The sequence below is a fragment of the Paraburkholderia sp. RL17-383-BIF-A genome (assembly GCF_046028015.1).
In the GTDB taxonomy this organism is placed as follows: domain Bacteria; phylum Pseudomonadota; class Gammaproteobacteria; order Burkholderiales; family Burkholderiaceae; genus Paraburkholderia.
In genome coordinates this window covers 225,521-456,206 of record NZ_JARESR010000001.1, presented here as the reverse complement: position 1 = coordinate 456,206, position 230,686 = coordinate 225,521, and the positions used below count along the sequence as shown (strand labels likewise).

At 61.3% G+C, this 230,686-nt stretch carries 205 protein-coding genes and 8 pseudogenes (2 of these 213 cut by a window edge); 119 read left to right on the top strand and 94 right to left on the bottom strand.

All coding sequences use genetic code 11. From position 1 onward, the window contains the following. The 4 genes from P0D71_RS02210 to P0D71_RS02195 all read right to left on the bottom strand — a co-directional run. Positions 1-529: the 5' portion of an MFS transporter gene (locus P0D71_RS02210; RefSeq protein WP_408479130.1), read on the bottom strand. 776 nt of this gene lie to the left of the window's left edge; 529 of the gene's 1,305 nt are visible here — the first part of the coding sequence; the start codon lies at positions 527-529; its stop codon lies off the left edge, out of view. 84 nt (positions 530-613) lie between these two features. Continuing rightward, positions 614-1,483 carry a class II aldolase/adducin family protein gene (locus P0D71_RS02205; protein WP_091807961.1) on the bottom strand — a complete coding sequence of 290 codons (870 nt, stop codon included), beginning with the start codon at positions 1,481-1,483 and terminating at the stop codon, positions 614-616. A 115-nt stretch (positions 1,484-1,598) separates the two neighbouring features. Beyond that, entirely contained in the window at positions 1,599-2,507 is a 909-nt protein-coding gene (locus P0D71_RS02200; RefSeq protein WP_408479129.1) for a LysR family transcriptional regulator, read from the bottom strand. Positions 2,508-2,660: 153 nt separating this feature from the next. Beyond that, positions 2,661-2,942, bottom strand: coding sequence for a hypothetical protein (locus tag P0D71_RS02195; RefSeq protein WP_091807957.1), 282 nt, complete (start codon positions 2,940-2,942; stop codon positions 2,661-2,663). A 466-nt stretch (positions 2,943-3,408) separates the two neighbouring features. On the opposite strand from P0D71_RS02195, the gene P0D71_RS02190 reads away from it, so the two are divergent. Then, positions 3,409-3,687: a hypothetical protein gene (locus P0D71_RS02190; protein WP_408479127.1), complete on the top strand. Its 279-nt coding sequence runs from the start codon at positions 3,409-3,411 to the stop codon at positions 3,685-3,687. 85 nt (positions 3,688-3,772) lie between these two features. On the opposite strand, the gene P0D71_RS02185 is transcribed toward P0D71_RS02190, so the two are convergent. The 3 genes from P0D71_RS02185 to P0D71_RS02175 all read right to left on the bottom strand — a co-directional run bounded on the left by P0D71_RS02185 (position 3,773) and on the right by P0D71_RS02175 (position 7,009). Further along, positions 3,773-5,296, bottom strand: coding sequence for a sensor domain-containing diguanylate cyclase (locus P0D71_RS02185; RefSeq protein ID WP_408479125.1), 1,524 nt, complete (start codon positions 5,294-5,296; stop codon positions 3,773-3,775). A 307-nt stretch (positions 5,297-5,603) separates the two neighbouring features. Further along, positions 5,604-6,203 carry an NADPH-dependent F420 reductase gene (locus P0D71_RS02180; RefSeq protein WP_408295265.1) on the bottom strand — a complete coding sequence of 200 codons (600 nt, stop codon included), beginning with the start codon at positions 6,201-6,203 and terminating at the stop codon, positions 5,604-5,606. A gap of 71 nt (positions 6,204-6,274) precedes the next feature. Then, the gene (locus P0D71_RS02175; protein WP_408184075.1) at positions 6,275-7,009 is read right to left on the bottom strand and encodes an SDR family NAD(P)-dependent oxidoreductase; all 735 of its coding nucleotides are present in this window, start codon (positions 7,007-7,009) and stop codon (positions 6,275-6,277) included. 128 nt (positions 7,010-7,137) lie between these two features. Here P0D71_RS02175 and P0D71_RS02170 point away from each other — a divergent pair, with 128 nt between their 5' ends. Beyond that, on the top strand, positions 7,138-8,085 hold the full coding sequence (locus tag P0D71_RS02170) for a LysR family transcriptional regulator (RefSeq protein ID WP_408479123.1): 948 nt from the start codon (positions 7,138-7,140) through the stop codon (positions 8,083-8,085). A gap of 335 nt (positions 8,086-8,420) precedes the next feature. Further along, positions 8,421-10,100, top strand: coding sequence for an ABC-F family ATP-binding cassette domain-containing protein (locus P0D71_RS02165; protein WP_408479121.1), 1,680 nt, complete (start codon positions 8,421-8,423; stop codon positions 10,098-10,100). Between the two features lie 267 nt (positions 10,101-10,367). On the opposite strand, the gene P0D71_RS02160 is transcribed toward P0D71_RS02165, so the two are convergent. Further along, complete coding sequence (locus tag P0D71_RS02160; RefSeq protein ID WP_408479154.1) at positions 10,368-11,225, bottom strand: DMT family transporter; 858 nt, start codon at positions 11,223-11,225, stop codon at positions 10,368-10,370. Positions 11,226-11,561: 336 nt separating this feature from the next. On the opposite strand from P0D71_RS02160, the gene P0D71_RS02155 reads away from it, so the two are divergent. The 6 genes from P0D71_RS02155 (at position 11,562) to P0D71_RS02130 (ending at position 16,023) form a co-directional block, all read left to right on the top strand. Further along, the gene (locus P0D71_RS02155) at positions 11,562-12,533 is read left to right on the top strand and encodes an AraC family transcriptional regulator (RefSeq protein ID WP_408479119.1); all 972 of its coding nucleotides are present in this window, start codon (positions 11,562-11,564) and stop codon (positions 12,531-12,533) included. A 445-nt stretch (positions 12,534-12,978) separates the two neighbouring features. Further along, positions 12,979-13,767, top strand: coding sequence for an alpha/beta fold hydrolase (locus P0D71_RS02150; RefSeq protein ID WP_408479117.1), 789 nt, complete (start codon positions 12,979-12,981; stop codon positions 13,765-13,767). 223 nt (positions 13,768-13,990) lie between these two features. Next, the gene (locus P0D71_RS02145; protein WP_286162196.1) at positions 13,991-14,206 is read left to right on the top strand and encodes a hypothetical protein; all 216 of its coding nucleotides are present in this window, start codon (positions 13,991-13,993) and stop codon (positions 14,204-14,206) included. A gap of 118 nt (positions 14,207-14,324) precedes the next feature. Next, on the top strand, positions 14,325-14,843 hold the full coding sequence (locus P0D71_RS02140) for a RidA family protein (protein WP_408479115.1): 519 nt from the start codon (positions 14,325-14,327) through the stop codon (positions 14,841-14,843). Between the two features lie 311 nt (positions 14,844-15,154). Then, a complete protein-coding gene (locus P0D71_RS02135; RefSeq protein WP_408479114.1) occupies positions 15,155-15,559 on the top strand; it encodes a Rossmann-fold NAD(P)-binding domain-containing protein in 405 nt (134 codons plus the stop codon). Positions 15,560-15,768: 209 nt separating this feature from the next. Beyond that, complete coding sequence (locus P0D71_RS02130; RefSeq protein ID WP_408184083.1) at positions 15,769-16,023, top strand: lipase family protein; 255 nt, start codon at positions 15,769-15,771, stop codon at positions 16,021-16,023. Here P0D71_RS02130 and P0D71_RS02125 read toward each other — a convergent pair. Then, positions 15,986-17,122, bottom strand: coding sequence for an ISKra4 family transposase (locus P0D71_RS02125; protein ID WP_408479111.1), 1,137 nt, complete (start codon positions 17,120-17,122; stop codon positions 15,986-15,988). The genes P0D71_RS02130 and P0D71_RS02125 overlap by 38 nt on opposite strands. 273 nt (positions 17,123-17,395) lie before the next feature. On the opposite strand from P0D71_RS02125, the gene P0D71_RS02120 reads away from it, so the two are divergent. From P0D71_RS02120 to P0D71_RS02085, 8 genes are all read left to right on the top strand, one after another. After that, positions 17,396-17,641, top strand: a complete 246-nt coding sequence (locus tag P0D71_RS02120) for an H-NS family nucleoid-associated regulatory protein (RefSeq protein ID WP_091807938.1) — start codon at positions 17,396-17,398, stop codon at positions 17,639-17,641. 268 nt (positions 17,642-17,909) lie between these two features. After that, positions 17,910-19,169 (top strand): MFS transporter, encoded by a 1,260-nt coding sequence (locus P0D71_RS02115; RefSeq protein ID WP_408479107.1) that lies wholly within the window; start codon positions 17,910-17,912, stop codon positions 19,167-19,169. Positions 19,170-19,210: 41 nt separating this feature from the next. Beyond that, on the top strand, positions 19,211-19,909 hold the full coding sequence (locus P0D71_RS02110; protein ID WP_091807933.1) for a VOC family protein: 699 nt from the start codon (positions 19,211-19,213) through the stop codon (positions 19,907-19,909). A gap of 73 nt (positions 19,910-19,982) precedes the next feature. Beyond that, positions 19,983-20,891, top strand: a complete 909-nt coding sequence (locus tag P0D71_RS02105; RefSeq protein WP_091807931.1) for a LysR family transcriptional regulator — start codon at positions 19,983-19,985, stop codon at positions 20,889-20,891. Positions 20,892-21,360: 469 nt separating this feature from the next. Continuing rightward, a complete protein-coding gene (locus P0D71_RS02100; protein WP_408479105.1) occupies positions 21,361-22,491 on the top strand; it encodes an NADH:flavin oxidoreductase/NADH oxidase in 1,131 nt (376 codons plus the stop codon). A 134-nt stretch (positions 22,492-22,625) separates the two neighbouring features. Further along, the gene (locus P0D71_RS02095; RefSeq protein ID WP_408479103.1) at positions 22,626-24,182 is read left to right on the top strand and encodes a methyl-accepting chemotaxis protein; all 1,557 of its coding nucleotides are present in this window, start codon (positions 22,626-22,628) and stop codon (positions 24,180-24,182) included. 62 nt (positions 24,183-24,244) lie between these two features. Beyond that, positions 24,245-24,991 (top strand): LysR family transcriptional regulator, encoded by a 747-nt coding sequence (locus tag P0D71_RS02090; protein ID WP_408479101.1) that lies wholly within the window; start codon positions 24,245-24,247, stop codon positions 24,989-24,991. 396 nt (positions 24,992-25,387) lie between these two features. Then, positions 25,388-26,503 carry a porin gene (locus P0D71_RS02085; protein ID WP_091807926.1) on the top strand — a complete coding sequence of 372 codons (1,116 nt, stop codon included), beginning with the start codon at positions 25,388-25,390 and terminating at the stop codon, positions 26,501-26,503. A gap of 227 nt (positions 26,504-26,730) precedes the next feature. On the opposite strand, the pseudogene P0D71_RS02080 reads toward P0D71_RS02085, so the two are convergent. Continuing rightward, a pseudogene (locus tag P0D71_RS02080) lies at positions 26,731-26,862 on the bottom strand (alpha/beta fold hydrolase); the annotation flags it as partial. 363 nt (positions 26,863-27,225) lie between these two features. Here P0D71_RS02080 and P0D71_RS02075 point away from each other — a divergent pair. From P0D71_RS02075 to P0D71_RS02050, 6 genes and pseudogenes are all read left to right on the top strand, one after another. Then, positions 27,226-30,423, top strand: a complete 3,198-nt coding sequence (locus tag P0D71_RS02075) for an efflux RND transporter permease subunit (protein ID WP_408479099.1) — start codon at positions 27,226-27,228, stop codon at positions 30,421-30,423. A gap of 25 nt (positions 30,424-30,448) precedes the next feature. Further along, positions 30,449-31,738, top strand: coding sequence for an efflux RND transporter periplasmic adaptor subunit (locus tag P0D71_RS02070; RefSeq protein ID WP_408479097.1), 1,290 nt, complete (start codon positions 30,449-30,451; stop codon positions 31,736-31,738). Between the two features lie 26 nt (positions 31,739-31,764). Continuing rightward, complete coding sequence (locus P0D71_RS02065) at positions 31,765-33,237, top strand: efflux transporter outer membrane subunit (RefSeq protein ID WP_408479095.1); 1,473 nt, start codon at positions 31,765-31,767, stop codon at positions 33,235-33,237. 177 nt (positions 33,238-33,414) lie between these two features. Continuing rightward, a complete protein-coding gene (locus P0D71_RS02060) occupies positions 33,415-33,936 on the top strand; it encodes a general stress protein (protein ID WP_408184096.1) in 522 nt (173 codons plus the stop codon). 123 nt (positions 33,937-34,059) lie between these two features. Further along, complete coding sequence (locus P0D71_RS02055) at positions 34,060-36,426, top strand: ATP-dependent Clp protease ATP-binding subunit (RefSeq protein WP_408479153.1); 2,367 nt, start codon at positions 34,060-34,062, stop codon at positions 36,424-36,426. Beyond that, a pseudogene (locus tag P0D71_RS02050) lies at positions 36,336-37,070 on the top strand (IS6 family transposase). The gene P0D71_RS02055 and the pseudogene P0D71_RS02050 overlap by 91 nt, the downstream one beginning before the upstream one ends. Here the strand turns inward: P0D71_RS02050 and P0D71_RS02045 are convergent. Together P0D71_RS02045 and P0D71_RS02040 are read right to left on the bottom strand one after the other, a co-directional pair. Then, entirely contained in the window at positions 37,033-37,281 is a 249-nt protein-coding gene (locus P0D71_RS02045) for a hypothetical protein (protein WP_408479151.1), read from the bottom strand. The pseudogene P0D71_RS02050 and the gene P0D71_RS02045 sit on opposite strands and share 38 nt — an antisense overlap. A 162-nt stretch (positions 37,282-37,443) precedes the next feature. Next, complete coding sequence (locus P0D71_RS02040; protein ID WP_408184098.1) at positions 37,444-38,379, bottom strand: substrate-binding domain-containing protein; 936 nt, start codon at positions 38,377-38,379, stop codon at positions 37,444-37,446. A gap of 787 nt (positions 38,380-39,166) precedes the next feature. On the opposite strand from P0D71_RS02040, the gene P0D71_RS02035 reads away from it, so the two are divergent. The 3 genes from P0D71_RS02035 to P0D71_RS02025 all read left to right on the top strand — a co-directional run bounded on the left by P0D71_RS02035 (position 39,167) and on the right by P0D71_RS02025 (position 41,729). Beyond that, on the top strand, positions 39,167-39,439 hold the full coding sequence (locus P0D71_RS02035; RefSeq protein ID WP_408184172.1) for an aldehyde dehydrogenase family protein: 273 nt from the start codon (positions 39,167-39,169) through the stop codon (positions 39,437-39,439). A 508-nt stretch (positions 39,440-39,947) separates the two neighbouring features. Further along, positions 39,948-40,808: a PadR family transcriptional regulator gene (locus tag P0D71_RS02030; RefSeq protein WP_408479093.1), complete on the top strand. Its 861-nt coding sequence runs from the start codon at positions 39,948-39,950 to the stop codon at positions 40,806-40,808. A gap of 93 nt (positions 40,809-40,901) precedes the next feature. Next, positions 40,902-41,729: a siderophore-interacting protein gene (locus P0D71_RS02025; protein WP_408479091.1), complete on the top strand. Its 828-nt coding sequence runs from the start codon at positions 40,902-40,904 to the stop codon at positions 41,727-41,729. A gap of 5 nt (positions 41,730-41,734) precedes the next feature. Here the strand turns inward: P0D71_RS02025 and P0D71_RS02020 are convergent, their stop codons facing one another. From P0D71_RS02020 to P0D71_RS01995, 6 genes are read right to left on the bottom strand one after another with little or no spacing between them, the layout of a single operon-like run. Further along, positions 41,735-42,418, bottom strand: coding sequence for an SDR family NAD(P)-dependent oxidoreductase (locus P0D71_RS02020; protein ID WP_408479089.1), 684 nt, complete (start codon positions 42,416-42,418; stop codon positions 41,735-41,737). Between the two features lie 24 nt (positions 42,419-42,442). Continuing rightward, positions 42,443-43,780 (bottom strand): NAD(P)/FAD-dependent oxidoreductase, encoded by a 1,338-nt coding sequence (locus P0D71_RS02015; RefSeq protein ID WP_408479087.1) that lies wholly within the window; start codon positions 43,778-43,780, stop codon positions 42,443-42,445. 26 nt (positions 43,781-43,806) lie between these two features. After that, complete coding sequence (locus P0D71_RS02010) at positions 43,807-44,613, bottom strand: amino acid ABC transporter permease (RefSeq protein ID WP_408479085.1); 807 nt, start codon at positions 44,611-44,613, stop codon at positions 43,807-43,809. 53 nt (positions 44,614-44,666) lie between these two features. Further along, positions 44,667-45,485 carry a substrate-binding periplasmic protein gene (locus tag P0D71_RS02005; protein ID WP_091807855.1) on the bottom strand — a complete coding sequence of 273 codons (819 nt, stop codon included), beginning with the start codon at positions 45,483-45,485 and terminating at the stop codon, positions 44,667-44,669. A gap of 51 nt (positions 45,486-45,536) precedes the next feature. After that, positions 45,537-46,262, bottom strand: coding sequence for an amino acid ABC transporter ATP-binding protein (locus P0D71_RS02000; RefSeq protein ID WP_408295337.1), 726 nt, complete (start codon positions 46,260-46,262; stop codon positions 45,537-45,539). 56 nt (positions 46,263-46,318) lie between these two features. Next, positions 46,319-47,641, bottom strand: coding sequence for an NAD(P)/FAD-dependent oxidoreductase (locus P0D71_RS01995; protein ID WP_408479083.1), 1,323 nt, complete (start codon positions 47,639-47,641; stop codon positions 46,319-46,321). 139 nt (positions 47,642-47,780) lie between these two features. Here P0D71_RS01995 and P0D71_RS01990 point away from each other — a divergent pair, with 139 nt between their 5' ends. Further along, the gene (locus tag P0D71_RS01990; RefSeq protein WP_091807848.1) at positions 47,781-48,683 is read left to right on the top strand and encodes a LysR substrate-binding domain-containing protein; all 903 of its coding nucleotides are present in this window, start codon (positions 47,781-47,783) and stop codon (positions 48,681-48,683) included. A gap of 150 nt (positions 48,684-48,833) precedes the next feature. Here the strand turns inward: P0D71_RS01990 and P0D71_RS01985 are convergent, their stop codons facing one another. Beyond that, the gene (locus P0D71_RS01985; RefSeq protein WP_408479081.1) at positions 48,834-50,009 is read right to left on the bottom strand and encodes a GGDEF domain-containing protein; all 1,176 of its coding nucleotides are present in this window, start codon (positions 50,007-50,009) and stop codon (positions 48,834-48,836) included. 601 nt (positions 50,010-50,610) lie between these two features. On the opposite strand from P0D71_RS01985, the gene sapR reads away from it, so the two are divergent. The 7 genes from sapR to P0D71_RS01950 all read left to right on the top strand — a co-directional run bounded on the left by sapR (position 50,611) and on the right by P0D71_RS01950 (position 57,530). Beyond that, on the top strand, positions 50,611-51,498 hold the full coding sequence (sapR, locus tag P0D71_RS01980; RefSeq protein WP_408479079.1) for a sap1 transcriptional regulator SapR: 888 nt from the start codon (positions 50,611-50,613) through the stop codon (positions 51,496-51,498). A 34-nt stretch (positions 51,499-51,532) separates the two neighbouring features. Beyond that, complete coding sequence (ddpX, locus tag P0D71_RS01975; RefSeq protein WP_408479077.1) at positions 51,533-52,096, top strand: D-alanyl-D-alanine dipeptidase; 564 nt, start codon at positions 51,533-51,535, stop codon at positions 52,094-52,096. 62 nt (positions 52,097-52,158) lie between these two features. Continuing rightward, on the top strand, positions 52,159-53,766 hold the full coding sequence (locus P0D71_RS01970; protein ID WP_408479075.1) for an ABC transporter substrate-binding protein: 1,608 nt from the start codon (positions 52,159-52,161) through the stop codon (positions 53,764-53,766). A gap of 55 nt (positions 53,767-53,821) precedes the next feature. Continuing rightward, positions 53,822-54,892 carry an ABC transporter permease gene (locus tag P0D71_RS01965; RefSeq protein WP_408352867.1) on the top strand — a complete coding sequence of 357 codons (1,071 nt, stop codon included), beginning with the start codon at positions 53,822-53,824 and terminating at the stop codon, positions 54,890-54,892. A 64-nt stretch (positions 54,893-54,956) separates the two neighbouring features. After that, positions 54,957-55,871 (top strand): nickel transporter permease, encoded by a 915-nt coding sequence (nikC, locus tag P0D71_RS01960; protein WP_408184113.1) that lies wholly within the window; start codon positions 54,957-54,959, stop codon positions 55,869-55,871. 1 nt (position 55,872) lies between these two features. Then, on the top strand, positions 55,873-56,751 hold the full coding sequence (locus P0D71_RS01955; RefSeq protein ID WP_408479073.1) for an ABC transporter ATP-binding protein: 879 nt from the start codon (positions 55,873-55,875) through the stop codon (positions 56,749-56,751). Beyond that, the gene (locus P0D71_RS01950) at positions 56,748-57,530 is read left to right on the top strand and encodes an ABC transporter ATP-binding protein (RefSeq protein ID WP_408479071.1); all 783 of its coding nucleotides are present in this window, start codon (positions 56,748-56,750) and stop codon (positions 57,528-57,530) included. The genes P0D71_RS01955 and P0D71_RS01950 overlap by 4 nt, the downstream gene beginning before the upstream one ends. Positions 57,531-57,802: 272 nt before the next feature. Here P0D71_RS01950 and P0D71_RS01945 read toward each other — a convergent pair whose 3' ends face one another. The 3 genes and pseudogenes from P0D71_RS01945 to P0D71_RS36165 all read right to left on the bottom strand — a co-directional run. Next, positions 57,803-58,900 carry an NAD(P)H-dependent flavin oxidoreductase gene (locus tag P0D71_RS01945; RefSeq protein ID WP_408479069.1) on the bottom strand — a complete coding sequence of 366 codons (1,098 nt, stop codon included), beginning with the start codon at positions 58,898-58,900 and terminating at the stop codon, positions 57,803-57,805. A 183-nt stretch (positions 58,901-59,083) separates the two neighbouring features. Further along, positions 59,084-60,889 (bottom strand): annotated as a pseudogene (locus P0D71_RS01940) (transketolase-like TK C-terminal-containing protein); the annotation flags it as partial. 42 nt (positions 60,890-60,931) lie between these two features. Continuing rightward, positions 60,932-61,105: pseudogene (locus P0D71_RS36165) on the bottom strand (pyruvate dehydrogenase E1 component-related protein); the annotation flags it as partial. A 754-nt stretch (positions 61,106-61,859) separates the two neighbouring features. Between P0D71_RS36165 and P0D71_RS01935 the strand changes: the two are divergent. Next, positions 61,860-62,315, top strand: coding sequence for a universal stress protein (locus P0D71_RS01935; protein ID WP_091807826.1), 456 nt, complete (start codon positions 61,860-61,862; stop codon positions 62,313-62,315). Positions 62,316-62,398: 83 nt separating this feature from the next. Here P0D71_RS01935 and P0D71_RS01930 read toward each other — a convergent pair whose 3' ends face one another. Then, the gene (locus P0D71_RS01930; RefSeq protein WP_408479067.1) at positions 62,399-63,325 is read right to left on the bottom strand and encodes an AEC family transporter; all 927 of its coding nucleotides are present in this window, start codon (positions 63,323-63,325) and stop codon (positions 62,399-62,401) included. Positions 63,326-63,797: 472 nt separating this feature from the next. On the opposite strand from P0D71_RS01930, the gene P0D71_RS01925 reads away from it, so the two are divergent. Both P0D71_RS01925 and P0D71_RS01920 read left to right on the top strand, forming a co-directional pair. Continuing rightward, entirely contained in the window at positions 63,798-64,904 is a 1,107-nt protein-coding gene (locus P0D71_RS01925; RefSeq protein ID WP_408479065.1) for a mandelate racemase/muconate lactonizing enzyme family protein, read from the top strand. A gap of 127 nt (positions 64,905-65,031) precedes the next feature. After that, on the top strand, positions 65,032-65,454 hold the full coding sequence (locus P0D71_RS01920; protein ID WP_408479063.1) for a VOC family protein: 423 nt from the start codon (positions 65,032-65,034) through the stop codon (positions 65,452-65,454). Positions 65,455-65,605: 151 nt separating this feature from the next. On the opposite strand, the gene P0D71_RS01915 is transcribed toward P0D71_RS01920, so the two are convergent. Beyond that, entirely contained in the window at positions 65,606-66,193 is a 588-nt protein-coding gene (locus tag P0D71_RS01915) for a GlcG/HbpS family heme-binding protein (RefSeq protein ID WP_408479061.1), read from the bottom strand. Positions 66,194-66,326: 133 nt separating this feature from the next. After that, a complete protein-coding gene (locus P0D71_RS01910) occupies positions 66,327-66,467 on the bottom strand; it encodes a hypothetical protein (protein WP_408479060.1) in 141 nt (46 codons plus the stop codon). A gap of 113 nt (positions 66,468-66,580) precedes the next feature. Here P0D71_RS01910 and P0D71_RS01905 point away from each other — a divergent pair. Beyond that, positions 66,581-66,772 (top strand): annotated as a pseudogene (locus tag P0D71_RS01905) (efflux transporter outer membrane subunit); the annotation flags it as partial. A 153-nt stretch (positions 66,773-66,925) separates the two neighbouring features. On the opposite strand, the gene P0D71_RS01900 reads toward P0D71_RS01905, so the two are convergent. Continuing rightward, positions 66,926-68,251 carry an epoxide hydrolase family protein gene (locus P0D71_RS01900; protein ID WP_408479058.1) on the bottom strand — a complete coding sequence of 442 codons (1,326 nt, stop codon included), beginning with the start codon at positions 68,249-68,251 and terminating at the stop codon, positions 66,926-66,928. 402 nt (positions 68,252-68,653) lie between these two features. On the opposite strand from P0D71_RS01900, the gene P0D71_RS01895 reads away from it, so the two are divergent. Together P0D71_RS01895 and P0D71_RS01890 are read left to right on the top strand one after the other, a co-directional pair. Next, positions 68,654-69,364: an SDR family NAD(P)-dependent oxidoreductase gene (locus tag P0D71_RS01895; RefSeq protein ID WP_408479056.1), complete on the top strand. Its 711-nt coding sequence runs from the start codon at positions 68,654-68,656 to the stop codon at positions 69,362-69,364. A gap of 91 nt (positions 69,365-69,455) precedes the next feature. Further along, a complete protein-coding gene (locus P0D71_RS01890) occupies positions 69,456-69,686 on the top strand; it encodes a tautomerase family protein (protein WP_408479054.1) in 231 nt (76 codons plus the stop codon). Between the two features lie 258 nt (positions 69,687-69,944). Here P0D71_RS01890 and P0D71_RS01885 read toward each other — a convergent pair whose 3' ends face one another. The 5 genes from P0D71_RS01885 to P0D71_RS01865 all read right to left on the bottom strand — a co-directional run bounded on the left by P0D71_RS01885 (position 69,945) and on the right by P0D71_RS01865 (position 77,302). After that, positions 69,945-70,943 (bottom strand): LysR family transcriptional regulator, encoded by a 999-nt coding sequence (locus P0D71_RS01885; RefSeq protein WP_408479052.1) that lies wholly within the window; start codon positions 70,941-70,943, stop codon positions 69,945-69,947. A 336-nt stretch (positions 70,944-71,279) separates the two neighbouring features. Beyond that, positions 71,280-71,609 carry a DUF3331 domain-containing protein gene (locus tag P0D71_RS01880; RefSeq protein ID WP_286162234.1) on the bottom strand — a complete coding sequence of 110 codons (330 nt, stop codon included), beginning with the start codon at positions 71,607-71,609 and terminating at the stop codon, positions 71,280-71,282. A 750-nt stretch (positions 71,610-72,359) separates the two neighbouring features. Next, positions 72,360-72,992, bottom strand: a complete 633-nt coding sequence (locus tag P0D71_RS01875) for a DsbA family protein (protein WP_408479050.1) — start codon at positions 72,990-72,992, stop codon at positions 72,360-72,362. 581 nt (positions 72,993-73,573) lie between these two features. Continuing rightward, on the bottom strand, positions 73,574-76,399 hold the full coding sequence (locus P0D71_RS01870) for a 2-oxoglutarate dehydrogenase E1 component (RefSeq protein WP_408479048.1): 2,826 nt from the start codon (positions 76,397-76,399) through the stop codon (positions 73,574-73,576). Positions 76,400-76,624: 225 nt separating this feature from the next. Further along, positions 76,625-77,302, bottom strand: coding sequence for a type 1 glutamine amidotransferase domain-containing protein (locus tag P0D71_RS01865; protein ID WP_408479046.1), 678 nt, complete (start codon positions 77,300-77,302; stop codon positions 76,625-76,627). 476 nt (positions 77,303-77,778) lie between these two features. Here P0D71_RS01865 and P0D71_RS01860 point away from each other — a divergent pair, with 476 nt between their 5' ends. The 10 genes from P0D71_RS01860 (at position 77,779) to P0D71_RS01815 (ending at position 92,622) form a co-directional block, all read left to right on the top strand. After that, positions 77,779-78,195, top strand: coding sequence for a hypothetical protein (locus P0D71_RS01860; protein ID WP_408479045.1), 417 nt, complete (start codon positions 77,779-77,781; stop codon positions 78,193-78,195). 69 nt (positions 78,196-78,264) lie between these two features. Continuing rightward, complete coding sequence (locus P0D71_RS01855; protein ID WP_286162186.1) at positions 78,265-78,393, top strand: hypothetical protein; 129 nt, start codon at positions 78,265-78,267, stop codon at positions 78,391-78,393. A 268-nt stretch (positions 78,394-78,661) separates the two neighbouring features. After that, complete coding sequence (locus P0D71_RS01850) at positions 78,662-79,321, top strand: response regulator transcription factor (RefSeq protein WP_091807796.1); 660 nt, start codon at positions 78,662-78,664, stop codon at positions 79,319-79,321. A gap of 173 nt (positions 79,322-79,494) precedes the next feature. Then, positions 79,495-79,872 carry a response regulator gene (locus P0D71_RS01845; protein ID WP_091807794.1) on the top strand — a complete coding sequence of 126 codons (378 nt, stop codon included), beginning with the start codon at positions 79,495-79,497 and terminating at the stop codon, positions 79,870-79,872. A 1,809-nt stretch (positions 79,873-81,681) separates the two neighbouring features. Next, positions 81,682-81,960, top strand: coding sequence for a hypothetical protein (locus P0D71_RS01840; RefSeq protein ID WP_408479044.1), 279 nt, complete (start codon positions 81,682-81,684; stop codon positions 81,958-81,960). Between the two features lie 293 nt (positions 81,961-82,253). Then, positions 82,254-87,749 (top strand): AAA family ATPase, encoded by a 5,496-nt coding sequence (locus P0D71_RS01835; protein ID WP_408479042.1) that lies wholly within the window; start codon positions 82,254-82,256, stop codon positions 87,747-87,749. Between the two features lie 54 nt (positions 87,750-87,803). Continuing rightward, positions 87,804-89,018: a sugar ABC transporter substrate-binding protein gene (locus tag P0D71_RS01830; RefSeq protein ID WP_408479040.1), complete on the top strand. Its 1,215-nt coding sequence runs from the start codon at positions 87,804-87,806 to the stop codon at positions 89,016-89,018. A 13-nt stretch (positions 89,019-89,031) separates the two neighbouring features. Further along, positions 89,032-89,988 carry an ABC transporter permease gene (locus P0D71_RS01825; protein WP_408479038.1) on the top strand — a complete coding sequence of 319 codons (957 nt, stop codon included), beginning with the start codon at positions 89,032-89,034 and terminating at the stop codon, positions 89,986-89,988. Continuing rightward, positions 89,985-91,574: a sugar ABC transporter ATP-binding protein gene (locus P0D71_RS01820; protein WP_091807786.1), complete on the top strand. Its 1,590-nt coding sequence runs from the start codon at positions 89,985-89,987 to the stop codon at positions 91,572-91,574. The genes P0D71_RS01825 and P0D71_RS01820 overlap by 4 nt, the downstream gene beginning before the upstream one ends. A gap of 55 nt (positions 91,575-91,629) precedes the next feature. Then, positions 91,630-92,622 (top strand): ABC transporter permease, encoded by a 993-nt coding sequence (locus tag P0D71_RS01815; RefSeq protein WP_177205163.1) that lies wholly within the window; start codon positions 91,630-91,632, stop codon positions 92,620-92,622. Positions 92,623-92,723: 101 nt separating this feature from the next. Here the strand turns inward: P0D71_RS01815 and P0D71_RS01810 are convergent, their stop codons facing one another. The 4 genes from P0D71_RS01810 to P0D71_RS01795 form a co-directional block, all read right to left on the bottom strand. Then, a complete protein-coding gene (locus P0D71_RS01810) occupies positions 92,724-93,809 on the bottom strand; it encodes an AI-2E family transporter (RefSeq protein ID WP_408184116.1) in 1,086 nt (361 codons plus the stop codon). A gap of 150 nt (positions 93,810-93,959) precedes the next feature. Next, complete coding sequence (locus P0D71_RS01805; protein WP_091807780.1) at positions 93,960-94,202, bottom strand: CsbD family protein; 243 nt, start codon at positions 94,200-94,202, stop codon at positions 93,960-93,962. 76 nt (positions 94,203-94,278) lie between these two features. Then, the gene (locus tag P0D71_RS01800; RefSeq protein ID WP_091807777.1) at positions 94,279-94,461 is read right to left on the bottom strand and encodes a CsbD family protein; all 183 of its coding nucleotides are present in this window, start codon (positions 94,459-94,461) and stop codon (positions 94,279-94,281) included. A gap of 302 nt (positions 94,462-94,763) precedes the next feature. Then, on the bottom strand, positions 94,764-96,341 hold the full coding sequence (locus P0D71_RS01795; RefSeq protein ID WP_408295361.1) for a PAS domain S-box protein: 1,578 nt from the start codon (positions 96,339-96,341) through the stop codon (positions 94,764-94,766). Between the two features lie 385 nt (positions 96,342-96,726). On the opposite strand from P0D71_RS01795, the gene P0D71_RS01790 reads away from it, so the two are divergent. Then, positions 96,727-97,167 carry a DUF3429 domain-containing protein gene (locus P0D71_RS01790; protein WP_091807774.1) on the top strand — a complete coding sequence of 147 codons (441 nt, stop codon included), beginning with the start codon at positions 96,727-96,729 and terminating at the stop codon, positions 97,165-97,167. Between the two features lie 52 nt (positions 97,168-97,219). On the opposite strand, the gene P0D71_RS01785 is transcribed toward P0D71_RS01790, so the two are convergent. The 6 genes from P0D71_RS01785 to P0D71_RS01760 form a co-directional block, all read right to left on the bottom strand. Continuing rightward, positions 97,220-98,368 carry an enoyl-CoA hydratase/isomerase family protein gene (locus tag P0D71_RS01785; protein WP_408479037.1) on the bottom strand — a complete coding sequence of 383 codons (1,149 nt, stop codon included), beginning with the start codon at positions 98,366-98,368 and terminating at the stop codon, positions 97,220-97,222. After that, on the bottom strand, positions 98,368-99,183 hold the full coding sequence (locus P0D71_RS01780; protein WP_408479035.1) for an enoyl-CoA hydratase: 816 nt from the start codon (positions 99,181-99,183) through the stop codon (positions 98,368-98,370). Before P0D71_RS01780 ends, P0D71_RS01785 begins: the two co-directional genes overlap by 1 nt. Further along, positions 99,180-100,085 (bottom strand): 3-hydroxyisobutyrate dehydrogenase, encoded by a 906-nt coding sequence (gene mmsB, locus P0D71_RS01775; RefSeq protein ID WP_408479033.1) that lies wholly within the window; start codon positions 100,083-100,085, stop codon positions 99,180-99,182. The genes P0D71_RS01780 and mmsB overlap by 4 nt, the downstream gene beginning before the upstream one ends. Positions 100,086-100,123: 38 nt before the next feature. Next, positions 100,124-101,635, bottom strand: a complete 1,512-nt coding sequence (locus tag P0D71_RS01770) for a CoA-acylating methylmalonate-semialdehyde dehydrogenase (RefSeq protein WP_408479031.1) — start codon at positions 101,633-101,635, stop codon at positions 100,124-100,126. A gap of 59 nt (positions 101,636-101,694) precedes the next feature. Then, positions 101,695-103,386, bottom strand: a complete 1,692-nt coding sequence (locus tag P0D71_RS01765) for an AMP-binding protein (RefSeq protein ID WP_408479029.1) — start codon at positions 103,384-103,386, stop codon at positions 101,695-101,697. 119 nt (positions 103,387-103,505) lie between these two features. Further along, the gene (locus P0D71_RS01760; RefSeq protein ID WP_408295377.1) at positions 103,506-104,639 is read right to left on the bottom strand and encodes an acyl-CoA dehydrogenase; all 1,134 of its coding nucleotides are present in this window, start codon (positions 104,637-104,639) and stop codon (positions 103,506-103,508) included. Positions 104,640-104,889: 250 nt separating this feature from the next. Between P0D71_RS01760 and P0D71_RS01755 the strand changes: the two genes are divergently transcribed. From P0D71_RS01755 to P0D71_RS01725, 7 genes are all read left to right on the top strand, one after another. Continuing rightward, positions 104,890-105,927 (top strand): AraC family transcriptional regulator, encoded by a 1,038-nt coding sequence (locus tag P0D71_RS01755; RefSeq protein WP_408479027.1) that lies wholly within the window; start codon positions 104,890-104,892, stop codon positions 105,925-105,927. Between the two features lie 84 nt (positions 105,928-106,011). Continuing rightward, on the top strand, positions 106,012-107,580 hold the full coding sequence (locus P0D71_RS01750; protein WP_408479025.1) for an NfeD family protein: 1,569 nt from the start codon (positions 106,012-106,014) through the stop codon (positions 107,578-107,580). Continuing rightward, positions 107,577-108,350, top strand: a complete 774-nt coding sequence (locus P0D71_RS01745) for a slipin family protein (protein WP_408479023.1) — start codon at positions 107,577-107,579, stop codon at positions 108,348-108,350. The genes P0D71_RS01750 and P0D71_RS01745 overlap by 4 nt, the downstream gene beginning before the upstream one ends. Positions 108,351-108,479: 129 nt before the next feature. Then, entirely contained in the window at positions 108,480-108,740 is a 261-nt protein-coding gene (locus P0D71_RS01740) for a DUF4148 domain-containing protein (RefSeq protein WP_408479021.1), read from the top strand. 284 nt (positions 108,741-109,024) lie between these two features. Beyond that, positions 109,025-109,522 (top strand): YaiI/YqxD family protein, encoded by a 498-nt coding sequence (locus P0D71_RS01735; RefSeq protein ID WP_091807752.1) that lies wholly within the window; start codon positions 109,025-109,027, stop codon positions 109,520-109,522. Between the two features lie 141 nt (positions 109,523-109,663). Beyond that, positions 109,664-110,965 carry an NCS2 family permease gene (locus P0D71_RS01730; RefSeq protein WP_091807750.1) on the top strand — a complete coding sequence of 434 codons (1,302 nt, stop codon included), beginning with the start codon at positions 109,664-109,666 and terminating at the stop codon, positions 110,963-110,965. Between the two features lie 125 nt (positions 110,966-111,090). Next, positions 111,091-111,621 (top strand): cytochrome b, encoded by a 531-nt coding sequence (locus P0D71_RS01725; RefSeq protein ID WP_408479019.1) that lies wholly within the window; start codon positions 111,091-111,093, stop codon positions 111,619-111,621. 215 nt (positions 111,622-111,836) lie between these two features. Here P0D71_RS01725 and P0D71_RS01720 read toward each other — a convergent pair whose 3' ends face one another. Continuing rightward, a complete protein-coding gene (locus tag P0D71_RS01720) occupies positions 111,837-112,127 on the bottom strand; it encodes a DUF1488 family protein (protein ID WP_091807746.1) in 291 nt (96 codons plus the stop codon). 401 nt (positions 112,128-112,528) lie between these two features. On the opposite strand from P0D71_RS01720, the gene P0D71_RS01715 reads away from it, so the two are divergent. Then, positions 112,529-114,517: a sigma-54-dependent Fis family transcriptional regulator gene (locus P0D71_RS01715; protein ID WP_408479017.1), complete on the top strand. Its 1,989-nt coding sequence runs from the start codon at positions 112,529-112,531 to the stop codon at positions 114,515-114,517. Positions 114,518-114,563: 46 nt separating this feature from the next. After that, a complete protein-coding gene (locus P0D71_RS01710; protein WP_408479015.1) occupies positions 114,564-114,875 on the top strand; it encodes a 2Fe-2S iron-sulfur cluster-binding protein in 312 nt (103 codons plus the stop codon). Positions 114,876-114,927: 52 nt separating this feature from the next. Here P0D71_RS01710 and P0D71_RS01705 read toward each other — a convergent pair whose 3' ends face one another. The 3 genes from P0D71_RS01705 to P0D71_RS01695 are packed head-to-tail and all read right to left on the bottom strand — an operon-like array spanning position 114,928 to position 116,043. Beyond that, positions 114,928-115,122, bottom strand: coding sequence for a YqaE/Pmp3 family membrane protein (locus P0D71_RS01705; RefSeq protein ID WP_012427516.1), 195 nt, complete (start codon positions 115,120-115,122; stop codon positions 114,928-114,930). An 18-nt stretch (positions 115,123-115,140) separates the two neighbouring features. Continuing rightward, positions 115,141-115,341 (bottom strand): DUF1653 domain-containing protein, encoded by a 201-nt coding sequence (locus tag P0D71_RS01700; protein ID WP_091807742.1) that lies wholly within the window; start codon positions 115,339-115,341, stop codon positions 115,141-115,143. 57 nt (positions 115,342-115,398) lie between these two features. Beyond that, complete coding sequence (locus tag P0D71_RS01695) at positions 115,399-116,043, bottom strand: helix-turn-helix transcriptional regulator (RefSeq protein ID WP_408479013.1); 645 nt, start codon at positions 116,041-116,043, stop codon at positions 115,399-115,401. 210 nt (positions 116,044-116,253) lie between these two features. Between P0D71_RS01695 and P0D71_RS01690 the strand changes: the two genes are divergently transcribed. From P0D71_RS01690 to infA, 3 genes are all read left to right on the top strand, one after another. Further along, a complete protein-coding gene (locus P0D71_RS01690) occupies positions 116,254-116,472 on the top strand; it encodes a hypothetical protein (RefSeq protein WP_091807738.1) in 219 nt (72 codons plus the stop codon). Positions 116,473-117,070: 598 nt separating this feature from the next. Continuing rightward, positions 117,071-117,352, top strand: coding sequence for a hypothetical protein (locus P0D71_RS01685; RefSeq protein ID WP_091807736.1), 282 nt, complete (start codon positions 117,071-117,073; stop codon positions 117,350-117,352). 131 nt (positions 117,353-117,483) lie between these two features. Continuing rightward, positions 117,484-117,756: a translation initiation factor IF-1 gene (gene infA, locus P0D71_RS01680; protein ID WP_012427521.1), complete on the top strand. Its 273-nt coding sequence runs from the start codon at positions 117,484-117,486 to the stop codon at positions 117,754-117,756. Between the two features lie 224 nt (positions 117,757-117,980). On the opposite strand, the gene P0D71_RS01675 is transcribed toward infA, so the two are convergent. Next, positions 117,981-118,724 (bottom strand): GntR family transcriptional regulator, encoded by a 744-nt coding sequence (locus tag P0D71_RS01675; protein ID WP_408479011.1) that lies wholly within the window; start codon positions 118,722-118,724, stop codon positions 117,981-117,983. A 266-nt stretch (positions 118,725-118,990) separates the two neighbouring features. Between P0D71_RS01675 and P0D71_RS01670 the strand changes: the two genes are divergently transcribed. The 3 genes from P0D71_RS01670 to P0D71_RS01660 all read left to right on the top strand — a co-directional run bounded on the left by P0D71_RS01670 (position 118,991) and on the right by P0D71_RS01660 (position 122,139). Beyond that, positions 118,991-120,229: a cyanate transporter gene (locus P0D71_RS01670; RefSeq protein ID WP_408479009.1), complete on the top strand. Its 1,239-nt coding sequence runs from the start codon at positions 118,991-118,993 to the stop codon at positions 120,227-120,229. 175 nt (positions 120,230-120,404) lie between these two features. Further along, the gene (locus P0D71_RS01665; protein WP_408479007.1) at positions 120,405-120,980 is read left to right on the top strand and encodes an ANTAR domain-containing response regulator; all 576 of its coding nucleotides are present in this window, start codon (positions 120,405-120,407) and stop codon (positions 120,978-120,980) included. Positions 120,981-120,990: 10 nt separating this feature from the next. Beyond that, positions 120,991-122,139, top strand: coding sequence for a CmpA/NrtA family ABC transporter substrate-binding protein (locus tag P0D71_RS01660; RefSeq protein WP_408479005.1), 1,149 nt, complete (start codon positions 120,991-120,993; stop codon positions 122,137-122,139). Between the two features lie 14 nt (positions 122,140-122,153). Here P0D71_RS01660 and P0D71_RS01655 read toward each other — a convergent pair whose 3' ends face one another. Together P0D71_RS01655 and P0D71_RS01650 are read right to left on the bottom strand one after the other, a co-directional pair. Next, positions 122,154-123,572, bottom strand: coding sequence for a sensor histidine kinase (locus tag P0D71_RS01655; protein ID WP_408479003.1), 1,419 nt, complete (start codon positions 123,570-123,572; stop codon positions 122,154-122,156). Continuing rightward, a complete protein-coding gene (locus tag P0D71_RS01650) occupies positions 123,569-124,240 on the bottom strand; it encodes a response regulator (RefSeq protein ID WP_408479148.1) in 672 nt (223 codons plus the stop codon). Before P0D71_RS01650 ends, P0D71_RS01655 begins: the two co-directional genes overlap by 4 nt. A 139-nt stretch (positions 124,241-124,379) precedes the next feature. Between P0D71_RS01650 and P0D71_RS01645 the strand changes: the two genes are divergently transcribed. From P0D71_RS01645 to P0D71_RS01630, 4 genes are all read left to right on the top strand, one after another. Beyond that, the gene (locus P0D71_RS01645; protein ID WP_408295409.1) at positions 124,380-125,468 is read left to right on the top strand and encodes an ABC transporter substrate-binding protein; all 1,089 of its coding nucleotides are present in this window, start codon (positions 124,380-124,382) and stop codon (positions 125,466-125,468) included. 98 nt (positions 125,469-125,566) lie between these two features. Continuing rightward, positions 125,567-127,336, top strand: a complete 1,770-nt coding sequence (locus P0D71_RS01640; protein ID WP_408184135.1) for an ABC transporter permease — start codon at positions 125,567-125,569, stop codon at positions 127,334-127,336. Then, complete coding sequence (locus P0D71_RS01635; protein WP_408479001.1) at positions 127,329-128,396, top strand: ABC transporter ATP-binding protein; 1,068 nt, start codon at positions 127,329-127,331, stop codon at positions 128,394-128,396. The genes P0D71_RS01640 and P0D71_RS01635 overlap by 8 nt, the downstream gene beginning before the upstream one ends. Positions 128,397-128,476: 80 nt before the next feature. Continuing rightward, positions 128,477-129,553, top strand: coding sequence for a porin (locus tag P0D71_RS01630; RefSeq protein WP_408478999.1), 1,077 nt, complete (start codon positions 128,477-128,479; stop codon positions 129,551-129,553). 131 nt (positions 129,554-129,684) lie between these two features. Here P0D71_RS01630 and rhaS read toward each other — a convergent pair whose 3' ends face one another. The 6 genes from rhaS to rhaM form a co-directional block, all read right to left on the bottom strand. Next, complete coding sequence (rhaS, locus tag P0D71_RS01625; RefSeq protein WP_091807711.1) at positions 129,685-130,692, bottom strand: rhamnose ABC transporter substrate-binding protein; 1,008 nt, start codon at positions 130,690-130,692, stop codon at positions 129,685-129,687. A gap of 91 nt (positions 130,693-130,783) precedes the next feature. Further along, positions 130,784-131,800: an ABC transporter permease gene (locus tag P0D71_RS01620; protein ID WP_408478997.1), complete on the bottom strand. Its 1,017-nt coding sequence runs from the start codon at positions 131,798-131,800 to the stop codon at positions 130,784-130,786. Continuing rightward, entirely contained in the window at positions 131,793-132,851 is a 1,059-nt protein-coding gene (locus P0D71_RS01615) for an ABC transporter permease (RefSeq protein WP_408478995.1), read from the bottom strand. The genes P0D71_RS01620 and P0D71_RS01615 overlap by 8 nt, the downstream gene beginning before the upstream one ends. Further along, a complete protein-coding gene (locus tag P0D71_RS01610; RefSeq protein WP_408478993.1) occupies positions 132,848-134,398 on the bottom strand; it encodes a sugar ABC transporter ATP-binding protein in 1,551 nt (516 codons plus the stop codon). Before P0D71_RS01610 ends, P0D71_RS01615 begins: the two co-directional genes overlap by 4 nt. A gap of 35 nt (positions 134,399-134,433) precedes the next feature. Further along, positions 134,434-135,327, bottom strand: a complete 894-nt coding sequence (locus P0D71_RS01605; protein ID WP_408184140.1) for an amidohydrolase family protein — start codon at positions 135,325-135,327, stop codon at positions 134,434-134,436. A 78-nt stretch (positions 135,328-135,405) separates the two neighbouring features. Further along, entirely contained in the window at positions 135,406-135,729 is a 324-nt protein-coding gene (gene rhaM / locus P0D71_RS01600) for an L-rhamnose mutarotase (protein ID WP_091807700.1), read from the bottom strand. Between the two features lie 131 nt (positions 135,730-135,860). Here rhaM and P0D71_RS01595 point away from each other — a divergent pair, with 131 nt between their 5' ends. Continuing rightward, a complete protein-coding gene (locus P0D71_RS01595) occupies positions 135,861-136,862 on the top strand; it encodes a LysR family transcriptional regulator (RefSeq protein ID WP_091807698.1) in 1,002 nt (333 codons plus the stop codon). Between the two features lie 15 nt (positions 136,863-136,877). On the opposite strand, the gene lra1 is transcribed toward P0D71_RS01595, so the two are convergent. The 4 genes from lra1 to P0D71_RS01575 all read right to left on the bottom strand — a co-directional run bounded on the left by lra1 (position 136,878) and on the right by P0D71_RS01575 (position 141,159). After that, positions 136,878-137,660: an L-rhamnose 1-dehydrogenase Lra1 gene (gene lra1 / locus P0D71_RS01590; RefSeq protein WP_007177649.1), complete on the bottom strand. Its 783-nt coding sequence runs from the start codon at positions 137,658-137,660 to the stop codon at positions 136,878-136,880. 105 nt (positions 137,661-137,765) lie between these two features. Beyond that, the gene (gene rhmD, locus P0D71_RS01585) at positions 137,766-138,944 is read right to left on the bottom strand and encodes an L-rhamnonate dehydratase (protein WP_091807696.1); all 1,179 of its coding nucleotides are present in this window, start codon (positions 138,942-138,944) and stop codon (positions 137,766-137,768) included. A gap of 37 nt (positions 138,945-138,981) precedes the next feature. Then, positions 138,982-140,310, bottom strand: a complete 1,329-nt coding sequence (locus tag P0D71_RS01580; RefSeq protein ID WP_408478991.1) for an MFS transporter — start codon at positions 140,308-140,310, stop codon at positions 138,982-138,984. Between the two features lie 96 nt (positions 140,311-140,406). Further along, on the bottom strand, positions 140,407-141,159 hold the full coding sequence (locus P0D71_RS01575; RefSeq protein ID WP_408478989.1) for an SDR family NAD(P)-dependent oxidoreductase: 753 nt from the start codon (positions 141,157-141,159) through the stop codon (positions 140,407-140,409). Positions 141,160-141,618: 459 nt separating this feature from the next. On the opposite strand from P0D71_RS01575, the gene P0D71_RS01570 reads away from it, so the two are divergent. Beyond that, positions 141,619-141,828 (top strand): hypothetical protein, encoded by a 210-nt coding sequence (locus P0D71_RS01570; protein WP_408478987.1) that lies wholly within the window; start codon positions 141,619-141,621, stop codon positions 141,826-141,828. A gap of 36 nt (positions 141,829-141,864) precedes the next feature. Here the strand turns inward: P0D71_RS01570 and lhpH are convergent, their stop codons facing one another. After that, positions 141,865-142,872: a trans-3-hydroxy-L-proline dehydratase gene (gene lhpH, locus P0D71_RS01565; RefSeq protein WP_408352941.1), complete on the bottom strand. Its 1,008-nt coding sequence runs from the start codon at positions 142,870-142,872 to the stop codon at positions 141,865-141,867. A gap of 33 nt (positions 142,873-142,905) precedes the next feature. After that, positions 142,906-144,027, bottom strand: coding sequence for a branched-chain amino acid ABC transporter substrate-binding protein (locus tag P0D71_RS01560; RefSeq protein ID WP_091807684.1), 1,122 nt, complete (start codon positions 144,025-144,027; stop codon positions 142,906-142,908). A 356-nt stretch (positions 144,028-144,383) separates the two neighbouring features. Between P0D71_RS01560 and P0D71_RS01555 the strand changes: the two genes are divergently transcribed. Continuing rightward, positions 144,384-144,668, top strand: a complete 285-nt coding sequence (locus tag P0D71_RS01555; protein ID WP_091807682.1) for a hypothetical protein — start codon at positions 144,384-144,386, stop codon at positions 144,666-144,668. Between the two features lie 210 nt (positions 144,669-144,878). On the opposite strand, the gene P0D71_RS01550 is transcribed toward P0D71_RS01555, so the two are convergent. Both P0D71_RS01550 and P0D71_RS01545 read right to left on the bottom strand, forming a co-directional pair. Further along, positions 144,879-145,589: a lysophospholipid acyltransferase family protein gene (locus P0D71_RS01550; protein WP_408479146.1), complete on the bottom strand. Its 711-nt coding sequence runs from the start codon at positions 145,587-145,589 to the stop codon at positions 144,879-144,881. Between the two features lie 76 nt (positions 145,590-145,665). Further along, positions 145,666-146,913 (bottom strand): MFS transporter, encoded by a 1,248-nt coding sequence (locus P0D71_RS01545; RefSeq protein WP_408478985.1) that lies wholly within the window; start codon positions 146,911-146,913, stop codon positions 145,666-145,668. Positions 146,914-147,297: 384 nt separating this feature from the next. On the opposite strand from P0D71_RS01545, the gene P0D71_RS01540 reads away from it, so the two are divergent. Beyond that, a complete protein-coding gene (locus P0D71_RS01540) occupies positions 147,298-147,570 on the top strand; it encodes a hypothetical protein (RefSeq protein WP_408295448.1) in 273 nt (90 codons plus the stop codon). Positions 147,571-147,681: 111 nt separating this feature from the next. Here the strand turns inward: P0D71_RS01540 and P0D71_RS01535 are convergent, their stop codons facing one another. Further along, the gene (locus P0D71_RS01535) at positions 147,682-148,002 is read right to left on the bottom strand and encodes a hypothetical protein (protein WP_408478983.1); all 321 of its coding nucleotides are present in this window, start codon (positions 148,000-148,002) and stop codon (positions 147,682-147,684) included. Positions 148,003-148,311: 309 nt separating this feature from the next. Continuing rightward, entirely contained in the window at positions 148,312-148,590 is a 279-nt protein-coding gene (locus tag P0D71_RS01530) for a hypothetical protein (RefSeq protein WP_408182519.1), read from the bottom strand. Between the two features lie 174 nt (positions 148,591-148,764). Here P0D71_RS01530 and P0D71_RS01525 point away from each other — a divergent pair, with 174 nt between their 5' ends. Beyond that, complete coding sequence (locus tag P0D71_RS01525; protein ID WP_091807673.1) at positions 148,765-149,097, top strand: H-NS histone family protein; 333 nt, start codon at positions 148,765-148,767, stop codon at positions 149,095-149,097. A 193-nt stretch (positions 149,098-149,290) separates the two neighbouring features. Here the strand turns inward: P0D71_RS01525 and P0D71_RS01520 are convergent, their stop codons facing one another. The 3 genes from P0D71_RS01520 to P0D71_RS01510 form a co-directional block, all read right to left on the bottom strand. Next, the gene (locus P0D71_RS01520) at positions 149,291-149,815 is read right to left on the bottom strand and encodes an arsenate reductase ArsC (RefSeq protein ID WP_408478981.1); all 525 of its coding nucleotides are present in this window, start codon (positions 149,813-149,815) and stop codon (positions 149,291-149,293) included. Between the two features lie 222 nt (positions 149,816-150,037). Further along, positions 150,038-150,238 (bottom strand): hypothetical protein, encoded by a 201-nt coding sequence (locus tag P0D71_RS01515; RefSeq protein ID WP_091807669.1) that lies wholly within the window; start codon positions 150,236-150,238, stop codon positions 150,038-150,040. 270 nt (positions 150,239-150,508) lie between these two features. Continuing rightward, the gene (locus tag P0D71_RS01510) at positions 150,509-151,201 is read right to left on the bottom strand and encodes a J domain-containing protein (protein ID WP_408478978.1); all 693 of its coding nucleotides are present in this window, start codon (positions 151,199-151,201) and stop codon (positions 150,509-150,511) included. A 459-nt stretch (positions 151,202-151,660) separates the two neighbouring features. Here P0D71_RS01510 and P0D71_RS01505 point away from each other — a divergent pair, with 459 nt between their 5' ends. The 9 genes from P0D71_RS01505 (at position 151,661) to pqqD (ending at position 160,491) form a co-directional block, all read left to right on the top strand. After that, positions 151,661-152,320 carry an NADPH-dependent FMN reductase gene (locus P0D71_RS01505; protein ID WP_091807666.1) on the top strand — a complete coding sequence of 220 codons (660 nt, stop codon included), beginning with the start codon at positions 151,661-151,663 and terminating at the stop codon, positions 152,318-152,320. A 356-nt stretch (positions 152,321-152,676) separates the two neighbouring features. After that, a complete protein-coding gene (locus P0D71_RS01500) occupies positions 152,677-152,892 on the top strand; it encodes a DUF6566 family protein (protein ID WP_091807664.1) in 216 nt (71 codons plus the stop codon). 128 nt (positions 152,893-153,020) lie between these two features. Further along, the gene (locus P0D71_RS01495) at positions 153,021-153,935 is read left to right on the top strand and encodes an aminomethyltransferase (RefSeq protein WP_091807662.1); all 915 of its coding nucleotides are present in this window, start codon (positions 153,021-153,023) and stop codon (positions 153,933-153,935) included. Positions 153,936-153,954: 19 nt separating this feature from the next. Further along, on the top strand, positions 153,955-155,409 hold the full coding sequence (gene iaaH / locus P0D71_RS01490; protein WP_408478976.1) for an indoleacetamide hydrolase: 1,455 nt from the start codon (positions 153,955-153,957) through the stop codon (positions 155,407-155,409). 49 nt (positions 155,410-155,458) lie between these two features. Further along, positions 155,459-156,247, top strand: coding sequence for a CDP-diacylglycerol diphosphatase (locus P0D71_RS01485; protein ID WP_408478974.1), 789 nt, complete (start codon positions 155,459-155,461; stop codon positions 156,245-156,247). A 150-nt stretch (positions 156,248-156,397) separates the two neighbouring features. Beyond that, entirely contained in the window at positions 156,398-157,486 is a 1,089-nt protein-coding gene (locus tag P0D71_RS01480) for a fatty acid desaturase (protein ID WP_408478972.1), read from the top strand. Between the two features lie 281 nt (positions 157,487-157,767). Next, the gene (locus P0D71_RS01475) at positions 157,768-159,741 is read left to right on the top strand and encodes a sigma-54-dependent Fis family transcriptional regulator (RefSeq protein ID WP_408478970.1); all 1,974 of its coding nucleotides are present in this window, start codon (positions 157,768-157,770) and stop codon (positions 159,739-159,741) included. 263 nt (positions 159,742-160,004) lie between these two features. Next, a complete protein-coding gene (gene pqqA / locus P0D71_RS01470) occupies positions 160,005-160,079 on the top strand; it encodes a pyrroloquinoline quinone precursor peptide PqqA (protein ID WP_007178434.1) in 75 nt (24 codons plus the stop codon). A 130-nt stretch (positions 160,080-160,209) separates the two neighbouring features. Continuing rightward, positions 160,210-160,491, top strand: coding sequence for a pyrroloquinoline quinone biosynthesis peptide chaperone PqqD (gene pqqD, locus P0D71_RS01465; protein WP_091807652.1), 282 nt, complete (start codon positions 160,210-160,212; stop codon positions 160,489-160,491). Positions 160,492-160,684: 193 nt separating this feature from the next. On the opposite strand, the gene P0D71_RS01460 is transcribed toward pqqD, so the two are convergent. Beyond that, positions 160,685-161,917: a c-type cytochrome gene (locus P0D71_RS01460; protein WP_408352967.1), complete on the bottom strand. Its 1,233-nt coding sequence runs from the start codon at positions 161,915-161,917 to the stop codon at positions 160,685-160,687. Positions 161,918-162,007: 90 nt separating this feature from the next. Further along, positions 162,008-163,735, bottom strand: coding sequence for a methanol/ethanol family PQQ-dependent dehydrogenase (locus tag P0D71_RS01455; protein WP_408295480.1), 1,728 nt, complete (start codon positions 163,733-163,735; stop codon positions 162,008-162,010). Positions 163,736-164,161: 426 nt separating this feature from the next. On the opposite strand from P0D71_RS01455, the gene adh reads away from it, so the two are divergent. From adh to P0D71_RS01435, 4 genes are all read left to right on the top strand, one after another. Further along, positions 164,162-165,682 (top strand): aldehyde dehydrogenase, encoded by a 1,521-nt coding sequence (adh, locus tag P0D71_RS01450; RefSeq protein ID WP_091807645.1) that lies wholly within the window; start codon positions 164,162-164,164, stop codon positions 165,680-165,682. A gap of 332 nt (positions 165,683-166,014) precedes the next feature. Next, a complete protein-coding gene (locus tag P0D71_RS01445; RefSeq protein ID WP_408478968.1) occupies positions 166,015-169,194 on the top strand; it encodes an EAL domain-containing protein in 3,180 nt (1,059 codons plus the stop codon). A 189-nt stretch (positions 169,195-169,383) separates the two neighbouring features. Further along, complete coding sequence (locus P0D71_RS01440) at positions 169,384-169,662, top strand: DUF1488 family protein (RefSeq protein WP_091809223.1); 279 nt, start codon at positions 169,384-169,386, stop codon at positions 169,660-169,662. Positions 169,663-169,687: 25 nt separating this feature from the next. Further along, positions 169,688-170,479 carry a phosphate/phosphite/phosphonate ABC transporter substrate-binding protein gene (locus P0D71_RS01435; RefSeq protein ID WP_408182551.1) on the top strand — a complete coding sequence of 264 codons (792 nt, stop codon included), beginning with the start codon at positions 169,688-169,690 and terminating at the stop codon, positions 170,477-170,479. A gap of 9 nt (positions 170,480-170,488) precedes the next feature. Here the strand turns inward: P0D71_RS01435 and P0D71_RS01430 are convergent, their stop codons facing one another. From P0D71_RS01430 to P0D71_RS01415, 4 genes are all read right to left on the bottom strand, one after another. After that, positions 170,489-172,531 carry an acetyl/propionyl/methylcrotonyl-CoA carboxylase subunit alpha gene (locus tag P0D71_RS01430; RefSeq protein WP_408478966.1) on the bottom strand — a complete coding sequence of 681 codons (2,043 nt, stop codon included), beginning with the start codon at positions 172,529-172,531 and terminating at the stop codon, positions 170,489-170,491. An 80-nt stretch (positions 172,532-172,611) separates the two neighbouring features. After that, complete coding sequence (locus P0D71_RS01425) at positions 172,612-173,397, bottom strand: enoyl-CoA hydratase/isomerase family protein (protein WP_408353007.1); 786 nt, start codon at positions 173,395-173,397, stop codon at positions 172,612-172,614. A 31-nt stretch (positions 173,398-173,428) separates the two neighbouring features. Beyond that, positions 173,429-175,036 (bottom strand): carboxyl transferase domain-containing protein, encoded by a 1,608-nt coding sequence (locus P0D71_RS01420; RefSeq protein ID WP_091807600.1) that lies wholly within the window; start codon positions 175,034-175,036, stop codon positions 173,429-173,431. A 14-nt stretch (positions 175,037-175,050) separates the two neighbouring features. Next, the gene (locus P0D71_RS01415; protein ID WP_091807598.1) at positions 175,051-176,232 is read right to left on the bottom strand and encodes an isovaleryl-CoA dehydrogenase; all 1,182 of its coding nucleotides are present in this window, start codon (positions 176,230-176,232) and stop codon (positions 175,051-175,053) included. 294 nt (positions 176,233-176,526) lie between these two features. Here P0D71_RS01415 and P0D71_RS01410 point away from each other — a divergent pair, with 294 nt between their 5' ends. The 3 genes from P0D71_RS01410 to P0D71_RS01400 all read left to right on the top strand — a co-directional run bounded on the left by P0D71_RS01410 (position 176,527) and on the right by P0D71_RS01400 (position 179,453). Then, the gene (locus P0D71_RS01410) at positions 176,527-177,273 is read left to right on the top strand and encodes a TetR/AcrR family transcriptional regulator (protein WP_091807595.1); all 747 of its coding nucleotides are present in this window, start codon (positions 176,527-176,529) and stop codon (positions 177,271-177,273) included. A 93-nt stretch (positions 177,274-177,366) separates the two neighbouring features. Further along, positions 177,367-178,206 carry a DUF72 domain-containing protein gene (locus P0D71_RS01405; RefSeq protein WP_408182561.1) on the top strand — a complete coding sequence of 280 codons (840 nt, stop codon included), beginning with the start codon at positions 177,367-177,369 and terminating at the stop codon, positions 178,204-178,206. Between the two features lie 128 nt (positions 178,207-178,334). Continuing rightward, the gene (locus P0D71_RS01400; protein ID WP_408478963.1) at positions 178,335-179,453 is read left to right on the top strand and encodes a 3-deoxy-7-phosphoheptulonate synthase; all 1,119 of its coding nucleotides are present in this window, start codon (positions 178,335-178,337) and stop codon (positions 179,451-179,453) included. A gap of 217 nt (positions 179,454-179,670) precedes the next feature. Here the strand turns inward: P0D71_RS01400 and P0D71_RS01395 are convergent, their stop codons facing one another. Then, entirely contained in the window at positions 179,671-179,949 is a 279-nt protein-coding gene (locus P0D71_RS01395; RefSeq protein WP_006049832.1) for an HU family DNA-binding protein, read from the bottom strand. 350 nt (positions 179,950-180,299) lie between these two features. Between P0D71_RS01395 and P0D71_RS01390 the strand changes: the two genes are divergently transcribed. Together P0D71_RS01390 and P0D71_RS01385 are read left to right on the top strand one after the other, a co-directional pair. Then, positions 180,300-180,683, top strand: a complete 384-nt coding sequence (locus P0D71_RS01390; protein ID WP_408182565.1) for a hypothetical protein — start codon at positions 180,300-180,302, stop codon at positions 180,681-180,683. A gap of 187 nt (positions 180,684-180,870) precedes the next feature. Next, positions 180,871-182,847, top strand: coding sequence for a putative bifunctional diguanylate cyclase/phosphodiesterase (locus tag P0D71_RS01385; RefSeq protein ID WP_408478961.1), 1,977 nt, complete (start codon positions 180,871-180,873; stop codon positions 182,845-182,847). A gap of 21 nt (positions 182,848-182,868) precedes the next feature. Here the strand turns inward: P0D71_RS01385 and P0D71_RS01380 are convergent, their stop codons facing one another. The 5 genes from P0D71_RS01380 to P0D71_RS01360 all read right to left on the bottom strand — a co-directional run bounded on the left by P0D71_RS01380 (position 182,869) and on the right by P0D71_RS01360 (position 188,587). After that, positions 182,869-184,311 (bottom strand): purine-cytosine permease family protein, encoded by a 1,443-nt coding sequence (locus tag P0D71_RS01380; RefSeq protein WP_408478959.1) that lies wholly within the window; start codon positions 184,309-184,311, stop codon positions 182,869-182,871. Between the two features lie 124 nt (positions 184,312-184,435). Further along, positions 184,436-185,368 (bottom strand): electron transfer flavoprotein subunit alpha/FixB family protein, encoded by a 933-nt coding sequence (locus P0D71_RS01375; RefSeq protein WP_408479144.1) that lies wholly within the window; start codon positions 185,366-185,368, stop codon positions 184,436-184,438. Positions 185,369-185,391: 23 nt separating this feature from the next. Continuing rightward, the gene (locus P0D71_RS01370) at positions 185,392-186,141 is read right to left on the bottom strand and encodes an electron transfer flavoprotein subunit beta/FixA family protein (RefSeq protein WP_408478957.1); all 750 of its coding nucleotides are present in this window, start codon (positions 186,139-186,141) and stop codon (positions 185,392-185,394) included. Between the two features lie 30 nt (positions 186,142-186,171). Further along, positions 186,172-187,311 (bottom strand): acyl-CoA dehydrogenase family protein, encoded by a 1,140-nt coding sequence (locus P0D71_RS01365; protein ID WP_408478955.1) that lies wholly within the window; start codon positions 187,309-187,311, stop codon positions 186,172-186,174. After that, positions 187,304-188,587, bottom strand: a complete 1,284-nt coding sequence (locus tag P0D71_RS01360; RefSeq protein WP_408478953.1) for a CaiB/BaiF CoA transferase family protein — start codon at positions 188,585-188,587, stop codon at positions 187,304-187,306. Before P0D71_RS01360 ends, P0D71_RS01365 begins: the two co-directional genes overlap by 8 nt. A 93-nt stretch (positions 188,588-188,680) precedes the next feature. Between P0D71_RS01360 and P0D71_RS01355 the strand changes: the two genes are divergently transcribed. Further along, positions 188,681-189,631 (top strand): LysR family transcriptional regulator, encoded by a 951-nt coding sequence (locus P0D71_RS01355; protein WP_408478951.1) that lies wholly within the window; start codon positions 188,681-188,683, stop codon positions 189,629-189,631. 4 nt (positions 189,632-189,635) lie between these two features. Here the strand turns inward: P0D71_RS01355 and P0D71_RS01350 are convergent, their stop codons facing one another. Next, positions 189,636-190,364 carry a DUF899 family protein gene (locus P0D71_RS01350; RefSeq protein WP_408478949.1) on the bottom strand — a complete coding sequence of 243 codons (729 nt, stop codon included), beginning with the start codon at positions 190,362-190,364 and terminating at the stop codon, positions 189,636-189,638. Positions 190,365-190,592: 228 nt separating this feature from the next. Here P0D71_RS01350 and P0D71_RS01345 point away from each other — a divergent pair, with 228 nt between their 5' ends. Both P0D71_RS01345 and P0D71_RS01340 read left to right on the top strand, forming a co-directional pair. Then, positions 190,593-191,531: a LysR substrate-binding domain-containing protein gene (locus P0D71_RS01345; protein WP_408478947.1), complete on the top strand. Its 939-nt coding sequence runs from the start codon at positions 190,593-190,595 to the stop codon at positions 191,529-191,531. Between the two features lie 109 nt (positions 191,532-191,640). Beyond that, complete coding sequence (locus P0D71_RS01340) at positions 191,641-192,894, top strand: MFS transporter (RefSeq protein ID WP_408478945.1); 1,254 nt, start codon at positions 191,641-191,643, stop codon at positions 192,892-192,894. A 153-nt stretch (positions 192,895-193,047) separates the two neighbouring features. Here the strand turns inward: P0D71_RS01340 and P0D71_RS01335 are convergent, their stop codons facing one another. Then, the gene (locus P0D71_RS01335) at positions 193,048-193,653 is read right to left on the bottom strand and encodes a peroxidase-related enzyme (RefSeq protein WP_408478943.1); all 606 of its coding nucleotides are present in this window, start codon (positions 193,651-193,653) and stop codon (positions 193,048-193,050) included. A 180-nt stretch (positions 193,654-193,833) separates the two neighbouring features. On the opposite strand from P0D71_RS01335, the gene P0D71_RS01330 reads away from it, so the two are divergent. The 4 genes from P0D71_RS01330 (at position 193,834) to P0D71_RS01315 (ending at position 197,395) form a co-directional block, all read left to right on the top strand. Further along, positions 193,834-194,250, top strand: a complete 417-nt coding sequence (locus P0D71_RS01330) for a cupin domain-containing protein (RefSeq protein WP_408478941.1) — start codon at positions 193,834-193,836, stop codon at positions 194,248-194,250. 288 nt (positions 194,251-194,538) lie between these two features. Next, on the top strand, positions 194,539-195,558 hold the full coding sequence (locus P0D71_RS01325; protein ID WP_091807564.1) for a VTT domain-containing protein: 1,020 nt from the start codon (positions 194,539-194,541) through the stop codon (positions 195,556-195,558). A 110-nt stretch (positions 195,559-195,668) separates the two neighbouring features. Next, positions 195,669-196,202 carry a MarR family winged helix-turn-helix transcriptional regulator gene (locus P0D71_RS01320; protein ID WP_091807562.1) on the top strand — a complete coding sequence of 178 codons (534 nt, stop codon included), beginning with the start codon at positions 195,669-195,671 and terminating at the stop codon, positions 196,200-196,202. Further along, positions 196,199-197,395: an MFS transporter gene (locus P0D71_RS01315; RefSeq protein ID WP_408478939.1), complete on the top strand. Its 1,197-nt coding sequence runs from the start codon at positions 196,199-196,201 to the stop codon at positions 197,393-197,395. Before P0D71_RS01320 ends, P0D71_RS01315 begins: the two co-directional genes overlap by 4 nt. A gap of 37 nt (positions 197,396-197,432) precedes the next feature. Here P0D71_RS01315 and speB read toward each other — a convergent pair whose 3' ends face one another. The 3 genes from speB to P0D71_RS01300 all read right to left on the bottom strand — a co-directional run bounded on the left by speB (position 197,433) and on the right by P0D71_RS01300 (position 200,684). Beyond that, complete coding sequence (gene speB / locus P0D71_RS01310) at positions 197,433-198,401, bottom strand: agmatinase (protein ID WP_408478937.1); 969 nt, start codon at positions 198,399-198,401, stop codon at positions 197,433-197,435. A 135-nt stretch (positions 198,402-198,536) separates the two neighbouring features. Next, positions 198,537-200,030, bottom strand: a complete 1,494-nt coding sequence (locus tag P0D71_RS01305) for an aldehyde dehydrogenase (RefSeq protein WP_408478935.1) — start codon at positions 200,028-200,030, stop codon at positions 198,537-198,539. Positions 200,031-200,132: 102 nt separating this feature from the next. Then, on the bottom strand, positions 200,133-200,684 hold the full coding sequence (locus P0D71_RS01300; protein ID WP_091807554.1) for a cupin domain-containing protein: 552 nt from the start codon (positions 200,682-200,684) through the stop codon (positions 200,133-200,135). A gap of 433 nt (positions 200,685-201,117) precedes the next feature. Here P0D71_RS01300 and P0D71_RS01295 point away from each other — a divergent pair, with 433 nt between their 5' ends. The 14 genes from P0D71_RS01295 to P0D71_RS01230 all read left to right on the top strand — a co-directional run bounded on the left by P0D71_RS01295 (position 201,118) and on the right by P0D71_RS01230 (position 217,021). After that, positions 201,118-201,339: a hypothetical protein gene (locus tag P0D71_RS01295; protein WP_171983793.1), complete on the top strand. Its 222-nt coding sequence runs from the start codon at positions 201,118-201,120 to the stop codon at positions 201,337-201,339. A 304-nt stretch (positions 201,340-201,643) separates the two neighbouring features. Beyond that, entirely contained in the window at positions 201,644-202,438 is a 795-nt protein-coding gene (locus P0D71_RS01290) for a gamma-glutamyl-gamma-aminobutyrate hydrolase family protein (protein ID WP_408478933.1), read from the top strand. A gap of 32 nt (positions 202,439-202,470) precedes the next feature. After that, positions 202,471-203,805, top strand: coding sequence for a glutamine synthetase family protein (locus P0D71_RS01285; RefSeq protein WP_091807551.1), 1,335 nt, complete (start codon positions 202,471-202,473; stop codon positions 203,803-203,805). A 26-nt stretch (positions 203,806-203,831) separates the two neighbouring features. After that, positions 203,832-205,271: an aspartate aminotransferase family protein gene (locus P0D71_RS01280; RefSeq protein WP_408478931.1), complete on the top strand. Its 1,440-nt coding sequence runs from the start codon at positions 203,832-203,834 to the stop codon at positions 205,269-205,271. Between the two features lie 73 nt (positions 205,272-205,344). Further along, positions 205,345-206,466 (top strand): polyamine ABC transporter substrate-binding protein, encoded by a 1,122-nt coding sequence (locus P0D71_RS01275; RefSeq protein WP_091807545.1) that lies wholly within the window; start codon positions 205,345-205,347, stop codon positions 206,464-206,466. Positions 206,467-206,676: 210 nt separating this feature from the next. Further along, positions 206,677-207,840: an ABC transporter ATP-binding protein gene (locus P0D71_RS01270; RefSeq protein ID WP_091807543.1), complete on the top strand. Its 1,164-nt coding sequence runs from the start codon at positions 206,677-206,679 to the stop codon at positions 207,838-207,840. Further along, the gene (locus tag P0D71_RS01265; RefSeq protein ID WP_408182607.1) at positions 207,837-208,808 is read left to right on the top strand and encodes an ABC transporter permease subunit; all 972 of its coding nucleotides are present in this window, start codon (positions 207,837-207,839) and stop codon (positions 208,806-208,808) included. The genes P0D71_RS01270 and P0D71_RS01265 overlap by 4 nt, the downstream gene beginning before the upstream one ends. Further along, positions 208,805-209,716 (top strand): ABC transporter permease subunit, encoded by a 912-nt coding sequence (locus P0D71_RS01260; RefSeq protein WP_095421202.1) that lies wholly within the window; start codon positions 208,805-208,807, stop codon positions 209,714-209,716. Before P0D71_RS01265 ends, P0D71_RS01260 begins: the two co-directional genes overlap by 4 nt. Before the next feature lie 38 nt (positions 209,717-209,754). Continuing rightward, positions 209,755-211,323, top strand: a complete 1,569-nt coding sequence (locus P0D71_RS01255; protein WP_408478929.1) for a DUF3138 family protein — start codon at positions 209,755-209,757, stop codon at positions 211,321-211,323. Between the two features lie 71 nt (positions 211,324-211,394). After that, entirely contained in the window at positions 211,395-212,687 is a 1,293-nt protein-coding gene (locus P0D71_RS01250) for an NAD(P)/FAD-dependent oxidoreductase (protein WP_408478927.1), read from the top strand. After that, complete coding sequence (locus P0D71_RS01245; RefSeq protein WP_408478925.1) at positions 212,687-214,009, top strand: NAD(P)/FAD-dependent oxidoreductase; 1,323 nt, start codon at positions 212,687-212,689, stop codon at positions 214,007-214,009. Before P0D71_RS01250 ends, P0D71_RS01245 begins: the two co-directional genes overlap by 1 nt. A gap of 351 nt (positions 214,010-214,360) precedes the next feature. After that, positions 214,361-215,050, top strand: a complete 690-nt coding sequence (locus P0D71_RS01240) for a DUF969 domain-containing protein (RefSeq protein ID WP_408295568.1) — start codon at positions 214,361-214,363, stop codon at positions 215,048-215,050. After that, a complete protein-coding gene (locus tag P0D71_RS01235) occupies positions 215,050-216,000 on the top strand; it encodes a DUF979 domain-containing protein (RefSeq protein ID WP_408182942.1) in 951 nt (316 codons plus the stop codon). Before P0D71_RS01240 ends, P0D71_RS01235 begins: the two co-directional genes overlap by 1 nt. 10 nt (positions 216,001-216,010) lie before the next feature. Next, positions 216,011-217,021, top strand: a complete 1,011-nt coding sequence (locus P0D71_RS01230; protein WP_408478923.1) for a DUF2891 domain-containing protein — start codon at positions 216,011-216,013, stop codon at positions 217,019-217,021. 194 nt (positions 217,022-217,215) lie between these two features. Here the strand turns inward: P0D71_RS01230 and P0D71_RS01225 are convergent, their stop codons facing one another. Next, on the bottom strand, positions 217,216-217,641 hold the full coding sequence (locus P0D71_RS01225; RefSeq protein WP_091807525.1) for a PRC-barrel domain-containing protein: 426 nt from the start codon (positions 217,639-217,641) through the stop codon (positions 217,216-217,218). A 239-nt stretch (positions 217,642-217,880) separates the two neighbouring features. Here P0D71_RS01225 and P0D71_RS01220 point away from each other — a divergent pair, with 239 nt between their 5' ends. Continuing rightward, positions 217,881-220,256 (top strand): DNA polymerase II, encoded by a 2,376-nt coding sequence (locus tag P0D71_RS01220; RefSeq protein ID WP_408478921.1) that lies wholly within the window; start codon positions 217,881-217,883, stop codon positions 220,254-220,256. Positions 220,257-220,306: 50 nt separating this feature from the next. Here the strand turns inward: P0D71_RS01220 and P0D71_RS01215 are convergent. After that, a pseudogene (locus P0D71_RS01215) lies at positions 220,307-220,603 on the bottom strand (LysR substrate-binding domain-containing protein); the annotation flags it as partial. Here P0D71_RS01215 and P0D71_RS36145 point away from each other — a divergent pair. Both P0D71_RS36145 and P0D71_RS01210 read left to right on the top strand, forming a co-directional pair. Continuing rightward, positions 220,597-220,809 (top strand): annotated as a pseudogene (locus P0D71_RS36145) (aldo/keto reductase); the annotation flags it as partial. The pseudogenes P0D71_RS01215 and P0D71_RS36145 sit on opposite strands and share 7 nt — an antisense overlap. Next, a pseudogene (locus tag P0D71_RS01210) lies at positions 220,810-221,239 on the top strand (oxidoreductase); the annotation flags it as partial. A 161-nt stretch (positions 221,240-221,400) separates the two neighbouring features. Here P0D71_RS01210 and P0D71_RS01205 read toward each other — a convergent pair. From P0D71_RS01205 to P0D71_RS01195, 3 genes are all read right to left on the bottom strand, one after another. Continuing rightward, positions 221,401-222,723, bottom strand: coding sequence for a c-type cytochrome (locus P0D71_RS01205; protein ID WP_408478919.1), 1,323 nt, complete (start codon positions 222,721-222,723; stop codon positions 221,401-221,403). Further along, positions 222,723-224,501, bottom strand: coding sequence for a GMC family oxidoreductase (locus P0D71_RS01200; protein ID WP_408478917.1), 1,779 nt, complete (start codon positions 224,499-224,501; stop codon positions 222,723-222,725). The genes P0D71_RS01205 and P0D71_RS01200 overlap by 1 nt, the downstream gene beginning before the upstream one ends. 81 nt (positions 224,502-224,582) lie before the next feature. Beyond that, positions 224,583-225,278: a gluconate 2-dehydrogenase subunit 3 family protein gene (locus P0D71_RS01195; protein ID WP_091807519.1), complete on the bottom strand. Its 696-nt coding sequence runs from the start codon at positions 225,276-225,278 to the stop codon at positions 224,583-224,585. Positions 225,279-225,920: 642 nt separating this feature from the next. Between P0D71_RS01195 and P0D71_RS01190 the strand changes: the two genes are divergently transcribed. After that, positions 225,921-226,862, top strand: coding sequence for an AEC family transporter (locus P0D71_RS01190; RefSeq protein ID WP_408478915.1), 942 nt, complete (start codon positions 225,921-225,923; stop codon positions 226,860-226,862). A gap of 142 nt (positions 226,863-227,004) precedes the next feature. On the opposite strand, the gene P0D71_RS01185 is transcribed toward P0D71_RS01190, so the two are convergent. The 5 genes from P0D71_RS01185 to P0D71_RS01165 all read right to left on the bottom strand — a co-directional run bounded on the left by P0D71_RS01185 (position 227,005) and on the right by P0D71_RS01165 (position 230,027). Further along, entirely contained in the window at positions 227,005-227,883 is an 879-nt protein-coding gene (locus P0D71_RS01185; RefSeq protein WP_408295586.1) for an alpha/beta fold hydrolase, read from the bottom strand. After that, positions 227,873-228,097: a hypothetical protein gene (locus tag P0D71_RS01180; RefSeq protein WP_408295589.1), complete on the bottom strand. Its 225-nt coding sequence runs from the start codon at positions 228,095-228,097 to the stop codon at positions 227,873-227,875. Before P0D71_RS01180 ends, P0D71_RS01185 begins: the two co-directional genes overlap by 11 nt. 99 nt (positions 228,098-228,196) lie before the next feature. Further along, on the bottom strand, positions 228,197-228,787 hold the full coding sequence (locus tag P0D71_RS01175) for a YoaK family protein (RefSeq protein WP_408478913.1): 591 nt from the start codon (positions 228,785-228,787) through the stop codon (positions 228,197-228,199). A gap of 131 nt (positions 228,788-228,918) precedes the next feature. After that, entirely contained in the window at positions 228,919-229,608 is a 690-nt protein-coding gene (locus P0D71_RS01170; RefSeq protein WP_091803430.1) for a hydrolase, read from the bottom strand. 152 nt (positions 229,609-229,760) lie between these two features. Continuing rightward, the gene (locus P0D71_RS01165) at positions 229,761-230,027 is read right to left on the bottom strand and encodes a hypothetical protein (protein WP_091807509.1); all 267 of its coding nucleotides are present in this window, start codon (positions 230,025-230,027) and stop codon (positions 229,761-229,763) included. A 221-nt stretch (positions 230,028-230,248) separates the two neighbouring features. Between P0D71_RS01165 and P0D71_RS01160 the strand changes: the two genes are divergently transcribed. Continuing rightward, positions 230,249-230,686 carry the beginning of an FAD binding domain-containing protein gene (locus P0D71_RS01160; protein ID WP_091809215.1) on the top strand. 699 nt of this gene lie beyond the right edge of the window, so only the first 438 of its 1,137 coding nucleotides appear in the window; it begins with the start codon at positions 230,249-230,251; its stop codon lies beyond the right edge, outside the window.

Here is a 230,686-nt window from a genome sequence, read left to right as displayed (position 1 = left end):
AGCTGTTCAGGATCCAGCCCGACAGCGGCCCGCCAATCACGCCCGCGATCGGAATTCCGGTCATGAACATCGCGGTGATCTTTCCGCGGCGTGAGGACGGATACCAGTAGGTCAGGTAAAGGATGATGCCCGGAAAGAAGCCGGCTTCAGCGACGCCAAGCAGGAAGCGCAGCACGTAGAAGGCGGTGGGCGTCGTCACGAAAATCATCGCACCGGACAGCACTCCCCAGCTGAGCATGATGCGGGCGATCCATTTCCGCGCGCCGAAACGATGCAGCGCGATATTGCTCGGCACTTCGAAAATGAAATAGCCGATAAAGAAAATTCCCGCGCCCAGACCGTAGATCGTTTCGCTGAACTTGAGGTCGGTCAGCATCTGCAGCTTGGCAAAGCCTACATTGACGCGGTCCAGGTACGCGAAGACGTAGCAGAGGAAGAGGAACGGAACCAGCCGCCATGTCACCTTGGCATAGGTCCGGTCCTCGGAGTTGGCTGGCGTGACGACATCGCCGTAAGCGGATTTCAACATCGTTGTCTCCTTGAATCACGGCCGGCGCGCTTCGTGGTCGCGCCAGCGCGGCTTGTTGTGTATGTGACGGCCTATGCTGGCCGTTCAGTCGAACATGTCAGGGCTGGTCTGCACGAGCTGCTCATAAATGGGCTGGAAATGCAGCCAGCCGATGTATTCGCTGCCGACGTGTTCGCGGCTGTAGCGCGAACTGTGCTGCGGCACCATGACCGGCTTGATGCCGGTGGCCTCGACCAGCAACTGCTGCTGACAGCAGCGCTCCAGCGCGATAAACCAGAACGCGGCGGCTTCGATGCTGTGGCGGCTCACCGTCAGCAGGCCGTGATTCTGATGAATGGCCGCCTTGACGTTCTTGAAGTAGTCGGCAACCGACAGTCCGGCCTGTTCCTCGACCGCGACCGCGCCGGCCTCGTCCTTGATCACGACATGGTCTTCATAGAACGCCGCGGCATCCTGGGTGATCGGGTCCAGCGGACGTCCGAGCGCCGCGAACGCGGTGCCGTAGACCGTGTGCGCATGGCACATCGCGACAATGTCGGGATTGGCTTCATGCACCGCGGCATGCAGCACGAAGCCGGCGCGGTTGAGCGCGTATTCGCCTTCCACGACCTTGCCGGTATGGTCGGCGAGAATCAGGTTGGAGAGCTTCACCTGGGAGAAATGCACGGCCATGGGATTGGTCCAGTACAGATCCGGGAACTCGGGATCACGCACGGTGAGGTGGCCGGCGAAACCGTAGTCGAGATTGTGCAGCGCAAAGGCGCGGCATGCGGCGACAAGGCGTTCCTTGCGGTGCTGGCGCTCCTGGGCAAAGGACGAAAAGTCGGGCAGCTCGGGAAACTTCAATCCAGCCTGCTTCGGCCGGTAGATGGAGTTGTTCGAAGGATGGGAAATCGTCCGGCGCAGTTCGGCCTGCTGCGCGCTGATATCGATTTTTCCAGTGCCGGTGCTCATGGTGTCTCCTGTGTCAGCAGTGATTGCATGTCGCTAACGATAAGGAAACACCGGTCGCCGATCTAGGCGCGCCGGACAATAGGATTTATTACGCCGCCATATAAATCCCCGGCTTCTAGGGTTTCTGCCAGGGCGGCTCGCGGAAAACTTCGACGAAGTAGTCGATAAAGGCGCGGATGCGCGGGACCAGTTGGCGCTCGGGCAGATAGACGACGTGGATCGCGGTGTCATCCTTGGCCTGGTACTCCGATAGCAGCGGCACCAGTCCACCCCGGCGGATCGCGGGCAATGCCAGGTGTTCCGCGAGGCGCATGATGCCCACGCCCGCCACGCACAGCTGAAACAGCGTCGTGCCGTCGGTGCTGCGGAAACTGCCCTGCACGGCGACCCGTTCGAGCCTGCCGTTGATCATGAACGGCCACTGGTTCAGATGCTCGCGCGGTGACTCCCAGGTCAGGCGGGCGTGCCTCGTCAGGCCGAGCGGAGTGACGGGCGTGCCGTGCGCGGCGAGATAACCCGGCGAAGCCACAACGATTCGTTGCAGGTCACAGAGCTTCCGGCTGCGCAATGAGGAGTCTTGCAGCCGGCCCATGCGAACCGCGACATCGAAGTTGTCCTCGATCAGATTGACGTTGGAATCCGACAGGGAAAAATGCACGCCCAGCTTCGGGTAGGACGAGAGAAACCCGGGCAACGCGGCGACCAGTTGATCCATGCCGAACGCGTGAGGCGCACTGACGCGCAGATTGCCGGTCGGCTCGCTGGATCGGACCTGCGCCTCCGCTTCCTCCAGGCTGTCGAGAATGTCGTTGCAGGACGAGAGAAAGCGCTCGCCCTCATGAGTCAACCGCTGCGTGCGCGTTGAACGATGCAGCAGTTGCACGCCGAGCCTGCGCTCCAGACTGGTGACGCTTTGGCTGACAAAGGGCTGGCTCACGCCGAGCATATTCGCTGCAGCGGTGAAGCCCCCGGCCTCGACGACCGCCTTGAAGACGCGCATCTCCAGCAATCTTTCGTCTTTCATTTTTCGAATCCCCGTGCACCGGGCCGCCTGATCGACCCGTTTGAGGACGATATGACGAAAACGATTTCCGCCGCAAGATTCCGCGCTTTACGCCCTGCCCGTTCAGGGCAATCGATTGCTGTGCGCGAACGGGCTCGTCGGCCGCGGCTGATTTCATGCGCCGGTCAAAAGTGACCTGGCCTGTTCAAGAAGAGCGTGCGACGCGGCAAATTCATTGCGTCCCGCCATGGTAAGGGCGGCGGCGCCGGTGCTTGCAAACAGCTCGTCGTTAGATGTCGCGACCACATCCGAAGAGGTGCCAGTCTCATCGCTGCGGCGAAAGAGTTCGAGCATTCGGAGTGCATCTGCCCGCCGGTCCTGCGGACCGGTTGTGGCCAGAATTTGCGCCGCCGCTGCTAGTTGTCGCGAAGCCAGCAGGAATTGAGAACGGTCCATGGCGGTTACCTCATGAGATGCAGTCGTAGGCTGTCCGAAGCGTCTGACAACAGGTTACGCATTCCGGACGTGCTGAACATGTGGTGCCGGATTGAGCATCCGCGTGCGCGCCTGTACGGAAGCGTCTGCAAGGCATGCACGCCGAACCAAAGACTACAGGACGGCAACAGAGCAATCGATTTGCCATCCTCATGCAGCCAATCGATGTTCGTAATAAGGACGATCCCTATCACCGGTTCTTCACTGCACCGCTCACAGTGAATTTCACGTTGCCTTTCGTGGCCGGAATCTCGACGAGATGTACCGGTGCAAACGTGGCGCATGAATATCGAACCCGGTGATCGAGTTCAGAAAAAGGCGAACTGCGCCGTCTTGCTGATATTGGCACGTCATCGACGCACGCCGGGCAAACACCACGAAAAGCTCCGACGTACGCCGTCAATGCATCGGAAACGTGGAGTTCGTCATGAGCGCAATGAATACCGCTGTCGGCCTGCTGGTCGCTAGCGCAGCTATATGGGTTTCGTCTGGCGAGGCAGCCCCCTGCAAGAAAGCTGCACCGTTCTGCCACCACACCAAGGGTGCATTGGCGAAGCCCGTCGTCAGCAAATCGCCCTCTCCGCATGAACGAGGGATTGTGAGAGTGGACGACCCCATGCAAGGTCGCGAGCCGAAGCCGGCGCAGCCGCCGGTTAACCATGACCCTGCTGGAGAAAGCATCGACGCGCAGTTCCGTGGTGGTTGAGAACAACCCTTAAACCGCCGGTCGCATTCTTCCACGACCGGCCGCTGCGACGTCAGCATGAGACAGCCACAATCAAGAAGTGTCATCAGCCCTGCGGCTGAGCCGGCGCAATAATATCGCCTGCAGAGACGACGGCGTTCCTTCCACTCTTTTTTGCCGCGTACAGAGCCAGATCAGCTGAATTCGTCAATTCATCTAGTGACGATGGACATGAGCGTCGACCGGTCGCGCACCCAATGCTCACCGTGAAATGTGGGAGTGCCCCGGATGATACTGCCGGCCGCGCACGCTCAACTTCCTGACGTATAGCTTCAGCGATCTGAGCCGCTCCCGTTTTGTCCGTATTGGGCAGCACGACCACAAACTCTTCGCCGCCATATCGCGCGGCGAGATCGCCACGACGACGCACGTGTCGATTGATACATTCCGCGAGATGTTTCAGTGCAATATCACCTTGAGCGTGACCGTGCGTGTCATTGTATTGTTTGAAGTTATCCGCATCGACGAACAGCAGCGACAAGGAACCATCGCTGCGCTGCAGTCTTCCCCACTCGTTTTCGAGGACATGGTCGAGAGCACGGCGGTTCTTGAGCCCTGTCAGCGGGTCGGTTTGCGTTAGTTCTCTAAGCAGTTCCTGAGCCTTTGCGTGGTCTCGTAATGCAAAGGCAAGGAGCCAGACCACCGTGCAGAACGCAAGGCTAACGGACGACGCTGAGATGCCGACTATCCATGACAGTCGTTTCCAGGAAGCCAGTACGTCGTTCTCCGCAGGCGCGATAACGGCGATGAGCGGCGTCCCGGGAACACGCTGAAATGTATAGAGGCGCATGACCCCGTCCGAGATCGAGGGAGCCGCATAGAACCCGGAATCATGGTTCACCATACGCGGAAATGTCGGTGAATTACCCAGATTGACCAGTCTGTCATGACTGATTGGGGGATTTCTGGCCACCAGCGTGCCGTCCGTGCGAACGATCGCAGTGACACCGTTTGGCCCCACGTCCAGCTTTGCAAGCAGTTGCTTGAAGTATTCGACGTCAATGGCAACAATCGCTACGCCGCCGAATGACCCGTCGGGCCGGCTTATCCTTCTCGTCATCGCAATCGACTGCGCGCCAGGCCGTGACCGTGCCCGGTAGACCGATGACACATATAGCCCGACCTTCGCCGACTGGCGATGTGCAATGAAATAGTCACGATCGCTGAAATCCCAGGTATGGGCGCTCGAGCAGCAGCCGTCGATCAGACGCCCCCGATCATCTGTGACCCCCATGCCGGTGACGTACTCGGCAGCAGTCCGATCAAAGAGCAATTCGTGACGCAGGCCTGGATCCATAGTTTGGATGGCAGGCTTGTTCTGCGACGCGACCAGAGCGCGAAGGGAATTGTCTGACGTTTCAATAGTCCGGGCGATGTTGCTGACCAGGACTGCGGTGACGTTTCGCGACGTTTCATGAGCATGGTCGACCGTTGCGTCACGCGAGGCGAGAAGCGTGATCAGGCTGATTGCCATCACGACTATTGCCATCAGGCTACCTAGCACGCCGACAATCAAGGGATGTCGGCCTGCGAGAACGGCCAGTTTTCCGGTGGTAATAGAAACAGACACTTTTAATGTTGTGTTGAGTACACTCGGTGCAAACGTCGTCGTCCCGCGGTCGTGGCGAGATTATCGATTCGGTTTAGCGGGTCGTGCGGCAAAGGAATGCCCGAGTGTCTTGGCTAGCCGATGACCGGGTTTACGGCAAAGACCGTAAAAAGTAGAGGCCCCTGCGCTTCCGGCTAGCAATTTTCTACCGCGGCCGTTGACCTTGGTTATGGGCAGTTGGGTAACTGGACATCTGCCCCGGCAGGCTTGACCCTTAGCCCTTTGCCTACGAGGCAGGATCGCATCGAAAAATTGCGACCACGGCTCATCAGTCGAATTTGATCAGGTCCTTAAAGATCAGTTGCCCCCAGCTATTTCCACGCGCCTGCACAAGCAGTCCTCCTTCCGAAAGCGCACCCAGTTTGATCGGCGAGAAACCGAGATTTTCCGCAAGCGCACCAATCTCCGTTGCGGCGCCGTCATCGTCGCTCGCCAGGAACACGACTCTCTTGCCACCATGTACTGCCGGATCCTGTTCCAGGACGGCAGCGCCCAAATGATTGAATCCCTTAACCAGTCTTCCACCAGTGAAGGCCTGCCCGACGGCCCTGGAAGAAGGTTGCCCACCCAGTTCCTCAGGTGGCACGCCGTAGGCATTGGTGACATCGACGATGATCTTGTCCTTCCAGGTAGGCAGCGCCTTCGCGACATCCCGGTACGACTCGAAACGGACAGCCAGAAAAACGATGTCCGCCTTGACCGCTTCCGCCAGTTTTTTGGGAATGATCGTGGATCCGATCGCGGCCGCAGCGGATGCATAGCTTTCCGGGTCGCGAGTGGTTGCAACGGATACTTCGATGCCGCGTCGGGCAAACGCCCTGGCAAGCGCCTGGCCGATCTTGCCGAAGCCAATAATTGCGTAGGTCATAGGTTTTCCTTTGGTGTGCGACACCCTACGGGCTCCGAATATCGAATGGAGTGACCGGCGGGCGTAGCGTGTCAGAGTTGGGCAAGGCCGCCGTCGACGGCAACCTCGCTGGCGGTCATAAAGCTGCTGTCCGGCGACGCGAGAAAGGCGGCCGCCGCTGCGATCTCGGCAGGATCGGCCATGCGCTGGAGCGGAGTCATCGAGGCGAAGACCTTCTGGCCTTCCTCGCCTAGCGCTTCCTTCGCGAGTTCGGTCGCCGTCGCCCCGGGTGACAGCACGTTGACCCGGATGCCGGTGCCCTTCAGGTCCTCCGCCCAGCTCCGTGCGAGGTTGCGGACTGCCGCCTTGCTTGCGCTGTAGGCGCTCATTGCCGGGGCGCCCGTGGTACCGGCGCTCGATCCGGTCAGGATTATCGAACCGCCCTTGCCCATCAGCGGCAGCGCCTTCTGTACCGTAAAGATCGTACCTTTTACGTTGGTGTCGAAAGTTTCGTCGATGTGCTCGGCGGTGATCTTGCCTAGCGCAAGCTGGCCTCCCGCCCCGGCATTGGCGAAAACGATGTCGAGGATTCCGCGCTCGGCCTTTACCGCCGCGTAAAGTCGGTCGAGGTCGGCCAGATCGGAGACCGAGCCCTTCACCGCGCGGGCATTGGGCCCGAGGTCGGCAACAGCGGCGTCGAGGGCTTCCTGCCGCCGGCCGAAGATGAAGACGAAGGCGCCTTCTTCGATGAAGCGCTTTGCTGCGGCGCGGCCGATGCCGGTAGCGCCACCGGTGATCACGGCGGTCTTTCCATTCAGTCTGTTCATGTCATGCATCCTTCGTTGAAGTTGTTCTGGAGCGCCGAAACAAAAGCGACAAGCTCGATTCTGGAGGTCTTGATGCATGAAGCCAATTGACTAAATATCTATAATTGCCATCTACTCTTTGGATACCTATGCTCGACAACGTCACGATCAATCAACTTCGGGCCTTCGTTGCCGTGTGTGACCACGGAAGCTTTTCCGGGGCTGCACGGGAGCTAAGGCGTGCACAGTCAGCGATCAGTCACGCGATCAACGCGCTCGAGAGTGCCTTCGATGTGTTGCTGTTCGAACGCAACGCGCGCAAAGCGACGCTCACGGCAGCGGGCCGTAGCCTTCTACCTGATGCTCGTGGGGTGATTTCACGCACCGAGGAAATGAAGATGCGCGCGGTTGCCATTGCTGAAGCCGGGGTGCCACAGGTATCTATTGCAGTGGACACCTATTTTCCGCGCGCGCACCTGATTGAATGCCTGCGCAGGCTGCAGTCGGACTTTCCAACCGTCGCAATCAATCTGCGCATGACGACCATGCAAGGCGGCGAGCGCCTGGTTCTCGAAGGAACGTGCGCATTGGCGGTGACGATCACCGACGTGCCGGAACTGAGCCCGGGTACCATAGAAAGGCAGCATCTATGTGAAGCGCAAATGGTGACCGTCTGTGCGCCATCGCATCCGCTGGCCGCAATCGCGGGGCCGATCCCGCGGGAGGAATTTGGCCGGCACATCCAGCTCGTCGTAACCGACAATCAGCCTGATGCGGAAAAGACACAACAGGGGGTCGCCGGTGAACGCCAGTGGCTGGTGAATGACCTCGGTGCGAAGCACGATCTGCTCAGGGGCAGTTTATGCTGGGGGCACATGCCGCATCATCTGGTTGCAGAAGACCTCGTGAACGGAACACTTGTCGAACTCCAACGGCGCGCATGGCACATGCGCGCCCTCACGTTCATGATCTCGCAGCGGCGCGGGTACTCGTTTTCCGACTGCGAGACGCGGCTGGTTGCGCTCCTGGGCAATCGTCATCGCGTTTCAAAGGGTGCCAGCAAACGCTCCGTCTCACGCGCGGGAAAAAAAGCGTGAAGGGCCGCTTACGCATGAGCGACAGCCAGCAAGGGCTGCTGCTCCACGACGGATGCCCGCAAGGTAGATAAACGGCTCGCGCGTTCTGAAATCTTCAACGGCTGCAACGGGTCGCGAAGACTCATTCACGCTTGTCGGACGCCGCGGTTCACCACCACCGGAGCGCCAATGACTGCAAAGGGACGAGCAGCCGCCGCCCGCCGCGCCAGTGCCCGCCGCGCTTTGTGGCCTCGGCACCGCAAAGCGAAGGCCACTCTTCACCCGCGCGGCCAGAAAAGAAACAGCCCTGTCCGTCCGGTGGGCTATCATGCCTATCCTCTTCGAAGTAGCTCCTTATGATTTCCGTCCGTAATGTCACCCTGCGCCGCGGCGTCAATGTCGTACTCGACCGCGCGTCCGTCACTTTCACCCCCGGCGAAAAGATTGGCCTTGTCGGCCGCAATGGCGCCGGCAAGTCATCCTTCTTCGGCCTTCTCAACGGCACGCTGCACGAAGACGGCGGCGAATTCTCGATTCCCGCTGCATGGAAGATGGGCCAGGTCGCGCAGGAGATGCCGGAGACCGAGCAAAGTGCGACCGACTTCGTGATCGAGGGTGACACCTTACTGCTGGCCGCGCAGGCCGAAGTCGCCGCCGCCGAGGCCAGCGACGACGGCATGCGCATGGCGCACGCCTACATGGCCCTGCACGACGCCGGCGCACATGATGCTCCTGCGCGTGCCCAGGCGCTGATCCTGGGCCTCGGCTTCAGTGCCGCGCAGCTTAGCCAGCCGGTCAACAGTTTCTCCGGCGGCTGGCGCATGCGACTGCAACTGGCGCGCGCGCTCATGTGCCCGTCCGACTTGCTGTTGCTCGACGAGCCGACCAATCACCTCGACCTCGACGCACTGGTCTGGCTGGAAGCGTGGCTCAAGCGCTATCCAGGAACTTTGGTCGTGATCAGCCACGACCGCGAATTCCTCGACGCGGTGACGCAGGTGACGGTGCACGTCGACAACGCCAAGCTCGTTCGCTATGGCGGCAACTACAGCAAGTTCGAAGAGATGCGCGCTGAGCAACTGCTGTTGCAGCAGGCCGCGATGGCCCGGCAGGCGGACAAGATCGCTCACCTGCAGAAATTCATCGACCGCTTCAAGGCCAAGGCCTCGAAGGCGAAGCAGGCGCAGAGCCGGGTCAAGGCGCTCGAACGCATGGAAAAGATCGCACCTGTGCTTGCCGACGCCGAGTTCACCTTCGAGTTCAAGGAGCCGCTCAACGTCCCGAACCCGCTGTTGTCGATGCTGGACGCGAGCTTCGGCTACCCGGCGCCGACCGACGCGCCTCCGGGCACGCCGCCGACGGTTATCGTGCGGGGCATCAACCGGTCCGTGCTGGCCGGGCAGCGCATCGGCATTCTCGGTGCCAACGGCCAAGGCAAGTCCACGCTGGTGAAGACGGTGGCGCACGAGCTGGCGCCGATTACCGGCGAAATCAGCGAAGGCAAAGGCCTGAACATCGGCTACTTCGCGCAGCAGGAACTCGACGTGCTGCGTCCTCTCGACACGCCGCTGGAACACATGATCCGTCTTGCCAAGGACACGCCGGCGCACATGCGCGCCCCCGGCCAGAGCGGCACCGAACAATCGCTTCGCACCTTCCTCGGCACCTTCAGTTTCAGTGGCGACATGGTCCATCAGGCGGTCGGCACGATGAGCGGCGGCGAAAAGGCGCGGCTCGTGTTGTGCATGATCGTGTGGCAGCGCCCCAACCTGCTGCTGCTCGACGAGCCGACCAACCACCTCGACCTGGCCACACGCGAAGCGCTAGGCATGGCACTCAACGAATTCGAAGGCACAGTGATGCTGGTCAGTCACGACCGGTCCCTGCTGCGCGCGGTATGTGACGAGTTCTGGCTCGTCACCAAGGGTGGCGTCGAGCCATTCGACGGCGATCTGGACGATTACCAGGAGTTCCTGCGCGACGAAGCCCGTCGCATGCGCGAGCAGGCTGCCGGAGAGCTGAAGGTCATTGCCTGAGGTGAGACTAGTGGTAGTTCCAGTCTGGAAGCTGCTGTAGCGCTCGCATCGAGTCGAAGAGGCCTTAAGGCCGAACAATACGCATTCTTCGATGCCACAGCGGTCGTTCGTGATTTTAGTTTCCGACCGACCGCTGTGCTGCAGCGAGCGCGACTTTGTTGTCTGCCCATACTACGTATGAAGAAACATCAAAGTCCGCGCGGGAGAGAGTGGAAAGAGGCAAGCGCGATCGTCAGTCCCGATACATCCAAATCGTCCACCGCCCTCTTACGGCCGCCTGTCGTGCCGGGTTCCCCGACGCACCACAACCAGGGCAATACCTCCGAGAATCGCCGCCGAGGCCAACACGATTCGGATGGTCACGCTCTCTCCAAGAAATGCGACTGCGCCGAGCGTTGCGATGACCGGCACGCTCAACTGCACCGTGGCCGCGTTGCCCGCTTTCAGACCGGGCAATGCCGCGTACCAGATGGCGTACCCAATGCCGGAGGCCGCTGCGCCGGAACCCGTTGCGTACCAGAAACCGGCGCAGTCAATCGAAGCGTGGGCGGACATGGCGGCGCTGAGCGCCGCGGCGAGTGGGACTGCGCGCAGGAAGTTACCGGCCGTCACCGCGGTGGGATTTCCCGCGCCCTTGCCGCGCAACGAATAGATGCCCCAAGCGACGCCGGCGCCGAGCATAAGGACAGCGCCTCCGGGAGGTGGCGCGGAGAGACCGGGAAGCAGCAGCCCCGCAAGGCCTGCCAACGCGCATGTCAATCCGATCCATTGCCGCCAATGGAAGCGTTCGCCCTTTCGGATGCCGTAGCCGATCATTGTCGTCTGCACGGCGCCGAACAGAAGCAGGGCCCCAGTGGACGCCGGCAGGCTCAGGTAGGCAAACGAGAATGCGGCCGCATAGGCGAACAGCGCCAGCGCCGACAGCCAGTTTCCGGCGCCGCCCAGCCTGCCGCCCCGGAGCCGCACTATCATCGAGAGCACGAGGGCGCCCGACGCGATACGGATCGACGTAAAACTCGCTGCATCGATGCCGGTGCCCTTAAGGGCCAGCCGGCATAGCAACGAGTTCGCTGCAAACGCGACCATTGCAAGCAGCGTCAGCACAGTGACACGCACGGGCGACACAGACATCCCCCAAAAACCTTGAATGTTCCGCCAGTATCCGGCCATTGCGCTGCCCGTACGAGCGTCGGTGACCGGTCGTCTCTGCCCGAACGCGGCCTTTTGCAATCGGCTCATGTCGAGCCGTTGCAGTGCTTCGCCCCCGAGACCTGAACGACTGCTTCCAAGGCAGGATCGGACAACCCGCCCGGCGTGGCGGTCGTTCCGCCGAAGATATTTTCGCATAGCGGAAGGGGCGTGTCCGGTGCGCCGCTGGCCCTAAAGTAGCAGATAGTCTCTTGACCTTGCACACATCGTTGATGGGCGCGGTCTTGTGAATACGCCCTAAAGGAGTAACTCATGCCGTCCGAGCACGCCGATGTCCTGTCCCAGGTACTCAAGCTGATTCGCCTTCGCGGGGATCACGTTTTCCACGGCGAACTGGGCAGTTCCACCGAAGTGATTTTTCCGCCCGGACCGGCGGCTTTTTTGCATCTGCGTACCGGCGAACTGTCTGTGTCTCAATGCAATGGACCCTCCGTGACGCTGCGGTCAGGCGACTTCGTTCTTTTGCCGCATGCGGATGGACACACGATTCGAAGCGAGCCGGGCGGAAAAGCACATCAACGCTTCGAGGCGGCGGTGGACTTTACCCTCAGCAGAGATGTTCAGACGTTCAAATGGGCGGCTGATGATCGAATGGCAGGATCCTTTCTTGCGGGATCATTCTATTTCGACGGGGCGCCGTTGCGCTCTTTCCTCACCGGGCTTCCCGGGCTGATTCATCTGACATGCGACAAAGTCAGCGAACCCCCTTGGCTTGCCTCCATCTCGCATTTTCTCGACGTGGAATCGCGTAGCGCGGGCCCAGGGTCGTCGCTGATGATCTCGCGGCTTATTGATTTGCTAGTTATCCGCACCTTGCGGATGTGGGTCAGCCGGCAAGGCGATCGGGTCGGCTGGCTGTCCGGACTGAGCGACGAACGCGTCGGTCGTGCGTTGAACGCAATGCATCTGGAACCTAACCGTGCATGGACGGTGTCGGCGCTCGCCGAGACGGCGATGATGTCGCGATCGATGTTTTCGGATCGTTTTACGGCGGTGGTGGGGCTTCCACCGTTGCGTTATCTGACACGGTGGAGATTGACGATCGCGGCAGACTTGCTACGCGGAGGAACCTTGAAGGTGACCGAAGTGGCCCACGTTGCCGGCTATGGTTCGGAGGCTGCCTTCAGTCGCGCCTTCAAGGAGGAGTTCGGCTATCCACCGCGCGACGCACATCGAATCGAACAGACAGGCGCCTTTGTCGCACGAAGTTCGGAACTCCTTTGACAGCCCTTGTCACGCCGTTGGCTCGCTTCGTCAGTTGAAGCTGTCAGTGCGGTAGTTTCGTTTCAATGGCATGGCATCGCGTCGATCCCCAAGCGACTCGATCTGCTCAGCTTGCCCGGGTGCGTTGATCGGACGATAGATCATGCAAATCAGACGCCGGGATATGGTCAGTCCTGGACACGTTCTTTAGAGTGGATAGCCAAGGTCCTCCCGTATCCGGAACGTAGGAAGGCTCTCACGCACTATGGTTCGGATCTCTCATGCTCAAGCAGATCAGACAGTTTGCGATAACACTTCTCGTTGCAACACCCACGCTTGCGTCATGTGTCCGGATCGGAAGCGCGAGTGCGGTCGCCAGCGTCACCGTCGTATAGCACGGATCTTTTCAAAGCCAAGTTCCAATTCACGACATCGGCACCGATGTCTCGTCAAGGAAGCAATATAGATGAAACTCCTGCTCGCTGCTCTTGCCATTTCAGCATTCGCGTTCGATACCAGTGTGATGGCTGCGCAAAAGCCCCCGATCGTTCTGGTCCACGGCGCTTTCGAAGACGCCCAGGTCTGGGGGCATGTCACATCCAGGCTTCAAACCGATGGCTATAAGGTTGTGGCGGTTGAACTGCCAGGTCGTCCGGGCGCGCCCGCCACGCCGGACAAGGTGAGCCTCGACCTCTATCGCGACACCGTGGTCGCAGCGCTGAACGAATTCCATCGCCCAGCAGTCGTGGTCGGTCACAGCTTCGGCGGCATCGTCATCGCCGACGCCGCGGAAACGGCACCGAAGAAGATCAAAACCTTGATCTTCGTTGCGGCCTACCTGCCGCAAGACGGCGATTCGCTCGTGTCGATGGCCAACAAGGATGCCGACGCCAGGATCGGCCCGCACCTGCAGATCGACAAGGAAAAGGGCATTGCCTCCATCGAATATTCGGCACGCGCCGATCTGTTTGCCAATGGAGGTCCTGACGAACTGCGCAAGGCAATCCCGAATCTGATTCTGGATGAACCCGTGAGCCCGCTAGCTACGCCCGTGCACGTGACTTCCACCAACTTTGGTCAGATCGACAAGGTCTATATCCACACAGCCATGGACCAGGTCATCAGCCCGTCGTTCCAGGCGAAGATGGTTGCGGCAACCCCCGTGAGAGCAGAGTACACCCTGCAGACCGGTCATACGCCGTTCCTCACCGATCCCGACGGCCTGGCAAAGGCGATCGAGGCCGCTGCGAAATAGGCGGTTCGCGGTTGGTCCAGGAAACGAAGGCGCTGCGGCTTCGTCGTCCCGCGCTTTGCCTTCAAGTGTATTGCTCCGGGCGGGGGGGCTCGCTATATCCGGGCTTCCGCGCACCGTCCTGCGGACCGCTCTTCGATGGTCTGCACCGGCATGCTCTTTCAGAAAGAAGCATACGCATCGGTTGTTTACGACAGTTTCTCTTGTTTCCAAAGGCAGAACCGATATGTCCCGTCTTCAGATACCCGCCACGATCGCAGATGCACTCGCTGCTTCCCAGCCCTTCCTGGAAGCCATCAACAAGAAACTGGGTGTCACGCCGAATCTGTTTGGTCTGATGGCCAACCGCCCTGCGGCGCTCGAGGGCTACCTCGGTCTGGCCGGAGCCTTGGCGACCATCCGCAAGAACAGCGCCAATGCGCGAGTCAGTGATTCATTTTGATACGCGGAATCAAGCCGCAACCGACGACTGTCGTTCGCTGTATCGGATGCTTGAGTTCACTGCGTCGCGATAAGTCCAGGCCAAATCTATTTCTATTCACCTAACGTTAAGACCGAACATGAACGTATTTGACCGGCTCGCGCAAGCGAGCCTAAATTTGCCAGCGCCCATCAACCCGCTTGGCTCCTATCGAACGGTTTCCGTTTCGGGAAGCCAACTATATGTATCCGGTCTCGGCCCTTTCCAAGATGGCAAGCCAATCGTCGGAATGGTGGGCCGCGATATTTCACTTGAAGAAGCTCAAGACGCGGCGCGCCTAACGATGCTCATGATCTTGGCCTGTGTCGATGAGGCATGCGGACTCGACAACGTCAAGCGATGCAGCCGGCTAACAGTCTACGTGCGTGCGGAACAGTCGTTCGCCCAGCATCCGCAAGTGGCCAATGGCGCCAGTGACCTCTTGCTGACGCTGTTTGGGCAAGACAATCTGCCGGCTCGAAGCGCACTGGGCGTGCATTCGTTGCCGATGGGCATCCCGGTTGAGATTGACAGCATTTTTGAGTTGAAGGGGGATGGACATGGCTCGACCGCACGACGACGCTCAGTTGATGCGAGCCGATCGGCCGGCCAAACCTGATTCTGAACCCGCCGCACAACGAGCGCCCATCGCGCTGTCTGGAGGGGAATACTGCCGTCCTGCTTTCGAGAACAATCAATCCGTGCTCGTTCGGACGCCGCAAGCATTGCGATGCGGCCGCCACACGATTGCCCAGCATTGAAACGAACCATCTATTTTTCCGCCGGACTCTGATCATGCGTCAAATGATATTGACCGTTGTCGTCACACTGACTGTCTCTACGGGATGCCTCGCGAGCACTTCTACCATCTACAAGGAACCCCTGGACGCGAAGACTCTGAACACACTTCGATCGGATTTTAGCCATCTCATGCAACTAGCCAACCGCCACGACTTCAAAGCGCTCCATGAGATGTTCTGGCACTCTCCCTCGGCCCTTCTCGTCGCCAAAAGTGCGATCCCCACGGAAGGGAACTGGGCTGGCTTCTGGGGTAATGAGGCGATCGATCAGAAGCTGCGCGATATCGGCACCTCCGGCCCTGTCGTGCTGCGGCCGGATTATTCGAAATTCAAGGTCGTCGGCTTGACGAAGGACATAGCGCAATCCTATGCGCCAGTGAATATCACGGTCTCCTATGCGGGTCAGGACGGAACCCCCAAGCCGTTTCTATTGCTAATCAACTGGATAAAAATCGGCAAGGACTGGAAGGTGGCTTCGGAGATCATCCTACCCGTACCGCCGGCGCCTGAAGCAAAAAGCGAAGTACCTGGATAGTCGTGGCAAAAGTGTCCAGATCCCTTGCCACAGACACACCAGCAGAGTTCAACGTGCGATCGGCAACGTATCACCGACACCACGGATGTTGGTCTTTAGCCTGCCTAACGAAAAAGTGATGCCCACAGGAAAGCGAGTTGACGCGGATATTCAAATGCGGCGCCTGACACATTTCACCAGGCAGACAACTTTAAGAAGGAAGACGGGTCATGACGATCAACAGACGTAACTTCTCGGCCGCCCTCGTTGCCGGCGCTGCCGCGTCGCTTATTTCTACTCGCAGCGTAGCAGCAACGCCTGCTTCGGGGAAGGCGCCCAATATCGTCCTCGTGCATGGGTTGTTCGCTGATGGGTCGTGCTGGACGGAAGTGATATCGCGATTGCAGGCAGCGGGGCTCAATGCCACGGCTGTCCAAAACGAAGCCGTTAAAAAGACTGGGAAGTTCGTTGCCAAGGCCACGTAACACGTCGCTGTCCAATCCACGGAAACTGTCGTCGCGCGAGTTCGTGGAATTCCTGGTTCAACAACGCGACGCGCAATTGCACGACACTGTGTGCCCCCACGCGACTCCAGCGCATATGCTGGCTCTTGCACATTCGACGGCCAACGATTCGATTAATTGACGATTCGACGAAGCCGGTGGAGATTCGTCCTCCCGCACGTTGCCATATACGATAGTCGATCAGCGACTCGGCGTTGCTGTCGAGATACGTGACCACATTCGAGAGGCTATTGCTCGCTTTCCTGACGTGGCTGCTCACTGCTGGATCTCGTGTCTCACGTAGATCAAGCAAGTGAGCAAGTCTAGCTGCAAACTGCTGCCAGGCGGCAGTACGTCCGACCCAAACGTAGTGGCGGAAGCGGACAAACAGATCCGACAGTTCAAACGCTGATCCACTGTCCGTAAGTCGCCCATATGCTAGAGGCGCGATAGCCTGCTCAACGCGTCGCAACATGCGCCCGATGTGTGCCCAATCGAGAATCCACTTGTTATCGTATGGGAGATCATTAGCGACGCCGGCCAAGTCCCGAACTCCATCAGTCAGGACAACGACTTCATTAGGATCCCCGTATCCGCTGTCCTCGAGGAATCGTGTCATTTCTTGATTCAGTCGCCTGGTGCGCGGCATGGCGGAAGCCCACACTCGTGGCTGCTTACCGGCTTTGCCCAAAGCAGCCACGACGACTGCGATCGACGACGGCCGGTTCCCGGCTTCTGCACGATTTTCCTTGCCGGAACCCTTGCGATTGCAGGCCTTCCGTCGTTCGCGGCAATAGTAAACCTTTCCTGGCGCGGTCTTCAGCTCCGAGCAATGACTATCATGCAGACGACGCTGGACGCCGCAATCCACACAGGATCTGTGCGAGGCGCAAAAACGTTCGATCTGCTCGACAACGAACTCCTGCTGCACACAATTGAGCAAGGACTTGCCTTCACTGAGTGACAATCCCACGTCTCCTGGCGTCTGGTCGTCGATGGGCCTGTGCAACCGCATGACCTCAACCCGCTTTACCACACTCCCGTCGCCGTTATCGAACTCAAGAGCGATCGTGCATCGCATGGTGGCTCCTGGGTCTCGTCGTTAGGGATACGATACCCCGCGGCGCGCTCGTCTCCCAGCCTTTTTAACGGCTTCTTGCTCGAGCCCGCCATTCCAGGCTGCTTCGCCTCAGAGCGTCAGGCCGTTATCTGACACTGGCGGATAGGTCGCAGTTCTCTGCTTGCAAGTTCGATAATCACCGTGCGTTTGCGAAACAACGGCGGGAGTCCCCATGGTCAAATTGGCGCCACGCCTGCCCAGATGGATTCCCTCGACCTCACTACGCCAACGATCATGTCTACCCTCATCGCCCGACCCGATGCGCAAACGCGAGAACGCCTGATTCTGTGGATCAGGAGACGCATGGACGAATGCGGCATTACCGAATCGGCATTGCAAGCGGCACTGGAAAACGATCAGCGCCAATTGCGCTACCAGGACGCGTTCGGCAACGTCTGGAGCGGCGACGGCGAACTGCCCGCATGGCTGAAACGCGCGGTGGCCGCCGGCCAGAGTATCGAGCACTTCCGCTGCAACTAGGGTCCGAGAAAGCCGCCTGCGCGAACTCTGCGTAGCAGTCAATGCAATGCTGCGTTGCTTTTGCACCCGGTTTATCAATCATTTTGGCTTGAATATGCTGTGTCTCGAGTTCACAGCGAAGGCCTCCCCGCCGCCCACGGCGCAGGTCAGCGCCGAATTCACGGCAACTCGAGCACCATTTGCCCCTCCCGATTGCGGATATCGAAACACGATTTCGCCCTTATATTAATCGATGGATAATTTATCCTCCGCTTCCATGACATCTTCGATGAACAAACTAGCTGAATTTAGACGCGGATGGGTGCAACTGATCGGCTCGACGCTGGGCCTCGGCATTGGCGTGATCGGGCTGGGCTCTTACAACCTCGGACTCTTTGCCAAGGACCTGCAGGGCGCCGTCGGTCTCACGAAGACCCAATACGGGGCCGGTTACCTCGCTTTCACGCTGGGACTCGCGCTCGGTCTGCAGATGTGGGGGCGCCTGCTGTCACGCTTCGGCGCGGCGCGCACGGCGGCGGGCAGCGCGCTCGCGCTCGCCGCGTGTTTCGTGGCGATGGCGGAACTGATCTCGACACCGACCGCCTACATCGTGCTGGTCGGTCTGGCCGGCTTTTTCGGCGGCGGCACAAGCGGTCTCACGTTTACACGCATCGTCAGCGGATGGTTCGATCGCGGCCGCGGCTTCGCGCTCGGCCTCACTCAGGTCGGGCTGGGATTGTGCGGCGCGATCCTGCCGCCGATCATCGCGGCCACGATCGTCAAAAGCGGCTGGCATTCCGGTTATCTGATGCTGGCTGCCATCGCCGCAGCGGGCGCGCCGATCGCGCTGTTGATCCTGCGCGACAGTCAATCCAGCGCCATGGAGCAGTCCGCCCCGGCCGATGCCCCCGATCTGCGCGAGCTCGCCACAGAATTCGCGGCGGTCAAACGGACCAGCATATTCTGGATCATGTTCCTCGCCTTCACGCTGTCGACGCTCTTCGTGGCGGGCAGCGCTCAACACATGGCGCCGATGCTGCGCGAACTCGGCGCGAACGCCGCCTCGGCGGCCAGATACATGAGCCTGCTCGGCATCGGCACGGTCTGCGTGCGCCTGATCGTGGGCTGGCTCTCCGACTATGTGCATGCGCCGCGGCTGATGGCCTTTTCCTGTCTGGTCGGCATGGCCGGCGTGCTGACGCTCAAGCTCGGCGGCATCGGCTACGCGCCCTTGTATGCGTTCACGGTGGGTTGGACCTTCGGCGGCGAGATCGATCTGGTCGCGCTGATGTGCACCCGCTACTTCGGTCTCGGGATGTTTCCGCGTGCCTACGCGTTTCAGTACGGCGCACTGTGCATCGCCGCGGGCGTAGGTCCGCTGGGGATTGGCTGGCTGGCCGACAGGTTGGGCAGCTACCAGCCGGGCCTCGTGCTGAGCGCGGTACTCGCGGCCGCCGCGGCGTTCGTGTTCCTTCTGCTGCCCCGCTACGACGGCCGTGCCGGCGAACCGGGCGAGGCCGGGCGCCTCGGACTGAACAGCATCGATTAATGCGCTTTACCCAGTAGTTCACCGTTATCAGGAATGTCTCAATGATCCACTTTGACCACGTCTGTCTTGCAGCACAAAACGTCTACGAAGCCACGTTCCGGCTGAGCCGCGAAACTGGCTTCGGCAACTACGACGGCGGCTTCTTCCCGCTCTACGGCATCGGCCACAAGGTCGTGCCGCTGGCGCCGGACATCTACATCGAAGTCGAAGGCATTGTCGATCATACGGTCCTCAAGCGAGGCCAACCGCTGGCCAGTTTTTTCGAGCAACAGACGCGCGAAGGCGATTGCTTCGTGGGCTGGTGCCTGCGCACCGACTCGCTGGACGAGTTGAAGGCTTTCGCCAGACATCACAACACGGTCGTCGACGAAAGCACCACCGGCAAGGACGCCGGCCGTCAGATGATGAACGGCAAGCGCGGCTTTGCGTTGCAGACGCCGAGCGCGCTGACGGCATGGCCAATCGGCAAGCCCAACCTGTACTTCAAGCCGGGTAACGGACCGCACACCGCGAGCCTGCCGACAGAGCCGGGCACGGGATCGGTACAGGGCCAGGGGCTCAACTGGATCGAGATCGGCGAAGACGAAGCCGCGCTCGCGGCATGGCTCGGCGAGATCGGCCGGCCGTCGGACTTTCCGTTCGAGATTCGCTACAACCGGAAGACCTCCGGACTGTACGCGATGGGCGTGAAAACGAGCGAGGGCGAACGGGTGATTCGCCGCGCCGCGGTCAAGCTCTGACGCTTCGCAAAAGATCGGAGAGCGTTGGAAAGATTCAAACAGGCAGGCCTGATGCCGTGACGTGGGAGAAAGTATGGACAAGCTGCTAGCGTTGCGAACGCTGCTCGCCGTTGCGGAATCAGGGGGCTTTACGGCCGCCGCTCACGAGCTCGGCAAGACCACCTCATCGGTCATGCGTCTGATGGATGGCCTGGAAGCGTCGCTAGGTACCTCGCTATTGACGCGCACCACACGCAACGTTTCGCTCACCGACGCCGGCGTGACCTACGTCGAACAGGTTCGTCAGGTGCTGACCGATCTGGCGGGCGCCGACGACAGCGTGATCGATAGCGGAATCGATCCGATGGGACCGTTGCGAGTGAGCGTGTCCGCCACCTACAGTCGTTTGCATATCGCCCCGCATATCGCCACGTTTCTGAAGAAGAATCCGCGCGTCAACCTCGAGCTGGTAGTGTCGGACAACCATCTCGACCTGGTCAGCGAACGTCTGGATCTGGCTGTGCGGGTCGGCGTCCCCACCGCGGACGATCGTCTGATCGTGAAGCGGCTGCGCCAGAGCGAAAGATTCGTGGTTGCCAGCCCGGACTATCTGCAAAGAAAAGGCGCCCCGCAGGCGCCGTCCGAACTGATTCGCCACGAGTGCCTGCGCTTCGTCTACAAGCCCGGCAATCGGCAACGATGGGTCTTCCGCTATCCGGGCAGGTCCGAAACCGTCGACGTGAATGGACAACTGCTGACCAATAACCTGGACATGCTGGCCGGCGCCGCGCTGGGCGGTCACGGTATCGCCCTCCTCCCGCAATGGCTGGTGGGCGCCGACGTGGCGGCGGGCAGATTGACGGCGCTTTTCACCGACGCCCAGGCGACACCCGAAGGCGGCGACGCCTTCGTCTACGCAACCTATTTGCCGAATCGCCGACATTCGAGAAAGGTTCATGCGTTCATCGATTTCGCGGAACACGCGATTGCCGTCCCCACCTGAGCGCCGTGCGAACCTGCCGGCCGGCATCCAAATAATGTCGTGCGCATTTGAAAAGCCGTGCGTTGCACGCAATCGACGCGCGCCGAATAAGCGGAAGCTGACTCCAACCCATCACGGAGAAGGCGCATGTCGACTGAAACGAAATGCCCGTTCATGCATGGGGCCGGCGACGGTGCGTCGGTTCCGCGCGATGTGGGTCGCGACGTCGGTGCGCTGGCGTTGCGCCACGCCCACGCTCCGTGAGGCGAAGTTCTTTTTTTATCATTTGATCATTTATACTTCGATCCGATCCGGACAGCGGGGTGTGCGCGAAGTCCGCGGACAACCGCCTCACCTGAAACATCTGACGATTCGATTAGTTTTCCTATTGCTAGCGAGCATCGACAGTTCGACGTTCCCCACCTTTTCCGGAAAGTCAGTACTTCGTCCATGTCAGCGATATCAACTTGCAACTTGCTGGAGATGAAGCATGACATCCACCCTGTTTTCCCTCATCACCGTCGGGCCCGTCACACTGCCGAACCGGATCGTCGTCTCGCCGATGTGCCAATACAGCGCTGACGACGGATGCGCGAACGACTGGCACCTGATGCATCTGATGCAGCTCGCCATTTCCGGCGCAGGGCTGATCGTTCTCGAAGCCACGGCGGTCGAGCGTCAGGCCCGGATCACGCACGGCTGCCTCGGCCTCTACAGCGACGCGAACGAGGCCGCCCTCGCGCGCGTGATGGACGCGGCGCGGCGCGTGGCGCCGCCACAGACGCGTTGGGGCATTCAGATCAACCACGCGGGACGCAAAGCATCGGCCCAACGCCCGTGGGAAGGCCGCGCGGCCTTGGGCCCGCTTGAAGATCCGTGGCCCACGGAAGGTCCTTCCGCAATCGCGGCCGGCGAGCATTGGCCTACCCCGAAGGAAATGACGCACGCCGACATGACGCGGGTCCGCGACAGTTTCGTCGCGGCGACCCGCCGTGCGCTGCGCCTCGGCTTCGACGTGATCGAGATTCACGCGGCGCACGGCTACCTCATGCATCAGTTCCTGTCGCCGCTGGCCAATCAACGCACCGATCAGTACGGCGGCTCGCTCGACAATCGCATGCGCTTTCCACTGGAAGTGGCGACGGCGGTTCGCGAAGTCATTCCGGCCAAGGTGTGCCTCGGCCTGCGCATCACCGGCTCGGACTGGACACCTGGCGGCATTGAAGTGGTCGAGACCATCGCGTTCGCCAATGCGCTGAAAGCGCGTGGCGCCGATTATGTGTGCGTCACCACGGGCGGCGTCGTCAACGCCCGCATCGCCGTGCAACCGGGTTACCAGGTCCCGTTCGCCGCCGAAGTGAAGGCGAATGTCGGGCTCCACACGCGCGCGGTCGGCATGATCGCCGATGCGCAACAAGCCGAGGCGATCATCGCCTCGGGGCAGGCGGACACTGTGGCGCTCGGCCGTGCCTTTCTGGATGATCCGCGCTGGGTGTGGCACGCGGCTCACACCCTCGGTGTCGCGGATTCGATCAGCTACCCGCCGCAATACGAACGCAGCAAGCCGGTTTTGTGGGCCGGGGCTCAACTCGCCCGCCACGGGACAGCCAACGTTTCTTGAGCCGAACCCGCCAACGCGGACTCGCGTTCCAGCACCGTCAATCGGGCGCCCGTGCATGACTCAAGCGGGCGCCCGTGTCTTTCTCCTCTTGCCGACGCGGCTGTGCCCGCGTCCACTTAACTTTCGTCCATACCGTGTTCAAGAATATCAGTATCCGCGCGCGCCTCGCGCTCACCGTGAGTTTTCTGGGCCTGCTGCTGGTGATCGGCGGCGCCATGGGCATTGCCGGCGTGTCGATGAGTAATAGCGACGTCGAGCAACTCTATTCAAATCAGCTCGCCTCTTCCACCGCGCTCAGCGAGGCCAGCGTCTCGCTATCGAGAATGCGTCTGTGGCTCTATCGCATCGCGCTCGACCCAACGAGTCCCAGCGTCCCGCAAAACGTGCAGAACGCCCAAAAACTGCTGAGCGCTTCGCGCAATTCGTGGGCGGCTTATCGCGCGTTGCCAGCAGATGGTCCTGAAGAAAGCCGCCTCACCGAACTCACTAACGCGAAGCTCGACGCCCTGATTGCCAACGGCATTCAACCGATGTTCGACGCGCTGGCCGCCCACGACTCGGCAAAGCTCGTCGATGCCGCCCTGCATACCCCACCGTCGCTTTTCATCGACGTGACGGAAGCCATGGACACGCTCGGCAAGTATCAGGTGTCCTCCGCGCGCGCCACTTATGCAGCGGCACAGGCGCGCTTTCGCCGCTTCGTCGAACTCGCGCTAGCCGGCATTCTGATTGCCCTGACCGCAGCCGCCTTCTCCTGGTGGTCGCTGCAACGCGCGATCAGCGGCCCGCTCGATCAGGCACTCCGCCATTTCAAAGCGATTGCCGACGGTGACCTCACGACGCAGATCGAGGTGCTTAGTCGCGACGAGATGGGCCAGTTGATGGACGGCCTGCAAGCCATGCAAAGCAAACTGGTCAGCACAATCGGCGCGGTGCGGGACGGCGCAACGTCGATCGACACGGCGGCGCGTGAAATCGCGGTCGGCAACGTGGATCTTGCGCAGCGCACCGAAGAGCAGGCCGCGTCGCTGGAAGAGACCAGTTCGTCGATGGAGCAGTTGACGTCGACCGTACGGCAGAACGCCGCGCACGCGAAGCAGGCCAAACAGCTGGTGACGAGCACCGCCATGCTGACCGATCAGGGCAATCAGGCGTCGCTGAAGGTGGTCGAGACCATGAAGGAACTGTCCAGCTCTTCGCACAAAATTGCCGAGATCACGAGCGTGATAGAAGGCATTGCGTTTCAGACCAACATTCTGTCGCTGAACGCGGCGGTCGAAGCGGCCCGCGCCGGCGACCAGGGGCGCGGCTTTGCCGTGGTGGCGGGCGACGTCCGCCTACTGGCGCTGCGTAGCGCGACGGCCGCCAAAGAGATCAAGGAATTGACGGGCAGTTCGCTGTCCCGCGTCTCGGCGGGCGCGCAGCAGGTGGACGACGCGAGTCAGACGATGACGCAAATTCTGGATTCGGTGCGCAAGGTCAGCGATCTGATGAGCGAAATTGCTTCGGCATCCGAAGAGCAGTCGATCGGAATCGAGCAGATCAATCGCGCGGTTGCCCAGATGGATCAGGTGATCCAGCAGAACGCGGCGTTAGTGGAGCAGGCCTCCGCGGCGGCGTTGTCGCTTGAAGCGCAGGCCGGCGATCTGGAAACCGCCGTTTCGGTGTTCCGCGTACCAGCAAGGCGCTAGCGATACGCGCGTAACACCCAAACCGTGAGAAAGGGAGACCTTGAACGGACACGCTTTACGCAATGAGAGTGTTCGTGCGGATCGTCGAGGCGGGAAGCCTGACGAAGGCGGCCGACTCCTTCGGCTCGACCGCGCCGAAGGTCTCCAAGCTTCTGCAAGGGCTGGAGCATCGCCTGGGTTGCAGGCTGCTGCAAAGAACGACTCGCAAAGTGTCGCTTACCGAAGACGGGCGCATGTACTACGAGCGCTGCGTCAGCGTCCTCAACGAGATCGATGATATGGAAGGCTCGCTCTCACATGCCAAGGTCTCGCCGCAAGGGCGCCTGAAAGTCAACCTGCCAATGGCGATGGCCAAGCATATCGTCATCCCCGCGCTACCGGCCTTTGTCGCGCAGTATCCTGACATCGACCTTGAGCTCGGGCTGACGGATCGTCACGTGGACGTGGTCGGTGAAGGCGTCGACTGCGTCGTGCGAGTGGATACGCTGGACGATTCGGGTCTGGTCGCGAAGCGTATCGGGACGATGCAAACCTGCACGTGCGCGTCGCCCGATTATCTCGCGCTGCATGGCATGCCCGAAACGATCGACGACCTCGATCGCCACCTCGGCGTGAACTACGTATCGGCGGATACCGGGCGCGCGCGCAACTGGGATTTCATGGTCGACGCAGAAGCGAGGGTGGTGCAGATGAGAGGCTCGGTGCTGTACGTGCCGAACCGGCACCTTCCAAAAAAACTCAAGGTATTCATTGAATTCCTCAGCACCGTGTACGCAGCGAACCCTGTATTGCAAGGCGACGCGCTGTGACGTGAGTGTGTGACCTGAACGACACGGACATTCCTGAGTAAGCGCATGTTCATGTGCATGCCGGCCTATGTTCGCGCGTCGCCTCCCGATACGATGCCCCGCGCCTGCATCGCAGACAACGCAATGCTGCGTTGCATTTTCACCCCATATATCTATTTTTTTGGAGTGAATAACCTGCGAACTGGCTCAGCGAACTCTCACCCGAGGCTGCGCCACTAGAAGTCTCAGCCAGCCCGGATGCGTCGTCGACCTTGCGCAGTCCGCGCGCGTTCACCCGTACCGACGAGCTAAACCATCGCATTATTTATCGATCGATAGCTTCAATCAGGTCAGAAAAGTCAGGCTGCTCACGCAAGCTCAAGCTTCTGTTCAGATATTTATATTTTAGGTAAAGAGATGAAAATCAGAGTATCGCTCATTGCGTGCGGCTTCGGCGTGGCAACGATCTGTTCGAGTGCTTTCGCGCAGAGCAGTGTCACGCTTTACGGGCTTATTTCCGGTGGCTGGGCTTTTTCGACCAATCAGGGCGGCCACCACACCTATCAGGCTGTCAGCGGCACGAACCAGTCGCCGCGATGGGGGCTGCGCGGCAAGGAAGATATCGGCGGCGGCACCAGCGTCATCTTCACGCTGGAGAACGGCTTCAATATCTATAACGGCAATGCTTCATTTAATGCCCGCTTATTCGGCCGTCAATCGTATATCGGCGTGACCAATACGAAGTGGGGCACGCTCACGTTCGGGCGGCAATACGACACCGTGGAAGACCTGCTCGGCCTGAACACCGCGTACAACTGGAATGGCACGATTGGCGACAACGACAACACGTACGCCAACCTGCACGTCAACAACTCGATCAAGTACACATCGCAGAAGATCGCGGGTTTCCAGGCCACTGCGCAGTACGGCTTCAGTAACTCGACAACCGGTTTCAACGACAACCGCAGCTTCGGCGCGGGCGCGAGCTACAACTATGGCAGCCTGAACTGGAACGTCGCGTACACGGAGTTCGATTCGCCGTATAGTGCGACCAACCCGACCGGCGCCATCGATACCGATTATTCGCCCACCTACCTGACGTTCGACCGCAGCGCTTTGGGCACCCACGCCTACGCGAAGAAACAGCGAATCTTCGGCACGGGTGGTTTTTACAGCTTTGGCTTGCTGAAGCTCGGCGCGCTTTATACCGACGTCAACTTCAACTATCTCGACGGTCAGCACCTGAACATACAGAACTTCAGCCTGAGCGCGAATTACTATGTCCGCCCTGATTTCCTGCTTGGCGCGGCGTACGTTTATACGACCGGTGACTACACCATTACGGGCAAGAAACCGAAGTGGAACGAGCTCAACCTCGTCGCCGACTACTACCTGTCCAAGCGAACCGACATTGCGCTGATGGTCTACCTGCAGCAAGCCGGCGGGGGCGCGCTGGCGGATATTCAGGGCTACACCTCGTCGTCGACGAATCGGCAGATGGTGACGACGCTCGGGATGCGGCACACGTTCTAGCGGTTGCTGCAAGGTGCCGCTTCACTGTTCAGTCTCGCGCAACACTGTGTTGCCGGATCCCTCGCTGCATTTTTCGTGAGCGAGGTTTACACTTCTTTCGTCTCCTCCATGTCTCCTCCTGATGTGGATTCGGCCCGCCATGCGGGCCTTTTTTCTTTCTGCCGCGTTGCTTCCGCCGGCCTGTCGTTCGATCCTCGCAAGCTGGCCAAACCTGCCATGCAAATCGGCGCGAGGAACATCATCTGCGCGTCCCATGCGTCCGCGTCAAGCGGCCAGCCGTGGGAGAACGTAATCGTTTGGCCTGTACCCCAATCCTTTTAATAGATTTCCGTGCCGTCTCTGGTAGTGAAATATGCCATTGCTATTGCTCCTTTCGAGGTGATTGACCGGTGTCTGCCGGTGTGCCGAACGTCAGAGCAGTATTGGCGATAGCCGGCGAGCGCGATCTTTCTAATCGCCCGTAATTGTCGTATTCGCACGGCTATACCGACTGCTCGCCTGCGGTCTCACCGTTGGCGCTCTGTTTTTTGCGCCGCCGCATCGTTCGCGTACAGCCGTCGTGCGAATTCGCAAAGTCAGTGCCTCGCAGCGAATCCTCGCAGTTCGAAAGACGCTAATCTCCTGCCATAACCAGTGACCGCTCCGGCTCACTCGACAACACTATCCGTCCCCCGTGCAACACCTGCCTGAACGCATCAGGCTTCTGTCATCAGGAATCCGTCATGTGGATCGTCAGACTTGCCTTGCAACGACCGTATACGTTCATCGTGCTGGCCGTGCTGCTATTCATCCTCGGCCCGCTGGCGATCATCCGCACTCCGACGGACATCTTTCCGAATATCAACATTCCGGTGGTCAGCATTGTCTGGTCGTACAACGGCTTTTCCGCCGAAGATATGGCGCATCGGATCACATCGAACTACGAACGCGCGCTGACCACCGACGTGGACGATATCGAACATATCGAATCGCAATCGCTCAACGGCGTGTCGGTGGTGAAGATCTTTTTCCACCCCGGCGCCGACATCAACCGCGCCATCGCCGAAGCCGCCTCGAACTCTGCGTCGATTCTGCGCGTGCTGCCGCCGGGCACGCTGCCGCCGAACATCATCACCTACAACGCCTCCACGGTACCGGTACTTCAGCTCGGCCTATCGAGCAATACGCTTCCCGAACAGACGCTGTACGACCTCGGCAACAGCTTCATCCGAACCCAGCTCGCCACCGTGCAAGGCGCGGCCGTGCCGCTGCCGTTCGGCGGCAAGATCCGCCAGATCATGGTCGAACTCAATCCGCAGGCATTGCAGGCAAAGGGGCTCGCGCCGGCTGACGTGGTCAACGCCGTGAATGCGCAGAACCTCATCTTGCCGGGTGGCACCGCGAAGATCGGCACCCGCGAATACAACGTGCAAATGAACGGCAGCACCGACACGGTCGCCGCGCTGAACAATCTGCCGATCAAGACGATCAACGGCGCGGTGGTGTACGTGCGTGACGTGGCGCACGTGATCGACGGCTATGCGCCGCAAACCAATATCGTGCGCAGCGACGGCAAGCGAGCGGCGTTGCTGCAAGTGGAAAAAACCGGCAGCGCCTCGACGCTCACGATCATTCAGCAAGTCAAGGACATGCTGCCGAAGATCGCCGCAGGTTTGCCGAAGGCACTCGTCATCACGCCGCTTTCGGATCAGTCGCTATTCGTGAAGTCGGCGATCACCGGCGTGGTGCGTGAAGCGTTGATCGCGGCCTGCCTGACTGCCGTGATGATCCTGCTGTTTCTCGGCAGTTGGCGCGCCACGCTGATCATCGCCGTATCAATACCTCTCGCTGTGCTGACATCGCTGATCGCGCTGTCCGCTCTTGGCGAGACCATCAACATCATGACGCTGGGTGGACTCGCCCTGGCGGTCGGGATTCTGGTCGACGACGCCACCGTCGCGATCGAGAACATCACGCATCATCTGGAAACCGGCGAGCCCTTACACGATGCGATCCTGAACGGCTCGGGCGAGATTGCCGTGCCGACCTTCGTGTCCACGCTGTCGATCTGCATCGTGTTCGTGCCGATGTTCCTGCTCTCGGGTGTGGCGCGCTATCTGTTCGTGCCACTCGCGGAAGCCGTGGTGTTTGCCATGTGCGCGTCGTATTTCTTCTCGCGCACGTTGATTCCGACACTCGCGATGTATTTGATGCGCGCGCCTTCGAAAGACGGCAAAGCCGCACAAGGAAGGTTCGGCGGGCTGGTCCGGTTTCAGGCGCGTTTCGAACACCGCTTCGAGGCATTTCGCGGCGGCTATCGCAACGTTCTGCAAGGCGCGATTGCTCATCGTGGCCGCTTCATTCCGATCTTCCTCGTGCTGTGTTTCAGTTCGCTCGCGCTGATTCCGTTCGCGGGGCGCGACTTCTTCCCTGCCGTCGATACCGGAGAAATCCGTCTGCATCTGCGCGCGCCCACCGGAACCCGAATCGAACAGACCGCCCGCATCACCGACGAAGTCGAAGCGAAAATCAGCAGCGTAATTCCCAAACAGGATCAGGCGGCTGTGCTCGACAATATCGGCGTGCCCGTCAGCGGTATCAACCTGACCTACGACTCTTCCGATCCGGTCGGCCCGGAAGATGCCGACATCATGCTGACGCTCAAGCCCGGCGCCGGCTCGACCGCGGGCTATGTGGCGAAGCTGCGCAACGTGCTGAACGCGTCGTTTCCCGGCGTGACATTTTCGTTCCTGCCGGCCGATATCGTCAGCCAGATTCTCAACTTCGGCCTGCCCGCGCCGATCGATATCCAGATCGTCGGCAACAAGCTCGAAGAAAATCGCGTCGTGGCGGATCGCCTGCTGGCAAAACTGCGCGGCGTGCGCGGTCTCGTCGATGCCCGCATCCAGCAACCGGGCGACGAACCCGCCATCGACGTGGACGTGGATCGCACCAAGGCCATTCAGGCCGGCCTCACGCAACGCGACGTCGCGCAGAACCTGCTGATCGCCCTGTCCGGCAGCTCGCAAACCACACCGAACTTCTGGCTCGATCCGAAGAACGGCGTGAGCTATCCATTGATGGCGGAAGTGCCACAGTACGACATTCACTCGCTGCAGACGCTCGCGAACATTCCGATCACGACCTTCGGCCTCACCACCGGTCCACAGAATCTGCTTGGCACACTCGGTACGATGTCGCGCAGCACGCAGCAAGCGGCCGTCTCGCACTACAACGTGCAGCCGGTGCTCGACATTTTCGCGTCGACGCAAGGGCGCGATCTGGGCGGCGTCGCCACGGACGTAGCGCATCTCGTCGATGCGGCGCGCGCCGAGTTGCCGCCGGGTTCGTCGATCGTGATCCGCGGCCAGGTTCAATCGATGAACGAATCGTTCGGCGGCCTCGAAACCGGCCTGGTCTTCGCAATCGCGCTTGTCTATCTGCTGATGGTGGTGAACTTCCAGTCGTGGCTCGATCCGCTCATCATCGTGAGCGGCTTGCCCGGCTCGCTCGCGGGTATCTCGTGGATGTTGTTCACCACTCACACCACGCTCAGCGTGCCTGCCTTGACCGGCACGATTCTCTGCATCGGCATCGCCACGGCGAACAGCATTCTGGTGATCAACACTGCGCGCGAGTTGCTGCAACAAGGCGCCGATCCACTCGTCGCCGCACTCGAGGCCGGCTTCAGCCGCTTCCGTCCCGTCCTGATGACGGCGCTCGCCATGCTGATCGGTATGATGCCGATGGCACTCGGTCTCGGCGATGGCGGCGAACAGAACGCACCGCTCGGCCGCGCCGTGATCGGCGGCCTCGGCATCGGCACGATTTCCACGCTGCTGTTCGTGCCGGTGGTGTTCGCGCTGGTTCACAGCCTGCTCGCGAAGCGCCGCGCCCGCCAGGCCGCTACCACGGCTACCACCGCTAGCCAGGCTCAATAACCAATGCCCACGATAGGACTCCATCATGAACACGCCTGATGCCACTCCGGAACACGACGGCGCCGTCACCAACGCAGGTCTGCCTACCCTGCGCCCGGTGCCGCCACGCGAGACCGTCCGCGCCGGCGCACTGCGCCGCTACCGTCTGCCGCTGATTCTCGCGGGCGTCGCCGCTGTGCTGCTGATCATCGGCATCGTGCCGCGCTTGCGGGCCAGTTCGGCGCTGGACCAACAGGTTGCCGCGCAAACCGCGCTGACGGTCAAGGTCGTCTCGCCCGGCCACGCGCCGGCTTCGCAAGAATTGCTGCTGCCGGGCGCCGTCATGCCCTATGCGGATGCCTCGGTGTATGCGCGAACCAGCGGCTACATCCAGCACTGGACCAGCGATATCGGCGCCAAGGTGAAAGCCGGCCAGTTGCTCGCCACCATCGAAACGCCGGAACTCGACGCGCAATTGCAGCAGGCGCGCGCCGATGCGGCCACTGCGCAAGCCAACTACAACTACGCCAATACCACCGCGCAACGCTGGCAGCAGATGCTGCAAACGCAGTCCGTCTCGCAGCAGGACGCGGACAGCAAAACGGCCGACATGCAGGCCAAACACGCGACGCTGGCGTCGGCGCAGGCAAATGTCGCGCGCCTCACGGAGATGGTGTCGTACGAGAAAGTCACCGCGCCGTTCGATGGCGTGATCACGGTGCGCAACGTGGATGTGGGAGCGCTGGTCACGGCGGGCGGCACGCCCGGGCTCGCCGCGCCCGCCAACGAGTTGTTCCACATCGCGCAGACGGATGTGTTGCGTACTTTCACCGACATTCCGCAAAACGACGCGAGCTTCGTCAGCGTGGGAACGCAGGTTTATCTGACGACCCAGCAGTATCCCGGCCGCCAGTTCCCGGCGCGGGTCGCGCGCAGTTCCGACGTGATCGACCCATCGAGCCGCACGATGCGCGTGGAAGTCGACGTGGACAACAAGGACGGCGCGTTGCGTCCCGGCGCTTATGTGCAGGTCCATCTTACCCTCGACACCGCGCATCCCGCACTCGAACTGCCGGTAAGTGCCTTGCTGTTCCGTCCGACCGGCGTGACCGTGGCCGTGGTCGGCGATAACAACCTGGTCGCGCTGAAGACCGTGACGATCGGCCGCGATTTCGGCACCTACGTCGAGATCGCCACCGGTCTCACCGCGACCGATCGCGTGATCGACAACCCTGGCGATGCGATCACCGCAGGCGAGGCCGTGCAGGTGATGGCGCCCGCTGCCGCTGCCGATGTCACGAAGGCCGCCTCCGCCGCGTCGGCTGCACACGGCTAATGCCGTTCACCCCAAGGAAGCCGACCATGCGCGCCCTGTCCCTGACATTCCTACGCAAGACCGTGGCGACCGTTGTGGCATGCGCGCTGACGGCATGCTCCACCTTGCCCGCCTATAAGGTGCCCGAGACGGCCGTGCCGGATCGCTACGCGGCGCCCACCAGCCCCGCGCAGGCGGCATCCGGCTGGGCCGTTGCAACACCAGTCGATACGCAGCCACGCGGCGACTGGTGGACGGTCTTCAACGATCCTGAACTGAATCAGCTCGAAGATCAGCTGCCGGTGTCGAATCAGAGCGTGCAAAAAGCCGTCGCGCAATTGCAGCAGGCACGCGCGCTGATCGATTACCAGCACTCCGGCTTTCTGCCGACCGTGACGGCCGGCGCCGCACAATCGCGTACACGTCTCTCGCAAAACGTGGAGGGCCATTCCCTCGCCGGCAAGACCGTGCCCGATTATTCGATGGGTGTAGCCGCCTCGTGGGAACCGGACCTGTTCGGACGCGTACGCGACGCCGTGACGAACGCGCGCGATTCCGCCCAGGCCAGCGAAGCCGATCTCGAGGCAGTCCGACTTTCGATGAGCACCGATCTCGCGCGCGACTACTTCGCGCTGCGTGCGCTCAACATCCAGAAGAAGCTGCTCGACGACAGCGTGAGCGCCTACGCTGCGGCGCTGAATATTCTCAGGCAGCAACTGGCCGACGGCGCCATCGACGCCTCCGCTACCGCGCAAGCCGAAGCGCAACTGGAAAGCACCCGCTCGCAAGCCACCGATATCGAGGTGCAACGCGCCCAGCTGACGCATGCCATCGCGACGCTGATCGGCGTGCCTGCGTCGTCCTTCTCACTGCCGCCGAATATCGAAGCCATTCCCGTGCCGCAGATTCCGGCGGACGTGCCGTCACAATTGCTGGAACGCCGCCCGGACATCGCGGCGGCGGAGCGGCGCGTGGCTGCGGCCAACGCGCAGATCGGTCAGGCGAAGGCCGCGTTCTATCCGGACCTCACGCTTAGCGCGAGCGTCGGGCTCGAGAGCACCTTCTTCTCTCCATGGCTAACCGCGCCGAGTCTGTTCTGGTCGATCGGTCCGCAACTGGTGGGCACGCTGTTCGACGGCGGCAAGCGCACAGCGGCGCTAAAGGGCGCCACGGCGCAGTACGACGGCTCGGTGGCCGACTATCGGCAAACCGTGTTGGTCGCTTTCCAGCAGGTCGAAGACCAGCTTTCGGCGCTCGACTCGCTCGCGAGCGAAGCGCAAAGCCAACGGCGCGCCACGGCCGCCGCGGAACTCTCGCTCAAGCTCACCCAGAACCGCTATCAGGCCGGCGCCGTCAGTTATCTCGACGTCGTCACCGAGCAAACCATTGCGCTGACCAACCAGCGCACCGAAGCGCAGGTTCAGGCAAGACGTGTGGAAGCAAGCGTGCAGTTGCTGAAAGCACTTGGCGGCGGATGGGATCGCACGGCACTGGCGGTGTCATCGCAAGGCACAGAGTAATGCTCGTATGGCAATCACCGTGCGAATCGAAAAGAGAAACCGAAGCGCTTTTGCGACACTCGGCTTACGCGAACGCGACTTGAATCCCGCGACGCGGCCAGCGATGACAACGTCTTTCGTGGCCGCGCCGTATCCCACGCAACGACCTCATCGTGATGGTGTACCAGGAGCTAAACAATGAATCAGGACAACGCCGTCGTTTCAGTATTTTCGAGCCACGACGCCGCTGACGAAGCCGTCAAGGAATTGAGCCAGAACGGCTTCGACATGACCAGGCTGTCTATCGTCGGCAAGGGCTATCACTCCGAGGAACACGCCGTCGGCTTTTATACCGCAGGCGACCGCATCAAATCGTGGGGTGCAACCGGTGCGTTCTGGGGCGGCATCTGGGGCCTCTTGTTGACGCCGGCGCTGTTCCTGGTACCGGGCCTCGGCGTGGTCGGCCTCGCCGGTCCGATCGTGACGGCTGTCGTGTCCGCGCTCGAGGGTGCCGTGCTCGGCGGCGGCGTGACGGCGATCGGTGCGGCACTGGCGGAACTCGGCGTGCCGAAGAACGACGCTGTGAAATACGAAACGGCGGTCAAAGCTAATGGCTTCCTGTTGATCGTTCATGGCACGACGGAGGAAGTCGAGCAGGCGCGCGCCATCCTCAGCAAGCTTGGGCTCTTCACCGCAGCGGGAAGCGAAACCAGCTCGTAAGGGTATTGCCTTGCGAAGGTCACTCGCGGCAGGCGTCGCCCACCAGGCAGCGCCGGCCGTTTCCATTTGCGGATCCTCACCCGGAGGATTCAACGGATTCACCCGATCAAAAGGACTATCGACATACCTCAGGCTCTGTGTGACATCTGCGGCGCACGGCCCGCTTCGGTGCGCGTCACCGTACTGCAGGACGGCGAGCGGCGCGACCTCGACGTTTGCGACTTTCACTATGTCCAGCTGACGCGCCATCAACGTTACATCTCGCCGCTGGAATCGCTATTCGGCAGCGGACTCTTCGACGAACCCGGCACGACGACGACGCCCACGCCCCGCCGCGGGCAAATGTCGTCCGCGCACAACCGCAACCGTATCGAACAGCATTTCAGCGACCAGGCGAGAGAGATTCTGCAGCGCTCAGCCGAGCGCGCAGTGCTGTTCGGCAGCCGTGAAGTCGATACGGAACATCTTCTCTACGAATTGCCGGAAAGCGACGTCGTCCAGACCCTGCTCAAACAGCACAAGGTTTCCGCCGACGACATCCGCGCTTATATCGACGCCAACGCGACGCGCCGCCATGGCGCGCCCGTAACCACCAGGGTCCAGCTCGGCGTCTCGCCACGCGTGAAGAGCGCGCTCGATCGCGCCTTTATGATCTCACGCGAAATGGGTCATAGCTACGTCGGCCCCGAGCATATTCTGCTGGGACTCGCGGACGTGCCCGATAGCTTCGCCGGTGTGCTGCTCGCGAAACTCGGTCTCACGTCGCAATCGCTGTTGCAGCACTCGCTGCGGGTGGTCGGCAAGGGCGCGGAGCATGGCCGGATCGATACGCCTTCGAAAACGCCCAAACTCGACGAACACGGACGCGACCTGACGCGGCTGGCCCAGGAAGGCAAGCTCGATCCGGTGATCGGACGGTCACGCGAAATCGAAACCACGATCAAAGTGCTGGCGCGCCGCAAGAAAAACAATCCAGTACTGATCGGCGAGCCCGCTGTCGGCAAGACGGCGATTCTCGAAGGCCTCGCGCAGCGCATCGTGAACGGCGACGTGCCCGAGGTGTTGCGCGACAAACGCCTGATCGAGCTGAACGTCAACTCGCTGGTCGCCGGCGCGAAGTATCGCGGCGAATTCGAGGAACGCGTGAAGCAGATCATGGAGGAGATCGTCGCCGGCCGGCACGAGGTTCTCATTTTCATCGATGAAGTACACACGATCGTCGGCGCAGGCCAGGGTGGCGAAGGCGGGCTCGATATCGCGAACACGTTCAAGCCGGCCATGGCGCGCGGCGAACTGAACCTGATCGGTGCGACCACGCTGTCGGAATATCAGAAATACATCGAGAAAGATGCGGCACTTGAACGGCGCTTTCAGCCCGTGATCGTGGCTGAGCCTTCGGTCGAGCAAACGGTCAATATCCTGCGCGGTCTGCGCGACCGGCTCGAAGCGCATCACAAGGTGACGATTCAGGATCAGGCGCTGGTGGCGGCCGCCGAACTCTCCGAGCGCTATATTTCCGGCCGCTTCCTGCCGGATAAGGCGATCGATCTGATCGACCAGGCCGCGGCGCGCGTTCATCTTTCGCAAACCTCGCGGCCGATCGACATCCACGAAGGCGAAGCGGAAATCGCCCAACTCAAGCGCGAGCAGAGCTACGCGACCAGCCGCAAACAGTACGATCGCGCGAAGGAACTCGAAACCACCATCGACGAACGGCAGACCACGCTGCACGAAGCAACCGAGGGCTGGAAGCAGAAGATCGGCTCGAACACGGCGGAGGTAACCGCGCATCACGTCGCGGAAATCGTGTCGAAAATCAGCGGCGTTCCGGTGACGCAACTTACTGAAGCCGAGAAGGCCAAGCTGCTGCAACTCGAAGAGCGGCTGCATCAACGGGTGATCGGCCAGGAAGAAGCGATCCGGGCGGTCAGCGACGCCGTGCGGCTGTCGCGCTCGGGTTTGCAGCAAGGTCACCGGCCGATTGCCAATTTCCTGTTCCTCGGCCCTTCGGGCGTGGGCAAAACGGAACTGGCCAAAGCGCTTGCCGAGCAGGTATTCGGCGATGAAAACGCGATTGTGCGGATCGACATGAGCGAGTACATGGAACGCCATGCCGTCTCACGGCTGATCGGCGCGCCGCCCGGTTATGTCGGCCACGACGAAGCCGGCCAGTTGACCGAGCGTGTGCGCCGGCAAGCCTATAGCGTGATCCTGCTCGACGAGATCGAAAAAGCGCATCCCGACGTCTACAACATCCTGCTACAAGTATTGGATGACGGACGGCTGACAGATAGCAAAGGGCGCACGGTCGATTTCAGCAATACGCTGATCATCGCCACCAGCAACCTTGCGAGCGACGGCATTGTCACGTTGCCGAATGGGTCGGGTAACATCTGGCGATGCAGAACACAAAATCACTTTACCGCGGCCATCGCTTTCCCGCGATCGTCATCAGTTGCGCCGTGCGCTGGTACTATCGGTTTCAGTTGAGCCTGCGCGACATCGAGTAGCTGCTATTCGAACGCCGTGTCGTCGTCAGCTACGAAACGATTCGACGCTGGTGCGACAAATTTGGCGCGGGCTTTGCACGACGGGTCAAAGCGGCTCGCCCCACACCCGGCACCACATGGCATCTGGACGAGGTGTTTGTGACGTTGTGCGGTGAGCCTTACCTGCTATGGCGTGCCGTTGATGAACATGGGGCCGAACTCGACATCCTGCTGCAGAAACGGCGGGACAAAGCGGCCGCCAAACGGTTCTTCAGGCACGTGCTTCGTTCTTGCCGCGTGCCGCGCAAGATTGTCACCGATCAGCTTCGTAGCTACCCGGCAGCCAAGGCCGACATCCCCGACCTGGCGAACGTCAAACATGTGTTCGTCAAGGCTGCGGCCCGGGTGAACAATCGCGCGGAGAATAGCCATCAGCCTACGCGTGAACGTGAGCGGCGCATGCGCGGATTTCGTGACCCGAAGCGCACGCAGGCTTTTCTCTCGAGCTTCGGACTGATCCGGCAGCACTTCGCGCTCAAGCGGCACTTGCTGCGCGCCTCGCTCTATCGCGAACAACTCGCTTCTCGATTCGCTGCGTGGCACGAATTCACAGCCGTAGCCCAAAATCCGTCGACCGCCTCCTGAGCGATTGACTCTTCGCCGGAGTCCGTGCCGCTACCGACAAGTTGACAGTGCCCTTCAACGGGTTAGGAACCTGCGTCTCGCGGACTTCGACATAGCGTATCAGTGGCAGATGCAGCATTCCATCGAGCTGATCCTGCAACTGTCTGCTATCGAGAGCCCAAAGCGCATTGCCGAGCCCCGACGCATAGCCCTGCTCAACAACTGTCAGCACCAGCGTAACTGTCGTACTGAACAGCAAGACTCGGCTAAGTAAGGCGACAGCAATTCCACCGTGTTGCGTCTTGAACGTATTGGAAAGCAAGCCAGAATGCGTAGGCGGCAAGATCCCCTCCCGGGTAAGGTGGCCGTCGTTGGAAACGCTGTACTGGAGCGCTTAGTGAGCGTAGTTCGCCAGCAACGAACGGATTGCGGCGTCATTCATGTTGTTCGGCGTCACCGTGACCACGTCAACAAATACCTGAGGGCGCGGCGGATGGCCCTGCAACGCCGAGACCAACCCTTCCAACGCAAGATAACCCATGCGGTAAGGGTCCTGCAATACATCGGCATATATGACGCCACGCCTGAGTCCGTCCATGAATTCCGGACGCCAGTCGAATACGACCAGGCGCGGGCGATCGGCGATCGCCTTTGCGTCAATGATCCGCAGGGCGCCGTAGGCGATCGGTTCGGCCGGCGCGAAAACGGCATCGAGGTGGCCCGGATAGCCGCTCAAGGCCTCCGTGATCAAACGCTCGGCATCACGCGGCCGGTACCCCACGTAAGTATCAACAACCACATCCCAACCCTTCTCCCGTGCGACGCTCAGAAACCCGTTTTCGCGCGCGGTCGTAGAGCTGATGTTCGTTGCAAGCCGTAACACGGCTACCTTGGCACCCTTTTGCAGGGCCGGTGCCAGGCTGAGCGCTGCCTTTCTGCCTGCACCAAAATTGTCTGTATACACGGTCGAGATGCCCCTGTAATCAGGGCTGTCCCGATCAACGAGGATCACTGGGACTCGGATCGAAACCTGCGTTTTGCTCTGCAGGGGTTCCGGCGCTAACACAACGCCGGCCACCCCCTGCTGCACCAGGTAGTCGATCATGCGCAACTGGAGATTCGACGTGTCCAGCGACGCCCCATCCGAAGGATTGCGTATCAGGAGATGCACATGCCGATCCTCAGCCGCCTGTTCAATGCCTTTGATCATTGCCTGGTAGAAGACAAGCGATGATCCGGGTAGGACGACACCGATTGTGGTCGCTCTCGCGGTCGATACGGTTGCGGTCAAGGCGGAAAGAAGCAAGAAGAACGAAAGAGTCTTGCGCATAGTGACTGACCTTCGTTATCGAGATCGCTCGAAATAGATCCCCGCTCACGGAGAAGGATTCCTTCAGACGATTACCTTATTCGGGGAGAACCGCTAAAACCAAGCTTCCACTCCACTATACGGCACGACACGACTTCCGAACCGTGAGGAAGATTTCGCAACCGCTTTCACTGTTTCGTCGCGCTGCGTTCGCCCTCTGTTCCTCGCTACCCTTCAGTCAATCGACGCTCGTGCCGGTTCTGTCGCATTGTGTTGGTGTTCAGAATCGGTGCTAGCCAGCGTGCACAGCACCGCTAGCATGTCCAGTAATTGCGCTAGCGTGCCTTGCATGTGCTGTTAATCAATTCGTGCATCGCACTTTACCTCGAAGCCGCAGCACCGCTTTTCGCACAGGAGACGTCTCGCGGATTATGGCCGCAGCCGAACACTACCACGCGTGCTAATCAAAATAGCTCTTTGCACAAGAGCTAAAGTTATCTTTCCTTAAACCAGATAACAAAACACAGAAGCGCTTTCTGACTGCATGCGGCCGGTAACGATCCTGAACTCCACCCAAAAAAAGTGTCCCTCGGATCGCATCGTCCGTAAGACTTGATATCCAGCACCGATGCCACGCTAGCAGAGTTACCGAACAAGCATCATCACGATTGTTGTACCGTCGCGACAGGCGTGATCGCACGCAACGCGTTACGCAGCAAGCCATCCCGGCGTTTTGGCCGCTAGCATTCCTGTGAACATGGCTAGTGGCAATTGTGAGCACCAACAGAATTAACGGACACCAACAGCTATTGCAGCACGGGCCGGCGGAGCACTCAAGAAGTCAGTCCTGGAACTCGGAGGCTCAGATCCTTTCATCGTTCTGGCTGACGCGGATCTCGAAGGTGCATCTGAAGCTCCAACCGGGCACATCAGCACTGGCATATTGCCAGGCAGACCGATAGCCTGGTTAGGCCTGGACTCGAAAGATTGGAGAGGCTCCAACCGTCCAATCGCGATGAAACTGGGATTCATGTCGAATACTTCGATGCCATTCATTGTGTTAGCTATCGTGTTTGATTGACTCTGGCACCTGCTTCGTGCCTCCACTGCATATCTCTGCCGAGGGCTGGGTCTCTCGGACACGCCGCTTCGACAAGTGACTGCTAATTCGTATAGCTCCAAAGAGCCTTAATGAAAGGGCTCGAAACATCCTTTGGATGTGGGACTTTTCGAATCGCCCTGAAATCGCCGCCTAATTAACGGCGCTTTGGTATGCGCTCGACTACATCGTTCGCGATACGCGCTCGGCCACCTCTGCCCAATGCTCGACTCGACGAACGAATCCGCGATGTCGAGGCAAGTTCGCATGTTGCTATTTTTCTAAGCTTCGTTATTGGACGGCTCACATCTTGTGTGTCAGCAGCGCGCATCCGAAGCAGTCAGTCCTCAAAATTTGTGCACCGCACAACGAAATTTCGAAATGCCGCAGACTTTGTTGTCTGCCGATACTTCGCAAAAAGAAATTTGACAAACTATCTTTAGATATATATCTTACGATACGTCTTAAGACACAAACGGGAGTACCCAAGATGCGTCATCACCATCGATTTTCCCGTCCGCACAAAGCGGACGACAGTCCGTACACCGGCCGCGAAGCGGCGTCGCTTCATGCACTCTGGCATGCGTTCGCGCGCCACCACGAATCTCGTCGCGCACCAGGCGAACGAGGCGAACACGATGCCCGCCGTGACGCTCGTGGCCACGACGGCCACGGCTTCGACCGCTTCTCGCCGCACGCCCTGTGGCACGCCATCGGCCGCCATCATGAGCAGCGCGGCGGCGGTCGCGGCGGGCGCTTCGGCGGCGGCCCAGGCGGCTTCGGCGGCGACGGCGACGGTTTTCCGCGCGGTCGCAAATTCAGTTCCGACGACCTGCAACTGCTGCTGCTCTCGCTGATCGGCACGCAGCCGAGCCACGGCTACGAACTGATCAAAGCGCTCGAAACCCGTTCGAACGGCTTTTACAGCCCGAGCCCGGGCATGGTCTATCCGGCGCTCACGTATCTGGAAGAACTCGGCTATGTGACCGTGCAACTCGAAGGCAACCGTAAGCGCTACGAACTGTCGGAAACGGGCCGTGACTACCTGGCCGCCAACAGCGAGCGCGTCGAGTTGATGCTCGCCAGGCTGAGCCATATCGCCCGCAAGATGGATTCGGTGCGCCGCGCGTTTGCCGGTGAAGAGCCGGCCGACATCAGCGAAGGCGGCTGGCTGCCCGAGTTGAACGAAGCGCGCCGTGCGCTCAAGCGTGCGCTGCTGCTGCGCGACAACGCGCCAGCGGCCGAGCAGCGCCGCATTGCCGACATTCTCATGCGCGCGGCCAAAGAAATCGAAAGCCAGGTCAAGCCGGACAGCAGCGAATCCGGCAATGGCGGCGCAACGGCCGTTTGACATCGAGCGGCCCGCATCGCGCGTGTACTAGTGCTGCCGGCAGCGCCCCCAGCGCGTGAACGCGCCTATCGAACCAACAGGAGTAGCACTCTCATGCTGATGAAACGCCAACCAACCGATCTGGCCGTTCAACGCGTGCGGCACCCGCTGAAATTCCGTCTGCTGCAGGTCAAGCAGGTGCGCGCGCTGACGCCTCATCTGATCCGCGTCACCTTCACGGGCGAAGACCTGCACGACTTCGTCTCCGCTTCCTTCGACGACCACATCAAAGTGTTCTTCCCCGAACCCGGCGCGGACAAGCCGGTGCTGCCGGAAGCAGGCCCGAACGGCCCGGTGTTTCCCGCCGGCCAGCCGCGGCCGGTCGCGCGCGACTTCACGCCGCGTCGCTTCGATCGCGAGGCGCGCGAACTCGACATCGAATTCGCCCTGCACGACGCGGGCCCCGCCGCTACGTGGGCGGCGCAAGCCAAGGTGGGCCAGTACCTGGGTATCGGCGGCCCGCGCGGTTCACTCGTGATCCCCACGGGCTTCGACTGGCATCTGCTGATCGGCGACGATACCGCGTTGCCCGCCATCGCCCGCCGCCTCGAAGAACTGCCGGCCGGCACGCGCGTCGCCGCGGTAATCGAAGTCGCCGACGCATCGGCGCAAACCGAATTCACGACGCAGGCCGAGTTGCATCTCGTCTGGTGCCATCGCAACGAAGTGAGCGTACGCGGCGAAGCTTTGTTGCGGGCGGTCCGCGAAATCTACCTGCCTGAAAACGGCGAAGGGTACGTGTGGGCGGCCGGCGAAGCCGCCACCATGCGCGCGGTGCGCTATCACCTGTGCACGGAGCGCGGCGTCGACAAATCGCGTATTCGCGCGGCCAGCTACTGGAAACAGGGTGCCGAAGCGGTGCACGAAACGCTCGACGACTGAGCCTGCTAAAACAGGTCCTCATGCCGGCAATTGACGAGAATTTCCGCGACGCTCGCGGAGTTCGGCATCTCGATTGTGTTGGCGACCAATCGTGCGATGTCCTCGGGTTGTGTCATGGCTTCCGGCTCGAGATCCGCGATGCCGGCGGCCATTTCCGTGTTGACGAATCCGGGGCATATCGCCGTCGCACGCAAGCCATCGTCCCAGCCTGCGCGACGTACGGCATGAGTCAACGCTATCGCGGCATACTTCGACATCTGATAGCCCGCGTTGAGGTTCTTCACGCGCTTGCCGGATAGCGACGCGATCTGCACGACACGAGCACCGCCCGCGCGGCGCAAATGCGGCAACGCAGCCTGGATCAGCCGGAACGGCGCTTTCACGTTGATGTCGAGCGTTTCTTCGAGCAGCTCGTCGGTACCCTCTTCCAGGCCGATGTGCTTGCAGATGCCCGCGTTACTGACCAGCACGTCAATACGGTCGAAGCGTTCGACCGTTGCCTCGACCCAGCGGCGGCCCGCGTTTGTGTCGCGCGCTTCGTATGGAAACGCGAGCGCATCGAAACGACCGGCGAGCGCCGACGGATCGCGCACGCCCAGCGACAGCCTATAGCCGCGTCGCGACAACTCGGTCGCGATTGCCAGCCCGATGCCGCGACTCGCGCCGGAAATCATGGCTACTTTTTGCATGACTCTCTCCGTGAAAGCACTACCCTAAAAGCCCGCATCGATGACGATTTTCGTACCGTCACTGAAACGGTTGAGGCGAAACGCGTGCGGATCGACGAGCGGCGTGTCGTTCGTCACCAGATCCGCCATCAGCTTGCCGGCCGCCGGCCCGATGCCGAACCCGTGCCCCGAAAAGCCGGTGCCGATGAAGAGGCCCGGCACCGTATCGACACCGGAAATCACCGGAATCGCGTCAGGCGTCACATCCATGTAGCCCGCCCAGCGCTGCGCGATTCGCGCGTGCGCCAGATGCGGGAAGACCTTGATGAACTCGCGCAAACCGGCGTCGGTGTATCGGGTGATCGGCTCAGGATCGAGCGTGCGGATCTCTTCGAACGCTGTGGGACGGTCGAGCGCCCAGTGTCGTGGACGGCGCAATTCATCGAAGAAACGAGCGCCAATGCCAATGCGCAACGAGCCCAACTGGCTCTTCAGTGCTTCGACGTACTTGAAGAACAGGCGAAATGAATCGGGCGTGAGATCGCTATAAGTGCGGAAGCCAAAAGCGATCGTGTAGCCGCCGTCGGCGCGCTTGCGAAACGCGAATTTCTTGTTGCTCGCGCTACAGGCCGGGCCGCCGTCGAGCAGCTCAGTGCGAAGCACCGAGGCTTTTACCAGCAGTTGAGGTACATCGACACCCAGATTCCCGCAGAACAACCGCGACCATGCGCCGCCCGCGACGACGACGCTATTGCAGCGGATCGTACCGTGCTCGGTGACCACCGCACTGACGCGCCCCGCGCTCGTTTCGATGCCACGCGCGGCACACGGCGTCAGAATCTTGACACCGCGTTTGCGTAACGCATTCGCGATCGCGGGTGCGGCTTTTTGCGGTTCGGCGCGGCCGTCGCCAGCTGTGTAGAGTCCGCCCTTGAACGCTTTCGTGGCGCCAGGCAGCAGTGCGCCAACGGTACTTCCGTCGACCAGACGTGTATCGAACGCGTCGCCCGCTACGTTGCGCGCCTTGTCGAGCCACACGTGGTGACTGTCCATCACGGCGTCTTCGTCCGTCATATAGAGGATGCCGCATTGATTGAAGCCGGTGTCGATACCCAACGCCGCATCCAGTTTCCGCCACAGCTTCAGGCTCTCGATGCTCAACGCGAACTCGCGCATGTCGCGATGCGTGACGCGAACCCAGCCCCAGTTGCGGCTCGATTGCTCACCCGCGATATGGCCTTTCTCACATAGCGCGACCTGCAAGCCTTTCTCGCTGAGATAAAGGGCCGTGCTCACGCCGATAATGCCGCCGCCGATCACGACGACATCGACTTTCGCTGGCAAGGTGGTGTCGTCGGCGACTGTTTCTACTTTCGGTCCCATCGTGGCTGATATCCTGCCTGTGAAGGCTAGTTATGTTGATCGGCGACGCCAGCCCTGACCGCGACGGTCGAATTGGCCGAAGCCTGCGCCTTGCGTTGCCGGCGTGACGATCCCGCTCTGGAATGACCGCGCGACGGATTCGAATGACGGTTGGTCCAACGGTCAATGTGGTTAATCGCATGCGTGAGCGGCACGGTCACGAGCAGGTACACCACGCCCGCGGCCACCAGCGGCGACAGGTTCGCGGTATTCACCGACGTGTTCTGGCCGATCGTGAACAGATCGCGCTGCGAAGTCAGCAGGCCGAGAAAATAGACCAGGCTCGAATCCTTGACGATCGAAATGAACTGATTCGCAAGCGCCGGCAAGATGCGCCGCACGCCCTGCGGCACGATCACATAGCGCATGCTGCTCCAGTACGTCATGCCGAGCGCCTGACACGCGGACAGTTGTCCGCGCCCCACGCTTTGAATGCCGGAGCGAAAAATCTCCGCAATATACGCGGACGAAATCAGCCCAAGCGCGACGATCGCGAGCGGGTACGGATTGGGCCCAAAGATCGCCAGTCCCACGGGCGCGAGGCCCTGCCCGACCAGCAGGATCACGAGCGCTGCCGGCAGGCCGCGAAACACGTCGACGAACACCTGCGCGGGCAGCATCAACCAGCGCGTGTGAGACACGGCCATCAACGCGAGCACCATGCCCGCAACGATACCCAGCACGGTTGAAAACACCGACAGCACCAGCGTGTTGACGAGACCCGTGCAAAGCAAAGACGGCATCGACGAGAGCAGCAGCGGCCAGTCGAGAAAGTTCTGCAAGAAAGCATTCATGGTGCGCTCCTTGTTGAGCGCCGGCGGCAGGTTGAGCCGCCGGCCGGGCCTGATCAGCTACCGGTCTTCATCGCATAGGGCGGCAGATTCGCGGGCTTCGGATAACCAGGGTGAAACTGCATGTACAGCTTGACCCACGTACCGTCCGCAACCAGTTGGTCGATCGTCTTGTTCAGCGCCGCCTCGAGCTTCGCGTTGCCCTTGTGCACCGGGAAGCCGGCAGGAAGGTTGACGGCCGAGATATCGAGCTTGTCCGCGATGTTCAATTGCGGGTACTTACTCTGCAAACCCTCGACGAGCGTTTTGTCCACGAAATAGCCGTCGATGTATTTCGAGCGCATCGACAGGAAGCCCGCATTCAGATTCGGAAAGCGCACGATCTGCGCACCCGGCAGATAGCTATCCGAATAGGTGTCCTCGATGGTGCCCTGCACGACGCCGATCCGTTTGCCCTTCACCGATGCTGGATCGCTCGTAATCGTGCTGTCGGGCAAGGTCGCAACGCTCAGCAGGCCGGTCAGGTAGCCCTCTGAGAAATCGACCATCTTCAGGCGGTCTTTCGTGATCGAAATCGAGCCGGCGGCCAGATCGAGCTGCTGGTTCGCAACGCCCGGCAGCAGTCCACTGAAATCCTGCGCGCGAAACTCGGCGCTCAGGCCGAGTTTCGCCGCGACCGCTCGCAGCAATTCGACGTCGAAGCCCGTCATCTTGCCGTTGTCGATATATGAATACGGCTTGTTGTTCGCATCGACACCGGCGACCAGCTTGCCGGGAGTCAGCGTGCCGAGATCGTCGGCGCGTGCGTTACCTGTCAAGGTGAACGATAGCGGCACGACAACCGCAATAAGGCTGAGAAGATGGCGAAAACGCATGATGTTTGCTCCGTCGAAAAGACCTGCGATGGAAAGAAAATCAAGTGGACATCACTGCAATATCCTGGAGAGAAAGTCGCGGCCACGAGCCGAGCGCGGACGCTCGAAAAAAGCGTCCTTCGTGTCGTCCTCGACGATGGCGCCCTGGTCCATGAACACGACCCGGTCCGCGACACGGCGCGCAAAGCCCATTTCGTGCGTGACGCATAACATCGTCATGCCGTCCTGCGCGAGTTCGGTCATCACGTCCAGAACCTCATTGACCATCTCGGGATCGAGTGCGGAGGTCGGTTCGTCGAACAGCATTGCAACGGGATCCATCGACAACGCCCGCGCGATCGCCACCCGTTGCTGCTGGCCGCCCGACAACTGCGATGGAAACCTGTCCTCATGCGCGCGCAAGCCGACGCGCTGCAGCAGCATGCGCGCCTTGTCGGCGGCTTCGTCGCGGCTGCGCCGCAATACGTTGACCTGCGCGAGAATCAGGTTCTGGCGAATGTTCAGATGCGGAAATAGTTCGAAATGCTGAAACACCATGCCGACCCGCGCGCGCAGCGTTTGCAGATTGGCTCCGCGTGCCGAGACCAGCGTGCCGTCAACGACGATCTCACCTTGCTGCACCGGTTCGAGTCCATTGACGGACTTGATCAGCGTCGATTTTCCGGAACCGGACGGCCCGCAGATTACGACCACCTCGCCCCGGCCGATGTCGGCGGAACAATCGGTCAGCACGCGCTGCTCGCCGTACCACTTCGAAACGTTACGCAGAGAAATCATCTGCAACTCCTCAAGCCTGAAGCGCATCGGCTTCGGTGTCAGTGTCGACGTCGATATCAGGAAAGGGTGGCACGCACCCGGCCGCTCCAGAGATCGTCGAATGTATAGAGCGCTGTGCCGACCGGCACGCTCAGGCGGCTCGCCATGCCGGCCGGACTGATCGGAAACGCGCCTTCGCCGAATGCGCCCGACTTTGCGTCGAATCCGAGCATGTGTTTCGCGATCCGCGCGCCTAGATAGCTCATCAGCGCCACGCCATTGCCGTTGCAACCCAGCGCGTAATGAATGCCATCGTGTTGGCCGATATGCGCGAGCCTGTCGCCCGTCATCGCGACATAACCCTTCCACGCGTGCGTGATGCGCACGTCGCGCAAGGCGGGCCACAACTCGATCATCTTCGCGTGCAGCATTCTCGCCGCCACGCGCTCGCTCACCTCGCGGATCGCCGGGCGCGAGCCGAACAGCATCCGCGTGCCGTCGGGCGACGGCCTCGTGTAGAACAGATTGCGCTTCGAATCGCTGATCATGCGTCGCCCCGGATTCAGCACGGCCATCAGTCCTGGCGGCAGCGGTTCCGTCGCAATCTGGTAGCTCGCCACCGGCAGCACGCGCCGCGAGAAGAACGGCAGCAGCGGTCCCGTATAGCCGTTGGTCGCGACCAGCACATGTTTCGCGTCGATCTTTCCCCGCGTTGCGTGAACCCTGAAACCCGCGCCATTGCGTTCGATCCGCTCCACGCCCGCATGCGAATGCAAAGTCGCGCCGCAGCGCCGTGCGAGATCGCGTAGCGCGCGATGATATTTGGCGGTATGCAGACCGCCGTATTCGTCGACGAGAATCCCGCCGTAGTAGTAGTCGGAGCCGATTAACGCATGCTGATCCGCGCGCGGCACGACATGCACTGTGACGCCGGTTTTGTCGCGCAACAGATCGCCTTGGCGCCGCAAGACATCGAAGTGACGTGGCGTGAATGCGCCGAAGAAGCGACCAGTGATCTGCAAATCGGCGTCGAGCTGCTCGTCGGCGACAAGGCGTTTCAGATAGTCGAAGCTCGCCATGGACTCGCTCATCAGGCGTCCCAGCCGTTCTGCCGAGACCCCGCGAATCGCATTGGTCAGCGCAAGCTTCTGTCCGCTCGACACCATGCCGCCGCTGCGCGTGCTGCCGCCCGCGCCGATTTCGGCGGCGTCGAGCACGGCGACGCGCGTGCCGAGTCGCGCAGCTTCGGCTGCCGCCGCCAAGCCGCAATACCCGCTGCCGATAATCACCACGTCAACCCCGGACGGCAACGCGTCGCGGACCGTCTCCGGCGGTGCGGCGTCCCACCAGTAAGGGGTCAGGCGAAAGTCGTCATGAAACAGCAAGGCTTCGGAACGCATCGTGGATCGCCAGTGACAAGGTTCCAGCCAGTCTAGGTTTCGCTCATCCATCCGGTCAAATACGATCAAAAACGGCTGCCATTCAATTTTGATATGGCAAGCTGAGGACCGAATCAACGAAATCAGGTGAGCCGGGCAGATGAACCAACGACAAATCGAAGCGTTCAGGCTAGTCATGTTGCGCGGTTCGATGACCGCTGCCGCCGAGGAGCTCGGCACGTCGCAGCCGAGCATCAGCCGGTTGATTGCGGAGCTGGAGACGTCGACGGGTCTGGCGCTCTTCACGCGCAACGGCGGCCGTATTCAGGCCACGGACGCGGGCAGCGCGTTCTATCGCGAAGTGGACCGGAGTTTCGTGGGCCTCGAAAAACTCGCGCATTCCGCGCGTGAGATACGCCAGTTCGGCAGCGGCCGGTTGCGGCTCGTCGCGGCGCCGGTGCTGGCATTGTCATTCGTGCCGATGGTGATCGAGCGTTTTCTTGCGGTGTATCCGCGCATCGCGATATCGCTGGAAATGCGCAGCGAAGGCACGATCCAGCGCTGGGCTTCGTCGGCGTATTGCGATATCGGCTTCGCCACGACGACGCCCGATGCGTTCGGTGTGACGAGCGCCGAGTTATACCGGTTGCCGGGTGTATGTGCGCTGCCGGCCGGGCACCCGCTGGCTGCGCGCAAGCGTATCCACGCGCGGGATCTACGCGGCGAAAAGCTGATCCTGCCTTCGTATGCCGACGACACGCGTTCGTCGCTGGATCGCGTGTTGCGTCAGGCGGAAGTCAATCAGGTGCCAACCATTGAAACACCGTACGGTGCGACGATTTGCGCGATGGTGTCGCGCGGTTTGGGAATCGGCATCGTGAATCCGCTTACAACGGTTGACGCCAATACCGCGAAGATCCAATTCCGGCCGTTTTCACCGGACATCGTGTTCCGTGGGTTCACGGTATGCCCCCAGCTTCAATCCACCAATCCGATCGTCGACAGTTTTCTGAAGATCGCCAACGAGACAATGAGGCTTCAGGCAAAACACTCGAAAGCGTAATGTGACGGACAGGTCTCGATATTCGATTGGCGAAGCCAATCCAAACCCGGTCACGCGTTTATAGCGGCGGCTAAGTGAAATCAATCCTTTTGAATCGCACTGCGTTTTGCCAGGCACGCCACGTTAATCCTTTGCCGGCATCGCTGATCGTCACGCAGCCTCGGGGCGCGAGGCAGGCCGCGCCGTGACGAGCCGATTGCCGCCGAGCGACTTCGCGTTGTATAACGCCGCGTCGGCCGCCGCCAGCAGGTCGGCAAGCGTGGGCGCTTCGGTTCCGAGCTGTGCGAGCCCAATGCTGACCGTTGCGTGTATCGCGACGCCGTCAATGCGGTGAGGGATCGCCTCGGCGAAACGTTTAGCGATGAATTCGCCCACTTCTTTGGCGCGAAGGCTGTCATGGTGGGGAAGTAGCGCAGCGAACTCTTCTCCGCCGATGCGCGCGAGAATCGCATCGGGCCTCACCCCGCTCCGAGCGATGTCGCTAAATGCCTTCAGCACCTCGTCGCCCGTCTTATGACCGTAGCGATCATTGATTGCCTTGAAGAGATCGAGATCGAATGCAAGGAGGGAGATCGGCTGGCATGACTCTGCGTCGCGGATCACCCGTTCGCCCTCTTCAAAAAACCATCTGCGATTGCCAAGACGGGTCAGGTAATCCGTTTGCGAGTCTCGCAGAAGCTCGCCATGAGTCTCCTCGCGGATCAGCCTCAGCAAGGTCATTGGCAGAACGACCGAGTACAGCACACCTTCGTACATCGTAATGTTGCTGGCGACCAGCACCACGTCCTGCCCGTACCGTGCCGCCAACCAAGGCAGGATGGACGCTCTGGCCGCATACAGGAGCGCATGAATGCCCGTCACCCATACCGCGATGCGCCGCGATTGCATCGCTTTCATGCTGTCGCATCGCAGCAGTTCGAAAGACGTCACGCCGCTTGCCAACGCGATCGGAATGGCACTCGCGTAGTACCACACCGAATCCTCCCAGCGCGCACCGGCCACGGCCCATGTGAGCGCCAGCAGGATGAGCATTGCAATAGAGCCGGTACGGTATTGCCGGCCGCTCAAGGCCGCGACGCCGTGCAGAAGCAATAGATAGCCAGTGACGATAACGAGGTTGCTCAAGGCGGAGCCCGTCGCACCGGGCAGCTTGTGACGAACCGTTGCCGCCGCACATCCGATGGCAAGCGTGGCGTACCCCGCTGCCAGTATTTTCAATTCCCCGCTGCGTCTGGGATGTGTTCGATGTTCCCAGAGCGTCATCACGGAACTCGCGAACAGCGTCCCGACGATGAGGAAATAAAGGGTGAGAAGATCGACGTGCATCGTTGAGGAGAGAATCCTGCGCCACCGTACCGGGGCGGCAATTCTACGCAAAAAAATCGATAGTTGGATGATAGTCGAGGTGGGGTCCCGGATACACTCGGAGGCCGCTAGCCTTTAAGCGTGTCTGCGTTACCGTCGCACTCAACTTATGTCGAAGGAGGAAGTGAACGGTCCGCTCGCGGCAACAGATAGAGTCTCTGGCAAGACCGCTGTCGTTCTAGACAATGCACGCCGACGTTTCCATTCTGACGCGCGGGTGAGGCCCGGAAGTCTGGATTTGAAACCGAGGAATGAACTGAGCCGCCTCTAATCTGGCAGGGACCAAGACGCACCTGCAACCCGACGAGGGAGAAAAACGCAATATGGAGACGCAGTGTGATCTAACGGCAAATGTGGACGGAACTTTAGAGCCATCAACTGAAAGCATTAAATGAAGCTTGCGGAGCAGTGTGAACGGAAGCGTGACCGGACGCCAGGTCAAAAACTATCAGACAACCACATCCAATTGATTTTTTAAGCTGGCGCTGAGTTTATTGGCTTTGTTAGATACATGTCACTGATCAAATAAATGACAAGCAACTAACCAAACCCATGCGCTGACATGCCGACCGCTTTCGCACAAACCGTCGAAGCCCACTTTGCCGACCTCACCCCCACGTCCAAGCGCATTGCCAGCTATATGCTGGCGAATCTCGAACGACTCGGACTGGAAACGGCTGATCAGATTGCGCAGCAGACGGCCACAACCGGTATTTCCGTGGGCCGGTTTCTGCGCAGCGTCGGCTATCGCAATCTCGACGACCTCAAGCGCGAGCTGCGCGGCGCACAAGCGCGCCCGTGGATGATTACCGACCGGCTCGACGAATACCGGCGTGTGTCCGGACAGTTCGGCAACGCGGCGCATAACGGCGAGAGCGGAGAAAACGGGGCCCTGACCCACTCATTAGAACTCGAAATCGACGCGATCCAGCATGTGTACCAGTTGGCGCAATCGCCCATGTTCGCCCGTATCGCGGAGCGCATTTCCAATGCGGACGCCGTGTATATCCTCGGCATCCAGTCGACGCGCGGCATCAGCAACGCGTTCTACAGCTACCTCGAATATATCCGTGCGCGTGTGTTCTACTCCGACGGCATGTCGGGCTCATACGTCGATTCGCTGAATTCGGAGTTTGCCTCACCGTACCTCGTCATTACCGATACGCGCGCCTACTCGATGATCGCGCGCCGCTATTGTGAAGCCGCGACACGTCGTGGCGTGCCGTTCGCGCTGGTCACCGACATCTATTGTCCCTGGGCTCGCGAATTCGCCTGCGACCTGTTGCAGGTCAAAACCGATGTCGGCCAGTTCTGGGACTCTCTGGCGCCGCTCACCTGCCTGTTCAACCTGCTGATTAGCGCGATCGTCGCGCAACTGGGGTCCGCCATCGACGAACGCGTCGCACGCAATCGCGAGTTGCAAGGCGAATTCAACCAGTTCGATCTCTGAACCCTCTCACAACCGGCATCTCACCGCGCCCTCCATGACAAAACCGCGACTCATCGAAATCACCGCCGCCACGCATGGCGTGGACATCGACCTCGTCTATGCCACCGAGCGCAACCTGACCGGCAAGCCGATCTACAAGGAAGCTCACTGCCTGCTGCTCGAACCCGCAGAAGCCGGCTTGCGCAAGGCCGTTGAAATTGCCCACGACGCCGGCCTGACCGTGCGGATTTTCGACGCGTACCGTCCGCCGCAGGCGCAACAGGTGCTGTGGGATTTCCTCCCCGATCCCACCTACATCGCCGAGCTTGGCCGTGGGTCGAACCATAGCCGCGGTACGGCGATCGACCTGACGCTGCTCGATGCCGGCGGCAATGAACTCGACATGGGCACGGGCTTCGACGCCATGACGATCGAGTCCGAACACTTCCATACCGGCCTGCCCGCGCACGTGCAGCGCAACCGCCTCTTATTGCTCGGCATCATGCACGCCGCCGGCTTCGCCCACATCAAGAGCGAATGGTGGCATTACGAGCTGCCTGGCTCCCGTGCGCTGCCGGTAATCGACAACAGCGAAAGCGGTCCGCTGCGTCTCATGTAGTGCCCTCGATTTCTCCATCCGTTGTTCCCTGACAGGCTCTACCCCATTCCTATGGAGCGGCAATGAAACTGGTATTGCGCAATGCTTTGACGGCGGCAGCGATCGCCTCCGCCTTGACCTTGTCGTTCGCAGCGGTCAGCCCCGCTACAGCGGCGACGCCGAAAGACATGTTCGTCATGGCGACGTTCCTCGACGAATTCACCACGCTCGATCCAGGCGAAATCTACGAGCTGGTGCCGGAAGAATATGTGGCGAATACGTATGACCGGCTGGTGCGGGTCGATCTGAAAGACCCGTCGAAGTTCAACGGCGATGTCGCGCAATCATGGACCGTGAGCCCCGACGGCCTGACCTTCACGTTCAAGATCCGTTCAGGTCTCAAGTTCCACTCGGGCAATCCGCTGAGTGCCGACGACGTGGCGTGGTCGATTCAGCGCACCGTGCTGCTCGACAAAGGCGCGGCGGCCGTGCTGCAAGGCATCGGCCTGACGAAGGACAATGTGCTCAACAACGTGAAGAAGGTTGACGATACAACCGTCAGTGTGACGACGGACCAGAAATACGCGCCGACGTTCGTGCTGAACGTACTCGGTGCGTGGCCCGCATCGGTGGTGGACAAGCAGTTGCTGCTCACGCACCAGAAAGGCAATGACCTCGGCAACGACTGGCTGCGCACGAACGAGGCCGGCTCCGGCGCCTACAAGCTCGTCAAATGGACCGCGAACGACAGCATCGTCCTGCAGCGCTTCGACGGCTATCGCGTTCCGCTCGCAATGAAACGTATCGTGTTGCGTCACGTGCCGGAGGCATCGAGCCAGCGCCTGCTGATCGAAAACGGCGACGTCGATGTGGCACGCAACCTGAGTCCGGACGATCTCGTCGCCCTGACAAAGTCCGGCAAGGCGCATGTGAGCGCGGTGCCGCAAGCCACGTTGCTGTACCTCGGCCTGAACGTCAAGAATCCGAACCTGGCCAAACCTGAAGTCCAGGAAGCGATGAAGTGGCTGATTGACTACAACGGCATTCAGAGCAACGTCGCGAAAACCACCTACAAGGTGCACGAAACGTTCCTCCCGGAAGGCTTTCTCGGCGCGCTGAACACGAACCCGTACCAGCAGAACGTCGCGAAGGCCAAGGCGCTGCTGGCAAAGGCCGGCCTCTCGAATGGCTTTTCCGTGACGATGGACGTGCGTAACGGCTACCCGTACAGCGAAATCGCCGAAGCCGTTCAGGCCAATCTCGCCCAGGGCGGCATCAAGGTTCAGATCATCCCCGGCGATAACAAGCAGACACTTGCCAAGTACCGCTCGCGCTCGCACGACATCTACATTGGTGAATGGTCGGCGGACTACATCGACCCGCACAGCAATGCCCAGGGCTTTACCTGGAATCCCGACAATTCCGACAAGTCGGCCTATAAGATGCTCGCATGGCGCAACTCGTGGGACATTCCAGGCCTGACGAAGGAAACCAAAGCGGCGCTCGCCGAATCGTCGACAGCAAAGCGCGCCGAGTTGTACCAGACCATGCAGAAGCAGGTGCTCGCGAATTCACCCTTCGTGATCATGTTCCAGCAGGTCTCGCAGGTCGCGGCGCGACCGGGTGTGACGGGACTCGAGGTGGGTCCGATCAACGACCTCGTGTCGTATCGTGATCTGAAGAAGCAGTAACGTTGGCGGCGAAGGCGATCCTGTCCAGGCTCCGCCTTCGACCCAGGAACTCATCATGTCGACTCCCCTCACGACTTTCGAGCGCATGCGCGCGCTTTCGGCTGAAAGCGCCAGCGTGCGCTGGACCTTGCGCCTCGTGCGCTGGCTCATCACGCTCGTGATCACCTTCACCGGGTTGCTGGCGGTCACGTTCGTGATCGGCCGCAAAATACCGATCGATCCGGTGCTGGCGATTCTCGGCGATCGCGCGTCGGCAACGGCCTACGCGGCGGCGCGTCTGCAACTCGGGCTCGACAAGCCGCTCGCCGTGCAGTTCCTGATCTATGTGCGCGATGTGCTGCATGGCAACTTCGGCATGTCGCTGCTAACCGCGCACCCTGTTATCGAGGACATCCAGCGTGTGTTTCCCGCAACGCTCGAACTCGCGACGCTGTCCACCATCATCGGCGTGCTGATCGGCGTGCCGCTGGGCGTGATCGCCGCCGTGCGCCACAACCGCTGGATCGATCACGTGGCGCGCTTCGTCGGCCTCGTCGGCAGTTCGGTTCCGGTGTTCTGGCTCGGGCTGATGGGCTTGCTGCTGTTCTATGCGAAGTTGCACTGGGTAGCGGGTCCCGGCCGCGTCGATCCAGTGTTCGACGGGATGGTCGACACGCACACGGGCAGCCTGCTCATCGATTCGCTCATGGCGGGCGAATGGGACGTGTTTTTCAATGCGTTCTCGCATATCGCGCTGCCTGCTGCCATTCTCGGCTACTACTCGGTCGCCTATCTGAGCCGCATGACGCGTTCGTTCATGCTCGAACAACTCAGCCAGGAGTACATCACCACGGCACGCGCGAAAGGCTTGCCCGAGCGCCGGGTGATCTGGCGCCACGCGTTCGGCAATATCGCCGTGCCGCTGCTGACCGTGATTGCCCTCACATACAGCTATCTGCTCGAAGGCTCGGTGCTCACCGAAATCGTCTTCGCGTGGCCGGGAATCGGATCGTATCTGACCGGCGCCCTGCTGAACGCCGATATGAACGCGGTGCTCGGCAGCACGCTCGTAATCGGCGTCACGTTCATCGCGCTCAACCTGCTGACCGACGCGCTTTATCGCGTGTTCGATCCGCGCGCCCGCTGACGTTCCGGAGGTCTCTTTCGTGCTTCCCCCAACCGATCAATCTACGCAACCGCAGGACTGGCCGATGAATGCCGCGCCCCGACGATGGAAAGACTGGCTGCTGAGCGACACACCCGCGTCGCGCAAGCAGGCCGCGCTCGGCCTCGCTTACCGGCGCTGGCGGCGCTTCGCGGGCAATCCCCTGTCGGTCTTCGGGCTGGTGATTCTGGCCTTGCTGATCGTCATCGCGGCAATCGGGCCGCTGATCGCGCCGCACGATCCGTTGCAACAAGTGCTCTCCGACCGCCTGCTGCCGCCCGGTTCGCCATCGCACTGGTTCGGCACCGACCAGCTTGGCCGGGACATCCTTTCACGGCTGATCTACGGCTCACGCCTCACGCTTTCGATTGCGATTCTCGTCGTGGTGATCGTGGTTCCGGTGGGTCTGCTGATTGGCACCACGGCGGGCTTCTTTGGCGGCTGGGTGGACAACGTGCTGATGCGGATCACCGACGTAGCGCTCGCGTTTCCGAAGATCGTGCTCGCGCTCGCTTTCGCGGCCGCGCTGGGACCCGGTGTGATCAACGCGGTGATCGCCATTTCGATTACGGCCTGGCCGGCCTATGCACGCCTCGCGCGAGCGGAAACGCTCCGGCTCGTGCAGGCCGATTTCATTCACGTCGCGCGCTTGCAGGGGGCCTCGCGGATGCGCATCCTCCTGCGCTATATCATGCCGCTCTGCTCGTCGTCGGTGATCGTGCGCGCGACGCTCGATATGGCCGGCATCATTCTCACTGTCGCGGGTCTTGGCTTCCTTGGCCTCGGCGCGCAACCGCCGAGCCCTGAATGGGGTTTCATGGTCGCGTCGGGCCGCAACGTGCTGCTCGATTCGTGGTGGGTGGCTACCATTCCAGGCTTTGCCATTCTGCTGGTGAGCCTCGCCTTCAACCTGCTCGGCGACGGTCTGCGAGACGTCTTCGATCCGCGCCATGGAGGCTGACATGCCAGCCGCGACGACCCAACCGCTGTGTGAAATCGACGACCTGCGAATCGGCTTTCGTGGGCACGACGGCGAACTGACCGAGGCCGTGCGAGGCCTTTCGCTCACGCTGCAGCGCGGCGAGCGCCTTGGCATCGTCGGCGAATCCGGTTCGGGCAAATCGCTCACCGGGCGGGCGCTGCTCGGCCTGCTGCCGACCGCGGCGCAATGCCATGCGAAGGCGATGAAGTTCGACGGTCAGGATCTGCTGAGCATGTCGGTGCGCAAGCGCCGCCAACTGTGCGGCCAGCAGATGGGCATGATCCTGCAAGATCCGAAATTCTCGCTGAACCCGGTGATGACGGTCGCGCAACAGATGCGCGAAGCGTTCGAACTGCACGGTCCGACGTTCAGCCGGCGCGAGATGCGCGAGAAGATCATCGAGGCGCTGGCCGCGGTGCATATCCGCCATCCGGAGCGTGTCGCCGACTCTTACCCGCACGAGTTGTCGGGTGGCATGGGGCAGCGTGTAATGATCGCCATGATGGTGTCGTCCGGACCGCGTCTGCTCATTGCCGACGAGCCGACCAGCGCGCTCGACGTGCTCGTCTCGATGCAGGTGCTCGGGATTCTCGACGAGATGATCGATAAGCACGACACGGGCCTCATATTTATCAGCCACGACCTGCCCCTCGTCATGTCGTTCTGCGACCGCGTCGTCGTGATGTTTGCGGGACGTGTGGTGGAAACCTGCGCGGCGCGCGATCTCATTCACGCCCAGCATCCCTATACGCGCGCCCTGCTCGCGGCGAATCCACCGCTCGTCAATCCGCCCGATGAACTGCCCGTGCTGAAGCGGGACGCGGCATGGCTCACGCAACCGGCAGGAGAATCAGCATGATCGATGTCAACGCCCTGACGGTCCGCTTCAGGACCAAAACCGGCGATTTCGACGCAGTTCGCGAGGCGAGCTTTCATGTCGGCGAAGGTGAGGTGTTCGGGCTGGTCGGCGAATCGGGTTCCGGCAAGTCGACGATCCTGCGCGCGCTGACCGGCCTCGCGCCCGTCGCCGGCGGTCATATGAAGATCGGCACGCACGTGCTCGGCGAGAAAATCGACCGTTCCTTTCGACGCGACGTACAGATGGTCTTTCAGGATCCGTACGGCTCACTGCATCCGCGTTTCACGGTCGATCAGACCTTGCGCGAGCCGCTGACCATCAACGGCATCGACCGGCAGGAACAGCGCATTGTCGATGCGCTGCGCGAAGTCGGTTTGGGTCCGGCGTATCGTTTCCGCTATCCGCATCAATTGTCGGGAGGGCAGCGGCAGCGCGTCGCGATTGCGCGGGCGCTGATTGTCGAACCGCGCGTGCTGCTGCTCGATGAACCGACATCCGCGCTCGACGTTTCCGTGCAAGCCGAAATCCTCAACCTGCTGCGACGGCTTCATCGCGAACGCAATCTGACCATGATTCTCGTGAGCCACAACCTCGCGGTGGTCGGCTTTCTCTGCTCGCGCGTCGCGGTCATGCGTAATGGCGAGATCGTCGAGCAGCGCGACATCGCCGCCATTCGCGCGCAGCAGGTCGAGCATGAGTACACGCGCAGCCTGCTGCTCGCGACGACGGGCTACCGGCGCGGGTCGGTTCGGGCTGCTCGGGCGGACACGCTGTTGTAAAAGTCAGCAGCGACAAGGAAGGGATCATCTCAGGTTTTTTGTGCGCTTGCATATCAAGGTTGCTTTCGTGCGACGCACCGTGTGCGTGCAATGGCTCGTCTAACGGCCTGGCGATTCGGCTCCTAGCCTCATCCGCTACGGCGGTCTTGTAGGCGAGCGCATGAGGCGGAACCATTACACGCGTCCCACTCAACCTGTGCAAGGCCCCATGACTCATGGCACCAGGTCCCTATGCCCGCCAGGATCAGCCCTCTTCTGACCACCGAGAAACGTCACGCTGCAACCGAACCGCGCAAGATTCTTCCGAGAAGACGCGGGGTATCGCGAATCAGATCGGCCATCAATTCGCTCGCCTTTTTGTGACGGATGAGTGATGCCGTCTGGCCTGCCGAGAATGACAGGTACTCATACCGCTTCTGCTCTAAAGTAGCTGCCTGAAGCTGTTTGATAAACCACGCTTCCACTGGATACGGCGGGATATTCAATCCGCTAACATGGATCTCGTCGATGAAATCACTCTGAATGTTTCTCGCGAGCCGCCCCGTAATTGCCCTCGACAGTTTTGTATTTTTCGCATGCGCAGAAAATAACGCTGCGCGATGCAGGTCACTCGCGTTCGACTCGTTACAAGCCAGGAATGCAGTTCCGATCTGGACACCTTGGGCACCGAGCGCGAACGCTGCTGCGATACCTCGAGCGTCTGCAATTCCGCCGGCGGCGACAACTGGTAGCTTTACATTGTCCACAACCTGCGGGATCAGAGACATGGCTCCCGAAAGCGAGTCTTCTGCAGACGTGCTGAACGAGCCACGATGACCGCCGGCCTCAAACGATGAAGCGATAATGCAGTCAACGTTAGCCGACTCAAGTGCCATCGCCTCCTCGATCGTGGTCGCAGTACCCATCATGGTGATCCCCCGCAAACGACATTGCTCCACCACCCATTCAGGCGGAACACCATACACGAAGCTGACCACCGGAGGGCACGCATCGAGCATTGCTTCCATTTGCTGGTCAGAATCGGGAATAAGCCTCTCCGCAAGCGCGGGCACTTCAAGTCCAAGATATTCGAAGTGCGGCGCAAGGATGTCGCGGACCTTTACGGCCATTACATCATCGAGTTCCGGAATGCTTCCGGGCGTTGAAACCCAGAGGTTGACTGAGAAAGGACGTTCAGTCACTTTCCGGATATGTCCGACGATTGTGCCAATCTCGTCGGCTTCTACGCTTTGCAAGCCGAAAGAACCAAGGCCGCCGGCGTTCGAAACCGCCGCCACGAGATCAACGGATGATCCGCCACCACCAAATGGCCCTTGAATAATTGGATATTCAATGTTCAAACGCTGCGAGATAGCTGTTGCGTTCCACATCCACGCTTCCCCCCATAGAAGAGTACGCACTCAGGCGCACAACAAAATCATGACCCGCAGAGATCGGATCTAACTCTTAAGGCGCGCCCCCTTGGGGCAATCGAGGTTCATCAATCGCCCATGGAAACACCGTCGCCAGCCTTGACCTCTATTGCGCGAACGCCAGGCGCTCTGTGCGCACGTTTAGACGGTCATCGGATTGGGCTTGCACGGATCGAGCCGGTACTTCCTCAGAGCGTCCGCCGCGACCTTGCTTTCAATCGCTCTCTCATCGGCAAGCGCCTTCAAGGCCGCAACAGCGATCCAATACCGATCCAATTCGAAAAAATGGCGAAGTTTCTCTCGTGTATCGGAACGGCCGAAACCGTCAGCGCCAAGAACGACGAAGCGTTGTGGGATAAACGCCCGAATTTGCTCGGTCAGTGCCCGAATGTAGTCGGTAGACGCAATAACAGGCCCTTTGGAGTTCTTCAGCAACTTCTCGACGTGCGAAACCTTCTGCTCTTCGATCGGATGCAACAGATTCCAACGCTGCACTTCACGCCCTTCACGCGCCAGCTCTGTAATGCCTGGTGCGCTCCACAGGTCAGCGACGACGCCCCAATCATTCTTCAACAGATCCGCTGCCGCGATCACTTCATTGAAAATCGTGCCTGCACCTATCAGTTGTACGCGCGGCGCGCTCTCGTCGGCTTCCGCCTTCCTGAACGAGTACATCCCCTTGATGATGTCGGCTACGACGCTGTCAGCGGATGGAATGGCCGGATGCTCATAATTTTCGTTCATCACGGTGACGTAATAGAACACGTCTTCCTGCTCCGTTATCATTCGTCGCAAACCATCTTGCATGATGACCGCGAGCTCGTAGCCAAATGTCGGGTCATAGCTGACACAATTGGGTACGCCCGACGCCCACAAAAGGGAATGGCCATCTTCGTGCTGCAGGCCTTCGCCGTTAAGCGTCGTGCGACCTGCCGTGCCGCCAAGCAGGAAGCCGCGTGAGCGCATGTCACCGGCCGCCCATGCCAGATCGCCAATGCGTTGAAACCCAAACATCGAGTAGAAGATGTAGAACGGGATCATTATCTCGCCGTGTGTCGAATACGACGTAGCAGCCGCGATCCAGTCTGACATCCCTCCAGCTTCGTTTATTCCTTCCTGCAGAATCTGACCTGTTTCAGATTCACGATAGAACATCAACTGACCAGAGTCTTCAGGCTCATACTTCTGACCGTCCTGATTCCAGATACCAATCTGGCGGAACAAACCTTCCATGCCGAAAGTACGTGACTCGTCTGGCACGATTGGCACCACGCGCTTACCCAGTGCCTTATCTTTCAGAACGATGTTGAGGAAACGCACGAACGCCATTGTGGTGGACATTCCGCGTCCCTCGCCGCTTCCCTTTAAGAGGGCCTCGAAGGTACTCAATGCCGGAGTGGGTAAAGATTCAGCCTTTCTTCGACGCGATGGGAGATAGCCACCCAGGTCGTGACGACGAGCATGCATATACTTGTACTCCTTCGAGTGCTCGTCGAATGTAAGGATGTGCTTCATGAACCTCGCTTGGTAGATCGACATGATGGGCCCAAGGCCCATCGACACAGTCGGGAATTGCCAGAAATCTGGCATGAGCCATGGATGCGGATACGATGGCATCCCTTGACCGCCCACTTCCTGCCGGAAATTCTCGAGTTGCGACTCCGTCAGACGGCCCTCAAGAAAGGCGCGCGAATACATCCCAGGCGACGAGTGACCCTGAAAGAAAAGCAGGTCGCCCCCGTGATCATCCGAAGCGGCATGCCAGAAATGATTAAAACCAACGTCATACAAGGTCGCTGCAGATGCGAACGAGGCAATGTGACCGCCCACGTTAGTCTCTTTTCCCGCTCGAAGCACCATCGCTATAGCATTCCAGCGAGTGTATGAGCGAATCGTATGCTCGATGGCCTGGTCGCCCGGAATCTTCTTTTGCATCCCTGTCGGGATGGTGTTGATATAAGGCGTACTGGCGGAAAACGGTAGATATTCACCATTCGCCCGAGCGAATTCGATCTGCTGCTGGATGAGAAAATGTGCGCGATCCATGCCAACGTGTTCGATGACACCGTCAAGAGCACCTAGCCATTCGGCAGTCTCTTGCGGATCATCATCATTCTGCGGGTCACGAACGTACGTCAACACATCATTCACGACTGCGGACATGCTCCCCCCTACACTAAGGAACGCTTTGTAACGGACAATGAAGGTTGATATTCGTGATTGGATAAGCGTTGCTTCTTTAGGTCTCCAGCTATTGAAAACCGCCCACACCATCAACCTGATGACGAGCATGGAAATGGGTTGGGCCCAGCCGGGGAAGCGGCGGAGTTGGCATTCGCCAAGTTATTCTCTTTCGCCTGTTATTACTGAATCGCTGTCTCGATGAGAGCAGCATAGGTTTGGCCGCAAGGCATATCCACTCTTCTAACGGATACGTCGCTGCAGCAATAGCGTTAGCTGCTCATACGGTCGTATAGCAGCGGTGGCCTGCCCCAAGAATTTCGGAAACTCTTCGGTTTGCGCCCGCCGGTTTGTACGAGGCAGGACGTCAATTCGCCTCGACATCCGCAAGGCAGACCATCGAATCAATCGGATATACAAGCGCATGATTTCGGCACGCCCTTTTGAAGGCAACGCCACCCGTTCGCACAGTGGTTTTCAGCGGCTGAACGGTCTACCTTGATTTCACGGCGAGCGTGATCATTTCGAGCGAGACGACCTAGAAGGCGTGCGGTGAATGCAAGGGAAACGGCAGATTCGAGCGCTTGTCCCGAAGGCATGCCGCGACGGGCTCCGCGTCGTACGAGAGTTCCACCAATGGCTGAACTAATTTGAGCGCCCCGCCAACGCCCGACACGCTTTCTGGCAACGATAGCAGCCGCCATGTCAATCCAAAGTTCAAGGGGTATCCCCAATCATGTTCAATATTCTCATCGTTCCGCTGGACGGCTCGCCCCAGAGTACCCACGTCATCGACCTGGTCAGCCGCGTCGCGGCGCCAGGTACGGCAACCGTACATCTTCTATGCGTAGTCGATCCATCCTACGCGTTGCCTCCCGGGTTCGAAAACGGTGTCGCGCCTGACGGCCTGATCTATCCGCCCGCACATGCGCAGACAGCATTCGCACAATCCGTCCTGGCTGCCGCAGCGCAACAGCTTGCCGACCGGGATCTAACGGTGGAGCAACACCTTTGCGCGGGATATCCCGCCGACGTTATCGTCGAACAAGCTCAGTTGCGGACCGCGGAGGTCATCGTGATGGGCCATCACCATTTGTCGCGCATACGCCGATGGGCCCACCCGTCGGCCTCCGGAGAAGTCATCGAACGGTCGCGCTGCGCGGTACTAATCGAAACGCGGGACGAAAGCTAATCCGATGAGCCGAGTTGGTGGTATCTGGGCGAGCTCGCATCAGAGCGATAAGCTCAAGAACACGGCCGGATTGCGAAATATCTTCACGACGAAGTCAACGCGATAGAGATCGCGAATGTGACGACCGACGACACCGTGCCCGCGAGGATGGACGTCGCGGCCTCGCTTCGATAAACACCCGCTTCGTTTGCAAACATCGCGGAAATGGTAGCCGAGGGCAACGCACATAGCAGAATCATTTGCTGAGCGAATTCGCCTTTGACTGAAAATAAAATGGTTGCTCCATACATCAACAGCGGCTGCGCTATAAGCTTGAGACCAAGATTGGCGATGACCTCCCGCGACATGGTGAGATTCACAGCTGACATGATGACTCCGAGGCATAGCAACGACACGCCTGGCGTTGCCTTTCCTAGCAGATCCAGAGCCGATGACAGAATAGCCGGAACCTTTATCCCCAACAGCGACAGCGCTATGCCAAGGGCAGGAGCCCACACGAGCGGCTTGGTAAGCATTTGTCTCAGGCTGCTCATGAAAGCAGCACCACCACTTACCCTTCCTTGCGTCAGAGTCAAAAGCATCGCGGTCAACGGGAGCATCAACAGCGCTGCGATGATATTCAGTACCAGGACGGAATAGATGCTTCCGGGGCCGAACATGCTCAGGAGGATCGGGATTCCCATAAAGGCCGCGTCGGGGTAGGCACAAACAAGCGCCTTGATCGTTGCTGAGTCGAGTTTGCGAAGTTGCAACCAACCCAGTGCGAGAACGAGTAGGTACATGCCCATGATCCCTACAAACGTCGCTGCAACGAAATGGTAGTCAAGGATCTGTGCCCTAGGAGTGGTCGCCATTCCGATGAGGAGAAGCGAAGGAAATATCCACGTAAGAATAAGTCTGCTTATCAGAAGACTATCGGCATGACTGAGCCTCCGACGCTTTCCCGCGATGTAGCCCAAGGCGATAATCAACGCGACTGGAAGAAGCGGCCCAACGATTCGCTCGAACATGGATTCGCTTTACTGTAGTGGGCACATTCATCACCTGATCGACGATTTCATGTGCAGATTGATGATTGAGTAGCGGCGCAACATTGATCCTCCGCCTTACATATCATTTTTCAGTCTAGCATGCCGATCGAAAAACCTACTTTTTCATAACGGAAAATATCCACTCTATATTTTTCTGCTCCCGCGAAGCAAAACTGAATTTCGTCGAATAGATAATTAAATCCAGCCTATAGCCTATGGATCAGTCAAATTAGGATTTTCGTTCGTCAGGAAAGATTGCCTTTCCAACGTGAAAAATATATTCGATCCAACAATTGTCTAGAATTCAAACAGGTGTAGGAGCCTAAAGATCTCTTCATATCGGCATCTCCCCGCACCACGAGGTGGTCGAGGCCTCGAGCAATGCCTTGCCATTGCGAATTCCATCAGACAGAAAATCTTGTGACCGCGGTGAACATCTGGGTGACTTGAAATGAAAATAGAAATGATTGAGACGTTTCCCCTACGTATTCCGTATACGGTTGACGGGAAGTCCGAGCCTGCGGCATGGGGAAGCGGAAATCTCAACGCCACTGACTCTCTTGTCGTGAAGGTAACGACGGACGACGGCATTATTGGCTGGGGAGAAACCTTTGGGTTTACCGCTATCCCTTCAGTGCGAGTGGCTGTCGACAAGATCGTCGGCCCCGAATATATCGGTCGTGACGCGTCCCAGCGTGAACTGGCGATGCTTGAGATTCAGAAAAAACTTCATGTATTCGGCCGTAGCGGCGCGTTGATGTACGCGATGTCGGCAATTGATATAGCACTCTGGGATATTGCAGGAAAGTCGATCGGGCAACCGGTCTATAAGCTGCTGGGTGGCAGTGCTCAGACACACTTGCCATGCTACGCAAGTTTGATTCGATACTCGGACCCCGAACTTGTCGCATACAACGTAAAGCGTTCAATCGATGCTGGCTACGAACGCCTGAAGCTGCACGAGATTACGATTGAAGCCGTGGCAGCAGCCAGAGAGGCGGCAGGTCAAGACGTGGAGATAATGCTGGACGTGAACTGTCCCTGGTCGGTACGGGAAGCAATAGACATGGCGGAGAAGTTTCGCCCCTTCAATCTGCGTTGGTTCGAAGAGCCGGTGTGGCCGCCAGAAAATTATTCGGGTCTCGCTATCGTGCGAAAGCAAGGGCGTATCCCTGTGGCCGCTGGGGAGAATGCCTCCACGTTGATGGATTTCCAGCATCTCCTCGAGGCTGATTCGGTTGACTTTATCCAGCCTAGTCCGGCGAAGATGGGCGGAATCACAGAACTGCAAAAGGTGTTTCCGCTGGCGGCAGCCCATAACGCGACCGTGATGGTACATACCTTCTACGATGGTCCCGGCCTGCTCGCGAGCGTTCATGCGAGTGCGGCGCTGGGTGGTGGAAAGTCGCTCATTGAGTGGCGTTCTTTTGACCTGATGGCGCAACTCTACGGCGACGCCATTATCCCGAAGGCAGGACACATTGCCGTGCCTCAGGGACCCGGACTTGGGCTGGAGCCGGATATGGACGTCATCCGCGACTATTCGATCGACCTGTGAGGTTCAAAGCTACCAGTACGAGTCCGCGCCTCAACTACATCAATCTCGATCTGAGCGCAGCCCCTGCGCGCAATCGATGCACGTTGCCTTTCTGCGGTAACATCGTCACCACGACCCGGAGGCTCGAATGACGGCGAAACCACTTACGCTTGGGATCGATCACATCGGCTTGACCGTTCGCGATCTGAATCTCACTCGCGATTTTTTCATCAACTGTCTGGGATGGACGCAAATCGGCGAGAGACCGAGCTATCCAGCTGCATTCGTGTCTGACGGGCAGGTGATGCTGACGCTGTGGGAAGTGCAGAATCAATCGGGTCGGGTAGAGTTCGACCGCAAAACAAACGTGGGTCTGCACCACTTGGCATTGCGCGTCGGAAGCGAAACAGCGCTCGAGGACGTATTCTCGAAGGTGTCTAAATGGCCCGGCGTCGAAGTTCAATTTGCACCCGAACTCATGGGAGCCGGCCCAAAGCGGCACGCAATGATTTTTGAACCCGGCGGGATTCGAATTGAGTTTGACTTCGATCCTCGAACCCCTGCCGCTTGAGCACACGCTATTAGCCCGATCTCGCTGGACGATCCTCTTGCCGACCCGGCATGCAGCGCGGACGTTCAGTGAAACCCGGCGATCCAAAAGCATGATTCATCGCAAGCCTCTGGCTTCGAGGTTCCTGCTTGAAACGTGCCGTACAGCGGGTTCAGTGTGGCAAGCGGTCCGTGACTTTCGCCACGCCCGCGGCGGCACACACCTCATCCTTGTCACCCCCGGGCGCCCCGCCGACGCCGAGCGCGCCGACCATCTCTCCCCTCACCTTGAAGGCTACTGCCCCCGGCAACGCCATGACGTTGTGCACGGTTGCGAGCTGCGGCGCGTATGGGCTCGTCTTCATCAAATCGAAGAAGCCACTCGACCGGTCGAAGCCGAACTCCGGACCTAGCGTCACGACGGTGAACGCTTTACGCATGCTCGATTCAGCAGTGTGTACAGTGCTCCTGTCTCCGCGCAGTATCACTTGCGGTACGCCGTCCATATCGAGCACGGTAGCAGTCACCCAGTAATGCTTTGTTTCGCACACGCGAATCGCTTCTTTCGCGGCATCGAGAGCCACGTCGAGCGGCAATGTGTAGTGATAGCCCGGCGCCGGCGGCTCTTGCGCCTGAATTGCCGGTGATATTAACAACGCAACGCACAGCTGCCCGGTCAAACTAAAATTTTTCATGGTTATACCTCGCGGTGCCGCGGTAGACAGTTGCAACAGATCAGTAGGAGGCAGTAACGCGAACATCGACCCGTGCCTATGCAAGCTTCGCCGCGTCAGAGTGCGTTTATACACTGCAACGTTCGAATACGGTGCGACCCGACGTCCTCAAGTAGCTGCGTGCGTCGCACGCCACCACCGGACCGAATTTCGTGCCTGTCTACGCTTCAACAATGATCACATCGTAGTTCTCGTCTTCGAATGCGACGAGAAACTCTTCAGGCATCAGCCATGATTCGACGCTCACCGTCTTCGCGTCGGTGTCAACTTTGACCTTCGCGTCGCTATCGACGGTTCTCATCGCACGTTCGATTCCTGAAACATCGTCTGAGCGGATTTCATTTTCTATCGAGAATTTCATTTGCTACTCCTCCAGTCAAAAACGCTTGAATAAAAAGCAGAACCCATTGACACCTCAAGGAAACACTCCAATTGGTCGAGGCGTAACAGCAGGAAGCTTCGATTGTCTACAAACGAACCGTACTCGAAGCCTGGCGAGAGGTGAACGACGCTCTCATCCTCTATGACGCAAAACAGCGGCGGCGCGATTGCCCAACAACGATCGTTAGCCTGAACCAGCGCGCGCTGTCGATTGCGCAGCAACGGTCCCTTTGATCAAACCGTCGGACGGCGCGACCATCCTTGCGGTACTCTTCTCTTCTCCGCGCGACGAGGCCTTCGCGAAAGCAGCTCTTCCCACATGCCCCGATACTTGCTCGCCGAGGGCGACCCGGGAAGGCAGCGCCCGCATCTTTGCCTTCAACGCAGCGAACGGAAGCTTACGCGAATCTCCTCCGAGAAAGCACGAGGCTGCTCCCAGGCCGCAAAGTGTCCGCCTTCGGGAAGGCGGTTATAGTGAATCAGATTGGGATACGCCTTCGCCGCCCAGCTTTGCGGGGCAGCGTAGATCTCATCCGGAAAGACGCTAACGGCAACCGGAATGACAACGTGCTTCGGGGCAAAGAAGTTGAGCTTGTTTTCCCAATACAAACGAGCCGAAGAAATTGCCGTGCTCGTGAGCCAATAGAGCGTCACGTTGTCGAGAACGTCGTCGCGCGAAAGCCCCTCGGTCTGACCGGCAAACACACGTGCGATAAGTGCCTGGCTGGCGGCGTCGTGATCGAGCATCCACGCGGCGAGGCCGACAGGTGAATCTTCAATTCCGTACAGCGTCTGCGGGCGGTTCGTCATTTCTTGTGCGTAACCGAGACCGTGCTTGTAGAAATAGTCGAGCTGATTGAACGCGTGCTTCTCGTCGGCTGAGAGGCCTGCAGGCGCCGGCTCGCCCAGCTTAAGGACCTCTGCAATATTGTCCGGTACGGTAGCCGGCATGTTGGTATGCATGCCCAGCAGTTCCGGCGGCGCCAGAAGGGACATTTGCTCTGTGACAGCATTTCCCCAATCGCCGCCTTGCGCAACATATCGCGTGTACCCGAGGCGCTTCATCAGTACGACCCATGCACGTGCGATGCGAGCAGGATCCCACCCAGTAGTTACCGGCTTGCCTGAGAACCCGTGACCCGGGAGAGACGGAATCACCACGTCGAAGGCATCCGATCCAGCCGCGCCATGTGCCGTCGGGTTTGTCAGCGGATCGATGATCTTCAACTGCTCAATAATCGAGCCGGGCCACCCGTGCGTGATGATGACCGGCAACGCATCTTTATGCTTCGAACGAACGTGAATGAAATGAATGTCGAGCCCATCGATCTCCGTGACGAACTGCGGCACGGCGTTCAATCTCGCTTCAACTTTACGCCAGTCATAATCGGTCGCCCAATAACGCAAGAGGTTTTGCATCGTCGCGAGCTGAACGCCTTGCGATGCGTCAGTCACCGTCTCCCGCTCCGGCAACCTTGCCGCCTCAATACGCCTTTTCAGATCGACGAGCTGCGATTCCGGCGCATGTACACGAAGGGCGCGAATAGCGGCCTTGTCACCGTCTGTCGACTGTACGACCTCAGTGATGGATCGATTCGTTGCTGCGAACGCGAACTGACTCAATGAGCCCGTAACGGCGGCCGCTGCTGCCACACGGAGAAAGCGACGGCGCGACGATGTCGGGGGAAGGATGTCGTTTTGCATACAAGCTCCTATTTTCAATAAGTACGAGTCGGGGGGGAGCGATGAATGCCACAGCAACGCAATATCCCGGTTGGACGCTTTCACGATCGCTCAATTGAACAGTCCTTGCTGACGAACGGTAGGTGAGTCTCATATCGTTCCCACCGTGACAGACCACAAGCCGTAGTTCAGGTGGTTGAAGCGATTGTGCGGAAGCAAGCTCTCCGGGTAAACCGCCGGAGTAGAACAACTGTTGTGTCGCCCATGAATAAATCCGTTGTGCCCGGTTTTCTTCCTCCCAATCACAAGTGTTTGTCCAGCCCGAGTATTCAAACTCCAGGTCAAAAAGCCTAGATTGGGCCTCTACGCGAGCCGCAGGCCCAACCGGCAACAGATCCAACTCAATTGATTCGGAGGCTTTACATGAGCACGTCACACAAAGTCGTCGTCGTTACCGGCGCATCGCAAGGCATTGGCGCGGAAATCGTCAAGGCGTTCCGTGAGCTCGACTATCGCGTTGTCGCCACCGCTCGCGGCATCAAACCATCCGAGGATCCCAATGTCCTCACCGTTGCCGGCGACATCGCCGCCCCCGAAACCGCACGCGGGGTGATCAGCGAAGCCATGGTGCAATTCGGCCGTGTCGATACGCTCGTCAACAACGCCGGCATCTTCATCGCCAAGCCTTTTACCGCCTACACCGCGGAAGACTATGCAGCGGTCATTGGCGTGAACCTGAACGGCTTCTTCTACATCACCCAGCTCGCCATTGCTGAAATGGAAAAGCGTTTGAGCGGCCACGTCGTCAACATCACCACCACCCTCGCCGATTCCGCGATCGACGGCGTGCCGTCGGTACTCGCCTCGCTCACCAAGGGAGGCCTGAACGCAGCAACCAGGTCCCTTGCCATCGAATATGCAAAACGCGGCATCCGAGCGAATGCGGTCTCGCCTGGCATCATCAAGTCCCCGATGCATGCGCCGGAAACGCATGCGGCACTCGGCGCGCTCCACCCGCTTGGTCATATGGGCGAAATGAGCGATATCGTCAACGCGATCGTGTATCTGGATTCCGCGTCATTCGTTACCGGCGAGATCCTGCACGTCGACGGCGGCCAGAGCGCTGGGCACTAGGCGCTGCCACACACTACCAGGCAAACATCCCACGCGGCCGGCCGCCACCGCCTGATGGCGTCCGTGTCGTCAATCACCCAAGGAGAGCATCATGCCAATCGTCACGATTCAGGTGACCCGCGAGGGCGCCAAGCCGGGCGTCGACTCGGTCACAGCAGAGAAAAAGGCTGAGCTCATCAAGGGAGTCAGCTACCTGTTACTCGATGTGTTGAAAAAGCCGCTCGAAGCAACCTTCGTGGTTGTCAAGGAGGTGGAAACGGAGAACTGGGGCTGGGGCGGTCTGCCGACTGATCAATATGGCAAGCAGCGAGCCCTGAAATAGGGGTGTTCGCCCAGCGCGTGGCCCCGCGACGCCGTTACCAGTTCTACGCGCTGAGAGCCTCATTGAAACGAAGTAGCATTAATTTTCCTTCATCAACGCCATTGAAGCGATGAGCGCCATAGACCGGCATAAGCGCCGGGGAGCGGCGCAGACGCCAACGGATCTTGCGTGACTGCGCAGATTCTGGACAGGCCTTCGCAAGGCGGCGCCTCATATCAGGCAGGTGGCCAGCGATGACCTGACAGACCGATCCCGGCGTCACTGCCCCACCGTTTCCAACGGCGAAGGTCGCCAATCGTAGTCTTCCCGATAGCCTTTTTCTGGCAAAAGCGTGGCTGCATCCTTGACGCCACATTGAGTCGACGATCTGAAAAACTGAGTGCAATAATCGACAAATGTCCTGAGCCTCCCGGGCAGCATCTCCCGATGCGCGTAGAACAGGCAGATCTCAACCTTGCTGTCGAATGTAGTGCACCGCGGCAAGATATGCGTAAGCTGGCACGCTTCGATATCTTCGCGCACCATGGATTCAGGCAATGCAGCGACGCCAGCCCCCAATAGCGCCGCCGTCCTGAGCAATATTTCATTCCCGTCCATCGACGACATTGGAGATACTGTCACGCGTGTTTCGCTCTCCAGCAGATCGACAACGTCTACACCTTTCTTCCGTAAACTCGCGTCCAACAGAAGAAAGTGATGGGTCAGGTCGGCGGCGCTTTGCGGAACACCGAACTGCTTCAGATAGGCGGGCGCTGCGACGAAAATGCGCTGTGACTTCGACAATGTCCGGCGAATCACTGCTGACTGCTCGACAAGGTGCGGCGGAAGAATTGCCATGTCAAATCTGCCGTCGTACAGGTTTGCGGCTCCCTCCTGGACGGAAACGATCAGGTTCACATTGGGAGCAATGGCGTGATAGCCCCGCACGAGACGTGAAAATGTTTCGCTCATCAGCATCGGGTGCACGATCAACCGCAGCTTTCCGCCGTCGACTTCACGCTCCCGCGTAATGCGCCGATTCGCCTCGTCGAGTTCCTCGAGCAGGCGGCAGCAACTGTGATAGTAGGTTTGTGCCGCCTCAGTCAAAGAAACAGACCTTGTTGTCCTGAGCAACAGCCTGGTCTGGATGCACTCTTCGAGCTTGGCGATCGCTTTCGATACTGACCCTGTGGTGACATTCAGCGATTCTGCAGCCTTGCTAAAGCTCTGATACCGTGCGGCAGCAACGAATGCACGTAACATGGAAAGCTGGTCCATCTCGCACCTCACTGGTCAATATAGAGTGAATATCCAGGTGCCATGATTCGTCTTTGACGACAAAATCTAAACAGCCGGGAAACGAATGCAGGGTAACCGCGAACGCGGCGTGGTGCCATCGTCCGATAAGGTGTAACGCACCGTGCGCTCGCGTGCGCATCTAATACGATCGGATGGGCGCATCCATTCAGTAGAATTGGACCTTCGAAAACTTTCGTGGTTGCAGGACGCCATCGCCCTTCATCATGGGCTATTCATTATGGGCTAGCGAGGCGGGTTGGCACTCGGCGAAGGCGCGAATACAAGCCGCATATCGATTGGCGAAACGAAGAGCATCTACATCTGGCTTGTCTCCAGCGGTTCAATCGCGTTGAGGACCGATTCGAGGATCATCGCCCGAGCATTGACCGGTTCAGGTTTGGAGCGCTGCGGATGAAATATGCGGTCACCGCGCCTGATCCGTTGCCCGCTCAACGCGCATATACCTGATACCCTGGCCTTTGCGACCCGCCAGATCTGCGCGCCGTAGAAACAGCTCGTAGAATCGCGCCACGCAATCGTCACGGTTAGCGAGGTGGTTCGCTCAATCAGACTCAGGCGAGGCAACTGACTGGTGCTTGACGTGGCCCCACCGCCATAAAATGTCCCGCGCTTTACCACGGACATCCTATCGGTACCCGCATCTGGACATCGCAGTCCCGATGACAACAGCTGTATCGTCTGAGACCAAGGATCAACTCGGCTAATCAGCATGGCCCCGCTCCTTACGAATAGAACCGTGACGTTTCACTCTCGCCGAGCAGGACACCACGTTGGCACCAGCACTTTCAGCGCACCGAACGGATGCGTGTGACCCACCCGCATCCGGACGGCAGCTTGTGCGTCACGGCGAGATATCCGGTGTTCCACAGCGTCGCAGGTCGTTGGAATGGATGTACAAAACACTTCCATCGCTCAACCTCGTCATACGCTCGCACAAGTCGTTTCAGGTGCTGGCCATGCGTTCAAGGTGTCCGCGTCGCCGGTACCAGTACTGATCTTTTCAATCAGCAATCGACAGCTCGCAGTCTCGTCTTAATCGACACTGCCACATTGAACATGCCACCCGCCGTCATGGGGATATGCGGCAGAATTGATTCGATTTGGGCGACCGTCCCGCGGCTCTCCCTTTAGCTCTCTGCGATATTCGATGCAGCGGCCTGTCCACCTATCGGTTCTCGCGTCTGCGTATTTGCTCCAAGGACATGATAGGGCTACTCAGTTGAGGATAGAACGCGCGTTTAGGAAAAGGGTTCTTTCCGGGACAACACTTCCAGCATGGCCCCATATCCTTCGGTGCTTACATGCGCCCACGCCCAGCGTCGGCACCATCGGATTCTCGCGCGACGTGCCTACCTTCCAGACCCCGTTGGTTCGTTATGCGGCGAGGCGCATGAGCGTTTGTTGAACGCTGGCCGCCGATGTGTATCCCGAGCTGAGCAGCCCTATCTTTCCGTTTAGCTCAACAAACAGCGAAGGGAAGCCTGACACACCCAGGCGCCGGGTCAGCGCGAAATCCTCACGAGTTACCCGCACCGCTTCCTCAGAAGACCAGACGGAGAGGAACGCATCGGCGTCGACATCAAACCCCGCCGCCTTCAACGCCGACGCGCCAATCGCCGCCAGAACCTTAGCGTCGGTGGTATCCAGGCCATCAACATAGAAAGCCCGCTGGAATGCACCGAAGACCGTCAGCAGATTGGCCGAAGGCTCAATCAGACGTGCCGTAACCACAGCACGGCAAACTGGCTCAGTGTCATAGACAAAGTTCTTCCTCGCGAGCAACGCTTCACGATTGAATTGCGCACCGCTGAGTTGCTCGACGCGTGCCCAGTGACCCAAGCGGAACTGCTTACCCGCGTCGTCCAGAACCTGTGTGGAACCCGCGGCCAGGCCGCCCAGCACCACCTGCACTTCAAGGGCAGGCATCGCCTCTGCAATCGTTGTCATCTCCCGTTGGAAGCCATAACACCAGGAGCACATTGGATCGCCTACAAATATAAGTTTCATAACTAATTCCGCAAAATTTCTCTATTGCACAGGCCCATCTCGCCAGTCTTCAAGAAAACCGTGATATGCCTTCGGGTGACGTTCGCTGAGAGGATCATAGAGGTGAAGCGTGGCGCCACGAACCAGGCCAGGCTCAATTCACTTTTTACACCATGTAACCAAGACCAGCAGTATCGTGCGCCATCGTTACGTGATCGCGCATCATGGCCAGCGAAGAGTTGAGGTGCGTAGAACCGCGAAATAAGACCAACCGTCAGTTCGTGTTCGCGGAACACGCGACTGCATCCCGAATCCGATCTCAAAGGAATGTCGTGGACTGCCGACTCTGGTTCGCCGAGAGGCGCTCACATCTATCCATGCGATTTCATTAGAAGTTCGAATCAGAGTAACGGTTCTTCCGCCGTGCGGACATGTATCGCCGCCAAAAACACTTGAAACGTCGAACCTCGAATTCAATGCGACGAAGCATCATATGGACACGGCCGAGGAATCCATGGACACGCAAGCTCAGACCCGACACTTTGAACCTACCAACGAGAGTGAATTGATTGCCTCGTCTCCGGGTCGCCCTTGCCGTCGCCTTACTCATCGATCGCTGCGTGCAGATACGTTTCCTGACGCGCTACGTGTATCGACCGGTAACCCGGCGCAGTTGATGCGGTTGCATCAGGTCCGATATAACGCAGCGTCGCAGGAGCCTTCACGATTTCCAGCATCTGCTCCAGCACATAATTCCACGCACCCTGGTTTTTTGACTCTTCCTGACACCAGACGACGCACTTCAGATTAGGATAGCGCTCCAGCCCCGAACTGATTTGCTTTGCGGGGAACGGATACAACTGCTCAATGCGAATCAGCGCGATATTGTCCCTTTTAACCTTACGCTGACGCCCTAGAAGTTCGAAGTAGACTTTGCCCGAACACAGGATGACCCGGTCGACCCTGGACGCTGCTTCCGTCGTCGGCGGTTCGGCAAGAATTTCGTTGAATCGGCCTTTCGCAAGGTCCTCGAGGCTGCTGATAGCATCCGGGTGGCGCAGAAGGGATTTTGGCGTCATCACAATGAGTGGAACGCGATCGGGGAGCACTGCCTGCATCCGCAGCAGGTGAAAAATCTGCGCCGGTGTCGTGGGCTGAACAACCCTCATGTTGTCCTGCGCACAAAGTTGCAGGTAACGTTCGAGGCGTGCGGACGCGTGTTCCGGACCTTCCCCTTCCTGGCCGTGGGGAAGCAGCATTGTTACACCACTATGCTGCCCCCACTTTGCAGCGCCTGCCGACAGAAAATTGTCGATAACGACCTGCGCCCCGTTCGCAAAGTCGCCAAACTGCGCCTCCCATAATACGAGTGCGTTCTGTCGAACAATCGAGTATCCATACTCGAAGGCCAGGACCGCCGCCTCCGACAGAATCGAGTTAGTAAGCGCAAATCGGCCCTGGTCATCCGACACATTGTGCAGCGGGACGTACGTGCCTTCTCCGCGAATGGACCGCTTCTGATCGTGAATTACCGCGTGACGATGGCTGAACGTACCGCGTTCACTGTCCTGGCCGCTCAAACGCACGTCAATCCCCGCAGACAGAAGAGAGGCAAAGGCCAAATGCTCCGCCATACCCCAGTCCAGCGGACGCTTGCCTTCCGCCATCTCGCGGCGGGCGCTCATCACTTTCCCTACGAGCGGATGCAGTGAATACTGCTCGGGAACGCTTGTAATCTTGAATGCGAGTTTCCGAACGTGGTCCGGCAACGGTGGTGCGTAATAGATACGGCCAACGTTTCCATCGAGCACCTGCGGCCAGGTCACCTCTTCGCTCTTTGTATCGACCGGCTTCTTCTCTTCGTTGGCTTGCGCAGCGTCAAGATGCTCACGGTAGTCGTGGACATATTTCTCCACGTCTTCGGTCGTCACGACCCGTTCGTCCACGAGCTTCTTCGCGTAGAGCGTGCGGACACCCGGATGGCCTGCAATGGAGCGATACATCAACGGTTGAGTGATGTTCGGCGTGTCCTGTTCCTGGTGACCATGACGGCGGAAGCAGACCAGATCGATAACGACGCTCTTCCCGTACATGGCGCGAAAATCGATCGCGAGGCGCGTCGCGGCAACCACTGCCTCGGGGTCGTCGCCGTTCACATGCAGGATCGGCGCCTCGATCATCTTGGCAATGTCGGTGCAATAGAAAGACGAGCGCACATCGCGCGGATCGGACGTGGTGAAGCCCACCTGGTTATTCACCACCACATGGATCGTGCCGCCGGTGCCGTAGCCTCTGGTATTCGACAGGTTCATCGTCTCCATGACGATACCTTGCCCCGAAATCGCGGCGTCCCCGTGAATCTCCACTGGCAGGACCGCAGCCGCGCCTTGCCCCAATACTTCGGCGCGCGCGCGAGCGATCCCTTGAATAACCGGGTTCACGATTTCGAGGTGCGAAGGGTTGAACGCGAGTGTGACTTCCGCTGGCCCGGTTGCAGTCGGGAGCAGGCCGGTAAAGCCCTTGTGATATTTGACGTCACCCGCCGGGAGAAGATGCGCGGTTTTTCCGTCGAACTCGTCGAACAACGCAGCCGGCGGTTTTCCGACAATATTGATGAGAACGTTCAGTCGCCCACGGTGGGCCATGCCGAGGATCGAGCTCTTGATGCCCTTGGTGGCGCCGTATGCAACCAGTTCATCCAGCAGCACGATGAGCGACTCGCCACCCTCGAGCGAAAAGCGTTTCTGACCGACGTAGCGGGCATGGAGGTATTTTTCAAGGCCCTCGGCCGCTGTCAACCGTTCGAGGATGTGCAGCTTGTCACCGGTGTCCAGGGTCGCCTTCGCACGCGAAGATTCGAGACGCATTTGCCACCAGCCTCGCTGATCGGGATCGGCAAGATGCATGAACTCGCCGCCCAGCGTCCCGCAATACGTTTCTGTCAGCGCCTGCACCAGATCGCCGAGCGTCGCGTCGTCGTCGGAAAAGTAAGTGCCCGACGTGCTGAACTTCGTATTCATGTCCGCGTGGGAAAGATCGTAGTAACTCGGGTTTAATTCAGGCACCGGCACCGGCACGGCCCAACGTAGCGGATCCAGATGAGCATTGCGGGTGCCAACCATGCGATAGGCTGAAACCAGGGCCTGCACGGCGACCTGCTTCCGGGCGAAACGGAGCACGTCGCCCTCCGAGGGTCCTCGGGTTCGCGCCTGCCGGGCCAACTCGATAAAGCGCGACACGACGGGCGCGTGCGCGACATCACCCGAGTCTGACCCATCAGCCGCCGGCACTTCCTGCAACGCGTCGAAATAGCCACGCCATTCCTCCGACACCGTGTTCACGTCGACAAGGTATGCCTCGTATTGCTCCTCGACATAAGGAGCATTGCCTCCAAACAGGAAGGAGGTACTCCGACTCCGCATCATCATGATGACTCTATCCTCAGTCGGGCACATGCCCGGTATCCGCCACGAATTTACCCAAGGCAATACCGGTCATCGCCCTGGTCAATCCAACACACCCGCGTGTACTCCACAACAAAGACCCGAATGAGCAAGTGGACTGTGTCCCGGGATGGGCGACTCCTGTGCAAGATCGGACGGCCGTCGCCTTTTGACGCGTGCGCGGGCCGCAGAGCCCCCACCGAAATGAAACTAGGACTGCAGGAGCTTGATCAGTTCCCTCGCAGCCGGGCCAGATGAGGCAGGGTTCTGACCTGTGATCAGCCGCCCGTCGACGATCGTATAAATCGACCAGTCGGGGCCTTTTTCATAGAGACCGCCTAGCCGCTTCAGTTCGTCCTCTACGAGGAACGGCACGACCGTGGTAAGTTGCACGGCTTCCTCCTCGCTGTTGCTAAAGCCCGTGACGCGCTTTTCCTTGACGATGGGCTGCCCCTGATAGGTGACGTTTTTTAAGACGGCGGGAGCGTGACAGACGGCGGCCACTGGCTTGCCGGCGTTATAAAACTCCTCGATCAGAGCGATCGATTTCTTGTCGCCAACCAGATCCCACATCGGGCCGTGGCCACCAGGATAGAAGATCGCATCATAGCTGTCCGATGTTACTTCGGAGAGCTTGACGGTATTGGCGAGGACCTTCTGGTTTGCAGGGTCTTTCTTGAAGCGTTCCATCGAGTCGGTCTGGTTGCCCGGCTCGTCGCTTTTTGGATCGATCGGAGGCTGACCGCCTTTGACCGAAGCCACGGTGACCTCTGCACCGGCATCTATGAAGGCATAGTAGGGAGCCGTGAACTCCTCAAGCCAAAAACCCGTCGGCTTGCCGGTGTTTCCAAGCACGTTGTGCGAAGTCAAAACCATCAGAATCTTCATTTTCAGTCTCCGTTCGGTGAGACGAATGCCTGTGAGGGTATGGCTGGGGCACGTTCTAAAAAGATGTCCTCGCCCGGTCATGACGATAGCGGCCTTCACTCAATAAATCGTTTGAGCAGGCGTAATGAACCCTACTTCGAATAGCGTCGGCAGACCATACATCCAAGGGATGCCGGGCAGCCGCACTTCAGTTGCGAAACCCATACCAAGGTGTGGAAGATGCCGCGCGTCCGGACGCTTTCGCTCCTGTATGACGAGGACAGGCCACTGGTATTGACGTCCACGAGGCGGACGTCGGGTCCTATTGGATATGCGGCCGTATGAGTTCCATACGCTTTGTCAGAGGCAGTGCCACCCGTTCGTACAATGGTTTTCCACGGCTGAGCCGTCTACCTTGATCTCATGGCAAACGCGGCCGTCTCGCGTACAGCCGACGAGGAGAACGAGCCGTGAATGCAAAGGAAACGACCTATTCGGTGACGAGTCTGCACGGCGACGCGCTTCCCTTAAGGCCACGCTGGATTCAGGGCGACGCCGGCACGGCGAATGCACTTTCCGAGCGGGTATTCAAAACACTCGTGCTTGTCGTCTGTGCTTGGTCGTTGATTGAAGCACCGCTAGAACTGGGGCAGTCAGACGTACACGCCGGTCTGCCGGCCTTGCTCCTGTCGAAGCTCGTCGTGGTCGGCACAGGTCTGGCCGCCGTGGCCAAAGCACGCTTTGCTCGCGAGACGTTTGCCTTCCTCTGCGGTGCGAGCGTGTTGGCCATCGCACCCGCACTCCCGACGGAATTCAACCAGTCCTTCGCAATAGCAATTTTCTCGTTGGTCGAATGCTTCATCAAGGCTATATGCGCAGTGGCGTTCGGCATCGCATCGTCGCGAGAAAAGTAGTCGCGCCAGCCACAGCGTCCCTGGTAGCAATTCAGTTGCGCGTCAACGCATTTGTTTGAGGAGTTGGATATGTCTTACGTATTGCACAACTGGATATTTATTGGCAGTAACGCGTACGACGAGTACACCTTCGTCCCGTGGATCAACAAGAACGTTTATCGCCGGACAGTCGACCTGAGTCGCGTTTGCCTGCAGTAGATCAACGACGCGCAGTCTCCGGGTCGCGCCCGGAATGGACGCAGAAGATCATCGGGAGATGTGACGCCTCTTACGCGGACTGTTTGATTCATCAGTAGAAACGGCCTAATTTTTTTCGGCGATCAGGCGATGAGCTAACGGTATGCCCTCGATCACCAAGACAACAGGGAAGACCGTAAGCAATATGTGGCGATAAGCCCGAGCATTGCTTACTATACGCAGAGTATCGGCGTTATCTTAGCGCAACGAACTTTGCGAAGATCGAGCGATGAAACATGACAACGTTGGGCAAGGAAGTGAATCATTGCCGGACTCGCTCGTTTATGTGGTTGACGATGACGAGTCTGTTCGAGGCGCCCTCACCTCCTTGCTGATGTCCATCGGAATTCAGGTACGGGCGTACGAATCGGCCGACGATTTTCTCGCCGCGGAAATGCCAGACGTGCCGAGTTGCCTCATTCTTGACGTTCGGCTGCGAGGCACGAGTGGCCTGACCCTGCAGCGGGAGCCATTTAAAGAGAGTGTTCGATTTCCGGTCATATTTCTGACCGGGCACGGTGACATTGAGATGTCCGTGAAGGCAATGAAAGCGGGTGCTTTCGATTTCATGACAAAGCCGTTCAGGGAACAGGACCTGATCGATACGATCGCCGCGGCCCTGAAAAGGGATAGTGAATTGAAGTGCCAGGAAAAGATCGTTGCCGGCATCCGCCAAACCTACGATTCGCTGACAGCACGGGAGCGGGAAGTCATCAGCCTGGTCGCCGAAGGGCTGTTGAACAAGCAGATCGCCGACCGCCTGTGTCTTAGCGAAGTGACGGTCAAAATCCATCGCGCGCAGGCGATGCACAAGCTGAAAGCACGCTCGGTGCCCGATGTCGTCAGGATGTTGCAGCAGGTGCTGCCTGTCCACCAGGACGCCAGGTAAAAGCCTTTGCGCTCACTGCGCTGCGGCCGCCGTCTTCAGACCGGAACGTTCCCCGCTAATACGAACTATCACTAAGATCACTCTAAGGTCTTATTGTCGCCTCGTCCGTTGGCCTGTAATTTGCCTAGAGGATTCGGCCTTTCTGAATCCCTTCGCTGACCCGCGGACTCGAGATGACATCAAAGGGCTCTCCAGCAGTTATTGGGGTGGTGGACGACGACGAATCCGTCCGGATGGCCACATCCAGCCTGCTTCGCTCGGCAAACTGGAAGGTCGTTGCCTATGAGTCCGCCAACCATCTTCTAGGTGATATGCGCCGGACAGAGCTGAAACTCGTTGTCGCGGATATTCACATGCCAGGCATGGACGGCTTTGCGCTGCTCGAGTCGATCAAGCTATGGCAACGGCCAATCCCTGTCATTTTCATTACCGCCTACGCGACGCAGCAACTTCTCGAGCAAGCCGAAGCCGGAGGAGCCGCTGGGTTCTTCTCGAAGCCGTTGGACGACGCGCGACTGCTAGCGCTGATTGGCGAAATATTGCGAGAGTGACTGGATCGAAGCCTGGCCGGTTGAATGGCGTAAATCACGATCGCCTGCCTGATTGACGCCTGGCTGCGGTACGTTGCCTTACGCAAGCAACGTGAACTGTCCCATCGCGCCCCCAACGAAATGCGACGTCACCCATAATCGTCATCCGCGATGTTTCCACCGTCGAATGCCGTCTCAGCCGAGTCCAAATCCATGCGCCGAATCGTTCAGCGGGAACGGAAGTCGAAGGCGGTTCGCGATAGCCGCCGTGCGCCCGTTCAATTCCCCTTCGCCACTTTCATCGCAACCGGTTGATGGCAGGCAACTCTCAAGCCGTCACCGGGCATCTGATATGTTTGCGTCATCCGACAGCCTGGTCGAAAGCGCGGTCGTCACATCTCGTTGGCCGAGCCATCGAAAATGCCATCATGACTTCGACACCAATGACTTGCGATGTGCGGTGACTACGACCAACTGGCGTGATGTGTTCATGGTTCCCTTCGGACATTGGTCGTTCGGCATCAACGCCGATCGGGCCGTCGGCCCCGATGGAGGCAAATATAGGCGCATTGACCTGGATTTCGGATCTCCGCACCGGCCAAATGATCTTGCGCAAGAAGAACACATCGCAATTCTGCGGTAGCGCTCGCCAGCCCAACCTTTGCGGTGATGTGATGTGCGCTGGAATCACGCGCACTGAACCAGATATTGACTGGCCGCCGCCCGTTCAACGGTTCCGATCCGATGGAATAGGTGCATTGTCATACTGCAAGACTGCTTATTGACAGACGAGCGTCACACGTTTGCGCCTGAACTTCTACAATCTTTTAGATCACAGCGACCGTGGCATAGCGGTATATGGTGCGTACAGGCCCGATCGGCAAGACCGACCCGTACGTGAGAAAGAGAAGGACGTACTCGCACGCGACAGCGTGGCCGCCGCTTGTCCGGCAGCGCTCGTCGGCGTCGAAAACGGTGTGGACCGTCGCGCATTAGAACTCGTTTCAGTCTTGAATGACCAATGTGCCGCGGACTGCCCCTTCAGTTCTACGACTGCACGTTACTCACGCAATCCGGCGCGCTGCACACTCAAGAACCCTCAAGATTGTCATCACACGGGCGCTCTGAGCGCTTCAATGCGGTGGCGCTTCGACGTCGAACGCAATCCGTCCTGAGACGATGAGCCGGGGCTCGCGACACAGCGACGACGATGCAGAAGTTCGAAACTGCCAGTGATGATGCGAGCATGGAGCTTGAGTCCGATCCGCACGCTCGTTCACGTTCCTGATAGCGGACCGATCCCCTCGTTGACCGAGTGGACCGAGGCAAACCGCTGATGACACACGCGCCATGATCCAGCGTTCGGCCACCTGGATCACAACCTCCATGTCCGGTCATCTGCGGCAGCGCACCGTAGAAGGTCAACGCACGCGAGATGCCGCCCAGCCAGTCCGCCCTCGTTTCACTCGCGCCGTTAGCGTGTCCCGTGGCGGTCACAAAGAGATACGCGGCGACCCGGTGGTCAGCGGCAACATAGGAGCGGCAAACTAGACAACCAGCGTGTTGCCAGCGCGGCGGATCTGACGTATCGAGCGCTTCAGTCTTTCGTGAACGCCTTGTCGTTTTCGCAGAACTACGTATAGCGGTAGGCGTGGTCCAGCTCACCGGCTTTCGCAAGCACTCACGATTGGCTACGAACCGTCCGCGCTGTGAAAGCTACCCGAATGTGCGTGGCGCCAAATTCCGCAGCGCGCGTTAAGCTTATGTGGATGTCAGTCGCAATTGCTCCGCAGGCCCCGATGTTCCCAATATCCAGGAGTGCCAGAGATTGTGACGCTGTTCGTGGATGGCTGGCGTTTCAACTATCGCGCCCCAACGGTACGAGCATGCCCGATGTCCGCACAGAGCATCCGCGCCAAGGATGATGCGGCGCATACGGCAATACACTATCAAACTGGCTATTGGAAAAGGCAGATCGGATGTCGCGAAGCGGGCCCGATTGCCGTGATCTCCAGTCGAACGGCACTGGCTGGCTACCGCGAGGGATCCTTGCTATCGGAGGCGGCTTGCGTGATCGACGACTGGTCGAAGCTGGCGGTGCTCACCTAGGAGAAATCCTCTTGCGGATCGGGCGTGCACCAGCCACTCTACCCTTGAGTGTTTCTTCCGGTAAAGCGTCACGCGACGCGAATCTTTTCGACAGGAGTTACTTTCCACTTCTCGGATGCGGGCCGGAATGTGTCTACATCTGACACATTTGCAGCAACGAGCCGAGGCTCCTCCGAACATCAGCGCGTCTAACGAATTGATCATAGGATTGCCCACGATTGCAGCATTTCGGGAATCGGGTTCTTTCTCTATGAAAGAAACGGTTTCTCCTCCTGACAACACGGGGGCTCTCAATGGCAGAGGATTCCGGGTACTTGCTGGCGCCGATTCGAGAATCGGCGGACTTCACGCTCTACCGCGGCAGGGAGCTCGGCAACCAGATGCAGGTTTTGGCGTTGGCGGTCGCCTCGGAGCAGCCGTCCCCTACGAGCATTCGGCGGCTCGAACACGAATGGTCGCTTGCGTCGAAACTCGATGATGCGTGGTCAGCTCAGCCACTCGAACTGACCCGCCATCAAGGTCGCGCGACCCTCATTCTCAAGGATCCGGGCGGCGAACCCCTGGACCACATCATCGAGCAGCACAAGGAACATCCGCTCGATCCGATCTGTTTTTTGCGCATCGCCATTGGTCTTGCGGCAGCGGTTGGCGAGGCCCACCGGCGCGGGCTCATCCATAGGGACGTCAAACCCGCCAACGCACTGGTTGACCATGCCGGCCACGTGTGGCTTACCGGCTTTGGCATCGCCTCCCAGTTGCCCCGTGAACGCCTGCCGCCCGAGCCCCCCGAGATCATTGCCGGCACTCTGGCTTACATGTCACCCGAACAGACCGGGCGTATGAACCGTTCGGTCGATTCCCGCAGCGATCTCTATTCGCTCGGTATCACGCTGTACGAAGTATTGACCGGCACCCTTCCTTTCACGGGTGCCGATCCGATGGAATGGGTGCACTGTCATATCGCACGTAAGCCGCTCGCGCCGAACCAGCGGTTCACCGACATACCCACGCCTGTGTCGGATATTGTTATGAAGCTTCTCGCGAAGACGGCGGAGGAGCGCTACCAGACAGCAGTTGGACTGGTGCAGGATCTGCGTGAGTGTGTGATTCAGTGGGAAAGCCGGCAGCGCATCAAGCCCTTCGCCCTCGCTCGACGCGAGCCGCCCGGGCGGCTTTTGATTCCCGAGAAACTGTACGGACGCGCGCGCGAAATCGCCGCATTGCACAATGCCTTTGACAGCATAGTCGAATGCCCGACGACGGCATTGATTCTCGTGTCGGGCTATACGGGAATTGGCAAGTCGTCGTTGGTCAATGAACTTCACAAGGCTCTGGTTCCGCCCCGCGGTCTATTTGCATCGGGCAAGTTCGACCAATACAAGCGCGACATTCCGTATGCAACTTTTGCGCAGGCCTTTCAACGGTTGATCCGTCCTGTTCTCGGCAAGAGTGAAGCCGAATTCGACCAGTGGCGGGAGAAGTTGCGCGATGCACTTGGGTCGCAAGCGGGCCTTATCGTCGATCTGGTTCCGGAACTCAAGCTCATCATCGGAGAGCAGGAGCCGGTTCCTGAGTTGGCGGCGGTCGATGCCCAACGACGCTTTCAATCGCTACTGCGGCGTTTCATTGGTGTCTTCGCGCGCCCTGAGCATCCGCTCGCCCTGTTCTTCGACGACCTGCAGTGGCTCGACACAGCTACTCTGGATCTGCTCGAGGATCTCCTCACCCACGACTGCCTCCCACACCTGCTTCTCATTGGCGCCTATCGCGACAACGAGGTGGACGCCTCGCATCCGCTGATGCGTAAGCTCGACGCGATCAAAACAGCTGGCGTGTCCACCGTCGAGGAGATCACGCTGGGCACACTCGATGCCGAGCACGTTTCCCAGTTGATCGCGGACGCGTTGCATTGTGAAGCGCATAGAACAACCGATCTGGCCCAGCTGATTCTGCAAAAGACCGGTGGCAACCCCTTCTTCGTCAATCAGTTCCTGTCGGCCTTGACGGACGAAGGTTTGATAGCGTTCGATGCCGCGCATTCGCGCTGGTTTTGGGATATCGAACGCATCAACGCAAAGGGTTACACCGACAATGTGGTCGACCTGATGATAGACAAGCTGGTCCGGCTCCCCGCCGCGACCCAGCAGGCACTGCAACAACTGGCCTGTCTGGGCAACATCGCGACTACCGCGATGTTGGCGATGGTTCACGACATGACCGAGCAGGAGTTGCACGCGAACTTCGTTGAGGCACGTCGTCAGGAGTTGGTCGATTTCCTCGAAAACTCGTACCGGTTCGTTCACGATCGCGTCCACGAGGCTGCTTATGCGCTGATTCCCACCGAGCGGCGCGCCGCCATGCATCTGCGCGTTGGCAGGATGCTCGTCGCCCATACGCCCCCCGGTTTGCTGGACGAAGCCCTCTTCGATATCGTCAATCAGCTCAACCGCGCGTCGTCCCTAATGACGGCGCCGCGAGAGCGCGAGCGGCTGGCAGAATTCAATCTGCTTGCCGGCAAGCGTGCCCAAGCCTCGTCTGCCTCTGTATCCGCATTGAACTACTTGACCGCAGGATCCGCATTGCTCACGGAGGATAGCTGGCAGCAGCGTCGTGAACTCATCTTTGCGCTGGAGTTGAGCACCGCGCAGTGCGAGTTTGCGTCCGGTGCGATCGCGAAAGCCGAAGAGCGTCTGCGCGGCCTTGCCATTCGTGCCGTCACAGCCGGAGAGCGCGCCGCGGTAGCCTGCGTGCAAGTTGATCTCTATCAGGCAATCGATCGTAACGGTGATGCGGTCGCAGTGGGTTTGCTTGCGTTACAACACCTCGGCGTCGACATTCCCGAGCATCCGACGCAAGCCGACGCTCGACAGGCGTACGACGGTATCTGGAGCCGGTTAGGTACTCGCACCATCGAAGACCTTGTCGATCTGCCGCTCGCGAGCGATCCGGACGCATTGGCCGCTCTGGATCTTCTGATCCGGGTTGCAGTCCCAGGGCATCACTTCGAATCCATTCATCTGCTCGCCGTGATCGTTTGTACGGCTGTTGGCTTAGGACTTGAGCGAGGTCACAGCGATGCTTCGTGTATCGCCTACGCGCAGGTGGGTTATCTGGCAGGACCGGTCTTCGGCCAATTCGACGCGGGTTACCGCTTCGGCCGGCTGGGATGCGATCTGGTCGGACGACCGGGGTTCCGGCGCTATCAAGCGAGAACATTCGAGGCATTTGGTTTCATCATAGCCTGGACTCAGCATGTCCGAAATGGGCGGGCGTTCCTGTTTCGTGCCTTCGACCTCGCCAGCCAAAGTGGTGAGATAAGTTACGCGGGATACGCGTGTGGCCAGATCAATACCAACTATCTCATGGCCGGCGACCCGTTGGCCGAGACTCAGAAGCAAGCTGAATCCGCACTGGTGTTCGCTCGTAAAGTCCGCATCGGAACAGCCGAGGCATGGATCTCGAGCCAACTCGGTCTCATTCGCAGCCTGCGGGGATTGACCGCCCGCCTTGGCTCTTTCAACGACGCCGGGTTCAGTGAACCCGATTTTGAGCGCAAGCTGGCTGACGCACCCACGCTGACATTCCCGATATTCTGGTACTACATTTGCAAGCTGCAGGCACGTTTCCTTGCGGGCGATTACGAGGACGCTTTGCAAGCGGCTTCAAAGGCGCAGCCATTGCTGTGGAATTTCGTGTTTTCCCTCGAGACCGTCGAGTACCGCTTTTACGCCGCGCTAAGCCATGCGGCCGTTCATGATCTCGCCGCGTCCGGGAATCGCACATTTCATCGCGCGAGGTTGGCGGAACATCTGGAAAAGCTCAACATATGGGCACTGAATTGCCCCGAGAATTTTGCCAGCCGGGCGGCACTGGTCGCGGCGGAGCTGGCGCGCATCGAAGGGCGGGCGCTCGACGCAGAAGGGCTGTACGAGCGCGCCATCAGTTCAGCACACGCCGCAGGCCTCGTCCACAACGAAGCCACCGCCAACGAGATCACTGCTCGCTTTTATCTGGCACGCGGCTTTGCGCGCATCGCGCATGCTTATTTCCGGGACGCCCGGGACTGCTATCTACGCTGGGGTGCGAACGCGAAGGTGCGGCAGATCGAGGAGCGACATCCGCAGATTAGAGCAGAGAATACGTCGTCCGACACGAGCACGATTCTCGCCCCCGTCGAACAGTTCGATCTGGCGACAGTCATCCGCGTATCTGAGGCCGTATCGGGCGAGATCGAGCACGAAAAGCTGATCGATACGCTCATGCGCACGGCCATTGAATATGCCGGCGCCGAACGTGGAATATTGATTCTGCCGCGCGCGAAAGAATATCGGATCGAAGCGGAGGCCACAACCGGCGTAGATGGGCTGATCGTTGCGCTGCGCCAGGCGACCATAACTGGCGCGGATCTTCCGGCATCCGTCTTCCAGTTCGTTTTGCGGACCAAGGAGAGTTTGCTCCTGCACGACGCCGCAGCCGACAGTGCCTTCTCGACCGACGGATACATTCGTCAGCGCGGTGCCCGGTCCATGCTGTGTCTGCCGATCATCAAGCAGAAGAAGCTTGTCGGCGCACTCTATCTGGAGAACAACCTGGCGCCGGGCGTCTTCACGTCGGACCGGGTTGCGGTACTGCGGTTGCTGGCTTCACAAGCGGCTATTTCGCTGGCCAATGCCGCTCTTTTTACCGACCTGCAACGCAGCGAAGCCTTCCTGGCCGAAGGGCAAAGGATCAGTCACACAGGCAGCTTCGGCTGGAACATTGCAAGCGGAGAGCATTACTGGTCGGAGGAAGGTTACAACATACTTGAATATGATCGCGGAGTTACGCCCTCCGTCAACCTCGCAGTACAACGCATGCACCCCGAAGACCGGGACGCTGTTCGCCGAACGCTTGAAGCGGCCATCACCGAGAAGAAAGATTTCGACAGCGAACATCGTTTCGTCATGCCGGACGGGAGAATCAAGCATGTCCATGCCACGGGCCGGGCGGTCAATATCGGCAACCTTGAATTTATCGGAGCCGTTCGTGACATCACGGAACGCAAGCGGGCAGAAGAGGTCTTGCGCCAGGCGCTGACCGATCTGGCGCGCATCAACCGGGCGACAACCATGGGAGAACTCACCGCTTCCCTGGCACACGAGCTCAATCAACCGATTACTGCTGCTATCGCCTATGCGAACGCTTGCCTGCGATGGCTTGATCGTGACATGCCGAATCTCGATGAAGCGCGGGCGGCCGCCACCAGAATCGTCAGTGACGGACAACGCGCAGCCCAGATTATCGGCAGGATTCGCACACAATTCGAAAAAGGCGCGCTAAATCGCGAGGTTGTCGACATAAGCGAAATCATCCGGGAAACTGCCGCCCTTCTGCGCGGCGAGGCAGCGCGATACGACATATCGGTCCGCACTGAACTGCCCGCAGGGCTTCCTCCTATCATTGGCGATCGGGTGCAGTTGCAGCAGGTCGCGATGAATCTGATCGTCAACAGCATCGAAGCCATGAAGGAAGTCGATGGAATGCGTCAGATGGCGATCAGGTCGCGGCGCGCCGAAAACGACCAGATTCTGGTTTCAGTCAGTGACACCGGCATAGGGGTTCCGCCGCTGCTTGCGGAACAGATTTTCGACCCGTTCTTTACAACCAAATCCCACGGCACCGGCATGGGGCTTCGTATCAGCCGTTCGATTGTCGAATCGCATGGCGGGCGCTTGTGGGTCGCCGAAGTCACTGGACGAGGCGCGACTTTTCAATTCACGTTGCCCGCGATCGTTGCGGACCGTCGATGAAGTCTTGACTCGTTACGCTCGCGGACAAAACCCTCAAACAGCAGGAGACATGAAATGGCAAACTCCTCTCGTTGCGGCCTTTTCGTGACCGCTTGTGCTTTCGCCCCGGCGATTCTGACGGCCGCGTTACTCGTGGCTTCTACTGAGGCGCTGGGGCAAAAAGTGGTTGTTGGAGAAGTGACCAGCCTGAATATCGAATACTTCTCTAACTGGGACCGCGGCGCACGTTCCGCCGCCGATGCGCTGGGCATCGAATATCGGGCGTTGACCAACGAAGGCGATCCCACCAAACAACTCCAGAACTATGAGTCGCAACTTCAGGCAGGGACGAAGCTGTTCTTTGGCAACGCACAGAACATCGGCAACATTCCTGCGTTCGTCAGCAAGGTCCGTGACGCCGGCGGATATTACGTTGGTGTCTGGGATACCGTGCCGTGGTATCACCCTCTCGACGTCCCGAACCACGCCTATGCCGGCTTCTTCGAACCCGACGACGACGCCAATGCCTATCAGATCGCCAAGCTTCTCTTTCAGAAGATGGGCGGAAAAGGCAACGTTGTCCAGATTACCGGCTACCCGGGATCATCAGCCGTGATGGTCAGAAACACCGGGTTCGACCGCGCGTTGAAAGAGTTCCCAGCCATCAAGGTCGTTGCTTCGCAGTCCGGCAACTGGAACCAGATCGACTCGCGCAAAGTAATGGAAGATGCCATCGTCGCGCATCCGAAGATCGATGGCGTCTTCGCCGAAAATGATTCAGAGGCCATTGGCGTATTGCAGGCGAACGAGGAAGCAGGCCTGAAAGTTCCTATCATCGGCTTTGACGGCAGCGTGGAGACCATCAAACTGATCAGGGAGGGCCGCATTCTCGCCACCATAAGCAGCCTGCCCGCGTGGCAATCCGGCTATGCAATGGTTTGGGCGTACGACGTAGCGCATGGATGGAAGCCCAGCCCGACCGAGTCGATGATGTATACCGGCGCGGTGCTCGTCAGCTCAAACAATGTGGACGCCTATGAGAAGGTCTTCAATAGCGGGAAGCTTCCGTATGACTGGCGAAAAATGTCACACGTTCTGCACCCGAACGACTGGGACCCGCAAAACTCCATGTGGCCGATGGATCCCGTGAAGATATGGGGCTACGCAAAAACGCCGCGGCCGGCAGGATATCAGCTACCGGCAGCCTACCAGGACGCGATCAAGAACCATGACGACCAGAAGATCCGCGCGGAATACGCAGATCACTATAAACAGAAACTCACTTTCTGAGTCCATGTAAACCGTGTCGACATCGATCACATCGCTACGCAGTCGCACCAGGGCGACAAGAGTCGCGCCGACGGTCGTACTGCTGGCTCTTTACGCCGCATTCTCGTTAAAGAGCCGGGAATTTTTGAGTATTGCGAACCTCAGCAACATTGTTCTGTACGCCGCAATTCTGCTAACAGTTGCGTCGTCAAGCGCATTTGTCGTGCTTCTTGGATGCATTGACCTGTCCGTGGGCGCTGTAGCGACGGTTGCTGGAATTATCACAGCGATGCTCGTTCCTCAACTCGGCGTCGCGGCCGTTCTGGCAGGCGTGCTTGTGGGCGCCATATTGGGATCGGCAAACGGCGTTGTCCACGTCGGATTGCGCATCCCATCATTTCTTGGCACGCTAGGAATGATGACCTCGCTGAGTGGCGTCGCGCTGATGCTGACGAACGGCTCACCGATTCGTGTCATCGATGAAAACTTTCAGCAGCTGGCACGAGGGCAACTGGTCTATGGTTTGCCAAACCTTGGTCTGTGCGCGTTGATCGTGTATCTCGTTTTGGGTTGGCTGAATACGAGGACTCTATTTGGCCGTCACGTAATGGCCGTCGGAGGCAACGAACGTATAGCGGCGCTGTTGGGTGTGCGCGTGGGTCGATGCAAGATCCTGGTCTTTGCGCTGTCCGGTGCGGTGGCCGGCCTGGCGGGAGCACTAATGACGGCACGCCTGGGCACGGCGACTGTATCCATGGGGGATTCACTTACGCTTCAAGTGATTGCCGCTATCGTCCTCGGAGGAATATTTGTCACCGGCGGCGTCGGCAGTGTATGGCGCGTGTTGGTCGGCACACTGATCATTGCCCTTGTAGCCAACGGCTTGGACCTCCTGGCAGTTCAACCGTATTTACAAACGATCATCAAGGGGGCGATGGTTTTGATCGCGGTGATTCTGATGAACGATCGTCGCGTGGGGTTGGTGAAATGAACGGCGTGAAGTCTGTCGAACCGGTTATCGACGCGGTGAAGCGTGATTCGACCCGTCTCGTAGCCGATCGCGTCAGTAAAGCCTATGCGGGCATTCCAGTGCTCAGATCGGTGAGCCTGCACGTCGAGGCGGGGGAGATTCTGGGGATCGCGGGTGAGAACGGCGCGGGCAAGTCCACTACGCTGAAGGTGCTGGGCGGAATTGTCCGGCCGGACTCAGGTACGCTCACGCTCGATGCGAACCCGTACGCGCCACAAGGCTACCGCGCATCGGTCAGGGCCGGAATCTCGATGGTGTTTCAGGACCAGGCACTCGTGCAAAACCTCGCCGTGTACGAGAACATTTTTCTGGCCCACGAGAGCGCATTCAAGAGTGCATTTGGGCGAAACAACCGCAAGGGCGCGATCGACGCCGCCAGCAAGGCCTTGGTGGACCTGGACCTCGAACATATCAGTCCCACGGTTCTGGTCGGCTCGTTGGGCTTCGAGGATCGCCAGATGATCGAGATTGCGCGAGCGTTCGCATTGGCGGCTCTTTATCGAAAGGAGTCACCCATCATTCTGCTCGATGAGCCATCAGCGGCGATTAGCGAACATGGGGCTGAGTCATTGTTCAAACGCGTCAATGCCCTCAGGCACCGGGCCTCCTTTGTTCTGGTTACCCATCGCCTGCATGAGTACACGGAACACTGCGATCGCCTGTACGTGCTCAAGGACGGTGAAAACGTCGCCGAACTGATGAAGCCGGAGATGACGGAGAAACGGCTGCACGAACTGATGGTCGGCCGCAAGCGTGCAGCAAACTACTACAAGGAGGAACGACAAGGCCTACGGGCCAATAACGTGTTGGCGCAGCCCATTCTGGAAATCGACGGGATATCCGGCAACGGCGTTGTCGACGTCTCGTTTTCTCTGCGATGCGGTGAGGTGCTGGGAATTGGCGGCCTTCTGGGTTGTGGCAAGGAAGCCGTTGGACGCGCCATTGCGGGAGCGTGGCCCTATCCGCGTCATGGCTCGGTACGTGTTGCGGGTCAAACGCTGCACGATCGCGATCGCGCACGCTCTTCGATTGCCGCTGGCGTCGCCTATGTTCCACGTGAGCGAAAGACTGAAGGCGTAATACTGTACCTTCCCGTGCGCTCAAACGTCAGTCTGGTCGCCTTGCCGAAGATGCGGGTCTTCGGTCTGCCGCTCGTTCCTGTAGCCAGAGAAAATCGGGAGGTTCGAGCCAGGATCGAGCGGCTGCGGATCAAATGCGCCAGTGCAACACAACTTTGCGTGCATCTAAGTGGCGGCAATCAACAAAAGGTCGTGCTTGCCAAATGGCTTTTGGCAAATCCCAAAGTCCTGGTGATGGACAATCCAACAAGAGGCATCGACGTCGGCGTAAAAGAGGAGATTTACTCGCTCATACGCGACCTCGCCGACGAGGGAATGGCAATCCTGATCATTTCCGACGATCTACCTGAACTGATCGGGTTGAGTGACCGCGTCCTGGTGATGCGCGAAGGTCGCGTTGTAAAAGAGTACCTGGCCCCGCCCCACGCCAAACCAACCGAAGAGCAACTGGTTGCTCATATGGTGTGAAACTGACAGCCGTAGGGGCGCCTACGGAAGCGTTCTTTTCAATGGAGACCAGGTCGTGCCCAACATCTCTATAGATAATCCCATTAGCACCCGGCTCCGAGTGTTCAGGCAACAAGCATTGTTAGTGACCGTGTTCCCCGTCACACTATTGTTGATAGAGGTGCTTGTCTTTGGCCTTGCCAACGAACGCTTCCTGTCAATTCCGAACCTCTTCAATGTGATCAGACAATCGGCAATCGTGTTACTGGTCGCTACAGGGTCGAGCTTTGTCATTCTCACGGGTTCGATCGATCTATCCGTGGGAGCGGTCGCCACACTCTCGGCAATCGCAACGGCACTTCTTGTTCGGGACCATTCATTAGGATTGTGGGCACTTCCGGTGACGATGCTCCTCGGACTTGTGGCCGGTGCATTCAATGCGGCGGCGCATCTCGTGGGGCGTATCCCGTCGTTCCTGACCACGCTCGGCACTATGAGTATTTTCACGGGTGTGTCTAGCTGGCTTTGTGGCGGAGCGAATATCGTTTTCGACGACGAGAAAATTGCGTGGCTGGCGTCCGGCCACCTGCTAAATGGAATTCCGAACGTGGGCCTTTGCTCAATCGCGGTGTTTCTGCTGTGTGGGTTCGTTGGAGCCTGTACGCACTTTGGTCGGAACCTGGTAACGGTTGGCGGCGGAGAGGCGGTCGCGAAGCTATCGGGCGTGAACGTGTCAGCGGTGAAGACTGGGGCGTTTCTCATGAGCGGGCTGCTCGCGAGTATGGCCGGATTCTTACTGGTTGCACGTACCAGTACGGGAACAACCCGTATGGGCGATGACTTGATGCTCGACGCGATCGTCGCTGCCGTCATCGGCGGCACCGCGCTCTCGGGTGGTGTCGGGGGCGTATCCAGAGCGCTTTTTGGCGTGCTGGTGATGACGGTAATGAGCAACGGACTTGACGTGAGCGGGGTCAATTCATTTACACAGATCGCGATCAAGGGCGTGCTCGTCGTGCTCGCGACGGCCTTGCTGCTCGACCGGTCAAAAACAGAATTCGTCAAATAGCAACGCCGTTGGCCGATATCGATACCCGAGGTCGGGGTCGCTGCTCGTCTTGTCGGCGGGTGGGCAACTGCAGCCGTCGCTGACCGCGCAAACCAAAAACATCAGTCGGTTTTGCCGGTCAACGCGCGGCGCGCGACTTCCCCTTCATCGCGTGAAGCGGAATAAAACACGCGTGCCCGGCCAATGATGATTTTCAACATGGCGATCACCGGCACCGCCAGAAAGATCCCCGCCACGCCGCCCAGCTGATCGCCGGCCAGCAATCCGACAATGACGAGAAACGGACTGACCTCCACGCCTTCGCTCATCAGATAGGGATTGAGCACGTAGTCCTGGAACAGCCGGTACAGCGCGATAAAGATCACCAGCCAGAGCAGATGCGCATAGCCGCTGAACACGGCCACCACCAACGTGATGGCCACGGCGCCGAGCGGCCCGGCAAACGGCACGAACTCCAGCAAGCCCGCGCTCACCGCCAGCAGAAAAGCATACGGCACGCCGAGCAGCGAGAACGCCACGCCGTAACAAATCAGCGTGGCCAACGACAGAAACAACATCGCACGCACATATTTCGACAGCAGCACGTTCAGATCGGTCACGATCTCCGCCCACAACGTGCGGTGCCGATCCGTCAGCAGGTCCAGAAACGCGTCGCGCATTTGCGGACCTTCCTTGATCAACAGGAAGCTCAGGATCGGAATCAGCACGAGGTAGATCAGATTGCTCGCCGCATGCACCACGCCGAGGCCGACGCTGCGCGCCATCGGCACGGCCTTGTCGGAGCCGGTTTCAATCTGGCTGCGCACGAAATCCACGATCCGCTCGCGCAACGGTTCGAGAAAATGCGGCAATGGAAAGCGATTGGGTACGTCGGACTTCATCAAAGCCGGCAACTGCGCGAACAGATGCGTCGCCTGATCCTGCAATTGCACGCCGAACAGCGACCCGGCCACCGCGATCACCGCGACCACCACCACGAACACCAGCGCGATCGACGCCACTCGCGGCACGCGGCGCGGCCGGATGCGCTCGACCAGCTCGACCATCGGATAGATGAGGTAACTGAAGAAGACGGCGAACACCACCACCAGCACAGTGGATGACGCCATATAGATGCAGAAGAACAGCAGCGCGATAAGAAACGCGGTCCAGACCTTTCTGGCCGTGCTTACGTCGAATCCCAGCATGAACCTTCCTCGAATAGACGATGAGATCCGGCGCCTCTAACGCGCCGGGAACATCGGACGGACATCGGATAACCAAGGCACCCGCGGGCCCAACGACACGCGCCGGCGCCCGGGTGGCGAATGCACCGGGCGGCGCCGAGCGTGACAGATTTACATCAGCTTGCCCAACAGAAATCCGACACCGAGCGCAATCAGCAGCGCGCCGAGCGGATTGTTGCGAGCCGTTTCGGCGACCTGATCGACGCTGTCGCCGTATTTCGCCTGCGCCTTGCCGGCAAGCTGGCGGACCTTGCCTTCGGCCTGCAGGTCCACATCGCCCGTCAAGCCGCCGACGGCATCCTGAACCTTGCCGGCCACATCTTTCACAGAACCTTCGAACTGGTTTGAATTCATCGTGATCCTCCTTGAACAGGGGGTCAGGCAGTCGCCGGCGGAAGCCGGCGCTCTATCGTGACCGCCTTCGCTACCGTTACCGCTTCACGCGGTTGCGTACCGCATCCGCGGCTTCACCGACCTTCGACTGCACCTTGCCGGCCAGTTTCTCAGCCGCGCCTTCGGCCTGAGCCGTCCGGTTGCCGGTGACCTTGCCAATCGCTTCCTTCACGGAACCCTTGACCTGTTTCGCTGCACCTTCCACACGATTCTTGTCCATGACGGCTTCCTTTAAAAAGGTTGAGTTGCACAGAAGACGCCGAGCTCACCATACGTGGGAAAGCGTGACCGCCTCCACACCTGGCACTCGACCCAGGATTGCATTGTCCCGGCTCAGCCCGCCTGCCGACAGTCGCGAATGCACGTGATCGCCTGGTGCATTTGAACGCGTCCCGGCATGCATCCATTCGCGGAACGACGCCTTGCTTCGCGTCGCCCCCTTCCGGCCAGCCGGACTTCGTCAGCACGGTTCGTGCCCGGCCGCCCTAGCCGGTCGACGAATCCGCCAGGACGACCCCACGCTCATGCCGGTTTCGGTCCTTTGCGGCGCGGCGCGCTGCCGGGTTCGAGGCCGAAATGGCCGCGCGCGCGCGCCCACACGATTGCCTCGGCACGACTGTGCACGTCGAGCTTCGCGTAAATCGTGGCGACGTGATTGCGCACCGTGTTCGGCGCCAGCCCGAGTTCGCGGGCGATCTCCTTGTCGGCGAGGCCACCGCACAAGCAGGCGAACACGTCGCGCTCGCGCGCGGTCAGATCGGCGAGATGGCCGCCCGCGTCGGGCGCGTTTGCGCGCCGCACGTTGACCAGCTTTTCGATCAGCGTCTGGCTGAACCACGAGGCGTCCTGCATGACGGTTTCGATCGCCGTCACCAGCTCCATTTCGGAGCGCTTGCGATCGGTAATGTCGAGCAAGGTCATCAACACGCAGTCCTTGCCGTGGATGCTGACCGCCTCGGCGGAAACGAGGCAATTCAGCGCTTCGCCGGCATGGCTGTTCACGAGAAACTCCATGTTGCGCAGGCTGCCGCTCTCCTCCAGCGCCGCGCGGATCCGCGCGCAGGCGTCGTCGGTCCACAGCCGGCTCTGATCGAGCGGTTTGCCCAGCAACTCCTCGGGTGTGAAGCCGGTGGTCGCGGTGAAGGCGTCGTTGATATCGAGCGTGGTGTAGTCGTCGGCCGCGAAGAGCGCGGTGGACACGGGCGTCATCCTGAACGACTTCTCGAAGCGCTCCTCGCTCTGGCGCAGCGCGCTCTCGGCGCGTTTGCGCGGCTCCAGATCCATGAAGGTGAACAGCATGCAGGCCTCTTCACCGATATCGATCGGCTGACCGGCCACCACCACGAATTTCGTGCCGCCTTCAGGCAAGCGCAGCAAGGCTTCCATCTGCGGAATGGTCGCGCCTTCGCTCAGCCGTTCGATCGCAAGTTCGCGCCGCTCGGCGCCTTCGAACACGTCGAGCTCGTACACCGAGCGGCCGATCACGTCCTCGCGCACATAGCCGGTCATCTCGAGAAAGCCCTGATTGACCTTGATATAACGCTGGTCGCTCAGGCGGCAGATCACGGCCGGCGCGGGATTGGCGTTGAAGGTCTTCTCGAAACGCTTCTCGGCGCTCGCCCATTCGCTGGCGTCGTGCAGGATCAGCGCGAGACAGTCGGGCTCGCCGCGCGCGTTGGTCAGCACGAGGCTGCGCACGCGATGCACCCAGTTCACCTCGTCGTCGTGCGCCGGGAAGACTTCGACCACCACGTCGCTGAAGCACTCGCCCGCGACCACGCGTTCGATCGGGTAACTGCCTTCCGGCAGCGGATGGTTGTTGCGATAGCGCAGACGAAAGCGCTCGCGGTATTCGGTGACGTCGGCGCCCAGTTGCGCGACTTCGGCGATGCCGTGCATGTCGAGCGCGGCCTGATTCGCCCAGACGATCGTCTGGTCCGGCTCGACGAGAATCACGCCCTCGGTCAGCCCGGTGATGATCTGCTGCAACTGGCGACGGTCGGTCTGCGAACGCAGCACCTTGTCGTCGGCGGGCGGAGCGTCGTCCGGATCGTTGGATTGCACCACGGTAAAGGGTGCAGCGGAGTGTGTTGTCGTCATTGTGGGGGATGAGCGCGAGCGGCGCGCGCGAAAGCCTGTCCAGCACGGAGAATCGCCGAAATCGCGGCAGAGCGCCAATCGCCAATGCACCAGGCGGACTGGTGCATGCGCACCAGGTGCGGGCGGCGAGGCGGCGAGGCGGCGAGGCGGCAGCGAAAGGCTTCGGTGCCGGACTTCGGGCTCGTCGAAACGAACTGCGCCGGCGGCAAGCGCCGCCACAGGCAAAAATCCACGCAAAAAACCAATTATCGTTTCAAATGGTGTGAATTTACCGTTTCATACCATCATTTTGACTCATTTTTTCGTTTCGATTTGTATCCGATATGGCCTATTATTAGAACTCAAACGAGTCAAACTGACGCAATATCGGTGCAGAGGTAAGAGCATGACGCCATCCGCTACGAGATCGCCGGCGCTGCCGATCACGCTCGGCCTGGCAGGCGCGATTCCCTTTGTCGCACTGGCCGTACTGGTCAATACAGTCGGCGCGCACGAGGACTTTTTGCGCCACGCCATGCTGGCGTACGGCGCGTGCATTGTGTCGTTCGTGGGCGCGGTGCATTGGGGAATCTGGCTGGCGGCAGCCGATCCGCCACCGCATTCGGGAATGGCGCTGAGTTGGAGTGTCCTGCCGGCCATCGCCGCATGGGCGTTGCTGGCAATCGGCACGCGCTACGCGTTTCCTGGCATGGCGGCGCTGCTCGCGACCTGTCTGCTGGTCGATCTGGCGCTCTGGCGAATCGATGCGCTGCCGACCTGGTATCTGCGCATGCGCGCGTTGCTGACCACCATCGGCGCGCTGTGTCTGTTGGCGGCTATGCAGTGACGCGGCGGTGCGCCAGCACGGCACGGCATGCCGCGCTAGCGCACGCCTTTCTTCAGCCCTGCTCTGCGCCCAACGCGGCGAGCGGATGCGACTCCCGCTTCCACGGCGAGGCAAGGAAGTGCCTGACGCGTTCGGGCCGCACTTCGGCGAGCGCGGCGGGGGCCCAGCGGGCCTTGCGATCCTTGTCGATCAACTGGGCTCGCACGCCCTCGCAGAAGTCGCCCTCCTCGATCACGCGTTTAACAATGCCCAACTCCATGCGGAAGCACTCCGCCAAAGTCATCTGCCGGCCGCGCAAAAGCGCCTCGCGGGTAACGTAAAGCATGGTGGGCGAATGGCCGGTCAGTGCGTCGTACGTGGACTGCAACCATTGCTTCACCTCGCGCGGCGGCTCGCGCTCCAGGTCGTGGCGCACCGTTGCGACCATCCGTTCGATACTCGAGCGCCGATCGAAGTGCCGCAGGATCAGTTGCGTAAACGGCCCCAATGCCGCGTGCGGAACAATGTTGCACGGCGGCTCGAACACGCCGCGCAAGGCGGCCATCAGGTCGCCTTCCAACGACATGCGCTGCAAACGCTCTTCAAAGCTGGCGAGCCATTCGGCCGGCACGCACAGATCCGCCAGTTGCAGGCGCAACGCATCGGCGCCGGACAAGGTCGCGCCGGTCAGCCCGATATACAACTCGAGTTCCGCCGGCATCACGCTCATAAAGCGCGTCGCGCCGACGTCCGGCAGAAAGCCGATGCGCGTCTCCGGCATGGCGATCTTGCTGCGGTCGGTCACGATGCGCAGCCGCGCCGCCTGCCCGAGCCCCATGCCACCGCCCATCACAATGCCATCGAGCAGCGCGACCACCGGCTTCGGAAACGTGTGCAGCGCGTAGTCGAGCCGATATTCGTCGACGAAGAACGCGAGCCAGCGGCTGTCGCCGTTCTTCGCGAGCCGCTGCACTTCGCGCACGTCGCCACCGGCGCAGAAGCCTTTGGTGCCCGCGCCTTTCAGCACGAGCGCGACGATGCCGTCGTCGGTGCGGCAATGTTCGACCAGCACGGCAAGCTCGCGCACCATGGCGTGCGAAAGCGCGTTGAGCGCGGCCGGCCGGTTCAGCGTGACGATCGCCACACGGTTGACGACGCGAAACAGAATCTCGCGCTCCACTTCGAAACTCGTATCGGGTGCCACGCTTTGCAAGGCGCTCATCAACGCGTCTCCTGATCGGCCTGCGTGGCCTGCGTTGCCTGCGTCACCTGCCAGCGTGGCGCGCGCTTTTCGAGGAACGCATTGACGCCTTCGCGCTGATCGGCGCCGTCGAACAGGTCGACGAAGCGCTCGCGCTCCAGCGCCAGCGCCGCCGTGCGTGGCACGCCGTTGCGGGCCTGATGAATCAGCGTCTTGCTGAAGCCGACCGCCTGCGGGCTCAACGTGGCGACACGCGCGGCCATGGTCAGCGCAGCCTCGCGCGCCGCGCCCTTCTCCACCACCCCTTCGACGAGACCGATGCGCAACGCCGTCGTTGCGTCGACGCGCTCGCCGGTCAGAATCATCCGCTTGGCCCAGCCTTCGCCGACCAGCCATGGCAGCGTCTGCGTGCCGCAACCACACGGCAGCAAGCCGACCGCGGTCTCGGGCAACGCCAGCAACGCATGCTGTTCCGCAATGCGGATATCGCACGCCAGCGCGCATTCGAGCCCGCCGCCCATCGCATAGCCGTTGATCGCCGCGATCACCACAGGCCGCGCGTTCTGCAAGGTTTCGAACGCCGCGCCAAAGCGCGCCGCCGCCGTGCGTGCGACTTCGCGATTGCCGTCGGCGAACGTGTTCAAATCGGCGCCCGCGCTGAAGAACTTGGGGCCGTCGCCGGTAATCACGATCGCCCGCACACGCGCTTCTCCGTTCAGGCGTTCGACCGTCTGTTGCAGTTGCAACAAACCCTCGGGCGTGAACGCGTTGGCGGGCGGCCGCTTGAGCGTGAGTTGCGCGACGGCGCCGTCGTGCAAGTAGTCCAGTTCGATCATGACGCGCCTCCGTCCTTGCCATCCTGACGATAGAGCTTGATGACCGCCGAAAAGTCGAGGCGTCCCGCGCCTTTCGTGCTCATCGTCTGATAAAGCTGTTGCGCCAATGCGCCGAGATAGACCGGCTGACGCGCGGCTTTTGCGGCGTCGGTGGCGAGGCCCAGATCTTTGAGCATCAGATCCGTGCCGAAGCCGCCGGTATAACCACGGGTGGACGGCGCGGTCTCGATCACGCCGGGCATCGGGTTGTAGGTATCCGAACTCCAGCAGCGCCCCGTCGACGTATTGATGATGCCGCCCAGCACTTTCGCGTCGATGCCGAGCGCCTCGCCGAGCGACATGGCCTCGGCCACGCCCGCCATCGTGATGCCGAGCACCAGGTTGTTACAGATCTTCGCGACCTGGCCGGTGCCGGTATCGCCGCAATGCACGATGTTCTTGCCCATTGCCGAGAGCACCGGCTTGACCTGCTCGAACGCGCTCGCGCTGCCGCCGACCATGAAGGTCAGCGTGCCCGCCGCCGCGCCGCCGGTGCCACCCGAGACGGGCGCATCGACAAAGCTGTTGCCGTGTTGCTGCGCGAGTTCGGCGAACGCCTTGACGCTCACGGGGTCGATCGTGCTCGAATCGATGATGGTCACGCCGCTGGCAATGCCGGCGAAGATGCCGTCGTCCGCCGTCAGCACGCTGCGCACGTGCGCCGCGGCGGGCAGCATGGTGATCACGCATTCCACGTCGGTGACGGCCGCTTTCGGCGAAGCGGCGGCTTTCGCGCCTGCATCGACGAGTGCCTGCACGGCTTGCGCGCTGAGGTCGAACACATTGACCGCGTGGCCCGCCTTGAGCAGGTTGTACGCCATCGGCGCGCCCATGTTGCCGAGTCCGATAAAGCCTATTTTCATGATGTCGTTCTCCGTGTGTCCGCTCGCTCGGGACGCGCTTAGCGCAGGCTGATGGTCGTATTGACGCCGTCGTTCACGGTGTCGTCGTCGAACCAGCGGGCGGTGACGGTCTTGGTCTGCGTGTAGAACTGCACGACCTGTTTGCCGTAGGGGCCGAGATCGCCGAGCTTCGAGCCACGCGAGCCGGTGAAGCTGAAGGACGGCACCGGCACCGGAATCGGAATGTTGATGCCGACCTGGCCGATATCGATTTCGCTCTGGAACTTGCGCGCCGCCGCGCCGCTCTGCGTGAAGAGACCCACGCCGTTGCCGAACGGATTGCGGTTGACGAGTTCGATCGCGTCGTCGAGCGTCGCGACGTTCAGCACCACGAGCACCGGCCCGAAGATTTCCTGGCGGTAAATTTCCATCCCGGTCGTGACGTCGGTGAAGACCGTCGGGCCGATAAAGTTGCCTTGCTCGTAGCCCGGCACTTTCACGTCGCGGCCATCCAGCGCCAGCGTGGCGCCTTCTTTCACGCCCGTTTCGATCAAACCGAGAATCCGTTGCTTCGCGGCGCGCGAGACTACCGGGCCGATGTCCGTGTTCGGTTCGTTGCCCGCGTTGACCTTCAGCGTCTTCGCCTTCGCCACCAGGTCCGGCAGCCATTGCTGCGCGGCGCCGACCAGCACGACCACCGAGGTCGCCATGCAACGCTGTCCGGCTGCGCCGAATCCCGCGCCGGCCAGTGCATTCAGCGTTTGCTCGCGGTTCGCATCGGGCAGCACGACCGCGTGATTTTTCGCGCCCATCATCGATTGAACGCGCTTGCCGTGCTCGCTGCCGAGGCGGTACACATGCGTGCCCACGGCCGTCGAGCCCACGAACGAAATAGCCTTGATGAGTTCGTGCGTGCAGAGCGCGTCGACCACGTCCTTGCCGCCATGCACCACGTTCAGCACGCCCTTCGGCACGCCGGCGTCGAGCGCGAGTTCGACCAGTTGCATGGTCGAGAGCGGATCCTGCTCCGAGGGCTTCAGCACGAACGTATTGCCGCACACGATCGCCATCGGGAACATCCACAGCGGGATCATCGCCGGGAAATTGAACGGCGTAATGCCCGCGCACACGCCGATCGGCTGACGCAACGTGTAGGTGTCCACGCCACCCGCCACGTTCTCCGCGAATTCGCCCTGCTGCAGCGTGCCGATCGAACACGCATGCTCGACCACTTCGAGACCTCGGAAGATATCCCCTTCGGCGTCGGGAATCGTCTTGCCCTGCTCGGCGCTCAGGGTCTTGGCGATACGCGGCATATGCTCGCGTATCAGCGCCTGGTACTTCAGCATGATGCGCATGCGCGCGCCGATCGGCGTGTTCTTCCAGGTCTTGAAGGCGGTGTGGGCGGAACGGATCGCTTCGTTGACCTCATCGGCGGTGGCGAACGGTACGCGCGCCAGCACCTCCTGCGTGGCGGGGTTGACGATGTCGCGCCATTCGGTGGTCTTCGATTCGACGAACTCGCCGTTGATCAACAGTTTGACGGTGGCAATGGCCGCAGTTGCGCTCATGCTGAAACTCCTGTGCAGTGGCCGCGAGGCGGCCGGGCAGTGACTGGGAATAAAAAGAATCAACGCAGATCCGGGAAGTCCTCTTCCCAATACTCGCCGGGCAGGCGCGCCGGCTCGGCCGCGCGTTCCATTTCACGGCGCCGCAATTCGACGCGGCGGATCTTGCCGGAGATGGTCTTGGGCAGTTCGCTGAATTGCAGGCGGCGAATCCGCTTGTACGGTGCGAGCTTTTCGCGCGAAAACGCGAACACGGCGCGCGCGAGTTCGGGCCCGGCTTCGAAGCCATGGCGCACGGTGACGAACGCCTTGGGCACCGACAGACGCAGCGCGTCGGCGCTCGGCACCACGGCGGCTTCGCCGATCGCCTCATGCTCGATCAGCACGCTCTCGAGTTCGAACGGACTCAGGCGGTAATCGGACGACTTGAACACATCGTCGGCGCGGCCGACGTAGACGTAGTAGCCGTCGTCACGGCGCAGCGCGACGTCGGACGTGCGGTAGAAACCGTTGCGCATAGCCTGCGCGGTGGCATTGGCATTGTTCGCATAGCCGGTCATCAAGCCGAGCGGACGTTCGTCCAGCGGCAACGCGATTTCGCCTTCGGTGACTGGCTGATCGTCCGCATCCAGAAGCTCGATCCTGTAGCCCGGCAGAGGACGTCCCATCGAACCGGGCACGACCGGCTGGCCCGGCGAGTTGCCGATCTGGCAGGTAGTCTCGGTCTGGCCGAAGCCATCGCGAATCGTAATGCCCCAGGCGTGCTTCACGCGCTCGATGATCTCGGGATTCAACGGCTCGCCGGCGCCGACGATTTCGCGCAGCTTGACCGGATACTCGGTGAGGTGCTCCTGCACGAGCATGCGCCACACGGTCGGCGGTGCGCACAGCGTGGTGACGTTGAAACGCACCAGCACGTTCAGCGTGTCTTTCGGCACGAAGCGCGGGAAGTTGAACACGAACACGCAGGCCTGAGCATTCCACGGCGCGAAGAAGCAGCTCCACGCGTGCTTGGCCCAGCCCGGCGAGCTGATGTTCCAATGGATGTCGTTCGGCTGCAGGCCGATCCAGTACATCGTCGACAGATGGCCGACCGGGTAGCTTTGATGCGTGTGTTCGACGAGTTTGGGTTTCGAGGTCGTCCCCGACGTGAAGTACAGCAGCATCGGGTCGGTGGCATGCGTCACGCCTTGCGGCGTGAATTGCGGCGATGCGTCATAGGCTGCGGCCAGATCGATCCAGCCGTCGCGCGGCGTGCCAACGGACAGGCGCGTGAGCGGCGTCTCCAGCGTATCGAATTTGGCCAGCTCCGCGCTATCGACCACCACGAACTTCGCGCCGCCGATCTGCACGCGGTCGCGCACGTCGTCGGCGGAAAGCTGGGTGGTGGCGGGCAGCACGATTGCGCCGAGCTTCATGGCCGCGAGCATCACGTCCCAGAGTTCGACGCGGTTCGGCAGCATCAACAGCACACGGTCGCCGCGGCCCACGCCGACACCGCGCAGGAAATTCGCCATGCGCGCCGAACGCTCCGACATCTGCGCGTACGACAGGCGCAGACCGTCGCTGGCCGGATCGTCGACGATCCACAGCGCGGGATTGTCGTTATTGCGCGCGATCACGTCGAAGTAGTCGAGCGCCCAGTTGAACTCGCCCAGTGCCGGCCACGCGAATTCGCTGTAGGCGCGGTCGTAGTCGGTTCGATGGCGCAGTAACAGATCGCGCGCTTCGAAAAAGCCTTTCGCTGCAGTCATCGTCGTCTCCAGATGGCGCGGTAAGCGCTCCGTTTTTTGTCCCACTGCTGCACTACTTGTTGCCTGGACGGGCAAGCTATTTTGCGCTCAAACGCAAGCTCGTCCGCATCGCGCCGCAATTACACATGGCGCGCAATCACCATACGTTGCACTTCACTCGTCCCTTCGTAAATCTGCGTGATACGCGCATCGCGATAGTGGCGCTCCACCGCATAGTCCTCCAGATAACCGTACCCGCCGTGAATCTGGATGGCATTCGAGCAGATTTCCTCCGCCAGTTCCGACGCGAACAGCTTCGCCTGCGAAGCCTCCGACAAACACGGCTTGCCCGCCGTGCGCAATCGCGCCGCATGATGCACGAGCAGGCGCGCGGCGTTCAGGCGCGTGGCCATGTCGGCAAGCATGTTGGCGATGGTCTGATGCTCCTTTAACGCCTTGCCGAACTGGATGCGTTCGCTTGCATAGAGACGCGCGGCATCGAACGCGGCCCGGGCGATGCCGACCGCCTGCGCGGCAATGCCGATGCGGCCGCCTTCAAGATTCGACAGCGCGATGCGCAAGCCCTCGCCCGGCTGGCCGAGCAGGTTCGCTTCGGGCACGGCGCAGTCGTCGAGCGAGATGGGGCAGGTGTCGGAGGCGCGAATGCCGAGCTTGTGTTCGGGCTTGCCGACGTTGAATCCCGGCGTATCCGTCGGCACGATGAAGGCCGACAGACCACGCTTGCCGCGCTCGGGATCGGTGACGGCGAACACGATCGCGAGGTCGGCGCGAGAACCGTTGGTCACGAACTGCTTGCTGCCGTTGAGAATCCACTTGCCGTCGCGCAACACGGCGCGGGTGCGCAGATTGTTCGCCTCGGAGCCTGCCTGCGGCTCGGTCAGGCAGAACGCGCCGATGCGGCGGCCGGTCGCCAGGTCCTGCAGATAGCGGTCTTTTTGCGCGTCCGTGCCGAAGTTGAGGATCGGCCCGCAGCCGACCGAGTTATGCACGCTCATCAGCGTGGCGCAGGCGGCACAGCCCGCGGCGATCTCTTCGAGCGCGAGCGCGTAAGCCACGTAGTCGGTGTAGGAGCCGCCCCACTCCGCCGGCACGATCATGCCGAGAAAGCCCAGTTCGCCCATTTGCGTGACGACCTCGGCGGGCAGTTGCGCGTCGCGGTCCCATTGACCCGCGTACGGGGCGAGCCGCTCGGTGGCAAAGTCGCGCGCCGCGTCGCGGATCATGCGTTGTTCGTCGGTGTAGAAGCTGTCCATAGCGCTCGATCCTGTGCTGTGCGTCTGATCGCGGTGGTTGCCCAAGGCAGCCTGCGCGCGATCGGTTCGGACCCAGTGTAGGCAAGCCACGGTGCAGGTTCGATGCTCAGCCCGATCAATCTGACTGAGCGCATTTGCCATACTGGTACGATGGGAAGTTGACTGCACCCGCAATTTCAAGGACTTGGCGAAGCGTCAGAAGCAAAATGTTGAGCGCTTTTGCCAGATCGACCCAATCAGCCGGACAAGCATGAAAAACGATAAAGGCACGATTTCCGTCAGCATGGTCGAGGAAGCCCTCGCGCTGGCGCGCTCGCGCGGCCTCGACGCGCTGCCGCTTGCCGAAGCCGCCGGTATCGCGGCGCCGATGCTGGCGTCGCCGAAAAGCCGCGTGTCGTCGGCGCAATACGGCGCGCTGTGGGCCGCGATTGCCCGCGCGCTGGACGACGAGTTCTTCGGCCAGGATTCGCATCGCATGAAAAGCGGCAGCTTCATCGCCATGACGCAAACCGCGCTGACCGCGCGCAACGGCGCGCAGGCGCTGGCGCGCGCGGTCGGCTTCATGCGGCTGGTGCTGGACGATCTCGGCACGCAGATTGAAACAGACGCGCAGCGCGTCAGGCTGCGCTTCGTGGAGAACCCCGCTGCGCGAGCGCCGGGCATGTTCGCCTATGCGACCTACTTTATCCTCGTGTACGGCCTGCTGTGCTGGCTGGTCGGGCGGCGCATTCCGTTGCTCGAAGCGCGCTTTCGCTGCGCCGAGCCGCCCGCCGCGCACGAATACCGCCTGATGTTCTGCGATCACATGTGCTTCGACCAGGCCGAGTCGTACGTCGATCTCGCACCCGTGTTTCTGGAACTCCCCGTGATCCAGACCACCAAGTCGGTCAAGCCTTTCCTGCGCGATGCGCCGGGCAGCTTCATCGTCAAATATCGCAATCCCGGCTCGCTCGCGGCGCGCGTGCGCAGGATGCTGCGCGCCATGCCGATGGCCGGCTGGCCCGCCGCCGATCAGATGGCCGAACGGCTGCATGTGGCCGAGGCCACCATGCGGCGGCGTTTGAAACAGGAAGGCTACACGTACCAGTCGATCAAGGACGAGCTGCGGCGCGACATCGCGATCGGCGAGTTGCAGGACACCGACCGCACCATCGCCGACATTGCCACCTCGGTGGGCTTTGCCGAACCGAGCGCGTTTCATCGCGCGTTCCGCAAATGGACCGGCATGCGGCCGACCGATTACCGGCCGGCGCGCGCGGATTTCACGCACCGGGCGGAATCGGACTAAGCTGTAAGGAGCAGGCCAGCCTTCTTGTGGGGTATCGGCCCGCGCCAGTCGATACGCTTCGACCGGGCGCGGCAGCCGTCAGCGATGAGCACGTATCCGCGTCTCCCGTTCCGGCAGTCTGGCTCGCGCTTCTCGCTTATCCGTGGCGATATCGTGGGCCGGTTGGTGCGCGGCATGACCGTGCTAGGCATGCTATTGGCGATCGGGTTCGCGTCGTGCGAATCGAATGTGCCGCTTCGCGCCGCCGTCGCGCCCAACGGCGTGGTGGTCATTCCTGTCAATGGTGCGATCAGTCCGGCGAGTGCCGACTTCATCGTGCGCAGCCTGCAGCGCGCCGCCGACGAGCACGCGCAACTCGCCGTGCTGCAACTCGATACGCCGGGCGGCCTCGATACGTCGATGCGGCAGATCATCAAGGCGATCCTCGCCTCGCCGGTGCCGGTCGCCACCTTCATCGCGCCGAGCGGCGCGCGTGCGGCGAGCGCCGGCACTTACATCGTCTATGCGAGCCATATCGCGGCGATGGCGCCGGGCACCAATCTCGGCGCGGCGACGCCGATCCAGATGGGCATCGGCGGCGCCGAGCCGCCGGCGGGCGGTGGAGCGCCGGGTTTGCCCGGCGTCGGCGGCGGTGCCGGCGGGTCGTCCCAACCCTCGGCTTCGGCGCCCACCGGTTCAGCCAGCGCCTTGCCGCTCGACACCCAATCGACCGAAGTGCGCAAGCAGGTTCACGACGCCGCCGCCTATATCCGCGGCCTCGCGCAAATGCGCGGGCGCAACGTCGACTGGGCCGAGCGCGCGGTGCGCGAAGCCGTAAGCCTGTCGGCGGCGGACGCGCTCGCGCAGCACGTCGTCGATCTGAATGCGCGCGACGTACCCGACCTGCTGCGCCAGGTGGACGGCCGCACGATCGTCACGAGCGCCGGCAATGTCACGCTCGGCACGGCCAGCGCGCCGGTCGTCACGCTCGAAGCCGACTGGCGCAGCCATTTCCTCGCCGTGATCACCGATCCCAACGTCGCGCTGATTCTGCTCATGATCGGCATGTACGGCCTGTTCTTCGAGTTCGCCAATCCGGGCTTCCTGCTGCCCGGCGTGGTCGGCGCAATCAGCCTGCTGCTCGGCCTTTTCGCCATGCAGATGATGCCGATCAACTACGTCGGCCTCGGTCTGATCTTTCTCGGCATAGCGTTCCTGATCGGCGAGGCGTTTCTACCCACTTTCGGCTCGCTCGGCTTCGGCGGCGTGGTCGCGTTCGTGATCGGCGCGCTGATGCTGATCGACACCGACGTGCCCGGCTACGGCATCCCGCTGCCGATGATCGCCGCCGTGGTCGTCTTCAGCGTGCTGTTCGTGCTGGGCGTGTCGAGACTCGCGCTGCGCGCGCGGCGCCGGCCGGTGGTGACGGGCTCGGAAGCGCTGATCGGCAGTGTCGGCGTGGTGCTCGACGGCGGCCTGCTGCCTGAGACCGCCGCTGCGGACCCCGCGGCCGGTGGCGCGCTGGCCGGCTGGGCGCGCGTGCATGGGGAACGCTGGCGGGTGTCCAGCATGGCCCCGGTTGCGGCAGGGCACGCGGTGCGCGTCACCGCGCGGCGCGGCCTGACGTTGACCGTGGTGCCCACGGAAGTGCGACAACAAGGAGAAATTTCATGATCGGTTTTACATTCGGCTTCAGCAGCATTCTGATTCTGCTGGTGGCCGCGCTGATTGCTTCGTCGATACGGATTTTTCGGGAATATGAACGCGGCGTCGTGTTCATGCTCGGGCGCTTCTGGAAGGTCAAGGGGCCGGGGCTCGTGCTGATCATTCCGATCGTGCAGCAGGTCGTGCGCATGGATCTCCGCACCGTTGTGTTCGACGTGCCGCCGCAGGATGTGATTACGCGCGACAACGTCTCGGTGAAGGTCAACGCCGTGGTGTATTTCCGCGTGGTCGATCCGGAGAAAGCGGTGATTCAGGTGGCGCGCTACTTCGAGGCGACCAGCCAGTTATCGCAAACCACTTTGCGCGCGGTGCTCGGCAAACACGAACTCGACGAACTGCTGGCCGATCGCGAGCAGTTGAACGCCGATATCCAGAAAGTGCTCGACGCTCAGACCGACGCGTGGGGCATCAAGGTATCGATCGTGGAAATCAAGCATGTGGATATCAACGAAACGATGATCCGTGCGATTGCCCGCCAGGCCGAAGCCGAGCGCGAGCGGCGCGCCAAGGTGATTCACGCGGAAGGCGAATTGCAGGCCTCGCAGCACCTGCTGGAAGCGGCGCAAACGCTGTCGCGCCAGCCCCAGGCCATGCAGTTGCGCTACCTGCAAACCCTGACGACGATTGCCGCCGACAAGAATTCGACGATCGTCTTCCCGCTGCCGATCGACCTGCTGAGCGCCGTGCTGGAGCGCTTTGGCAAGCCGTCGGCGCCCTGAACCTCAGGTTTGCCCAGTCCGGTTTGGTTCGCTGGGTGAAATGGTGCATTGCCTTCAATCGCCTTACTCGAAATGCCTGTGAAAACTAGAATCTCGAGGTCGTTTTTAACCGCTCCATAGGAGCTCGTCATGAAAATCGTTTCTACTGTTGGACTCGGCGCGCTGTTGGCTGCCGTGAGCATGAGCGCCGCGTTTGCGCAGACTTCGGCGCGGCCTTACGACCCGTCGGCGCCGAAAACGCGCGCCGAAGTGCGGGCCGATCTGGCCGACTGGCGTGCCGCCGGCTACGATCCGCTCGACTGGATCGACTATCCGCGGAATGCTCAACGCGCGGGCCGCATCGTCGCGGCGCGGCGGGCCCAGCAGTCCGGCGCGACGATGACACAGTAAGCGCGAGCCACCGCGCGGCATGCGGCGCCGCCTGCGACTGCAATGGTCGTGGGCGAGGTTGGCTCCGCATGCATTCCCGATTTGCTGCGTTCTGTGGTGCTTTACCGCTTTACCGCTTTACCGCTTTACCGCTTTACCGTTTCGACGCTTCGACGCTTCAACGCTTCAACGCGTCAACGCCTCGCCCCCGTTCCCCGCCTCGCAAATTCACTTGCCGCGCCGCCCTTTGCGCTGGCAAGGTATCATCTCGCCCCTTCGACAACCCCGCTGCCGGAATCCGAACCATGCCAATCTGGGTTGACGCCGACGCCTGTCCGGTCGTGATCAAGGACATGCTCTACCGTGCCGCGCGCCGCACCGGCATGACGCTGACGCTGGTCGCCAATTCGTTTCTGCGCGTGCCGCCCTCGCCGCTGATCCGCGCAATCCAGGTGCCGGCCGGTTTCGACGCCGCCGACGATCTGATCGCCGAACGAGTCGCCGCGGGCGACCTCGTGATCACCGCCGACATCCCGCTCGCCGCCGCCGTGCTGGCCAAGAACGCCCAGGCGCTCGATCCGCGCGGCAACTGGTACACGCCCGGCACGATCGAAGAACGGCTGCGCATGCGCTCCATGCTCGACCAGTTGCGCAGCAGCGGCGTCGATACCGGCGGCCCGGCCGCCTTCAGCGCGCGCGACAGCAAAAGCTTCGCGGGTGAGCTGGACCGCTGGCTGGCGCGGCAACGGCCGCAGTCTGATGCGCCGGCGCCACAGTCTCCCGGCGAACCGCCCATCGCATGAGCTTTACGCGGCGGCTCGCCCACACAAAGCGGCACGCCGCCGCCAATCCTGACTACAATCCGCCCGTAACGCCGGCGGCGACGCCGCGCAAGCACCGCTCCAACCACAAAAAAGCTTTCTGAACGACGAGAGACCCGCCTCATGGACTCCATAAAACGCTACTTCGGCTTCGAAGCCGCCGGCACCAACCTGCGCACCGAAGTGCTCGCTGGACTGACCACCTTCCTCACGATGGCCTACATCATCTTCGTGAATCCGGCGATTCTCGGCGACGCCGGCATGCCGAAGGACTCGGTGTTCGTCGCGACCTGCATCGTGGCGGCGCTCGCCTCGCTGATCATGGGTCTGTACGCGAACTATCCGATCGCGCTCGCGCCGGGCATGGGCCTGAACGCGTACTTCGCGTACACCGTCGTCAAGGGAATGGGCTTCACCTGGCAGGCCGCGCTCGGCGCGGTGTTCATCTCCGGCTGCCTGTTCATGATCGTCACGCTGTTCCGCGTGCGCGAAGTGATCGTCAACGGCATTCCGCATTCGATACGCATTGCCATTACCGGCGGTATCGGCCTCTTTCTCGCGATCATTTCATTGAAGTCGGCCGGCGTGGTGGTCGGCAATCCGGCCACCCTCGTGACGCTCGGCGACCTGCACAATCCGCACGTGATTCTCGCGGTGATCGGCTTCTTCGCGATCGTCACGCTGGACCACCTGCGGGTGCGTGGCGCGATCCTGATCGGCATTGTCGGCGTGACGGTGCTGAGCTTTTTCTTTGGCGGCAACCAGTTTCACGGCATCGTCTCGGCGCCGCCGTCCATCGCGCCGACGCTGTTCCAGCTCGACATTCGCGGCGCGCTGTCGGGCGGCGTGCTGAACGTGATCCTCGTGTTTTTCCTCGTCGAATTGTTCGACGCGACCGGCACGCTGATGGGCGTCGCCAATCGCGCCGGGTTGCTGGTGGAAGGCAAGATGCACCGGCTGAACCGCGCGCTGCTCGCCGACAGCACGGCGATTCTGGCAGGCTCGATGCTGGGCACCTCGTCGACCACCGCGTACATCGAAAGCGCTTCGGGTGTGCAGGCAGGCGGACGCACGGGCGTGACCGCCATCACCGTGGCCGTGCTGTTCCTTGCAGCGCTCTTTTTCGCGCCGCTGGCGGGCGTGGTGCCCGGCTACGCGACGGCGCCGGCGCTGCTCTACGTGTCGTGCCTGATGCTGCGCGAAATGCTCGACCTGCCGTGGGACGACGCCACCGAGGTGGTGCCGGCCGCGCTCACCGCGCTTCTGATGCCGTTCACCTATTCGATTGCCAATGGCGTCGCGTTCGGCTTCATCTCGTATGCGGGCCTGAAACTGCTCACCGGCCAGGCGCGCAAGGTGAAGCTGGTGGTGTGGATCATCGCGGCCATTTTCCTGTTCCGCTATTTCTATCTCGGCAGCGAGTAAGCTCCGCGCCGCACGCTCTCGCCTGGATCGATCACGATTTTATTGATGGTGCCATTCCGGTCAGGCACCGTTTATCATCTGATGATTCATAAAAACGATCGACCAGGTCTCGGGAGCCCCCCTTCATGTCTTACAGCCGCACCTCGGAGCGCTACACGCCGCCCGCCATTTTCTTTCACTGGGTTATGTTTTTGCTGATCGCGCTGGCCTACCTGGCAATCGAGATTCGCGGACCCAAGGGCAGCGACAGTCGCGCGTTCTGGAGTAGCGTGCATTTCTGGTGCGGCACGCTCGTGCTGGGGCTCGCCGCTCTGCGTTTGCTGTGGCGCTTGTGGGCCGGCGCGCCCGCCGAAGTGGATAGCAACCGCGTGCTCGCATTCCTCGCGCGCGCCACGCATCTCGCGCTATACGTTTTTTTCTTCGCGCAGCCGTTGCTCGGCATTCTGATGATCAACACCGGCGGACATCCTGTCACGCTCGCGTGGCTCAATATCAATTACACGCTGGTCGGCGCCGATCCTGTCGCGCGGCCATTGCTCAAGACCGCGCATGAATGGCTCGGCAACGCATTTTATTGGGTGATCGGCCTGCACACATTGGCGGCGCTCGGGCATCACGTGGTGTTCAAGGATCGCACGCTGCGGCGAATGATTTAAGCGCACTCAGCCACTCGCGCTACAACGTGGGCGCGTTCTGAGCTTCGCGTGTTTCGTGCTTTGCGAGTTTCGTGCCGATACCGGCGGCACGCATGGCGTGCAGGCGATTTCGAATGATCGATTAATGCCGCGCGGGTTTCCACACCTTCTGATTCTTGCGCGGCTTTCGATCTGCTTCCGGCGTTGGCCCTAACGTCAGCCGGAAACGCGCTCGATCAATTGCGCCAGTTGGCCTCGTAGAAGCGCACATAGCCGCTTCTGAGCACGAGACATTGCGCCCTCGTTTCCGAGAGCAAACGCCGCGTGGCGGCTTCGATCCGGGCGCGATGCGTGTCGAATGCGCCGACCATGTCTTCCAGGCGCGGCGAGGCGGCGCCGAAGTGGTCTTCCAGTGCCTCAGCCGTGATCATGCATTCCACCCTCTGCCCATCGACCATCGCGGGGAAAGCCAAGGTGAGTTCGCGACCTGAATATTCAGGAGTTTCTTTCGGGAAAAGGATCTGCATGGGAGTTCACCTGGAAGGTAGGTGCTGCGCATGGTCTAGCCGGGTAATGCGCACGCCGGTTGCAACTGGTCGCGTCTCTAGCGCCAACCTCCTTGTCCAATGCTGACGACGCGGGCTCGTCACCTCGCGGCGGCGACGCTGTAGTTCGCGGCCCGCGGAGGTGATTTGATTCACTTTAGACGAGTTCGGGCGCGGCGCAAGTTTTCCTTTTGGTTTGCCTGATTTTGGTGCCCTCCGCGTTTATTTGAGGCGAGACGTGTGCACCGCCTCCGTTTTTTCCCTGCCGCGCGCTGCGCGTTTCGTCCTGTAAGATCGGTGTTCGACCGTCTGCGCAGATGTTGCGCTGCGGCATCGAGCGGAGGGCAACGTACCCGCCGTGTCCGTTTCACCGGAGACATGCCTTGACCCAACGTTCTGCCACGCCGCCCGCCGTGGGCCGGCCTGATGTCATCGCGCAGGCGCACGCCCGCTCGCTCGAACTCGGGCTGCGCGCGTCCGAAACGCCGGACTTTCATCCGCTGCGCCGGCCCGCGTTGCGTGAGCTCGTCGATCGCAATCAATCGCTTTATACGCATGCGCTTCCCGTCATGGAAACGCTGCATGCGCAGATTGTCGATACGCAAAGCATGGTGCTGCTCACCGACAATCATGGCGTGATCCTTCACAGCCTCGGCGATAGCGACTTCGTCGAAAAAGCCAATCGCGTCGCGTTGTGTCCGGGCGTCTCGTGGGCTGAGGCGGATCGCGGCACCAATGCGATCGGCACCGCGCTAGTCGACGGACAGCCCACTGTCGTGCATGCGGGAGAACACTTCCTGCACGCCAACCGCATTCTCACCTGCTCTTGCGCACCGATTGCCGATCCGTTCGGGCGCACCATCGGCGCGCTCGACGTGAGCGGCGACACGCGCGGCTTTCACAAGCACACGCTCGCGCTCGTCAGGATGTCGGCGCAGATGATCGAAAATCATCTGTTCTCCAATCAATTCGTCGACGCGATCCGCGTTCACTTTCACGCGCGCGCGGAATTCATCGGCACGTTGTTCGAGGGGCTCGCGGCGTTCACGCCGGAAGGCACGTTTCTGTCGGCCAACCGCAGTGCGCTGTTTCAATTCGGGCAGCCGCTGGCCGAGCTTCAACGGCAACCCTTCGACGCGCTGTTCGGAATCGCGTTCGCGCGGCTGTTGCAGCAGATTACGCGCGCACCCGGCGAGACCATTCTGCTGACGCTGCCGAGCGGCGTGCGCGTGGTGGCGCGCGGCGAATACGCAACGCCTCGCTATGTCGCACAGTCGGAAGACCTCGATAGGTCGCACGCGCCGCTCGCCGGCGGAGCGCGTCATGCGCCGCGCACGGTGGATCCCGCACCACTCGCCACGCTTGAAACGCTCGACACCGGCGACGCGCAAGTCGCCGCGATCCTGCGGCGTGTCACCAAACTGCGTGGCCGCGATATTCCGATTCTCGTGCTCGGCAAGACCGGCACCGGCAAGGAGTGGCTCGCGCGTGCCATCCATCACGATTCGCCCCGCCGGGCCGCGCCGTTCATCGCACTGAATTGCGCGTCTTTGCCGGAGACATTAATCGAAGCGGAGTTGTTCGGTTACGAAGACGGCGCGTTCACCGGCGCAAAAAAACGCGGCAGCGTCGGCAAGATCGTGCAAGCCGATGGCGGCACGCTATTCCTCGACGAAATCGGCGACATGCCGCTCGCCCAGCAAGTGCGTCTGATGCGCGTGCTGCAGGAGCGCACCGTCGTGCCGCTCGGCGGAACACGGGCGATTCCGGTGGATCTGCGCATCGTCTGCGCGACCCACCGCAACCTACGCGCGATGATCGAAGCCGGCACCTTCCGCGAAGATCTGTATTACCGGATCAACGGACTCGTGGTGACTTTGCCCGCACTACGCGAGCGTACCGATCTTCACGCGCTCGTCACGCGCATGCTGGCCTTGCAGCCCGATGGCGAACGCCTGCCGCGCCGCGTCTCAGCCGAGGTGTTCGACCGGTTCGCGCAGTGCCGCTGGCCGGGCAATCTGCGGCAACTGGCCAACGTGTTGCGCACCGCGAGCATCATGGCCGAAGGCGCGCAACAGATCGAACTCGACGATTTGCCCGAGGACTTCTTGCAGGATTGCGTCGACGCTACGGCAGAGCAAAGCGTGCAAGCGCCGGTAACGCTTGCAGGGTCAAGTTCGGACGACGAAGCCGTTGCCGCGGCGCAAACTCCGGGGCAGCCGGTGTCCGGCAAGATGGAAGCGTGGCAGGCCGCGTTGATTGCACAAACGCTCGAGCGTCTGGACGGCAATGTGTCGGCGGCGGCGCGCGAGTTGGGGCTGGCGCGCAATACGGTGTACCGGTATTTGCGGCGCGGCGGCACGACGCATTGAGACGGCAACGTGTAAAGTGTGGCGCAATCCGTCACAGACTCACACGATGTCCGACTCTATCCGCCCGCCTCTGGTTCGCGTCGAGCCAATTGGTCAAAGCTTCGAAGCGCCCGATTCGCTCACGATTCTCGAAGCCGCAAGCTTTGCAAATCTGTGTTTGCCGCGCTCGTGCAGGAATGGGACGTGCCGTACGTGTATCTGCAGGATGACTGCGGGACGTGTGCGCTACACGATCGAGTGGCCGGGTCTCAGCCGGGAAGAAAAGCAGGAAGGCTACATTCTGCCGTGCGTGGCAATAGCCGAATCCGATGTGGTAATCGAAGCACCAGACGCAGTCGCATCGCGGCCATCCAGCTGAAGTGCGGCGGCTTCATGGCTCGGAAGCACACTCACGCCGCTCCTCGCAAGCCTTAACGCCCGCTGCCCATTGCCCGGGCAATTTTCTTATCGGTGTTGTACTGGCTCAGCGCATACACCGACCAGATTGCGGCCGGAATCCAGCCGATCAGCGTGATCTGCAGGATCAGGCAGATAATGCCCGCGAACGGACGGCCGATCGTGAAAAACTGAAACCACGGCAGAATGATGGCAAGCAGTAAACGCATTCAGATTCCTGTTGTTGGTTATGCCTGATCGATCGGCGCGAAGCGCGCCACCTTGGCGCCGTCCACGTCGATCAGTTCGAAAAATACCGAAGCCGGACGCGTCCAGATCGTACCATTGGCGGCTTTGTACACGATCATCGTGACGGTCGGATCCGACTCGAGCGTGGCCTCGCAAACCAGTTCGTAAATCCCGCCTTTGTAGTGCCGGTAACGCACCATTCGCATCCTCCCTGAATTGAAAAAACGCAGCGCTTTCGCACGGCAACGGTCGAACCGTCAGCCGCCCTCTTTCATCTGCTTCAGAATCTTGTAGACGGTGGCGCGCCCCATCGTCAGCACGGCGGCCACGTAGTTCGCGGAACTGCGGCCGCGAAACGCGCCTTGTGCGTGCAGCGCCTCGACGATTTCCCGCTTGTGTTCGCGCGTGAGCGCATTGATGCCGATCTGCCGTTCGCGCAGCCACGTATGCAGGTACGTGTTGATGCGGTCCTGCCAGTCGTCGCGAAACAGTTCTTCCGCGGACGCGTCGCTCAGGTTGCCGCCCTTGATGAACAGATCGAGTGTGGAACGCACATCTTCGAACACGGCGATATTGAAGTTGATGCACAGCATGCCGGCCGGTTTGCCGTCGTCGTCGAACAGAATGTTGCTCACGCAACGCATGCGCCGGCCGTCCCAGTTGAGCTTTTCATACGGCCCGATCGTCTGGCCGCGCGCCGCGTAATGGACTTCGTCCAGCACGGACGGCCCGCCCACCTCAAGCTTCGACAGGTTGTTCACGAGGTACGCGATAGTCTGGTCGCGCAGGTCGTGAATCACCACTTCGGCGCACGGATAGAACAGCGCCGCGATGCCGTCGGCAATGGGAGCGTAGCGCTCGAGCAGCAGGTCTTTCACAGGAGACACGTTTGGGTTGCGCATTGGGGAATCGCGGTGTTCAAGGGATGCGGCAACTCGCCATTGTAGCCACCCCGCCGCGCCGCGGCGACCGCGGCGGCGATCACGCCCTCAAAAAACGGGCGCGGGCGCCGGCCTCTCGACGCCGCCCTTTCGCGCACGGCGAATTTTGTCCGCTTGGCGAGCGATTTTTTTTCGTGCGATAAAAGGCGTATCTATTTCACGGAGCAACAGATGGCCACGCTCGAAGCGTTTCGCGCCGTGCTCGATGACGAAGGCACGCCGGAGATCATCCGCAATCACATCATCGATTCGCTGCAATACACGCTGCGCAATCACGGGCAAATTTTCACGTCGAAGGAAGTCGAATGGCTGGCCGGCTGGGATGACGCGCGCATTCCGCTCGCGGCAACGCGCGAGCTGCAGAAGCGCGTCGCCGAAACATCCCGCTGAAGCAAGACCCTGTTGATCGTTCAGCGCGCGCCACGACGGCGCAACCCTTCACCCGGCGTGCCGCTCATGGCGAGGCACGCCGTGCGCGAGCGCCGCGTCGCGCGCGAGGCCCCGCCGGCTGGGCGGTTCACCCCTGCGTGGAACTTTTTGCTATCCAATTAGCCCTATTTAGTGCATCATATTGGAATAGCTGTATTCCGCATTCGTAGTTCCGGCGTTTCCTGGCAAAATCGCAGCATCATCGCGGGTTGAACCTCAGGCAATACCGGGCAGGCTCAAACCGGCATCTCCGCACCACCCCCGACTGTTCGACCGCCGCCTGCTGGCGGTCCCGTCACTCCGGCAATGCGTCGCATGCATTCGCCGTCGCGAGCTGTGCAGCTGAGGGTTCATTCACGCGCCCGATGTCCGCGCGACATCAGCGTGTTTCTTCTCCATCGAATCCGCGATTTTGCGCGGCCGCGCTCAAGCCCTTGTCATCGGGCCTGTGCCAAACTTTTTCCATGGCGGCGCGCCTCAAGGTGCTGCGCTGCCCGGCCGGTCTTGCCGCGCGTAACACGCGTGACACGCCGGCCACGTAATACAGGACACAAGCTTCATGAATTCAGCAGTCAAGACGTACAAGGGTTACGAAATTCACCCGCTCGTCTATCCGCGCCGCCCGGCGGACGGTCAGACGAGCCGCAATCCGGACGCCGGTTACGACGCGTCGGTGCGCATCTGCCGCGTGGGCGCCAGTGCGGCCGCCGACGGCCGTGTGTTCCGTCTGCAGTACCTGTTTCCGTTCGACGGCACGGGCAAGGCACGCATTGCGTGCATGGCGCATGCCGAGCAACTGATCGACGGCCGTGTAGACGGCCAGTCCGTCGCCGATCTTTGAGCGGTACTATCAGCATATAGGCTGATGCCGCAGGACAGCGGGCTCGAAAAACCCGCTATCGCCCCAATCTGATGTTGTGCTGCCCGGCGTGGGCGACCAACACCCCTTATCCCATCGACCAGGAGTTATGCATGGCGAAAGAAGAACTGCTTGAACTTGACGGTATCGTCGACGAAGTACTTCCGGACAGTCGTTACCGCGTGACGCTCGACAACGGCGTCGTGGTTGGCGCTTACGCGTCCGGACGCATGCGCAAGAACCACATCCGTATTCTCGCGGGCGACCGCGTGACGCTGGAGCTGTCCGTCTACGATCTGACCAAAGGCCGGATCAATTTCCGTCATAAAGACGAGCGCGCCACCGGTGGCGGCGGTGCTCGCAACACGCAATTCCGTCGCCGTTAAGGCCGGCGGCACGCTGAGCGCGCTTTGCGCGGTCCCGGCGTGATCCATTGCGATTGAGTTGTACGCGAAGCCATTCGCGCGCCTTCTCCGGCTTGACTCCTTGATTCGAGCCTGAGCGGCGCGCTGCGGCGTCGCCTTGTTGCAACCCGAAATTCCCTCATCGCCTGGCGCTTTCTGCTGCCGGCGGGCGTTTCACCGCCTTCCCCGCTTCCCTCCACACGCGCTCAAAGGCCGAACACCGTCCCGAGATCCTCTCCGGCGGCGCTTTTGTGCACCTGCTCGACCACCCGCTCCTCCAGTTCAGCCAGATGCTCCCGCATTGCCGCCAATGCCGCGGCGAGGTCGCCCGATTCGAGCGCGTCGATGATTTGCGTGTGTTCGTCCGCGGAGCAGGTGGAACCCTTCGACGGGTCGAACAGCGCTTTATACAGCTCGGTTTTGGCGACCAGTTGCCCGACCAGTCCGAGCAGCTCGGTGCCGCCCGCCAACTCCGTCAGCAGCACGTGAAACTGGCCGGCAAGACGCACGGAGTCTTCGACCGCCCCGGCGCGTAGCGCCTTCTCTTCGCTGCGAACGTGCGCGCGCAAGCTCCGCTTGTGCTGCGCGCTCAATGCCCCGCACAACGCGGCGACGATGCCCGCCTCGACGATCTGCCGCGCGCGATACACCTGGCGAATGTCCTCCTCGGACGGCGACGGCACAAACGCACCGCGATTCGCCTCCAGCACGAGCTTGCCTTCGAAGCCTAGCCGTGCGAGCACCTTGCGCAGCGCGCCGCGCGTGCAGCCGAAGGCGGCGGCCAGATCCCGCTCGACCAGTTGCGCGCCCGGTGGCAGGCGTCCCTGCAGCAACGCCGCGGTAATCGACGCATAAATACGCTCTTCGACGCTGGACGAATCGTCTTCGCGTGCGGGTTGAATGGGCGCGTCTGTATCAGCAGACGACGAGCGCCGGGGACGTGGTGGCATGGCTTCAGTGACCGGAAATGGAGCGGAAACGCCCAGGCATTCTAGCGGCGGCGGGCAGCCGGCGCCATCCGCTTATGCTGCGAGCTATACCGGACATCATAAAAATGGTTAACCATTTTTTGTTACTATGGTTGACCAAAATAAGCCGCGCATGGGTTTTCACACTGCTGCTGCTCACCGGTTTCGCCAACGACGCCCACCTCGCCGCTTCGCCACCGCGCCAGCAGACGGCGCGCCGCCCCCTCTCTCTCCCCACGAGGACCATTGTGAATTCGCACCCCCAGGCCAGTTCGACCCGCACTTCCGCTCACCACGCCACTGTGGCGCTGACGTGGCGGGACGTCGTGTGGCTCGGTGCGATCGTCGCGATCGGCGTCAATCTGCGGCCCTTGCTGACCTCGATCAGCCCTTTGATGACGACCATCCGCGACGCAACCGGCCTCAGCTTCTACGGTGCGTCTCTGCTGACCAGCCTGCCGGTCGTAGCAATGGGGATCGGCGCATTCGGGGCGGGCGCGCTGACCCGCACGCTCGGCGAAACACGCGGTGTCGCGCTCGGCTTGCTGGCCATCGCGCTGGCGTGCGCGGCGCGGTGGACGGCGTCGAGCGGCGCGGCGCTGCTCGCCACCGCGTTGCTGGCAGGTGCCGGCGTCGCCGCAATTCAGGCGCTGCTGCCCGCCGTGATGAAGCAGCGCTTTCATGCGCGCGTGCCGCTCGCAATGGGCGTGTTCTCAGCGTCCATCATGGGCGGCGGCGGGTTGGGCGCGAGTTTGAGCCCTTGGGTGAGCCACGCGATGCAGTCATGGCAGGCAGGGCTCGCGGCATGGGCGATTCCTGCCTGTGCGGCGCTCGCCTGCTGGTGGGCATTGAACCGCCGGTCTTCCGGCAGCGGCGCCGCAGCGGCTGCTTCGGCACAAACCGACACACTTTCACTTTGGCGTACGCGGCGCGCGTGGACCCTCGGGCTCTACTTCGGGATTGTGAACGGCGGCTATACGAGTCTCGTCGCGTGGTTGCCGGCGTTTTATCAGCAGCGCGGCGTGAGCGTGGCGGCGAGCGGATCGCTGCTGGCCGGCATGACGGTGTTTCAGGCGAGCGCGGCACTACTGTTGCCGCTTGCCGCGGCGTCATTCCGGGATCGCCGGCCATGGCTGATGCTCGGTCTCTCGGCGCAACTGTTCGGACTGCTTGGCTTGATTGTCTGGCCCGATGCCGCGCCCTTGCTGTGGGCCGGCGTAGCAGGCGCGGGCCTGGGCGGGGTCTTTTCGCTGACGCTCGTCACCGCCATGGATCATTCAGCCGACCATCGCGTGGCCGGCCAGCTCGTCGCATTCACCCAGGGCGTGGGCTTCATCGTGGCCGCCGTCGCGCCGGTCGTGGCCGGTCTCGTGCGAGGCTGGAGCGGAAGCTTCGGCGCCGCGTGGATCATGCTCGCCGGCTGCGTCGTCGCCATGATGGCGCTGAGTTTGGTGTTTGCGCCCCGCACTTACGGCCAATGGCGCTGATGATCTGAGCGGCGTGCGCCGCTTCGGTGCATCGGCGTGATGTGCCCCGTGCAGGTGCAGCGACGGGCGCCCACGCAATCGCCAAGTGCGTGACTGCACGAGTTTTACACTTGGGCGCATCGACTGGCATAGCCATTGCTTTACTTCTGGTCAGCCGTCGATAAAACCCCACTCCATGCTGCGCGTTCTCCTCGTAACCGACACCGATAAGCCCATCGGCGACCTTCGCGACGCCCTTGCCCGACTCGGCTACGAGATGCTGGCGGGCACCGCCACGCCGCAAGCACTGCATCGCGTGGTGCAGAGCGAGCGGCCCGATGTCATCATCATCGATACGGAATCGCCGTCGCGCGACACGCTCGAACAGCTTGCGGTCATGAACGCCACCGCGCCGCGTCCGGTGCTGATGTTCAGCCACGACGCCAACCAGCAATTGATCCGCGACGCCGTCGGCGCGGGCGTCACGGCCTATCTCGTCGAAGGTCTTGCGACCGAGCGTCTTGCGCCCATCCTCGAAGTCGCGCTCGCGCGTTTTGCGCAGGAATCGCAATTGCGCGAGCGCCTCGCGCAAGTCGAAAGCGAACTCGCCGAGCGCAAGCAGATCGATCGCGCCAAACGGCTCCTGATGGATCAACAGAAGATCACCGAACACGCCGCCTACGCCAACCTGCGCAAGCGCGCGATGAACCAGGGCGTCAAACTCGCCGAAGTCGCGCGCGCCATCATCGCGTCGGCCGACTCGCTCAAATGAAGCGCCGTCCATGAACTCTCCCATTACCACTGCACCCAACCCATCCGGGCCGCTCGAGAAGACTCATCTGCGGCTTGGGTTCGTGGCGCTCTCGGACGCCGCGCCGCTCGTCGCCGCCAAGCTGCTCGAATTCGGCCACGCGCACGGCCTGACGCTGGAGCTGTCGCGTCAGCCGTCGTGGGCCGCCGTGCGTGACAAACTACTGTCGGGCGATCTGGATGCGGCCCACGCGCTCTACGGACTCGTGTACGGCGTGCAACTGGGTCTCGGCGGACCGCAAACGGACATGGCCGTGCTGATGGTGCTCAACCGCAACGGCCAGGCTATCACGCTGTCGAACCGTCTCGCCGATGCGCTCGCCGAACGCGGCACGCTGCCCAAGGCACTCGCCACGCTCGGCCGCAAGCCGGTCTTCGCGCAGACCTTCCCCACCGGCACGCACGCGATGTGGCTCTACTATTGGCTCGCGTCGCAAGGCGTGGATCCGTTGCGCGATATCGAGAGCGTGGTGATTCCTCCGCCGCAAATGGTCGCGGCGCTCGCCGAAGACAAGCTCGACGGACTGTGCGTTGGTGAACCGTGGAATATGCAGGCCGAAGCGCAAGGCGTCGGCAGAACGATCGCTTATACGAGCGACGTGTGGCCCGATCATCCCGAGAAGGTGCTGGCGTGCCGGCACGATTTTGTCAGCGCGAATCCGCATGCCGCGCGCGCGCTCGTGCAGACCATGCTCGAAGCGTGCCGCTGGCTCGACGGCGCGGGACATCGCGAGGACATCGCGCGCTGGCTTGCGCGGCCCGAGTACGTTGGCATTGATGCCTCGTTGATCGCGGCGCGCCTCGGCAACGAGATCGCGGCTTCCGCGCCGGGCGGCCTGCCCGTGCGCTTCTTCGACAACGGCGCGGTGAATTATCCGCGAGCGTTCGAAGGCGCGTGGTTTCTCACGCAGTTCGAGCGCTGGGGCATGATCGACGCGCGCGCGGATTATGCGGACATCGCCGCGCGAATCAACCAGACTCAGTTGTATCGCGAAGCGGCAGCGGGCGTAAACGTCGCGGTGCCGGAAGAAAGCGCTTCACAAATATTGATCGACGGCGAAACGTGGAGCAGCGGCACCTCTCCCACGGGTTATGCGCGGCGCTTTCCGATTCGCCGCTGAATGGCGCGCCGGCGTTACGCCGCCTTCAACGGCGGAAGCAGCACGCTGACGATCAATCCGCCGCCATGCGCATCGGCGAGCGCAACCAGCGCACCGTGTACGCGCGCGATTTCCCGCACGATCGACAAACCTAGTCCGCTGCCCTCCACCGCCTGCGTCGCTTCGCTGCGATAGAAGCGCTCGAACACCGCCTCGCGCTCGCTCATGGCAATGCCCGGCCCATTGTCGATCACCTGCAGCAACGCCTGTTCGCCTTCGCGCGCGACCCGCACGGTAATCACCGCACCATCGCCTGAATAGCGGATCGCGTTATCGATCAGATTGCCGACCAGTTCCGCGAGCAGATCGCTTTGCCCCATCACGTCGACACGCGCGTCCTGCTCGAAACCGAGATCGATGCCACGTGCGCGAGCCACCGGCGACCAGTCGAGCGTCACGCTGCGCGCCACCTCATGCAGCGGCACGGCCGCGTGCCTGACCGTATAGCCGCTGTGCGCTTCGAGCCGCGAGAGCGACAGCAACTGTTGCACGATGCGCACCGCGTGCTGCACCGCGCGATTCAGCCGCCGCAAATGCACCCCCTGCCGACGATCGCCAGTCGAACCCGCTTCCGTGCCGTCGATATCACGCAGCGCCAGTTCGGACTCCGCCTGAATCACCGCAAGCGGCGTTTTCAACTGATGCGCGGCGTCGTTGAAAAAACGCCTGCGCGACGACTGCATCAACTGCGTGCGGCCGATGTACTGATTGATCGAATCGACTAGCGGCGTCACTTCGCTCGGCAGCCCGACCGTGTCGAGCGGCGTCGGATCATCCTCCGCGCGCGCGGCCACTTTTGCCGACAAACGGTTCAACGGCCGCAAGCCGCGCGCCACGCCCAGCCACACGATGCCGAGCGCGAGCACCACCAGCAAGCCTTCCTGTTGCAGCGAGCCGGTCAGAATCTCGCGCGCCAACGCCTGACGCTGCTCGATCGTTTCGCCGACTCTCACCAGCACCACCCGCGTCTGCGCGCTCGGCACGTCGTGCACGGGCAGCCTGAGCATGGCGATACGCAGCGGGCGGCCGCGAAACACGCCGTCATAGAAACGCACGCGGTAGGGCTCACCCGGCACGTTGCCGGCGTCCGGCAAGTCAGGATATCCGGTCACCACGCGCCCACCTTCCTCGCGAATCTGATAGTAGATGTTGCCGCCGCCATTCGATTCGAACATCTCCAGAGCGAGGTACGGAAGATCGACTTCGATCTCGCCGTCGCGCAAGCGGATGCCGTCGCGAATCGAGCGCAGCGAAAATTCGAGCGTGCGGTCGAATGCCGCATGCGCCGCGTTCATCGCACGCTGATACGTGAGCCACGCGTCGAACGCGAGCAGCAGAAGCAGCGGCACCAGCAGCCATAGTGCGACACGTACGCGCAGATTCGGCTGCGTCATGCGCTTTTTGCTTCCAGCAAATAGCCGAGTCCGCGCAGCGTCACGATGCCAACCGAACTGTGTTCGAGTTTCTTGCGCAAGCGGTACACATAGATTTCGATCGCGTCCGCATTCACCGATTCGTCGAGCCCGAAAATTTTCTCCGACAGCGTGTCCTTGTTGATCGCGCGGCCGTTACGCAGGATCAGCACTTCCAGCACCGAGCGCTCGCGCGGCGTCAGCGCAAGCGATTCTCCGTCGAGCGTGAAGCCCCGGTCCACGCTGTCGTAAAGCAGCGTGCCGCATTGTGCGTTGAGCGGTTCCTGACCGTGGCTGCGGCGTAACAGCGCACGCGCGCGCGCTTCGAGTTCGGTGAGGGCGAAAGGCTTGGCGAGATAGTCGTCGGCGCCGAGATCGAGGCCGCGCACGCGCTCCTCTACCGAACCGTGCGCGGTCAGCATTAGCACCGGCACGGCGTTGCGGCGTGCGCGCAAACGGCGCAGCACTTCGAGGCCGTCGAGTTTCGGCAAACCGATATCGAGAATCACCAATGCGTAGTCCTGCGTACGAAGCACGTGGTCGGCTGATTCACCGTCGTGCATGCAGTCGACCGTGAGTTTCGCGCTGGTCAGCGCGTCGGTGAGCGAGCGGGAAAGGATCGGATTGTCTTCGACGAGCAGCACACGCATGAGCAGAATCCCAGGGAAATCCATGAGGCGAATTCGACCATTGTGACGCATTTCCCTCGAAAATTGAAAGCGTTCAGAAAGCATCGACCTCTTACCATTCGCCTACACAAAACCAACACGAAGTTATCTGGAGGAAGACGTGCAAAACGCTTTGAAAGTACTCGCAGCAGCTGTCGCATTCACCGTCAATTCCGCATGGGCAGCCATTCCGGCCGGCTATCCAGGCGATTACCAGGCCACTATCGACGGCGCAAAAAAGGAAGGCAAGCTGATCGTCTACTCGGTCACGGACACCGCGCTGGTGCGTCCGCTCATCAAGGACTTTGAAAGCATGTATGGCGTCAAGGTCGACTACAACGACATGAGCAGCACCGAGCTATACAACCGCTATATCAGCGAGAACGCAGCGAGCAGCATCAGCGCCGACGTGCTGTGGAGTTCAGCCATGGATCTGCAGGTCAAGCTCGTCAACGACGGCTTGATGGCCACCTACGAGTCGCCCGAAACGAATCAGTTGCCGCAATGGGCGCAGTACCAGAAGCAGGCTTACGGCACCACCTACGAGCCGCTCGCGATCGTCTACAACAAACGCCTGCTGCCGCCCGGCGACGTGCCGCAAACGCGCGCCGATCTGATCAAACTGCTGCAAGCCAGGCCCGATCAGTTCAAGGGCCGCGTCACCACTTACGACATCGAAAAGTCCGGCGTCGGCTTCAACTATCTGACCCAGGACGTGCGCGTCAATCCGCAGGTCACGTGGAATCTGATGAAAGCCATCGGCGCCACCGGGCCGAAGCTGCAATCGAGCACCGGCGCGATGATGGAGCGCATTTCCTCGGGCGAGAACCTGATCGGCTACAACATTCTCGGCTCGTACGCGCAGACCAAAGCAAAGAAAGATCCGTCGATCGGCTACGTCTATCCGAAGGACTACACGCTAGTTGTCAGCCGGCTCGTGACGATCTCGAAGAAAGCACACAGCCCGAACGCCGCGAAGCTGTGGGTCGACTATCTGCTCTCGGAACGCGGCCAGACCTTGCTGGCGAATCAGGCGGGCCTGTTCTCGATTCGCGCAGACGTGCAGGGTGAAACGTCGATGGCCGGCCTCACGAAGCAGCTCGGCGACTCGCTCAAACCGATCCCGATCGGCTCGGGCTTGCTGGTCTACCTCGACCAGTCGAAGCGCCTCGAATTCTTCAAGCAATGGCAACAGTCGATCAAGCGCTAGCCCTTCGCGTTTGACACAGCGGCGCGCGCGCTGACACGCGCGGCCGCCCTTCCTTCCATACCTGTCGATATGCGGCTTTGCGCCGCAGGGGGACACTCATGCTTTCCACTAGCGCAACCGGACACCGCGCGGCACCACCGCACGCGGCAGACGGCGGCTCCATCGGCGCGCTGCCGAGCGGCGGACTGCAGCCGTTCATGGGACTGCTGCGCTGGCTCGTCATCGCGGTGCTGACCGTGGCGGTGGCGCTGCCACTCGGCTTCATCCTGCTGCAAAGCGTGCTGAGCGCGCCATTCTTCGACGCAAAGCGCACGCTCGGCCTCGCCGGCTTCGAATTCATTTTTAGCGACCCGGACTTCTGGTCCGCGCTGAAAAACTCCTTTGTCATCGCGGCCGGGATGCTGTTCATCTCGATTCCACTCGGCGGCGTTCTCGCGTTCCTGATGGTGCGCACCGACCTGCCCGGCCGCCGCTGGCTCGAACCGTTGCTGCTCACGCCCGTGTTCGTCTCGCCGATGGTGCTCGCCTTCGGCTACGTGGTCGCCGCCGGCCCGGTCGGTTTTTACTCGGTCTGGTGGACGGAACTGTTCGGCACCGCGCAAGCGCCGTGGACCATCTATTCGGTTTTCGCCATCACGGTAATCGTCGGCCTCACGCATGTGCCGCACGTGTACCTGTATTCGTCGGCGGCGCTGCGCAATCTCGGCTCGGATGTCGAAGAAGCGGCCCGTGTGGCCGGTGCGCGGCCGTTTCGCGTCGCGCTCGACGTGAGCCTGCCGATGACCCTGCCCGCGCTGCTGTTCGCCGGCGTGCTGGTGTTCTTCCTCGGCTTCGAAGTATTCGGCTTGCCGCTCGTACTCGGCGATCCCGAAGGGCACCTCGTGCTGGCCACCTATCTCTACAAGCTCACCAACAAGCTGGGCGTGCCCTCGTATCACCTGATGGCCGCGGTCGCGATGTGCATCGTCGCGATCACGTTCCCGCTCGTGCTGCTGCAACGCCGGCTGCTAAGGAGCGCGAACCGCTTCGTGACGGTCAAGGGCAAGGCGGGACGGCAGACCGTGCTGCCGCTCGGCGTGTGGCGCTGGGTCGCGCTCGGCATCGTCGCGCTGTGGCTATTCTTGACGGTGTTCGTGCCGATCTCCGGCATTACGTTACGTGCGTTCGTCACGCACTGGGGACATGGCGTGCATCTCGCGGATGCGCTCACGCTTGCCAACTTCACGGAACTGTTCGAGCAGAACAACCTGGTCCGCGCGATTCTCAACACGCTCGGCATCGGCGTGTTCGGCGGCGCGCTGGCGGTCGGCTTCTATTCGCTGGTGGCGTTCGCCGGTCATCGCCGCAACGACTGGGCCACGCGCCTGCTCGATTACCTCGTGCTGCTGCCGCGTGCGGTGCCGGGCCTGCTCGCCGGTCTCGCGTTCCTGTGGGTGTTTCTTTTCGTGCCCGGCCTCAAGGAACTGAAGAACTCGATGTGGAGCATCTGGATCGCGTACACCGTCGTGTGGCTCGCCTACGGCATGCGTCTGATTCAGAGCGCGCTGCTGCAAGTCGGGCCTGAGCTGGAGGAAGCGGGACGCAGCGTCGGCGCCACGCGTGCGCGCGTCAGTCTCGATGTGACGCTGCCACTCGTGCGCTTCGGCCTGCTCGCCGCGTGGCTGCTGATTTTCATGATCTTCGAGCGCGAATATTCGACCGCTGTCTATCTGCTCTCGCCCGGCACGGAAGTGATCGGCGCGCTGCTCGTGTCGCTGTGGGCCACCGGGTCGGTCGATCAGGTCGCGGCGCTTTCTGTCATCAACATCGCGATGGTCGGCGCCGGACTCGGTGTCGCGCTGCGCTTCGGAGTGAAATTGCATGGATAAGCTCTCAGTCGACAACCTCTTTCTGAGCTATGGCGACAACCCGATTCTCAAAGGCGTGTCGTTCGAACTGAACCCCGGCGAAGTGGTCTGCCTGCTGGGCGCGTCGGGCAGCGGCAAGACCACGCTGTTGCGCGCGGTGGCCGGACTCGAACAGCCGTCGTCGGGCCGCATCGAACTGGACGGTCAGGCGTTTTTCGACGGCGCGGCGCATGTCGATCTGCCGGTCGAGCAGCGCTCGCTGGGACTCGTGTTCCAGTCGTATGCGCTGTGGCCGCATCGCACCGTGGCCGATAACGTCGGCTATGGATTGAAACTGCGGCGCGTCTTGCCCGCCGAGCAGAAAAAACGCGTGCAGGCCGCACTCGACCAACTCGGCCTCGGCCACCTCGCCGCGCGTTATCCGTATCAGCTATCCGGCGGCCAGCAACAGCGTGTCGCGATTGCGCGAGCACTGGTCTACAACCCGCCGGTGATTCTGCTCGACGAACCGCTCTCGAATCTGGACGCCAAGCTGCGCGAAGAAGCCCGCGCCTGGCTGCGCGAGCTGATCGTGTCACTGGGCCTCTCTGCGTTGTGCGTGACGCACGACCAGACCGAAGCGATGGCGATGTCCGACCGCATTCTGTTGCTACGCAACGGCCGCATCGAACAGGAAGGCACGCCCGCCGAACTGTACGGCGCGCCCCGCTCGCTCTACACCGCCGAGTTCATGGGCAGCAACAACCGCATCGAGGCACGCGTGGCGGCGGTCGACGGCGAACGCGTGACGCTTGCCGGCGACGGCTGGCAACTGCAGGCGCAAGCACGCGAAGCACTCACGGCCGGACAGCACGCGCAGGCCGTGATCCGCCTCGAACGCGTGCAGGTCGCCGACGGACCCGGCGCGAACCGGCTCGAAGCCGACCTCGTTACGTCGATGTATCTCGGCGACCGCTGGGAATACCTGTTCCATTGCGGCGACCTGCGCTTGCGCGCCTTTGGCCACGTGCCGCGCGCGGCCGGCCGCCACTGGATCGAATTCCCCGCCAACGACTGCTGGGCCTTCGCTCAGGCGAGCTGAAGCGCGGCATGCAGACCCCGAAGGACCTCTCCTTCGGCGCTGCCCAATCGAAGTAAAAAACCAACCACAGGAGACTGTTGATGAAGTGGAGTATGAAGAAGGCGACCGTCGGCGTCACTTGCGCCGGACTCGCCGGTTTTGCAGCCGGCGCGCACGCGCAATCGAGCGTGACCCTGTACGGCATCGTCGACGCGGGTGTCGAGTACGTGAACCATGCCAGCAAAGACGGTGGCGCCACGCGCCTCGTGTCCGGCGGCAAGAACACTTCGCGCTGGGGTTTGCGCGGCGTAGAGGATCTCGGTGGCGGCCTGAAGGCGGTGTTCCAGCTGGAAAGCGGCATCAACATCGCCAACGGCCAGTTCGACGACAGCTCCGGCGCAATCTTCGACCGCCGTGCAACCATCGGCCTGAAAAACCGCTTCGGGCAAATCACGCTCGGCCGCAATTTCACGACCACGTACGACTACATGCTGCAGTTCGACCCAATGGGGTATGCGCCGAACTACTCGTGGGCGACGTCATCCACGGCGACGGGCGGCCGCAAGGACGGTCTGTTCTCGCGCTCGTCCAACGCGGTGCGTTATGACGGCACCTTCTCCGGCTTCAAGTTCGGCGCGATGTATGGTTTCGGCAATGTGCCGGGCAGCATGAAGTCGAGTTCGAAGTACGACTTCGCTCTTGGCTACGAGACCGGTCCGTTCGCCGCGGTCGTGACCTTCGACCGGCAGAACGGCGCGAACGACAGCGTCACGCCCGCCGATACCACCAACTATATCCAGGGCATTCACGCAGGCCTGAGCTACGACTTCGGCCCCGTGAAGGCAATGGCCGGTTATCGGAACTACCAGCGCACGTTCCACACCGCCGCGCCCACTTTGCGCAGCGACATGTACTGGCTCGGCGGTCAATATGAGGTGACGCCGTTCTTCTCGCTGTTCGCGGCGGTCTACCATCAGGACATCAAGGACGCGAGCGACGCCGATCCGACGCTGTTCTCGCTGCGCGCGCAGTACGCGCTGTCCAAGCGCACGGTGCTGTATATGGCGGGCGGTTATGCGATGGCCAGGCATGACAATGCTGTCAGTCTGTCACGCGATTTGATCGGTGTGGCGGATACGCAAACTGGCGTGACGGCGGGTATTCAGCATCGCTTCTGAAGCAGTTGCGCTTAAGCGCTTCAGGCTTCCGGAAGAAAAAAGCGCGCGGGCTGTTGTTTGCCGGCGCGCCTCGTGTTTCTTGTCTCGTGAAAAGCATCGCCGCGAGAAACCACGCGGCGATGCTTGCCCACTCAGAAGTTAAAGTTGTCGATATTGCTCGAGTCGAACGTAGTGGGCGGTCCGAGAATGATTTCGCCTTGCGGCCCGATGGTCCGTTTGCCGAGCTTGCCGGCGTCGAACGACTCGCCTTCCTTACCGCTGATCGTGCCCGAAGACAGCGCCGCCGCGGCATAAGCAGCCAGGTAGCCGAGTTGACCCGGATCCCACAACTGGAACGCCTTCACGGTGCCGTTCTTCACGAACGCACGCATCTGGTTCGGCGTACCGAGACCGGTCACCGCCACCTTGCCCTTACTCGACGAAGTGGAGATATAACGCGCGGCTGCGGCAATACCGACCGTGGTCGGCGCGACGATCGCCTTCAGATTCGGGTATGCCTGCAGCAGACCTTGCGTTTCGGTAAATGACTTCTGATCGTCGTCGTTACCGTAGGCGATCTTCACGAGCTTGATCTTCGAATACTCGGGCTTTTTCAGTTCTTCCTGCATCCACTTGATCCACGTGTTCTGATTGGTCGCATTGGGCGTGGCCGACAGCACGGCGAACTCGCCCTCGCCGCCCATCAGCTTGGCCACCAGTTGAACCTGGCCACGGCCGATGCCTTCCGCGTTCGCCTGGTTGACGAACAGTTGCCGGCCCTCGGGCGCCGTGTCCGAGTCGAAGGTCACGACCTTGATGCCTTGCGACATCGCTTTCTTCAGATACGGCACCACCGCATTGGCGTCGTTCGCTGCGATCACGATCGCGTCCTGGCGCTGCGTAATCAGCGTATTGATGTACTGCACCTGCGACGACGCGCCCGCATCCGACGGCCCCACCGCTTTGCCCACGCCGCCGAACTCCTTGATCGCGGTCATGCCGCCGTCGTCGGCGATCACTTCGTAGGGGTTGTTGATCTGCTTCGGCACGAATGCGATTTTCAGACCGCTTTTCAGGCCCGCGGCGGACGCGGCGCAACTGATCGCGATCAACGCAACGCAGAGCGCCGCGGTGCCGGTGTGACGTAGAGGTTTGAACATGAAGTGTCTCCTGCCTTGTTGTTGGACGTGACGTTGTCCGGGTTATCGGTTGTTAGACTTTCTCTTCGCAGATGCAGGCACGGCTAAAAACTTAGACTGAAGATGCGGACTTCGCGATGAAACGCCGGTCGCGCGCCGCGCGCCAGCGCGCCACCAGATTCGGTATCAGCACCGAGGCTAGCAGCAGCACGCCGGTCACGATGGTCAACGTTTCGCTGGATACGTCGTCGAGCGTCAGCGCGTTTTTCAGCACGCCGATAATCAGCAGCGACAGCAGCACGCCGATCATCGACCCGCGTCCGCCGAAAATGCTCACACCGCCGAACAGCACCGCCGCGATCACCGACAACTCGAAACCTTCACCGTTGTCGCCCCGCGCGCTCGTGAAGCGCAGCGTATAGACCACGCCCGCCAGCGCGCTCATGACGCCGGACAGCACGAACAGACGCAAGCGGATCTTTGCCACTTCGATACCGGAGAACGCCGCGGCGGTCGGATTCGCGCCGATCGCATAGAGACTGCGGCCGAACGCCGTGGACTGCAGCAGCACGGTGAACACCACCGCGCCGACAATCACGATCACAAACGGCAGCGGTATGAAACTCGAACCAACCGTGTCCATGCCGAACGCCGTGTAAGCCGCGGGAAAATCCGCCACCGCCTGGTCGCCGAGCAGCACATAGGCGAGGCCGCGAAACAGCGCCAACGTGCCGATCGTGACCGCGAGCGAAGGCAGATTGAGCTTGACGATCACGAGGCCGTTGAGCAGACCGGCCAACGCTCCCGCGATCAGCACCAGCACGATCACGACCGGCATCGGCAAGCCCATGTGCCATAGCACGCCCATCAACGCGCTGGACGCGCCGAGCACCGAGGCCACCGACAGATCGATTTCGGCGGCGACGATGATCAGCGTCATCGGCAGCGCCATCAACGCAATTTCGGTCAGATCCGCCAGCACGTTGCTCAGATTCGCGCCGGTGAGAAACACCGGCGACAGCAACCGCCCTAGCGCGAGCGAGAGAATCAGCACGATCACCAGCAGCACTTCCCATTGCAGCGGCGTTTCGCGTTTGCGCGTGAGCAGCGCGGAATCGGGTTTAGCCATGATCGCGTTTCCTCATCATGCGTTTGGCGACGGAGCGGGCCAGCAAGGTATCGGCGGTAATCGCGGCGACGATCAGCGCGCCCTCGATGGCCTGCTCCCAGAATGGCGACACGTGCAGCACGACCAGCGCGATGCTGATCACGCCGAGCACGAGCGCGCCCAACGTGGCGCCGAGAATCGTGCCGACGCCGCCAGTGATTGCGACACTACCCACCACAGCGGCGGCCACCACTTGCAATTCGATGCCCTTCGCGGTGCTGGCATCCACGGTGCCGAAGCGCGCCAGCCACAACGCGCCCGCAAAACCGGCAATCGCGCCAGAGAGCAGAAATCCCGCCATCACGCGACGCTCCACGTTCACACCGGCGAGACGCGCCGCCTCCGGATTCGAGCCGATCGCGTAGTGTTCGCGGCCACCGCGAAACTGCTTCAGATACACGGCGAGACCGGCCAGCACGACGATCGCGATCAGCGCGAGCGTCGGAATGCCGAGCAACGTTCCAGTCGCGAGACGAGAGAAAGCATCGGGCAGGCTGGTGGCGTTGATCTGCCCGCCATGCACCCACGCATAGTCCGCACCGCGAAAAATGTACAGCGTGGATAGCGTCGCCACCAGCGACGGCACGCGTCCCACCGCGACGAGCAGCGCATTGATGCCGCCCGCCACGAGACCGATGGCAAGCCCCGCGGCCAACGCGACGATCACCGGCATCTGCGGAAACGCGACATACAGGCTGCCGACCGCATACGCGCTGATGCCGACCGTCGAGCCGACCGACAGATCGATATGCCGCATCAGGATCACCACCGTCATGCCGGCCGTCAGCAAGCTGATGATCGACACGTTCAGCAGCACGTCGCGCAGGTTCTGCAGGTTCAGGAACTGCGGTTTCGCGAGCCCGGTGCCCACAATCAGCAGAATCAGCACGACGAACAGCGTTGTTTCGCGGCTCTTCGCGATGCTTGCGGCAAAGCCGCCCCGCGAGCCCGCCGCGCGCTTCGCGACCGGCGGATGGACCGGCGCGGGATGGGTGGAAGAATGGCGCATCATGCGGCGTGTCCCAGCGGTGGAATCGGTTGGACTGGATGGCCGACGGGTTGACCAAGTGCGGCGCCCATGATGCGTTCCTCGTCGGCGTCGGCACGCGCTATATCTGCGCTGATACGTCCCTCGTGCATCACCAGCACGCGGTCGGCCATGCCGAGTACTTCGGGCAATTCGCTCGAGATCATCAGCACCGCCATGCCGTCGCGCACCAGTTCGGCGAGCGCGCTATACACCTCGGCCTTCGCGCCGACGTCGATACCGCGCGTGGGTTCGTCGATGATCAACACTTTCGGCCCGGTTGCCAGCCATTTGCCGAGCACGACTTTCTGCTGATTGCCGCCCGACAACGTGCCGACCGGCGCGTTCGCGTCGCCCGCCTTGAGACGCAAACGCGTGCCCCATTGGTTGGCAAGTTGCGTCTCGCTGCGCGTCGAGATGAGGCCGTGTTTGACGAGCCTCCCGAGCACGGTCATCGAGGCATTGCGCGCAATGCTCAATTCCAGCGCGAGTCCTTGTTGCCGGCGGTCCTCCGGCACGAGCGCAAGTCCGGCGCGCACCGCGGCGGCGGGCCGGCCTGCCGTCAGACGCTTGCCGGCAATCCAGATTTCGCCCGAGTCGAGCGGATCGATGCCGAAGATCGCGCGCGCGACTTCGCTGCGCCCCGCGCCGACCAGCCCGGCCAGCGCCACGATCTCGCCCGCGCGCACGTCGAAGGAAATGTCCTTGAAGACGCCCACGCGCGTGAGGCCGCGTACCGACAGGCGCACTTCCCCAGGCGGCCGGTCGGCTTTCGGATAGAAGGTTTCCAGATCGCGCCCGACCATTTTGGCCACGATCGACTCAGTGGTGAGATCGGCGGTCAGACCGTCGAAAACTTTCGCGCCGTCGCGCATGATCGTGACGCGCTGTGTCAGCGCGAATACTTCGTCGAGCCGGTGCGTGATGAACAGAATCGCCACGTCACGCTCGCGCAGCTTGCGCACGATCGCAAAGAGCCGCTCCACTTCGGGCAGCGACAACGCGGCGGTCGGTTCGTCCATGATGAGCACGTTGGCGTTCAGCGACAACGCCTTGGCAATTTCGATCACCTGCTGATCGGCAATCGACAAACCGCGCACCAGCTGATCGGCGCGCAGATCGACACCGAGCGACGCCAGCAAGCCATCCACCTCGCGGCGCATCGCGTCGTATTGAATGCGGCCGATCCGGTCCACCGGCTGCCGCCCCATGAAGATGTTCTCCGCGATCGACAGATCGAAGAACAGCGTCGGTTCCTGATAGATGACCGCGAGCCCGGCGTCGCGCGCTTCAGCGGGTGTCGCGAAGCGGCGCGCCACGCCGTCCACCAGCAACTCGCCGGTATCCGGCTGATGCACGCCCGCGAGAATCTTCACGAGCGTCGATTTGCCCGCGCCGTTCTCGCCGAGCAACGCATGCACCTCTCCCGGCCATAGCGCGAGATCGCCGTCGGAAAGCGCGCGAACCCGGCCGAATGATTTACTCGCGTGCCGCAATTCGAGCCGCGGCACTGAGGATGTGGCTTGCTGCACAGCGTGTCTCCTTCTTTTTCGCGTTCCAATGCCCTTCAGATGCGGTAGCAACGTTCCGCATTACGGCAAAACAGCGCCTCTTTCTCGGCGACGCTCGCGCCATCCACGATCGATGCATACGCATGCCACAAATCCGCGTAAGAGCCGAACAGCCGGTCGACGGGAAAATTCGAGGCGAACATCGCGCGCTCGACGCCGAACGTATCGATCGTTTCGAGCACATACGGCCGCAGGCTTTCAACACTCCACTGGTGATCGAACATCGCGAGTCCGCTGATCTTCACCGCGACATTGCGGCAACCGGCGAGCAGGCGCATGCCGTCGCGCCAGGCGCGATAGCCCGCCACGCTATTACGGTCCACGAACATGCCCGCGTGGTTGATCACGAACTGCGTGTCGCCATGCGAGCGCGCCAACGCCGCCGCTTCTTCCATCTGTGACGGATACAGTTGCAGATCGAACGACATGTCGTAACGGCGCAGCAACGCGAAGTGTTCGCGCCATTGCGGCTCGCGCATGAAATGACGGCCGACGTAATCGAACAGCTTGTTCTCGTGCACGTTCAGAATCTGCCGGATGCCACGCGTATTCGCGAACGACGCATGCGCTTCGAGCACGGCCGGCGCATTCGGCGCGGACAGATCCACCGCGGCGACGATCGCGTTCGGCATGCCGCGCGATTCCTTGCGATCCGCAATGGATTGCAGCCAGCGCGTTTCTTCGACCGGATCGGCGGGATCGTGATTCGCTTCCACGTGCACCAGTTTCAGTACCTCGATATCGCCCGCCTCGCCCAGCAGATCGTCCAGCAGGTAGTCGTGCTTCAAGTCCCGCGCATCGCCCACGAACGACACGCCCGGGTTTTCCAGCCACGGATAGCGATGCGTTTTCAGATCCCACAAATGGATATGCGAATCGACCACCTGCATGCGACATCCTCCGTCCGGTGAAGATCGTTTCGAGTCAGATCATGTAAGTCTGCTGAGCGGCAATCAGATCAAGTCGGCTCAGCTCAGCGAGTTCAGGTGAAAGACCGGTTCGAGCGGCTGCTGAAGCGGCGTGTGATCCGGCGCCGTGTGCATGATGTCAGCCATGTAATCCCACCATTTGCGCATGACCTCGAGTTGCGGCAGTTCGTCCATGGTGTGATGGTTGTTTCGCGTCAGCACGGCGAAGAGATGGTGCGAGTCCGGGTCGAAGAAAATCCGGTAATCGCGAACACCGGCATTGTGCAATGCATCAACCAGTTCGGGCCAGATTTGCGCGTGACGTCGTTCGTATTCCTCGCGCATGCCGGGGTTGAGCACCATCCGGAAAGCGATTGTTTCCATTGCGGCCTGTCTCCCGTCGTATCGGAGCGCTTTCTCGGAGAAGCGCCTGATGCGACTATAATTCCTGCGTCGATAGCATCTCAATCCGTTGTTGGGATTGGGCGATCCACAAACCGAATCGCACCCGACCCATGAGCCAACACTCAGCAACTGTCGCACTCGTCAATCGGCTCAAATTCAAGCACCTCGCGCTGCTCGTCGCGCTCGACGACGCGCGCAATCTCCATCAGGCCGCAGAGGCCGTTAACGTGGCCCAGCCGAGCGCGAGCCGCATGCTCGGCGATATCGAAGAAGCATTCGGCTTTCTGCTGTTCGAGCGCAACGCGCGCGGCATGACGCCCACGCCGCTTGGCGTCGTCACGCTGGCCTATGCGCGGCGCGCACTGGCCGAACTGACCCGTTTCGCCGAAGACCTCGACGTTAAACGCCGCGGCGGTCACGGCCAACTGACGGTCGGCGCGATCATGGGCGCCGCGCCCGATCTGCTGGCCATGGCGGTCGCCGCGCTGAAAACTGAAAGCCCACTGCTGAACGTGCGCATTCTCGGCGAGACCAGTGACCAGGTCGTGCAATTGCTGCATCGCCGCGAAGTCGATCTGGCGCTCGGGCGCCTGACCAGCCCGCTGCAACACAACGATTTCAGTTTCGAGCCGCTCGCGCGCGAAACGCTGCTGCTCGTGGTGCGTGCGGTGCATCCGCTCGCGCAGCGCGCGCGCGTCAGCTTGCGTGAGCTGATCGACTGGCCGTGGGTGGCGCAGCCCGTCACCAGTCCGGCGCGCGTGCTGTTCGAAGAGGAACTGGCGCGCGCGGGACTGGCCACGCCGGTGAATCTGACCGAATGCGCGTCGATCTTCGCTACGCTGCAATTGCTCGAGAATTACGATGCGGTGGCCATGCTGCCCGAGTCGGTCGTGCGCGATCATTTGCGCGGCAAACTGCTGGTTGCGTTGCCGCTCGAAATCGGCAAGAGTCTTTCGGGCTTCGGCATTCTCACGCGCAAGGAAGAACCGCTCGCAGAACCGGCGCTGCGCTTCATCGACCTGTTGCGCGGTTTCTCGCACAAACTCAAACGCGACGACACCGCCGCGGCCGCATCTGACTCCCTGGTCGCGGCTTCGGCTCCGGTGAACTGAAATCGGCATCGCGCGTTATTGCAGGTTGACGAAGAGGCCGCCGTCCACCAGCAGCGCAGCGCCCGTCACATAGCGCGCGCGGTCGGAGGCGAGGAACGTCACGCAATCGGCGACATCTTCCGGGCGGCCCAGTCTGCCGAGCGGGATGCGTTTTTCGAAGTAGGCTTTTTTGGCTTCGTCGGCGAGGTCTTCAGCGTTCAGATCGGTGGCGATGGTGCCGGGCATCACCGAGTTGCAGCGAATGCCGTAGGGTCCCAATGCGACCGCACAGGATTGCATCAACGAATGCACGCCCGCTTTGGTCGGCGTGTAATGCGTCTGCATGCCGCCGCCCACCAGCGCGCTGATCGAACTCGTCGCCACGATCGCGCCGCCCGTGCCCTGCGCTTTCATCTGTTGCGCGGCGGCTTGCGTCACATAGAACGCGCCGTTCAGATTGACCGCCACCGTCGATTCAAGTACTTCCGGCGGCATGTCGAGAAAAGCATGAAACGGACAGATGCCCGCGTTGCTGGCCAGCACGTCGACTTTGCCGAACGCCTCGACCGTGTGGCGCACCAGTTGCTGACCGGTTTCGCGCGCGGCGACGTTACCTTCGATCGCAATCACGCGCCGCCCCAGCGCCTCGATTTCACCGACCACTTCCGCAACGGCGGAACGGCGTCCATACGATGCGTCGTTGTCGCCCCAGTAGTTGATCGCTACGTCCGCGCCTTCGGTTGCGCACGCAACGGCTATCGCGCGGCCGATGCCGCGCGAGCCGCCGGTGACGATCACGACCTTGTCCTTGAGCAGCACGTCATTCTCCTTTCAGGGTTCGAATTTGCGACGGGTGACGCGCACGGCGCGGCTCGACCCGACAACAAGTAATCAACACGCACTCATCGCGAACTGAACGCGAACTCAACGCGCATAAGGCCGCACCAACGCGCATTCCGGATTCAGCCTCACGCCGAAGCCCGGCGCGTCCGGTACCTTCATGCGCCCGTTCACGGGCACGGGTTCATCGAGCAACAGTGGCGTGAACATCGGCACGACTTCGTCGGCTTTGGGCGCCATCATCAGAAACTCGGCAAACGGCGAGTTGTGCCGCGTGACCACGAAGTGATAGCTATACACCGACGAACCGTGCGGCACGACCATCACATTGTGGGCATCCGCTAGCGCGGAGATCTTGATCAACTCGGTAATGCCGCCGCACCAGCCGACATCCGGTTGAATCAGATCGCAGCATTGCATCTCCAGCAACATGCGAAAGCCCCAGCGCGTTGCTTCGTGTTCGCCGGTCGACACCATCATGCCGCGTGGCACGTTGCGGCGCAGTTCGGCGTAACCCCAGTAGTCGTCGGGCGGCAGGCACTCTTCGATCCATTTCAGGCCATACTCGTGCGCCGCTTGCGCGAGCCGCGTGGCATACGGCACATCGAGGCTCATCCAGCAGTCGTACATCAGCCAGAAGTCGTCGCCCACCCGGCTGCGCATGTCAGCGAGCTTTTCCAGATTCTTCTTGAGGCCCGCTTCGCCTTCGGCGGGACCGTGCTGCAACGGCAGCTTGCCGCCGATGAATCCCATCTCCTTCGCCAGATCGGGCCGCGCGCCGGTCGCATAGAACACCAGCTCGTCGCGTACCGGACCGCCCAATAGCTGGTACACCGGCTCCTTGCGCACTTTCGCGAGCAGATCCCACAACGCGAGATCAACACCCGAGATCGTATTCAGCACGACCCCTTTGCGACCGTAATACAGAGTCGAGAAGTACATCTGATCCCACATTTTCTCGATGTCGGTAACGAGTTGCCCTTCGAGAAAACGCGCGAGATGTTTCTCGACGATGAACGCGCCGATCTCGCCACCCGTCGTCACCGCAAAACCCACGGTGCCGTCGCTCGCTTCGATCTCCACCACGAGCGTGCCCAGCACATTGATACCGAATGACTGGCGGCTCTGGCGATACTCCGGATAACGCGCCATCGGCGTGGAGATGTGATCGTCGATCCAGTGTCCGCCGGGTTGGTCGTGATAATCCGCACCGCCGCCGCGGACGATGAAGGCACGCACGTGCCGAATGGTAGGCATGGCCATGTATGGAGGCTCCGTTATGAGTGCGTCGAGCGAGCGCCTAGCGGGCGCGATGCAGTAAGGTTTTGAAAGTTGCGCCCGGATGGGCGGCGTCGCGGCGCAATAGCGTGCCGATCAAAAGCGCGGCAAGCAGACTCGACATGCCCAGCACGACCAATCCCGCCGACTTCGACGAAAAGGCATGTTCCGCCGCGGTGCGCAAGCTCGGCGCAATGAAACCGCCGAGCCCGCCGAGCGAATTGATCAACGCGATACCGCCCGCCGCGGCCGCGCCTGTGAGGTGACGCGTGGGAAACGTCCAGAAAAGCGGCTGCGCGGCAATGAAACCGCTCGCGGCACAACACAGCGCGAGTAAGCCGATGGAAGGACTGCTCGCGAGTCCGGACACACCAATGCCGAGCCCGGCGACGATCAGCAACGCCACAGCCCAACGCCGATGCCCACCGGTGCGATCCGCGCGGCGCGGCACGTACCACGTCACAGCCAGCGCACACAGCCATGGCAGCGCGGCGACGAGACCCACACGCAAGCCGACCGTCGTACCAAGGAAAGCCGCCACCTGTTGGGGCAGATAGAAAATCACGCCGTACACACTCATCTGGATCAGCAGATAGATCGCCGACAGCAGCAACACACGCCTATCCACCAGGGCGGCCAGAATGTTATGCGGGCCGTGCGCGGACGCAGCGCGCGCATCGTCTTCGAGTGCGCTACGCAAGGTGGCGCGCTCCTGCGGTTCGAGCCAACGCGCGTCTTCGGGGCGATTGTCGAGATACCAGAACGCCCACACGCCCACCAGCGAAGCCAGCACGCCCTCCACCAGAAAGAGCCATTGCCAGCCGGCAAGACCCAGCGCGCCATGCAATTCGAGCAGCGACCCCGACAACGGGCTGCCGAAAATAAACGCCAGCGGCGCGCCGAAATAAAACACGCCCACCGCACGCGCCCGGGACGACTGCGGAAACCAGTGGGTGAGGTAATAGATCACGCCCGGAAAGAAACCCGCCTCGGCGACGCCGAGCAGAAACCGTAGCATGTAGAACGCCGTGGGCGTATGCGCGAGGCTCATCGCGGCCGACACCAGCCCCCATGTCACCATGATCCGGCACATCCAGGCGCGCGCGCCGACCCGATGCAACAGCAGATTGCTCGGTACTTCGAACAATGCATAGCCGACAAAAAACACGCCCGCACCGAAGGCAAACGCCGCATTCGACAAACCTGTGTCGTGCTGCAAAGCCTTTTGCGCGAAACCAATGTTGGCGCGATCGAGGAACGCCAGCACATACATGAGCAGTAGAAACGGCAGTAGCCGGCGCATTACCTTGCCGTTGATCGCCTCGAGTGAAACGGGCGCATGCGTGTCCATGTCGTCTCCTTCGCAGAGCACGCGCGGGTGGCGGCTCTGCGTTTTCTTTTCTTGTGTAGCGCTACCTGGATAACGCGGGGGCGCCGCCGCGCCGGCTCAGTAGGTTGCGCGGCCGCCGGACAGGTCGAATACCGAAGCGGTACTGAACGCGCAGTCCTCGGACGAGAGCCACAGAATCAACGACGCCGCCTCTTCGGGCAACAGGAAGCGGTTCATGGGAATCTTCGAAAGCATGTAGTCGATGTGTTGCTGCGACATCGAATCGAAGATCTCGGTTTTAGCCGCGGCGGGCGTGACCGCATTGACGAGAATGTTCTTCGTCGCGAGTTCTTTGCCGAGCGATTTGGTCAAGCCGATGAGTCCGGCCTTGGAGGCGCTGTAGTGCGAGGCGTTAGGGTTGCCCTCCTTGCCCGCCACCGAGGCGATATTGACGATCCGGCCATAGCCCTGCTTGAGCATTTGCGGCACGACCGCGCGGCAGGTCAGATATGGGCCGATCAGGTTGACATCGATCACGCGGCGCCAGATGTCGGGCTCCAGTTCCCACGTGGTGCCATTGCCGCCGGTGATGCCGGCGCAATTGATCAACACGTCGATCGCGCCGTGATCGGCAACGGTTTGCTCCACGGCCTGTGCGACGGCGGCTTCCTGTGTCAGTTCGACTGAGATCGCGGTGACTTTGCCCAATTCGCTCAGCTCACGCTGACTGCGGGCAAGACGTTCGGCGTCCACATCCCATAGCGCGACCGACGCGCCCGAGTTGAGTGCCCGCTGCGCCACTGCGTAGCCGATACCACGCGCGCCGCCGGTAATGGCGACTGCGCGCCCCTCCAGATCGATTCGATTCATCGCTGTGCTCCTGTTGGCAGGCCTGAACGGCGTGCCTTTGTGTTGTTGTATCCGGCTGTCTGTGCTGCTGGTCCAGCCAATATACGAGCGGCGCGATGTGCTAACAATCCGAGTATTGGAGCGGGTGATAACAAAAGTGGATCGGGAGTCGTGTGCGGTGCAGCGAACCAGGCGGCACAGTTTCGCAGAGCGGGCAAACGGCGCGCGTAGGGGCGCAAGTGCCCGGCCGGCCCATCCAGACGGTGCCGGCGGGAAGATGAATCACGCGGAAATCGCGTGCGGGCAACGGTCCACCCTGTGTGGTCGCCCCCTTTTTAGTTTATTTTTTTGCACTTGCACAACCGTCCGATCGCGCCGGATACTGACTTGGCCCGCGTTGTCTCCTCAGCGGGTGCATCAGTCTTCGCCCGCTTCGCGCGGGCTTCTTTTGAACGATGGATGCGAACGTCAGGAGGCGCCATGAAAGTCTGCGATGGATGCTCCGATATCGACGGCCGGCCCGTCGATGTTCAACGGCAGGAAAACCTCACCCTGATTGGCGTGGCGGAGCGCAACGGCACGCTCGTTCTCGAGCACTACCGCTGCGACAAATGCCGGGCCATTATCGCCAGACAATTCGCCGGTGATTCCGACGAACGAATCTGGAGCGTTATCGAAACAGCCCATTGAGCGGTCGCCGCCGCCGGCTGCCACCCGATGCCTGACCTATCGAACAAGGAACCCATAGGTGAGCGGATCACGCTCATCCAGTAGCCAGGTTGCCAGGCCGCAGACAAAAGCATTGCCTTCCACCTCCGGAATCACGGCCTTGAAATCACCCACGGTCGTCTCGCTGAGAACACGCCCTTTGAATACCGTGCCGATAATCGACTCGTTCACCAGCGTGTCGTCCTTGCCCAACTTGCCACGCAAATAAAGCTGCGCGACCCGCCCGCCGGTCCCGGAACCGGTTGGTGAACGGTCCACCTCGCGGTCCGCAAACACGCAACAGTTGGCTTGCGTCGACTCCGCGTGCCGCGGCGCATTCGCAATGATGGTGCCGTAGATGTGGTTGATCTCCGGAATATGCGGGTGCACGACGGGAAACGCCCTGTTTGCCGCCTCCTTGACTTCGGCACCGAAGCGCACGAGTTCTTCCACCGACGATTCCCGCACTTCGAGACCATGCGGCGCTCCGTCGGTATAAAAGTAGAACGCGCCGCCGAATGCGATATCGCCGGTCACCGAACCGAACGACGGCGTCTCTACGGTCACGTCCTGCTTCCAGATAAACGACGGCACGTTGACGAAGCGAACGTTGCCCGCGTGCTCGCCGTCCCACTTCACAAAGGCTTCGATGAAGCCGCACGGCGCATCGATGCCGATGCGCGTTTCGGGTATCTGACGCTGCACCCAACCCAGTTCGACCGCCGCCGTCGACAGCGCGATGACGCCGTGGCCGCAATGGTCGCTATACCCCTCGTTATGAAGGAAGATGATGCCGAAATCAGCGCCGGGGCTGACCGGTTCCGTCAGATATCCGCCGTACATGTCGGCATGCCCACGCGGCTCGAACATCAGAGCCCGGCGGATATCGTCGGCGTTTTCCTTCAGCCACGCGCGCCGCTTGACGATCGTGTCGCCAGGCAGACGCGGCAAACCGCTGGTGACAATGCGGAATGCCTCTCCGCCGGTGTGGACTTCGACAGTCTGGATCGTGCGTGAAATTTTCATGTTTGCTTCGTGAAGTGGCTGGGTCGCTTGCCGTTACTGACCGTACGGAACCGGCAAGCCGTTCTTGATCGTGTACACGGTGGTCGGCGCGCCCTTCAGGTCGCCGAACTCGTCGAATGAATAGGTGCCCGCTACGCCCTTATAGTTCTCCTTCGCGAGTTGCGCGGTCAGCTTCGCCTTGTCCGTGGTCGTGCCGGCCTTCACCATGGCGTCGGCGAGCAACTTCACGCCGTCGTAGTAGCTCACGGCGTAGACCTGGGTATCGATGTTGTACGCGGCCTTGTACTTTTGCAGGAACTCGCGACCGGCCGGTGTTTTCTCCAGCGCAATGCCGCCTTGGGCACAGTAGACGATCGACGCCGCGTCGCCGGCAACCTTGCCCATGTCGGCCGAGCAGATTCCGTCGCCGCCCAGCAGCTTCGCCCTGAGCCCGCGCTGGCGCATCTGTTTGGCCATCGGTGCGCCTTGCGCCGCGTATCCGCCAAAGAAGATCACGTCAGGATTTTTGGACTTGATGTTCGTCAGAATGCCGAGGAAGTCGGTGGCCGACGAACTGGTGAATTCCTGGTCCACGATCTGAATGCCGTTCGCCTTGGCAACCTTCGTGAACTGCTCCGCCACGCCTTGGCCGTAGGCCGTGCGGTCGTCGATCACGGCGGCCGTTTTGGCCTTCAACGTCTTCGCGGCGAATTGCCCCATCGTGCCGCCGAGTTGTTCGTCGCTCGCGCCGATACGGAAGATGTTCTTGAAGCCCTGCTTGGTCAGCGCCGGGTTGGATGCAACGGGCAGTATCGGCACGTTTCCGGCGTTGTAGACGCGCGAGGCCGGAATCGCCACGCCCGAGTTGTACGGTCCAACGACAGCGACGACGCCGCTGTCTACCAGTTTCTGCGCAACCTGCACGCCGATTTTCGGGTCGGCCTGGTCGTCCTGCGAATCCAGCTTGAAGGTGACCTTCTGCCCGGCGACGCTTACTCCTGCCTTGTTCAGTTCGTCGATGGCGAGCCGCGCGCCGTTCTCGTTGTCCTTGCCGTTCGGCGCTTGCGGGCCCGTGAGCGGAGCCGAATGACCGATGGTGACGACGACCTGGGCCGTCGCGGACAGGGTGAAACCAGCGGCCATCAATGCGGCCGCAGTCATTGCAAGACGTCGCATACGAACTCCGATTGGACTGGGGAGCAATCACCATATGCTCAATTCGGCGCCAATTCAATCTAACGCCCAGAACGGCGGCCACTTTCGGATCACGTCGCGAGTAATTTTCGAATCCAGCCACGACTATCGCGCGTATATCAGCCAAGCCGGTGGATATCCGGCTCCAGCGCCGCTCTGTTAATTCCGGCGCTGACCCATGGTTGACCAGTGGCTTGCGGCTGAACGCGGCGTACTTCCGCGTCATTCAGCCCCGAGCAGCTGTTTGCGCTTCGCCGCTGCGCAATCAGTCAGTCTTTAGCGGTAGATGAAGCTTCGGGGCGTGCTGAAGCATGCGCCGGAATCGCTGGAGAAATGTTATGGAAAAGTTAACGCTCAAAGTCCTGCTGGCGCGGGTTGGTGTCGCATCGCTCTGTGCGTGCGCCGCTATGGTTGCGCAGGCTGGAGGCAATGGCAATGGCGGAAACGGCAGCGGCGGCTCTCACGGCGCCGCCACATCAGGCATGACCTACCACAGCGAGCCCATCTCGAGCCCCTGGAACCGAGTTCCCGGCGACATGACAAAGCATGCCGACACCGGCGCCTCCACCATGCCCGGCATGTCACCGGACGACGGCGCCCAGTCGACCAAGACCGGGCAGTAACGATTCACAGCGACACTGGTGCCGGACGTGGCGGGCTTGCGCGTCCGGTGCTGAGTGTCCAGACGATCTGGGGCGCGGCCGGGTTGAGAGTCTGGGCTGAGAGTCTCGGCTGAGAGTCTCGGCTGAGAGTCTCGACTGAGAGTCTGGGCTGAGAGTCAAGGCCGAAACTGCAGGCCAACGATCACGACCGAAAGTCAGCGCCGAGAATCGTCAGAGCCGCTCCAGTTCGTTTTTCATCCAGTCGTGAACGGCATGACCCAACTCTTGCTGCGTCATCTCCCGCGGCGAGAGCGCTGGCCCGATAACCACGCGAATATGCCCGCGTCGGTCAGGCCAGCCTTTCGTCGGCCAGACCTTACCCGCGTTCAACACCACAGGAACAGCAGGCACGCCGGTCGCACACGCCAGTCGAACGCCGCCCGATGTCATTCTCAACGGGGCATCGTGAAGCACCCGCGTCCCTTCCGGGAAAATGACGACGACATCGCCCTTAGCCAGCCTCTCCGCGCTTTCCTTCGTTACAGCCTGGTGAGCCTGCCGGGCCGAGCCACGGTTCAGGCTGACCATGTCGAGACCGCGCAGCACCCAGCCAAAGAACGGGATACGCAGCAGGTCTTCCTTGAACACGAAACTGATGCGGCGTGGAATCAGCGCGAGAAACGCGAGCGTTTCCCAAGTCGATTCATGACGGCACAGAATGATCGCGGGGCCGTCGGGAAGATGTTCGAGCCCCTCGATCGAACATGACACGCCGGGCAGCCAGCGCATGACGAAAACCAGCGCACGGCACCACTGTTTCGCGAGCCAGTATCGTCCAGCCCGCCCAACGAAGGGAAACAGCAGCAGAATGACAATGGAATACAGCGTCCCGCTACCGAGCAGGTAAACAATAAACAGCCATTTGGTGATAGTAGAGCGCATCAGGACCTGGATCGGGTGGGTAAGCGGCGCAAGAATATCACCGTAACGCATTGAGACTGTGCCGAGCCGCCGATCATTAGTCCGTGCACGCGGTGCAAGCCAACGCCTCAGCCGCGACAGTCTGCTTACTGCGGCCGAAGCTCGCGAGCGCGGCGAGCCCCAGTAACGCGAGACCGCTGCCCAGCATGAAGTCGGCGGAAATACCCACATGGTCCACCACCACGCCGCCCACCAGCGACCCCAGCGCAATCGCAACCTGAATGATGCTCACGAACAATGCCGAACCTGCTTCGGGCGAGTCGGGCGTAGCGCGCTGAATCCAGATGCTGAAGCACAGCGGCAACGCGCCGAACGAAATGCCCCACGCGAGCACCAGCGCCACGACGCCGATCGTCGAATGCTGAAGCAGTGGCAGCGATACCAGCGCGAACAGCAGCAGCGAAACCATCACGGCTAGCGACACTTTCAGGTTGCGCGTCACCGTCGACGAAACGGCGAAGTTCGAGAAGAAACCGATCATGCCGAAGCCGAGCAGCAGCCACGTGATCGTCGACATGTCCAAATTCGCGTTGTGCAGCAGGAAAGGCGTGATGTACGTGTACGACGAAAAGTGCGCACCGAATACGAGTGCCACCATCAACATGCTTCGGCGCGGATGCGGCCGGCGCAGTAGCGCCACCAGGTCGCGCAGGCGCAACGCGGCCTCAGAAGGCAAAGACGGCACGAAGAAGAACTGCGCGACGAGCGCGATAGCGACCAGCACGCCGGTTGCCATGAACGATTCGCGCCACGACGCGAAACTCGCGATGAACGTGCCGAGCGGCACGCCGATCACGGTTGCGCAGGTGACGCCGGTGAGGATCGTCGCCATGGCTCGCGCCGAATCTCTCGGCTTCACGAGCCGCACCGACGCCGCCGTGGCCAGCGTCCAGAAACCGCCCAATGCAGCGCCGAGCAGCGCGCGCCCGAGCAGCATGACAAGAAAATTCGGCGCAAAAGCCGAAATCAGATTCGAAGCGAGCAGCAAAGCAGTCAGTAAAAGAAATACCCGCCGCCGATCCATACGCCCCGCCACCAGCATCAAGCCCGGTGCTGAGATGGCTGCGATGACGCCGGGCACGGTGACCATCAGGCCGGCCGTGCCGGGCAGTACGCCGAGTTCCGCGGCGACCCGCGGCAACAGTCCGACCGGTAGAAATTCCGTCGTGACGAAAGCAAAAGCGCCGACCGCGACGGCGAGCACGGCAAGCCACGACCGCAGGGACGACGGGGCGCCGTCGTCCAGCGAGGCATTGCTGGACGGGAGAGTATCTTCGATCAACATAGTATTGTTAGCGAGTCTCTAAACAACAGATGGGATTGGAGCGGCCACACCGCGCTAATCCATTCGCGAAGCGCAGGCACGATGAAAAAAGCAGGCCATATTGGCCTGCTTGCCGGCAGCGATGCGAGTGCAGTCTGGAAAAATAGCGAGTGAAAACCCGAATGGAATACACCATAACATCGTATTAAATCGCCCGCTGACGACTCCGGAAAATTGCGGTCACGCGTGGGGTTATTCGTGCGGCGCTTGCGCCTGCAACCCGCGCGAGCATGACGCTTCGATTTCTGGCGAATTCAAATGAGCACGTTTGGGCACAGCGTTTGCTGAAGGCCACGTCAGCGTTTAACGCGCTTTCAACCGCTTATCACAACGAGGACATCGCCCATGGTTAGCACTCGCCCCTGCACCGCCACTTGCGTGATCGACGGCATGCCGGTCACCGTCACCTTTTATCCGGACAACGGCGTGTTGCGCATCGCCAATTCAGCGGGAACGTGCATCAGGGAAACGCGCTGGCATGCGTCGTGGCGCGCACTGCTGGATGAATTCCGCGGTTTCGCCGAACGCGCCACGGTGCAAGGACATGATCTCGACGCGATGATGGGACGTCTACGCGAACGCACCGGTCATTCGCTGCACGGCATGTCGCTCGCTTAATCAATAAGCACAGCGTGATGGGAAGCGACGGGGAAGCGATGAGGAAGTGGCGGGAATGCGATGCCTGCAATGCACACCGCATTCCCAAAGATGAACTCAAAGACGAATCTGTCATTGACCAAAATAGACACTGCATTGCGGCCCGGAAGAAGCGCATCGTTGGCTTTGCCGGCCTCCCGCCTCCGACTGCCCCGCTGCCACGCCTCCATAGGACACGTTCTGCACCGGTTGGGCGCCGGCATCCATGCCCCCTGCCGGTTCGCCGAACGAAATATCGGTCGTGGCCTGCGCCGATTCGTTCGCGTTCCGTTGCATCATTGCGCTGCTCGACAGTCCGGCCGCCTGCGGGCTTTGCATCTCCTGCGCGCTCGCCGTTCGCGGCGCGAGAACGAGCACGGCGCTGGCCGCCGCCATCAATAATCGTAGTTTCATGTCCAGACTCCTTGAATCCGGCGCAGCAGTTCTCGTCCTCCAGACAATCGGTCCGTGAAAAGACGCCCGGCGGCCCGATAGGGCTGGCGGACGAGTCGATGTCGATGCGAACTGCTGCGGCGAGTCATCGAACTAAACGGGTAACACCTTGCCAGACCTGCAACCGAGGTCGGACGCGTTCCCGCCACTGGCCGGAATCAGTCGTCGCAGGCTGGAAGTGCGGATTTTGGCTCCGCTGTTTCTTTATAGCTCGGCCACTCAGGAATTCAATCGCGGAACACCCGGCGTGGTCCAACGCGGCGGGCAAGTTCAAAAGCGTGCTTTTGAAACAAAATCAATCGACCCTGCACGTGCTTTGGCCACACAGTGCGTTATGATGCTGGCATAACGTAAATAATCGGCCCCGCGCGAGGCACCGGCGAGAGACGGAGCGTGGAGATGAAACCGGTCATCCGCAATCAATGCATCGTCAATAACGTTTCCTCCCTTGTGGGCATGAGGCTTATCCAGCCTTATCTGCCGCGCAGCGGAGCTGCTCGAATATCCATTGACTGATAACCTGGTTTGATAGGCGGCGGGTTCGGCCATATGCTGCGCCGCGATATAGGGAACGACGTTTTTTCAGACGCTGCCTTTGGATTTCCTTCAATCGATAACCACACCGCGGGCCGTCCCCATCTATATGGGCTCGATGCTGTCGCGGTTTCCCCTTGCAATCTGTAATTGACAGAACGCTGGACGCTTTAGAAGGACGAATATCTTATGGACGAAAGGAAGCGAGATAGCATGATTGCGTATCTCCGCCACCGCATGGAAGAGTTTGGTATCAAACCAGAAGACCTTGCTGCAGTACTGGCGTCCGAGCCGGCAGCGAAAAAGGGCGAACGCTACCGTAGCGCGACCGGAGATAGCTGGGACGGCCAGGGCGAGATGCCCCAGTGGCTGAAACAGGCCATCAGCGCGGGGCAGTCTATCGATCACTTCGAGTTGTCGGCCGCGCCGGCGCCGGCGCCCGCGCCGCAGCCGAAAAAACGTGTGGACTGGCAAAACGACCCGTTCGCAGGCAGTCCGCTCGCGCGCTCGAACAATCGCTGAACCACCGCTGAATCACCGCACCGTGGGGGCTCATGCTAATGATTGAGCGGCATAACGCCATGAAAGACCTGGCTTCGCGCGCTAACCACATGCAGCAGTTGGCGACCCGCCGACTTCCGCGCAATCCGTGCGGTGACCTTGCGTGACGTTTTGCTTTGGGCGCAGCCGTATCCGCAGCGGCACCGGATAGCGATTACGCGTCGCAAGTGGTGGCGCCGTGCGCCGAAACGATGGGCGCGCAAATCGATGCCGCGTTGACCGTGGCCGATGGCGGCGTTGTGTATTCCGGCAGTTCGATAAACCCACTGACCTGCCGCACGATTTGCCAGAACACCTTGTCGAACAGGCGCACGCGTTCGGACTCGGAGATTTCCACGGCGAGCGGATCGGCGAAATTCCAGATGCACGACGGTGGTGCACCCGGAAACGCGGGCGCATGGCGTGCGTCGACGGAGTCGTCCAGCGCGATGACGAGGTCCATGCGCGGCGCCCATTCCCCGGTGAATTCCAGCCAGCTTTTCGGGCTGAGCACGCCGAGATCCGAGATGCCTGGCCGCAATTGCGCGACCGCGAATGGATGAACCCGGGCGGCCGGCTCCGGTCCCGCGCTGAAAGCGTCGAACCGGTGTCCCGCCAGTTCCCTCAATAAAGCTTCGGCGATGATGCTGCGTGCCGAATTCTCGCGACAGAGAAACAGCACCTTATATTTTCTGGTCACGCTTACCCCGTACCCTGTATTTTTTTGGTTCTATCTGCAATTCTGCCGGCTCAGTCTTGCGCCCTCGTGACACTACGATGATCAAATTTGTTGCGCCACGAGAATTTGTACCAGGGGAGTTTCATTCACGGACACCGTGCGCTGCGCCGGCCCGAAGTGTACCAGCGCACGCGCAAAGCTTTCATTGAGCCTTCATTCGAGAGCAACCGAAACGCGCGCGTTTCAGACGGAAGCGTCGGTCTCGCGCTGACCGGACACGATCCGGTTGGCTGCATCGCTTCCGCCGGCCGCCGGTGCGGGCGGAGTGTCGAACAACATCGCCGCGGGCGGCGTGCTGATCGCCTTCACGCCATTGGCAATACCGGGTGCCGCGACGTAGGGAATAAACGCCGCCACCGCAACGACTACGATGAAAGTGAACATGGCCGTCGTGCCTCTAGGGATCGACTGCGTGGAAATCGAGCGAAGCGGTTCGCGTGGCAATGAGCAGGCATCGCTCTTACTTGCCGTGATCGGACCTCGCACTCCGCGGCCATGTCTTTGATTCTAGAAGCGCAAATTCGGGCGCTAAAGCCCGCTCTCTATATCAATTCGGTCTACCTCTATGGTCTAGCGGCCAAGGCGCTATTCCTCACATGGCTGCGATGCGAGGGCTCCTATATCGGCCCGAAACTCGGCCCGAAACGCGACAGGTTAAAACCGCAATCCATTGAGAAACTGAAACCACAAGCCTTCGAAGACACCAGCCGGATGAGCTTCGGCTGCGGGTTCCGCACGCTTGTCAGGAGCGGTGCGGTTGGCCTGCGCGGCTTGCGTCGCGCCGTCCTGTTTCGCAGACGTGGTTTCGGGCTGCGCGGAGACATCGGCAGTATCGGCAGCCTCGGGCGCATTGACCGTATCGGCCGCCGCGTTCGCTTTTGCCTTCGCAGCTTCACGGCGCGAGATCTGCAGCGCCGACACGCTATCCGCGATCTGCGCGGCTCGCCGCGCCTCGCAGCGACGCCCGAGCAGCACGCCGAACAGCACATCGCGGTTGTGGCCATCATCGGCGAAACGCATGGCTAGCGAGACCATCTCCGCATACGCGGCCTCTTCAGCGGCGCGCGCCGCCGCTTCGCGCTCGACGCGGGCCTGCTGCTGGCGAGCGCGTTGCGCTTCCCAGCCGCGCATCTGCTCGGCGTAGACCGAGTCGTACACCTTGCGTTGCGCGGCGTCGGAGAGGATCGCATACGCGTCCTTGATTTCCTGGAAGGTGGCGCGCGCAACTTCCTCGGCGCCGCCATTTCGGTCGGCATGCCACTTCATCGCGGCCTTCCGGTAGGCCCGCTTGATTTCTTCGTCCGTGGCGTGCGTGGGCACGCCGAGGGTGTCATAAAGGGTTGCCATTGCTTGCTCGACCTCGCGGTGATTCGCTTCGCGGACCATCGTAGCATGCAAAAAACGGCTTTATCGTGAAGCGGTCCGCGCGGGCGCTGCTCGCTCGCAGGATAAAAAAAGGCCCCGCCACTGGCGTGGCGAGGCCGAATCCCATGTCAAGAAGATGTCATGGAGGAGACGATTCGATCATAGCCGCCCGTTGTCGCGCGCCCAACCAATGCTTCGCCATATGCTTATCCGGCGCGGCCTCAAGTGCATTGCAGGGCGTGTTACATGCCCCCGCCGTGCCGGCGGCGGGCGCACCGCCACTGCGCCAACACGCCGCGCGGTTATATCGTTAGAACAAAAAGTCGCTTCGTGCCGCGCCCCGCGCTCATTAAGATGACACTTCAAAGTCCGGTTCGCCCCGGTCCGCTGCGCGCAGCCCCGCGCCGGCGCATCGTGAGCCGCTACCGAAGGAGCATTTCGTTGACCAGTTTCGATCATTCTCGCCGGCCGCTCGTCGTCGGCATTGGCGGCACGACGCGCGCCGCTTCGTCGACCGAGCGCGCACTCGGCTTCGCGTTGCGTGGCGCGCAAGCCGCCGGCGCGAACACCCGCCTGTTCGGCGGCACCTTCCTGCATAGCCTGCCTCACTATGCTCCGGAACAGCCCCACCGCACGGACGAGCAGCTCGAACTGATCGAGGCCGTGCGCCACGCGGACGCGCTGATCATCGCCACGCCCGGCTATCACGGCGGCGTATCCGGTCTCGTCAAGAACGCGCTCGACACGCTGGAAGAACTGCGCGCCGACGAACGCCCGTATCTGGACGGCCGCGCGGTCGGCTGTATCGTCACGGCTTACGGCTGGCAAGCCGCCGGCTCGGTGCTGACGTCGTTGCGCTCGATCGTTCACGCGTTGCGCGGCTGGCCCACGCCGTTCGGCGCCGGCATCAACACGCTGGAAACGCGCTTCGATACCGTCGACACCTGTTCCGACGCGAAGGTCGTCGATCAGCTCGCCACGGTCGGCCAGCAAGCCGCGCAATTCGCGCTGGCGTTCAACGCCCATCGCACGCCGGACGCCGCGCCGATCGGCAGCGCGCTCAAGGACACGCCGTCCGCACGCCTGCTGCACGCGGTTTGATTCCCTCGGTTTAACTCCCTCGGTTTAGTTCCCTTCTCTGCCTACCGTCTCACGACGCCGTGGATCCGCCCGGGCGGCCACGGGGGTCGTCGTCGTTCGTGCAAACCGTGCGGCACATAACAGACCCGCGATCCACAACGCCGGATAGTGTGCTCGAACACAGCGCATATGATCCGATCGGGGCTACTCCTAACCTGCCTGCTGATTTGCTAACGACGATTGATTGGTTCACCCGCTGCGCAGCGCGGCCTAGTCTTTGACCTGCCCGCTGATTTACCGGCCGCGTGACGCTACGGGTTGCGTCCGACGAGCCGGCCTTCTCGCAACGCACGCGGGGACACTGACTGTCAAAAATCATGAACGCACATATTCGCTACAAGGGTTATGAAGTTGCACCGGCCGCACAACAGCTTCCCAATGGCCTGTTCGCCGCCAACCTGACCATCGAGAAAACTTCCGCGAGCCACGCTCAGGCGTATTCATTCGACGCGCTCGATTACTTCTTCGACGAAGAGCACGCTCTTGCCTACGCATTCCGCTGGGGACGCATGTGGATCGATAACCACCAGTAACGCCTCTCGCTTCAAGCGCATCATGCGCGTCGGGAGCGGCGCCGCGAGGCGTGCGCCGCTCGACGTCGGAATTTGAAGGGTTGTGCCAGAATAGGCGACACATCGAGTTCGCCCTCTGTACGCCTGCCATGTCCGACACACTGACAGATGTTGCCGAAGACCGCACCCTGCGCCATTGGACCTTCCACGGCCCCGCCCGCGTGAAGATCGGTTCCGAGGCGCACAAGCAGATGTTTTGCCGCATGCTGCTTGAAACCCACAACCCCTATAAGCCGGCCGTGATCGACTGGCCGGCGTTGCCGCCGGATGCGCTCGAACGGCTGTGCGCGCTGCCGATCTGGGACATCGCGGTGCAGACCGAAGGCCGCGCGTCGATCGCCGTGCATACCTATGCCGCGCAATTGAGCGATCCCCTGCTGCGCGAAGCGATCACCATGGACGGCGACGAAGAAGCACGTCACAAGCACGTGCTCTCGAAGCTGATTGCCGCCTACGGGATCGAGATCGCACCCGAGCCACCCTATCCCGTCCCGCGCGACGCCGAGTGGGAATGGATGCGCACGGGCTATAGCGAGTGCATCGACAGTTTCTTTGCGTTCGGGCTGTTCCGCTCGGCGCAGCAGTCAGGCTTTTTCCCCGAGGCGCTGGTCGAGACTTTCGAGCCCGTGATTCAGGAAGAGGCGCGCCACATTCTGTTTTTCATCAACTGGGTGGCGTGGCATCGCCGCACCATGCCGCTGTGGCGCAGACCGTGGCACGCGTTGCGCGTAGCCGCGATCTGGGTGGTGCTGGTCTGGCAGCGTGTGGCGATCGCGAAAGGTATCGACGCTGAAGGCATGGCGCACGATTCGAATTTTCTTCCCGCGAGCAGCGGCGTGATCGGCGAAGCCATGAACGCGCGCGACCTGTTCGCGTTGTGCCTCGCGGAAAACGACCGGCGCATGAGCGGCTACGATGCAAGACTGTTGCGTCCCAAGCTGGTGCCGACGCTCGCGCGTCTCGCGCTGCGCTTCATGAAACCCTCGCGCCGGACACCGACATAAGACGAAGGAGACACCGGCCATGACATGGACCGTTGATGAACAACTCGCGCTGAGCGCCACGCAAGCCGTTGCCGCGATCCAGTCCGGCCGCCTGAAGGCCGCCGACTATGTGGCCACCCTGCTCGCGCGAGCGGCGGCGCTCTCGAGCCTCAACGCGCTCACCACGCTCGACCTCGACGGCGCGCTCGCCGCCGCGCGGCGCATCGACGCACTGCCCGCGGCCGACAAGGTGCGCTTGCCGCTCGCAGGCCTCGCCATTGTCGTGAAGGACAACATCAACACCGCCGGCTTGCAAACCTCGGCGGGCACCCCGGCGCTCGCGGGCTTCGTGCCGAAGTCCAATGCGCCCTCGGTGCAGCGGCTCATCGACGCGGGCGCGATCATACTAGGCAAAGCCAATATGCACGAACTGGCATTCGGCATTACGAGCACGAACCTCGCCTCGCACGCCGGGCCGGTGCGCAATCCCTACGATCCCACGCTGATTCCGGGCGGCTCGTCCGGCGGCACGGCGGCGGCGATTGCCGCGCGTATCGCGCCGGCGGGCCTCGGCACCGACACGGGCGGCTCGACCCGCATCCCCGCCGCGTTGACGGGCACCGTGGGGTTTCGTCCGTCGGTCGGCAACGGCGGCGCCGAGCGGCGCTATCACGATCCAGACGCCGTGGTGCCGATCAGCCATACGCGCGACACGGTGGGGCCGATGGCGCGCACCGTCGCCGATATCGCGCTGCTCGACGGTGTGATCACCGGCGCCGGCGCGTTGCCGGTCATCGCGCTGAACGGCTTGCGCATCGGCTTGCCCGCGCCGCTGTGGGAAGGGCTCGAGCGGCGTGTGGAGGACGTCGCGCGTGCCGCGTTGAAGAGGCTCGAAGCGGCGGGCGTGGTGTTCGTGCCCGTGGCAATGAGCGAGTTAAACGGTCTGAATGGCATGGTGGGCGGCCCGATTGCGATCCATGAGGCGCGCGACGACGTGCTCGCCTGGCTCGTCGCCAATGATGCGCCGGTCAGAACCGTCGTCGACATGGCGGCCCGCATTGCCAGCCCGGACGTGCGCGCGATCTACGACGGCGTACTCGCCGATGTCCTCGGCGAGCACTACGACGCGGCGCTGAATGACTGGCGGCCGCGCTTGCAGCAATACGTTGCCGCGACCTTCGCCGATGAACGCCTCGACGCGCTGCTGTTTCCGACCACGCGCCTCGCCGCCGTGCCGATCGACGACGTGAACGGCTCTTCGACGGTATCCATAGACGGATCGCCGCCGATCGACACGATGGACGCGTTCCTGCGCAACACCGATCCGGCCAGCACCTCGGGCATTCCGGGACTTTCGCTGCCGGCGGGCATGACGGCGGGCGGCCTGCCGGTTGGACTGGAACTGGATGGGCCACTCGGTGAGGACCGGCGCCTTCTTGCTATCGGCGTCGCCTTCGAGCAGATCCTCGGCTCGCTGCCGGCGCCGTTGCTCTGATACCGAAACAACCTCCGCGACAACTCTAAAAAACTTGACTCTACCGCCGATGAAAACACCAACGCCCGCACACCGCAGACGGGCCCGCTTGCGCTACGGTGCGCGGATCGTGGCCACGTTAGCCGTCGCGCTGGCTGCAAGCGCATGCGCGCGCCTCGCCACAATCGACTCGAATGCGCTGTGGAAAATTGTCGACCTGCGCTGTGTGCCGTCGCAACAGGCCACCGGCACGCCGGGCCAATGCACGGCAGTCGACCTGGACAAACGCTACGCTATCCTGAAGGATATTGTCGGACGGTCACAGTATCTATTTATTCCAACCGACCGCATCACCGGCATTGAAAGCCCACTCGTGCTCGCGCCGCACGCGCAGGACTACTGGGTCGACGCCTGGAACGCGCGGACCTACGTCGAGAAGTCGGTCAAGCGTGATCTGCCGGACAATCAACTCGGCCTCGAGATCAACTCGCAATACCGCCGCTCGCAAAACCAGCTGCATATTCATATCGATTGCATGCGCGGCGATATCAGTGAAGCGCTCGCACGGCACGCGAAAGATGCGCCTGACGAATGGCATTGGGATACGCTCGACGGCAACCGTTACCGCATCATGCGCGTGAGCGCGCTCACTCACGCTGACAATCCGTTTCACATCGTCGCGCGGGACAATCAGGGGGCCGGGACGATGGCCACGCAAACCATCCTCGTGACGGGTGCGGGGCCTTCCGCGGAAAAAGACGGCTGGCTGGTCGTGAACAGCGGGATCGATGTGGAGAACGGCAACGGCTCGGCCGAAGGCCTGCTCGATCACGCGTGCCGCGTGGCGGACGCCCGGTAAGCGCCTGACCAACGAGGCCAGGCGGGCCGCCGCGCGCAAGCTGGCGCCGCTATGCACGTTTTAGCAGATGCATTGCTGAACAAATTGGTTCTGGCAATGCTCGGGGGTCCGTAGGATCGGTCTGAACCTGCATTCCGACCGATCCCTTTCATGGCGATTTACCTCGACGACACGCAACGCAACACACTCGCCCGCCTCGCGACAAGCTGGACATGGCGCACGCAATGGCCGACCTGGGCGCTGATCGTGACGATCTATGGCGGATGGTTCAGCGTGGCGACACATGCGCGCGACCTCGGCTTACCGCTTACTACGCTCCTGCTGGCTGTGCTCGGCACATGGTACATGTCATTGCAGCATGAACTGCTGCACGGCCACCCCACGCGTTCGCCGTTCGTCAACGCGCTGCTCGGTTTCGCGCCGCTCGCCGTGTGCTTTCCGTATGGCATTTACCGCGATTCGCATCTTAAACATCACGACGATCCGCATCTCACGCATCCCGAGCGCGATCCCGAGAGTTACTTCGTCAGCGCTATCGCGTGGCGACGCGCGGGTTGGGCGATTCGCGCGCTGCTGACCTTCCGTAATACGTTTATCGGCCGCCTGCTGGTCGGGCCCGCGTTCGCCATCGCCGCGACCGGTGTCGATGCTCTCCGTCAGATCAGACGTGGTGAATGGCGCGATGTGCCGGTGTGGCTTGCGCACTTCGCCGCACTCGCCGCGCTCACCGCCTGGCTGCAACATGTTTGCGCGGTCCCGGCGTGGGTCTTTATTGTCGGTGTGGGATATGGATCGCTGTCGCTGGGTTCGGTCCGCTCGTTCCAGGAACATCGTACGGCGCACGCGCACGAGCATCGCACCGTCGTCAACGAAGCGGCGTGGTTCTGGCGTCTGCTGTTTCTGAACAATAACTATCACGCAGTACACCATGACCTTCCCCAAGTGCCCTGGTTTGCGCTTCGGAAAGTGTATGAAACGTCCCGCCAGCAATACATCGATCGCTCGGGAGGCTTTCTGGTGCGCGGGTATGGTGAATGGTTCAGACGTTATGCATTCGCTCCGATCGCTCATCCCGTTCACGATGTCACGTCTCTCCCCGTCCATGGCAATCCGCCTGCTTTCACCCCTTCCTCGGCTCGATTGCGGGAAAATTTCATGTCCGTTGCCCGCCTCGCGGAACGCCATGAAACTCACGCACACGCAACGGCTAAGCGCCAGGCCACACACCGGTCCCTATAAGCGCCGCAAGTGCGGCTCAATGTATTGAGTCGCCCGGATCGCTTCCCCGAGGACATGGTTTGAGTCAGATCAAACCCGCTACGGGTTTCGGCACGAACATACACACTGACCGCGGGTATCCAGACGACGTGTTCCGTTGACGCTCAATTCAGCGGCCCCATCAAGGCGATGGCAGGAACAACCGCCGACTCCGCGAAACACTTCACTGGCATATGACTTGCTTGTTGAAGTACCCGCACGACCCCGGCAAAACGAACGGGGCTGACCAGCAGGAGGAGACAATGCGCGATGAGGTCTATCACGCTGTAGCGCCAATGACGGCCCATGAGCCCGGCTGGCTCACACCGTCGATTCAGAAATCCCACGAACGCTCCGAAACTTTCGGCTTGAGCGCGCTGATGCGGCCGGACTACGACGTCCTGCCCGCGGCCGAGCTTTCGTTGAAGCTGGAACAAAGCCGTGTGCTCTGCGCACATGCCACGCCGGTGATGGAAACGCTGCATGAGCAGATCGTCAACACGCAGAGCATGATCGTGCTGACCGACGCCGAAGGCCTGATTCTTCATTCGATCGGCGACGACGACTTTCTGCGGCGCGCCGAGAAAGTCGCGCTGCGCCCGGGCGCCAACTGGGCCGAGGACCGCCAAGGCACGAACGCAATCGGCACGGCGCTCGCCGAGCGATGCCCAACCGCCATCCACGGCGAGCAGCACTATCTGGCGGCCAATCGCTTTCTCACCTGCTCCAGTGTGCCGATCCTCGATCCATACGGCGACCTGATCGGCGTGCTCGATGTCACCGGCGACTATCGCAGCTATCACCAGCACACCATGGCGCTGGCGAAAATGTCCGTGCAGATGATCGAGAATCATCTGTTTACGAGCACCTTTCGCGAAACCTTGCAAATCGCCTTTCACGGCCGCCCTGAATTTCTCGGCACCTTGATGGAAGGCATCGCCGCATTCACCTGCGACGGCCGTTTCCTGTCCGCCAATCGCAGTGCGCAATTCCAGTTGGGCATGCCGCTCGCGGGCTTGCGCGCGCATACGCTGTCGTCGTTATTCGGTCTCACGAGCGCGCAACTACTCGATCACCGGCGAGTCAGCCGGGACCGGCATTTATCGCTGAACCTGCACACTGGCGCGGTGGTCTGCGCGCACGTCGAATTCCGCCGCGACACTCGCACCGAGGCGAGCTCGCTGCCGCAGGAAACCCGCGAGACGCGCACGGCCCAGCGCGCGGAAGCGGCGACGCCAGCCGCGGGTGCGTTGTCGAGACTCAGCTACCTCGACACGGGCGACCCCCAGATCACGGCAGTCATCGGCAAAATCCGCAAGGTGATCGGCAAGGACATACCGATCCTGATCACCGGTGAGACCGGAACCGGCAAGGAACTGCTCGCGCAGGCGATTCACAACGACTCGCCGCGGCGCTCCGGCGCGTTCGTCGCGGTCAACTGCGCGTCGATACCGGAAACGCTGATCGAGTCCGAGTTGTTCGGCTACGAGGAAGGCGCGTTCACAGGCGCGCGGCGCAAAGGCGCCGTCGGCAAACTGCTGCAAGCCAATGGCGGCACGCTGTTCCTCGACGAAATCGGCGACATGCCTTATCCGTTGCAGGTGCGCTTGCTGCGCGTGCTGCAGGAACGGCTTGTCAATCCGCTTGGCTCGTCGAAGTCGATACCGGTCGATATCGCCGTCATCTGCGCGACCCACCGTGACCTGCGTGAGATGATTGCGCAGAACCGGTTTCGCGAGGATTTGTACTACCGCCTGAACGGCATGGTGGTCAAACTGCCGCCGCTGCGCGAGCGCACGGATCTGTCCGCCGTCATCCAGAAGATGCTGCAATGCGCGTCTGCCGAAAGCGCAGAAGGGCAGCGCCTGAGCGTTGCCCCGGACGTGATGGCGCTGTTCGAGCAATGCGCATGGCCGGGCAATTTCAGGCAGTTGGGCAATCTTCTGCGCACGGCGGCGGCCATGGTCGATGCGGACGGCCAGATTCGCCGCGAGCATTTGCCAGACGATTTCTTCGACGGCTTGCGCACGGCTACCGCGCCGGGCACAGCCAGCACAGAGGCCTTACCGCTGCCAAGCGGACGTCTTGAAGACGTCGCCACCAGCGTCATTGCCCAAGCCGTGGCACAACATGGCGGCAATGTGTCGGCGGCCGCTCGCGCGCTCGGCATCTCGCGCAACACGATTTATAGAAAGCTGCCGTTGCAGGGTTTGAGCGACTCGGAAAACGCGGCCTGACTCGTAGGTGTCACAACTGCTCCAATTTGCAACAGTGCTGTAACTGAAATGAACAGGTGTTCCGCGCCCGGTCCGAGCGCGGAACACGCGACGTCACAGCACACATCGATTATTTTTTTGTCCATTCGACATGCTAATCATTCGGCGCATCCTTCACAGCTTCCAACTTGGCTCTATTCTCCCGGCACAGACTTTGCGTTAATCGACACGGCCGCTTCACCTATGCGGTTCTTCAATCACATGTTTTATTCAAGGAGACAGTCATGCAATGGACCACCCCCGCCTATTCCGATCTGCGTTTCGGTTTTGAAATCACGATGTATATCGCCAATCGGTAAAGCAACGATAAAACGCCGCACGCCGCTCGCTTTATGTGAGCGAGCGTGACGGCGCACGGAACATGGCCCATGAAGACTAGGATTGCCGGCTCGGGCTGATGCTCGAAGAGATCTTAAAGGCGTAACCCGTATGAATGCCCCGCACCACGACCATTACGCCAGCCTTCGGCCCTGTTTGCGCACGAAGTTCCGCCTGCAATGGGAAGGCGTTCGGGATACCTACGTGCTGCTCTCTCCAGATGGCACCGTGAATCTCAATCCGAGCGCGGGGGAAATTCTCGTGCGCTGCGACGGGACACGCGAACTGGACGACATTATCGGTGAACTGGAAGATCTGTTCAGAGCGTCCGACCTCGCTGCCGACGTGTACCGTTTCATCGACCATGCGCGGCAACGCGGCTGGCTGGACTGACACGGCTGCGCTGATCGACGCTCCGCTGCCTGTTCGCAGCAGGGACACGTCATGCGTCAGGGGTAATGGATAAAGTGACGGTTACAAGGAAGGCGGCCCAGCGCTCCCCGTGAATGACGGGAAGACTGCCGGGCCGTCGTCGTTGCATGGCGGCCGACGCAGTGAAGAAACTCAGTGAAGAAAGATACCGGGCCTATTGCGATGTGCGCGCGTTGAGCGGCGTGGTCGATGCCTTGGCGCTATCGTCGGTGAGTTTGGTGCTGCTCGCGCTATAGCCATTCGAATACAGCAGGAAAGCCATGATGTCCGCATAATCCTGCGGCTTCATCTTGCCTGGGCGGTCAGCCGGCATATTGTTCGCCATGTATCCGTACACCCCGCCGATCGTCAGCTTCGCATTGGCAGCCGGTGCAAAAGCCGGCCCGCGCAATGCGGGTGCATTGAGTCCCTGCAGATCCGGACCGTGGCATTTCGCACACGAACTCGAGTAAAGCGTCTTGCCGTGCGCGACCTGCGTGCGGTCGAAACTCGGCGCATCGGCGGCTGCGCTCGCATCGACCTTGAGAAACCGACCTTGCTGCGAACCTTGCCCGGATGCCAAAGTCATACGCCACACCGCGCCGCCACGGCCTGGGCCATCGCGATAGGCAAACGCCGGCGCGGCAGAACTGCTCGCCTGAGCCGCTTCGGGGAGAGTCCAGTGGCGGGACAATGCCGCGAGCCGGCCGTCCGATGCCATCTTTTCGAGCGCCGCGTCGATTCGCGGCTGTAACCCCGCGCCGTTCTTCCCGAACGCGAACACCAACTGCCAGTCGGCATACTGCGAGGCGGCATTGACAATCCGGAAGTGCCGCTCAGGATGTTTGATCGTGTAAGCCACCACCGCCGGATACCAGACGATCGCTCGCTGCGCATGCCCGCTCGCCACGGCGTCGACCGTCAGCTCCGCTGTGTTCTCCAGGTCGAGTTTCACGTTCGGCTGCTGCACGGCAATCAGTTGCGCGGGGCTCGCATAAGTTGCCGCAACCACCTCGGCTCCGCCGGCGGGCGTGGACGATTCTCGCGTGGTGATGCTGACGTAGCCGGAGCGCAGATAACCGCGCGAGAAGGTCAGTTTGCTGCCGGAACCATCTGCCACTGTCGAACGCGGAAAGCCGGCTATCACATCGCATTTTCTCGCCAGTGCGGCGTTTAGCTCCTTCAGCGAGACGCCGTCGTCGTCGCCACTGTCGAATCCTCCGGGAGAGAGCGACAGCGCGATACCGGCCGTGCGAAACGCTTCGCGCGCGACCGCTTCGTCGAGCGCGGTCGAGGGACTGCCGGGAAACGTGCACACGCGCACACCTGCGCTGGCGAGTCCCGGTGCCAGTGCGCCGGTCGCCAGCAAGACACCGGCAACGGCGAACCTATTGAGTCGAGTCTTCATGATCCTGTTTCCAGAAAAGGCCTGACCGTCACGACCGGGCGACTGTGTCCATGCGGACGCGGCCGGCTTGTCGTGACAGCCATGTGGACATCAGCCGTGGTTGAGCGCGAACACATACAACGTGCCGCCGCGTGGAACCTTCTCCGCCGCCTTCGCCATCGGGCCGCCCCAGATCGGATTCGCGCCCCCGTAGCCCGCGAGAATGGCGACATACTCCTTGCCGTCGGCCTCGAACACCGAAGGTTGAGCGACGATTCCGCTTGCCAGCTTCGGGCTCTGCCACAACACCTTGCCGGTCGTCACATCGAATGCGTACAGGTGGCCGTCGAGCGAGCCGCTAAACGCAAGACCACCGGCCGTGGTCGCCACGCCGCCGTTCCACGGCATCTTGCTCCAGTGGCTCCAGATTTTCTTGCCCGTGTCGACATTGATCGCCTGCAGCTCGCCATAACCCTTGCTGCCGGGCTCCGGTTTGATTTCGAAGCCTTCGCCGAGGTACGGCAAGCCTTCCATGTAGTTCACCGATTTGCCCGACAGCGACATGCATGCGTGCAAAGCCGGGACGACTGCAATGTGCTTGTCCGGATCGTACGAAACCGACCACCAGTTCTTGCCGCCGAGGAAGCTCGGGCAGGTCTCGATCGTCGTGCCGGCCTTCGGGTACTTCGACGCGTCCTGAATCGGCGCGCCGTCCGCCGAATAGCCCGTTACCGAAGTCGCCGTCACGAACGGCTTCGCATAGATCAGCTTGCCTGTGCCGCGGTCGATCGCATGGAAGAAACCATTGCGGTCCGCGTGAATGATCGCGTCGTACTCCTTGTCCTGATATTTGATCGTCGCCAGCACCGGCGTATTCACGCCGTCGTAGTCCCATGTGTCATGCTTGGTGTACTGGTAATGCCATTTGAGATCGCCGTTCTTCGGATCGAGTGCGAGGAGCGAATCGGAGTAAAGGTTGTCGCCCGGACGCAGATCGGCCAGCCACGGGCCTGGGTTGCCCACGCCCCAGTAGAGCGTCTTCGACGCGGCGTCGTAAGTGCCCGTCAGCCAGGCCGGCGCGCCGCCATGCTCCTGCATGCCGTTCGGCCACGTATCTCCACCCTTCTCGCCAGCCGCGGGCACCGTAAAGCGCTTCCACAGCACATTGCCGTCGTCCGGATTCAACGCCGCGATAAAGCCGCGTGCGCCGTATTCGCCGCCGGCGCTGCCCACCACCAATGCGCCGTCGAGCGCGAGCGGCGCCAGCGAGAATGCATAGCCGAGCCCCGGCTCGAACATCTGCTTGCGCCACGCAACCGCGCCAGTCTGCGCGTCGAGTGCGACCACGTCACCGCTCAGCATCGCGACGTAGACGTTCTTGCCATACAGGGCCACGCCGCGATTGATCACGTCGCAACATGCCGTCTTGAACGACTCCGCACCGAGCTTCGGTTCGAACTTCCACAATTGCTTGCCGGTTACCGCGTCGAATGCATAGACGTTGTCCTTCGGCGTGGTCACGAAGAGAAAGCGTCCGTTGACGATCGGCGTGGCTTCGAATCCCTGCTGCAGGTCCGCCGGAAACTTGTAGCTCCAGACCTGTTTGAGGTTCTTCACGTTCGCAGTGTCGATCTGTTTGAGCGGCGAGTGCGCCTGGCCGTTATAGGTGCGGTAGTACGTGAGCCAGCCGGGATCGCTCTGCGCAGCGGTCAATCGCTCATAGGTGACGGCCGGGTAGTCGCCGGCGGCCATCGCCGATCCGAATAACAGACTGACGGCGGTCGCCACGCTCATTGCAAGCGCCGTGGGCCGCGTCGCCGAAGCTAAACGTGCTTTCATCCTTGTCTCCTGTTGAGTTGTCGACGCGAGGCCGTGCGGCGGCGCCATCGTCTAGTGAACGCAGACTGGCTGCGGGCCATTCAAGGCAAGTCGCGTGCCATTGACGGCAAGTGCGCCTCGGGCCGCGATAGTCGATGAAAGCGCGCCGCAATCGCGTGAAAGAGCGGCTCTTCATGCGTGCCGGCAGTGTTGCGGCGTGGCACATTCGAACGCACATGTGTTGCTAAAAATGACAGTTGCCCGACCGATGAAGCAAAGCGCGCGCGAATGAACCGCGCTCGTCGCTATGCATGCCGCACACTCAGGTCCAATGGCACGCTTCTCGCTGAATGCTCCTCACGATGAAGAGCCGCGGTGATGCGCACACGTCACGCCAAAGCGCGCTTTCTCCGTCGGCATTCAGACAATCATTTGGAGGAGTCAGGCATGAATCACGCAGATATGCAGTTTCTCGATGTCGAATTTCCGTATGCGCGGCAATACGCCAATTTCATCGGCGGCGAGTGGGTCCCTCCGGTGCGTGGCGAGTACTTCGACAATGTGTCGCCGATCACCGGCGAACCCTTTACGTCGATTCCCCGTTCGACGGAAGAAGATATCGAACTCGCTCTGGATGCGGCTCACCGCGCCCGCAAGGCCTGGGCCGATACGTCGCCCGCCTTGCGCGCGAACATCCTGAACCGCATTGCGGACCGCATGGAGCAGAACCTCTCGCGCATCGCATTCGCCGAATCGATCGACAACGGCAAACCAATCCGCGAAACGCTCGCCGCCGACATCCCGCTCGCGATCGATCATTTCCGCTATTTCGCCGGTTGCATTCGCGCACAGGAGGGGACGCTCTCCGAGATCGACGCGGATACCGTGGCCTATCATTTTCATGAGCCACTGGGTGTGGTCGGTCAGATCATTCCGTGGAATTTCCCGATCCTGATGGCCGTGTGGAAAGTCGCGCCGGCGCTCGCCGCGGGAAACTGCATCGTGCTCAAGCCTGCCGAGCAAACACCTGCGTCCATTCTCGTACTGGTCGAACTGATTCAGGACTTGCTGCCGCCGGGTGTGCTGAATGTGGTCAACGGTTTCGGCCTCGAAGCGGGCAAGCCGCTGGCATCGAGCAAGCGCATCGCCAAGATTGCGTTTACCGGAGAGACTTCGACCGGCCGCCTCATCATGCAGTACGCGAGCCAGAACATCATTCCCGTCACGCTCGAACTTGGCGGCAAAAGCCCGAACATTTTCTTCGCCGACGTGATCGATCGTGACGACGGGTTTTTCGACAAGGCTCTCGAAGGCTTCGCGATGTTCGCGCTGAATCAGGGTGAAGTGTGCACGTGTCCGTCACGCGTATTGATCGAAGAAAAGATTTACGACCGCTTCATGGAACGCGCGCTGAAACGCGTCGCCGCCATCACGCAAGGGCATCCGCTCGACACCAGAACGATGATCGGTGCGCAGGCCTCGCAGGAACAGTTGGAGAAGATTCTTTCGTATGTCGATCTGGGCAAACAGGAGGGCGCCGAATGCCTGATCGGCGGTGAGCGCAATGCGCTTGGCGGCGAATTGAGCAAAGGCTACTACGTCAAGCCGACCGTGTTCCGCGGCCACAACAAGATGCGCATCTTCCAGGAAGAGATTTTCGGACCGGTAGTCTCGGTCACGACGTTCAGGAACGAAGAAGAGGCGCTCGAAATTGCCAACGACTCGCTCTACGGCCTCGGCGCCGGCGTGTGGACGCGCGACGGCACACGTGCCTATCGCTTCGGCAGGCAGATTCAGGCGGGCCGCGTGTGGACCAACTGCTACCACGCCTATCCGGCGCATGCGGCGTTCGGCGGCTACAAGCAGTCCGGCATTGGCCGCGAAACGCACAAGATGATGCTCGACCACTATCAGCAAACGAAGAACCTGCTCGTGAGCTATAGCGACAAGCCGTTGGGCTTCTTCTAACGCACGAAGATCTGGAGTGGCGTGGAGCCGCTCCAGATACCTGGCTAGCGTAAGCCTCGAGCTGCCCGGCTTAACTTCCGCTCATGCAGCAATCCGGTGAGCAAGTGCCGCCGGAACTCGAAATCCGCACCGTGATGCAGCGTTTCCGGCACCGTAATGGTGAGTTTTAAGCGAAGACTAAAGAAGTTCTCCAACCGGTCGATACCATGATCAGGGGGTTTTTCCGCCTTCGGACCTGACCCGGGTCCGGCGCTCCCCGCATGGAGAAACGCAGTGAAACGTCTGGCTTATGGCGCACGCGGTGAAAGCTTCGCGGTCGAGCGGCAGCGCCTATGAAACGCAATCTGTTCTTCCGGTTTCTCGCGCGCCTTCGCGTCGGCCGTAAGCTGCTGCTGATCTATCTGCTCGACCTGAGCGCGGTGCTGTACATCAGCGGCATTCTGATCCACGAGAAATACATCGCGATCGACTTCTCCGACAAGGAGCTGGTCGGCAACGCCTACGTCGCGGCCGTACACGACGCGCTCATCGACTTCGCGCTCGCGGGGGCCGGGCAGCCGCGAACGGCGGCCCAGTTGAAACGCACGGCGGACGGGCTTGCCGACGCGGAGCGCCGTTATGGCGCGAACATGCAAAGCGCGGAACTCAATGCGCGTGTGCTCGCGGCGCTGACGGCCAGCGCCGCGCCGCATGCGGGCGCCGCGACAGTGGACGTCGGCCTCGAAGCGACACGCGAGCTGGTCACACGCGTCGGCAACCAGTCGAACCTGATTCTGGACCCGGACCTCGACAGCTACTACTCGATGTCGCTGTCGATCCTGCGCTATCCGGAGCTGCTCGGCGACGTCAACCGGATGGGCCGCCACCTGCACGACGCCGGCGCGCGTCTTCACGCTGCACGGATGAGCCACGACGAGATGCGGACCCGCTACCTCGTACTGGAAGGCCAGCTCGATGCGGTATTGCAGGGACTGCGTTCTGACTATGCGGAGGCCGCGGCCACGAACGGCACGCTGACCACGACGATCGGCCCGCCCCTCACGCGCATGCTCGCCGCGATCGACGCGTATCGGCATGTGGCCGGCGCCGCCGTCGATGCCGGCTCGGATGACGCCACACTCGCCGCGCTCGATGCCGCCCAGCAGCGCGTGGTGATGAGCGTGAGCGACGCATGGAGCGCGACCGGCAATCAGCTCGAACGACTGCTGCACGAGCGCGTGCGCGGCCTATTTGAGCGCATGTGGCTGCATCTCGGCACAGCGCTTTTCCTGCTGTGCGCGATCCTGAGCATGGTGTATTTCGTCGCCCAGCAGATTTCGCGGCCACTGCGCCAGCTCGCGCGCGTGATGGACACGGTGCGACGCACGGGCGACCATTCGCTGCGCGCCCGCTGGCATAGCCAGGACGAAATCGGCCAGCTGGTGCGCGGTTTCAACGACATGCTCGCGCAACTCGATCGCGAGCGCGACGTGCAGAAGGAACTCGCGGCGACCGCACGCGCGTCGGCCGCCCAGTACGCGCTCGTCGAGGCGACCCCGGTGCCGATGGTCGTCACGTCGATCCCGGGGCACGAGGTGTTGCACGCTAACAAGCCCGCGCTTTACTGGCTGAACGGCTGTACGGTCGACCCGTGGGCCGTCGGCCTCGACTCGGAGGTGCGCGCGCGTTTTTTCCAGCAACTCTCCGACCGCGAGGCGGTGGACGAATTCGAGGTGCACTGGAAAGCCGCCAAAGAGTCCACATGGGCCATGCTGTCGGCGCGGCGCCTCGACTTCCAGGGGCGCGACGCCGTGCTGACCGCCTTCACGCCGATCAACCAGATCAAACTGATGGAGCAGCGCCTGGAATTGTGGGGCAAGGTGTTCGAGGCGTCCTCGGAAGCGATCCTTATTCTCGATGCGCAACGGCGGCTCGTGACCGCCAACGCGTCGTTCTATCGAGCAACGGGATATCGCGCCGACGACGTGACAGGCAAGGAGCCCGCGTTCCTCTTCGCCTCGCAGGAACATGACGACATTCTCCCGGCCGTGATCGATTCCGTCGACCGCCTGAGCGCATGGCACGGTGAAGCACACGTGCGCCGGCGCGCGGGCAGTGACTATCCGGCGTGGCTGATGGTGAGCGCGGTGCGCGACCGGCGCGCGAACCTGTCGCACTACATCTGCACGCTGATCGATATCACCGACCGCAAGAAGAGCGAGGCGCGCATCCAGTTCCTCGCTGAGCACGACGTGCTGACGGAGCTGCCGAACCGCGAGCTGTTCGTGAAACGCCTCGGCGTGGTGCTCGGCAACGCGCGGCGCACCGGGCAGCGCGTCGCGGTGTTGTTCATCGATCTCGACCGCTTCAAGAACATTAACGATTCACTGGGTCATCACATTGGCGACAGTCTGCTGCGCTCGGTCTCGCGACGCCTGTTGCAAGCCGTGCGCAGCAACGACACAGTGAGCCGGCTCGGCGGCGATGAGTTCACGGTGATCCTGAACGGCGTCAGCAACGCGGCGGACGTGACGCGTACGATCGAGGATCGTCTGCTGCCGCTCGTGCGCCAGCCGCACGAGGTCGGCGGCGTCACGCTGCAGGTGTCGTGCAGCGTCGGCGTGGCGCTGTTCCCGGACGACGGCGAGGACATCGAAACGCTGATGCAGAACGCCGACGCCGCGATGTACCAGGCGAAGGGTGCGGGGCGCAATCTCGTGAAGTTCTTCGCGCCCGACATTGCCGAACGCACGCGCTACCGGCTGACGCTCGAAGCCTGCCTGCGCACCGCCATCGCGATGCACGAGTTCCGGCTCGAGTACCAGCCGTGCGTCGATGCGCACACGGGCGAACTGCTAGCAGTCGAAGGGCTGCTGCGTTGGAACAGCCCGCAAATCGGCATCGTGTCGCCCGCGCAATTCATTCCGGTCGCGGAAGACACGCGGCTCATCATTCCGATCGGCGCGTGGGTGATCGACGAAGCCTGCCGGCAGATCGCCGAGTGGGACGCGCAAGGCCTGATGCCGCTACGCGTGTCGATCAACCTGTCGGCCATCCAGTTGCGCGATTCGGACCTGATCGGCACGCTCGCGGACAGTCTCGCGCGGCATGGCGTCGAGCCGTCGCGGCTAGAACTCGAGATCACCGAGACCGTGTTGATGGACAACGCGGAAAACTATCTCGCCATGATCAACGCGATCCGCGCGCTCGGAGTCAAACTCGCGCTCGACGATTTCGGCATCGGCTATTCGAGCCTCAGCTATCTGAACCGCTTTCCGCTCGATCGGCTCAAGATCGATCGCGCGTTCGTGCTCGACATGCTCGATGCCCGCGCGGACCTTGCCATCGTCCGCACGATCATCGAACTCGGCCATGAATTGGGTCTGCGGGTGGTCGCCGAGGGTGTCGAGAGCGAGCATCAGGCGCGCATTCTTCGTACGATCGGTTGTGACGAACTGCAGGGCTTTCTGTTTTCGAAGTCGTTGTCACCGGCCGATTTGTGGTCCTGGACCCATGCGCGCATGGTGGCTTGAGCGGCGCGTCCTGTCGCGGTCGTACGGGTGTTCCCGCAGTAACTCGGGCGCTTGAGGGCCACCGGCGAAGCCGCCGCTCGCCGGAGCGGATAAAGTCGCGGCCATTTCACGGCAAATGCCGGTTTTCCCACATACCGCAAGCTTACGACTTGTCATCCTGATGACTCGGGCGTGCGGCGGGAGATGGCCATGTCAGTGTATGTGGATGAAGGGTTCAGGCCCTGTGTGACGGAATGCGCGACGGTCGCGTTCCGGGTGTGCTGCGATGATCGGGCGCAGATCTTCGAGGTCAGCGCCGAAGCACTCGTGACCTATTGCGGCGCGGCGAGCAAGCGCAAGCAGGACCTGCTCGTCGCATTCGAGGATGCGCAACTGGAAATCCTTTCGGTCGCCGCGCAGAAATGGGCGTTCAGACCGTCGGAGCCGGTGCGTCTCGGCCTCGACGAATTCCGAATGGTCAGACATTAAATAGCAGGCATGCCAGAATAGCGTCATGACCTGGATCGCCGCCCTGCCAATGTATAACGTCACACCCGCGCTCGACTTCGAGTGGCGCGAGTGGCTCGCCGACGTGCTGCGCATGGTCAAGCCGGCGTGCCGCATCGTCGAACCGGACGAAGAATTGCACGGCTTCTGGCGGCGCCCCAATCTGCTGATCTCGCAAACGTGCGGCTATCCGTTCATGCATGGCTTGCAGGACCAGGTACAACTGATCGCGACGCCGCGCTTTGACGCGCCGGGTTGCGAGGGCGCGCATTATTCAAGCGTGCTGGTGACGCGCGCGGATGCGCCGTTCGATACATTAGCGGCGTGTCGCGGCGCGCGTGCGGCGTACAACCAGGACGATTCGAATAGCGGCATGAACGTGTTTCGCCACGCCGTGGCGCCGCTCGCGCGCGCTGGTCTATTTTTCAGCGCGGTATTGCGAACCGGCTCGCATCTCGGCTCGTTGCGCGCGGTGGCCGAAAATCACGCGGATGTCGCGGCGATCGATTGCGTGACCTTCGCTTTCGTCTGCGACGAAATGCCGGAACTGGCCCGTCAGGTGCGCCGGATCGGCACGACAGCGCCGTCGCCGGGCCTGCCTTTGATCGCTTCCGACACGGTACCCACGGCCACCGTGGAAGCACTGCGCGAAGCATTGAACGAGGTACTCGTGATCCAGCCCGAGCGTGCGAAACGCCTGCGTTTGCAGGGGTTTTCCGTGTTGCCGCGCTCGGATTACGACCGCATCGAGCAGCTTGAAAGCGAGGCGCGCGCCGTCGGCTATACGCGCCTTGCCTGAGTTGCGCCCTTACTGCTGCACGTCCAGCACCAGAAGCTGCGCGCCGTCGGCAACCTGATCGCCGACTGAATACAGCACCTCCGAAATCGTGCCGGCAGCCGGCGCACCGATGGTGTGCTCCATCTTCATTGCTTCCATCACGATCAGCGGCGTGCCCTTCTCTACCACCGTGCCCGGTTCCACCAGCACCGCGATCACCTTGCCCGGCATCGGCGCGGTCAGACGGCCTTCGCCGCCTTCGGCGTCCGCGGCGTGTGCGAGCAGGTTTTGCCATTCGAACGCGAGCGCTTCGCCGAGGCAAAACACATGGAACGTATCGCCGTCGACGAATACGCGGCCCGTTGCCCGCGCATCGCCGATCGTCGCGCGGAATTCATGCGGGCCGCTGCCGTTCGACCAGCTGAAGTCCTCGCGCACGCCGTCGTGTTCGAGCGTTTGCGTGCTGCCGTCGCGTGCGAACGCGACCGTGAACAGGCTTGCGTGATCGCCGCTGCTGTCCATGTCGCGCCAGCCGAGCGTCTGCGTATAGCCGCCATTCAGCCGCCAGTGCGACAACGCATCCCACGGCGACGCGCCGTGCGCCGTGCCGCCCTCGCGCGTGAGCAGCGCTGCGCAAGCGAGCGCCAGCGCTTCCTTGTATGGCTTCTTGCGCGGCGCGAACAAGGCGTCGTGATGACGCTCGATCAAGCCCGTATCGAGATCGCCGGTTGCAAACGGCTCGCTAGCCACGATGCTTTGCAGGAACTCGATGTTGGTGTGCGGGCCGACCACCTCGCACGCATGCAGCGCGCGGCTCAGACGCGCGAGCGCCTCTTCACGCGTGGCGCCGTGCACGATCAGCTTCGCAATCATCGGATCGTAGAACGGCGTGATGGTGTCGCCCTCACGCACGCCGCTGTCGATACGCACCGGCGCCTTGCGTCCCGGCTCGCCAAGACCTGCCGCATCGATCGCGAACTCCACGCCTTCCGGCATGCGCAAATGCTTGAGCGTGCCTGTAGACGGCAGGAAACCACGCGCCGGGTGCTCTGCGTAGATACGCGCTTCGATGGCGTGACCGTCGATCTTCAACTGTTCCTGCGTGAGCGGCAGCGGTTCGCCGGCGGCGACGCGCAGTTGCCATGCCACGAGGTCCTGACCGGTGACCATTTCCGTGACCGGATGCTCGACCTGCAGGCGCGTATTCATTTCCATGAAATAGAATTCGCCCGTGCTGGTCATGATGAATTCGACCGTGCCCGCACCGACGTAATTCACCGCGCGCGCGGCGGCCACCGCGGCCTCGCCCATTTCGCGCTTGATTTCAGCGGGCAAGCCGGGCGCTGGCGCTTCTTCCAGCACTTTCTGGTGACGCCGCTGCACAGAGCAATCGCGGTCGAACAGATAGACAGCGCCGCCGTGACTGTCCGCGAACACCTGCACTTCCACATGGCGCGGCCGCGTCAGATACTTTTCGATCAGCACGCGATCATTGCCGAAGCTGCTCGCGGCTTCCCGCTTGCACGAAGCCAGCGCCGCCGCGAAATCCTCGCTGCGCTCGACCACGCGCATGCCCTTGCCGCCGCCACCGGCGCTAGCTTTGAGCAGCACCGGATAACCGATCGCATCGGCCTCGCGGTGCAGCAGTTGCGGATCCTGATCGTCGCCGTGATAGCCCGGCACGAGCGGCACGGCGGCCGCGTGCATCAACGCCTTCGCGGCGGCTTTCGAGCCCATCGCCGCAATCGCCTCGACCGGCGGTCCGATGAAGACGATGCCGGCGGCCTCGCACGCATGCGCGAAAGCTTCGTTCTCCGACAGGAAGCCGTAGCCCGGATGCACCGCCTGCGCGCCGGTGGCGCGCGCGGCTTCGATGATGCGTTCGACGCGCAGATAGCTTTCCGCCGCCGTCGAACCGCCGATATGCACCGCCTCGTCACAGGCGGCCACGTGCTTAGCATTGGCGTCCGCAACGGAATAGACGGCCACGCTCGCAATGCCGAGCCGCTTGCAGGTCGCGGCGACGCGGCACGCAATCTCGCCCCGGTTGGCAATCAGGATCTTGTTGAACATGAAGTGTCTCGATGAAGTGTGCCGTTTTATCGGGGCTGTTGTTCTGGTCAAGGCGCTGCCCGCGCCCTGGAATAGATGCGTTAGTTACGCCAGGCGGGCGGGCGTTTTTCGAGGAACGACGCCACGCCCTCACGCCCTTCGGCGCCGGCACGCGTGCGCGCGATGCGCGCCGCCGTGTCTTCGATCATCGCGTCGTTCAACTCGTGGCCCGCGATATCCTGCACGAGTTGCTTGCACGCGCGTACCGCCTGCGGACCGTTGGCGCAGAGCGTCTCGGCAATCTGCCGCACGGTGGCGTCGAGTTGCTCCACGCTGACGGCTTCACTGACCAGTCCGAGGCGCAACGCCGTTGCGCAATCGAACTGCTCGGCGGTGGTGAAATAGCGGCGCGACGCCTGCTCGCCCAGCGCACGAATCACGTACGGTGCGATGGTGGCCGGAATCAGACCGAGGCGCGCTTCCGAAAGGCAGAAGCGCGCGCTTTCGACCGCCACCACAATGTCGCACGCTGAGATCAAACCCATGCCGCCCGCGTACGCGTCGCCGTTCACGCGCGCGATCACCGGCTTGTTGCAGCGATAGATCGACGACAGCATGTTTGCCAGCAGCATTGCATCGGCACGGTTCTCGTCGTCCGAGTAACCGGCCATCTTCTTCATCCAGTTCAGATCGGCGCCCGCGCAGAATGCTTTGCCGTTCGCGGCCAGCACCACCGCGCGCACGTCGTCGCGATCGTTGAGCGCCGTGAAGGCCGAGGTCACTTCGGCGATCATCGTTTCGTTGAATGCGTTGCGCACGTCCGGCCGATTCAATGTGACCGTGGCGATCTGTCCGGCGAATTCGACCGTCAGTGTTTCGTATTGCATCGTCGCAGCTCCCGCGCTTTCTCGCGCATCGTCACATTCTGAACACGCCGAAACGCGTGTCTTCGATCGGTGCGTTCATCGCGGCCGACAGGCCGAGACCGAGCACGTCGCGCGTTTGCGCCGGGTCGATCACGCCGTCGTCCCACAGGCGCGCGCTGGCATAGTACGGGTGGCCCTGATGTTCGTATTGATCGCGGATCGGCTGCTTGAACGCTTCTTCTTCTTCCGCGCTCCACGCACCGCCCTTGCCTTCAATGCCGTCGCGCTTCACCGTGGCCAGTACCGACGCCGCCTGCTCGCCGCCCATCACCGAGATGCGCGCGTTTGGCCACATCCACAGAAAGCGCGGCGAATACGCGCGGCCGCACATGCCGTAATTGCCCGCACCGAACGATCCGCCGATGATCACCGTGAACTTCGGCACCTTGGCCGTGGCCACCGCCGTCACCATCTTCGCGCCGTTGCGCGCAATGCCTTCGTTTTCGTATTTGCGGCCCACCATGAAGCCGGTGATGTTCTGCAGGAACACCAGCGGAATCTTGCGCTGGCAGCACAACTCGATGAAGTGCGCGCCCTTGAGCGCGGACTCCGAAAACAGAATGCCGTTATTCGCGATGATGCCGACCGGATGTCCCCAGATATGCGCGAAACCGCACACGAGTGTGGTGCCGTAGCGTGCCTTGAATTCGTCGAACGCGGAGTCGTCGACGATACGCGCGATCACCTCGCGAATGTCGAACGGCTTGCGCGTATCCACGGGAATCACACCGTACATGCTCTTTACGTCGTAACGCGGCGGCTTCGGCTCCTGCAACGCAACCGGCACCTGCTTGCTGCGATTCAGATTGCCGACGATACTGCGCGCAATCCCGAGCGCATGCGCGTCGTTTTGCGCGAGATGATCGACCACGCCCGACAGACGCGTATGCACGTCGCCGCCGCCGAGATCCTCCGCGCTGACCACTTCGCCGGTGGCCGCTTTCACGAGCGGCGGACCGCCCAGAAAAATCGTCCCCTGATTCTTGACGATGATCGACTCGTCGCTCATGGCCGGCACATACGCACCGCCCGCGGTACAAGACCCCATCACGACGGCGATCTGCGGAATGCCCGCGGCGGACAGATTCGCCTGGTTGTAGAAGATGCGGCCGAAGTGGTCGCGGTCCGGAAACACGTCGTCCTGATTCGGCAGATTGGCGCCGCCCGAGTCGACCAGATACACACAGGGCAAATGATTTTCAGCGGCGATTTCCTGCGCCCGCACGTGCTTTTTGACGGTGACGGGATAGTAGGTACCACCCTTGACCGTCGCATCGTTGCAGACGATCACGCACTCCTGCCCCGCGATCCGGCCAATCCCGGTGATGACACCCGCGCCGGGCGCATCGTTGTGATACATGCCGTAAGCCGCGAGTTGCGAGAACTCGAGAAACGGCGTGCCCGGATCGAGCAGTTGCGCGATGCGATCGCGCGGCAGCAGTTTGCCGCGGCCCGTGTGTTTGTCGCGCGCCGCCTGACCACCGCCCAGCGCGAGTTTTTCGACTTTCGCGCGAAGGTCGGCGACCAGCGCTTCGAGCGCTGCCGCATTGGCGCGGAAGTCATCCGAGCGCGGATTCAGCTTTGATTCGATGATCGGCATGGCGGGCGTCTCCTTCAGACCGTCTCGGCAAACAGTTCGCGGCCGATCAGCATGCGGCGGATTTCGCTCGTGCCCGCGCCGATTTCATAGAGCTTCGCGTCGCGCCACAAACGGCCGACCGGATACTCGTTGATATAGCCGTTGCCGCCGAGAATCTGGATCGCCTCGCCTGCCATCCACGTGGCTTTTTCCGCGGTATAGAGGATCACGCCCGCGCAGTCTTTGCGCACCTGGCGCACATGTTCCTTGCCGAGCGTATCGAGCTGGCGGCCCACTGCGTAGAGATAGGCTCGACATGCCTGCAACGTGGTGTAGAGATCGGCCACCTTGCCTTGAATGAGCTGGAATTCACCGATCGGCTGACCGAACTGCTTGCGGTCGTGAATGTACGGCACGACCGCGTCCATGACCGCGACCATGATGCCCGTCGGGCCGCCCGCGAGCACGGCGCGTTCATAGTCGAGGCCGCTCATCAGCACCTTCGCGCCGCCGTTTAGCTGGCCGAGAATGTTTTCTTCCGGCACTTCAACGTCCTGGAACACCAGTTCGCCGGTATGCGAGCCGCGCATGCCGAGCTTGTCGAGTTTCTGCGCCACCGAGAAACCCTTCATGCCCTTCTCGACGATAAACGCGGTAATACCGCGCGAATTCGCTTCGGGATCGGTTTTGGCGTAGACGACCAGCGTGTCGCAATCCGGGCCGTTGGTGATCCACATTTTCGTGCCGTTGAGCACGTAGTGATCGCCCTTCTTTTCGGCGCGCAGCTTCATGCTGACGACGTCCGACCCCGCGTTCGGCTCGCTCATGGCAAGCGCGCCGATGTGTTCGCCCGACACGAGCTTGGGCAAGTACTTCTGCTTCTGCGCTTCCGTGCCGTTGCGATGAATCTGGTTGACGCACAGATTCGAATGCGCGCCGTACGAGAGACCGACCGAAGCCGACGCGCGCGAGATCTCCTCCATGGCGATCATATGCGCCGTGTAGCCCATGTTCGCGCCGCCGTACTCCTCCGAGACCGTCATGCCGAGCACGCCAAGATCGCCGAACTTGCGCCAGAGGTCCATGGGAAACTGATCCGTGCGATCGATTTCCGCGGCACGCGGAGCGATTTCTTTGGCAGCGAATCCCGCGATGCTGTCGCGCAGCATTTCGATTTCTTCGCCGAGCGGGAATTGCAAACCGGGCAGGTTGCTCATTGCTGTGTCTCCAGGAGTTCGTTGGCGGCCGGCCTTGGGGCGGCGGCTGGTCCGGATGCGGCTCAGCGGACGGTAGCGGACCGGTGGACCCGCCTTTATCGTCCCGCACGAAGCGCAACGTTCAAGCCGCATTTCACGCCAGATTTACGTAAGCGTCAATAGATATTTTTGAGTATCACTCAGAAACCGGCCAAGCCCTCTACAAGGCTAAAATGTCGTGGTAGCATCGGCGTGACGGGGTCAATCGGCAGGCTTTCACGCCGAATTCGACCAACAAATCTGAACTGGACTCATATGACGGTTGCCACGAAGGCCGAGTTACCCGCCTCGCGCCGCCAGCCGGCCGGGCGCAAGTCGCAGCAACGCGTGAAGGAGATCCTTCAGGCGGGGCGCGACGTGTTCTCCGAAAAGGGCTACGAGCGCGCGACAACCGCCGAGATCGCGCAGCGCCTGGGCATTTCCGAGGCGACCGTGTTCAGCTATTTCCGCGGCAAACGCGAATTGTGCGCCCGGGTGATCGGCGACTGGTACGACGAGATCATCGAAGCGATCGAATCCGGCTTGCCGCGCGACGGCAATGTGCGCCAGCAGTTCGCGTTCATTGTTCGCACGCACTTGCGGTTGATGCTCGTAAACGGCACCGATCTGTGCGCGCTGGTGTTGTCCGAAGGACGGGCCCGCCACCATGAATTGAGCGAGGCGCTCACCGAGTTGCAGCGCCGCTATACCGCACCGTTGATGCGCGTGCTCGCGCAAGGTCAGGAGAGCGGCCAGATTCGCGCCGACATGCCCTTGCGCTTGCTGCGCTCGATGGTGTTCGGCCCAATGGAGCACGTGCTGTGGGACGCCACGCTCGCGAACCGGCACATCGATATCGATGCGACCGCGGACCGGCTCATCGACGTGTTGTGGGCCGCGCTCACGCCGCCCGACCTGGCGGTGAACGCGTTGCAGCAGTTCAGGGCGGAAGTGGCGGAAGCGAACCGGCGGTTCGAAGAGGCCGCGCGTCAAGCTGCAGACGCGTCGCGAAGCGGCGAATAGCAGGCGCGCTTCCGGTTCTCCGGACTTACGCGTTACTTGGCGAAAAAGCGGCTAATCTACTGCTTCCCCTGCGAAGCCAGATGGAGAGCCCAAGTGCCGAAAGAACCCGCCGTAAAAACCACAAAAACCGCGAAGGCCACCAAAACGACGAACATCCGCATCGGTATAGGCGGCTGGACCTATGCGCCCTGGCGCGGCACCTTCTACCCCGACGACCTCACGCAAAGCCGCGAACTCGAATACGCGAGCAGGAATCTCACATCGATTGAAATCAACGGCACGTTTTACGGTTTGCAGAAACCGGCGAGCTATGAGAAGTGGTATCAGGAAACGCCGGACGATTTCGTCTTTTCACTGAAGGCGCCGCGTTACGCGACCAACCGAAAAGTCCTCGCGGACGCGGGTGAAACCATCGAACGCTTCTTCGGCAGCGGTGTGCTGCTGCTCAAACAGAAACTCGGCCCGATCAACTGGCAATTCGCACCTACCAAAAAATTCGACAACGAAGACTTCGAAGCCTTTCTGAAGTTGCTGCCCGCCAGCATCGAAGGCCAGAAGCTCAGGCATGCGATCGAAGTGCGCAACGACACCTTCAAGACGCCGGAATTCGTCGCGCTCGCACGCAAACACAAAGTCGCCATCGTCCTCGCTGGCGACAGCGAATACCCGCAGATCGCCGACATCACCGCGCCCTTCGTCTACGCGCGCATCATGGGCACGACGGACAAACAGGCCAACGGTTATTCGACCAAAGCGTTGGAAGCATGGGCGGAACGCGCGCGGCAACTGGCAGCGGGCGCGACACCGGACGATCTGGAAACCTCAGCGGAAGCACCCGCAAAAACAGGCGCACGCGACGTCTATCTCTACGTGATCAGCGGCTTCAAGGAGCGCAATCCGGCCGCCGCCATGGCCTTGATCAAACGCCTTTGACGCGTGCCGTCCCGGCCGCAGCACGCGAGTGTCATAATCCCGGCAGCGAAGACAACCAGCATCGACGCACCCACACTCACGCAGTCAGGCCACGAGGCCACTTCATCATCAAGGTCCGGGAGAACATTTTGAGCGCCATCGACAATCCTTTGCACGATCAGGAAGTCGGCTCGGCCGACGCCACCCAGGACACCACGCGCATCGACGACGTTCGGATCGGCGCGGTACGTCCGTTGATTTCCCCTGCCCTGTTGCAGGACGAATTGCCCACGCCGCCTTCGGTGCAGACGCTGGTCGAGAAGACCCGCGCGGAAATCGCCGACATTCTGCATGGCCGTGACGACCGGCTCGTGATGATCGTCGGACCGTGTTCGATTCACGACCACGACCAGGCGATCGAATACGCGCGCAAGCTGAAGGCCGCCGCCGATACCTACAAGAACGATCTCCTGATCGTGATGCGGGTCTACTTCGAGAAGCCGCGTACTACCGTCGGCTGGAAAGGCTATATCAACGACCCGCGGCTCGACGGCAGTTTCCGCATCAATGAAGGTCTGCGTCTTGCACGGCAACTGCTGCTCGACATCAACGGCCTCGGCTTGTCCACGGCCACCGAATTTCTCGACCTGCTCAGCCCGCAATACATCGCCGATCTCATCGCCTGGGGCGCGATCGGCGCGCGCACGACGGAGAGCCAGAGCCATCGTCAACTGGCTTCGGGACTGAGCTGCCCGATCGGCTTCAAGAATGGCACGGACGGTGGCGCACAGGTCGCCGCGGACGCGATCGTCGCCGCGCGCGCGAGCCACGCGTTCATGGGCATGACGAAAATGGGCATGGCCGCGATCTTCGAAACGCGCGGCAACGACGACGCGCACGTGATCCTGCGCGGCGGCAAGAAAGGGCCGAACTACGACAGCGCGTCGGTGGAAGCCACCTGCGTGGCGCTCAAATCAGCGGGGTTGCGCGAGCAGGTCATGATCGACTGTTCGCATGCGAACTCGGGCAAATCGCATTTGCGTCAGCTGGAGGTCGTGCAGGATATCGCGCAGCAATTGTCGCAGCGCGAGCGCCGCATTATCGGCGTCATGCTGGAAAGTCATCTGGAAGAAGGCCGCCAGGATCTGAAGCCCGGTGTGCCGTTGCGTCGCGGCGTATCCATTACGGATGCCTGCGTCAGTTGGGCGCAGACCGAGCCGGCGCTCGAGACACTCGCCGAGGCCACCCGCAAACGCCGCGCGGGCTGAGTGCGCCGGGGCGCAGGCGCTGCGTCGAGCACGCCCTGCGTCGAACACCCCTGCGGAAAGTCCCGTTGGGGGTCGGCTCAAAAACACACGCGCCGCACCATCCGCCGGTTGATCCATCTGACCGGGGTTGGGCAGCGCGTGATTCCTCACACCCGATGCATCGCTCGCCGCGCGCCACGGCAGCGCGCGTGGATGCTCCGGCGTGAAGCGCGTTGCATTACGACGCGTTGACGGCTTCCTTGAACGCCTTGCCAGCGGTGAACTTCACCGTCTTCGCAGCCGCGATCTGGATCTCTGCACCGGTCGACGGATTGCGGCCGACGCGTGCTGCGCGCGCGCCAGTCGAGAAAGAACCGAAACCGACCAGTTGCACCGTATCGCCACCCACCACGGCCTTGGTCACCGCTTCGACGATCGCGTCGATGGTTTGGCCGGTGGCCGCTTTGCTTTCGCCCGTCGCTGCGGCGACTGCATCAATCAGTTCCTGTTTGTTCATAGCACTTCCCGTATGGTAATCATGGAACCGGCGCCACGTCTGTCGCGCCGGGACCGACACACTAACGCATAGGCGCCGGTTCGCGCAAACCTTGGGTGTAAGGCTTGTATCACCCGCCCACAGGGAATTTGACGATTTTTTCCTGCAAAGTGCCATAAGAATCGCGCGCTTAGGCATTTATCGCGCTCCATGCGTATTCTCCCGCTATCACAATCCGTTGCAATTTCAGTGATTTAGCGCTGCGCAAACCTTGGCCGGCGGCCTTTTTTACTATGTTATGGTGGATTAGAGAGTTTCTAAAATTGTCAGGACGAGAGGTCCGCAATCAAGAATCCGGGAGGAATAAAAAAATGAAATTTCGCCATATTGCAACATGTGCGCTCCTCGCTGTGACCTCGTGCGCAGCCTTCGCAGCCGGCGACAAAGCCTGCGCCACCCTGGTCGGCGCGGCACATTCCGGGTCGCCGCAGAGCTTTCAGGTCCGTGACGGCGAACCCGTCGACCTGGTGAGCCATGCCGGAACCGTCCACGGCAAGCTGCTGGTTTTCGGCGATGGCGGCACTTTCCGGGCTTATTGGCAACCCGAAAACAGCCCCGAAAAATATGTGCTGGCAAATGCCGGCGTGAATGCCGTACGTCTCGTCTCCACCCCGCCGCAAGGCACGCAGGCTCAAAACGGCCAACCGGGCACAACCCTGGAGCCTCAGCGTGTACTTTCGTGTCCTGCACTTTGATACGCGAACCTGTCATTTGCGCCACCTTCGATTCGGCATAAATGACGGATCGCGCAGCGTTTTACGGTCGAACTTACCGCTCGTTCGCACCGGGATTCGATTTCGTTCAAGGTGTCCTTAAGATCCCACCTGTCCTGCCGATATACCAAGCTGCGAGTGCAGCGCAAACGTTTAAAAAAGGACGGGAATGGTTCTGCTAACCCAATTCAGGGATGCGCTGTCGGTCGCTAAACGCGACCCCGAACTCGTGCGCTCGCAGCTCGACGCATTTGGCCACCAGGTCCCGCTTCTCTACTTCATTCTCCTGGTCAACACGACGACGGTCGCCATTACGCATATAAGTTGCGCGCCTGCGTGGTTGGCGATCTACTTTCCGGCGGCGCTGTGCGCCATCTGCGTCGTCCGATGCATACGATGGTGGCAACTCCGGCACCGCGTTCTGACCGACGACAGAGCGGTGTCCGAACTGCGCAAGCTCACCTGGCTGGCCGGCCTCTTCGCCGTTGCGTTCAGCAGCTGGTCGTTGCTCCTGTTTCCCTACGGCACCGCCTACGAACAGACGCAAGTCGCGTTTTACATGGCGACCACGGTAGTCGGCTGCGTGTTCTGCCTGATGCACCTGCGCGCGGCGGCCATGTTGCTGCTGTCGATCGTCATCCTAAGCTTCTCCACTTTTCTGGTTTTTACCGGCTATCCCGTTTTCATCGCGATGGCTGTCGATATGACACTGGTGGGTGTCGCGCTCGTCTTTATCATTCAACTGTATTGCCGGACATTCGCCGATGTGGTGCACGCACAGCGCGAGTTGCAGGCGAGCCAGCAGAAAACGCAGCGCCTGAGCGACGACAACTTCCGGCTCGCGAGCATCGACAGCCTGACCGACCTGCCCAACCGGCGCAGTTTCTTCGCCTCGCTGCGCGCGTTGTCCGAGCACGCGCTCGGCAGCGGCGGCGGATTCAATGTCGGCCTGATCGATCTTGACGGCTTCAAACAGGTCAACGACATCTACGGCCACGCCAGCGGCGATCTCGTCCTGCAGGAAGTCGGCGCACGCCTGTTGTCGCTCGCCGAACCCGGCATTTTCTTCGCGCGCCTCGGCGGCGATGAGTTCGGCGTGCTCGCACAGCACAAACTGGCGAACGCGACGCTCGTCGAATTGGGCGAGCGTATTTGCGGGGCGCTCAGTCAGCCCTACCGGGTCGCCGGCAACGTTGCCGAACTGTCGGGCACCATCGGCTGGGCCGCGTTCCCCGAAGCCGGCACGACGGTCGCGCAAGTGTTCGAACGCGCCGACGCGGCGCTATACGCGGGCAAGGAAAGCCAGCGCGGCACCCCGGTCATTTTCTCGACCGAACATGAAACGCGCATCCGCCGCTCGAGCCTCGTCACCCAGGAGCTTCGCCATGCGGATCTCGAGTCGGAACTGTTCCTGGAGTTTCAGCCGATCTACGACGTGCTCACGCAGCGCACCATCGGCATGGAAGCGCTCGGCCGCTGGCATAACGCACGGCTCGGCGCCGTCAGACCGGAAGAATTCATTCGGATTGCCGAGCGTACCGAACTGATTCTACGCATCACGGAAGTGCTGCTGCACAAAGCACTCGACGAAGTGGCGCGCTGGCCGTCGGAGCTCTACCTGTCGTTCAATCTGTCGGCGATCGATATCTGCACGTCGGCACGCGCCCGCCGTCTGATCGATATCGTCATGGCAAGCGGCGTGCCGCCGCATCGCGTGTCGTTCGAAATCACCGAAACCGCGGTGACGCGTGATTTCGAACAGGCCCGTTGTTCGCTCACCATGATCAAGAAAGCCGGCTGCCGGGTATCGCTCGACGATTTCGGCACCGGCTATTCAAGCCTCAGCTACGTGCATCGCCTGCCCTTCGATACGATCAAGATCGACCGCAGTTTCATGACGGACGTGGATTCCAACAGCGCTTCGAAAAAGATCGTCAAGTCGGTGCTCGACCTGTGCGGGAACCTCGGCCTCGAATGCATCGTGGAGGGACTCGAGACGGTGTCGCAAGTCGAGGTCGTCAAAGCACTCGGCGCTCGCGCGGTGCAGGGTTATCTGTTCAGCCGGCCGATGCGGGCGAGCGCCATTGCTGCGTATTTGCAGGCGCCGCGTGGGCACGACCATGCAGCGCACATGCTGGAGCAATAGAGCACGTCACGGCGCCCTGCTCTATTGCCCCACGCCGTCCACGCCGCCGAGTTCATGCGGCAGAATCATCTGCTCGGGAATGTCAGCCCTTTTGGCTCGTGCTGCGAAGTAGTACAGCAATGCAGGCGCGGCCAATCCGACGATCCACGAAATGTCGACGCCGCCCAGCGCTTCCACCAACCCGCCGGTATAGAAACTCGTCGCGATGAACGGCATCTGGATCAGAACACCGAATGCGTACACCGCGATGCCCGTCATATTCCAGCGGCCATAGCGGCCTTGCGGATCGAACAGCGCCGGCACGTCGTAGCGCTCCCGGGTCACGAAATAGTAGTCGACCAGATTGATGGCGCTCCACGGCGTGAAGAAGGCGAGTAGAAAGAGCAGAAATGCAGTGAATTCCTTCAGAAACGCGTGATGTCCCGCCAGCGCAAGCCCCGTCGATGCACCCACCATCAGGAAAATGAAGACAAGGCGCGTGCGGCTCGAAATCGACCGTTGGCCGCCGAAGCCGGTCATGATGGTCGCCACCGACATCACACTGCCATAGGCATTGAGCGTGGTGATCGTGAGCTTGCCCAATGCGATCGTGAAGTACAGCACGGCTGCGAGCATGCCGCTCGCGCCCAGTCCGACGATGAACGACACCTCGTGCCCCGCGAAACGATTACCCGCCAGCGCCGCGGCGAAAACACCGAACACCATCGAGACCTGCGCGCCGATCACGGAACCGAGGCCGACCGCCCAGAACGTCTTCAGTGCCGAAGTGGCACGCGGCAGATAGCGCGAATAATCGGCAACGTATGGACCGTATGCGATCTGCCATGAAGCCGACAACGACACGGCGAGCAGAAACGAGCCGAGCGTAAAGTGCCGGTTGTTCAACAGCACGCCGATATCGTGCCCATGCAGCAGACTGGCGAACAGATAGAGAAACGCCAGTACGCCGACGATGCTAGACATACGGCCCATCGCGTGAATGGTGCGATAGCCGAGTGCGGTCAGCAAGACGATCAACCCGGCGAAGATGACGATCGCCGTGGTGTTCTCGACATGCAGCAACTGCCCGATCGCCTGCCCGGCAAGCACGGTACCGCCCGCGGAAAAGCCCACGTACATCACGCACACCAGCGTGAGCGGAATGATCGCGCCATAGACGCCGAACTGCACGCGGCTCGAAATCATCTGCGGCAAACCGAGTTGCGGACCCTGCGCGCCATGCAACGCCATGACCGTGCCGCCGATCATCTGTCCGACGAGCAAGCCGATCAACGACCAGAAGACGTCGCCGCCGAGCACCACCGCGAGCGCGCCGGTCACGACCGCCGTCACCTGCAGGTTCGCGCCGAACCATAGCGTGAACTGGCTAACGAGACTGCCGTGGCGCTCCGCTTCGGGGATATAGTCGATGGAGCGCCGCTCGATCAGCGAAGGCGTCGCTGCGCGCGGAATAGAAGTTGCCATGTGTATCTCCTGACATGTCGCTACGCTGCCTTGCAGCAGCAATGGGAAAGCGGTTTGAGTGACGATCGATGGCTTTCTGTTGTTGTTATTCGATTCGCCAGACTGCGCAGCGCGGAGGGGCGCGCTAGAGCGCAGCCGTGAATTGCGGCACTGCTTCGAATAGATCGCTTACGAGACCGTAATCGGCGACGCTGAAAATCGGCGCTTCTTCGTCCTTGTTGATCGCGACGATCACTTTGCTGTCTTTCATGCCGGCCAGGTGCTGGATCGCTCCCGAGATGCCGACCGCGACATACAGTTGCGGTGCGACGATCTTGCCGGTTTGGCCGACCTGATAGTCGTTCGGCACGAAGCCCGCATCCACTGCTGCGCGCGATGCGCCGAGGGCGGCTTGAAGTTTGTCTGCCAACGGTTCGAGAACCTTGGTGTAGTTTTCGCCGTTGCCCAAACCGCGGCCGCCCGAAACGATGATCTTCGCCGACGTCAGTTCCGGACGGTCCAGCTTCGTCACTTCACGGCTCACGAAGGACGATATGCCGCTGTCTGCTGCCGCTTCGATCTTCTCGACCGTTGCGCTGCCGCCTTCCGCTGCCACAGCGTCGAAACCGGTCGAACGAACTGTGATGACCTTGATCGGGTCAGCCGATTGCACCGTTGCGATTGCGTTGCCTGCGTAGATCGGGCGCTCGAACGTATCGGCGCTGTCCACTGCAGTGATATCGCTGATCTGCGCAACGTCCAGCTTCGCGGCGATACGCGGCGCGATGTTCTTGCCGTATGCCGTTGCCGGCGCGAGGATGTGCGTGTAATCCTTTGCGATGTTCAGCACCGTCGCTCCGACGTTTTCCGCGAGGCCCGCTTCGAGTTGCGGCGCGTCAGCCAGCAAGACCTTGGAAACGCCTGCAATCTTCGCTGCTGCATCCGCTGCGGCCTGCGCGTTGTGGCCCGCGATCAGCACGTGAATATCACCACCAATCTTCTGCGCCGCTGCGATCGTGTTCAGCGTCGCGGCCTTGATCGATGCGTTGTCGTGTTCTGCTATTACCAGATTAACCAGATTCGTCATTTGCTCTGTCTCCCTCACAGCACCTTGGCTTCGGTCTTCAGCTTCTCGACCAGCGTCTTCACATCCGGCACCTTCACACCGGCGGAGCGCTTCGGCGGCTCGACGACTTTCAGCGTCTTCAGGCGCGGCGTGACGTCGACACCCAGGTCTTCCGGCTTGATCGTTTCCAGCGGCTTCTTCTTCGCCTTCATGATGTTCGGCAGCGTCACATAGCGCGGCTCGTTCAGGCGCAGGTCGGTGGTGATCACTGCGGGCAGCTTTAAAGACAGCGTTTCAGCGCCTCCGTCTATTTCACGCGAAACCGTCGCCTTGCCATCGGCGACGACAACCTTCGAGGCGAACGTCGCTTGCGGCAATCCGGCCAAAGCAGCCAGCATCTGGCCGGTCTCGTTCGAATCGTCGTCGATAGCCTGCTTGCCGAGAACGACCAGCGAAGGTTGTTCTTTCCCGACCAGCGCCTTCAGCAGCTTGGCCACCGCCAAGGGTTGTAACTCCTCGGACGACTCGATCAACACAGCGCGATCCGCACCGATCGCCAGCGCCGTACGCAGCGTTTCCTGCGTTTGCGCGATACCGCAAGAAACCGCCACCACCTCGCTAACCACGCCCGCTTCCTTCAACCGCACCGCTTCTTCGACCGCGATCTCATCGAACGGATTCATCGACATCTTCACGTTCGCGATGTCGACGCCCGTGCCGTCCGATTTGACCCGAACCTTCACGTTGTAATCGACCACCCTCTTCACAGCCACCAGCACCTTCATATCGCTCTCCTCTCGCAACCGCTCCATCGATCAGGCCAGCACCATCCGCGCAATCACGGTGCGCTGAATCTCCGACGATCCCTCGTAGATCCGCAGAATTCTCGCGTCGCGCACCAGCCGTTCGAGCGGCATCTCGCGGGTGAATCCGTAACCGCCGTGCATCTGCAAGGCGGTATCCGTGACGAAGCCGACCGTCTCCGATGCATACAGCTTCGCCATCGACGCGTGATCGGTGAACGGCTCGCCCGCCGCGCGCCGCACGGCCGCCTGCAAGGTCAGGAGCCAGGCCGCCTCGAGCCGGGTCTTCATGTCCGCGAACATCCATTGCAAACCTTGCTTGCGCGACAGCGGCTCCCCGCCCACCTGGCGCTGCCTGGCCCACTCCACCGCGCTCGCGAGCGCGGCCTCGGCAATCCCCAGGCTCGTCGCGGCGACATCGAGCCGGCTGTTGTCGAGCACTTTCATCGCCGTGCGAAAACCGGTGCCTTCGGCGCCGAGCCGATTCGCGGCCGGTACGAAACAGTCGAAAGCGATCTCGTGCGCCGGCGCGCCGCGAATGCCCATCAACTTTTCGGCCGGCGCCACGTCCACGCCCGCGCTATACCGGTCGACCACGAACGCGCTGATGCCGCGCGCGCCCGCGTCCGGATCCGTCTTCGCATAGACGACGATGAAGTCCGCCGCCTGAGCGTTCGAGATGAAATGCTTCACGCCGCGAATCCGGTAACCGTCGCCCTCGCGCGTCGCGCGAGTCGCCATGTCGGCGGGATTCGAACCGGCGCGCGGTTCGGTCAGCGCAAACGCGCCGAGCTTCGTGCCCACGGCGGCTTCGGGCAAATAGCGGTCACGCAGACTGTCGTCTCCACCGATCAGAATCGAGTCGGTCGCGAGATAGTGCGCACCGATCATCGACGACGTCGACGCACACGCCTTCGCGATCTCGACCAGCGACAAAATGATCGCCACCGGCGATGCGCCAATGCCGCCCCACCGCTCGGGCAGGTTCATACCCATCACACCTAGTTCGGCGAGTTGCGCGACATAACGCGTGGTGGGAATTTCGTCGCGGTCTACTTCGGCTGCGCGCGGCGCGAGTTCGCTTTGCGCAAAGCGTTCGATCGCGTCGGCGATCTCCAGATCGTTCTGTTCGACGCCCATTCTTTTAAGCACGGTCGCTCTCCTTGGCGAGTTCATCGGAACGCGCGAATTGCGCGCTGTTGGCGGCATCGCCGTTGCGACCGAACACACCTTGCCTACGCAGCTCGGCGATTCGCGCTGCGTCGAGGCCGAACGTATGCAGTATTTCCGCGGTGTGCTGGCCCAATCGCGGCGCGGCGGTGACACGATTGCCGCCGTACGCCGAAAATTTGACGGGCTGTGAAGGCAGACGCAGCGTAGGGCCGGCAAGACCGTTGGCGCGAGGCACCTCGGTGAGCAAGCCACGGAAGGCCGCCTGTTCGCTTTCGAGCGCCTGCTGCACGTTGCGGATCGGCGCGACCGGAATACCGGCGGCGCCGAGAATGCGGTTCACTTCCGCGACCGATCGTTGTGACGACCACGCTTCGACACACGCGCGCAACTCCGCTTCGTGCTCGCAACGCGACGCATCGCTCGCATAGCGCGGGTCGCCCGAAAGTTGCGGCTCGCCGATTGCGTGAGCGAAGGTATCGAACAGCTTGTTGTTGAGCACCGCAACCACATAGAAACCGTCTTGCGCGCGGAAAGCACCGAACGGCGCCGACGACGGGTGACGATTCCCGACGCGCCGCGGCGCGATCCCGGTGGCGGCAAAGCGGGCCACCAGCGTTGCGCTCAGGCTCAGCGTCGCGTCGAACATCGAGACGTCGACGTGCGTGCCTTGACCGGTCTTCTCGCGCGATAACAGCGCGGCAAGCACACCCCACGAGGCGAACAACCCGCTCACCACGTCCGAAACCGATTCGCCGATCAGAGTCGGCGAGCCGTCGGGAGAGCCGGTGGCGTCCATCAGGCCGCACATGGCCTGCAAAATAATGTCGTAAGCAGGGCGATGCGATTCGGGACCGGTTTGGCCGAAGCCCGACACGCTCGCATAGACGAGCGCCGGGTTGCGCTCGGCAAGTTGCGCGTAGCCGATGCCCAGCTTGTCCGCCACGCCCGGCCGGAAATTTTCGACCACCACGTCGGCGCCGGCGCTCAGCGTTTGCGCCAGCTCGCGGCCCTCGGCGGTTTTCAGATCGATCACGATGCTGCGCTTGTTGCGATTCATCGCGGCGAACAAGCCGCTCTCGCCATCCGCAAAGGGACCCACCGCGCGGTAGTCGTCGCCGCCCGGCGGCTCGACCTTGATGACATCCGCGCCCAGATCGCCCAGCAAAGCCGTGCAGAACGGCCCGGCGAGCACACGCGAGAAATCGACGATACGCACGCCGGTGAGCGGCAAAACGGGTAACTCGGGCAATGTCACGGCGAACTCCTGTTGAAGACGATGCACCGATTCTCGTCACCCAGACCTATCAAGTAAAATATGGGAATAAATTAGCTGCTATAGGAATTCCTAATGCGTATCTCACTGCGGCTGTTGCGTTATTTCGCGGCTGCGGCGCAAACCGGCAGCACGACGGCGGCGGCACGTCAGCTCAACGTTTCGCAGCCGTCCATCTCGGTTGCGATCCGCGAACTGGAAGCGCTATTCGAAGAAACCCTGTTCGCGCGCGACGCCGGTTCGAAGATGACGTTGACGCGCTTCGGCGTGCGCAAGCTTGCGGAAGCGCGTCAACTGCTCGCCGCCGCCAACGCCTTCGAACTCGACGACAGCGGCGACGCGGCGTCGGGAGAAGTCCATATCGGCGTGTTCAGCACGCTGGCGCCGGTGTATTTGCCGGTGTTGCTGCGCATTGCGCAAACACGTTTTCCGAACCTGACGGTGCGCTTCGTGGAAGGCAATCTGGTGGAACTGGAGGAATGGCTGAACAGCAGCCATATCGAACTGGCGCTGACCTACGACGTAGGCTTGCCCGCCGAACTCGAACTCGAGCCGCTGGCATCGTTGCGTCCATACGGTCTCGTACCCGCCGACTCGAAGCTCGCCAAAGCGCGCGGCGGCATTTCGCTCTCCGAGCTTGCCAAAGAGCCGTTGACTCTCATCGATCTGCCGCACAGCCGTGAGTTTTTGATGGCGCCGTTCTGGCAATTTGGGCTGACGCCGGAAGTCCGTTATCGCGCGACGTCGATCGAACTGGTGCGGAGCATGGTGGCCAACGGCCTGGGGGTATCGCTGCTGATCACGCAGAGCCCGGCGGCTGCGGTCAGCACAGCGGTCGCCGAGCGGCCGATCCGCGAGGAAACCATCCGCCAGCCGCTCGTGATCGCGCGCTCGAAGCGAGCGACGCGCACCCGAGCCTCGGAGCTAGTAGCGCAGTGCATCCGCGACGCCGTGCGCGAAGCGATGGCCGCGCGCGCGGGCCATCGCCGAAAGACCCGGCCAATCCTCTCTGGACAGGCCGAATAGCGGCCTAAACCGCCGCAGCGCCGTATTCGAGCTTCGGATACCAATCCGTGCCGCGACCGCCGGGCGTCATGTCGAGCACGGTCCAGATCGGCATCACGTCGGGAGCGCCGCGTGGATCCTGCCCGGGGTCCGCCGTCGAGGGCCCCATCTCCTCGGCCCAGAAGTGCCGCACGGTGCCGGCTGAACGCGAGAAAACATTGAACGCGGGATTATCGTCGCCAGCCGGATCTTCCGCCGCGTAATCGTGATTGAAGGTGTTGCCGCCCGACGAATAGAGCCGCAGGTGCCGCCAGCCACGCTCCTTCTTGAACGCAACCAGTTTCTCGATCGGCGAGCGGGCAATCACGGCGAACGCCACGCGCTGCAGGATATCGGGCATTTCGCCGTCGTATGCGCTCAGCAGCGACGTGCACATTGGACACGGCCGGGCACGCTGCGGGCCGAACATCCAGTTGTAGGTGACGAGCGTGTCATGCGCGCCGAACATCTCCGATAGCGTTACCGGCCCCGCTTCGCCCGTGAACAAATAATCCTCGGGCACGACGCCGCCGGGCGGCAGCGCGCGGCGCTGTGCGGCGACGCGCTCAATATGCCGGCGCAATTCGATTTCCTCGGCGAGCAGATCGTTGCGCGCGCGACGATATTCGGCGCTCTCGCCGGGAAACCGGCTCGGCGCGTCGGCCAGCAGCCGGGCCGGCTTCAGGGTCTGGGTGGATGCGTGTGCGTCGGTCATCAGCCATCTCCTCTTACGGAACAAGGATAAAGGGCGTGAGCGCCGCGATGGCGGACGCGTTCCCGTCCCCTATATAGCCACGACGAACCGCGCGGCGAAAAATCGACAGCATCGGTGAAAATATTCTGGCGATGCTCACGCCCCAAGCGCGGCAACCGAAAGCGCGCGGCAAGGTATCCTTGAGCGAAACCGCACGCGCAACAGGCGCGCCGTTCATGGGGATGCCACATGCCGCTTCGTCTGCCACCGCTGCCGGCGCTTCGTTTTTTTGAAGCGGCCGGCAGGCATCAGAGTTTCAAACTCGCCGCCGCGGAACTGAATGTGACGCCGAGCGCCGTGAGCCACGGCATTGTCGGACTGGAACAGGCGCTCGGCGTGGAACTGTTCGCGCGCGAGCCGCGCGGCATTTCGCTCACGGCAGCCGGCGCGGACTATTTGTCCTACGTCTCCGAGGCGTTTTCGCTGCTCGCCATCGGCACGCAGCGCCTGCCGAACCACCGCGCCGACCGCCCGATCGCGCTAAGTTGCGCGCCGACCTTCGCGTCGCGCTGGTTGTTACCGCGCCTCGCCGGCTTTCGCGCGCGCTGGCCGAATGTGAACGTGAGCGTCGACACGTCGCATCGTCAGGTCGGTTTTCCCGTCGACGGTTTCGACTTCGCGATCCGCTTGAGCCGCGCGCCGGTTGCAGGCACCGCCTGGACGCGCCTGTTCGGCGAGCGCTTCGTGCCCGTGTGCAGCCCCGCGTATCTGGAAACGCTGCGCGACGAGAACGGCCACGCCGACCTGCGACGCGCGACGCTCGTTCACGTCAACGCCGCCAGCGAAGACTGGCAAGTGTGGCTGGATGCGACCGGCACGGAAGGCATCGACACGACCAGCGGCTTGCATGTCGACACGATCCAGCTCGCGTTCGAAGCCGCCGCCATGGGCCTCGGCGTCGCGCTCGGCAGAAAGCCGCTGGTGGATTCCGAACTGGTCAGCGGCGTGCTGGTGGAGGCGAGTCCGGCGACCATCGCCTCGACCACGGCCTACTGGCTGGTGAGCGCGGAAAACGCGGATCGTCGGCCGGAGCTTTTCGACTTCAAGCGCTGGCTGGTGAGCGAGGCCGAGCACCTGGCGACGGACGCCGACGCAACCGCCCACGCAGTGCGCAGCGCCGCCAACTAAACCGCCTGCGTGATTCGCACAGGTGAGCCACGCTCACCTGTCGTCGAAATCTTTTCTTTTGCCGCTTCTGATGCTCGCTGCGACCATGGTGTCAAAGGAGATCAGAACCATGTCGACTACCAACGGCAGCAAACGCTTCATCCCCGCATTCAACCAGACGACGCTCGTGATCCTTGCCGGCGCGCTCATTCTGAGCGCCGCGATGGGCATCCGGCAGACCTTTGGTCTCTTCATCGGGCCGTTCTCGTTCGACCGCGGCTTGCCGATCACGCTGATCGCGTTCGCGATCGCGCTGCACAATCTGGTGTGGGGTTTCGCCCAGCCGTTCGCGGGCGCGGCCGCGGACCGTTACGGTTCAGCGCCGGTGGTCGCGTTCGGCGCGACGACGTTCGCGGCCGGGCTCAGTCTCGCGGCCGTGGCGCCGGGCGGCGCCATGCTGATCGTCGGTATGGGATTGCTGGTGGGCATCGGCGTGAGTTGCACGACCTTCGGCGTGGTGTTGCCGGCGGTCGGCCGAATCGCCTCGCCTGAAAAACGCAGCATGGCGATGGGTCTGGTCAGCGCCGGCGGTTCCGCGGGTCAGGTGCTGATGGTGCCGCTCGTGCAGAATATCCGGCTGAGTTCGGGCATCGCCACATCGCTTTTCGTGCTGGCTTTCCTGATGCTGTTGATCGCGCCGCTGGGCATGATGCTCGACCGGCGCGCGCGGGTCGGCACGCCGGTTCAGGAAGCGCCGCTTGAGCCGCTTCGTAAAGTGCTCGCCCAGGCGGCCCGGCATCGCGGCTACCGGCTGCTGACGCTCGGCTTCTTTACGTGTGGCTTCCAGCTTGCGTTCATCGCCACGCATCTGCCCGAATATCTGTCGCTATGTCATATGCCGGTCGGACTCGGCGCCACCGCGCTCGCGCTGATCGGCCTCTTCAATATGGCGGGCAGCTGGGCCTGCGGCTGGCTGGGCGGCCGTTTCCGGCAGCATGTCGTGCTCGGCTGGCTGTACCTGATTCGCAGCGCGACGATCGGCGCGTTCTTTCTGTTGCCGAAAAGCCCGGCTTCGGTCGTGATCTTCGCGGCCGTGATGGGGCTGACCTGGCTCGGCACCGTACCGCTCACGAGCGGGCTCGTCGCCAAAGTGTTCGGCACGCGCCACCTCGGCAGCCTGTTCGGGTTCTGCTTTCTGAGCCATCAGATCGGCTCGTTTCTCGGCGCGTGGCTGGGCGGTTGGGTGTTCGATCTCACCGGCTCGTATTCGCTGCTGTGGGAAGCGACCGTGATAGCCGGCCTCGTTGCCGCGATGCTGCACTTCCCGATCGACGACACCACCGTGAGCACGCCTACGCTGCGCGTTCAGCCGGCGGCGGCGTGAACGTGCGTGTGGGGCCTTGCGGCACTTGCGGCACTTGCGGCACTTGCGGCACTTGCGGCACTTGCGGGCGGAGGCTACAAGCGCAGCCTCCCATGCACTCGCATCGACCCGCGAGAAACATAGCAAAAAGAAAGCTACCAGCAGGCGCCCCCGCTATTTTCGCGGCGTATCCGCAGCAGCTTTCGGCACACGCCCCATCAGATAGAACTCGTCGTTCGGACGCATGGAAATAACGTTGGCCATACGATTCGACAAACCGAAAAACGCCGTAATCGCAGCGATATCCCAGATGTCTTCGTCGGAAAAGCCATGCTCGCGCAGCGTTTGAAAATCGGCGTCGCCGACCGTGCCCGACTCGCTACACACCTTGACCGCGAAATCGAGCATCGCCTTCTGCCGCGGCGTGATATCCGCCTTGCGATGATTCACGGCGACCTGATCCGCCACCAACGGCGCCTTCTCGTAGATGCGCAGAATCGCACCGTGCGCGACCACGCAATACAGGCACTGGTTGATCGCGCTGGTGGCGACCACGATCATTTCGCGCTCGCCTTTGCTGAGGCCACCGTCTTTCAGCATGAGCGCGTCGTGATAGGCGAAGAACGCGCGGAACTCGTCCGGACGGTGCGCGAGCGCCAAAAAGACGTTCGGCACGAAACCGGCTTTCTCCTGCACTTCGAGAATGCGAGCGCGAATGTCGTCCGGCCATGCGTCCGGTTCCGGCACGGGGTAGCGGCTGATCGGTCGGGGATTTGTCATGCAATGTCTCCGTCGTATCTGTATGGGTATGACGACGATTCTAGCAAGCCGCGCCGCCGCAGCACCTCCGCGCTCGACACGGTCCGATATCGACGCCCATATCGTCTAGACTTTGCAGTCAAGGGAACTCGAGACACGCCGCGACGACCCCGCGCGGCCGGATTTCAACAGGAGTCGACCATGTCAGACGTTTTGCGCGACGCGCGAGCGCCCGTCGTCAAGGTGCGCCCCGACCGGGAAATGGCGACGACTCAGCGGCTGCCTTACTTTGTCGGCATCTCGGCCGGCACCGCGGGCACCACGGGTTTGTCGATGTATATGGTCGTGGTGCCGCCCGGCGGCCACGCCGAGCCCCACTTCCACGCCGACTACGAAACCGCGATTTACATGCTCGAAGGCAAGATCGAAACGCGTTATGGGCCTGGCCTACGCGAGTCCGTCATCACCGAAGCGGGCGATTTCCTCTTCATTCCACCCGGCGTGCCGCATCAGCCGTTCAATCTGGACGCCAATACCGCAGCGCGAGCGATCGTGGCGCGCAACCATGCGGACGAGCACGAACGGGTCGTGCCATACGATCCGGCGACGGACGCTTGAACCACCGCGCGACGCGCGGCGAGCCCCGTACCGCTTATAACCGGCCGGCGCTCGCCGCCGCAGCCGGTCACGCATATCTTTGGCCCCGTCATTCCGCGTAAGACCCAAGGGCAACTGGCCGCCTTCAGAGCGCCCTTTTGCCACTTGTGCTTAAATCCGCCTTTCATACCTTTCTTGTACTATGGCGTCCGCTGTCGTACGGGAACGGAACATGCGCTGCCTGCTCGCAACGCGCCACCCGGGCGCGGACATTTCGAATCCCTTCATCGCATTCTGAGGAGCGCGGTTGTGTGGCATTTTCCGGTTGCTATTCCACCCTCGCTGGGCGTGTGGGCCGTGTTCATGAGCGTGCTCGTCACGCAACTCGGCGTGCCGATTCCGGCCGCGCCGATGCTGATCCTCGGTGGAACCATGGCCGCCATGGGGCAAACCTCGTATGCGAGCGTCGTATGCGCCGCGGTCGGCGCCACGCTGATTGCCGACTCGCTCTGGTTCTTCACCGGCCGGGCTTATGGCCGCCGCCTGCTGAATTCTCTGGTGCGCTTCTCCCTCTCGCTCGACACCACGGTCCGTGTCGCGCGCAACACCTATGAGCGCTACGGCGCGCCGATCCTCACCATCGCGAAGTTCCTGCCCGGACTCGGCCTGATTTCCGCGCCGCTGCTCGGCACGACAGCCATCAACGTCGGCGTGTTTCTGCTGTGGGATTTTGTCGGTGCCGTACTGTGGTCCGGCGTGTGGGTGATCGGCGGCGGCGCCCTGCATGACCAGATCGTGCAACTGATGCTCCTCGTACGCCATAACGGCGGCACGATTTTCGACGCGTTCGCAGTGATCTTCGTGGCGGTGCTGCTGTATCGCTGGGTGCGCCGCTGGCAGTTTCGTCGATGGCTCGCGCATACGCGCATTTCGCCGGATCAACTCGACGAGTTGATGAAGTCGAACGAGCCCCCGCTGATTTTCGACGCGCGTCCACGCAGCGTGCGCGAAAAGGAATCGCACCGGATCGCCGGCGCGCGGCCGCTGGATCTCGATTCACCCGAACCGATCGATCCCGAGTTGCTGAAGCGGCCGATCGTCGTCTACTGCGTGTGTCCGAACGAAGCAACGGCAAAGCGGATCGTCAACCAGTTGCATCGCAAGAATATTCACCATATCCGCGCGCTCAAGGGCGGACTCGACGCGTGGGAGAAACGCGGTTATCCCGTGGAGCCGTTGCCGCCCGACTTCCATACGGCAAAGGCTCACATGCTGGAAGACGAAGGCGAGGAAGGCGAATACACGGTGCGGGCGCGGCTGGCGAAATAAGAGCCCATACTGCGAAGCTCGCGGCGCGCGTCTGTCGAAAAACCGCTTGCGCTTCACACCCAATGTGTGCACCATGCATATATGCACGTTGCACACATTGAGGTGTTGCCATGACGCAGCGCACAGAAAATCTGCTGGGCGTGCTAGCCCTGCTTATCACCGACGAAATGAACGCGCAGCCCGCCGTGGAGGCGCTCGCCGGCCCCACCGCCCGCGCCATGCTCAACGCGGTCGGCCAATATCCCGATTCATCCATTGAAGTGCTGCGCGAAGCAGTCGACCTGTCGCATCCGGCCGCCGTGCGCGCCGTGGCGGGACTGGTCGAGGCGGGTCTCGTCGAGAAAAGAACGGGCTCGGACAAACGCGCTGTTGCACTGGCCTTGACCGTGGCCGGCAAACGCGAAGCCAAACGTCTGCAAACGGCGCGCGACAGGATGCTGCAACGCGTTGTCGGACGGCTCGACGGCAGCGAGCGCGAAGTGCTGGAAAGCCTGCTGATCAAGATCTTGTGGCACGAGACGCGCGATCCGGCGCACGCCATGCAGTTGTGCCGCCTCTGCGACGACGGCCCATGCCTGAAAGCCGGCTGTCCGGTCGAATGCCGCGAACAGGGCCTGCCTATGCCAGAGCGGGGCCATTCATGAAAGCCGCCGCGCCGGTACGCTGGCCGGCCATCGCGGCATTGACCGCGGTATCGGCCCTGGCGCAGGTCGGCCAGTTCGGCATCGGCTTCATGGTGCTGCCAGTGTGGCTCGCCCACCGCGGGCTGGATGCGCCGCGCGCCGGTCTCTTTTCCGCCGCGCAATGGACCGGCATGTTGGCCGGCTTGCTGATCGCGCCGTGGCTGGTGGCGCGCATCGGCGCAAAAAGCACGGTGTCGCTGGGCCTGCTGGCCACGCTCGTGGCGTTCGCGGCCATGGGCGCTTTGTCGTGGCCGCTTTGGCTAATTCCCGGACTGCTCACGGGTCTGGGCATCGGCTTGCGCTGGATCGCCAACGAGACCTGGCTCTATAGTCTGGTCCCCGCTGAATCGAGCGGCCGCGTGGTGGGCGTGCATGAAGCGCTGATCGCCACGGCGGGCGTTATCGGCCCCGCGCTTGCGGTGTGGTGCGATGTCGATGGGCGCATGACGTTCGCGGCCGGTGCCGCCTTCACGTTCGCGGCGGCGCTGCCGCTGTGGTTGACCGCATCGGATGAGAAGCGGCCCGCTCTGGACACCGCGCGGCCCGTGCGTAAAACAAGCGATGAACGGCGCTTGCCGATCGGCCCGCTCGTGAGCCTCGGCATGGTGGTCGTCGCGGCGGGCGGTATCGGCGACGGCGCGCTGTACGGCCTCTTCCCACTATTCGCCGACGCGCACGGCCTCAGCGCCACGCAAACCGCCACGTTACTCACGCTGTTCGGCGTGGGCGGCATGGCGCTGCAATTTCCGGTCGGCTGGCTGGCCGATCGCGTGGGGCTCGCCGCCACGGTAATCGTCTGCGCCGCGCTCAGCACGCTGGCCATCTGCGGATTCGCGTTGAACGCGCCCGCCTCGTGGCTCGCGGTCGCGAGCGCACTGTTGCTCGGCGGCATGAACAGTTCGTTCATCACACTCGGCATGTACGCGGCGGCTTGCAGCGACAAGGCCGCGCTCACGCGCAACATGCGGCTGGTGTCGCTCACCTTCACGGCGAGTTCGATCGTTGGGCCGCTTGCCGCGGGCTTCGCCATGAAAGCGCGTGGCAGCGACATGTTGATGTGGCAACTGGCGCTCATGAGCGGCGCACTGGTGATCTATACGCTCGGATTGCGCGAAGGCCGGCGCCAGCCCGAGCGCTCGTCGTCGTTGGGCTGAGCCGGTTCGCGCCGATAGAAACGGATGGTGAGCGCGCCTAAGCCTCGCGATGCGCAACCTTGCGCTGACGCCACAGGCACAACAGATCGCACGCAATGTGCGCGGCGGCAATCGCCGTGATCTCGCCGTGGTCGTATGCGGGCGCGACTTCCACGACATCCGCGCCGACCAGATTCAACGCGCCCAACGCGCGCACGATCGCCAGCCCCTGCGCCGACGACAAACCACCCGCCACGGGTGTGCCCGTGCCCGGTGCGAAAGCCGGATCGAGACAATCGATGTCGAAAGTCAAATAAGCGGGACGCTCACCCACAATCGACGTGATCCGCTCCACCGCTGCCCGCGTGCCATGCTCGTGCACCCAGGCGGCGTCGAGAATATTAATGCCCATAAAATCGTCGTTCCATGTGCGAATGCCGATCTGCACCGAAGTCTTCGGATCGATCAGACCGTCTTTCACCGCTTTGTAGAACATCGAGCCGTGGTTCAGGCTGTCGGGACTGTCATCGGCCCAGGTATCGCAATGGGCGTCGAAATGAATCAGCGAAAGCGGCTTGCCGTACTTTTCCGCGTGCGCGATCAACAAGGGATAGGTGATGTAGTGATCGCCGCCGAGCGTCAGCATCTTCGCGTCCGAGCGCAGAATCGTGCGCGCATGCTCGACGATGGACGCCTTGATGGTGAGCGGATTGTGCGCGTCGAACCAGCAATCGCCATAGTCGGTCACGGCGAGGTCGTCGAACGGATTGAACCCCCACGGGTACGGATGCAACTCCGACAACTGCACACTGGCCGCGCGCACCGCGGCGGGGCCAAGACGCGCGCCCGAACGGAACGTAGTGGCCAGATCGAGCGGCACGCCGGAAACAACCACGTCGACACCGTCGAGTTCACGCGTGTACTTGCGGCGCATGAACGACAGCACGCCCGCATAGGTGTTTTCGATCGACGAGCCATAAAGCGACGTGCGGCGGATCGCGCCGTCGCCATAGACGAGTTCAGTCATGGATGACCTGATACCTGTAGACAGTCCAGCGTTGCGCGTGAAGCTCCTGGGTGGCACGCGCAACGCCGGCACCGGATTCATTGGGAACGCGACGGCGCGCCTCATGCACGCCGCCGCGCTGGCTTCGCGAATCCTTTAGCGCAGCCGCACCAGCGTGGACTTCAGCTCGGTGTATTTTTCCAGCGCGTGCAGCGACTTGTCGCGGCCGTTGCCGGATTGCTTGTAGCCGCCGAACGGGAAGTTCATGTCCCCGCCTTCGTCGTAGCAATTGACCCATACCGTGCCGGCGCGGAGCTTGCGCGACACTTCGTGCGCGGTGGTCAGGTTCGAGGTCCAGACAGCGGCGGCGAGACCGTACTCGCTGTCGTTAGCGATCCTGATCGCCTCTTCAACGGTATCGAAAGTGATCACCGACAACACCGGCCCGAAGATCTCCTCGCGCGCAACCTTCGCACCTGAAGCCGGAATCTCGAAGATGGTCGGCTCGATATAGAAGCCGCCCGTTTCTTCTTTCACGCGCGCGCCGCCCAGCAGCAGCTTTGCTTCTGAACGGCCTGCCTCGATATAGCCGAGCACGCGTTCGAGCTGCACCTTGTCGACGATCGCGCCCATCGACGTCTTCGGGTCGAGCGGGTTGCCCGGCGTATAGCTGCGCGCCGCGGCGATCAACTTATCGAGAAACGCATCTTTGATGTCGCGATGAACGAGCAGGCGCGAACCCGCCGTGCACATTTCACCCATGTTGTAGAAGATCGCACCGGCCGCCGCGTTCGCCGCTCGGTCCATATCCGAGCAATCCGGCATCACGATGTTCGGCGACTTGCCGCCGAGTTCGAGCCACACGCGTTTCAGGTTCGACTGGCCGGCGTACTGCATGATCAGCTTGCCGACGTTGGTCGAGCCGGTAAACGCAAGGCAGTCCACGTCCTGATGCAGCGCCAGCAGCTTGCCTGGCTCGCCCGCGCCCGGCACGACGTTGAACACGCCGGCGGGAATGCCGGCCTCCAGTGCGAGCTGCGCGAGGCGGCTCGCGGTGAGCGGCGACTTTTCCGAAGGCTTGAGCACGACGCTATTGCCCGCGGCCAGAGCCGGGCCGAATTTCCACGACGCCATCAGGATCGGGAAATTCCACGGCACCACTGCCGCCACCACGCCGATCGGCTCGCGCGTGACGAGTCCAACCAGATGATGATCGGCCGGCGCGACTTCGCCGCCGACCTTGTCGATGGCTTCGGCAAACCACTCGACGCAATATGCCGCGCCCGGCACGTCCACGCTGGTGGTGTCGGCGATCGGCTTGCCGGCGTCGAGCGTTTCGAGCAGCGCGAGCTCGTCCATGTGCTCGCGGATCGACGCGGCCCAGCGCAACAGAACCGCTTTGCGCTGACGCGGGTTGAGGCCCGACCACACACCGGAATCGAAGGCACGGCGCGCAGCTGCAACAGCCGCGTCGACGTCAGCCGCGCCACTGTCGGCGACCTTGGCGAGCAGCTTGCCGTCGATCGGGCTCAGGCAATCGAACGTGCGGCCGCCGTCGGCGTCACGGTATTCGCCGTCGATAAACGCCCGGCCCTCAATAGTCAGCGTAGCGGCTTTGTCTTGCCAGAAAGCGAGAGATTTCTTGTCCATCAGGATGCCTCAATGTTATGCGCTCGACGCAAAGCTGCATCGACTTCATGCGGCACTGAACTGCGGCGCTGAGTTGTGTCGAGGCGCGTTGGCGCGGAGTCTTCAGAAGGTGGGCGGCGAATTGGCCGACACGATCTCGCAGAGATGCTCCGCGCTGGGATTGCGAAAACGGTGCGGAAGGCGGCTTTCGAAGTAGTAGCTGTCACCGGGGTCGAGCAGCCATGTGATGCCGTCCACCGTCAGTTCGATCTGACCGCTGACCACCACCCCGCCCTCGTGCCCCTCATGCTCCAACATTTCCGGACCGGTGTCCGACAGCGGCTGGTAGACCTCGCGCAAAATCCCCATGTTGCGGTCTTTCACGCTCGACCCCGCAAGATAGAACTCGATCGACTCATTGCCGAGGTTCGGCATATCCGCCCGGCGCGACACGACCGAACGCTCCACCTCGACTTCGAAGGTGAAGAATTCGGCGAGGCTCATGGGAATGCATTCGAGCAGTTTCTTCAACGAGCCGACCGACGGGCTCACGCGATTCTGTTCGATCAGCGAGATGGTGCCGTTCGTCACTCCCGCCCGTTTCGCCAGTTCACGCTGTGACAAGCCGTGCTTCTTGCGGATGTATTGCAGACGGGTGGCTACTTCTATGGACATCGCTAGGTTCTCTGACATGGAAGACGATCGGGCACTGAGTGACGACATGACTCGGGCAACGAAGTGGCCCTGCGAGTGTTGAATATTCTAATCACTTTAATCGTTGCGCCGCTGGGGAAAACCCTGAAAGGATTCCGAAATGTGTTTCTCGCAACGAACGTTCCCACGCGGCGGGATTCTAGCCGGACCCTCGGGAAAGCCCTGATAAATGTTTTATCAAAAAGCATTTGACGGCTTTATTGGCTCGTATATGCTGATTCACAGGCGATCGTCATACCGGCGTCCGGAAGCACCAAAGTGTGTTTTTGCGGCGCAGCAAACCCGGTTCGCATCGGTTCGAGGCGATCATCCCAGCGTCCTGTTTCTTTAAACGCCCCGTGCGGATTTCGAGCAGGCCGTTCAATACTTTCAACGTCGCTAGTCGAGTGTAATCGTGAGAGTCCGAGGCCCTTTGGTGAGATGGAATCGTAGTCAGGCGAGTTGTCCTCGCGCTGACGGCGCCATCGCCGACGGCAGCAACGGCAGCCTTGCGTTCCGCCGCTTTCTGTCCGTCTTCACGATCCTGTCCCGCCGTTCAGTTCGACGTCACAACTCCATCTCCGCGCGCGCCTTCATTGCCGTTCGCACGGACGAAGTCGCCTCGCTGCTGCCGTAGCGCCTCTCTCCTTTTCGCTGTTCGATTCATCCGTTTGCGTGAGCGCGCTCCTTCGAGCCGTGCGTTCCTGCATGTGCGGTGCCGTCTGCCGCCCGCGCGTTTCATGCACATCGGCTCAGTTGCGCACCGCAGCGGATCGAATCGAACAGCCCATCTGATAACCACGCGCGGCGCGTTTCCATTGACGACGACCGCCCGCACCATCCGGTGGCCTCGCGCTCGGCGCACGGCTGCGGAATCGTGCCGCGCAGTGTTTAACGTTGTTCATGCCGCGTCCCGCGGGGAACACACACGTCTATTCGTTATGCGAAACAAACCCCTCGTCGGCATCAGCGCCGACAGAACGATGATGGGAGTCCACCCGTCGCACGTGGTCGGCGAGAAATATATCGCCGCGATCGTGGACGGTTCACAGGCGCTGGCCATGCTGCTACCGGCGCTCGGCGAGCGTCAGTCCGCCGCGGACGTGCTGGCGACTGTCGACGGCCTGCTGTTTACCGGCAGCTATTCGAATGTCGAACCGCACCGCTACGGCGGCCGGCCCAGCACGCCGGGCACGCTGCACGACGCCGCACGCGATGCGACGACGTTGCCGCTCATGCGTGCGGCGATCGAAGCTGGTGTGCCGGTACTGGCCGTATGCCGGGGCTTCCAGGAAATGAACGTGGTTTTTGGCGGGACGTTGCATCAAAGCGTTCACGCGGTGGCCGGCCTGAACGACCATCGCGAGAACAAGGAAGACGACCTCGACGTGCAATACGCACCGTCGCATTCGATCACGCTGACGCAAGGCGGCTTGTTGCAGCGTCTCGCGGGCGGCACGGATGAAGCGCGTGTGAATTCATTGCACGGTCAGGGCGTCGAGCGGCTGGGCGTGGGCCTCACGGCCGAAGCCACCGCGCCGGACGGCCTGATTGAAGCGGTAAGCGTGAAAGATGCGCGTGCCTTCGCGCTGGGTGTGCAGTGGCACCCGGAGTGGAAGCATGCCACCGACGCGCTTTCCACCGCGATCTTTCGGGCGTTCGGCGACGCCTGCCGCGATCGAATGCGCACCAAGGCCGGCTATGGCGCGGCATCCGCCGCTGCCACGCACGCCTGAGCCGGTCGCGCACCAAAACAGAGAGAATAATCATGCATGACATCGACGAATTTCTGAAGAAGAACCGTGTCACCGAAATCGAAGCGATCATTCCGGATATGGCCGGGATCGCGCGCGGCAAGATCATTCCGCGCAGCAAATTCGAGTCCGGCGAGTCCATGCGCTTGCCGCAGGCGGTGATGATCCAGACCGTCACAGGGGACTATCCGGAAGACGGCACGCTTACCGGCGTCACCGATCCGGACATGGTTTGCGTGCCCGACCCCAGCACCATCCGCATGATTCCGTGGGCCGTCGATCCGACTGCCCAGGTGATCCACGATTGCGTTCACTTCGACGGCACGCCGGTCGCGATCTCGCCGCGCCGCGTACTGCGCCGTGTGCTCGAACTCTACAAGGCCAAAGGCTGGAAGCCGGTCATCGCGCCCGAGCTGGAGTTCTACCTGGTCGACATGAACAAGGATCCGGACCTGCCGCTGCAACCGCCTATCGGCCGTACCGGGCGTCCGGAAACCGGTCGTCAGGCGTATTCGATCGAAGCGGTCAACGAATTCGATCCGCTTTTCGAAGACATCTACGAGTACTGCGAGGTGCAGGAACTGGAAGTCGACACGCTGATTCACGAAGTCGGCGCCGCGCAGATGGAAATCAATTTCATGCACGGCGATCCGCTCAAGCTCGCCGACAGCGTATTCCTGTTCAAGCGCACGGTGCGTGAAGCCGCACTGCGCCACAAGATGTACGCGACGTTCATGGCCAAGCCGATGGAAGGCGAACCGGGCTCGGCAATGCACATGCATCAAAGTCTCGTCGACGAAGAGACCGGCCACAATCTCTTCACCGGTGCGGACGGCAAGCCGACCTCGCTGTTCACGAGCTATATCGCCGGTTTGCAGAAGTACACGCCCGCGCTGATGCCGATTTTCGCGCCGTATATCAACTCGTATCGCCGTCTGTCGCGCTTCATGGCCGCGCCGATCAACGTGGCATGGGGCTACGACAATCGCACAGTGGGTTTCCGGATTCCGCATTCGGGGCCGGCCGCGCGCCGCATCGAAAACCGCATTCCGGGCGTGGACTGCAACCCGTATCTCGCGATTGCAGCGACGCTCGCCGCCGGCTATCTCGGCATGACGCAGAACCTCGAAGCCACCGAGCCGCTGCTCAGCGACGGTTATGAATTGCCGTACCAGCTGCCGCGCAATCTCGAAGAGGGTCTGACGTTGATGGGCGCCTGCGAACCGATCGCCGAAGTACTCGGCGAAAAATTCGTCAAAGCGTACCTCGCCCTGAAAGAAACCGAATACGAAGCGTTCTTCCGCGTGATCAGTTCGTGGGAACGCCGGCATTTGCTGCTGCACGTGTAAGGCAAACGCAAAAAATTGGAGGCAGTATGAGCTACAGAACAGAAGAAGTCGCTTACGTGCAACCGGCGCAGCCTGCCGCGAACGCACAAGCCGCGCAACAGCAACGCACCACCGCAGAATATCGCGCGCTCGACGCCGCGCACCACATTCACCCGTTTTCGGATATGGGTGCGCTCAATCGCACCGGCAGCCGCGTGATCGTCAAGGCGCAAGGCGTGTACTTGTGGGACTCGGACGGCAACAAGGTGATCGACGGCATGGCCGGGCTGTGGTGCGTGAACGTCGGTTATGGCCGCAAGGAACTGGCCGACGCCGCGTACAAGCAGATGCTGGAGTTGCCCTTCTACAACACCTTCTTCAAGACGACGCACCCGCCGGTGATCGAACTGTCGGCCCTGCTCGCGGAGCTCGCGCCGGAACCGTTCAATCACTTCTTCTACTGCAACAGCGGTTCGGAAGGCAACGACACGGTGCTGCGTATCGTCCACCACTACTGGGCGACGCAAGGCAAGCATTCGAAGAAATTCGTCATCTCGCGCAAGAACGGTTATCACGGGTCGACGATCGCGGGCGGCACGCTCGGCGGCATGGGCTATATGCACGAACAGATGCCCTCGAAAGTCGAGAACATCGTGCATATCGACCAGCCGTACTTCTTCGGCGAAGCAGAAGGCAACCTGACGCCGGAAGAATTCGCACTGGCTCGCGCGCAGCAACTGGAAGCGAAGATTCTCGAAATCGGCGCGGACAATGTAGCCGCTTTCATTGGTGAGCCTTTCCAGGGAGCAGGCGGCGTGATCTTCCCGGCATCGACCTACTGGCCGGAAATCCAGCGCATCTGCCGCAAGTACGACATTCTGCTCGTCGCCGATGAAGTGATCGGCGGTTTCGGCCGCACCGGCGAATGGTTCGCTCATCAGCACTTCGGTTTCGAGCCGGATCTGATCACGATGGCAAAGGGCTTGACGAGCGGCTACGTGCCGATGGGCGCGGTCGGCCTGCATGACCGCGTTGCGAAGGCGATCATCGAAAACGGCGACTTCAACCATGGTCTCACGTACTCGGGTCATCCGGTCGCCGCCGCCGTCGCGGTCGCGAACCTCAAACTGCTACGCGACGAGAAGATCGTCGAACGCGTCAAGACCGACACCGGTCCGTACTTTCAACAGAAGCTGCGCGACACGTTCGCCAACCATCCGATCATCGGCGAAATCTCCGGTGCGGGTCTGGTGGCCGGCCTGCAACTCGCAGAAGACCCGAAAGCACGCAAGCGTTTCGCCAATGGCGGTGATGTCGGCACGATCTGCCGCGACTTCTGCTTCAACGGCAATCTGATCATGCGCGCCACCGGCGACCGCATGCTGCTGTCGCCACCGCTGGTCATCAACAAGCTCGAAATCGACGAAATCGTCTCGAAGGCCAAAAAAGCCATCGACGCAACGGCACAACAACTCGGCATTTCGTAACGGCAGTCCGTTCCGGCATGGGCACACCCACACATCACGCTCATGCCGGTCCTTCACATCAAGGAAAAAAACCATGAGCGTTAGTCATCTTCGTCATGCGGTCGCGGGGGCCGCGCTTCTCGCCTTCACCGGTTTTGCGGCGCTGTCGGTGACGCCGGCCCTTGCGGCCGACACGGAACTGAATGTGTATAACTGGTCGGACTACATCGCGAAGGACACGATTCCGAACTTCGAGAAGCAGGACGGCATCAAGGTCAAATACGACAACTACGATAGCGACGACACCTTGCAGGCCAAGCTGCTCGCAGGCAGTTCCGGCTACGACATCGTGGTGCCGACGTCGAACTACATGGCCAAGCAGATTCAGGCCGGCGTGTACCAGAAGCTCGACAAGTCGAAGTTGCCGAACCTCGCCAATCTCGACCCCGTGCTGATGAAGATGATTGCCGACGCGGACCCGGGCAACCAGTACGGCGTGCCTTGGGCATACGGTACGGACGGCATCGGTTACAACGTGCAGGCCGTGCAGAAAGCGCTTGGCGCCAATGCGCCGGTGGATAGCTGGGCCCTCGTGTTCGATCCGGCCAATATTTCCAAGCTGAAAGGCTGCGGTGTGTCGATTCTCGACCAGGCCGTCGATGTCTTCGCCGCCACGCTGCAATACATGCACAAGGATCCGAACAGCACGAATCCCGCCGACTACCAGGCCGCATTCGAAGTGCTGAAGAAGATTCGCCCGTATATCACCCAATTCAACTCGTCGGGCTACATCAACGACCTAGCCAACAACGACGTGTGCGTGGTGCTGGGCTGGTCTGGCGACGTCGGCATTGCCAGCCGCCGTACCGAAGAAGCCAAGCGTTCGTACCAGATCAAGTTCTCGAACGTGAAGGAAGGCGGTCTGCTGTGGTTCGACGTGATGGTGATCCCGAAAGACGCGCCGCATCCTGAAGCCGCGTTGAAATGGATCAACTACATCTCGGACCCGAAGGTCAACGCCGCGATCACCAATGAAGTGTTCTATCCGACCGCGAACAAGGCCGCGCGCCAGTTCGTGACGCCGGCTGTCGCACAGGACAAGACCGTTTATCCGGGCGATGAAGTGTTGAGCAAGATGACGCTGATGAAGCCGATGCCGACCGACATTCTGCGCCTTGAAAACCGTCTTTGGGCACAGCTCAAAACCGGACATTAATCAGGCGACGATATCAAGCATAGATCCCGCGCTCAGGGATCGCTCGAACCCTGAGCGCATGAATAGCAGTAACCGTAGTCAGCCTGCGCGCTTTTAGTGTCCCACCTGCGCGCAGTCCCATGTTTTCCGATCGCAGCGCACGTTGCGAGACGCTTCCCGCGCCTCGTATGGAGACACTTGCGCCCGCGATCCGCAAGGAATGGTTACATCATGAACTCGACGACCTTAAATAGCGCCGCCGGCGCCACCCAGATGGCCCGCCCCGCAGCGACGGCAAAATCGAAATCGGACGAATTCGTTCGCATCGAAAATGTCGTGAAGAAATTCGGCGACAGCACCGCTGTCGACAATGTCAACCTGAGCATCGCCAAGAACGAGTTGTTCGCGCTGCTCGGCAGTTCCGGCTGCGGCAAGTCCACGCTCCTGCGCATGCTCGCGGGGCTCGAGACGGTCACGTCCGGGCGCATTTTCGTCGACGGCGAAGATCTCGCCGCGATGCCGCCGTACAAGCGGCCGGTCAACATGATGTTCCAGTCGTACGCCCTCTTCCCGCACATGAGCGTCGAGGCGAACATCGCCTTCGGTCTGAAGCAGGAAGGCACGCCGAAAAACGAAATCAGGGAACGCGTGGCCGATGCGCTCAATCTCGTGCAGATGAGCAAGTACGCGCAACGCAAGCCGCATCAACTGTCAGGCGGCCAGCAGCAGCGTGTGGCGCTCGCCCGTTCGCTCGTGAAGCGCCCCAAGCTGCTGCTGCTCGACGAGCCGATGTCGGCGCTCGATAAAAAGATCCGCCAGAAGACCCAGCTCGAACTCGTGAACATTATCGAAAAGGTCGACGTGACCTGCGTGATGGTCACGCACGATCAGGAAGAAGCGATGACCATGGCCGGACGCCTTGCCGTGATGAGCGAAGGCCGCATCGTGCAGATCGGCTCGCCGAGCCAGGTCTACGAGTTTCCGAATAGCCGCTTCTCCGCCGAATTCATCGGCTCGACCAACCTGTTCGAAGGCACCGTGGTCGCGGATGAGCCAGACCACATCTTTGTGGAAAGCGAAGACCTCGAATCGCGCATTTACGTGAGCCACGGCATTACCGGGCCACTCGGCATGCCGGTCGGCATCTCCGTGCGTCCGGAACGCATCAAGGTCTCGCTCGACAAACCGTCCACTCCGCACAACTGGGCGCGCGGCGTAGTCTCGGACGTCGCGTACATGGGCAGCTATTCGCTGTATCACGTGCGTCTGCCGAGCGGCAAGACCGTCGTGTCGAATCTCTCCAGCTCGCATCTGATGGCCGAAGGTGCGCCCTCCTATAACGACGACGTGTTCGTCTACTGGTCGCCGGCTAGCGGCGTGGTGCTGACGCAATGAGCAATCCCACTACCTCTCCCGCGGCGCTCGGCGCGCCGTCCGGCAGCCGTTTGCTCGGCTCGCTGAAAAAACGCCTGTCGACGCTGGTGCCGTCGGGCCGCACGACCGTGATCGGCGTGCCGTTCCTCTGGCTCACGGTGTTCTTCGCGTTGCCGTTCGTGCTGGTGCTGAAGATCAGTTTCGCCGATCTGCGTCTGGGCATTCCGCCTTACACGGATCTCGTGACGGTCAAGGACGGCATGGTGCATTTCGCCATGCAGCTCAGTCACTACGCGTTCCTGCTGCAAGACGATCTGTATGTCGCCACGTATATCAGCTCGCTGAAGATGGCCGCGGTCTCGACCTTCTTCTGCCTGCTGATCGGCTATCCGATTGCGTACTACATCGCCCGCTCTGAACCGACCAAGCGCAACCTGCTGATGATGGGCGTGATGCTGCCTTTCTGGACCTCGTTCCTGATTCGCGTCTACGCATGGATCGGCATTCTGAAAGACGACGGCCTGCTCAATCACACGCTAATGGCGATCGGCATGATTCATTCGCCGTTGCGCCTCTACCACACGGATATTGGCGTTTATATCGGCATGGTCTATTCGTACCTGCCCTTCATGGTGATGCCGCTGTATGCGCACCTTGTGAAGATGGATCTGACGCTGCTCGAAGCGGCCTACGACCTCGGTTGCAAGCCATGGACGGCCTTCACGCGCATCACCTTGCCGCTGTCGAAGAACGGCATTATCGCCGGCAGTCTGCTGGTGTTCATTCCGGCGGTCGGCGAATACGTGATTCCGGAACTGCTCGGCGGCGCCGACACGCTGATGATCGGCCGCGTGATGTGGGATGAATTCTTCAACGATATGGACTGGCCGATGGCATCCGCCGTCACCGTCGCCATGGTTCTACTGCTGCTCGTGCCGATGGCCGTGTTCCAGTACTACCAGGTCAAGGAACTGGAGGGCGCGAAATGATCAAGCCTAATAAGACGCTGTCCAATAGCGTACTGACTTTCGGATTTCTGTTTCTCTACATTCCGATCATCAGCCTGGTGGTGTATTCGTTCAACGAATCGAAGCTCGTCACGGTGTGGTCCGGCTTCTCGCTCAAATGGTACGGCGCGCTGTTGCACGACGGCGAACTGCTGAATGCCGCCTGGCTTTCGCTGAAGATCGGTCTGTTGACCGCGTGCGCCTCCGTTGTGATCGGCACATGGGCCGGATTCGTGCTCGCGCGCTTCGGACGCTTTCGCGGCTTCACGCTGTTCGCCGGCATGATCAACGCGCCGCTCGTGATTCCTGAAGTGATTCAGGGTATCTCGCTGCTGTTGCTGTTCGTCGCGCTCGAACAGATGCTCGGTTGGCCGAAGGGCCGCGGGCTCTTCACGATCTGGATCGGCCACGTCATGCTGTGCGTGTCGTATGTGGCGATCATCGTGCAATCGCGTGTGAAAGAGCTCAACAAGTCGCTCGAAGAAGCCGCGCTCGACCTCGGCGCCACGCCTTTCAAGGTGTTCTTCCTGATCACCCTGCCGCTTATCTCGCAGGCGCTGATGTCGGGCTGGCTGCTGTCGTTCACGCTTTCTTTCGACGACCTCGTGCTCTCCGCGTTCCTGTCCGGTCCCGGCTCGACCACGCTGCCGCTCGTCGTGTTCTCGCGTGTGCGCCTCGGCCTGAATCCGGAAATGAATGCACTCGCCACGATCTTTATCACCACCGTGACAATCGGCGTGATTGCCGTGAACCGCTGGATGCAGTTGCGCGAGCGCAAACGCAACCGCGACATGCAAATGGCTTTCGCCCTCGCCGAAGCAGCCGATCCCTTGCCCTCCGCTCCACAACAAGCCGCCGTACGGAAGTCGCTCGATACGGCACGTGCATAAGCAGTGATTTTGCAGTACGACCAATAAGGAGAATTTGAATGAGAAAGAAACTCATCTGTCTGTTGGTGGCGGGGAGTCTGCCTGGCATTGCCATGGCGGATGCCACCAGCGACCAGATCAAGGCGCTGCAGGCCCAACTGAATGCACTGCAAAAGGAAGTCAAACAGTTGCGCGCTGAAGTCGCCACCAAACCGAAGGCTGCCACGGCGGCGACCGCGGCCCCTGCCCCGGCGGTGGTGGCCGCGCCGGTGGATATCTCGTCGCCGGATTACGGCAAGGCTCAGGCGACGCTCACCAACGACGACGTGACGGCGATGAAGCAACAGATCGCCAATCAGCAGTTGAAGGTCGATTCGCTCGAAGACGCTGCGCAGACCGGGCCGATCGCCGGTCTGTCGGTGACGGGCTATATCGACCCGACCTACATCTATAACCGCGCGCAGAGCAGTTCGTCGTTCCTGTTCGCGAACCACGAAAGCAGCTACAACTACTTCAACAGCACGTTCGGCGATCTGTACCTCGACATCAAGAAGACCTTCGGTGTCGGCCCGATGGCGCCGTCGGCGGAAATTACGTTGATGCCGAATCGCGGCAACGGCATTACGCTGTTGCAGAATTCGCACGGCGATATCGGCAACAACATCCTGAACACGGCAGTGGTCAACGTGCCGCTGACGGCGAGCACGACACTCGTGGCCGGTTTGATTCCGAGCTTCGGAGGCTATGAAGTGCAGCAGTCGAATCAGATGCTCACGCTCACGCACAACCTGCTGTACGACTTCTCGGATCCGGGCAGCTACGTCGGGATCGGCGCGAACTACACGGCGGGCAACTGGGCATGGAAGTTCTTCCTCGGCAACGAGCAGTACCGCACGTATGGCGCGACGACGCAGATCGGCACCAACGCGCTGGGCGATCCGATCACGACCAGCAACAAGATCCCGACTTTCACCGCACGCACCGACTACACATGGTCGAGCGCGCTGGATATCGGCGGCTCGTTCAATATCGGGCGTCAGACCTTGCCTAGCTCGATCGACGATACCGGCGCGGTCCACTACGGCGTAGGCGGCCAGGCGCCGAGTTCGGGCGGCACGTTCTTCTTCACCGAAGCCGACCTGACCTACACGCTCGCCGACGTGCAGTACAACGCCGAGATCGACTACGGTCAGCAGCAGAACGCCGCGTACAACGGCGGCCAGGCACAATGGTATGGCCTCTCGCTGCTCGCACACCGCAAGTTCAATCTGCCGGTGGTGGGCCGCATGGGCGCGACCGTGCGCTATGACCTGCTGGTCGACAGCAAGAACGGCGGCGGCGGCGGTGGCATCGCGTTGAACGGCAACGGCATGGACACGGCGAACGGCTTCGGTATCGGCGCGGACTGTCTCGCCAATTCGCAGGCGAACGGCGGCCTTGGCTTCGAATGCAAGGGCGCGACCCGCCAGGATGTTTCGCTCGACCTGCTGTTCTATCCGACCCAGCAGATCACGGTCAAGGTGGAATACCGCCACGACTGGGCCAACAAACAGGTGTTCCTGAAGAACGACGGTTCGTATGGCAAGTCCAACGACCTGCTCGCGACACAGTTCATCTACTCGTTCTAATCCGACCTGCCGGCGCGTGGCCTTGCTGCAGGAAAGGCCACGCGCACAGGCACTTTGCGCATGCTCTGCCTATGCTCCGATTCTCGAACCAGCCTCACGTCGCCTCGTATTACGCTGCCACTGCCAACGACACCACCCGCCATCCCGCACTCGAAGAAACGATCAACGTCGATGTTTGCGTGATCGGCGCCGGCCTCACCGGCATCTCCACTGCGTTGAATCTCGCCGAGCGCGGCCATTCGGTCGCGGTGCTCGAAGCATCGAAAGTTGGATGGGCGGCGAGCGGCCGCAATGGTGGCCAGTTGATCGGCGGCTTTGCGTGCGATATCGATACGTTCGCGAAGTACATGCCCGCGGACGACGTGAAGCGCGTTTGGGACATGGGGATCGAAACCCTCGACATCGTCAAGGAACGGGTGGCGAAGCATCGAATCGATTGCGATCTGACCATTGGCTATCTGACCGCCGCCAATAAACCGCGCGATACCGATGCGTTGCAGAAATGGCGTGACGAAGCGCAGCGGCGCTTCGGCTACGAACGCTTCAGTTATGTCGACGCCGACGGCGTGGGCAATTACGTTCAGTCGCAACGCTACCTCGGCGGCCTGTTCGACGCGGATAGCGGCCATCTGCATCCTCTGAATTACACGTTGGGTCTGGCGCGCGCGGCACGCGAGGCCGGCGTGCAGATTTATGAAGACAGTTGCGTTACGGCCTTGCGTGAAGAAAACGGCCGACATGTCGCGCAAACCGAGCGCGGCAAAGTGCGGGCGCGCTTCGTCGTGCTTGCCTGCAATACCTATCTCGGCAAGCTCGCGCCGGAGGTGGCCAACAAGATCATGCCGGTCGGCACTTACGTGATCGCCACCGAACCGCTCGACCCCGATCGCGCCGAAGCGCTGATGCCCGCCAAAGCCGCCGTATGCGACAGCCGCTTCGTACTCGACTACTTCCGGCCCGCGCCCGATAACCGCTTGCTTTGGGGCGGCAAGGTGAGCTATTCGACGTTCGCGCCGCGTAACCTCGGCGAAGCGATGCGCCGCGATATGCTCAAAACCTTCCCGCAACTCGACGATGTCAAAATCGACTATGCGTGGGGTGGTTTCGTCGACATCACCATGAATCGCGCGCCGCATTTCGGCCGGCTTTCGCCCACCATCTATTTCGCGCAGGGCTTCTCGGGGCACGGCGTGAATACTACCGGCCTCGCGGGTAAGCTGATCGCCGAAGCGATCCACGGTCAGGCGTCGCGCTTCGATCTGTTCGGCAAGATTCGTCACCGCGACTTTCCTGGCGGCGCTACACTGCGCACCCCTGCCCTCGTACTCGCCATGGCCTGGTATCGAATGAAGGACCTGCTTTGATGAATGCCCCCACGCCCGGCTTCAACACACTCGACCTGCGCGCCGACGCGCTGATCGCCAACTCCTATTACGAAGCGAGCGCCACCCGCCCGCTGACCGACGACCCCACGCTCGACGGCACGCTCGAAGCCGACGTGTGCGTGATCGGCGCGGGCTTCTCCGGTTTATCGGTAGCACTGGAGTGTCGCGCCCGTGGCCTATCGGTGGTCGTGCTCGATGCTCACCGTCCCGGCTGGGGCGCGTCGGGCCGCAACGGCGGACAGACACTGGTAGGTTTCGCGAAAGACGAGATCATGGAGCGCCAACTCGGTCTGGAAGGCGCGCGCGCCGCGTGGGCGATGTCGGTGGAAGGCGTGGCGCTCGTGCGCGAGCGCATCGAGTGCTACGGCATCGACTGCGATTTCACGTCCGGCTATCTGACTGTCGCAACCAAACCGAAACGCGTGCCCGATCTGCGTTCGTGGATGGAGTCGGCTTCGCAACGCTGGGGTTATACGAAACTCTCGTGGCTCGATACCGACGAAGTCCGTTCGCGGGTCGCGTCGCGACGCTATCTGGCCGGTGTGTACGATCCGTTCTCCGGCCATCTGCATCCGCTCAAGTACTGTCTCGGTCTCGCCGATGCGGCGCGCCGAGAGGGCGCGCAATTGTTCGCGCATTCGCCGGTCATCGAGGTCGTGCGCGGTGCGCGGCCGGTCGTGCGCACCGCTCGCGGCGAAGTGCGCTGCCGCTTCGTCGCGGCATGTGGCAACGCCACGCTCGGCAACGTGCTGCCTGCGCCGATCGCCGCGCGCATCGCACCGATCGCGTCGTATATCGTCGCCACCGAATCGCTCGGCAAGGAGCGCGCGGATGCATTGATCAAAGGACGCGAGGCGATTTGCGACAACAACTTCTTTCTCGACTATTTCCGTTTGTCGGCGGACCATCGCGTGCTGTTCGGCGGACGGGCGAGTTCGACCGGAGCGTCGCCCGTGCAACTCGGTGAAGAGATTCGCCAACGCATGATCGCCGTGTTCCCGCAACTCGCCGATGTGAAAATCGACTATGCGTGGGGCGGTTTTGTCGATGTGACGCGAAATCGCGCGCCCGATTTCGGCTCGATCGATCCGAATTACTTTTACGTGCAGGGGTTTTCCGGGCACGGCGTCGCGTTGACCGGCATTGCCGGGCGCGCGGTGGCCCAGGCAATGGCGGGTGAGACCGCTGCCTTCGATCTGTTCGCGCAGTTGCGCCATGCGCGCTTTCCAGGCGGCCCGGCGTTGCGCGGGCCGGCGCTCGAACTCGGGATGATGTATCACCGGATTCTCGAGCTGTTCTAGTCGTCGTCACTTCTTGAAACGGCACAGCGCAAGCGCCGCTGTGCCGTCTTAGCCGTCTCTGCGGTATTCGCGCTTTCGGCACCCATGGCGCGCCACGTTCGCGGCGCGTAACGCCAGATCCGCCTCTCTCGCTCCCTCTGCCCGAACACCCCCTCTTCTAGGCGTTTACCCGCAATACATAATTCGTCGACTATTTATCGATAAATTATCGTGTTAGATTTCTTCGCCCACGAGCCATTGCAACCCGGCGCAACCTGTCAGCGCTTACGTGCAACCGCCCTCGCCAGCACCAGGCAACGCCTCCAGCAGCACACAACAACGACACACCAGCGAAGTAGCAAGGAGAACAGCATGTGGGTTTTAATCGGCGTGCCGATCGTCGTACTCGGCTTCGCATTGCGCTTCAATGCGCTATTGGTCGTGACGATCGCGGGGATCGCTACGGGCGTCGCCGGCGGCTTGCAACCGGTCGAGATCGTCAGCGCATTCGGTAAGGCATTCGCGGATAACCGCTATATGGGTCTGATCTGGCTGACGCTGCCGGTCATCGCACTATTGGAGCGCAACGGTCTGAAAGAGCAGGCCAAACACCTGATTTCACGTCTGCACGCCGCCACCACCGGCCGCGTGCTGATGCTGTACTTCGTGATCCGCCAGGTCACCGCCGCACTCGGTCTGACGTCACTGGGTGGGCACGCGCAGATGGTGCGTCCGCTCATCGCGCCGATGGCCGAGGCCGCCGCCGCGAACCGCTACGGCGACTTACCCGATGCGGTACGCCAGCAGATCCGCGCGAATGCATCGGCGGTGGACAACATCGCCGTGTTTTTCGGCGAAGACATTTTCATTGCGATCCAGTCCATCCTGCTGATCAAGGGCTTCCTCGAACAGAACGGCATCTCGGTCGAACCGCTGCAAGTGTCAGTTTGGGCGATTCCCACGGCCGTGGCGGCACTCGTGATTCATGTCGTGCGCCTGATCCTGCTGGACAGTAATCTCTCGCATAAGATGACCGCGTACGGCCGAGGTATCGCGCGATGATGATCAAACTCGAATCGCTCTACGTGCTGGCCGGTTTGATGTTCGCCGCGTTCGCCCTCTTCAATCTGCAAGACCGTTCGAATCCGCGCCGCATTGCCAATTTTCTGTTCTGGGGAATCTACGCGCTCACCTTCATGTTCGGCGGAGAACTGCCGCACTTCGTAACCGGCTGCCTCGCCATCGCACTCGCCGTGATCGCCGGCTCCGGCAAGCTCGGCAAAGGCAAGACGGACAACAGTACCGAAGCCGCCGCCGCGCGCCGCGAAGCGAATGCGCAACGCTTCGGCAACAAGCTGTTCATTCCGGCGCTGCTGATTCCGTTCATCACGTTGCTCGGCACCTTGACGCTGAAACACGCGCCGTTCGTCGAAGCGAAGAACGTCACGTTGATTTCGCTCGTATTGGGCACGCTGGTTGCGTTCGGCGCGGCGCTCTTCATGTTGCGCGACTCGCCGGTGCATGCTTTGAAAGACGCGCGGCACACCATGGATACCGTCGGCTGGGCCGCCATTCTGCCGCAGATGCTGGCGGCCCTCGGCGCACTGTTCGCCGTCGCGGGCGTGGGCCACGTGGTGTCGGATCTGGTGAAAACGTGGATTCCGCTCGATTCCGCCTTCGCGGTGGTGGCGGCTTACACGTTCGGCATGGCGATCTTCACGATGATCATGGGCAACGCATTCGCCGCGTTTCCCGTCATGACGGCAGGTATCGGCTTGCCACTGATCGTGCATCAATTCCACGGCAACCCCGCCATTCTGGGTGCGATCGGCATGCTGTGCGGCTTTTGCGGCACTTTGATGACCCCAATGGCGGCCAACTTCAATATCGTGCCAGCAGCGCTGCTGGAGCTGAAAGATCAGAACGGCGTGATCAAGGCGCAGTGGCCGACCGCTTTGCTATTGTTGATCGTCAACACCATACTGTTATATCTGTTCGTATTCCGCTTTTGAGGAGGCGCCAATGACTACCCAACTCACTCGCGAATTCGCATCGAAATTCGCCAATCTCGCACTCGCCCACCTCACGCGCGAATACCCGAACAAGCTGACGCACTCCCTCGCCGGACCGCAGGACGTGCAAGGTCCGCGCGCGCTGCATCCGATTTTTTACGGCAGCTACGACTGGCATTCGTGCGTGCACGGCTACTGGTTGATTCTGCATCTGCTTGAACGCTTTCCCGATCTGCCGGAAGCGGCGCACATTGTCGCGGTGGTCGACGAGCATTTCACCGCGGAGAACGTGGCCGGTGAAATTGCCTATCTCGATCTGCCGCACAACCGTGGTTTCGAGCGGCCTTATGGTTGGGCATGGTTGCTCGCGCTCAGCGCGCAACTCGAATCGCTAAAGCTCTCGGAGGCCGCGCGCTGGTCGAAAACTTTTGCGCCGCTTACCAGGGTGTTTGTCGAACGCTTCGAGGAGTTTTTGCCGAAAGCGACCTACCCGCTGCGCGTGGGCACGCACTTCAACATGGCCTTCGCATTGGCGTTGACACTGGATTTCGCGCGGCAAACGTCGCGTGAATCGCTGGAAGCACTGGTCGTGAATACCGCGGAACGCTGGTTTGTCGACGACGTAGCATGTCAGGCATGGGAGCCCGCTGGCGACGAATTCCTCTCGCCTTCGCTCATGGAAGCGGAACTCATGCGCCGCGTGTTGCCGCCCGCGCAATTCGTCGACTGGTTCGGCCGCTTTCTGCCGAACCTCGGCGTGAAAAAGCCCGCCACACTGTTCGAGCCCGTCACCGTGACGGATCGCACCGACGGCAAGATCGCTCACCTCGACGGTCTGAATCTGAGCCGCGCATGGTGCCAACGCTCGCTGGCGCGCGCATTGCCGGCAGGCGATATTCGCCGTACGGTCCTGTTCGATGCTGCCGAGCGCCACCTGCAAAGCGCGCTGCCGCACGTGGCCGGCGACTATATGGGCGAGCATTGGCTCGGCACGTTCGCGACGCTCGCGCTGGAGGCTTGATTTAAGGCCTGATTCAAGGCCTCGAATCCAATTGCCACTAGCGGCCTCGTCCGCTGAAAAAACGAAAGCGGCGCTGCATGCGCGAAACGGTTTCTCTCATCAACCGTTTCGCGCTGCGAGCGCCGCTTTTTCATGATCGAGTACACGCGAGCCGCTTCTTGCGGCTCAGCCGGCGAACACGCCGGCTTTCTGCATTACTGGCCCGTCAGCTTTTTCGGCTTCGGCGGCGCTTGAACCTTGTTGTACTGGAACGCGGGAGTTGCCTTCAACGCGTCTTTGGTGGCACCGGCCAGATAGAAATTACCCTGACGGATATCGAGCGCCGCGATGGGCACCGCAACGTCGTGCGACGCCACGCCGAGGAACCCGCCGGCGGAGACGATTGCAGCGGACAGCGAGCCATCTGGCGCCACCACCAGATCACGAACCGTACCGATCTTCTCGTTCTGGTCGTTGTACACCGTTTTGCCGAGAATGCTCTTCTTCACACTCCAGCCGCTCAGCAGCGCATTCGACTGCTCGACGGTGATGCTCAGCGGTTGCGTGCCGGCGACTTGCGCGTGCGCACTCAGACTGGTTGCAGCTACTGCGACCACAACAACAAGTTTACCCAAAGTCATATCGTTCACTCCGTATTTAAAGACTTGACTGGCACATGGGCTGTGCCAGAAGGAATCGCTGCAGCACGATCATACAGATTGCGCCGCGCGGCTGCATCCAGCGTGGCGGAAGGCCACACACGGCCAACATCAGGTGGCAGGTCGAGCCTCCCCGGCAACGCTCGGGAATGACGCAACGGCTCGAAGCGCATGGCGGTAAAATCGTGCCAGGCGATCACGCCTGCTTTAGAGGTGGAAGTTTGACTGAGCTTGAACAGGGTTTCATTTTGACCCGACATTGGCGGGATACGCCCGCCGGCACGGAAGTCGAATTCTGGCTGGCAACGGACAGCGGGCCCCGTCACATCCGTTTGCGTCCTCAACCTTCGGTTGCGTTTATTCCCGTTGAGCACTGCGAGCGAGCGGAAACGATCCTGCGCCGCGAGGCGCCACTCGATCTGCGTCCGCTCGATCTCCGCGACTTTCAGCATCGGCCGGTCATGGGACTTTACTGTCAGCAGTACCGGCAATTGACCGGTTTCGAAAAACGCCTGAAGCAAGGCGGCGTCGACGTCTACGAAGCCGACATATTCCCGCCGGAGCGATACATGATGGAGCGTTTCATCACCGCGCCGGTGTGGTTCGGCGGCGAGGCGCGGAGCAGCGACCATCACGGCCCGCTTCTGAACAGCGAACTCAAGCCGGCCACCGGTTATCGCCCGCCCCTGAAACTGGTTTCGCTCGACATCGAAACCAGCGCCCACGCCGAGTTGTATTCGATCGCGCTGGAAGGTTGCGGACAGCGCCAGGTGTATATGCTGGGGCCGTCCAATGGCGACGCGAGCACGCTCGACTTCGACCTCGAATACTGCGAAACCCGCGCACAGTTGCTGGAAAAACTGAATGCATGGCTGGAACGGCATGATCCCGATGCGATCATCGGATGGAATCTGGTGCAGTTCGACCTGCGTGTGCTGCAGCAGCACGCCGAACAATATCGCATACCGCTGCGGCTCGGCCGCGGTGGTGCAGTCATGGAATGGCGCGAGCACGGACTCAAACAGAACCACTTCTTCGCCGGCGCCGCGGGGCGGCTGATTATCGACGGCATCGAGGCGCTGCGCTCCGCGACGTGGAGTTTCCCTTCGTTCAGTCTCGAACATGTCGCGCGTTCCGTGCTGGGCGAAGGCAAGTCGATCGACAATCCGTATCAGCGCATGGATGAAATCCAGCGCCGCTTCGACGAGGACAAACCCGCGCTCGCTCAGTACAACCTCAAGGACTGCGAGCTCGTCACACGCATCTTCGCGAAGACGGACTTGCTGCCGTTCCTGCTGGAGCGCGCGAGCGTCACCGGACTGCCGGCGGATCGCAGCGGCGGATCGGTGGCGGCGTTCACGCATCTGTACATGCCGCGCATGCATCGGCAAGGCTATGTCGCGCCCAATCTCGGCGACGTGGCCGGAGCCGCGAGCCCCGGTGGCTTCGTGATGGATTCGCGCCCCGGGCTTTACGACTCCGTGCTGGTGCTGGACTATAAGAGCCTGTATCCGTCGATTATCCGCACGTTTCTGATCGACCCGGTCGGTCTGGTGGAAGGCATGCTGAATCCCGCCGACGATCAATCCGTGCCCGGTTTTCTCAACGCGCGCTTTTCACGCACGCGCCATTGCTTGCCGTCGATCGTTGGGCAGGTCTGGCAAGGCCGGGAAACCGCCAAACGCGAGAACAACAAGCCGCTTTCGCAGGCATTGAAGATCATCATGAACGCCTTTTACGGCGTACTGGGATCGACCGGCTGCCGCTTCTTCGATCCGCGTCTCGCCTCGTCGATCACCATGCGCGGCCACGAAATCATGCATGCCACGCGCGAACTGATTCAAGGCGAAGGCTACGAAGTCATTTATGGCGACACGGATTCGACCTTCGTCTGGCTCAAGCACGCACACAGCGAGGAAGACGCGAGCCGCATCGGCCGCGCGCTAGTCGAGCATATCAACGGATGGTGGCGGCAGAATCTGCAGCAGCGCTTCGGACTCGACAGTGCGCTCGAATTGCAATTCGAGCGGCATTACCGGCGCTTCTTCATGCCGACCATTCGCGGTGCCGAGGAAGGCAGCAAGAAACGCTACGCAGGCCTCACGGTGTTGCCGGACGGCAGCGAGGACATCGTCTATAAAGGGCTTGAAACGGTCCGCACGGACTGGACACCGCTCGCGCAACAGTTTCAGCAGGAACTCTACCGGCGCATCTTCACGCAGCAGCCTTATCAGGACTACGTGCGCGACTATGTGCGCGACACGCTCGAAGGTAAGCTCGACGATCAGCTCGTGTATCGCAAGCGTGTGCGCCGGCCGCTCGGCGAATATGAGCGCAATGTGCCGCCGCATGTGCGGGCGGCGCGGGTGGCGGACGAGTTCAATCGGCGGCAAGGGCGTCCGCTGCAATACCAGAACGGCGGCTGGATCAGCTATGTGATGACGGTGGCCGGCCCCGAGCCGCTGGAAACGCTGCGCTCGGCCATCGATTACGAACACTATCTGACGCGGCAATTGCAGCCTGTAGCCGACGCGATCCTGCCGCTGCTGCGTGATGATTTCACCACCTTGATGTCAGGGCAAAGGGCGTTGTTTTAAGGCGGTGCCAGCATCGGGCGAATCGGCGATGATCGCGTCTCAGGCGCTCATTACTGACCCGCCCACGCAGCCGGCCTGCGCGCCCGCGTTCCACTGCCGAGCGCCTCGACCAGATAGTCGACGAACGACGCGATCCGTGATGAAATCGCCGTATTCCGGTAATAGACGGCTTGAATCGGCTGCCGCACGTCTTGCGTGTGGCGCGTAAGGACTTGCATGAGCCGCCCGGCTTCACGGTCCTGCGTGGTCATGAAATCCGACAGGCAGACGATCCCGTTGCCTTCGAGCGCGAGTTGTCTCAGCGTCTCGCCGCTCGACGAACTCACCGTGGGCTCGATGTGCCCCGGATAACGAGGTGCCGCTCGAGACGTTCATGACAGCGCTTGCCGACGTGCAAGCAAAAGGCCTGACGCGGCAGATCGGTATCTCGAACTTCAATATCGAACTGACGAAGCAGGCGATCGCCGCGGTCGGCAAGGACGCGATCGCAACCAATCAGATCGAGTTGAGCCCGTATTTGCAGAGCCGCAAGCTGGTCGAATACCTGCGCAGCATGACGCTGCCGAACCGCATCGTGATGCAGCCCATGACGCGCTGGCGCGCCAGCCAACCCGGCGACGAAGCCAACGACCTGATGGCCGCCTATTATGCGCAACGCGCGGGCGCGGGCCTCATCGTCAGCGAAGGCACCTATATTTCGCCACTCGGCAAGGGCTACGCATGGACGCCCGGCATTCACACGCCCGCGCAGGTCGCCGGATTGCGCAAGGTGACCCACGCCGTGCACGCCGCCGTGCAGCCGCATCTTCGCGCAGCTCTGGCACGTTGGACGGCTGAGCCACACGAGCCTGCTCGGCGGCCGGCAGCCCGTGTCGTCGTCGCCGATCCAGGCCGAGGGCGTGAACGTGTTCATTGCCGGCGACGACGGCAGCACACCCGGATTCGTGCAGGCGTCCGCGCCGTGCGCGATTGCCGACGACGAAGCGCTCGCCACCTTCTAAGCAGCGTGGCAAAGTGGACTCGTTACGATCATCGACGCTTTGCCCTCGTCCATTCGCAGCCGGGCTACCGGGAGGATCAGAAAAACGTCCTGAATTACGGCTGAAAACTACTGATCGAATCTGCGCTGAAGGCGCCATGAGACTTACGGCGTGTCAGCCACCGACACCGTCGGAGCCACCTTCACCAACGACTTGCGCACTTTGCCCACCTGGCGCTCGGTCGCTGTGCCGCCCCGGTTGCCCCAACTGGTTTGCACGAAAGTCACTACGTCCGCTATCTGTCGATCGCTCAGAATGGCTGCATACGGACCCATCGTGATGGCCGAGGGCGCAGTGCGTGTCGCCGGCATCGAGCCGCCCGACAGAACGATGTGAATCGCCGACGTCGGATCGTCGGTCTGCAATACCGGATTGCCCGCCAGCGCCGGGAATGCCTTGCCGTTCCCCGTGCCGTCAGAGCGATGACAACCGGCGCAACGGTCGAGATAGATCTGCGCGCCGGCACTGGGCACCTGTCCGTGATAAAGCGCGGTCGCAACCGTTGCGTCGTAGCGATACGGCTGCGCCGCGTCCTTGTGCGGCGACAGCGACTTCAGATAAGCCGCAATGCCCGTCAGGTCGGCTTCATTCAGATGCTGCATCGAATTCACGACCACGTCGTTCATCGCGCCGAATGAGGCGATATGTGCGTTGCGCCCGCTTTTCAGAAACGCCACGATGTCCTCAGTCGACATGGCCGCAAGACCGTCTCCATGTTCGTTGCGCAGCGACGGTGCAATCCAGCCGTCTATCGATGCCCCGCCCGCGAGGTAGACCGGATCGGCATCGTCGCCTAGCGACAACTCCTGAAGCCCGACGCCTCGCGGTGTATGACAGCTTCCACAATGTCCGAGGCCCCGCACCAGATAGGCGCCACGCGCGACTTCCACCGGTGTGCCCGCCGGTGCGACGTACGGTTTCGGTCCGGGTCCGAAGACCCAGCCCCAAACCGTCAGCGGCCAGCGCATCGACAATGGCCATGGAATGTCGTTATCGCGGTTCGCCTGCCTGACGGGCGCTACGCCGTACATGAAGTAGGCATAGAGCGCATGCATGTCCGCATCGTCGATATGCGCATACGATGGATACGGCATGGCCGGATAAACCGCATACCCGCTCTTCGTTCTTCCCCGGCGCATCAACGTCGCGAAGTCGTCGTAGGTCCAGGCGCCGATGCCGCTTGTCTTGTCCGGAGTGATATTCGTCGAGTACACCTTGCCGAGCGGTGTGCCGAGCGGATAGCCACCTGCGAATGGCTTGCCGTTCTTCGCCGTGTGACAGGCAATGCAGTCGCCTGCACGCGCGAGGTATGCGCCGCGCTCGACCTGCGCCGCGTCCGCAGCCGGCGCGGCGTCCGCGCCCGAGGGAAGCACCAGCATGCAGACGGCCGCCATCGCGCCGCAGCGCAGGCTATCGATATATTTCATCACGCATCCACCAGTGGCCGCGGGTCTTTCAGGTACTGCGTCCTGATCGCTTTCGCCGACCAGTAAGCCAGCGCGGCGACCGCGCCCGTGGGGTTATAGCCGAGGCCCACCGGAAACACGTTGGAGCCGATCGCAAAGACGTTATGCACGTCCCAGCTTTGCAGATAGCGGTTCAACGCACTCGTCTTCGGATGCTCGCCCATGATCAGGCCGCCGGCCCAATGCGTGGTCTGATACGGCCGCACGTCGAAGTGATCGCCGAAGTTCTTTTGCGTGACCGTATAGTCCTTCGGCCCCATTGCCTTTGCGACCTGGACCAGCTTGTCGGTCACGAAACGGGTCATGCGAATGTCGTTGTCTTTCCAGTCGAACGTAAAACGCAACAGCGGTTGCCCGTATTTGTTCTGATATGTCGGATCGAGATCGAGATAACAATCGCGATAGGCCATGTTAGTGCCGTTCGAGTCGATCGACACCGTGTTCACGTAGTTATCTTTGACTGCTTTCTTCCACGTGCTCCCCCATTTAGGGGTTCCCGCCGGCACCGCTATGCCCGAAATCGGCTTGGCTCCCGCCGGGTTGCACCACAGCGCCGCACCGCCGACAAAGCCGTGGGGGCCATGGTCGAAGTTATCTGCGTTGAAATCGTCGAACGCGACGCTGTTGCCGCCGGCGCCGATAAATGGATTGCTATTCGTCCCCGGTTCGAAAAAAACCTGGATATTCGAAAGCATCTGATACGACACGTTCTTGCCGACAGTACCCTCACCGCTCACCGGGTCGTATTGCTGGCCGATTCCCGACAGCATGAAAAGATGTGCGTTGTTATAGGCGAAGGTGCTCGCTATGACAATCCTGGCGGGTTGTGCGACAACTTTACCTGCGGCATCGACATACTCGACACCGGTGGCGACCTTGCGCGTCCTGTCGAGCGTAATTCGCAACACCGTGCAGTTGGGCCGGAGTTCGAAGTTCGGCAAACCGCGCAATGCCGGTAGGATATTCACATTGGGCGACGCTTTCGAATAGTTGTAGCACGCGTAGCCCGAACAATACCCGCAGAAGTTGCACGGTCCCATCTGGCAACCATACGGATTCGTATAGGCTGCCGACACCGTGGCCGACGGCGCGCGAAATGGATGGAAACCCAATTCGCGCGCCGCTTTCATGAAAATATGAGGACCATAGGGTACTTTCTGCGCGGGCAGCGGAAAAGCACCCGAGCGGTCTGCTTCGAACGGATTGCCATCTCCCACAACCTGGCCGTTCACTCGGTACGCCTGCCCCGACGTGCCGAATACTTTTTCGGCGAAGTCGAAATGCGGTTCCAGCTCTTCATAAGACACACCAAAATCCTGCAGTGTCATGTTCTTCGGAATGAACTTTGCACCGTAACGCTCAACGTAGTGCGAGCGCAGCCTGAGCTCCTCCGGATAAATCCGCCAGTGCTGGCCTGCCCAATGGAGACCCGCGCCGCCAACCCCTTCACCCGGTTTGAATGCGCCTATCTGCCGATACGGCAACGCCGTATCGTTCATGTTGTGACGGAAGGTGAACGTACTTCGCGCCATATTCTGAAACAGCTTGAAACGCTGCAGATAGGTCAGTTCGTCCAGCGTGGTCGGATACGCACCGTCCGGATACGTATCGCGGTATTGCCCACGTTCCAGCGCGAGCACCTGCAAGCCGGCTTCGGTCAACTCCTTCGCCATGATGGCGCCGGCCCAGCCAAAGCCGACGATCACCACGTCGACGCCTTTCATCGTTTGGTCTGTCATTGAATTATCCTGGTGGGACCGCGTTGATTCCCGCGCACCTCGCGCCTGCAACGGCATTGATCGACATGGAAGATGAGGCGCTCAGGCGCTGGATACCGGCGCAAGCGGGTAGCGCTTCCCATACTGTTCGACCCAGTCGATATAGTCGGCTCTTGCCCCAGGGAAATTGATCATCTTCCACGCCGCCATATCGCGATTGCCTCCGTGCTTCGGATCGCAGAAATAGCCTTCGTGCGTGTTCTGCAACAGTTGCGCAAAGAAGTCCACTGCGGGCACGTCGCCGATACCCAGCTTGCCCGATTCCAATTCGCCAATCATGCTGTCGCGCGTACTGGCGTCGAGCTCATCGAAGCGTTTCGAAAACCGCTTGCGCACCTGTTCGTCCAGTCCGGCCAACGCACTTCGGTACAGCGCCCGGGGGCTGAATTCGAGCTGATAGCCGAGCGTCGCGGGCCCTGCAACGAAGGGCCCGTGCATGTACCAAAGGGCGCCATAGCCGTAGGGCGTGTTCATCTGGCTGTCGATGAATTCCGGCACGCCCGCCTCAATCGCACCTGGCCCTTCGCTGTCCGCAGGGATCAGGCGATCGACCAGCGCGACAAGCACGCTCCATTCGTCGGGCGTAAAGTAGCTGGGCGTCCAGTTCGGTGTGTTGCCTGCTGTCGAACTCGCCGCAACGCCGGCCACGCCGGCGCCGATTGCCACGGCGGCCGGTCCCGCGCTCGCGACACTACGCAGAAACGCGCGGCGCCCCGGAGAAATTCCAACCCGTTTCATACAAACGCTCCGATATGGATTGCGGGATGGCCATAGCGGACATTCTGAAATCCAGTATTGTGATCATACGGCCGAGCAAGCCACGTCCTCTATCCAATCGGCGCGAACATATTGCGCTGGACGCTAGTTGCAAGTCATCCTACCCAGCGATTCTGCTAATGAAATTAGGCCGGACTGAATAGTTATTAAAAATTACGCCACCTCGTCTGAAGCGCCACGTGACGCCGAAGCTCAACGCTGATCTTCCCCGGCCAACTCTTGGGCTTGGAACCTCGATAGATTCGTCTGTCCGCCACAAACCTATCCTTCGAAGTCCTGCAGGTTTTCGATGCAATCGATCGAACCGGCTGTCGCGCGACCGTCATACATCTGGGGGCGTGTGGTCGCCGAGGAAGGACAGAGCCCCAAAAAGCCGGCAAATGGCGTGCGTGAAAGAAACTTAACGTACAGCTCAAAAAAATCTGTATCACGCGTTCGCTTGAATCGATCTCGTACATCCGGCACCGTTAATAATGCTTCATGTTTTCCTAAAGACTTAATGCGCGCCGATCAATAGACTTCGTTGCCGCAATAGAGGTGGCCTCCGTCGATTACGACATTCAACGGCGCCCGACGTGGACGCCATCACACGGGCAACGACAGATGATTCACGAGACAGCTTACGCGCTAGTGCCGTTCTTCTTTTCTATGGCGACAGGCTATCTGGCGGGCAAGCTCGCTCGGGGCAGCATGCCGTTATCTTCGATCAATACCATGCTGGTCGACTACGCGCTGCCGTTCGCGCTGTTCCTGTACACAGCCAAGATGCAGCGCACCAGCCTCGACAGCCACCTCGTGCTGATCCTCCTGCTGATAGCGGTAATGCTGGTGCCGTACGTCGCGTCGCTTGCGTTGTCGCGTTTTCTTTTCAAGGTGGCGCCGTCGAATGCGGCCGTCCGCGCGGTCACTATTGGTATGCCGAACTTTGCCGCGGTCGGCCTTCCGCTTTTGCATAGCGTCTACGGTGAAGCAAGCGACTTGACCGTCGCGCTTGCGATCACGACCGCCTCGGTTGTGATGTCGCCAGCCGGGTTGATCCTGCTCGAACGTGCAAAGACTCGCGAGAACGACGGCGCGCACTCGAATCTGCTGGCAAAGGCGTTGATCACGACATTCGTCAAGCCGATCGTGATCGCACCGCTTCTCGGTGTGCTGGTTTCGCTTGCGGGTTGGCAGTTGCCGGGGCTCATGGTGCAGTCACTCAATATCATCGGCAGCACGACAGCGGGCCTGGCGTTGTTTTCGACCGGGTTGATACTGGCGTCACAACCTTTCCGGCTGGATAAGGAAGTATGGGTTGGCGTGGCGCTCAGCAACGTGATCCAACCGCTGATCGCCTATTTGCTGGTCGTGGTGTTCGCGCTGCCGAAGCCGATTGCCGGTCAAGCCATTTTGCTCTCGGCGATTCCATGTGGTTCGTTCGGCATTCTGTTCGGCTTGTCGTACGGCGTACAGGACACGCCATCGGGCACGACGCTGGTCGCCTCGAGCGTCTTGTCGATTTTCACCCTGACCGCAACAATCTTCCTGCTCGGCTATCTTTGACTCGCGCCGCGAGTGTTTTGCGCATGCGGTCGGGTTTGGCCATGCATCATGCTTCTGCCGGTCAACCGGCCGCGGATTACGCCCCGCGGCCGGGCACTTCAGCTATCGTGCGGCTGGTAGCCGCGGAGCGTCCGACGGCCAATCAATTCCCAGTCCAGCCCCGCAGGAAATCCACCAGCAATTCGTTGACCCGTTCCGGCTGTTCCTCCTGGGGCAAATGCCCGCAATGCGAGATCGGTTCGGCACGGAGGTTGTTTGCCATGCCTTCCCAGACAGCCTTCATGTCGAACATGCCGCCCACCGCATAGAAGTCTTCACCCCACAGCGCCATAGTCGGGCACGCAATTTTCACGTCCGCGTCGACCAGATCCTGAGCGACGTCCTCGGAATTCGCGCGATAGTCCGACATTGCGCCTCGCACCGCGCCCGGCCGCTTGTACGCTTTCACGTACGTATCGAAGTCCGCGCCTTCGATCGTGTGCGGGTTGTAGCACCAGTCGGCGAAAAAGTGATGCAGCCACGCGTCTTCCTTCCCCGCGATCAGCGTTTCCGGTAGGTCCGCGACCAGATGGAACAGAAAGAACCAGTACGCACGCGCTGTTTGTGGATTCATGTTTTGTGCGACCACCCGCGTCGGCACGTTATCCATCACGACGAGCCGATCGACCCGTTCAGGATGATCCTTCGTCAGCCGAGTGGCCACGCGCGCGCCGCGATCGTGCCCGACGAGCGCGACCTTGCCGATCCCCAGTTCGTCGAGCAGACTAATGATGTCCATGGCCATGTTCCGCTTGTCGTAGCCGGAACCGGGTTTGTCGGTTTCGCCATAGCCCCGCAGGTCCGGCGCGATGACCCGATAGTGCTGGGCCAGCACGGGAATCTGATGACGCCACGCAAAGCTCGTCTCGGGGAAACCGTGCAGGAGCACGACAACCGGGCCGCTACCGGCATCGAGGAAATGCTGCCGGATGCCGTTCGCACGCAGCGTGTGGTGAGTGACTGCCGTCGCTTCAGTTGCCATTTTTCGTTTTCCGAAAGTGATGAAAGACAAGGTAGGCGCCCGGGTCATCGACCGGGCGCGGCTTCGTAATTGACCGGCAGCCAGTCATATACGCAAAAAAAGCATCGCGTCCACGCGTTCGACGCAGTTGCGAATTTTTATTGAAGATCGCGCGGCTCATGCCGCCCTTCACCGCCTGATCGATATCGGTGACCAGATGGCCGGTTCGCGACAAGCTAACCGCTTGCCTTCGGCATCGCCCTTCTCTTCCAGGCAAGAAATAACAAAATGGCCACTGGGAATGTAATCGCGAGAAAAGAAAATTCGACGTAGGTCAATGCGCCGCCAACCGCGCCGACAGCAAAGCCGCACATCGCCGCCAACGTCGATTGGAGGCGCCCTCGAACCGGCTGCCCATGCCCGCCCGCGGCGCCCCCCGGTGTATCAGCTCGATCACGTCGAGCACGATCTGCGTCACGTTTCCGGTCATCACCGTGTTCGGCAGCCCCGTGACCATCAGCAACCTGCCACGCGCGTTCTGCACGCCCATCGCCATGGTTCCCAGTACGCCGCACGCCAGCACCATTGATGCATTCGATGCCTTGATTGGCGTCGCGATCAAGCCTGTCACAAGGAATGAAACGAGCAGCATTGCCTGAAACAGGTACAAAGCGCTCGCAGCATCCGCCGGATGATTGCGCTCCAGAAACTTGAAAATAACGCTGCTCAGCGCAATGCCGACTATAAAAGACGGAAACGCCAGCAGCTTCAGCAGCACACCTTGCCCCCCGCCTGCGAACTCCGCGCCGATCAGTACGAAGTTGCCCGTGACATGCGCGGTGAAGAGTCCGAACAACGCAACGAACCCGACGGTGTCAACGTAGCCCGCTATCAGCGCAAGAATCGTGTCTTCGTGTTTATTCATGAACGATTCCCCGGAAAGCGGAAGGCCGGCTCCGGCGCGGACGTATTGAAAGTCATGGCGATCCTGATAGGGGGCGCGCCGTTTTTCACGCACGGGGCTATTCGTGTAAAGCGGGCGCTCGCCGCGACTTATTATTTCTTTGCCGGCACCGGCGCCAGAACCTCGTGCGTCCCCGCCGCGCGCTGGGCAGCCTTGTGCACCATGGTGTAGGCATAGTCCACGCCCATCCCGTACGCGCCCGAATGCTCTTTGGCAATCGCCATGACTTCGTTGTAAGTCTCCTTGTGTGCCCAATCGCGTTGCCACTCGAGCAGTACCTGTTGCCAGGTCATCGGAACCACGCCGGCCTGGATCATTCGCTGCATTGCATAGTCATGCGCGTCCTTCGAGGTGCCGCCCGACGCGTCGGCGACCATATAGATTTCGTAGTCACCTTCGGCCATGGCGCACAGCGCAAACGTGTTGTTGCAAACCTCGGTCCACAAACCTGCCACCACTACCTTTTTTCGGCCATTCGCAGCAAGCGAGTCACGAACCTTCTGGTCGTCCCACGAATTCATGGACGAGCGTTCGAGCACCTTGTGCTCCGGAAATACGTCCAGCAACTCCGGGTACGTATAGCCAGAAAAACTTTCGGATTCCACCGTCGTAATAGTGGTGGGAATGTTAAACACCCGCGCTGCCTTCGCAAGTCCTACTACGTTGTTCTTAAGTACCTGACGGTCGATAGACTGGACCCCAAAGGCCATTTGCGGCTGTTGGTCGATGAAGATGATCTGCGAGTTTGCAGGCGTGAGGACTTCCAGTTTCGGATTTGCCATGGCGTTGTACGTCCTAGAAGTTGAGTGAACATGAGAAGACAGGCCGCACTCGCGAGAAGTGCGAGGAAGACTGAAGCCCAGTCTATCCAGAGCTTTTCACCCAGTCCTTGGCAGAGCCCTTAATAGTTCTTAATAGAACGCACGGGAAGATATCAGCGACCGATCGGGACACAGAATACAGTCGCCACGAATTCGACAAGCTTCTGCTCGACCGTCAAGGCGCCGCGCACCCGCTTGCAGTTGATCCGATCGCCAGAACATCCGGTCCGCACCATGCCTGTTCTGCGTCCGCGGTTGAGGCCTGGTGCAATGAGTTCAGTCAGGAAACCGGACAGAATCTCTCCGGTTTCACAAAAATTCAGCGCGGCATCAGGATTTTCTTTGCCGTCGGCGATACGCTGCTCGGTACTGTCACCCATTCGCACCATGTTCAATCGCTCGCAAAAGGAACGACCATGTCACCTCTTCCCGCCGCCAGGTGCATGCCGCCTGTGACAGGTGGGTGAATCACTCGAACGCCTGAACAGTTGATAGCGGGAAGCGTAGTCACGCTGGCCGATCTGCGTGACATGCCTTTGGGCGGCGACAGTCTGCGCCGGCAAATAGACGTATGGAGGATCGACATGGCATCGCCAACAGCATGAAAATTGCAATCGCGGGTGGTTCAATCGCAGGGCTCGCATGCGCATTGACGCTGACATGCACGGGCCACGACGTGCACGTCTACGAGCGCTCTGCAGGACCGCTGCGGGGTCGTGGTGGTGGAGTCGTGGTGCTGCGGCAGATGCTGCGGTTTCTCGAACAGCACGGCCATCGAACCCGCGCGATGCTTGCGGTGCCGACGCACCGACGGCGCTGGATCGATATCGACGGCAATGTGACGCGCGACGATCCCGAGCTGCTCCCGTTTTCATCGTGGGACGCCGTCTACCGGTCGCTGTGCAGCATGTTGCCGCCCGCTTCGCTTCACTACGGGCGCAATGTAGCGAGTGTTGCCGAAGACGCGGACGGCGTCGAAATCCGTTTCGACGACGGCGCGGCGCCGGTTCGCGCAGACATTTTGATCGCCGCGGACGGC

Coding starts and splice junctions, on each gene's coding strand:
- P0D71_RS02205 (WP_091807961.1), bottom strand. CDS start 1,483: ATGAGCACCGGCACTGGAAAAATCGATATCAGCGCGCAGCAGGCCGAA.
- P0D71_RS02200 (WP_408479129.1), bottom strand. CDS start 2,507: ATGAAAGACGAAAGATTGCTGGAGATGCGCGTCTTCAAGGCGGTCGTC.
- P0D71_RS02195 (WP_091807957.1), bottom strand. CDS start 2,942: ATGGACCGTTCTCAATTCCTGCTGGCTTCGCGACAACTAGCAGCGGCG.
- P0D71_RS02190 (WP_408479127.1), top strand. CDS start 3,409: ATGAGCGCAATGAATACCGCTGTCGGCCTGCTGGTCGCTAGCGCAGCT.
- P0D71_RS02180 (WP_408295265.1), bottom strand. CDS start 6,203: ATGACCTACGCAATTATTGGCTTCGGCAAGATCGGCCAGGCGCTTGCC.
- P0D71_RS02175 (WP_408184075.1), bottom strand. CDS start 7,009: ATGAACAGACTGAATGGAAAGACCGCCGTGATCACCGGTGGCGCTACC.
- P0D71_RS02170 (WP_408479123.1), top strand. CDS start 7,138: ATGCTCGACAACGTCACGATCAATCAACTTCGGGCCTTCGTTGCCGTG.
- P0D71_RS02165 (WP_408479121.1), top strand. CDS start 8,421: ATGATTTCCGTCCGTAATGTCACCCTGCGCCGCGGCGTCAATGTCGTA.
- P0D71_RS02155 (WP_408479119.1), top strand. CDS start 11,562: ATGCCGTCCGAGCACGCCGATGTCCTGTCCCAGGTACTCAAGCTGATT.
- P0D71_RS02150 (WP_408479117.1), top strand. CDS start 12,979: ATGAAACTCCTGCTCGCTGCTCTTGCCATTTCAGCATTCGCGTTCGAT.
- P0D71_RS02145 (WP_286162196.1), top strand. CDS start 13,991: ATGTCCCGTCTTCAGATACCCGCCACGATCGCAGATGCACTCGCTGCT.
- P0D71_RS02140 (WP_408479115.1), top strand. CDS start 14,325: ATGAACGTATTTGACCGGCTCGCGCAAGCGAGCCTAAATTTGCCAGCG.
- P0D71_RS02135 (WP_408479114.1), top strand. CDS start 15,155: ATGCAACTAGCCAACCGCCACGACTTCAAAGCGCTCCATGAGATGTTC.
- P0D71_RS02130 (WP_408184083.1), top strand. CDS start 15,769: ATGACGATCAACAGACGTAACTTCTCGGCCGCCCTCGTTGCCGGCGCT.
- P0D71_RS02125 (WP_408479111.1), bottom strand. CDS start 17,122: ATGCGATGCACGATCGCTCTTGAGTTCGATAACGGCGACGGGAGTGTG.
- P0D71_RS02120 (WP_091807938.1), top strand. CDS start 17,396: ATGTCTACCCTCATCGCCCGACCCGATGCGCAAACGCGAGAACGCCTG.
- P0D71_RS02115 (WP_408479107.1), top strand. CDS start 17,910: ATGAACAAACTAGCTGAATTTAGACGCGGATGGGTGCAACTGATCGGC.
- P0D71_RS02110 (WP_091807933.1), top strand. CDS start 19,211: ATGATCCACTTTGACCACGTCTGTCTTGCAGCACAAAACGTCTACGAA.
- P0D71_RS02105 (WP_091807931.1), top strand. CDS start 19,983: ATGGACAAGCTGCTAGCGTTGCGAACGCTGCTCGCCGTTGCGGAATCA.
- P0D71_RS02100 (WP_408479105.1), top strand. CDS start 21,361: ATGACATCCACCCTGTTTTCCCTCATCACCGTCGGGCCCGTCACACTG.
- P0D71_RS02090 (WP_408479101.1), top strand. CDS start 24,245: ATGAGAGTGTTCGTGCGGATCGTCGAGGCGGGAAGCCTGACGAAGGCG.
- P0D71_RS02085 (WP_091807926.1), top strand. CDS start 25,388: ATGAAAATCAGAGTATCGCTCATTGCGTGCGGCTTCGGCGTGGCAACG.
- P0D71_RS02075 (WP_408479099.1), top strand. CDS start 27,226: ATGTGGATCGTCAGACTTGCCTTGCAACGACCGTATACGTTCATCGTG.
- P0D71_RS02070 (WP_408479097.1), top strand. CDS start 30,449: ATGAACACGCCTGATGCCACTCCGGAACACGACGGCGCCGTCACCAAC.
- P0D71_RS02065 (WP_408479095.1), top strand. CDS start 31,765: ATGCGCGCCCTGTCCCTGACATTCCTACGCAAGACCGTGGCGACCGTT.
- P0D71_RS02060 (WP_408184096.1), top strand. CDS start 33,415: ATGAATCAGGACAACGCCGTCGTTTCAGTATTTTCGAGCCACGACGCC.
- P0D71_RS02040 (WP_408184098.1), bottom strand. CDS start 38,379: ATGCGCAAGACTCTTTCGTTCTTCTTGCTTCTTTCCGCCTTGACCGCA.
- P0D71_RS02030 (WP_408479093.1), top strand. CDS start 39,948: ATGCGTCATCACCATCGATTTTCCCGTCCGCACAAAGCGGACGACAGT.
- P0D71_RS02025 (WP_408479091.1), top strand. CDS start 40,902: ATGCTGATGAAACGCCAACCAACCGATCTGGCCGTTCAACGCGTGCGG.
- P0D71_RS02020 (WP_408479089.1), bottom strand. CDS start 42,418: ATGCAAAAAGTAGCCATGATTTCCGGCGCGAGTCGCGGCATCGGGCTG.
- P0D71_RS02015 (WP_408479087.1), bottom strand. CDS start 43,780: ATGGGACCGAAAGTAGAAACAGTCGCCGACGACACCACCTTGCCAGCG.
- P0D71_RS02010 (WP_408479085.1), bottom strand. CDS start 44,613: ATGAATGCTTTCTTGCAGAACTTTCTCGACTGGCCGCTGCTGCTCTCG.
- P0D71_RS02005 (WP_091807855.1), bottom strand. CDS start 45,485: ATGCGTTTTCGCCATCTTCTCAGCCTTATTGCGGTTGTCGTGCCGCTA.
- P0D71_RS02000 (WP_408295337.1), bottom strand. CDS start 46,262: ATGATTTCTCTGCGTAACGTTTCGAAGTGGTACGGCGAGCAGCGCGTG.
- P0D71_RS01995 (WP_408479083.1), bottom strand. CDS start 47,641: ATGCGTTCCGAAGCCTTGCTGTTTCATGACGACTTTCGCCTGACCCCT.
- P0D71_RS01990 (WP_091807848.1), top strand. CDS start 47,781: ATGAACCAACGACAAATCGAAGCGTTCAGGCTAGTCATGTTGCGCGGT.
- P0D71_RS01985 (WP_408479081.1), bottom strand. CDS start 50,009: ATGCACGTCGATCTTCTCACCCTTTATTTCCTCATCGTCGGGACGCTG.
- sapR (WP_408479079.1), top strand. CDS start 50,611: ATGCCGACCGCTTTCGCACAAACCGTCGAAGCCCACTTTGCCGACCTC.
- ddpX (WP_408479077.1), top strand. CDS start 51,533: ATGACAAAACCGCGACTCATCGAAATCACCGCCGCCACGCATGGCGTG.
- P0D71_RS01970 (WP_408479075.1), top strand. CDS start 52,159: ATGAAACTGGTATTGCGCAATGCTTTGACGGCGGCAGCGATCGCCTCC.
- P0D71_RS01965 (WP_408352867.1), top strand. CDS start 53,822: ATGTCGACTCCCCTCACGACTTTCGAGCGCATGCGCGCGCTTTCGGCT.
- nikC (WP_408184113.1), top strand. CDS start 54,957: ATGAATGCCGCGCCCCGACGATGGAAAGACTGGCTGCTGAGCGACACA.
- P0D71_RS01955 (WP_408479073.1), top strand. CDS start 55,873: ATGCCAGCCGCGACGACCCAACCGCTGTGTGAAATCGACGACCTGCGA.
- P0D71_RS01950 (WP_408479071.1), top strand. CDS start 56,748: ATGATCGATGTCAACGCCCTGACGGTCCGCTTCAGGACCAAAACCGGC.
- P0D71_RS01945 (WP_408479069.1), bottom strand. CDS start 58,900: ATGTGGAACGCAACAGCTATCTCGCAGCGTTTGAACATTGAATATCCA.
- P0D71_RS01935 (WP_091807826.1), top strand. CDS start 61,860: ATGTTCAATATTCTCATCGTTCCGCTGGACGGCTCGCCCCAGAGTACC.
- P0D71_RS01930 (WP_408479067.1), bottom strand. CDS start 63,325: ATGTTCGAGCGAATCGTTGGGCCGCTTCTTCCAGTCGCGTTGATTATC.
- P0D71_RS01925 (WP_408479065.1), top strand. CDS start 63,798: ATGAAAATAGAAATGATTGAGACGTTTCCCCTACGTATTCCGTATACG.
- P0D71_RS01920 (WP_408479063.1), top strand. CDS start 65,032: ATGACGGCGAAACCACTTACGCTTGGGATCGATCACATCGGCTTGACC.
- P0D71_RS01915 (WP_408479061.1), bottom strand. CDS start 66,193: ATGTTCGCGTTACTGCCTCCTACTGATCTGTTGCAACTGTCTACCGCG.
- P0D71_RS01910 (WP_408479060.1), bottom strand. CDS start 66,467: ATGAGAACCGTCGATAGCGACGCGAAGGTCAAAGTTGACACCGACGCG.
- P0D71_RS01900 (WP_408479058.1), bottom strand. CDS start 68,251: ATGCAAAACGACATCCTTCCCCCGACATCGTCGCGCCGTCGCTTTCTC.
- P0D71_RS01895 (WP_408479056.1), top strand. CDS start 68,654: ATGAGCACGTCACACAAAGTCGTCGTCGTTACCGGCGCATCGCAAGGC.
- P0D71_RS01890 (WP_408479054.1), top strand. CDS start 69,456: ATGCCAATCGTCACGATTCAGGTGACCCGCGAGGGCGCCAAGCCGGGC.
- P0D71_RS01885 (WP_408479052.1), bottom strand. CDS start 70,943: ATGGACCAGCTTTCCATGTTACGTGCATTCGTTGCTGCCGCACGGTAT.
- P0D71_RS01880 (WP_286162234.1), bottom strand. CDS start 71,609: ATGTCCGTGGTAAAGCGCGGGACATTTTATGGCGGTGGGGCCACGTCA.
- P0D71_RS01875 (WP_408479050.1), bottom strand. CDS start 72,992: ATGAAACTTATATTTGTAGGCGATCCAATGTGCTCCTGGTGTTATGGC.
- P0D71_RS01870 (WP_408479048.1), bottom strand. CDS start 76,399: ATGATGATGCGGAGTCGGAGTACCTCCTTCCTGTTTGGAGGCAATGCT.
- P0D71_RS01865 (WP_408479046.1), bottom strand. CDS start 77,302: ATGAAGATTCTGATGGTTTTGACTTCGCACAACGTGCTTGGAAACACC.
- P0D71_RS01855 (WP_286162186.1), top strand. CDS start 78,265: ATGTCTTACGTATTGCACAACTGGATATTTATTGGCAGTAACGCGTAC.
- P0D71_RS01850 (WP_091807796.1), top strand. CDS start 78,662: ATGAAACATGACAACGTTGGGCAAGGAAGTGAATCATTGCCGGACTCG.
- P0D71_RS01845 (WP_091807794.1), top strand. CDS start 79,495: ATGACATCAAAGGGCTCTCCAGCAGTTATTGGGGTGGTGGACGACGAC.
- P0D71_RS01835 (WP_408479042.1), top strand. CDS start 82,254: ATGGCAGAGGATTCCGGGTACTTGCTGGCGCCGATTCGAGAATCGGCG.
- P0D71_RS01830 (WP_408479040.1), top strand. CDS start 87,804: ATGGCAAACTCCTCTCGTTGCGGCCTTTTCGTGACCGCTTGTGCTTTC.
- P0D71_RS01820 (WP_091807786.1), top strand. CDS start 89,985: ATGAACGGCGTGAAGTCTGTCGAACCGGTTATCGACGCGGTGAAGCGT.
- P0D71_RS01810 (WP_408184116.1), bottom strand. CDS start 93,809: ATGCTGGGATTCGACGTAAGCACGGCCAGAAAGGTCTGGACCGCGTTT.
- P0D71_RS01805 (WP_091807780.1), bottom strand. CDS start 94,202: ATGAATTCAAACCAGTTCGAAGGTTCTGTGAAAGATGTGGCCGGCAAG.
- P0D71_RS01800 (WP_091807777.1), bottom strand. CDS start 94,461: ATGGACAAGAATCGTGTGGAAGGTGCAGCGAAACAGGTCAAGGGTTCC.
- P0D71_RS01795 (WP_408295361.1), bottom strand. CDS start 96,341: ATGACGACAACACACTCCGCTGCACCCTTTACCGTGGTGCAATCCAAC.
- P0D71_RS01790 (WP_091807774.1), top strand. CDS start 96,727: ATGACGCCATCCGCTACGAGATCGCCGGCGCTGCCGATCACGCTCGGC.
- P0D71_RS01785 (WP_408479037.1), bottom strand. CDS start 98,368: ATGAGCGCCTTGCAAAGCGTGGCACCCGATACGAGTTTCGAAGTGGAG.
- P0D71_RS01780 (WP_408479035.1), bottom strand. CDS start 99,183: ATGATCGAACTGGACTACTTGCACGACGGCGCCGTCGCGCAACTCACG.
- mmsB (WP_408479033.1), bottom strand. CDS start 100,085: ATGAAAATAGGCTTTATCGGACTCGGCAACATGGGCGCGCCGATGGCG.
- P0D71_RS01770 (WP_408479031.1), bottom strand. CDS start 101,635: ATGAGCGCAACTGCGGCCATTGCCACCGTCAAACTGTTGATCAACGGC.
- P0D71_RS01765 (WP_408479029.1), bottom strand. CDS start 103,386: ATGACTGCAGCGAAAGGCTTTTTCGAAGCGCGCGATCTGTTACTGCGC.
- P0D71_RS01760 (WP_408295377.1), bottom strand. CDS start 104,639: ATGGACAGCTTCTACACCGACGAACAACGCATGATCCGCGACGCGGCG.
- P0D71_RS01755 (WP_408479027.1), top strand. CDS start 104,890: ATGAAAAACGATAAAGGCACGATTTCCGTCAGCATGGTCGAGGAAGCC.
- P0D71_RS01750 (WP_408479025.1), top strand. CDS start 106,012: ATGAGCACGTATCCGCGTCTCCCGTTCCGGCAGTCTGGCTCGCGCTTC.
- P0D71_RS01745 (WP_408479023.1), top strand. CDS start 107,577: ATGATCGGTTTTACATTCGGCTTCAGCAGCATTCTGATTCTGCTGGTG.
- P0D71_RS01740 (WP_408479021.1), top strand. CDS start 108,480: ATGAAAATCGTTTCTACTGTTGGACTCGGCGCGCTGTTGGCTGCCGTG.
- P0D71_RS01735 (WP_091807752.1), top strand. CDS start 109,025: ATGCCAATCTGGGTTGACGCCGACGCCTGTCCGGTCGTGATCAAGGAC.
- P0D71_RS01730 (WP_091807750.1), top strand. CDS start 109,664: ATGGACTCCATAAAACGCTACTTCGGCTTCGAAGCCGCCGGCACCAAC.
- P0D71_RS01725 (WP_408479019.1), top strand. CDS start 111,091: ATGTCTTACAGCCGCACCTCGGAGCGCTACACGCCGCCCGCCATTTTC.
- P0D71_RS01720 (WP_091807746.1), bottom strand. CDS start 112,127: ATGCAGATCCTTTTCCCGAAAGAAACTCCTGAATATTCAGGTCGCGAA.
- P0D71_RS01710 (WP_408479015.1), top strand. CDS start 114,564: ATGTCCGACTCTATCCGCCCGCCTCTGGTTCGCGTCGAGCCAATTGGT.
- P0D71_RS01705 (WP_012427516.1), bottom strand. CDS start 115,122: ATGCGTTTACTGCTTGCCATCATTCTGCCGTGGTTTCAGTTTTTCACG.
- P0D71_RS01700 (WP_091807742.1), bottom strand. CDS start 115,341: ATGGTGCGTTACCGGCACTACAAAGGCGGGATTTACGAACTGGTTTGC.
- P0D71_RS01695 (WP_408479013.1), bottom strand. CDS start 116,043: ATGCGCAACCCAAACGTGTCTCCTGTGAAAGACCTGCTGCTCGAGCGC.
- P0D71_RS01690 (WP_091807738.1), top strand. CDS start 116,254: ATGGCCACGCTCGAAGCGTTTCGCGCCGTGCTCGATGACGAAGGCACG.
- P0D71_RS01685 (WP_091807736.1), top strand. CDS start 117,071: ATGAATTCAGCAGTCAAGACGTACAAGGGTTACGAAATTCACCCGCTC.
- infA (WP_012427521.1), top strand. CDS start 117,484: ATGGCGAAAGAAGAACTGCTTGAACTTGACGGTATCGTCGACGAAGTA.
- P0D71_RS01675 (WP_408479011.1), bottom strand. CDS start 118,724: ATGCCACCACGTCCCCGGCGCTCGTCGTCTGCTGATACAGACGCGCCC.
- P0D71_RS01665 (WP_408479007.1), top strand. CDS start 120,405: ATGCTGCGCGTTCTCCTCGTAACCGACACCGATAAGCCCATCGGCGAC.
- P0D71_RS01660 (WP_408479005.1), top strand. CDS start 120,991: ATGAACTCTCCCATTACCACTGCACCCAACCCATCCGGGCCGCTCGAG.
- P0D71_RS01655 (WP_408479003.1), bottom strand. CDS start 123,572: ATGACGCAGCCGAATCTGCGCGTACGTGTCGCACTATGGCTGCTGGTG.
- P0D71_RS01650 (WP_408479148.1), bottom strand. CDS start 124,240: ATGCGTGTGCTGCTCGTCGAAGACAATCCGATCCTTTCCCGCTCGCTC.
- P0D71_RS01640 (WP_408184135.1), top strand. CDS start 125,567: ATGCTTTCCACTAGCGCAACCGGACACCGCGCGGCACCACCGCACGCG.
- P0D71_RS01635 (WP_408479001.1), top strand. CDS start 127,329: ATGGATAAGCTCTCAGTCGACAACCTCTTTCTGAGCTATGGCGACAAC.
- P0D71_RS01630 (WP_408478999.1), top strand. CDS start 128,477: ATGAAGTGGAGTATGAAGAAGGCGACCGTCGGCGTCACTTGCGCCGGA.
- rhaS (WP_091807711.1), bottom strand. CDS start 130,692: ATGTTCAAACCTCTACGTCACACCGGCACCGCGGCGCTCTGCGTTGCG.
- P0D71_RS01620 (WP_408478997.1), bottom strand. CDS start 131,800: ATGGCTAAACCCGATTCCGCGCTGCTCACGCGCAAACGCGAAACGCCG.
- P0D71_RS01615 (WP_408478995.1), bottom strand. CDS start 132,851: ATGATGCGCCATTCTTCCACCCATCCCGCGCCGGTCCATCCGCCGGTC.
- P0D71_RS01605 (WP_408184140.1), bottom strand. CDS start 135,327: ATGCAGGTGGTCGATTCGCATATCCATTTGTGGGATCTGAAAACGCAT.
- rhaM (WP_091807700.1), bottom strand. CDS start 135,729: ATGGAAACAATCGCTTTCCGGATGGTGCTCAACCCCGGCATGCGCGAG.
- P0D71_RS01595 (WP_091807698.1), top strand. CDS start 135,861: ATGAGCCAACACTCAGCAACTGTCGCACTCGTCAATCGGCTCAAATTC.
- rhmD (WP_091807696.1), bottom strand. CDS start 138,944: ATGGCCATGCCTACCATTCGGCACGTGCGTGCCTTCATCGTCCGCGGC.
- P0D71_RS01580 (WP_408478991.1), bottom strand. CDS start 140,310: ATGGACACGCATGCGCCCGTTTCACTCGAGGCGATCAACGGCAAGGTA.
- P0D71_RS01575 (WP_408478989.1), bottom strand. CDS start 141,159: ATGAATCGAATCGATCTGGAGGGGCGCGCAGTCGCCATTACCGGCGGC.
- P0D71_RS01570 (WP_408478987.1), top strand. CDS start 141,619: ATGAAAGTCTGCGATGGATGCTCCGATATCGACGGCCGGCCCGTCGAT.
- lhpH (WP_408352941.1), bottom strand. CDS start 142,872: ATGAAAATTTCACGCACGATCCAGACTGTCGAAGTCCACACCGGCGGA.
- P0D71_RS01560 (WP_091807684.1), bottom strand. CDS start 144,027: ATGCGACGTCTTGCAATGACTGCGGCCGCATTGATGGCCGCTGGTTTC.
- P0D71_RS01555 (WP_091807682.1), top strand. CDS start 144,384: ATGGAAAAGTTAACGCTCAAAGTCCTGCTGGCGCGGGTTGGTGTCGCA.
- P0D71_RS01550 (WP_408479146.1), bottom strand. CDS start 145,589: ATGCGCTCTACTATCACCAAATGGCTGTTTATTGTTTACCTGCTCGGT.
- P0D71_RS01545 (WP_408478985.1), bottom strand. CDS start 146,913: ATGTTGATCGAAGATACTCTCCCGTCCAGCAATGCCTCGCTGGACGAC.
- P0D71_RS01540 (WP_408295448.1), top strand. CDS start 147,298: ATGGTTAGCACTCGCCCCTGCACCGCCACTTGCGTGATCGACGGCATG.
- P0D71_RS01535 (WP_408478983.1), bottom strand. CDS start 148,002: ATGAAACTACGATTATTGATGGCGGCGGCCAGCGCCGTGCTCGTTCTC.
- P0D71_RS01530 (WP_408182519.1), bottom strand. CDS start 148,590: ATGGCCGAACCCGCCGCCTATCAAACCAGGTTATCAGTCAATGGATAT.
- P0D71_RS01525 (WP_091807673.1), top strand. CDS start 148,765: ATGGACGAAAGGAAGCGAGATAGCATGATTGCGTATCTCCGCCACCGC.
- P0D71_RS01515 (WP_091807669.1), bottom strand. CDS start 150,238: ATGTTCACTTTCATCGTAGTCGTTGCGGTGGCGGCGTTTATTCCCTAC.
- P0D71_RS01510 (WP_408478978.1), bottom strand. CDS start 151,201: ATGGCAACCCTTTATGACACCCTCGGCGTGCCCACGCACGCCACGGAC.
- P0D71_RS01500 (WP_091807664.1), top strand. CDS start 152,677: ATGAACGCACATATTCGCTACAAGGGTTATGAAGTTGCACCGGCCGCA.
- P0D71_RS01495 (WP_091807662.1), top strand. CDS start 153,021: ATGTCCGACACACTGACAGATGTTGCCGAAGACCGCACCCTGCGCCAT.
- iaaH (WP_408478976.1), top strand. CDS start 153,955: ATGACATGGACCGTTGATGAACAACTCGCGCTGAGCGCCACGCAAGCC.
- P0D71_RS01485 (WP_408478974.1), top strand. CDS start 155,459: ATGAAAACACCAACGCCCGCACACCGCAGACGGGCCCGCTTGCGCTAC.
- P0D71_RS01480 (WP_408478972.1), top strand. CDS start 156,398: ATGGCGATTTACCTCGACGACACGCAACGCAACACACTCGCCCGCCTC.
- P0D71_RS01475 (WP_408478970.1), top strand. CDS start 157,768: ATGCGCGATGAGGTCTATCACGCTGTAGCGCCAATGACGGCCCATGAG.
- pqqD (WP_091807652.1), top strand. CDS start 160,210: ATGAATGCCCCGCACCACGACCATTACGCCAGCCTTCGGCCCTGTTTG.
- P0D71_RS01460 (WP_408352967.1), bottom strand. CDS start 161,917: ATGAAGACTCGACTCAATAGGTTCGCCGTTGCCGGTGTCTTGCTGGCG.
- P0D71_RS01455 (WP_408295480.1), bottom strand. CDS start 163,735: ATGAAAGCACGTTTAGCTTCGGCGACGCGGCCCACGGCGCTTGCAATG.
- adh (WP_091807645.1), top strand. CDS start 164,162: ATGAATCACGCAGATATGCAGTTTCTCGATGTCGAATTTCCGTATGCG.
- P0D71_RS01445 (WP_408478968.1), top strand. CDS start 166,015: ATGAAACGCAATCTGTTCTTCCGGTTTCTCGCGCGCCTTCGCGTCGGC.
- P0D71_RS01440 (WP_091809223.1), top strand. CDS start 169,384: ATGTCAGTGTATGTGGATGAAGGGTTCAGGCCCTGTGTGACGGAATGC.
- P0D71_RS01435 (WP_408182551.1), top strand. CDS start 169,688: ATGACCTGGATCGCCGCCCTGCCAATGTATAACGTCACACCCGCGCTC.
- P0D71_RS01430 (WP_408478966.1), bottom strand. CDS start 172,531: ATGTTCAACAAGATCCTGATTGCCAACCGGGGCGAGATTGCGTGCCGC.
- P0D71_RS01425 (WP_408353007.1), bottom strand. CDS start 173,397: ATGCAATACGAAACACTGACGGTCGAATTCGCCGGACAGATCGCCACG.
- P0D71_RS01420 (WP_091807600.1), bottom strand. CDS start 175,036: ATGCCGATCATCGAATCAAAGCTGAATCCGCGCTCGGATGACTTCCGC.
- P0D71_RS01415 (WP_091807598.1), bottom strand. CDS start 176,232: ATGAGCAACCTGCCCGGTTTGCAATTCCCGCTCGGCGAAGAAATCGAA.
- P0D71_RS01410 (WP_091807595.1), top strand. CDS start 176,527: ATGACGGTTGCCACGAAGGCCGAGTTACCCGCCTCGCGCCGCCAGCCG.
- P0D71_RS01395 (WP_006049832.1), bottom strand. CDS start 179,949: ATGAACAAACAGGAACTGATTGATGCAGTCGCCGCAGCGACGGGCGAA.
- P0D71_RS01390 (WP_408182565.1), top strand. CDS start 180,300: ATGAAATTTCGCCATATTGCAACATGTGCGCTCCTCGCTGTGACCTCG.
- P0D71_RS01385 (WP_408478961.1), top strand. CDS start 180,871: ATGGTTCTGCTAACCCAATTCAGGGATGCGCTGTCGGTCGCTAAACGC.
- P0D71_RS01380 (WP_408478959.1), bottom strand. CDS start 184,311: ATGGCAACTTCTATTCCGCGCGCAGCGACGCCTTCGCTGATCGAGCGG.
- P0D71_RS01370 (WP_408478957.1), bottom strand. CDS start 186,141: ATGAAGGTGCTGGTGGCTGTGAAGAGGGTGGTCGATTACAACGTGAAG.
- P0D71_RS01355 (WP_408478951.1), top strand. CDS start 188,681: ATGCGTATCTCACTGCGGCTGTTGCGTTATTTCGCGGCTGCGGCGCAA.
- P0D71_RS01350 (WP_408478949.1), bottom strand. CDS start 190,364: ATGACCGACGCACACGCATCCACCCAGACCCTGAAGCCGGCCCGGCTG.
- P0D71_RS01345 (WP_408478947.1), top strand. CDS start 190,593: ATGCCGCTTCGTCTGCCACCGCTGCCGGCGCTTCGTTTTTTTGAAGCG.
- P0D71_RS01340 (WP_408478945.1), top strand. CDS start 191,641: ATGTCGACTACCAACGGCAGCAAACGCTTCATCCCCGCATTCAACCAG.
- P0D71_RS01335 (WP_408478943.1), bottom strand. CDS start 193,653: ATGACAAATCCCCGACCGATCAGCCGCTACCCCGTGCCGGAACCGGAC.
- P0D71_RS01330 (WP_408478941.1), top strand. CDS start 193,834: ATGTCAGACGTTTTGCGCGACGCGCGAGCGCCCGTCGTCAAGGTGCGC.
- P0D71_RS01320 (WP_091807562.1), top strand. CDS start 195,669: ATGACGCAGCGCACAGAAAATCTGCTGGGCGTGCTAGCCCTGCTTATC.
- P0D71_RS01315 (WP_408478939.1), top strand. CDS start 196,199: ATGAAAGCCGCCGCGCCGGTACGCTGGCCGGCCATCGCGGCATTGACC.
- speB (WP_408478937.1), bottom strand. CDS start 198,401: ATGACTGAACTCGTCTATGGCGACGGCGCGATCCGCCGCACGTCGCTT.
- P0D71_RS01305 (WP_408478935.1), bottom strand. CDS start 200,030: ATGGACAAGAAATCTCTCGCTTTCTGGCAAGACAAAGCCGCTACGCTG.
- P0D71_RS01300 (WP_091807554.1), bottom strand. CDS start 200,684: ATGTCCATAGAAGTAGCCACCCGTCTGCAATACATCCGCAAGAAGCAC.
- P0D71_RS01290 (WP_408478933.1), top strand. CDS start 201,644: ATGCGAAACAAACCCCTCGTCGGCATCAGCGCCGACAGAACGATGATG.
- P0D71_RS01285 (WP_091807551.1), top strand. CDS start 202,471: ATGCATGACATCGACGAATTTCTGAAGAAGAACCGTGTCACCGAAATC.
- P0D71_RS01280 (WP_408478931.1), top strand. CDS start 203,832: ATGAGCTACAGAACAGAAGAAGTCGCTTACGTGCAACCGGCGCAGCCT.
- P0D71_RS01275 (WP_091807545.1), top strand. CDS start 205,345: ATGAGCGTTAGTCATCTTCGTCATGCGGTCGCGGGGGCCGCGCTTCTC.
- P0D71_RS01270 (WP_091807543.1), top strand. CDS start 206,677: ATGAACTCGACGACCTTAAATAGCGCCGCCGGCGCCACCCAGATGGCC.
- P0D71_RS01265 (WP_408182607.1), top strand. CDS start 207,837: ATGAGCAATCCCACTACCTCTCCCGCGGCGCTCGGCGCGCCGTCCGGC.
- P0D71_RS01260 (WP_095421202.1), top strand. CDS start 208,805: ATGATCAAGCCTAATAAGACGCTGTCCAATAGCGTACTGACTTTCGGA.
- P0D71_RS01255 (WP_408478929.1), top strand. CDS start 209,755: ATGAGAAAGAAACTCATCTGTCTGTTGGTGGCGGGGAGTCTGCCTGGC.
- P0D71_RS01250 (WP_408478927.1), top strand. CDS start 211,395: ATGCTCCGATTCTCGAACCAGCCTCACGTCGCCTCGTATTACGCTGCC.
- P0D71_RS01245 (WP_408478925.1), top strand. CDS start 212,687: ATGAATGCCCCCACGCCCGGCTTCAACACACTCGACCTGCGCGCCGAC.
- P0D71_RS01240 (WP_408295568.1), top strand. CDS start 214,361: ATGTGGGTTTTAATCGGCGTGCCGATCGTCGTACTCGGCTTCGCATTG.
- P0D71_RS01235 (WP_408182942.1), top strand. CDS start 215,050: ATGATCAAACTCGAATCGCTCTACGTGCTGGCCGGTTTGATGTTCGCC.
- P0D71_RS01230 (WP_408478923.1), top strand. CDS start 216,011: ATGACTACCCAACTCACTCGCGAATTCGCATCGAAATTCGCCAATCTC.
- P0D71_RS01225 (WP_091807525.1), bottom strand. CDS start 217,641: ATGACTTTGGGTAAACTTGTTGTTGTGGTCGCAGTAGCTGCAACCAGT.
- P0D71_RS01205 (WP_408478919.1), bottom strand. CDS start 222,723: ATGAAATATATCGATAGCCTGCGCTGCGGCGCGATGGCGGCCGTCTGC.
- P0D71_RS01200 (WP_408478917.1), bottom strand. CDS start 224,501: ATGACAGACCAAACGATGAAAGGCGTCGACGTGGTGATCGTCGGCTTT.
- P0D71_RS01195 (WP_091807519.1), bottom strand. CDS start 225,278: ATGAAACGGGTTGGAATTTCTCCGGGGCGCCGCGCGTTTCTGCGTAGT.
- P0D71_RS01190 (WP_408478915.1), top strand. CDS start 225,921: ATGATTCACGAGACAGCTTACGCGCTAGTGCCGTTCTTCTTTTCTATG.
- P0D71_RS01185 (WP_408295586.1), bottom strand. CDS start 227,883: ATGGCAACTGAAGCGACGGCAGTCACTCACCACACGCTGCGTGCGAAC.
- P0D71_RS01175 (WP_408478913.1), bottom strand. CDS start 228,787: ATGAATAAACACGAAGACACGATTCTTGCGCTGATAGCGGGCTACGTT.
- P0D71_RS01170 (WP_091803430.1), bottom strand. CDS start 229,608: ATGGCAAATCCGAAACTGGAAGTCCTCACGCCTGCAAACTCGCAGATC.
- P0D71_RS01165 (WP_091807509.1), bottom strand. CDS start 230,027: ATGGGTGACAGTACCGAGCAGCGTATCGCCGACGGCAAAGAAAATCCT.